Origin of the sequence: Bifidobacterium sp. N5G01 (genome assembly GCF_002742425.1) — a bacterium.
Classification (GTDB): Bacteria; Actinomycetota; Actinomycetes; order Actinomycetales; family Bifidobacteriaceae; genus Bifidobacterium; species Bifidobacterium hominis.
Genome location: NZ_NJNP01000001.1, coordinates 403,701 through 634,386, shown reverse-complemented (window position 1 = coordinate 634,386; position 230,686 = coordinate 403,701). Strand labels below are relative to the sequence as shown.

Annotated in this window: 191 protein-coding genes, 13 tRNA genes and 4 pseudogenes (1 of these 208 running past the window's edge); 168 read left to right on the top strand and 40 right to left on the bottom strand. The window is 56.9% G+C overall.

Annotated features, from left to right (window positions below; genetic code table 11):
• From CE168_RS02765 to CE168_RS02630, 29 genes and pseudogenes are all read left to right on the top strand, one after another.
• Positions 1-1,394 carry the 3' portion of an ATP-binding protein gene (locus CE168_RS02765; RefSeq protein ID WP_099571176.1) on the top strand. Its footprint begins 511 nt before the window's first position, so only the last 1,394 of its 1,905 coding nucleotides appear in the window; its start codon lies off the left edge, out of view; its stop codon occupies positions 1,392-1,394.
• The gene (locus CE168_RS02760) at positions 1,394-3,058 is read left to right on the top strand and encodes an acyl-CoA carboxylase subunit beta (protein WP_099571007.1); all 1,665 of its coding nucleotides are present in this window, start codon (positions 1,394-1,396) and stop codon (positions 3,056-3,058) included. Before CE168_RS02765 ends, CE168_RS02760 begins: the two co-directional genes overlap by 1 nt.
• Before the next feature lie 97 nt (positions 3,059-3,155).
• Positions 3,156-10,403, top strand: a pseudogene (locus CE168_RS02755) (fatty acid synthase subunit beta domain-containing protein); the annotation flags it as partial.
• Positions 10,404-10,475: 72 nt separating this feature from the next.
• A pseudogene (locus tag CE168_RS09295) lies at positions 10,476-12,488 on the top strand (beta-ketoacyl synthase N-terminal-like domain-containing protein); the annotation flags it as partial.
• A gap of 284 nt (positions 12,489-12,772) precedes the next feature.
• A complete protein-coding gene (locus CE168_RS02750; RefSeq protein ID WP_099571005.1) occupies positions 12,773-13,231 on the top strand; it encodes a holo-ACP synthase in 459 nt (152 codons plus the stop codon).
• Between the two features lie 197 nt (positions 13,232-13,428).
• Complete coding sequence (locus CE168_RS02745; RefSeq protein WP_099571004.1) at positions 13,429-15,246, top strand: alpha-amylase family protein; 1,818 nt, start codon at positions 13,429-13,431, stop codon at positions 15,244-15,246.
• 88 nt (positions 15,247-15,334) lie between these two features.
• Positions 15,335-15,408: transfer RNA gene (locus CE168_RS02740), tRNA-Gly, on the top strand.
• 151 nt (positions 15,409-15,559) lie between these two features.
• The gene (locus CE168_RS02735; protein ID WP_099571003.1) at positions 15,560-16,234 is read left to right on the top strand and encodes a hypothetical protein; all 675 of its coding nucleotides are present in this window, start codon (positions 15,560-15,562) and stop codon (positions 16,232-16,234) included.
• A 132-nt stretch (positions 16,235-16,366) separates the two neighbouring features.
• Positions 16,367-16,636, top strand: a complete 270-nt coding sequence (gene rpsO / locus CE168_RS02730; RefSeq protein WP_003807806.1) for a 30S ribosomal protein S15 — start codon at positions 16,367-16,369, stop codon at positions 16,634-16,636.
• Between the two features lie 231 nt (positions 16,637-16,867).
• The gene (locus CE168_RS02725; RefSeq protein ID WP_099571002.1) at positions 16,868-19,555 is read left to right on the top strand and encodes a polyribonucleotide nucleotidyltransferase; all 2,688 of its coding nucleotides are present in this window, start codon (positions 16,868-16,870) and stop codon (positions 19,553-19,555) included.
• A gap of 190 nt (positions 19,556-19,745) precedes the next feature.
• A complete protein-coding gene (locus CE168_RS02720; protein WP_099571001.1) occupies positions 19,746-20,306 on the top strand; it encodes a LemA family protein in 561 nt (186 codons plus the stop codon).
• Positions 20,307-20,417: 111 nt separating this feature from the next.
• Positions 20,418-22,631, top strand: a complete 2,214-nt coding sequence (locus CE168_RS02715) for a DUF2207 domain-containing protein (RefSeq protein WP_099571000.1) — start codon at positions 20,418-20,420, stop codon at positions 22,629-22,631.
• Between the two features lie 107 nt (positions 22,632-22,738).
• Positions 22,739-23,602 (top strand): aldo/keto reductase, encoded by an 864-nt coding sequence (locus tag CE168_RS02710; protein ID WP_099570999.1) that lies wholly within the window; start codon positions 22,739-22,741, stop codon positions 23,600-23,602.
• A gap of 161 nt (positions 23,603-23,763) precedes the next feature.
• A complete protein-coding gene (locus tag CE168_RS02705) occupies positions 23,764-25,302 on the top strand; it encodes a peptidase U32 family protein (protein WP_099570998.1) in 1,539 nt (512 codons plus the stop codon).
• Between the two features lie 81 nt (positions 25,303-25,383).
• Positions 25,384-26,400 (top strand): polyphenol oxidase family protein, encoded by a 1,017-nt coding sequence (locus CE168_RS02700; protein WP_099570997.1) that lies wholly within the window; start codon positions 25,384-25,386, stop codon positions 26,398-26,400.
• An 87-nt stretch (positions 26,401-26,487) separates the two neighbouring features.
• Positions 26,488-27,315 carry an IspD/TarI family cytidylyltransferase gene (locus CE168_RS02695; RefSeq protein WP_099570996.1) on the top strand — a complete coding sequence of 276 codons (828 nt, stop codon included), beginning with the start codon at positions 26,488-26,490 and terminating at the stop codon, positions 27,313-27,315.
• A 41-nt stretch (positions 27,316-27,356) separates the two neighbouring features.
• A complete protein-coding gene (locus CE168_RS02690; protein ID WP_099570995.1) occupies positions 27,357-28,046 on the top strand; it encodes a pyroglutamyl-peptidase I in 690 nt (229 codons plus the stop codon).
• Positions 28,047-28,194: 148 nt separating this feature from the next.
• Positions 28,195-29,670, top strand: a complete 1,476-nt coding sequence (locus tag CE168_RS02685; RefSeq protein ID WP_099570994.1) for a cell division protein — start codon at positions 28,195-28,197, stop codon at positions 29,668-29,670.
• Entirely contained in the window at positions 29,663-31,003 is a 1,341-nt protein-coding gene (locus tag CE168_RS02680; RefSeq protein ID WP_099570993.1) for a C1 family peptidase, read from the top strand. Before CE168_RS02685 ends, CE168_RS02680 begins: the two co-directional genes overlap by 8 nt.
• 176 nt (positions 31,004-31,179) lie before the next feature.
• The gene (locus CE168_RS02675) at positions 31,180-32,313 is read left to right on the top strand and encodes a 3-deoxy-7-phosphoheptulonate synthase (protein ID WP_099570992.1); all 1,134 of its coding nucleotides are present in this window, start codon (positions 31,180-31,182) and stop codon (positions 32,311-32,313) included.
• 145 nt (positions 32,314-32,458) lie between these two features.
• Positions 32,459-33,643: a 3-deoxy-7-phosphoheptulonate synthase gene (locus CE168_RS02670; RefSeq protein ID WP_099570991.1), complete on the top strand. Its 1,185-nt coding sequence runs from the start codon at positions 32,459-32,461 to the stop codon at positions 33,641-33,643.
• Positions 33,644-33,703: 60 nt separating this feature from the next.
• Entirely contained in the window at positions 33,704-34,411 is a 708-nt protein-coding gene (gene mtnN / locus CE168_RS02665; protein ID WP_099570990.1) for a 5'-methylthioadenosine/S-adenosylhomocysteine nucleosidase, read from the top strand.
• A 182-nt stretch (positions 34,412-34,593) separates the two neighbouring features.
• A complete protein-coding gene (locus tag CE168_RS02660) occupies positions 34,594-35,940 on the top strand; it encodes a sensor histidine kinase (protein ID WP_099570989.1) in 1,347 nt (448 codons plus the stop codon).
• Positions 35,941-36,004: 64 nt separating this feature from the next.
• Positions 36,005-36,709, top strand: coding sequence for a response regulator transcription factor (locus tag CE168_RS02655; RefSeq protein WP_099570988.1), 705 nt, complete (start codon positions 36,005-36,007; stop codon positions 36,707-36,709).
• Between the two features lie 322 nt (positions 36,710-37,031).
• Complete coding sequence (gene pstS / locus CE168_RS02650) at positions 37,032-38,162, top strand: phosphate ABC transporter substrate-binding protein PstS (protein WP_099570987.1); 1,131 nt, start codon at positions 37,032-37,034, stop codon at positions 38,160-38,162.
• A gap of 200 nt (positions 38,163-38,362) precedes the next feature.
• Positions 38,363-39,316: a phosphate ABC transporter permease subunit PstC gene (gene pstC, locus CE168_RS02645; protein WP_099570986.1), complete on the top strand. Its 954-nt coding sequence runs from the start codon at positions 38,363-38,365 to the stop codon at positions 39,314-39,316.
• Positions 39,316-40,311, top strand: coding sequence for a phosphate ABC transporter permease PstA (gene pstA, locus CE168_RS02640; protein WP_180753664.1), 996 nt, complete (start codon positions 39,316-39,318; stop codon positions 40,309-40,311). The genes pstC and pstA overlap by 1 nt, the downstream gene beginning before the upstream one ends.
• Positions 40,312-40,352: 41 nt before the next feature.
• Entirely contained in the window at positions 40,353-41,132 is a 780-nt protein-coding gene (gene pstB, locus CE168_RS02635; protein ID WP_003836065.1) for a phosphate ABC transporter ATP-binding protein PstB, read from the top strand.
• A gap of 500 nt (positions 41,133-41,632) precedes the next feature.
• Entirely contained in the window at positions 41,633-42,526 is an 894-nt protein-coding gene (locus CE168_RS02630) for a metal ABC transporter solute-binding protein, Zn/Mn family (RefSeq protein ID WP_099570985.1), read from the top strand.
• Positions 42,527-42,657: 131 nt separating this feature from the next.
• Here the strand turns inward: CE168_RS02630 and CE168_RS02625 are convergent, their stop codons facing one another.
• Complete coding sequence (locus CE168_RS02625; protein WP_099570984.1) at positions 42,658-44,046, bottom strand: NCS2 family permease; 1,389 nt, start codon at positions 44,044-44,046, stop codon at positions 42,658-42,660.
• A gap of 402 nt (positions 44,047-44,448) precedes the next feature.
• Between CE168_RS02625 and rplJ the strand changes: the two genes are divergently transcribed.
• The 5 genes from rplJ (at position 44,449) to CE168_RS02595 (ending at position 51,055) form a co-directional block, all read left to right on the top strand.
• Positions 44,449-44,970 (top strand): 50S ribosomal protein L10, encoded by a 522-nt coding sequence (gene rplJ / locus CE168_RS02615; RefSeq protein WP_099570983.1) that lies wholly within the window; start codon positions 44,449-44,451, stop codon positions 44,968-44,970.
• Positions 44,971-45,082: 112 nt separating this feature from the next.
• The gene (gene rplL / locus CE168_RS02610) at positions 45,083-45,463 is read left to right on the top strand and encodes a 50S ribosomal protein L7/L12 (protein WP_003836061.1); all 381 of its coding nucleotides are present in this window, start codon (positions 45,083-45,085) and stop codon (positions 45,461-45,463) included.
• A 263-nt stretch (positions 45,464-45,726) separates the two neighbouring features.
• On the top strand, positions 45,727-47,148 hold the full coding sequence (locus CE168_RS02605; RefSeq protein ID WP_442861939.1) for an FHA domain-containing protein: 1,422 nt from the start codon (positions 45,727-45,729) through the stop codon (positions 47,146-47,148).
• Between the two features lie 8 nt (positions 47,149-47,156).
• On the top strand, positions 47,157-50,777 hold the full coding sequence (locus CE168_RS02600) for a helicase (RefSeq protein ID WP_099570982.1): 3,621 nt from the start codon (positions 47,157-47,159) through the stop codon (positions 50,775-50,777).
• A 74-nt stretch (positions 50,778-50,851) separates the two neighbouring features.
• The gene (locus CE168_RS02595; RefSeq protein WP_180753364.1) at positions 50,852-51,055 is read left to right on the top strand and encodes a hypothetical protein; all 204 of its coding nucleotides are present in this window, start codon (positions 50,852-50,854) and stop codon (positions 51,053-51,055) included.
• Positions 51,056-51,083: 28 nt separating this feature from the next.
• Here CE168_RS02595 and CE168_RS02590 read toward each other — a convergent pair whose 3' ends face one another.
• From CE168_RS02590 to CE168_RS02580, 3 genes are all read right to left on the bottom strand, one after another.
• Positions 51,084-51,773: an SAF domain-containing protein gene (locus CE168_RS02590; RefSeq protein ID WP_099570981.1), complete on the bottom strand. Its 690-nt coding sequence runs from the start codon at positions 51,771-51,773 to the stop codon at positions 51,084-51,086.
• Between the two features lie 139 nt (positions 51,774-51,912).
• Positions 51,913-52,095 carry an FmdB family zinc ribbon protein gene (locus CE168_RS02585; RefSeq protein ID WP_099570980.1) on the bottom strand — a complete coding sequence of 61 codons (183 nt, stop codon included), beginning with the start codon at positions 52,093-52,095 and terminating at the stop codon, positions 51,913-51,915.
• A 97-nt stretch (positions 52,096-52,192) separates the two neighbouring features.
• Positions 52,193-52,855 carry a 5-formyltetrahydrofolate cyclo-ligase gene (locus tag CE168_RS02580; RefSeq protein WP_180753662.1) on the bottom strand — a complete coding sequence of 221 codons (663 nt, stop codon included), beginning with the start codon at positions 52,853-52,855 and terminating at the stop codon, positions 52,193-52,195.
• A gap of 94 nt (positions 52,856-52,949) precedes the next feature.
• On the opposite strand from CE168_RS02580, the gene CE168_RS02575 reads away from it, so the two are divergent.
• The 11 genes from CE168_RS02575 (at position 52,950) to dapC (ending at position 60,776) form a co-directional block, all read left to right on the top strand.
• Positions 52,950-53,573: a GNAT family N-acetyltransferase gene (locus CE168_RS02575; protein WP_099571171.1), complete on the top strand. Its 624-nt coding sequence runs from the start codon at positions 52,950-52,952 to the stop codon at positions 53,571-53,573.
• Positions 53,574-53,674: 101 nt separating this feature from the next.
• Positions 53,675-54,874, top strand: coding sequence for a hypothetical protein (locus tag CE168_RS02570; RefSeq protein ID WP_099570979.1), 1,200 nt, complete (start codon positions 53,675-53,677; stop codon positions 54,872-54,874).
• Positions 54,875-55,127: 253 nt separating this feature from the next.
• Positions 55,128-55,421 (top strand): co-chaperone GroES, encoded by a 294-nt coding sequence (gene groES / locus CE168_RS02565; protein WP_099570978.1) that lies wholly within the window; start codon positions 55,128-55,130, stop codon positions 55,419-55,421.
• A gap of 481 nt (positions 55,422-55,902) precedes the next feature.
• Positions 55,903-55,984 (top strand) — tRNA-Tyr (locus CE168_RS02560).
• Position 55,985: 1 nt separating this feature from the next.
• A tRNA-Thr gene (locus tag CE168_RS02555) sits at positions 55,986-56,057 on the top strand.
• Between the two features lie 5 nt (positions 56,058-56,062).
• Positions 56,063-56,136, top strand: a tRNA-Met gene (locus CE168_RS02550).
• Positions 56,137-56,188: 52 nt separating this feature from the next.
• Positions 56,189-56,359 (top strand): 50S ribosomal protein L33, encoded by a 171-nt coding sequence (gene rpmG, locus CE168_RS02545; RefSeq protein ID WP_003807891.1) that lies wholly within the window; start codon positions 56,189-56,191, stop codon positions 56,357-56,359.
• Positions 56,360-56,464: 105 nt separating this feature from the next.
• Positions 56,465-57,664, top strand: a complete 1,200-nt coding sequence (locus CE168_RS02540) for an FAD-binding protein (protein ID WP_099570977.1) — start codon at positions 56,465-56,467, stop codon at positions 57,662-57,664.
• 30 nt (positions 57,665-57,694) lie between these two features.
• Positions 57,695-59,191, top strand: a complete 1,497-nt coding sequence (locus CE168_RS02535) for an APC family permease (RefSeq protein ID WP_099571170.1) — start codon at positions 57,695-57,697, stop codon at positions 59,189-59,191.
• Positions 59,192-59,221: 30 nt separating this feature from the next.
• Positions 59,222-59,542, top strand: a complete 321-nt coding sequence (gene fdxA / locus CE168_RS02530; protein ID WP_003836048.1) for a ferredoxin — start codon at positions 59,222-59,224, stop codon at positions 59,540-59,542.
• Positions 59,543-59,621: 79 nt separating this feature from the next.
• Positions 59,622-60,776 carry a succinyldiaminopimelate transaminase gene (dapC, locus tag CE168_RS02525; protein WP_099570976.1) on the top strand — a complete coding sequence of 385 codons (1,155 nt, stop codon included), beginning with the start codon at positions 59,622-59,624 and terminating at the stop codon, positions 60,774-60,776.
• A gap of 48 nt (positions 60,777-60,824) precedes the next feature.
• On the opposite strand, the gene CE168_RS02520 is transcribed toward dapC, so the two are convergent.
• Positions 60,825-60,912 (bottom strand) — tRNA-Ser (locus CE168_RS02520).
• A gap of 235 nt (positions 60,913-61,147) precedes the next feature.
• Here CE168_RS02520 and dinB point away from each other — a divergent pair.
• The 8 genes from dinB (at position 61,148) to rpsI (ending at position 69,886) form a co-directional block, all read left to right on the top strand.
• Positions 61,148-62,452, top strand: coding sequence for a DNA polymerase IV (dinB, locus tag CE168_RS02515; protein WP_099570975.1), 1,305 nt, complete (start codon positions 61,148-61,150; stop codon positions 62,450-62,452).
• 67 nt (positions 62,453-62,519) lie between these two features.
• Positions 62,520-63,884 carry a CapA family protein gene (locus tag CE168_RS02510; RefSeq protein ID WP_099570974.1) on the top strand — a complete coding sequence of 455 codons (1,365 nt, stop codon included), beginning with the start codon at positions 62,520-62,522 and terminating at the stop codon, positions 63,882-63,884.
• A gap of 81 nt (positions 63,885-63,965) precedes the next feature.
• Positions 63,966-64,955, top strand: a complete 990-nt coding sequence (locus CE168_RS02505) for a D-2-hydroxyacid dehydrogenase family protein (RefSeq protein ID WP_099570973.1) — start codon at positions 63,966-63,968, stop codon at positions 64,953-64,955.
• 66 nt (positions 64,956-65,021) lie between these two features.
• Positions 65,022-65,660 (top strand): YigZ family protein, encoded by a 639-nt coding sequence (locus CE168_RS02500; protein WP_099571169.1) that lies wholly within the window; start codon positions 65,022-65,024, stop codon positions 65,658-65,660.
• A 32-nt stretch (positions 65,661-65,692) separates the two neighbouring features.
• The gene (locus CE168_RS02495; RefSeq protein ID WP_099570972.1) at positions 65,693-66,364 is read left to right on the top strand and encodes an AbrB family transcriptional regulator; all 672 of its coding nucleotides are present in this window, start codon (positions 65,693-65,695) and stop codon (positions 66,362-66,364) included.
• A gap of 68 nt (positions 66,365-66,432) precedes the next feature.
• The gene (malQ, locus tag CE168_RS02490; protein WP_099570971.1) at positions 66,433-68,595 is read left to right on the top strand and encodes a 4-alpha-glucanotransferase; all 2,163 of its coding nucleotides are present in this window, start codon (positions 66,433-66,435) and stop codon (positions 68,593-68,595) included.
• A gap of 329 nt (positions 68,596-68,924) precedes the next feature.
• On the top strand, positions 68,925-69,374 hold the full coding sequence (rplM, locus tag CE168_RS02485; RefSeq protein ID WP_003836021.1) for a 50S ribosomal protein L13: 450 nt from the start codon (positions 68,925-68,927) through the stop codon (positions 69,372-69,374).
• A 20-nt stretch (positions 69,375-69,394) separates the two neighbouring features.
• The gene (gene rpsI, locus CE168_RS02480; RefSeq protein WP_099570970.1) at positions 69,395-69,886 is read left to right on the top strand and encodes a 30S ribosomal protein S9; all 492 of its coding nucleotides are present in this window, start codon (positions 69,395-69,397) and stop codon (positions 69,884-69,886) included.
• Positions 69,887-69,974: 88 nt separating this feature from the next.
• Here the strand turns inward: rpsI and glgX are convergent, their stop codons facing one another.
• A complete protein-coding gene (gene glgX / locus CE168_RS02475; protein WP_099570969.1) occupies positions 69,975-72,422 on the bottom strand; it encodes a glycogen debranching protein GlgX in 2,448 nt (815 codons plus the stop codon).
• 314 nt (positions 72,423-72,736) lie between these two features.
• On the opposite strand from glgX, the gene CE168_RS02470 reads away from it, so the two are divergent.
• Positions 72,737-73,138: a VOC family protein gene (locus tag CE168_RS02470; RefSeq protein ID WP_065435493.1), complete on the top strand. Its 402-nt coding sequence runs from the start codon at positions 72,737-72,739 to the stop codon at positions 73,136-73,138.
• 170 nt (positions 73,139-73,308) lie between these two features.
• Here the strand turns inward: CE168_RS02470 and CE168_RS02465 are convergent, their stop codons facing one another.
• The gene (locus tag CE168_RS02465) at positions 73,309-74,439 is read right to left on the bottom strand and encodes an ROK family transcriptional regulator (protein WP_236824288.1); all 1,131 of its coding nucleotides are present in this window, start codon (positions 74,437-74,439) and stop codon (positions 73,309-73,311) included.
• Between the two features lie 217 nt (positions 74,440-74,656).
• On the opposite strand from CE168_RS02465, the gene CE168_RS02460 reads away from it, so the two are divergent.
• From CE168_RS02460 to truA, 34 genes are all read left to right on the top strand, one after another.
• Complete coding sequence (locus CE168_RS02460; RefSeq protein WP_099570967.1) at positions 74,657-75,925, top strand: MFS transporter; 1,269 nt, start codon at positions 74,657-74,659, stop codon at positions 75,923-75,925.
• 74 nt (positions 75,926-75,999) lie between these two features.
• A complete protein-coding gene (locus CE168_RS02455; RefSeq protein WP_099570966.1) occupies positions 76,000-77,040 on the top strand; it encodes an NAD(P)-dependent alcohol dehydrogenase in 1,041 nt (346 codons plus the stop codon).
• Positions 77,041-77,079: 39 nt separating this feature from the next.
• Complete coding sequence (locus CE168_RS02450) at positions 77,080-78,051, top strand: helix-turn-helix domain-containing protein (RefSeq protein ID WP_099570965.1); 972 nt, start codon at positions 77,080-77,082, stop codon at positions 78,049-78,051.
• A 352-nt stretch (positions 78,052-78,403) separates the two neighbouring features.
• Positions 78,404-81,133, top strand: a complete 2,730-nt coding sequence (gene adhE, locus CE168_RS02445; RefSeq protein ID WP_099570964.1) for a bifunctional acetaldehyde-CoA/alcohol dehydrogenase — start codon at positions 78,404-78,406, stop codon at positions 81,131-81,133.
• Positions 81,134-81,598: 465 nt separating this feature from the next.
• Positions 81,599-81,907 (top strand): 30S ribosomal protein S10, encoded by a 309-nt coding sequence (gene rpsJ / locus CE168_RS02440; RefSeq protein WP_003808013.1) that lies wholly within the window; start codon positions 81,599-81,601, stop codon positions 81,905-81,907.
• A 17-nt stretch (positions 81,908-81,924) separates the two neighbouring features.
• Positions 81,925-82,566, top strand: coding sequence for a 50S ribosomal protein L3 (gene rplC / locus CE168_RS02435; protein ID WP_003836003.1), 642 nt, complete (start codon positions 81,925-81,927; stop codon positions 82,564-82,566).
• Between the two features lie 6 nt (positions 82,567-82,572).
• Positions 82,573-83,238 carry a 50S ribosomal protein L4 gene (gene rplD, locus CE168_RS02430; protein WP_099570963.1) on the top strand — a complete coding sequence of 222 codons (666 nt, stop codon included), beginning with the start codon at positions 82,573-82,575 and terminating at the stop codon, positions 83,236-83,238.
• A gap of 5 nt (positions 83,239-83,243) precedes the next feature.
• A complete protein-coding gene (gene rplW / locus CE168_RS02425) occupies positions 83,244-83,540 on the top strand; it encodes a 50S ribosomal protein L23 (RefSeq protein WP_003808021.1) in 297 nt (98 codons plus the stop codon).
• Between the two features lie 36 nt (positions 83,541-83,576).
• Positions 83,577-84,407, top strand: a complete 831-nt coding sequence (rplB, locus tag CE168_RS02420) for a 50S ribosomal protein L2 (RefSeq protein ID WP_099570962.1) — start codon at positions 83,577-83,579, stop codon at positions 84,405-84,407.
• Positions 84,408-84,422: 15 nt separating this feature from the next.
• The gene (gene rpsS, locus CE168_RS02415; protein WP_003808025.1) at positions 84,423-84,701 is read left to right on the top strand and encodes a 30S ribosomal protein S19; all 279 of its coding nucleotides are present in this window, start codon (positions 84,423-84,425) and stop codon (positions 84,699-84,701) included.
• A gap of 16 nt (positions 84,702-84,717) precedes the next feature.
• Positions 84,718-85,077 (top strand): 50S ribosomal protein L22, encoded by a 360-nt coding sequence (rplV, locus tag CE168_RS02410; protein WP_003808026.1) that lies wholly within the window; start codon positions 84,718-84,720, stop codon positions 85,075-85,077.
• 2 nt (positions 85,078-85,079) lie between these two features.
• Positions 85,080-85,883, top strand: a complete 804-nt coding sequence (gene rpsC, locus CE168_RS02405; protein ID WP_099570961.1) for a 30S ribosomal protein S3 — start codon at positions 85,080-85,082, stop codon at positions 85,881-85,883.
• A gap of 8 nt (positions 85,884-85,891) precedes the next feature.
• Positions 85,892-86,311 (top strand): 50S ribosomal protein L16, encoded by a 420-nt coding sequence (gene rplP / locus CE168_RS02400; RefSeq protein WP_003835996.1) that lies wholly within the window; start codon positions 85,892-85,894, stop codon positions 86,309-86,311.
• Positions 86,311-86,568, top strand: a complete 258-nt coding sequence (gene rpmC / locus CE168_RS02395; RefSeq protein ID WP_003835994.1) for a 50S ribosomal protein L29 — start codon at positions 86,311-86,313, stop codon at positions 86,566-86,568. The genes rplP and rpmC overlap by 1 nt, the downstream gene beginning before the upstream one ends.
• On the top strand, positions 86,568-86,828 hold the full coding sequence (gene rpsQ / locus CE168_RS02390) for a 30S ribosomal protein S17 (protein ID WP_003808036.1): 261 nt from the start codon (positions 86,568-86,570) through the stop codon (positions 86,826-86,828). Before rpmC ends, rpsQ begins: the two co-directional genes overlap by 1 nt.
• Before the next feature lie 91 nt (positions 86,829-86,919).
• Complete coding sequence (gene rplN, locus CE168_RS02385; RefSeq protein ID WP_003808038.1) at positions 86,920-87,288, top strand: 50S ribosomal protein L14; 369 nt, start codon at positions 86,920-86,922, stop codon at positions 87,286-87,288.
• Position 87,289: 1 nt separating this feature from the next.
• A complete protein-coding gene (rplX, locus tag CE168_RS02380; protein ID WP_003808040.1) occupies positions 87,290-87,625 on the top strand; it encodes a 50S ribosomal protein L24 in 336 nt (111 codons plus the stop codon).
• Positions 87,622-88,194 carry a 50S ribosomal protein L5 gene (gene rplE / locus CE168_RS02375; RefSeq protein WP_003808042.1) on the top strand — a complete coding sequence of 191 codons (573 nt, stop codon included), beginning with the start codon at positions 87,622-87,624 and terminating at the stop codon, positions 88,192-88,194. The genes rplX and rplE overlap by 4 nt, the downstream gene beginning before the upstream one ends.
• Position 88,195: 1 nt before the next feature.
• Positions 88,196-88,381 carry a type Z 30S ribosomal protein S14 gene (locus CE168_RS02370; protein WP_003808046.1) on the top strand — a complete coding sequence of 62 codons (186 nt, stop codon included), beginning with the start codon at positions 88,196-88,198 and terminating at the stop codon, positions 88,379-88,381.
• 84 nt (positions 88,382-88,465) lie between these two features.
• Entirely contained in the window at positions 88,466-88,864 is a 399-nt protein-coding gene (gene rpsH, locus CE168_RS02365; RefSeq protein ID WP_003808048.1) for a 30S ribosomal protein S8, read from the top strand.
• A 17-nt stretch (positions 88,865-88,881) separates the two neighbouring features.
• Complete coding sequence (gene rplF / locus CE168_RS02360) at positions 88,882-89,421, top strand: 50S ribosomal protein L6 (RefSeq protein WP_099570960.1); 540 nt, start codon at positions 88,882-88,884, stop codon at positions 89,419-89,421.
• Positions 89,421-89,792, top strand: a complete 372-nt coding sequence (gene rplR, locus CE168_RS02355; RefSeq protein WP_003835989.1) for a 50S ribosomal protein L18 — start codon at positions 89,421-89,423, stop codon at positions 89,790-89,792. The genes rplF and rplR overlap by 1 nt, the downstream gene beginning before the upstream one ends.
• Entirely contained in the window at positions 89,789-90,514 is a 726-nt protein-coding gene (gene rpsE, locus CE168_RS02350; protein ID WP_099570959.1) for a 30S ribosomal protein S5, read from the top strand. Before rplR ends, rpsE begins: the two co-directional genes overlap by 4 nt.
• Positions 90,511-90,696 (top strand): 50S ribosomal protein L30, encoded by a 186-nt coding sequence (gene rpmD, locus CE168_RS02345; protein ID WP_180753352.1) that lies wholly within the window; start codon positions 90,511-90,513, stop codon positions 90,694-90,696. The genes rpsE and rpmD overlap by 4 nt, the downstream gene beginning before the upstream one ends.
• Positions 90,697-90,698: 2 nt before the next feature.
• Positions 90,699-91,145 carry a 50S ribosomal protein L15 gene (gene rplO / locus CE168_RS02340; RefSeq protein ID WP_003835984.1) on the top strand — a complete coding sequence of 149 codons (447 nt, stop codon included), beginning with the start codon at positions 90,699-90,701 and terminating at the stop codon, positions 91,143-91,145.
• Positions 91,146-91,386: 241 nt separating this feature from the next.
• Complete coding sequence (secY, locus tag CE168_RS02335) at positions 91,387-92,724, top strand: preprotein translocase subunit SecY (RefSeq protein ID WP_099570957.1); 1,338 nt, start codon at positions 91,387-91,389, stop codon at positions 92,722-92,724.
• A gap of 109 nt (positions 92,725-92,833) precedes the next feature.
• Positions 92,834-93,394: an adenylate kinase gene (locus CE168_RS02330; RefSeq protein WP_099570956.1), complete on the top strand. Its 561-nt coding sequence runs from the start codon at positions 92,834-92,836 to the stop codon at positions 93,392-93,394.
• A 196-nt stretch (positions 93,395-93,590) separates the two neighbouring features.
• A complete protein-coding gene (infA, locus tag CE168_RS02325) occupies positions 93,591-93,809 on the top strand; it encodes a translation initiation factor IF-1 (protein WP_003808114.1) in 219 nt (72 codons plus the stop codon).
• Positions 93,810-93,831: 22 nt separating this feature from the next.
• Positions 93,832-93,945, top strand: coding sequence for a 50S ribosomal protein L36 (rpmJ, locus tag CE168_RS02320; RefSeq protein WP_003808136.1), 114 nt, complete (start codon positions 93,832-93,834; stop codon positions 93,943-93,945).
• Positions 93,946-94,081: 136 nt separating this feature from the next.
• On the top strand, positions 94,082-94,459 hold the full coding sequence (gene rpsM / locus CE168_RS02315; RefSeq protein ID WP_003808138.1) for a 30S ribosomal protein S13: 378 nt from the start codon (positions 94,082-94,084) through the stop codon (positions 94,457-94,459).
• 84 nt (positions 94,460-94,543) lie between these two features.
• Positions 94,544-94,942: a 30S ribosomal protein S11 gene (rpsK, locus tag CE168_RS02310; protein ID WP_003808141.1), complete on the top strand. Its 399-nt coding sequence runs from the start codon at positions 94,544-94,546 to the stop codon at positions 94,940-94,942.
• Between the two features lie 80 nt (positions 94,943-95,022).
• Entirely contained in the window at positions 95,023-96,021 is a 999-nt protein-coding gene (locus tag CE168_RS02305; protein ID WP_003835980.1) for a DNA-directed RNA polymerase subunit alpha, read from the top strand.
• An 88-nt stretch (positions 96,022-96,109) separates the two neighbouring features.
• Complete coding sequence (gene rplQ, locus CE168_RS02300; protein WP_099570955.1) at positions 96,110-96,592, top strand: 50S ribosomal protein L17; 483 nt, start codon at positions 96,110-96,112, stop codon at positions 96,590-96,592.
• 113 nt (positions 96,593-96,705) lie between these two features.
• Positions 96,706-97,626: a tRNA pseudouridine(38-40) synthase TruA gene (truA, locus tag CE168_RS02295; RefSeq protein WP_099570954.1), complete on the top strand. Its 921-nt coding sequence runs from the start codon at positions 96,706-96,708 to the stop codon at positions 97,624-97,626.
• 425 nt (positions 97,627-98,051) lie between these two features.
• On the opposite strand, the gene CE168_RS02290 is transcribed toward truA, so the two are convergent.
• Positions 98,052-98,137 (bottom strand) — tRNA-Ser (locus tag CE168_RS02290).
• A gap of 209 nt (positions 98,138-98,346) precedes the next feature.
• Entirely contained in the window at positions 98,347-99,156 is an 810-nt protein-coding gene (locus CE168_RS02285) for a hypothetical protein (protein ID WP_180753660.1), read from the bottom strand.
• A 152-nt stretch (positions 99,157-99,308) separates the two neighbouring features.
• On the opposite strand from CE168_RS02285, the gene nusA reads away from it, so the two are divergent.
• The 5 genes from nusA to ribF all read left to right on the top strand — a co-directional run bounded on the left by nusA (position 99,309) and on the right by ribF (position 106,398).
• Positions 99,309-100,361, top strand: coding sequence for a transcription termination factor NusA (gene nusA / locus CE168_RS02275; protein ID WP_099570951.1), 1,053 nt, complete (start codon positions 99,309-99,311; stop codon positions 100,359-100,361).
• Positions 100,362-100,574: 213 nt separating this feature from the next.
• On the top strand, positions 100,575-103,436 hold the full coding sequence (gene infB / locus CE168_RS02270) for a translation initiation factor IF-2 (RefSeq protein WP_099570950.1): 2,862 nt from the start codon (positions 100,575-100,577) through the stop codon (positions 103,434-103,436).
• 135 nt (positions 103,437-103,571) lie between these two features.
• Entirely contained in the window at positions 103,572-104,075 is a 504-nt protein-coding gene (rbfA, locus tag CE168_RS02265) for a 30S ribosome-binding factor RbfA (protein WP_039197164.1), read from the top strand.
• Positions 104,059-105,123, top strand: a complete 1,065-nt coding sequence (gene truB / locus CE168_RS02260) for a tRNA pseudouridine(55) synthase TruB (RefSeq protein WP_099570949.1) — start codon at positions 104,059-104,061, stop codon at positions 105,121-105,123. The genes rbfA and truB overlap by 17 nt, the downstream gene beginning before the upstream one ends.
• A gap of 48 nt (positions 105,124-105,171) precedes the next feature.
• Positions 105,172-106,398 carry a bifunctional riboflavin kinase/FMN adenylyltransferase gene (gene ribF / locus CE168_RS02255; protein WP_099570948.1) on the top strand — a complete coding sequence of 409 codons (1,227 nt, stop codon included), beginning with the start codon at positions 105,172-105,174 and terminating at the stop codon, positions 106,396-106,398.
• Between the two features lie 173 nt (positions 106,399-106,571).
• On the opposite strand, the pseudogene CE168_RS02250 reads toward ribF, so the two are convergent.
• Together CE168_RS02250 and radA are read right to left on the bottom strand one after the other, a co-directional pair.
• Positions 106,572-106,802: pseudogene (locus CE168_RS02250) on the bottom strand (peptide ABC transporter ATP-binding protein); the annotation flags it as partial.
• Between the two features lie 103 nt (positions 106,803-106,905).
• Positions 106,906-108,324: a DNA repair protein RadA gene (gene radA, locus CE168_RS02245; protein WP_099571168.1), complete on the bottom strand. Its 1,419-nt coding sequence runs from the start codon at positions 108,322-108,324 to the stop codon at positions 106,906-106,908.
• Positions 108,325-108,452: 128 nt separating this feature from the next.
• Here radA and CE168_RS02240 point away from each other — a divergent pair, with 128 nt between their 5' ends.
• Together CE168_RS02240 and CE168_RS02235 are read left to right on the top strand one after the other, a co-directional pair.
• Positions 108,453-109,082: a hypothetical protein gene (locus CE168_RS02240; protein WP_099570947.1), complete on the top strand. Its 630-nt coding sequence runs from the start codon at positions 108,453-108,455 to the stop codon at positions 109,080-109,082.
• A gap of 202 nt (positions 109,083-109,284) precedes the next feature.
• A complete protein-coding gene (locus CE168_RS02235) occupies positions 109,285-109,374 on the top strand; it encodes a 30S ribosomal protein bS22 (RefSeq protein WP_004268639.1) in 90 nt (29 codons plus the stop codon).
• Between the two features lie 217 nt (positions 109,375-109,591).
• On the opposite strand, the gene rpiA is transcribed toward CE168_RS02235, so the two are convergent.
• Positions 109,592-110,290 carry a ribose-5-phosphate isomerase RpiA gene (rpiA, locus tag CE168_RS02230; RefSeq protein WP_099570946.1) on the bottom strand — a complete coding sequence of 233 codons (699 nt, stop codon included), beginning with the start codon at positions 110,288-110,290 and terminating at the stop codon, positions 109,592-109,594.
• Positions 110,291-110,464: 174 nt separating this feature from the next.
• Positions 110,465-111,745 (bottom strand): ribonuclease H family protein, encoded by a 1,281-nt coding sequence (locus tag CE168_RS02225; protein ID WP_099570945.1) that lies wholly within the window; start codon positions 111,743-111,745, stop codon positions 110,465-110,467.
• Positions 111,746-112,099: 354 nt separating this feature from the next.
• Between CE168_RS02225 and CE168_RS09230 the strand changes: the two genes are divergently transcribed.
• Entirely contained in the window at positions 112,100-112,228 is a 129-nt protein-coding gene (locus CE168_RS09230; RefSeq protein ID WP_272896516.1) for a hypothetical protein, read from the top strand.
• 36 nt (positions 112,229-112,264) lie between these two features.
• On the opposite strand, the gene pgm is transcribed toward CE168_RS09230, so the two are convergent.
• Positions 112,265-113,941, bottom strand: coding sequence for a phosphoglucomutase (alpha-D-glucose-1,6-bisphosphate-dependent) (pgm, locus tag CE168_RS02215; RefSeq protein WP_099570944.1), 1,677 nt, complete (start codon positions 113,939-113,941; stop codon positions 112,265-112,267).
• A 321-nt stretch (positions 113,942-114,262) separates the two neighbouring features.
• Here pgm and CE168_RS02210 point away from each other — a divergent pair, with 321 nt between their 5' ends.
• Positions 114,263-116,353, top strand: coding sequence for a glucose PTS transporter subunit IIA (locus CE168_RS02210; RefSeq protein ID WP_099570943.1), 2,091 nt, complete (start codon positions 114,263-114,265; stop codon positions 116,351-116,353).
• Between the two features lie 27 nt (positions 116,354-116,380).
• Positions 116,381-117,247: a PRD domain-containing protein gene (locus CE168_RS02205; protein WP_099570942.1), complete on the top strand. Its 867-nt coding sequence runs from the start codon at positions 116,381-116,383 to the stop codon at positions 117,245-117,247.
• A 57-nt stretch (positions 117,248-117,304) separates the two neighbouring features.
• On the opposite strand, the gene CE168_RS02200 is transcribed toward CE168_RS02205, so the two are convergent.
• Positions 117,305-118,417: a diacylglycerol/lipid kinase family protein gene (locus CE168_RS02200; RefSeq protein ID WP_180753659.1), complete on the bottom strand. Its 1,113-nt coding sequence runs from the start codon at positions 118,415-118,417 to the stop codon at positions 117,305-117,307.
• A 129-nt stretch (positions 118,418-118,546) separates the two neighbouring features.
• Here CE168_RS02200 and serS point away from each other — a divergent pair, with 129 nt between their 5' ends.
• The 6 genes from serS (at position 118,547) to CE168_RS02170 (ending at position 125,078) form a co-directional block, all read left to right on the top strand.
• Positions 118,547-119,833, top strand: coding sequence for a serine--tRNA ligase (serS, locus tag CE168_RS02195; protein ID WP_099570940.1), 1,287 nt, complete (start codon positions 118,547-118,549; stop codon positions 119,831-119,833).
• Positions 119,834-120,156: 323 nt separating this feature from the next.
• A tRNA-Ser gene (locus tag CE168_RS02190) sits at positions 120,157-120,241 on the top strand.
• A 590-nt stretch (positions 120,242-120,831) separates the two neighbouring features.
• Positions 120,832-121,848 carry an ADP-ribosylglycohydrolase family protein gene (locus CE168_RS02185; protein ID WP_099570939.1) on the top strand — a complete coding sequence of 339 codons (1,017 nt, stop codon included), beginning with the start codon at positions 120,832-120,834 and terminating at the stop codon, positions 121,846-121,848.
• Positions 121,849-121,901: 53 nt separating this feature from the next.
• Positions 121,902-122,903 carry a PfkB family carbohydrate kinase gene (locus tag CE168_RS02180; RefSeq protein ID WP_099570938.1) on the top strand — a complete coding sequence of 334 codons (1,002 nt, stop codon included), beginning with the start codon at positions 121,902-121,904 and terminating at the stop codon, positions 122,901-122,903.
• 115 nt (positions 122,904-123,018) lie between these two features.
• Entirely contained in the window at positions 123,019-124,470 is a 1,452-nt protein-coding gene (locus tag CE168_RS02175) for a purine-cytosine permease family protein (protein ID WP_099570937.1), read from the top strand.
• A 47-nt stretch (positions 124,471-124,517) separates the two neighbouring features.
• A complete protein-coding gene (locus CE168_RS02170) occupies positions 124,518-125,078 on the top strand; it encodes a cysteine hydrolase (RefSeq protein ID WP_099570936.1) in 561 nt (186 codons plus the stop codon).
• 214 nt (positions 125,079-125,292) lie between these two features.
• Here the strand turns inward: CE168_RS02170 and CE168_RS02165 are convergent, their stop codons facing one another.
• Together CE168_RS02165 and CE168_RS02160 are read right to left on the bottom strand one after the other, a co-directional pair.
• On the bottom strand, positions 125,293-125,979 hold the full coding sequence (locus tag CE168_RS02165) for a LuxR C-terminal-related transcriptional regulator (RefSeq protein ID WP_099570935.1): 687 nt from the start codon (positions 125,977-125,979) through the stop codon (positions 125,293-125,295).
• On the bottom strand, positions 125,976-127,598 hold the full coding sequence (locus tag CE168_RS02160) for an ATP-binding protein (RefSeq protein WP_099570934.1): 1,623 nt from the start codon (positions 127,596-127,598) through the stop codon (positions 125,976-125,978). The genes CE168_RS02165 and CE168_RS02160 overlap by 4 nt, the downstream gene beginning before the upstream one ends.
• Before the next feature lie 113 nt (positions 127,599-127,711).
• On the opposite strand from CE168_RS02160, the gene CE168_RS02155 reads away from it, so the two are divergent.
• Entirely contained in the window at positions 127,712-129,634 is a 1,923-nt protein-coding gene (locus CE168_RS02155; RefSeq protein WP_099570933.1) for a PspC domain-containing protein, read from the top strand.
• Between the two features lie 2 nt (positions 129,635-129,636).
• Positions 129,637-130,212 carry a DUF3784 domain-containing protein gene (locus tag CE168_RS02150; protein WP_099570932.1) on the top strand — a complete coding sequence of 192 codons (576 nt, stop codon included), beginning with the start codon at positions 129,637-129,639 and terminating at the stop codon, positions 130,210-130,212.
• Between the two features lie 212 nt (positions 130,213-130,424).
• Here the strand turns inward: CE168_RS02150 and CE168_RS02145 are convergent, their stop codons facing one another.
• The 4 genes from CE168_RS02145 to CE168_RS02130 form a co-directional block, all read right to left on the bottom strand.
• A complete protein-coding gene (locus CE168_RS02145) occupies positions 130,425-131,072 on the bottom strand; it encodes a DUF4125 family protein (protein WP_099570931.1) in 648 nt (215 codons plus the stop codon).
• 78 nt (positions 131,073-131,150) lie between these two features.
• Positions 131,151-133,268: a DUF4037 domain-containing protein gene (locus tag CE168_RS02140; RefSeq protein WP_236824287.1), complete on the bottom strand. Its 2,118-nt coding sequence runs from the start codon at positions 133,266-133,268 to the stop codon at positions 131,151-131,153.
• A 187-nt stretch (positions 133,269-133,455) separates the two neighbouring features.
• The gene (locus CE168_RS02135; RefSeq protein WP_099570929.1) at positions 133,456-134,643 is read right to left on the bottom strand and encodes an MFS transporter; all 1,188 of its coding nucleotides are present in this window, start codon (positions 134,641-134,643) and stop codon (positions 133,456-133,458) included.
• 152 nt (positions 134,644-134,795) lie between these two features.
• Positions 134,796-134,869: transfer RNA gene (locus CE168_RS02130), tRNA-Pro, on the bottom strand.
• Between the two features lie 95 nt (positions 134,870-134,964).
• Between CE168_RS02130 and lysS the strand changes: the two genes are divergently transcribed.
• The 3 genes from lysS to CE168_RS02115 all read left to right on the top strand — a co-directional run bounded on the left by lysS (position 134,965) and on the right by CE168_RS02115 (position 138,979).
• Positions 134,965-136,641: a lysine--tRNA ligase gene (gene lysS / locus CE168_RS02125; RefSeq protein WP_004219939.1), complete on the top strand. Its 1,677-nt coding sequence runs from the start codon at positions 134,965-134,967 to the stop codon at positions 136,639-136,641.
• A 344-nt stretch (positions 136,642-136,985) separates the two neighbouring features.
• Positions 136,986-138,086 (top strand): 1,4-dihydroxy-2-naphthoate octaprenyltransferase, encoded by a 1,101-nt coding sequence (gene menA, locus CE168_RS02120; protein ID WP_234737621.1) that lies wholly within the window; start codon positions 136,986-136,988, stop codon positions 138,084-138,086.
• A 152-nt stretch (positions 138,087-138,238) separates the two neighbouring features.
• Positions 138,239-138,979: a phosphoglyceromutase gene (locus CE168_RS02115; RefSeq protein ID WP_003808215.1), complete on the top strand. Its 741-nt coding sequence runs from the start codon at positions 138,239-138,241 to the stop codon at positions 138,977-138,979.
• A gap of 187 nt (positions 138,980-139,166) precedes the next feature.
• Here CE168_RS02115 and CE168_RS02110 read toward each other — a convergent pair whose 3' ends face one another.
• On the bottom strand, positions 139,167-141,047 hold the full coding sequence (locus CE168_RS02110; protein WP_099570927.1) for an oleate hydratase: 1,881 nt from the start codon (positions 141,045-141,047) through the stop codon (positions 139,167-139,169).
• A gap of 242 nt (positions 141,048-141,289) precedes the next feature.
• Positions 141,290-141,970: a phosphate signaling complex protein PhoU gene (gene phoU / locus CE168_RS02105; RefSeq protein WP_004219921.1), complete on the bottom strand. Its 681-nt coding sequence runs from the start codon at positions 141,968-141,970 to the stop codon at positions 141,290-141,292.
• A gap of 191 nt (positions 141,971-142,161) precedes the next feature.
• Between phoU and CE168_RS02100 the strand changes: the two genes are divergently transcribed.
• Positions 142,162-143,343 carry a sensor histidine kinase gene (locus CE168_RS02100; RefSeq protein WP_099570926.1) on the top strand — a complete coding sequence of 394 codons (1,182 nt, stop codon included), beginning with the start codon at positions 142,162-142,164 and terminating at the stop codon, positions 143,341-143,343.
• Positions 143,344-143,455: 112 nt separating this feature from the next.
• Here the strand turns inward: CE168_RS02100 and CE168_RS02095 are convergent, their stop codons facing one another.
• Positions 143,456-143,710, bottom strand: a complete 255-nt coding sequence (locus tag CE168_RS02095; protein WP_099570925.1) for a DUF2530 domain-containing protein — start codon at positions 143,708-143,710, stop codon at positions 143,456-143,458.
• Between the two features lie 21 nt (positions 143,711-143,731).
• A complete protein-coding gene (serC, locus tag CE168_RS02090; RefSeq protein ID WP_099570924.1) occupies positions 143,732-144,874 on the bottom strand; it encodes a phosphoserine transaminase in 1,143 nt (380 codons plus the stop codon).
• Between the two features lie 181 nt (positions 144,875-145,055).
• On the opposite strand from serC, the gene CE168_RS02085 reads away from it, so the two are divergent.
• The 3 genes from CE168_RS02085 to CE168_RS02075 all read left to right on the top strand — a co-directional run bounded on the left by CE168_RS02085 (position 145,056) and on the right by CE168_RS02075 (position 148,094).
• Complete coding sequence (locus CE168_RS02085; protein ID WP_099570923.1) at positions 145,056-145,997, top strand: CHAP domain-containing protein; 942 nt, start codon at positions 145,056-145,058, stop codon at positions 145,995-145,997.
• Positions 145,998-146,129: 132 nt separating this feature from the next.
• A complete protein-coding gene (locus CE168_RS02080) occupies positions 146,130-146,897 on the top strand; it encodes a C40 family peptidase (protein WP_099570922.1) in 768 nt (255 codons plus the stop codon).
• A gap of 162 nt (positions 146,898-147,059) precedes the next feature.
• The gene (locus tag CE168_RS02075) at positions 147,060-148,094 is read left to right on the top strand and encodes a universal stress protein (RefSeq protein WP_099570921.1); all 1,035 of its coding nucleotides are present in this window, start codon (positions 147,060-147,062) and stop codon (positions 148,092-148,094) included.
• A 94-nt stretch (positions 148,095-148,188) separates the two neighbouring features.
• Here the strand turns inward: CE168_RS02075 and CE168_RS02070 are convergent, their stop codons facing one another.
• On the bottom strand, positions 148,189-148,602 hold the full coding sequence (locus CE168_RS02070) for an OsmC family protein (protein WP_003835595.1): 414 nt from the start codon (positions 148,600-148,602) through the stop codon (positions 148,189-148,191).
• A gap of 240 nt (positions 148,603-148,842) precedes the next feature.
• Here CE168_RS02070 and CE168_RS02065 point away from each other — a divergent pair, with 240 nt between their 5' ends.
• The 4 genes from CE168_RS02065 (at position 148,843) to CE168_RS02045 (ending at position 153,536) form a co-directional block, all read left to right on the top strand.
• On the top strand, positions 148,843-149,643 hold the full coding sequence (locus CE168_RS02065; RefSeq protein WP_180753683.1) for a thymidylate synthase: 801 nt from the start codon (positions 148,843-148,845) through the stop codon (positions 149,641-149,643).
• Between the two features lie 57 nt (positions 149,644-149,700).
• Positions 149,701-150,366 (top strand): dihydrofolate reductase, encoded by a 666-nt coding sequence (locus CE168_RS02060; RefSeq protein ID WP_099570920.1) that lies wholly within the window; start codon positions 149,701-149,703, stop codon positions 150,364-150,366.
• A 640-nt stretch (positions 150,367-151,006) separates the two neighbouring features.
• Positions 151,007-152,926: a tetracycline resistance ribosomal protection protein Tet(W) gene (tet(W), locus tag CE168_RS02050; RefSeq protein ID WP_099570919.1), complete on the top strand. Its 1,920-nt coding sequence runs from the start codon at positions 151,007-151,009 to the stop codon at positions 152,924-152,926.
• 112 nt (positions 152,927-153,038) lie between these two features.
• Complete coding sequence (locus tag CE168_RS02045; protein ID WP_099570918.1) at positions 153,039-153,536, top strand: low molecular weight protein-tyrosine-phosphatase; 498 nt, start codon at positions 153,039-153,041, stop codon at positions 153,534-153,536.
• 175 nt (positions 153,537-153,711) lie between these two features.
• Here CE168_RS02045 and CE168_RS02040 read toward each other — a convergent pair.
• Positions 153,712-153,785, bottom strand: a tRNA-Asp gene (locus CE168_RS02040).
• Positions 153,786-154,034: 249 nt separating this feature from the next.
• Positions 154,035-155,045 carry a UDP-glucose 4-epimerase GalE gene (gene galE, locus CE168_RS02035; protein ID WP_034880509.1) on the bottom strand — a complete coding sequence of 337 codons (1,011 nt, stop codon included), beginning with the start codon at positions 155,043-155,045 and terminating at the stop codon, positions 154,035-154,037.
• A 172-nt stretch (positions 155,046-155,217) separates the two neighbouring features.
• On the opposite strand from galE, the gene trmB reads away from it, so the two are divergent.
• The 18 genes and pseudogenes from trmB (at position 155,218) to CE168_RS01945 (ending at position 178,154) form a co-directional block, all read left to right on the top strand.
• A complete protein-coding gene (gene trmB / locus CE168_RS02030) occupies positions 155,218-156,111 on the top strand; it encodes a tRNA (guanosine(46)-N7)-methyltransferase TrmB (RefSeq protein ID WP_099570917.1) in 894 nt (297 codons plus the stop codon).
• A 167-nt stretch (positions 156,112-156,278) separates the two neighbouring features.
• Positions 156,279-156,350, top strand: a tRNA-Glu gene (locus CE168_RS02020).
• A 25-nt stretch (positions 156,351-156,375) separates the two neighbouring features.
• A tRNA-Asp gene (locus CE168_RS02015) sits at positions 156,376-156,449 on the top strand.
• 21 nt (positions 156,450-156,470) lie between these two features.
• Positions 156,471-156,546 (top strand) — tRNA-Phe (locus tag CE168_RS02010).
• Between the two features lie 266 nt (positions 156,547-156,812).
• On the top strand, positions 156,813-159,020 hold the full coding sequence (locus CE168_RS02005; RefSeq protein WP_099570916.1) for an NAD-dependent epimerase/dehydratase family protein: 2,208 nt from the start codon (positions 156,813-156,815) through the stop codon (positions 159,018-159,020).
• Positions 159,017-159,931 (top strand): hypothetical protein, encoded by a 915-nt coding sequence (locus CE168_RS02000; RefSeq protein ID WP_099570915.1) that lies wholly within the window; start codon positions 159,017-159,019, stop codon positions 159,929-159,931. The genes CE168_RS02005 and CE168_RS02000 overlap by 4 nt, the downstream gene beginning before the upstream one ends.
• The gene (locus CE168_RS01995) at positions 159,928-161,805 is read left to right on the top strand and encodes a DUF2194 domain-containing protein (protein WP_099570914.1); all 1,878 of its coding nucleotides are present in this window, start codon (positions 159,928-159,930) and stop codon (positions 161,803-161,805) included. Before CE168_RS02000 ends, CE168_RS01995 begins: the two co-directional genes overlap by 4 nt.
• Positions 161,802-163,235, top strand: a complete 1,434-nt coding sequence (gene pelF, locus CE168_RS01990) for a GT4 family glycosyltransferase PelF (protein ID WP_099570913.1) — start codon at positions 161,802-161,804, stop codon at positions 163,233-163,235. Before CE168_RS01995 ends, pelF begins: the two co-directional genes overlap by 4 nt.
• A 1-nt stretch (position 163,236) precedes the next feature.
• On the top strand, positions 163,237-164,781 hold the full coding sequence (pelG, locus tag CE168_RS01985; RefSeq protein ID WP_099570912.1) for an exopolysaccharide Pel transporter PelG: 1,545 nt from the start codon (positions 163,237-163,239) through the stop codon (positions 164,779-164,781).
• On the top strand, positions 164,778-166,592 hold the full coding sequence (locus CE168_RS01980; protein WP_099570911.1) for a CotH kinase family protein: 1,815 nt from the start codon (positions 164,778-164,780) through the stop codon (positions 166,590-166,592). The genes pelG and CE168_RS01980 overlap by 4 nt, the downstream gene beginning before the upstream one ends.
• Positions 166,582-167,406, top strand: coding sequence for a polyphosphate polymerase domain-containing protein (locus CE168_RS01975; RefSeq protein WP_099570910.1), 825 nt, complete (start codon positions 166,582-166,584; stop codon positions 167,404-167,406). Before CE168_RS01980 ends, CE168_RS01975 begins: the two co-directional genes overlap by 11 nt.
• A gap of 102 nt (positions 167,407-167,508) precedes the next feature.
• Entirely contained in the window at positions 167,509-168,174 is a 666-nt protein-coding gene (locus CE168_RS01970) for a DUF4956 domain-containing protein (protein WP_099570909.1), read from the top strand.
• 33 nt (positions 168,175-168,207) lie between these two features.
• Positions 168,208-169,908, top strand: a pseudogene (locus CE168_RS01965) (EAL domain-containing protein); the annotation flags it as partial.
• Between the two features lie 143 nt (positions 169,909-170,051).
• Positions 170,052-170,207: a hypothetical protein gene (locus tag CE168_RS08985; protein ID WP_180753657.1), complete on the top strand. Its 156-nt coding sequence runs from the start codon at positions 170,052-170,054 to the stop codon at positions 170,205-170,207.
• A 4-nt stretch (positions 170,208-170,211) separates the two neighbouring features.
• A complete protein-coding gene (locus CE168_RS01960; RefSeq protein WP_336544161.1) occupies positions 170,212-172,104 on the top strand; it encodes an HsdM family class I SAM-dependent methyltransferase in 1,893 nt (630 codons plus the stop codon).
• Positions 172,101-173,375, top strand: coding sequence for a restriction endonuclease subunit S (locus CE168_RS01955; RefSeq protein WP_099570907.1), 1,275 nt, complete (start codon positions 172,101-172,103; stop codon positions 173,373-173,375). Before CE168_RS01960 ends, CE168_RS01955 begins: the two co-directional genes overlap by 4 nt.
• On the top strand, positions 173,372-176,773 hold the full coding sequence (locus tag CE168_RS01950; RefSeq protein ID WP_099570906.1) for a type I restriction endonuclease: 3,402 nt from the start codon (positions 173,372-173,374) through the stop codon (positions 176,771-176,773). The genes CE168_RS01955 and CE168_RS01950 overlap by 4 nt, the downstream gene beginning before the upstream one ends.
• Positions 176,760-178,154, top strand: a complete 1,395-nt coding sequence (locus CE168_RS01945; protein WP_099570905.1) for an ISL3 family transposase — start codon at positions 176,760-176,762, stop codon at positions 178,152-178,154. The genes CE168_RS01950 and CE168_RS01945 overlap by 14 nt, the downstream gene beginning before the upstream one ends.
• A gap of 74 nt (positions 178,155-178,228) precedes the next feature.
• Here CE168_RS01945 and CE168_RS01940 read toward each other — a convergent pair whose 3' ends face one another.
• From CE168_RS01940 to CE168_RS01930, 3 genes are all read right to left on the bottom strand, one after another.
• Positions 178,229-178,768, bottom strand: a complete 540-nt coding sequence (locus CE168_RS01940) for a hypothetical protein (RefSeq protein ID WP_180753655.1) — start codon at positions 178,766-178,768, stop codon at positions 178,229-178,231.
• Positions 178,769-178,963: 195 nt separating this feature from the next.
• Positions 178,964-179,605, bottom strand: coding sequence for a hypothetical protein (locus CE168_RS01935; RefSeq protein WP_099570903.1), 642 nt, complete (start codon positions 179,603-179,605; stop codon positions 178,964-178,966).
• The gene (locus CE168_RS01930; RefSeq protein WP_099570902.1) at positions 179,598-180,413 is read right to left on the bottom strand and encodes a TIGR04255 family protein; all 816 of its coding nucleotides are present in this window, start codon (positions 180,411-180,413) and stop codon (positions 179,598-179,600) included. The genes CE168_RS01935 and CE168_RS01930 overlap by 8 nt, the downstream gene beginning before the upstream one ends.
• 281 nt (positions 180,414-180,694) lie before the next feature.
• Between CE168_RS01930 and CE168_RS01925 the strand changes: the two genes are divergently transcribed.
• Both CE168_RS01925 and fucO read left to right on the top strand, forming a co-directional pair.
• Positions 180,695-181,159 carry a hypothetical protein gene (locus CE168_RS01925; RefSeq protein WP_236824286.1) on the top strand — a complete coding sequence of 155 codons (465 nt, stop codon included), beginning with the start codon at positions 180,695-180,697 and terminating at the stop codon, positions 181,157-181,159.
• Between the two features lie 183 nt (positions 181,160-181,342).
• Positions 181,343-182,494: a lactaldehyde reductase gene (gene fucO / locus CE168_RS01920; RefSeq protein ID WP_099570901.1), complete on the top strand. Its 1,152-nt coding sequence runs from the start codon at positions 181,343-181,345 to the stop codon at positions 182,492-182,494.
• Positions 182,495-182,692: 198 nt separating this feature from the next.
• Here fucO and CE168_RS01915 read toward each other — a convergent pair whose 3' ends face one another.
• The gene (locus tag CE168_RS01915; protein WP_099570900.1) at positions 182,693-183,616 is read right to left on the bottom strand and encodes a glycosyltransferase; all 924 of its coding nucleotides are present in this window, start codon (positions 183,614-183,616) and stop codon (positions 182,693-182,695) included.
• A gap of 54 nt (positions 183,617-183,670) precedes the next feature.
• Here CE168_RS01915 and CE168_RS01910 point away from each other — a divergent pair, with 54 nt between their 5' ends.
• The 10 genes from CE168_RS01910 (at position 183,671) to CE168_RS01865 (ending at position 195,504) form a co-directional block, all read left to right on the top strand.
• Positions 183,671-185,218, top strand: coding sequence for an AI-2E family transporter (locus tag CE168_RS01910; RefSeq protein WP_099570899.1), 1,548 nt, complete (start codon positions 183,671-183,673; stop codon positions 185,216-185,218).
• On the top strand, positions 185,218-186,441 hold the full coding sequence (locus tag CE168_RS01905) for a glycosyltransferase family 2 protein (protein WP_099570898.1): 1,224 nt from the start codon (positions 185,218-185,220) through the stop codon (positions 186,439-186,441). Before CE168_RS01910 ends, CE168_RS01905 begins: the two co-directional genes overlap by 1 nt.
• Before the next feature lie 93 nt (positions 186,442-186,534).
• Positions 186,535-187,980, top strand: a complete 1,446-nt coding sequence (locus CE168_RS01900) for a D-alanyl-D-alanine carboxypeptidase/D-alanyl-D-alanine-endopeptidase (RefSeq protein ID WP_099570897.1) — start codon at positions 186,535-186,537, stop codon at positions 187,978-187,980.
• A gap of 4 nt (positions 187,981-187,984) precedes the next feature.
• Entirely contained in the window at positions 187,985-189,079 is a 1,095-nt protein-coding gene (tilS, locus tag CE168_RS01895; protein ID WP_099570896.1) for a tRNA lysidine(34) synthetase TilS, read from the top strand.
• Positions 189,066-189,629, top strand: a complete 564-nt coding sequence (gene hpt, locus CE168_RS01890) for a hypoxanthine phosphoribosyltransferase (protein WP_180753654.1) — start codon at positions 189,066-189,068, stop codon at positions 189,627-189,629. Before tilS ends, hpt begins: the two co-directional genes overlap by 14 nt.
• Positions 189,626-191,728: an ATP-dependent zinc metalloprotease FtsH gene (ftsH, locus tag CE168_RS01885; RefSeq protein WP_099570894.1), complete on the top strand. Its 2,103-nt coding sequence runs from the start codon at positions 189,626-189,628 to the stop codon at positions 191,726-191,728. Before hpt ends, ftsH begins: the two co-directional genes overlap by 4 nt.
• A complete protein-coding gene (folE, locus tag CE168_RS01880) occupies positions 191,728-192,366 on the top strand; it encodes a GTP cyclohydrolase I FolE (protein ID WP_022245396.1) in 639 nt (212 codons plus the stop codon). The genes ftsH and folE overlap by 1 nt, the downstream gene beginning before the upstream one ends.
• Before the next feature lie 86 nt (positions 192,367-192,452).
• Positions 192,453-193,340 (top strand): dihydropteroate synthase, encoded by an 888-nt coding sequence (gene folP, locus CE168_RS01875; protein WP_099570893.1) that lies wholly within the window; start codon positions 192,453-192,455, stop codon positions 193,338-193,340.
• Between the two features lie 95 nt (positions 193,341-193,435).
• Positions 193,436-194,956, top strand: a complete 1,521-nt coding sequence (gene folK / locus CE168_RS01870; RefSeq protein WP_180753653.1) for a 2-amino-4-hydroxy-6-hydroxymethyldihydropteridine diphosphokinase — start codon at positions 193,436-193,438, stop codon at positions 194,954-194,956.
• Positions 194,953-195,504 carry a DUF3180 domain-containing protein gene (locus CE168_RS01865; RefSeq protein WP_099570891.1) on the top strand — a complete coding sequence of 184 codons (552 nt, stop codon included), beginning with the start codon at positions 194,953-194,955 and terminating at the stop codon, positions 195,502-195,504. The genes folK and CE168_RS01865 overlap by 4 nt, the downstream gene beginning before the upstream one ends.
• Before the next feature lie 6 nt (positions 195,505-195,510).
• On the opposite strand, the gene CE168_RS01860 is transcribed toward CE168_RS01865, so the two are convergent.
• The 4 genes from CE168_RS01860 to CE168_RS01845 form a co-directional block, all read right to left on the bottom strand.
• Positions 195,511-196,425: an acyl-CoA thioesterase gene (locus CE168_RS01860; protein ID WP_099570890.1), complete on the bottom strand. Its 915-nt coding sequence runs from the start codon at positions 196,423-196,425 to the stop codon at positions 195,511-195,513.
• 313 nt (positions 196,426-196,738) lie between these two features.
• Complete coding sequence (gene ettA / locus CE168_RS01855) at positions 196,739-198,415, bottom strand: energy-dependent translational throttle protein EttA (RefSeq protein WP_003835634.1); 1,677 nt, start codon at positions 198,413-198,415, stop codon at positions 196,739-196,741.
• Between the two features lie 158 nt (positions 198,416-198,573).
• On the bottom strand, positions 198,574-199,497 hold the full coding sequence (locus CE168_RS01850) for a serine hydrolase domain-containing protein (RefSeq protein ID WP_099570889.1): 924 nt from the start codon (positions 199,495-199,497) through the stop codon (positions 198,574-198,576).
• 169 nt (positions 199,498-199,666) lie between these two features.
• Complete coding sequence (locus tag CE168_RS01845) at positions 199,667-200,092, bottom strand: peptide deformylase (protein WP_099570888.1); 426 nt, start codon at positions 200,090-200,092, stop codon at positions 199,667-199,669.
• Positions 200,093-200,263: 171 nt separating this feature from the next.
• On the opposite strand from CE168_RS01845, the gene CE168_RS01840 reads away from it, so the two are divergent.
• The gene (locus CE168_RS01840) at positions 200,264-201,139 is read left to right on the top strand and encodes a bifunctional diaminohydroxyphosphoribosylaminopyrimidine deaminase/5-amino-6-(5-phosphoribosylamino)uracil reductase RibD (protein WP_236824285.1); all 876 of its coding nucleotides are present in this window, start codon (positions 200,264-200,266) and stop codon (positions 201,137-201,139) included.
• A gap of 228 nt (positions 201,140-201,367) precedes the next feature.
• Here CE168_RS01840 and CE168_RS01835 read toward each other — a convergent pair whose 3' ends face one another.
• On the bottom strand, positions 201,368-202,579 hold the full coding sequence (locus CE168_RS01835; RefSeq protein ID WP_236824284.1) for a DUF559 domain-containing protein: 1,212 nt from the start codon (positions 202,577-202,579) through the stop codon (positions 201,368-201,370).
• Between CE168_RS01835 and CE168_RS01830 the strand changes: the two genes are divergently transcribed.
• Positions 202,505-204,004: an amidohydrolase gene (locus CE168_RS01830; protein ID WP_099570887.1), complete on the top strand. Its 1,500-nt coding sequence runs from the start codon at positions 202,505-202,507 to the stop codon at positions 204,002-204,004. The genes CE168_RS01835 and CE168_RS01830 overlap by 75 nt on opposite strands.
• A gap of 298 nt (positions 204,005-204,302) precedes the next feature.
• Here CE168_RS01830 and CE168_RS01825 read toward each other — a convergent pair whose 3' ends face one another.
• Positions 204,303-205,583, bottom strand: a complete 1,281-nt coding sequence (locus CE168_RS01825) for an O-acetylhomoserine aminocarboxypropyltransferase/cysteine synthase family protein (RefSeq protein WP_099570886.1) — start codon at positions 205,581-205,583, stop codon at positions 204,303-204,305.
• A gap of 233 nt (positions 205,584-205,816) precedes the next feature.
• Here CE168_RS01825 and xylA point away from each other — a divergent pair, with 233 nt between their 5' ends.
• Complete coding sequence (gene xylA, locus CE168_RS01820; RefSeq protein WP_099570885.1) at positions 205,817-207,166, top strand: xylose isomerase; 1,350 nt, start codon at positions 205,817-205,819, stop codon at positions 207,164-207,166.
• 394 nt (positions 207,167-207,560) lie between these two features.
• On the opposite strand, the gene CE168_RS01815 is transcribed toward xylA, so the two are convergent.
• Positions 207,561-209,081, bottom strand: coding sequence for a xylulokinase (locus tag CE168_RS01815; protein ID WP_099570884.1), 1,521 nt, complete (start codon positions 209,079-209,081; stop codon positions 207,561-207,563).
• A 169-nt stretch (positions 209,082-209,250) separates the two neighbouring features.
• Here CE168_RS01815 and CE168_RS01810 point away from each other — a divergent pair, with 169 nt between their 5' ends.
• From CE168_RS01810 to CE168_RS01725, 18 genes are all read left to right on the top strand, one after another.
• The gene (locus tag CE168_RS01810; protein WP_099570883.1) at positions 209,251-210,477 is read left to right on the top strand and encodes an ROK family protein; all 1,227 of its coding nucleotides are present in this window, start codon (positions 209,251-209,253) and stop codon (positions 210,475-210,477) included.
• A gap of 51 nt (positions 210,478-210,528) precedes the next feature.
• A tRNA-Ile gene (locus CE168_RS01805) sits at positions 210,529-210,602 on the top strand.
• Between the two features lie 107 nt (positions 210,603-210,709).
• The gene (gene rpmE / locus CE168_RS01800; protein ID WP_003808371.1) at positions 210,710-210,922 is read left to right on the top strand and encodes a 50S ribosomal protein L31; all 213 of its coding nucleotides are present in this window, start codon (positions 210,710-210,712) and stop codon (positions 210,920-210,922) included.
• Positions 210,923-211,166: 244 nt separating this feature from the next.
• A complete protein-coding gene (gene prfA, locus CE168_RS01795) occupies positions 211,167-212,255 on the top strand; it encodes a peptide chain release factor 1 (protein WP_099570882.1) in 1,089 nt (362 codons plus the stop codon).
• Positions 212,256-212,263: 8 nt separating this feature from the next.
• Entirely contained in the window at positions 212,264-213,238 is a 975-nt protein-coding gene (gene prmC, locus CE168_RS01790; RefSeq protein ID WP_099570881.1) for a peptide chain release factor N(5)-glutamine methyltransferase, read from the top strand.
• Between the two features lie 243 nt (positions 213,239-213,481).
• Positions 213,482-214,678 carry an ABC transporter substrate-binding protein gene (locus CE168_RS01785; RefSeq protein ID WP_099570880.1) on the top strand — a complete coding sequence of 399 codons (1,197 nt, stop codon included), beginning with the start codon at positions 213,482-213,484 and terminating at the stop codon, positions 214,676-214,678.
• 156 nt (positions 214,679-214,834) lie between these two features.
• Positions 214,835-215,761, top strand: coding sequence for a branched-chain amino acid ABC transporter permease (locus CE168_RS01780; RefSeq protein ID WP_099570879.1), 927 nt, complete (start codon positions 214,835-214,837; stop codon positions 215,759-215,761).
• Positions 215,762-215,765: 4 nt separating this feature from the next.
• Positions 215,766-216,926 (top strand): branched-chain amino acid ABC transporter permease, encoded by a 1,161-nt coding sequence (locus CE168_RS01775; protein ID WP_003835686.1) that lies wholly within the window; start codon positions 215,766-215,768, stop codon positions 216,924-216,926.
• Positions 216,923-217,720 (top strand): ABC transporter ATP-binding protein, encoded by a 798-nt coding sequence (locus tag CE168_RS01770; RefSeq protein ID WP_033500921.1) that lies wholly within the window; start codon positions 216,923-216,925, stop codon positions 217,718-217,720. The genes CE168_RS01775 and CE168_RS01770 overlap by 4 nt, the downstream gene beginning before the upstream one ends.
• Entirely contained in the window at positions 217,720-218,424 is a 705-nt protein-coding gene (locus tag CE168_RS01765) for an ABC transporter ATP-binding protein (RefSeq protein ID WP_099570878.1), read from the top strand. Before CE168_RS01770 ends, CE168_RS01765 begins: the two co-directional genes overlap by 1 nt.
• 243 nt (positions 218,425-218,667) lie before the next feature.
• The gene (locus CE168_RS01760; RefSeq protein ID WP_099570877.1) at positions 218,668-219,330 is read left to right on the top strand and encodes an L-threonylcarbamoyladenylate synthase; all 663 of its coding nucleotides are present in this window, start codon (positions 218,668-218,670) and stop codon (positions 219,328-219,330) included.
• Positions 219,327-220,469, top strand: a complete 1,143-nt coding sequence (locus CE168_RS01755; protein ID WP_099570876.1) for an MraY family glycosyltransferase — start codon at positions 219,327-219,329, stop codon at positions 220,467-220,469. The genes CE168_RS01760 and CE168_RS01755 overlap by 4 nt, the downstream gene beginning before the upstream one ends.
• Positions 220,470-220,593: 124 nt before the next feature.
• A complete protein-coding gene (gene guaB, locus CE168_RS01750) occupies positions 220,594-222,138 on the top strand; it encodes an IMP dehydrogenase (RefSeq protein ID WP_003835694.1) in 1,545 nt (514 codons plus the stop codon).
• A gap of 335 nt (positions 222,139-222,473) precedes the next feature.
• Positions 222,474-223,124 (top strand): oligoribonuclease, encoded by a 651-nt coding sequence (gene orn, locus CE168_RS01745; protein WP_099570875.1) that lies wholly within the window; start codon positions 222,474-222,476, stop codon positions 223,122-223,124.
• Between the two features lie 63 nt (positions 223,125-223,187).
• Positions 223,188-224,072: a Cof-type HAD-IIB family hydrolase gene (locus CE168_RS01740; RefSeq protein WP_236824283.1), complete on the top strand. Its 885-nt coding sequence runs from the start codon at positions 223,188-223,190 to the stop codon at positions 224,070-224,072.
• Between the two features lie 52 nt (positions 224,073-224,124).
• A complete protein-coding gene (locus CE168_RS01735; RefSeq protein WP_099570873.1) occupies positions 224,125-225,531 on the top strand; it encodes a PIF1 family DEAD/DEAH box helicase in 1,407 nt (468 codons plus the stop codon).
• A gap of 145 nt (positions 225,532-225,676) precedes the next feature.
• Positions 225,677-227,512 carry a proline--tRNA ligase gene (locus CE168_RS01730; protein ID WP_099570872.1) on the top strand — a complete coding sequence of 612 codons (1,836 nt, stop codon included), beginning with the start codon at positions 225,677-225,679 and terminating at the stop codon, positions 227,510-227,512.
• A 394-nt stretch (positions 227,513-227,906) separates the two neighbouring features.
• A complete protein-coding gene (locus tag CE168_RS01725) occupies positions 227,907-228,443 on the top strand; it encodes a single-stranded DNA-binding protein (protein ID WP_099570871.1) in 537 nt (178 codons plus the stop codon).
• Between the two features lie 55 nt (positions 228,444-228,498).
• Here the strand turns inward: CE168_RS01725 and CE168_RS01720 are convergent, their stop codons facing one another.
• Positions 228,499-230,580, bottom strand: coding sequence for a M13 family metallopeptidase (locus CE168_RS01720; RefSeq protein WP_099570870.1), 2,082 nt, complete (start codon positions 230,578-230,580; stop codon positions 228,499-228,501).
• Positions 230,581-230,686: the final 106 nt, after the last annotated feature.

Here is a 230,686-nt window from a genome sequence, read left to right as displayed (position 1 = left end):
TCACGCTGGTACGTAATGATGATGAGCTGCGCGGCTTCTACATGAATCATGACGCTCTGCAGGGCGGTGATTTGAACGAATATTTCGTGGAACGATTCATCGACAAGGGACGTCACGTCGAAACGCAGTGCGGTCGTGATTCGCACGGCAACTTCACCGTGTATTCCACGCGCGACTGCTCCGTGCAGCGCCGCAATCAGAAGCTTGTTGAAGAGGCTCCGGCACCGTTCCTTCCCTCCGAGGTGACCGACCAGCTGGAAGCCTACTCCCGCCGACTGTTCGAAGCGGTCGATTACGAAGGCCTTGGCACCTGCGAATTCATGGTGACCGAACAAGGCAAAGTGTACTTCCTGGAAGTCAATCCTCGCCTGCAGGTTGAGCATACCGTCAGCGAGGAGGTTTGCGGACTCGACTTGGTGCGCGAGCAGCTGACCATCGCCAACGGCGGGGAATTGACCGTGAATCATCCGCTTCGTGGACACAGTTTCGAATTGCGTCTGACCTGCGAAGATCCGGCAAAGAACCTTGCGCCAAGCTCCGGCACGCTGACTTCTCTGCGTTGGCCGTCCGGGCCGGGCATCCGTGTGGATTCCGGCGTGGTCGAAGGCGACACCATCTCGCCGAAATTCGATTCGATGATGGGCAAACTCGTGGTCACCGCTTCCGACCGCGCAGCGGCCGTGGCACGTGTGCGCCGAGCATTGAGCGAACTGAAAGTGGAAGGCGTGCCGACTCCGGCAAGCCTGTTCGAACAGATCTTCAATGACGACGAATTCACCGCCGAACACGGTGTCGCATACGATGCCAGCACCAAATGGCTGGAACGCAAGTACCTCAACAAAGCAGCCGCATCGTCCCAAGGCGGGCAGCCGGCATCCGTGTCTGGCGCGACGGGCTCTCTTGACGTCGACAAAAAGGAATCCAGCGAAACCTTCGTTATCGAAGTCAACAATCGCCGAGTGTCGCTGACCGTGCCGAACGACATCGTCGCCAACCTGACGGGCGGTGCCAAAGCGCGTGACGCGAAACGTGCCATCCAGCCTCTGCGCGGTCAGGGACTGCATCATGCGCAGAAAAAACAGCAAAGCAACGACGGACAATCCGGTGTGATCGCAAGCCCAATGCAGGCCGTCGTGACACGCATCAACGTGGCCGAAGGCCAGCAGGTGGCCAAGGGCGACCTGCTCGTCGTACTCGAATCCATGAAGATGGAAAACTACGTGTACGCGCCGGTCAAGGGCGCCGTCATCAAGATTTTCGTGGGGCCTGCGGCGGGTGTGGAAGCCGGCGAAACATTGATGACCATCGATGTGACCGGAGCGAGTGGCGCGAGCGGTAACGGGCAGCAAACTGACGGAACCGCTGTTGGCGACACTGTGGAAGGGGGTAAGTGATGACTGATATCATCGCAAGCCCAGCCGTTAAAGAAGCCGTGAAAATCGTGATGGAACAGCAGGAGCGACTCGGCAAAGACGCAACCGAAGCCGTCTCCGCGGCCGACGTGCCGGGCGCGTCCCAGCCAATCCGCGCATCCGTACTGCGAGCGGCGCAACTTGCGCACGAAGCGGAAGACCATGCACGCAATCGCCAGCACGTCAAAGGCAAGCTGACGGCACGCGAACGTCTCGATCTGCTGCTCGACACCGGTTCTTTTGAAGAGATCGGACGATTCTGCGGCGGCGACATCAACGGTGGTCGTGCGGGAGCGGCGGTCATCACCGGTTTCGGCGAAGTGTTCGGGCGCAAAGTCGCCGTCTATGCGCAGGACTTCTCCGTGCGCGGCGGCACGCTAGGCGTTGCGGAAGGGCGCAAGATCTGCCGATTGATGGACAAGGCGCTCGACCTGAAGGTGCCAATCATCGCGCTCATCGATTCGGGCGGCGCCCGCATTCAGGAAGGCGTAGCCGCACTGACGCAATACGGGCATCTGTTCCGTAAAACCTGTGACGCCAGCGGTTTCGTACCGCAGCTTTCGCTGATTCTCGGCCCTTGCGCGGGCGGAGCCGTGTACTGCCCGGCGCTGACCGACCTGATCATCATGACCCGCGAGAACTCCAACATGTTCGTCACCGGTCCTGACGTAGTCAAAGCGGCCACCGGCGAAGTGATCAGCATGGACGATCTCGGTGGCGGCTATGTGCACAACGCCACCTCCGGAGTGGCACACTATTTGGGCGAAGACGAAGCCGACGCGATCGACTACGCGCGAACCGTGCTCGCCTACCTGCCATCCAACTCCGACCTGCAGCCGCCCACCTACGCGTACGCCGCAACCCGCGCCGACCGTGACGTGTCCAAACGACTCGCCACCATCGTGCCCGACAACGATCGCCAGCCATACGACGTGCTCGACGTGATCCGCTGCATCGTGGACTACGGCGAATTCGTGCAGGTGCACGAGCTGTTCGCATGCTCCGCAGTGGTGGGATTCGCCTGCGTGAACGGGCATCCGGTCGGCATTGTGGCCAACCAGCCGAACGTCAACGCGGGCATCCTCGACGTGGATTCCTCCGAAAAAGTGGCACGATTCGTGCGTTTGTGCGATGCGTTCAACCTGCCGGTCGTCACCTTGGTGGACACCCCCGGATACAAGCCGGGAGCCGAACAGGAACATGCGGGCATCATCCGCCGCGGTGCGAAAGTGATCTACGCCTACGCCAACGCGCAAGTGCCGCTGGTCACCGTGATCCTGCGAAAAGCCTTCGGCGGTGCCTACATCGTAATGGGATCCAAAGCCATTGGAGCCGACCTCAACTACGCTTGGCCATCCAGCCAAATCGCAGTGCTCGGCGCGGCCGGAGCGGTGAACATCATCCACCGCAAAGACCTGCAGAAAGCCAAAGACTCAGGCAAAGACGTCGAAGCGCTCCGGGCCAAATACGTGGCCGATTACGAACGCACCACCGTCAACGCGAATCTTTCGCTGGAAATGGGTGAAATCGACGCCATGATCGACCCCGAGCAAACGCGCGCAACCATCATCGAATCGCTCAAACTGCTCTCCAGCAAGAAGCGTGTGCGCAAAACCACCAAACACCATGGCAACCAGCCATTGTGACAGGTGCAAAGTGCGCGGATGAATCGTAAGCAAACGTAAACGCAAGAATCAATCGCAAGAACACATCGCAAGATTTTTGAAACAAGTAAGGAACATCATGAACACCTTTTTTCTTGATCGACTGAACGGTGAGCCGCACGCGCTCGCCTTCGCCGGACAATCCACCCCATGGCCGGTGGCGCTCACCGACCAAAGCGCCAATCCGGTGCTCAACGAAGCGCTGCACGCCCATGTCGACGCAGCCCAGGCGCTGCTGTACCCGGTGGCAGCCGACCTGCTCGCCACCACCGGCCGCCCGGTCGACCTGTTCGGATTCGAACCGAATCCGGCGCGACTCGGCGCTGCCGCAGCGGCTTCCGCCAGCGTCCCTGGCATTGCGCTCGCCCAGTTGGGTGCGTTGCTCGACGCTACTTCTCTCGGCTACAATCCCGCCGTTGCCAAGCCGGTGGCCGTGCTCGGCCACTCCCAAGGCGTGCTCGCCGTGCACATGGTGCAGGCGATTGTCGAAGCAGGTTCCATTGAGGCGGCTTCCGCACAAATCGATGAAATTCTTGCGATTGCCACGCTGATCGGTGTTGCCGGCACCCGTCAGGCACGTCAGCTTGGTCTTGCCGCACGTCACGGCGAAGCCACGCCGATGCTGTCGGTCAAAGACATCACCCGCGCGCAGGTGGACGCGCTGATCGAGCGTGTTTCCGGCGCTCGCGGCCCGATCGCAGTGGCCGTCACCAATTCCGCCACGCATTATGTGCTCTCCGGCTACCCGGAGGACCTGGCCGCGTTCGGCGTGGAAGTGGCCAAGGAACACAAGCACCAAGCCAAGCTGCGCGAAGAGAAGGTGCGTGGCGGTCGCGTGTTCGAACCGGTGCTCGAATACCTTGACGTAACCCTGCCGTTCCACAGCCCGCTTATGGCCGAGGCTGTTTCACAGGCTGTTTCATGGGCGGAATCCTGCGGAATCAACGTCGACCACGCTCACGAGCTTGCTGCCGAAGTGCTGCTCAACCATGTGGATTGGGCCGCCCGCGTGCGCGCGCTCATGAAATCCACCGATCCAAGCGCCCTGTGGGTGCTGGATTTCGGTCCGGGAACCACCGTCGGCAAGCTGTTCTCCACCGTTGCCCAAGGCACTGGTGTTGGCGTGGTGGAAGCCTCCACCGTGGCCGATCGTGGCACGCTCTCCACGTTGGAAACCCTGCCTGAGCGCACCCAGAACTGGACCCGCTTCGCACCAAGCATCATCCACACTTCCGCCGGAGACAAGGTGCGTACCGCATTCACCGAACTGACCGGCAAGGCTCCGGTACTGCTCGCCGGCATGACCCCGACCACCGTGGAACCGGAAATCGTGGCAGCGGCCGCCAACGCCGGCTACTGGGCAGAACTCGCAGGCGGCGGCCAGGTGACCGCCAGCGTGTTCGACCGTCATGTCGCCAAGCTGGAAGAAGAGCTTGAAGAAGGCCGTACCGTTGAGTTCAACGCAATGTTCATGGACCGCTACCTGTGGAACCTGCAGTTCGGATCCCAGCGCATCGTGCCGAAGAAGCGTGCCAGCGGCACCCCGATCGACGGCGTGGTCGTGTCCGCGGGCATTCCGGAACTTGACGAGGCCGTGGAACTCATTCACAATCTCAACGCCGACGGATTCCCGTATGTGAGCTTCAAGCCGGGCACCGTCGACCAGATTCGCCAGGTGGTGCGCATCGCCAAGGCTGTTGCTCCGGTCAAGGTGCTCATCGAAGTTGAAGGCGGCTCCGCAGGTGGCCACCATTCGTGGGAATCATTGGACGATCTGCTGCTGAGCACCTATGCCGAAGTACGTGAACAGACCAATCTGGTGCTTGTGGTCGGCGGCGGTATCGGCACGCCGGAACGCGGCGCCGACTACATCACCGGCGAATGGTCCGCAGAGTACGGCCGTCCGCTCATGCCAGTGGATGGCGTGCTCGTTGGCACTGCCGTGATGACCGCCAAGGAAGCGCACACCAGCCCTGAAGTCAAGCAGATGCTTGTCAACACTCCGGGTATTCCCGCCAAGGGAGCCGACGGCGATCCGTTCGCTCCGTTGGGCGAGCAGTGGGTGCCGAGCGGCCAAGCCAAGGGCGGCGTCACTTCCGGCCTGAGCCATCTGCATGCCGACATCTACGAGCTGGAAAACTCTTCCGCACGTTGCGGACGCCTGCTGGTGCGCGTGATGAAGCATCCGGAAGAGCTGGAAAGCCGCCGCGAGGAAATCATCGAAGCGTTGAACGCCACCGCAAAGCCGTATTTCGGCGACCTGAAGGCCATGACATATCTCGCATGGGCGCAGCGTTTCGCCGATCTCGCCTTCCCGTGGGTCGACGAAACCTACGCCGATCGCTTCCTGCACTTGCTGCAGCGTATTGAAGCCCGCGTCACCACGCAGGAAAGCGGCGAATTCGTATCGCTGTTCGCATCCCGCGCCGATGTGGAAGCCGATCCGCATGCGGCCATCGCCAAGCTTGCCGAAGCCTATCCGCAAGCCGACGAACTGACCGTCACCCCGATGGATGAAGCCTGGTTCCCGGTGCTCGTGCGTGAATACCCGAAGCCAATGCCGTTCGTGCCCGTCATCGACAACGACCTGCTGCGTTGGTGGGGCCAGGATCAGCTGTGGCAGTCCGAAGACTCCCGTTACTCCGCCGATTCCGTGCGCATTATTCCTGGTCCGATCTCCGTTGCGGGCATCACCACCGTTGACGAACCTGTAGCCGACATTCTTGGACGCTTCGAAGCGGCCATGGTCAAGCGCGTTTCCGCAGAATCGCCAAGCGCGGACAAAACTGCGTTCGCACAGCTCGGAGCGGCATCTTCCGCAGAAGAATTCATTCGCAAATCCCCGAACATCTCGTGGGTGGGCCATCTCATGGCCAACCCGGCGTACGGCACCGCCAACGGCGACGCCAACTACGAGATCCGCAAGGTGGCCGTTGAAGGCAGCGTCGAAAAGTACGACCTCGACATCCATCTCGACACCTTCTGGGACAACGATCCGGACGGCGGCGCCTCCAAGCACGCCGTACGCGACATCGTCATTCCGCTGAACGTCGACGGCAACGAATCCGGCCTGTTCCCGGTCGTGGACCGCGACCGTCTGCCGGAGCACGTCTACCGCATGCTCGCCGACACCGCGGGCATCGGCAACACCGCCATCACCGGCGACAAGCTCACCGCCATGCCGCAGATCGAGGAAGTGTCCGACAAGACCGCCTTCCCGTTCGGCCAGGCGCATGCCAGCTACACGCTGTCGGCCAACCTCGGTTTCGACCATGAGGCCGCCACCGGCGGCGCGCTGCCGAGCGACCTTGTGCCGTCCCGCATCGCCCCGGACGCGCTCGTCGGACCGGCTTGGCCCGCCATCTACGCGGCCCTCGGCTCCGTGTACGTCAACGGCTTCCCGGTCATCGAAGGCCTGCTCAACGCCGTGCATCTCGACCACCTCATCGAACTCGAGGTGAGCGAGGACGAGCTGCTGAAGCACACCGGCGAGCGCATCGAGCTCACCAGCTGGGCCGACGATTACTTCGAATCCGCTTCCGGCCGTGTGGTGACCATCCACGTCACGCACACCGCTCAGGACGGTACGCTGCTTGCCAACGAAACCGAGCGTTTCGCCATCCGCGGCCGCGCGTACTCCGACGCGCTGCCGCCGGAAGCGCCCGACTATGGTGGAATCGAAGCCGAAATCGAAAGCACTCCGCGCCGACTGCTGCGCCGCGTCAAGGTGACCGCTCCACACGAGATGACCGCCTTCGCACGTACTTCCGGCGATTTCAACCCGATCCATACTTCGCATCGTGGCGCTGCCGTCTCCGGTCTTACGGCACCGCTCGTGCACGGCATGTGGCTCTCCGCAACCGCGCAATACGCGGTGCAGGCGCTTGACGGCAAGGGTGCGCACTACGAAATCGCAGGCTGGACCTACAACATGTACGGCATGGTGCAGCTTGACGATGAAGTGGAAATCTCCGTCGAACGAGTCGGCCGCGTGGCACACTCCGGCATGGTGCTCGAAGTGACCAGCCGTATCGACGGCAACATCGTGTCTCGTGGCACCGCCATCGTGCGTGCGCCGAAGTCCGCGTTCGTATACCCGGGTCAGGGCATTCAGCAGCAGGGTATGGTGCTCGACGAGCGTGCCAAGTCCCCGGCCGCACGAGACGTGTGGAAGCGCGCCGACAAGGTGACCCGCGAGAAGCTTGGATTCTCGATCCTTGCCGTCGTACGCGACAATCCGAAGGAACTGACCGCCAACGGCGTGACCTACCGCCATCCGGAAGGCCTGCTCAACCTGACCCAGTTCACGCAGGTGGCGCTCGCCACCGTGGCATTCGCCCAGACCGCACGTCTGCGCGAAGCCGGCGCCGACATTTGGCCCGCTTATTTCGCAGGCCACTCGCTGGGCGAATACAACGCGCTGAGCTCCTTCGCCAACGTGATTCCGCTGGAAACCGTGATCGAACTCGTGTTCCACCGCGGCTCCACCATGCATCACCTCATTCCGCGCGATGAGAAGGGCCGTTCCAACTACCGTATGGGTGCGTTGCGTCCGAACCAGTTCGGTGTGGGCGATGACGGCGTGCGCGAGTACGTCGAATCCGTGTCGAAGGCTTCCGGCGAGTTCCTGCAAATCGTGAACTACAACCTGGCGGGCCAGCAGTATGCCGTGGCAGGCACCATCGCCGGTCTAAAGGCGCTGAAGGCCGATTCCGCCCGCCGTGTGGCCGAATATGGCGGCAAGCCCGCGTTCATGCTGGTGCCGGGCATCGATGTGCCGTTCCATTCCACGCTGCTGCGCAAGGGTGTGCCGGAATTCCGCGACAAGCTCGACGCACTCCTGCCTCAGACCATCGATTACCGTGGCCGTCTGGTCGGACGCTATATTCCGAACCTGGTTGCGGCGCCGTTCGAAATGACGAAGGAATTCGCGGCCAAGATTCTCGAAGTCGTGCCGTCCGAGCGCATTCAGGCCGCTTTGGATGATCCGCAGATTTGGGATTCCTATGCTGCTGATGATCAGAAGCTTGGTCGTTTGCTGCTTACGGAACTGCTGTCTTGGCAGTTCGCTTCTCCGGTGCGTTGGATCGAGACGCAGGCTCTGCTGTTCGGTTCCGCCGAGCAGGGCGGTCTTGGTGTGGAAGAGTATGTGGAGGTTGGTCTTGGCAATGCTCCGACGCTCGCCAATCTGGGGTCCAAGACGTTGCGTCTGCCGCAGTTTGCCGGTCGCGATGTGACGGTGTACAACGTTGGTCGCGATGAAGGCCGCGTATACATGACCGATTCCGATTCGCTGGTTCCGGAAGAAGATGCTGACGATTCTGCAGTTGCGACTTCTGCCTCTTCTGCGGCTGCTGCTCCGGCTGTTGCCTCGGCTCCTGCAGCTGCTTCTGCTGCTGTTGCGGAAGTTCCGGTTGCTGCAGCTCCCGCCGGTGCTCCGTCTGGCGCTGCTGTCGCGGATATTCCATTCAAGGCATCCGATGCGATTGCCACATTGCTGGCTTACTCGGCTAAGGTTCGCCCCGATCAGATCGGTGAAAGCGATACCACCGATACGCTGACCAATGGTGTGTCTTCTCGCCGTAATCAGCTGCTTATGGACATCAGTTCCGAACTGGGTGTGGCTTCCGTGGATGGCGCTGCCGAGGCGACGGTCAAGGCACTGAGCGCTCTGGTCAACAAGGTCGCTCCGAACTACAAGGCGTTCGGTCCGGTGCTGTCTGACATTGTGCGCGACCGTGTGCGTGGCATGTTCGGCGCCGCCGGTGTGAAGCTCGGCCAAATCACTAAGCGTGTGACCGACACTTGGCAGCTTGGCGAAGGCTGGGCCAGCCATGTGGTGGCTGCTCTCGTGCTCGAAACTCGTGAAGGCGCAAGCTCCCGCGGTGGAGATCTTGCCTCCCTGAGCACTGACGCGGCTTCCAATGCGGCCGCAGCCAATGCGCTGATCGATGCGGCCGTGCAGAAGGTTGCCGCCGATAAGGGCATCACCGTTGCCATGCCGAGCGCTGGTGGTGCCGCCGGTGGCGCAGTTGTCGATTCCGCTGCTTTGGACGCATTCGCGGCCAAGGTGACCGGCGCCGATGGCGTGCTCGCCTCCACCGCGAAGTTCGTGCTGAACCAGCTGGGCGTTGCCGCTCCGGTTGCCGAAGACGCAACCGACGAGAATGCCGCTGTTGTGGCCGCGGTCGAAGCTGAACTTGGCGCCGACTGGCCGAAGCAGGTCGAACCTCGTTTCGACGAGCGCAAGGCCATTCTGTTCGACGATCGTTGGGCTTCCGCACGTGAGGATCTGGCACGCGCCTACTATAACAACGACGAATCCGCGTTGAACGGCAGCTTCATCGGTCTTGGTGAGACCATTGCCGACGAAGCCACCTGGTATGCGGACAAGAGCGATAGTGCGGATCTGAAGGCCGCTTTCAAGCGTGTTACCGACGAAGCCGTTCAGAACGCTTCCGAATCGGCGGAAACCAGCCGTTTCGCTGGAGATATCGCCGTGGTGACGGGTGTTGCCCCGAATTCCATCGCAGCGCAGGTGGTCAACGGCCTGCTTGCCGGTGGTGCCACCGTGGTTGCCACCTCGCACAGCTTCAAGCCGAGCGTGAAGGCGTGGGCTAAGCAGACCTACCGTGAGCATGCGGCGGGCGATGCCAAGCTGTGGCTGGTTCCTGCGAACCTCTCGAGTTACCGTGACGTGGACGCGTTGGTCGCTTGGGTTGGCAATGTGCAGAAGAAGACTTCCGGTGCGACCACCACGATTCTCAAGCCTGCTTACGAGCCGAGCCTGTTCTTCCCGTTCGCGGCTCCGCCGGTGCATGGCAGCCTCGCTGATTCCGGCGAGCTGTTCGAATCTCAGGCTCGCCTCATGCTGTGGGGTGTTGAGCGTGCGATTGCCGGACTTGCGAAGATCGGTGCCGACACTGATGTGCAGCATAAGTTGCATGTGGTGTTGCCGGGCTCTCCGAACCGCGGTATTTTCGGCGGAGATGGTGCTTACGGCGAGGTGAAGAGCGCATTTGATGCGATTGTGAACCGTGCTCGTGCTGAAAAGGTGTGGTCGAGCCGTGTGACCTTCGCCCATCCGAAGATCGGTTGGGTGCGTGGCACCGGCCTGATGGGCGGCAATGATCCGCTGGTCGAAGTGGTGGAACGTCACGGTCTGAAGACTTACTCCACCGCCGAAATCGCGGTTGAACTGCTGAACCTCTCCACCCGCGAATCCCGTATCGAAGCGGCCAAGGCTCCGCTCGACGTGGATCTGACCGGCGGACTCGGTAACGAGCCGATCGATATCAAGGCACTGCGTGCGGAAGCCATGGAAGACGCGGCTCAGGCGGAAGCGGCGAATGCCAAGAACGCAATCGCAGGCAACGAATCCGATACTGCGGTCAAGACGCTCATCAAGGCGCTGCCAAGCCCGCGTGCTCCGCGTCAGGCCAAGGTCGATCTTGCCGATTGGCAGAACGTCAGCGCACGTCCGGAAGACGAAATCGTCATCGTGTCCGTGGGTGAACTTGGCCCATGGGGCTCCGGCCGCACCCGCTTCGAAGCCGAACTCGGCATCCATTCCGACGGCCAAGTGGATCTGTCTGCCGGCGCGGTGCTCGAACTGGCGTGGAACATGGGCTTGCTGGCGTGGAACGACAGTCCCAAGCCGGGCTGGTACGACGTTGACGGCAACCTCGTGCCTGAGGAGGATATAGCGGAACGCTACCATGACGAGGTTGTGGCCCGCTCCGGTGTGCGTCCGTTCGATGAAGGCATGGGCAACGACTACAAGGACGGCACCGACGAGGAAGAGGCCGAGGTGTTCCTTGACCACGATGTGACCTTCTCGGTTCCGACTCGTGAGATCGCCGAAGAGTACGTCAAGCTCGACGAAGCCCACACCAGCTTCGCGGCCGATGCCGAATCCGGTGAATGGAACGTCACCCGCCATGCTGGCTCCATGATTCGCGTGCCTCGTCGCGCGGCAATGACCCGCACGGTCGGCGGCCAGTTCCCGAAGGGCTTCGACCCGGTCAAGTGGGGCATTCCGGCTTCCATGGTCGGCGACGTCGACAAGATCGCCCTGTGGAACATCGTCACCACGGTTGATGCCTACCTGTCCGCAGGCTTCACGCCGACCGAAATCCTCGAAGCGGTGCATCCGTCGATGGTCGCCTCCACGCAGGGTACCGGTTTCGGCGGCATGGCCTCTATGCGCAAGCTCTACCTGGATCGCTTCCTCAACCACGAGATCCCGACCGACATCCTGCAGGAAGCCCTGCCGAACGTCGTCGCGGCGCACGTGATGCAGTCTTACATCGGCGGTTACGGCAACATGATCCAGCCGGTTTCTGCCTGCGCCACCGCCGCCGTCTCCCTTGAGGAAGGCGCCGACAAGATCGCGCTCGGCAAGGCCGACTTCGTGGTCACCGGCGCAATCGACGACATCGGCGTCGAATCCGTGATCGGCTTCGGTAATATGAACGCCACCGCCAACTCCGAGGAGATGTACGCCAAGGGCATCGACGCGCGATTCTTCTCCCGTGCGAACGACCGTCGTCGCGGCGGATTCGTGGAATCCCAGGGTGGCGGCACCATTCTGCTGACCCGTGGCGATATCGCGTTGAAGCTCGGCCTGCCGGTTGCCGGCGTGATCGGATTCGTGCACTCCTACGCCGACGGCGCGCACACTTCCATCCCGGCTCCGGGCTTGGGCGCGCTTGCAGCGGGCATGGGCGGCAAGGATTCCAAGCTGGTGCGCGATCTGGCCCGTCTCGGCGTCACTCCGGACGACATCGCCGTGGTTTCCAAGCACGATACGTCTACCAACGCCAACGATCCGAACGAATCCGAACTGCACAACACGTTGGCCCACGCCATTGGCCGTGCTGACGGCAACCCGCTGTTCGTGATCTCGCAGAAGACGCTTACCGGCCATGCCAAGGGCGGTGCCTGCATCTTCCAGGTCAACGGTCTGACCCAGCTATTCAAGTCCGGTGTGATCCCGGCCAATGCCGCCCTTGACTGCGTTGATCCGAAGCTCATGCGCGACGACCACATGGTCTGGCTGCGCGAGCCGCTGAAGGTCGGTTCCGTTAAGGCAGGCCTGGCCACGTCGCTCGGTTTCGGTCACGTATCCGGCTTCGCTGCGATCGTCAATCCGGGCGCATTTGAAGCTGCGGTGGCCAACACCGCGGGCGTCGAGGCACTGAATGCATGGCGTGATCGCGCCAACGAGCGTCTGGCCGCTGGTCAGCGTCGCCTTGAGGAAGGCATGATGGGACGCGCCGCGCTCTACGAGCCGATCGACAACCGTCGCTTCCATGAAGATGGCCGCGGCTACAACGCGCACGAAGTGGAGAAGGCCATGCTGCTCGATCCTAACGCGCGTCTGAGCGCCTCCGGCTACTTCGAAGCCTGATCCCCGCGTCTGAGCGCCTGAAATTTCTGGCGCTCAGCGCACGATTATCAATCCCGTATCTGTCGCAATCTCAGCATTTCGCGGCAGATACGGGATTTTCATATTCTTGAATCACCTTACTGCCCGTCTGCACAACTCCCGTTCCATGTCTGCACAGTGCGGACGACAGAGGATGAAGCGCTTAAGTATGATGGTATCCTTGCATGAAAGCGAAGTGTCACCCGCCTGTTTTGCGGAAGTCGACATGGTTCGTTTCTTCCTGAAAACTTTCGAAAGGCTGGAAAATGCTGGGTTTGGGGCATGACGTCGTGGATGTGCCTGCGTTCGCCGAGCAACTGGGCGAACCTGGGTCGCGCATGCGAAACCTGTTCTCCGCGCGCGAGCTATGGCAGACCACTCAACGGGCGCGGGTCAAGCGGGATGGCGAGGCGGTGCATCTTGCGGCCCGCTGGGCGGGCAAGGAGGCCTTCCTCAAGGCGTGGTGCGAGGCGATTTCGTGTAGGGCGAAAGGAGATGGCGACATTGCATATCCGTACACGCTTGACGATTTTCCTTGGTCGCGCATCGAAATACTTGACGATTCCCACGGCGTGCCCCACGTCATGCTCTCACCCGAGGTGCGATGCAAGTTGCGGCAATCGTTGGGGTTGCCGGTTGACGGGGATGGCCAATCGTGCGAAATGCATATTTCCATCAGCCATGACGGAGCTGTTGCATCCGCGGTGGTGACAATAGAAGCGTGAATGGCGATTGCGCAATCGCGGGCAATCGCACAATAACCAGTAATTTCGTCAATCGATTGACATTGGTCGTCAAAACGCCTCGAACCGGTTTGATAAAACCGTTGATTCACGTTACACTTGTGCCAGCATCGCAGCAATGAAAGCAGTGAAACCCAATACTCATAACAACGAGGTTCCCTGAGAAGAGGAGTAGAGGAATGGCACGTTCCAAGTCCGACCAAGCGTTTGACGAGCGCATCGCGAAGAACAGCGAAGAACTGCGCGAACTATTGACGGATCTGTATGGGGAACAGGCCGAAGAAGCCTTCCAAAACCTCACCGAGTTGATGAAGGCGTCGCATGCGGCACGCCCCGCCGATCTGAAACGCCTCGACACCAAGCGTCTCGCCGATCCGGAATGGTACAAGCGCGGCAACATGTTCGGCATGACCATGTATACCGACCTATTCGCCGGAGATCTAAAGAAACTCGCAGGCAAGGTGCCGTACCTGAAAGAGCAGAAGCTCACGTATCTGCACCTTATGCCACTGCTGAAAATGCCGCATCCGCAGAACGACGGCGGTTATGCGGTGGAAGATTTCGACACCGTCGATCCGTCGCTCGGTACGAATGAAGACCTCGCGGCGCTCACCAAAAAACTGCGTGCGGCCGGCATCAGTCTGTGCCTCGACTTCGTGATGAACCACACCGCATCCAGCCATCGTTGGGCTAAGGCGGCCCAAGCGGGCGATCCGAAATATCAGGATTACTACTACTGCTACGACGACCGCACCATTCCCGACCAGTACGACGCCGTGGTGCCGGAAGTCTTCCCGGCCACTGCCCCCGGCAACTTCACCTGGAACGAACAGATGCACAAGTGGGTGCTCACCTCGTTCTACCCGTTCCAGTGGGATCTTAACTACCGCAACCCGAACGTGCTCGTGTCGGTGCTCTCCAGCGTGCTCGGCCTCGCCAACCTTGGCGTCGAAGTGTTCCGCATCGACGCGGTGCCTTACATCTGGAAGGAACTCGGCACCAACTGCCGTAACCTGCCGCAGGTGCACACCATCGTACGCATGTTGCGCATCGTGCTCGAATGCGTCTGCCCGGCAGTAGTGCTGAAGGGCGAAGTGGTGATGGCCCCCAAGGAGCTCGCCGCCTACTTCGGTACGCCGGAAAAGCCGGAATGCCACATGCTCTACAACGTGTCGATCATGGTGAATCTGTGGAGTGCGCTTGCCAGTGGGGACGTGCGCCTACTCAAAGACCAGCTCGACAAGCTGAATGCGCTGCCGGAGAACTGCTGGTTCGTCAACTACCTGCGCTGTCATGACGACATCGGCTGGGGCTTGGACGAGCCGATGGAGGAGAGCCTCGGCATCGACCCGCTCAAGCACAAGGAATTCCTGTACCACTTCTACGAGGGCTCGGTGCCTGGCAGCTGGGCCATGGGCGAGCTGTACAACTACGACGAGGCGTCGAAGGATGCGCGCAGCTGCGGCACCACGGCCAGTCTGTGCGGTGTGGAACGCGCTCTGATCACGCATGACAAGCCGTTGCTCGACATTTCGATGAAACGCGATTTGATGATGCATTCCGCCATGTCGTTCCTGCGTGGCTTCCCCATGTTGAGCTGCGGCGACGAAATCGTGCAGCTCAACGGCTGGGAATACAAGGAAGATCCTGACCGCGTCGAGGATTCGCGTAATCTGCATCGCAGCCCCTTCAATTGGGAGAATGCGGCCAAGCGCAAGCAGACTGGCACCCTGCAGAAGCAGATGTGGGACGGATTGAAGAGCGTTCGTGAGATGCGCGACGATCCCGCTTTCGCGCCCGAAGCGTGGGTCACCACTTGGGACGCGCATAATGATGCGGTTCTTGCGGTGGTGCGCCATGTTGAAGGACGCACTGTTCTCGGATTGTTCAATTTCTCGTCCGCGCGTCAGATCGCACGTCTTGATTCGGATGGCGACATCGTGCTTCCCGCTGAGGTCGCGTTGGAACCGTACCAGGTTTGCGTGGTCGAAAAATAATTATTGCGATTTCGACTTGCGATTGTTGAGGGAATGTGTATAATAGCTCGAGTCGTTTCGTGTTGACTTCGGTCGGCATAGACGGTGCGCGGATGTAGCTCAATGGTAGAGCCTCAGTCTTCCAAACTGATTACGCGGGTTCGATTCCCGTCATCCGCTCCACACAATCGTTAGAGAAGAAGAAAGGCGTGCTTAATGGCACGCCTTTTGCATACCTGCCGTGCGATTGCTTCGACGACTGGGTATGCTGGACGTGTCGTGACAGCGGCGTGACGGTCGCAGCAGGCGGTAATCGCAATACAACGGAGCGGGTATGGCACAAACGCAAGGCAACAAGGTGACGGAAGTCGTCGACGGCGTGATCGAACAGGTCGACGTTTCCAAGCATCCGACGGCGTCCATTGAAGCGTCTGATCTTTCCTTGGCCGACATCGAGCGTCGTAAATCGCATCCGGCACACTGGGCGCTGTTCATCGCGCTGGTGCTGGTGGCTCTGATCGTGCCCTACTGGTGGGGACGTTTTCTCGCGGTCAAGGATGCGGCTTGGATTGTCGACAACCTCGGTTTCCTTGATCCCAAGGGTGTTGCGTTGATTTCGTGGACCGTCACCATCATGGCGATGACCGGCTTGGGATTGATGGTCGCCGATGTGAAGAAATGGCTGTGGGGTACGGTTTTTGTGGTGGGACTCGCCGCCGAGCAGTTCGTTGCCGGCATGTGCCTGCTGAGCTTCAACTTCTGGAACGCCACTTATGTGATGTATGGCGATTCCTCGGGGCTTGCCAACGCCGCGAATCTTGGCATTATCGCGGCCGGATGCGGTGTCGCCGTCTACGCGGTGCTGTGGGTTGGACTGCTGGTCTGCATCAAAAAGGAATCGAAATTCAATGTGCTTACGCGCAGTTGGGCGTCGTTTTTGCTGTTTTTCGTAATTGAGAGCATTTCGCTCGCGGTGGTGCTGTTCGGCGGGCTGCTGAACGTGGTCTGAAGCGTCGCTTGCGGCATGGTCTGATTTGGTCTGCCCCTCGTGTATGATTTCCCTTTGGCGTATTTCGCCCGCGGATAGAGAGCGCGTCGGTATTGGACCGGCAGCACCGCGCAGCAACATAAGGAGGATGCCGTGGCACTTACGGCTGAGGAAAAGCAGGAAATCATCAAGACTTACGCTACCCACGAGGGTGACACCGGCTCCCCGGAGGTCCAGGTTGCTCTGCTGACCAAGCGTATCGCTGATCTGACCGAGCACCTCAAGGAGCACAAGCATGATCACCACTCCCGTCGTGGTCTGCTGCTGATGGTCGGCGATCGTCGTCGTATGCTTGATTACCTCAAGCGCGTTGACATCAACCGTTACCGCTCCCTGATCGAGCGTCTGGGTCTGCGCCGATAGTTAAATTCTTCCGCCCGAATGCCTTCCTTGGCGTTCGGGCGTTTTTGCATGACAGCCGCGTTGAGGAAAAGACAGTTTGAAAGCCCAAGGTTTAGGGCGCATGAGGTCTAGAATCTAAAGATGAGGAAGCGACGAAGGTAACGTCGCGTCACGCATGCAGAAATCGGTTGGAGTCCGCTGAAGAGGACTGCCGATAGTTGGTAAAAGAAAAGAAAAAAAAGGAGGAACCCTATGGAGGGTCCCGAAATCAAGGCTGTTGAAGCCGTAATCGATAATGGTTCATTCGGTAAGCGCACGTTGCGCTTCGAGACTGGTCGTCTCGCCCAGCAGGCGGATGGTGCCGTCGCCGCCTATCTTGACGATGATTCGATGATTCTGTCGACCACCACCGCCGGTTCCAGCCCGAAGGAGAACTACGACTTCTTCCCGCTTACCGTGGACGTGGAAGAGAAGATGTACGCCGCCGGCAAGATTCCGGGATCGTTCTTCCGCCGTGAAGGCCGCCCGAGCTCCGAAGCTATTCTCGCTTGCCGTATCATCGACCGACCGCTGCGCCCGCTGTTCCCGCACACGCTGCGCAACGAAGTGCAGGTTGTGGAAACCGTGCTCGCCGTCAACCCGGACGATGCTTACGATGTTATCGCTCTGAACGCTGCTTCCGCTTCCACCATGATTTCCGGTCTGCCGTTCGAGGGTCCGGTTTCCGGCGTTCGTCTGGCTCTGATTGACGGTCAGTGGGTCGCTTTCCCGCGTTGGAGCGAGCGTGAGCGCGCCGTGTTCGAAATCGTGGTTGCCGGCCGCGTGGTGGAGAACGGCGATGTTGCCATCGCTATGATCGAAGCTGGCGCAGGTAAGAACGCCTGGCACCTCATCTACGACGAAGGCCAGACCAAGCCGGACGAGGAAGTCGTTGCCGGTGGTCTTGAAGCCGCCAAGCCGTTCATCAAGGTGATCTGCGAGGCTCAGGCCGAACTCAAGAACATCGCTGCGAAGGAAACCAAGGAATTCCAGCTCTTCCCGGAGTACACCGAAGATCTGTACAACCGCATCGACGAAATCGCCCACGCTGATCTCGACGAGGCTCTCTCCATTGCCGAGAAGCTGCCGCGTCAGGATCGCATTCATGAGATCAAGGAAGGCGTCAAAGCCACTCTCGCCGGTGAATTCACCGACATGGACGATGCCGAAAAGGAAAAGGAGATCGGCAATGCGTTCAAGGAGCTGCAGCGCCAGATCGTGCGTCGCCGCATCCTGACCCAGGATTACCGCATCGACGGCCGTGGTCTGCGCGACATCCGCACCCTGTCCGCTGAAGTGGACATCGTTCCGCGCGTGCACGGTTCCGCACTGTTCCAGCGTGGCGAAACCCAGATTCTGGGCGTCACCACCCTGAACATGCTCAAGATGGAACAGCAGATCGACGCACTGTCCGGTCCGCAGTCCAAGCGTTACATGCACAACTATGAGATGCCGCCGTACTCCACCGGTGAGACCGGCCGTGTCGGCTCCCCGAAGCGTCGTGAAATCGGTCACGGTGCTCTGGCCGAGAAGGCTCTCGTGCCTGTGATGCCAAGCCGTGAAGAGTTCCCGTACGCCATCCGTCAGGTCTCCGAAGCCATTGGTTCCAACGGTTCCACCTCCATGGGTTCCGTGTGCGCCTCCACCCTGTCGTTGCTCGCTGCAGGCGTGCCGCTGAAGGCTCCGGTTGCCGGCATCGCCATGGGCCTCGTGTCCGGTGATGTTGACGGCCAGCACATCTTCAAGACCCTGACCGATATTCTCGGTGCCGAAGACGCATTCGGCGATATGGACTTCAAGGTCGCAGGCACTTCCGAATTCATCACCGCCCTGCAGCTTGACACCAAGCTCGACGGCATTCCGGCAGACATTCTTGCCTCCGCTCTGCAGCAGGCCAAGGAAGCCCGCACCACCATTCTCGAAGTCATCAACGAGTGCATCGACGGTCCGGCCGAGATGAGCCCGTATGCTCCGCGCATCATCACCACCACCGTTCCGGTCGACAAGATCGGCGAGGTCATCGGCCCGAAGGGCAAGATGATCAACCAGATCCAGGAAGAGACCGGTGCGGAAATCGCCATTGAAGATGACGGTACCGTGTTCATCTCCTCCGAGGGTGGCGACGGCGCTGAAAAGGCCAAGCAGATCATCGACCAGATTGCCAACCCGCACGTTCCTGAAGCCGGCGAAACCTACAACGGTAAGGTTGTGAAGACCACCTCCTTCGGTGCCTTCGTGAACCTGACCCCGGGCACCGACGGCCTGCTGCACATCTCCCAGATCCGTAATCTGGCCAACGGCGAGCGTATCGACGCCGTCGAAGACGTGCTCAAGGAAGGCGACACTGTTGAGGTGGTCGTGCAGGGCGTTGACGATCGTGGCAAGATCTCCCTGGCCATTCCGGGCTACGAAGATCAGGAATCTTCCGCTCCGCGTCGTGAGCGTTCCGATCGCGATGACCGTCGCGGCAGCCGTGGCCGTCGCGATGACCGTCGTGATGACCGTCGTGATGACCGTCGTTCCGATCGTGACGATCGTGATTATGATGATCGTCCGCGTCGTCGTCGTTCCGATCGTGACGATGACCGCGACTACGATGATCGTCCGCGCCGCCGTCGTTCCGACCGCGATGACCGTGATTATGATCGTGATGACCGTCGTTCCGATCGTGACGATCGTGATTATGATGATCGTCCGCGTCGTCGTCGTTCCGATCGTGACGATCGTGATTATGATCGTGATGATCGTCGTTCCGACCGTCGCCGCAGCAGCCGCCGCGACGACCGCAATCCGCGTTACGCAGCCGATGAGAACTACGACGAGTACCGTGCCGATCGCGAAGAGCGTTCTGAGCGTCCTCGCCGCCGCGTCCGCCGCGACTTCGATCCGTTCGAAGACTGACGTCCTCAAGAGGATCCCTCGCAGCATAACTGCATAACTGATTGACTGAAGTGCCCTGTGCCGAAAGGTGCGGGGTACTTTTCGTTTCGTGCAGAATGTATGAAAATGAGATACGGGGGCATGGGTTTTGTCATAATATGCCTAGGTGCATGCAAGAATGGTTTGAAGAGCCATTAACGAAGGAGTCATCATGGTCGTTGGCATCATCATTGCCGTCGTCGTTGTTCTCATCGTGCTTTGGGCCGTTAGCGCCTACAACGGGCTGGTCACACTACGCAATCGTGTGAAGAACGGCTGGGCGCAGATCGATGTGCAGCTCAAGCAGCGTGCCGATCTTATTCCGAATCTGGTGGAAACGGTCAAAGGTTATGCGGCCCACGAATCCCAAGTGTTCACGCAGGTCACGCAGGCCCGTGCCGGCGTGGTGCAGGCCGCGCAAAGCGGTGACGTGGCGCAGCGCATCGCCGCGGAAAACCAGCTGAGCCGCGCGCTCATGAATCTGCAGGTTGTATCCGAAAACTATCCGCAACTGCAAGCCAATACGAATTTCATGGATCTGCAGAGTCAGCTGAAATCGTTGGAAGAGAAAATCGCTTACGCACGCCAGTTCTACAACGATGTCGTGCAGAAGTACAATACCCGGATTGAAGTCGTGCCAACCAACATCATCGCAGGACTGTTCCATTTCGAACAGGCCCCCTACTTCCAGGTGGACGAAGCGGATCGTCAGGTTCCGCAAGTCAAGTTCTGACATGCACGTAAAGCCCCGTCCGATAACGATGGGGTTTTACTGTTCAGTTCGACTTGTACGGCCGTCTGTTGTACGGACATCTGAGAGAAGAAGAAATGAGAAAGAGGGATCATGGCGGCCAAACAATACGCATCACGAGGAGTGCGCAGCGTTTTTATCGCGATTGCCGCCACCATCGGCGTTGTGGCGATCATGTTGCTGGCAATAGCGCTGGATGATGGCAGCGCCGACTTAAGCTACAAAACGCTCGACTACGATGTGCAGGTGCAAAGCAATGGCGATTTGAAGGTCACCCAGCATATCGACATGAAACTCGCTGACCGCAGCGATGACGACGGCGATCATCCGTGGAAGCAGCTGTACCAGCAGTACATGCTGAAGGAAAGCGATCTGACCAATATCACCGATATCAGTGTGCGCAATGTGACAACGGGGGAAACCTATCAGCAGGGCTATATCGCAATCCCAAGCAGCTACAGCACCGGCGAATGGAATCAAGAACATGCGAAGCAGTGGTATATCGCCGATGTTTCGCAAGGTGACAGCAATCCGCGACCGTTCGATCCAGCAAAAGACGGTCTTGTTGCCGGCAATACCGACAATCGTTCCAAGAAGATCGAAATCGGATGGAACATTCCCGTCACCACGTCGGCAAGCAGCATGAAATTCGACATCACCATGACCATGCAGGGCGTGACCACCGCCTATCAAGACGTGGCCACGTTCCAATGGGAGCCGTTCGGCGCGAACAATCAGATTCCCATCGGCAAAGTCACCGGCACCATCACGTTCCCGAACGACATCACAGCAGATAATTCATGGGCTTGGCTGCACACCGAACGCACGTCAACCACTGAACGTGGTGATAAAGGGTCGCTGCAGTTCACCGTGTACGACGTTCGTGCCGGCGACTATGTTGACGTGGTCGCCATGTTCGATGTCGATGCGACCAGCGGTGTGGCACGCACTCGTGATACCACCATCAAAAACGGCATTATGAAAAGCGAGGCCCGACAGGAGCGGCAGTGGCGTGATCAGCAGCGCAAAAAAGCGCGTATCCGCTTGATCACGTGGATCGCCATCGCTGTGATCGGCCTGGTGTTGTGTGTGATCGCCGTTGCGCTTGCATTGCGCAGTTTCAATCGTTCGCAATACCACGGTGACATCGAGTATTGGCGTGACGAGCCGGAAATGAGTCCTGCCAGTGCTGCGGAGTTGCTGCATATGGTCGCCGACAAGCATTCGAAGACATTGTCGAGCAGAAAAATGTCGGCTTCCGTGCTCTCGCTCGCTTCGCGTGGAGCGATCGCCATCTACCCGGGTGTGGCCGCCATGTATCAGGGCATTGATATGAGCCAAGCGAACAATGCCGATATTGCACGGCTGATCGCCAACGATCCCGCTCGAACCCGCGATGTGGGCAAAACCAGCACGGTGGTGATACTTCCCGTGGTGTTTGACAACGTGCAATCGTTGCGGTTGTGCCCGAGCGAGCAGGCTGCGCTCGACTTGCTGGTGACGGCGTCCGAACGCATCGGCTCTCCGGTGTTCGATTTGGATCAGATGAACGAGAATTTCTCCGATTGGGAGAACGGTTACAAGCTTCAGGAGAAGTTCACGAATACGTGCGACAATGAATTCGCCATGCTGGGTGCCACGTCGATATGCGGTGGGGGAGCGTTTGCTGCGGGCATTTGCGCTGTGATGCTGGCATTCCTGTCCATGCTGTATTTCGGAGCCATCGGCAATCTTGCGTTGCTCGCGGTAATTTCCGTGCCGATGATGTTCGCATCCGTGTTTGCGTTGAGCTACCTCAAATTGAAGGGGCTTACCGATAATGGGCAGTATCTTGCTGGCCAGGTGCTCGGATTGAAGCATTATATGGAGGATTTCAGTGAATTCAAGGATCGCGGTGTGGCCGATATGACGTTGTGGGGCCGGTACATGGTGTATGCCACCGCGTTCGGCATTTCCGAAAAGGCGATGAAGCAGATGTTGAAGGCGTATCCGCAATTGGCTGATCCGAATTGGCTTGATGCCAACGCTTCCGATTCGTTGCTCTACTGGAGTTACCGTTCATGGTATTTCAACCATCGTTACGCCGGTCCTGCTTCGGTTGAGACGAATTCGATGGATTTCTCGCAATTCAGCGCCAATTTTGGTGATATTGGCGCGCAGTTGGAATCAGGTTTCGCGGATATTCAATCGACGATTTCGGCGGCGTCTCCGTCCGGAAGTTTCAATGGTTCCGGCGGCAGTTTCTCCGGTGGCGGTTTCGGCGGTTCGTCCGGCGGTTCCGGTGGCGGTAGCTTCGGCGGTCGCTGACCTGCGGCATTACGCGCATGTTTGGTGGGTTTGCTGTCTGCTGAGGCGAGTCGGCTGGTAAGGTTGCATTCGGAAAGACACTCTGTACGTTGTTGAAGGAGATCGGGATGGCTTTGTTCCGTAATCTTGGACCGTTCCACACCACGGCCATCGGCCATGGCGAAATGCCATTGACCATTGAAAACAATCGTGGTCACGATGTCGGTATCGAAACATTGCACGCCTCGTTGGATGCCGGATGCCGTCACATCGACACCGCTTGGGCGTACTACACGCCGGGCGAAGAGGAACAGACCGGCGAAAAGCTGGTGCGTGAGGCGCTTGACTCGTGGAAGGGCCCGCGTGAGGAAGTCACCGTGGCCACCAAGGTGGGCTTGCGCCGCGCTTGGGAGGGTGACAAGCCGGTTTGGCCACGAGACGGCAAGCCGGAGCATCTGATCGAATACGGCAAGCAGTCCGCGATGGCGCTTGGCGTTGACAGCATCGATCTGCTTTACCTGCACCGTCATGATCCGGAAGTGCCGTACAACGAGTCCTGCGAAGGCATCAAGGCGTTGCTCGATCAGGGTGTGGCCCAGTGGGCGGGCGTTTCCAACGTGAGCATCGAACAGTTGAAGATCGCGCAGGAGATCCTCGGCGACAAGCTTGTGGCCGTGCAGAACCAGTATTCTCCGATTCATCTGGACACCCAGGACACGCTTGACTATTGCGCCGAGCAGGGTCTGGCATTCGTGTGCTGGAGTCCGTTGGGCGGTTATCGTCACCCGTATGACGAGCACCTGTTCGATCCGTTCCGCGAGGTGGCTGAAGCCCGTGGCGTGAGCTATCAGCGTGTGGTGCTCGCTTGGGAGCTGGCCAAGGGCGACCATATGTTCGTGATTCCCGGCGCTCACCGACCGGAAACCATTCTTGATTCCCTCAAGGCCGACGAGCTTGAACTCACCGAAGAGGAACTTGCCAAACTCGGCTGAGTGCCATATTCGCAACGATTTGCATAAAGGCGTCCGTCTTATCGATGGACGCCTTTGTTTTCCGCATGTGTTTTTCCATGCATGTATTTCCCGGATGCGGCAGAAGTGTCCCGTGAATAGTTGAGAATATAGAGCGACAAAATCGAGCAAGAGGAACAAGCGTGCAAAGAAGAAACAAGCCTGAAGTATTGGCTCCAGCAGGCAATCTGCGAGGACTGAAAACCGCCGTCGATTACGGTGCGGACGCCGTTTATTGCGGGGGCAAGGCGTTTGGCATGCGTTCGGCGCCGAAGAACCTGAGCTTGGAGGATTTCGAGGAAGGTTCCCGTTACGCGCATGAGCGTGGCGCTCGCGTGTACGTGACCTGCAATGTGCTTCCACGCAACAATGAAGTCGAAGCGATGCGCGAATACATTGGCCAGCTCAAAGACACCGGCGTGGATGCGCTGATCGTTTCCGACATTGGCGTGATGCTTATGGCTCGTGAAGTGGCGCCGAATCTGGAACTGCATGTGAGTACACAGGCCGGGGTCACCAACTATCGGGCGGCGAACGCCTTCTACCAGCTGGGCGCACGCCGTGTGGTGCTTGCCCGCGAAATGGATCTGCAGGCCGTGCGAGACATTCGCGCACGCATTCCCGACGATCTTGACATCGAATGCTTCGTGCATGGCGCGATGTGCATGGCGTTCTCCGGTCGTTGTCTGTTCTCCAACTATCTGACCGGACGTGACGGCAATCATGGTGAATGTGCGCAACCGTGCCGCTGGAAGTATTCCATCGTCGAAGAAAAGCGACCCGGCCAGTATTTTCCGATAGAACAGACCAAGGAAGGCGCGTATCTGTTCAATTCGCAGGATATGAACATGCTTGCGCATATCGACGATCTGCTTGATTCGGGCGCTACCAGTCTGAAAATCGAAGGTCGTTCCAAGAGTGCCTACTATATTGCGGCGATGACGAACGCTTACAAGACCGCCGTTGACGCTTATATGGTGCAGCGCGGTTTTGAAGACGAGGATGGCACTGTGCTGAAGCCGTTCCACGATCGTGTGATTCGTCCGTCCGATCCGGATTACGGCAAGCCGGAAATCACGGATTCGATTATGGAACATGCGGATGGCGCGTTCGCAGGGAAGCCGGATATTGCAGCCGTTCCTATTACGTCTGCTGGCGAACCCGATGATCTGAGCTATCACGCCCGCAGTACAAGGCGTAAGTCGAACACGGCTGCCGAAATCCTGCCGGAAGGCTGGTATCACGCCGGAGTGCGCCCCGCGGAGCATGTGTCTTTGCCTGACTGGCTGCTGGACGAGCCAGACAAGGTGGCACACCGCGACTATTCCACCGGCTTCTATTATCCGGAACACAAAGTGCAGCAAAGCACCGATCGTTCCGCGTATTTCCGCGCATGGCTGGTGGTCGGCGAAGTGCTTTCGTGGAGTCCGGAAGACGGCGGTCGCGTGACCATTATGAGCCGTAACAAGATCGAAGCCGGTCAGGAGGTTGAATTCGTGCTTCCGGGTGCGGCGCCGCTCGCTTATACCATTCCGGCCGGCGGATTCCGCGACGCGGAAGGTCACTGGGTTGAAGCCATCAACAATCCGGCGCATGTGTTCTCCATGCCATGCCCGCAGGAAGTGCCGGTGAACGCTGCCATCCGATCGCGCACCAAAAAGCCGACGCTCAAAGCGGAATAATTGCGAAAAATATCGTGTAGACGCAGAAAATCATCAGAAATTAGTTGAAATAATCGTAGAACAATCAAGGAAAACAGAAAAATGACCGACAAGCAGTATGATGACGCGATTCTTGACAGCAATGCGATCGACCCGACCGACGTGGACGGCAATCCGATTCCGGTGACCATTCCGATCATGCTTGCGCCGGGCGTCAAAGTCGTGTACACCACGCGACTTGGCGGTACCAGCGAAGGCGACTATGCGCACTGCAATCTCGGTGGTAAAAGCGGCGATGATCCGAACCATGTGCTCGCCAATCGCGTGGCGCTCTCCAATGCCATCAATGCGAAACTGAGCTTGGTCAGCCAGGTGCATTCCGGCATTGCCGTCGATGTGGACGAATCGTTCGTAATGAACCGTCCGTTCGGCTTCGACGTGTCCGGCAGCAAGGGTGAAAACGCCCAGCAGATGACCGAAACCGCGGATGAGCCGGCAGTGGTCGAGGCCGACGGCCAGGTGACCGCGCAGAAGAACGTGGCGCTCGGCATGTTCGCGGCCGACTGCCTGCCGGTGCTCATGGCCGATGCGGAAGCCGGTGTGATCGGTGCCGCGCATTGCGGTCGTCGTGGCCTGCAGAACGGTGTGATCGGCGCCACCATCGAGAAGATGGTGGCCAAGGGAGCCAAGCCGGAACGTATTGTCGCCACGCTCGGTCCGTGCATCTGCGGCGACTGCTACGAGGTTGGCGGAGACATTGCCGACGAATTCGACGCGCAGTTCCCGGGAACCTTCACACTGAGCCGTTTCGGCCAGCCGGGCATCGATATTGCGGCCGCTGCGCTACAGGAGCTTGCCAAGGCCGGAATTCCAGCCGACAATGTCATGTCTTCTCGCCCCCGCGTCAACGCGGCCACCCAGTATCTTTCCGAAGATGAGGAATTGGCGGAAATCTGCCAATCCGATGGCGAAGGTGAACCGCAGCTCGCGGAACGTTTTAAGAAAATCCGCCGTAGCCTGTGCACGCTGGAAAATCCGCTCTGGTTCTCGCATCGCCGTGCCGCCATCGCAGGCAAAGCGCACGAAGGCCGTATGCTTGCGCTGATCGTACGCGAATAGTGGGAGAGCGACGCGCTGTTGCGGATTGCGTGCAGAACGTGAGGCAAAGCGCGTTGCAAACCGATTCGGGGGTTTACGGTGGGATGTATGAGTGAGAGAGAGCAGATGCAGGAACAGAAGATGCCGGTTGTGGCCGTGGTGTTGGCGGCCGGTTTCGGCACGCGATTCGATGAGAACAATCCCAAACAGTTGGTCTCGGTGGAAGATAAACCGATCGTCTGCTGGAGCATTGAGGCGTTCGAGTGCAACGATCGCGTGAGCGACATCATCGTCGTGGTCAACGAGCGTGTCGGCAACATGGTGAACATGCTGATCGACGAAGCCGGCTATACCAAGGTACGTGCGGTGATTCCGGGTGGCTCCGAGCGTGTGGACAGCACCCGCGCCGCGCTTGACCTGCTCAAGCAGGCGGGCATTCCCGATGGTGCGAAGATCCTCATCCACGATTCCGTGCGACCGTTCGTCGAACAGCAATCCATCGACGGCTGCATCGACAGTCTCGATCAGTTCAACGCGGCGACCGTGGCATACGCGTCCACCGACACGATTCTGCTGACCGAAGATCTTGGAGAGCGTAAGGTGGTGCGCTCCGTGCCCGATCGTACGAACGCATTCCGCGCGCAAACTCCGCAGGCCTTCCGTTTCGGCACCATTACCAAGGCTTACGAGCTTGCCACCGCCGATCCGGACTTCCACCCGACCGACGACACCCGCGTGGTGGTGGACTATCTGCCAAACGAGCCGGTCGCCATTGTCGCCGGATCCGAAACGAATCTCAAAATCACCACACAGGCCGACATGCCGATCGCCGAGAACATCGCGCGCAGCCTCGACCCGGAACACGCCAAACAAGAAGCGAAAGCACGCATGCACGCGGTGTTCGCCGAAGCGTTCTCGCAAATGCATAAGCACTGATCGTAAACGAACCTACCTTTCGACCACGTACACTGGAACACATGCAGCAGATCAACATCGTCATCTCAGGTTTCACCCCGTACGACGGCATCGACGTGAATCCGGCCGTACTTGTTCCTGCGGCGCTCGCCGAATATTGGAATGATCCATCTCAATCCGTGGCGTTGTCCGACGATCTTCTGCAGGATGTTTCCATTAGCGTGACGACGGTGACGCTTCCGGTCAGTTTCGCCAACGCCTGGCCCATGCTGTTGAACGCCATCGAACAGGCGAATCCTGACATTGTTATCGCCACCGGTTTGAAGCGTTCTGCCCGTGGCGTGCTGTTGGAACGATGCGCCACGAATCTGATGGACGCGGCCAAGCCTGACGCCGACAATGTGATTCCGCCTCGCCGTCCGATCAATCCGGAAGGCCCGGCTGCATATTGGACGCGTTTGCCGTTGCGTTCGATTCTGCGCGATTTCGCCAAACATGAGATTCCCGCCGCATTGAGCTCGGATGCGGGCACGTTCGTCTGCAATTCGCTGTTCTACCATCTGCTTGACTGGTCGGCAGCGCAGGAAAAGCGCATTCTGTCGGGTTTCGTAAGCCTGCCGATCGTCAACGAGCAGCCGCATCCGCAACATGGACTGTCGATTGCGCAGCAAATCACCGCAGGCAACGATGTGATCCGCGAATCGGTGCGTTATTTTCTGCAGCCGTCCTCAAGTGAGATCCTGCTCGGCTGAATGGCGTCGGCGTTTCCTCGAACGATTTCTGTGCTCTCTGTGAGAATTATGCAACTGCCGTGTGCCGAACGTTTTTCCTGCGCTAAAGTTCAAGACGGACAGGCGCGGGCAAGATGCGCGATGGAAGGGAATTCGTGAAAGGAATACCATGGTTGAGCAGTTCCCAATCGTGTTGAGGGGGTATGACAAGGAAAGGGTCGATGAGGCGTTCGCTTCGGCTCAGGAGACGGTGAACCGTCTGCGTGAGCAGGTCAAGACCGACGATCAGACCATCCTTGAACTGCAGGCACAGCTGCAGGAAGAGAAAAACAAGAAAGCCAACCCGAATTCGTTCGCATCTCTGGGTGCCAATGCGCAGCAGATGCTCGCCAGCGCGGAACAGACCAGCGCCGAGCTGCTTGACCGTGCCAAAAAAGACGCTTCCGCGGCACGTGCCACGGTGCAGCTGCAAGCCGAAACCCTGCTGAACAATGCCAAGCTCGACGCCAAGCGTATTCTCGACGAGGCTAACGCCAAGGCCGAAGCGGTGCTGTCGAAGGCTAACAACGATGCCGACACGTTGAAGTCCAACGCCCAGCGCGAAGCGGACCAGCTGCGTGGCGAAGCGCAGAAGGCCGTGGTGGCGCAACGCCAGACCGTCGATCTGGAATTGACGAACTCCCGTGAGGAGCACGACAAGCGTCTCGCATCGGAGCGTGCCACGCAGGAGCGTGAGCTCTCCGATCTGCGCGCCGAAGCCACCGAGCAGATCGCGGCGCAGCGCAAGAACGCTAATGACGAGATCAACCGCATGAAAAGCGAGACCAACGACCAGATCGAATCCGCGTTGGCCGAAGCCAACAAGAAGCTGGCCGACGTGCGTGAACAGGTGTCCAAGATGATGACGGACGCGCAGCGACGTGCCTCGGAAATCACGGATGCCGCCAAAGCCAAGGCGCAGGAGATCACCGACGAGGCCGAAGTGCATCGCACCAAGACCATCAGCCAGGTCAATGCCGAGGTGGAGCAGATCCGCGCCGATATTTCCGCCCAGCAGGATGAGGCCACGAAGAAGGTCAACGAGCTGCTCGCCGACCTGAACGAACGCCGTGAAACCGCCAAGAAGCAGTCCGACGAGCTGATTTCCGAAGCCCAGCATACGCGCGATGAGGCCGAGGCATACGCTTCCGACAAGCGAGACGCCGCCGACAAGCAGGCTGCCAGCATTCTCAAGCAGGCCACCGAAGAGGCCGACGAGCAGATCAACGAGCGTCGTGAGGCAGCCAAGAGCGAATTGGAAGGCGTGCAGAAGCGCATCGCCGACCTGCAGACCCGCGAAGCGCAGATCACGCAGCGTGTCAGCGAACTGCGTGCCATGTTTGCCAACGCGTTCTCCGATTTCGGTGCGAATGGCCTGTCCGTGGTCAATTCCATCGACGGCGAACAGCATGATTCCGCAGCTGAAGCTGAAACTCCGGAAGAATCGTACGACGAGGGCGAGCCCGTTGAGAACGAACCGGAAGTGACCTTCGACGAAGACGTTGTCTCCGACGAACAGCAGAATAATGACGACTTTGAAGAACCGTCCGAAGACGAGCAGTCTGACCAGGGCGAGGAAGCACAGGAGGAGCAGAACAATGACTGACATCACGCCGTTGAGCGCTGATGCATTGGCAACGCTGGTTGAGGATTTCGAAGCCAGCGACCACAACCGTATGGCCATGAACGCGGTCACCGCGGCGGGTATCAACAAGGTGGCGCGCAACTATGACCGCGCCCGCCTCATGCAGCGCAGATTCTCCACCATTGTCGACAATGGCACCGCCACCCATCAGGATCGTTCCGGCCGTTGCTGGCTATTCAGCTCGCTGAACGTGGCCCGCTTCGTGGCCAAGAAGAACATGGGTCTGAAGGAGTTCGAGTTCTCCCAGAACTATGCCATGTACTACGACAAGCTTGAGCGCGTCAACTACTTCCTGCAGGACGTGGCCGAACTTGTGAAGGCCGGCGAACCGTCCGACTCCCGTCTGATTCAGCATCTGCTCGCCGACGTGATGGGCGACGGCGGTCAGTGGACCATGGCCATGAACGTGTACAAGAAGTACGGTGCCGTTCCGAAGGATCTGTTCCCGGAAACCGAATCCTCCAAGAACACCGGCGAAATGAACGTGCAATTGCGTCGCCTGCTGCATACCGCCGTCGCACACATGTATGCCGATCCGGCTTCGATCGACTCGGTGATCGCCGAAGCGACCGCCGCCGGCCACCGCATTCTGACGATCCACTTGGGCGAGCCGCCGAAGAGCTTCGACTGGGAGTGGACCGACAAGGACGGCGAGTTCCACCGCGATGGTGAGATCACGCCTGTGGAATTCTGGCAGAAGTACGTCGGTTCCGCCGATTTGGAAAGCTACGTGTGCCTGGTCGACGATCCTCGTCAGGAGCATGCGAAGGGCAAGAGGATCGGTATCGAGCACTTGGGTAATGTGGCCGGGGGAGACCCGACCGAATACCTGAACGTGCCGAACCAGTTCATGAAGGATTGCGTGCGTCAGATTCTCGAAGAGCAGGGTATTCCAGTATGGTTCGGTGCCGACTGCCACCCGATGATGGATCGTGAAAACGGCGCTTGGGCTACTGATCTGTTTGAATACGGCAAGGTGTATGGCGTCGACTTCGATCTGAACAAGGAAGATCGCGTGCGTTTCGCCGATTCCGCAATGAACCATGCCATGGCGTTCGTCGGTGTGGACGTGGCCGAAGACGGCACGACCACCCGTCGTTGGCGCGTGGAGAACTCCTGGGGAGACAAGATCGCAGACAAGGGTTACTTCACCATGAGCGACGACTGGTTTACCGAATACGTGTACGAGGTCGCTGTGCCGAAGGCGCTGCTCCCTGCCGAATATCAGGCCGCTCTTGACGAGCCGGCCACCATGCTCCCCGCATGGGACCCGATGGGCGCTTTGGCTGACTGATACGTAAACCGACAAGCCGATTGACGAATGCCGACTGCATGGGACTTCGCAAAAAGTCCAGCATGCAGTCGGCATTCGTGTTATTCCACCTTTATCCGTTAAGGTAACTTCGGTGATTATCATCCATGCACAGTATGCATGAAACAGGTATGCAGGCATAAGGAGGAGCAGAAGAGATGTCAGGTCTTCGCGGTCCAGATAGTTCGAGGGATGCACAATTGTTGGATAACGCTGTGTTTCCGGAGACCGTGGATGTCAATATTCGACAGTTGGACCCGATTCCTGCTCCTCGATATTTTCTAAAGGAAATCCCGCTTACCGACGAGATGAGCGATCTGGTGTTGAAGTCCCGTCAGGAAATTCGCGATGTGCTGAACGGCAAAGACGATCGTCTGCTCGTCATCGTCGGTCCCTGCTCGATTCATGATCCGAAAGCCGCGCACGAATACGCCGCAAAGCTCGCGGCCGTCAAAAAAGAGCTGGAAGACCAGCTGGTCATCGTGATGCGCGTGTATTTCGAAAAGCCGCGCACCACCATCGGGTGGAAGGGACTGATCAACGATCCTGATCTCGACGGCCAGTTCAACATTCGCAAGGGCATGTGGCTTGCACGCAAGGTGCTGGCCGATGTGCTGAGCCTTGGACTCCCGGCAGCCACGGAATGGCTGGACCCGATCACCCCGCAGTACATCTGCGACCTGATCAGCTGGGGTGCGATCGGCGCTCGCAACACCGAAAGCCAAGTGCATCGCGAGCTCGCGTCGGGCATGTCGATGCCAATCGGCTTCAAGAACGCCACCGACGGTTCGATCAAGCCGGCAGCCGACTCCTGCTTCGCGGCCGCCTTCGAGCATCATTTCCTGTCCATCAATCTTGACGGACGTGTGATTTCCGCCGAAACCAAGGGCAATCCCGATTGCCACCTGGTGTTGCGCGGCTCCTCGCACGGCCCGAACTACGATACCGAATCCGTGGCGAAGGCGTTGGCCGATCTGAAGGTTTCCAAGGCGTCCGGCCCGAGCGAACACGGTCTTGTCATCGACGCGGCGCACGGCAACTGCGGCAAGGACGAAGTGCGCGAAGCTGAAGTGATCGAAAACATCGCCTCCCGCATCGCAGCAGGCGAACAGGGCATCAGCGGCATCATGATGGAAAGCTTCCTGAAAGCCGGCAATCAGAAGCCCGCTCCGCTCGACCAGCTCGAGTACGGCAAATCCATCACCGACGCCTGCGTGCCGTGGGAACGTACCGAACAGTTGCTGCGAACGCTTGCCGAAGCGGTCGAAAGCCGCCGCAAGCTTGCCGAATAATCGCGAATAAGCGTAAATAATCGTAAATAGAAAACCGTGCAAAAACCGCGTAATCTGCGTGATCGCACGGTTTTTGCATTGTGATTGCTATTCTTGGGAAAGATAGTGATTTGGAAAGATAGTGATTTCCAAGGAGAGCAGTGAGATGCAGCAGCAGCTGAACACGCCTGAAGAGCTTCGTGCCATCCGTCAGGCCATGGATGAAGGTAAGAATCCGCTGGTGGTTACGGATGTGCCACGATGGGAAGATCAGGTTGGCATCAGCCGCATTGTAAACCGCCGAGTGCTTGAATTTGAGGTGCTTCCCACACCGGCGCAAGTGTTGGGCGATCTGCCGCTCAGCGATCAGGCTCAGGAAATCGTCGCCTATTCTCGAGATGAGATTCGCGCCTGCCTATATGGTCAGGATGATCGATTGCTGGTGATTGTAGGCCCATGTTCCGTGCATGATCCTGCGGCAGCGCTCGACTACGCCCGTCGTTTGGCCGCGTTGAAAGACGAGTTGGCCGGCGAATTGCTGATTGTGATGCGCGTGTATTTCGAAAAGCCGCGTACCACAGTCGGTTGGAAGGGCCTGATTAACGATCCCGACATCGACGGCAGCTGCAATATCAAGAAAGGCTTGCTGTTGGCCCGCCGTACACTGCTTGGCGTATTGGACGCCGGTTTGGCTACGGCCACGGAATTCCTGGAACCAACCAGCCCGCAGTACATTTCCGATGCGGTCAGCTGGGGTGCGATCGGCGCTCGCAACACCGAAAGCCAAGTGCACCGTCAGCTCGCTTCGGGCATGTCGATGCCGATTGGCTTCAAGAACGCCACCGATGGTTCCATCAAAGCGCCGACCGATTCATGTTTTGCTTCGGCTCAACAGCACACGTTCTTCGGTGTCGATCACATGGGTCGCGCGGCCGTGGTCAAAACGCTCGGCAACCCCGACTGCCATGTGGTGTTGCGTGGTTCGAGCAGCGGCCCGAACTATGACTCCGAATCCGTGGCGAACGCCATGAAGCTGATCCGTGAGGAAATGCCAGCTGAATCCGCGGCCGCGCACGGCCTGATCGTGGACTGTTCGCATGGCAATTCCGGCAAAGACGAGCATCGTCAGGCCGAAGTGGTGCGCAATATCGCAAGTCGCATCGCCGACGGTGAAGAAGGCATCGCCGGCATCATGATGGAAAGCTTCATCGAAGGTGGCAGCCAAAAACCGGCGCCGCTTGCCGAACTGACTTACGGTCAATCCATCACCGACAAATGCTTGAGCTGGCAGACCACGGAACAGCTGCTGCGCGAACTTGCGCAAGCCGTGGGCAAGCGCCGCTGGAAGTGAGCGAAGCAAAAATAAGCGAAATCGAGCGAAAAGCGTAAAGCAATCGAAAGGAACGGACGTATGAGCACAATCGCCATCATCGGCGCCATGGACGAGGAAGTTGCCAATATCGCATCCGCATTGAGCGACATCACCGTAACGGAGGAAGCCGGCGTCAGTGTGACGCGCGGCGCCATCGAAACCAACAAGGGCACGCGCGTCAACGTTGCGGCAACGGTTGGCGGCATGGGCACCGTCAATATCGCCGCCACTACGCAGCATCTCATCGACGCAGACCAGCCTGACGCCGTGATCTTCTCCGGCATTGCAGGCAATCTCAACACGCATTTGCACATCAACGACGTGGTGCTTGGTGGTACGCTGCGCTACCTCGACACTGACATGCGTCTCGTCGGCCAATGGAAGCCAGGCACTGCGGATCAGCCGGTGGAGGAATTCCACTCCGACGGCCGTCTGATTGAAGTCGCCGATAAAGTGCTGACCGATCTGAATGTGCATCACATTACCGGCATCATCGCCACCGGCAACTATTTCGTGGATGATCCGAAGAAAGTGGAGCTGGTGATTCGCGAAACCGGTGCGGACGCGGTTGAAATGGAAGGCGCTGCAGTGGCGCATGTCGCGGCACGCAATGACCTGCCCGTGCTGGTCATTCGCGCGTTGAGCGACAATGCCGACACGGATTACGTGGAATTCAAGGAATTCGACATTTCAGAATATGCCGACACTGCGGCGAAAATCGCAGTGAACATCGTCAAGCGCATGTAGTCGCAACACGGCCCGTCCAGCGCGTCGACTGCTGGACGGGCCGTCTCATATTTCGATATGGCGAATCTCATGAAAGTGAACTGCAGGGAAACTTCCGATGGCGTAAGGGAATCACGTACGGAAATCGCTTTTCGGAACCGCTACTGTTGAAGAAGAATGACGGATTATCGGAAGGTTAACGTATGACGCTGGAGCACGTGGCGATGGCGATTGTGGTTGTCGCCGTCGCTGTGGTCGCCTTTCTGCTGGGGCGTGCCCGGGGCGTGCAGCTCAGGGAGGATGAGATCGATCCGAACGATCCAAGCCTGTTCGGCGCGCAGAAAAACATGTCGCTGTTCGGTCCGCGTGTGCCTGTGCAGTCCACGGAACGTCAGCTTATTGCCGTCATGCCGGAGGCGTTGATCGTCGTCGATTCGCTGGCATCGGTCAAATATGTGTCCCCGGGCGCGCAATGTTTCGGCATTGTTGAAGACCGTGCGGTGACGCTTGCCGAAATCCGCGATATTCTGCGATTGGTGTCGACCGACAGCGTGGTGCGTGAGCGTGAATTGTCGATTCCGTTGGATCGCGCCGCCCGTGCGGCCGCGAAGAACACCGACGGCAAGGGCATTGAGGCAGGCAAGTTCCGTCCTTCCGACACGCTGTATCTGCATGTGCGCGTCGGTCAGATTTCCGATGATCTGTTTGCGATTTTCATTTCCGACATGAGCGAGCAGCGTCGTTTCGAAATCATGCGTCGTGATTTCGTGACGAACGTTTCGCATGAATTGAAAACCCCGGCAGGTGCGATTTCCCTGCTTGCCGAAACGATTGGCGATGCTGCAGATGATCCCGATATGGTGAAGTATTTCGCTGGTCGTGTGTCCAAGGAATCCGAACGATTGACGGAATTGGTGCATCGCTTGATCGACTTGCAGAAGGCGCAAAGCGCGGCTGCGGTGCTCAATGCGGAACGGCTTTCCGTGCTTGCGTTGGTACGCGAGGCGATCGTCGAAAACCAAGTGAAGGCCGAATCGAAGCATATCAATCTGGTGCTTTCGTTGAATGGCAAGCAGAAGCTGGTGCACGTCGAGGGTGCCGTAAACGCTGTCGATGAGGATGATGTGTTCATCAACGCCGACCATGAAACCATCAAAACTGCGGTGAAGAATCTGGTGGAGAACGCCGTCAACTATTCTCCGGACCACACTACCGTCGCGGTCGGTGTCGGCAGTGGCGATGGCAAGGTCGCAATTCGTGTCGTCGATCAGGGCATCGGCATTCCGGAATCTTCGTTGGACCGTATTTTCGAGCGATTCTACCGTGTCGATCCCGCGCGCTCCCGCGAAACAGGGGGTACAGGATTGGGTTTGGCCATCACCAAACATTGCGTGCAGGATTGCGGAGGCACTATCGCCGTGTGGTCGCGTGAGGGTGAAGGTTCGACCTTCACCATCACCTTGCCCCAGGCACAATCGGAGCAAGACGAGAAATCTGCGAAATCTGAAACCGCGGAAATTAGTGAATCAGAGCAGCTTCCAATCGAATAATTCAAGAAAATAACCAAATCAGTCAACGTTCCAATCAACAAGAGCACACAGAGGAGAAGCATTGATGACGCGCATTCTGATCGTCGAGGACGAGGAATCGTATCGAGAGCCGCTGGTCTACCAGCTCACCCGCGAAGGCTACGACGTGTCCGCCGCGGCCACCGGTGAGGAAGGACTGGAACTTTTCACCAAAGGCGGCATCGATCTGGTGCTGCTCGATCTGATGCTGCCCGGGCTCGACGGCACCGCGCTATGCCGCAGAATTCGTGAACAAAGCCGTGTGCCGATCATCATGCTCACCGCGAAAAGCGCGGAAATCGACAAGGTGGTCGGTTTGGAAATCGGCGCGGACGACTACATCACCAAGCCGTACTCATTCCGCGAGCTGCTGGCGCGGGTGCGTGCGGTGCTGAGACGTAACCAGATGGTGGCCGACGCGACGGAAACCTCCGATGGCGATATTCCGCTGATCTGCGGCGACATTTCCATGAAGATCGGCCAGCATGAGGTGATGGTGCGCGGAGAGAACGTGTTCTTCCCGCTGAAGGAATTCGAGCTTCTCGAATATCTCATGCAGAACAAGGGACGTGTGATGACCCGCCACCAGCTGATCGACCGCATTTGGGGGTCCGATTACGTTGGCGATACCAAGACGTTGGATGTGCATGTCAAGCGTGTCCGCTCCAAAATCGAGGAGGATCCGGCGCATCCGAAATATCTGACCACCGTGCGTGGTTTGGGCTACAAAATCGACGTTCCTGCGGAATAAAGCGAAAATATCGCGATGGCTGAAAATATATATTATAAAATGCTGCGATTCCAGTAATCATCGCAAATTGCCGAAGTATTGATTATCGATTAATAACTGAATGTAAGACCGTGGTATCACGGTAGTCGCCGAAGATCGGTGAATGGAAATGACGAAAACGTCCGAAGTGTCGTAGAGTGTTCATCTTCCGTTCACCGATTTTGGTTATGCAGGCCCCAAACCACCAATAGGCTTGACATTGTCATGAAGAACGATGGCGACAACAGAACATGAAATATCAGAAACATGCGCCATCAGAAGGTTGACAGAGGGAAAAAGAATAATGCGTAATTCCATTCTCGTACGCTCCATTGCAGCTGTGTCCGGCATTGTGATGCTGGCTTCCGTCGCGGCTTGCGGCGACAACACTGCTTCCACCACTGATTCTTCAGCCAGTACCAACACCAAGACCACCGAGACCGTGTCCGGCAACTTCTCCGGCGCTGGAGCTTCCTCCCAGCAGGCTGCTGTGGAAGCTTGGATCGCCGGCTTCCAGGGCACCAACCCGGATGCCAAGGTCGCTTACAACCCGTCTGGTTCCGGCGCTGGCGTTTCCACCTTCCTGACCGGCGCCACCGCATGGGCCGGCTCCGATGCCTCCCTGTCCGATGACGAGGTCGAGCAGTCCAAGAGCGTGTGCGCTTCCGGCAACGCCTTCGACATCCCGGTCTACATCTCCCCGATCGCAGTGGTCTTCAACCTCAACGGCATCTCCGGCAAGGGCAAGACCCTGAACATGGACGCCGACACCATCGCCAAGATCTTCGACGGCAAGATCACCAAGTGGAACGATGACGCCATCAAGCAGCAGAACCCGAAGGTTGACCTGCCTGATCTCGACATCACCGTGGTGCACCGCTCCGACAAGTCCGGCACCACCAAGAACTTCCTGAGCTACGTCAAGGATGCCGCTGGCGACGCTTGGAGCTATGAGCCCGGCGAGAACTGGCCGAACGAGGTTGGTCAGGGCGCCAAGGGCACCTCCGGCGTGATCTCCACCGTGCAGCAGGCTGACGGCACCATCGGCTACGCCGACGCTTCCCAGGCTGGCGAGCTCGGCACCGTTGCAGTGAAGGTCGGCAACGATTATGTGCCGTTCTCCGCTGAAGCCGCCGCCAAGGTCGTGGACGCCTCCCCGCTCGACGAATCCGCCACCGGCGACAACCGTGTAGTCGTCAAGCTCGACCACAACACCACCGAGGCCGGCGCCTACCCGATCGTGCTTGTCTCCTACGACATCGCCTGCCCGGCATACAAGGATGCCAACACCGCCAAGTTCGTCAAGTCCTGGCTCACCTACGTGGTCAGCGACGAAGGCCAGAAGACCGCTGCTTCCGCAGCAGGCTCCGCCCCGCTGTCCGACACCATGCGCCAGAAGGTCCTCAAGTCCATCGACGCCATCGAAACCAAGTGAGCTTTGATACAGTAGGCGATAAGCTCTCGGTGAACGGCAACTGACCGTCTGTTTCAGGCCGCAGCCGCAACATGAAAGCGGGTGCGGCCTGAAACGGTACCTGTAGATGAAACGGAAATCGTAACCATCGAACGTCATCATCGCCAGTCATCGAACGTCATCGTAGACCTGTTCAAGCAATCGCAAGTTAAGGAGAACCCGTGAGTTCGCAAAGCAAAACGGCACAGCAGCCGGTAAGCGGCAAAAACGCGGACAAGGTGTTCAAGGGCGTGGCCTACGCCTGCGGCATCCTGATCCTCGTGGTGCTCGCCGCCGTCGCGCTGTTCCTGCTGTTCCGCGCATGGCCGTTGATCGGCGGCGATCAGCAGGCCAATAGCGAAACCATCAGCAACTTCACCGGCGGCAAGGCCTCCAGCTTCTGGGGCTACGTCGGACCGTTGCTGTTCGGCACCGTGCTGATCTCCGCGCTGGCACTGTTGATTTCCTTCTTCGTGTCGGTCGGCATCGCACTGTTCATCTCGCACTACGCGCCGAAGAAGCTCGCCACCGCCTTGAGCTATGTGGTCGATCTGCTTGCCGCAATCCCGTCCGTTATCTACGGTCTGTGGGGCGGCTTGGTGCTGGTGCCCGCCATCTACCCGTTCTGGAATTGGGTGGCCAAGTATCTTGGCTGGATTCCGCTGTTCGCAGGTCCTGCCGCCAATCCTTCCCGTACCGTCGCCACCGTGGCCGTGGTGCTCGCAGTCATGATTCTGCCGATCATCACCTCCATGTCTCGCGATATCTTCCTGCAGACTCCGCGCCTTCAGGAAGAGGCTGCGCTCGCATTGGGTGCCACTCGTTGGGAAATGGTCAAGCTTGCGGTGCTGCCGTTCGGCAAGTCTGGTGTGGTGTCCGCTTCGATGTTGGGCTTGGGCCGTGCTCTTGGCGAAACTATGGCCGTGCTCATGATCCTGTCTCCGGGCCTCAACTACTCCATCAAGCTGCTGCAGGCCTCGCAGAACCAGACGATCGCAGCCAACATCGCCGCGCAGTATCCGGAAGCCAACGATCTCGGCGTGTCCGTGCTGATCGGCACCGGCCTGGTGCTGTTCCTCATTACTTTCGTGGTGAATTTCATCGCCCGTAAGCTTACCGAGAAAGCGAGTGTGTGATGACCGCAGTGAATAACAACGCTTCTCCGATGGACGGTGCCCCCGTCATCGATTTCGACAAGTTCAAGCCGACGCGTTCCTTTACCGCTGCACGTAAGCGCAAGGATCTCGCGATGCGCGTGCTGATCGCGCTTGCGTTCATTGTGGCGCTGATTCCGCTGTTCTCGGTGCTGATCACCACCATAATCAACGGTGTCAAGAGGCTGAATCTCAACTTCCTGAGCTATAACATGACCGGCGTGGTCGGCGGCAATCCGACACCGTCCGGTGGTTACGGCGGTATTCAGCACGCCATCATCGGTACGTTGGAAATCACGTTCGGTGCTATGGTCATTTCCATTCCGATCGGTCTGATGTGCGCCGTGTACCTGGTTGAATATTCCAACCGTGGCAAGTTGGCTCGCGTCATCACACTGCTGGTCGACGTGATGAGCGGTATTCCGTCCATCGTCGCCGGTTTGTTCGCATTCTCGATGTTCGTGATTCTGATTGGACCTGGCACCATCAACGGTTTCGAAGGTTCCGTGGCATTGTCGTTGCTGATGCTGCCGACCGTGGTCAAGTCTTCCGAGGAAATGCTGAAGATCGTACCTCACGATTTGCGTGAAGCGTCGTACGCTTTGGGTGTTACCAAGCAGCGCACGATTACGAAGATCGTGTTGCGTACCGCTTTGCCGGGCATTGTTTCGGGTGCGATTCTCGCCGTCGCCCGTGTGATTGGTGAGACCGCTCCGTTGCTGATGACCGCAGGCTATATCGCTTCCACGAATGTCAACCTCTTCTCCGGCCAGATGACCACCCTTCCGGTGTACGTCTACCAGGAGTACTCCAAGCTCAACGCGAACTGCCCGGCTTCGGCCGACGCTTCTTGCGTGACCACCATCCCGATGGAACGCGCATGGGCTGCGGCTCTCGTGCTGATCCTCATCGTGCTTATCCTCAACCTTATCGGTCGACTCGTGGCGAAGATCTTCGCAGTCAAGTCGGAACGATGAGCGGTAGTCTTACATACAGAAACAACATATAAGGAACCAAAATGGGACAACGTATTGATGTCAATCATCTGAACATCTACTACGGCGACTTCCTGGCCGTTGAAGATGTGAACATCAACATCGAAGCCAACAAGGTCACCGCTTTCATCGGACCTTCCGGCTGTGGCAAGTCCACGGTGCTGCGCACGCTCGACCGCATGCACGAGATCATTCCGGGCGCCCACTGCGAAGGCGAGGTGCTGCTGGAAGGCAAGAACCTGTACGACAAGGACATCGACCCGGTTGCCGTGCGCCGCGATGTCGGCATGGTGTTCCAGCGCGCGAACCCGTTCCCGACCATGTCCATCCGCGAGAACGTGCTCGCCGGCGTGAAGCTCAACAACCGTAAGATTTCGAAGTCCGATGCGGACGATCTGGTCGAGTGGGCTCTGCGTGGCGCCAACCTGTGGAACGAGGTCAAGGATCGTCTTGATAATCCGGGCATCGGCCTTTCCGGTGGCCAGCAGCAGCGTCTGTGCATCGCCCGCGCCGTGGCCGTGCACCCGCAGGTGCTGCTGATGGACGAGCCGTGCTCCGCTCTTGACCCGATTTCGACGCTGGCTGTCGAGGATCTGATCAACGAGCTGAAGAACGACTACACCATCGTGATCGTGACGCACAACATGCAGCAGGCTGCTCGTATTGCCGATTACACCGCCTTCTTCAACCTGAAAGCCGTCGGCCAGCCGGGTCACCTCGAGTATTTCACCGACACGACCACCATGTTCAATAACCCCCAGAACGAAGAAGCCGAGCGTTACGTATCGGGACGCTTTGGCTGATCGGCAAAGCCGATCTGCCAAAGCGTAGCGTCGGTCCAGTGGACCGACGCAAGCGAGCTTTAGCGAGCCAGCGGATTGTGCTTCGCTTTGCGAAGCTCCTTAATTGCACGCGGCTGATCGGCAAAGCCGATCTGCCAAAGCGTAGCGTCGGTCCGGTGCGACGCCGTTAAGCAAACAGTCCAGTGGGCCGTTTGTAGGCGGCGCCGAGGTGCGACAGCATCGAGGCAGGAAATAGTGCCTTGCCTTGGCAGGGCTCCTTTTCCTGCGAGCTTGCACGCTTTGGCTGATCGGCAGATCATCTCTTACTCCCGCTTGCGGGGAATTGTCGTACGAATGTGCGGTCGAAAGCGGTTACTTCGCTAACCATTTCGATTCCGTTCGTGGCGGCCGTTCCCTGAGCGGGAGTTTTTGTATGTGATGCTTGATCACGACACGCCCTATTGATAATGATTCTCAATTTAGGTTATGATGGCGTTGTATCACGTTAGGGAGGATCTATCATGCACCGTATTGCGAGAATTGCGATTGCCGCACTTGCTTCTGTAGGAATGCTTGCGTCGGTTGCTGCGTGCGGAAGAGGCCAATTAACATCCGAAAAAAACGGAACCATCGAAGTGGTCGCTTCCGTGAATCAGTGGGGTACCGTGGCGAAAACCCTGGGCGGAGACAACGTCAACGTAACCAGCATCATCAATTCCACTAATGTGGATGCGCATGATTATGAGCCGACAACGTCGGATATTGCCAAACTGCAGAAAGCGCAAGTCATCATCGTCAATGGAGCCGGATACGACGCGTGGGCGGTCAAAGCGGCGCAATCCGCCAAAGCCACTGTCGTCAATGCCGCTGAAGTCGGTGGTGTGAAGGATGGAGACAATCCGCATGTATGGTTCTCCGCCGACGTGCGCAAAGCCATGGCGCAAGCGATCACCGACGCCTATGCGAAGGCCGATTCCGCAAAAAAGAGCGATTTCGACAAGCTGAACGATCAATGGATGACGGAGGAAGGTAACGTCGAAGGCAAAATCGCCGAAGTGAAACAGAAATCGGATGGATTGGCGTACGCGGCAACGGAATCCGTGGCAAGCTATCTGGCGGAAGACATGGGTCTGGCCGACGCAACGCCAAGTGGGTACGCGCAAGCCACCGCGAACGAAAGCGAGCCGACACCAACGGATATCAAACAGTTCACCGACGCATTGAAATCAGGTGAAATCAAGCTTTTGGTCGTCAATACTCAGGAGGAAAGCGAGCTGACGGGCAAAATCACGAATGCCGCGAAATCCGCAAACGTGCCAATGGTTAATCTGACCGAGCAAATGCCGGAACAATATGATTCCTTGACGGCCTGGATGGAAAGTCTGGTTGACGCCTTCTCGAAAGCCATCGCATAAGACGGTTCACTAAAAAGCAGTACGAAAACAAGCGATACAACAATAGGGGCGACTCCGCAGCGAAAGCGGAATCGCCCCTATCGTATTTTCAAATCAGTTGTTTAAATACCGATTTGAGCTGGCGTTCGAAACTACAGGATCGCGGTGATGACGAAGTCCAGAATGAACAGCAGCGACACGATCCAGATCACCGGATGCACTTCCTTGGCCTTGCCCTTGCAGGTCTTGATCAGGCAGTAGGTGATGAAGCCGCCGGCGATGCCGTAGGAGATGGAGTAGCTGAACGCCATGAACACGGAGGCGAAGAACGCCGGGACGGCCTCGGAGATATCGCTCCAGTCGATTTCCTTCAGCGAGGATGCCATCATGCAACCCACCACCACGAGCACGCCTGCGGTTGCGGCGGATGGAATGGCGGAGATGACCGGGGAGAGGAAGGCCGACAGGGCGAAGCAGATGGCCACGATCACGGAGGTCAGGCCGGTGCGGCCGCCGGCTGCGATACCTGCGGAGGATTCCACATACGTGGTGGTGTTGGAGGTGCCGCAGATGGCGCCGATGGAAGTTGCGATCGAATCGGCGAACAGCGCCTTGTCCATCTTGGAGGAGAAGCCGGAACCATTTTCGAGGGCTTCCTCGTCTTCCGCGGAGAAGATGCCGGTGCGGCGGCCGGTGCCGATGAACGTGCCGATGGTGTCGAAGGTGTCAGACATGGAGAATGCGAAGATCGTCAGCAGAATGATCGGCAGCTTCGACACGTCGGAGAACAGAGCGGGGAAGCCCTCGGCGCTGAAGATCGCACCAAAAGTCTGCGGCAGCTGGGCGAAGGTGTCGCCGATGGAGATGGAGTTGGCCATGGTGGTCTGACCCATCGGAATGCCGACGATGGCGGTGACCGCGATGGCGATCAGCATGCCGCCGCGCACCTTGAGCACGGTGAGAATGATGGCGAGGAACAAGCCGATGATGAACAGCCAGATGGTCGGATTGTTCATGACAGCAAGGCCCGGGGTCGCCTGCACGGTGTCGCCGTTCTTGGCGTCGGCCTTGGTGGTGAAGGTGAAGAAGCCGACGTTCAGGAAGCCGACATAGGCCACGAACAGGCCGATGCCGCCGCCGATGGCGTTCTGCAGCACTTCCGGAATGGCCTGGATGATGATCTTACGAATCTTGGTGACGGTGATCAGAATGTTGATCAGGCCGCACAGGAACACCATGCACAGGGTCTGCTGCCAGGTGAAGCCGAGACCGAAGCAAACGGTGTAGGTGAAGAACGCGTTGAGGCCCATGCCGGCGGCCTGAGCGTACGGAACGTTGGCGAACAGGCCCATGACGAGCGTGCCCGCAATGGCTGCGATGATGGTTGCGAGGAACACGCCACCCCACGGCATACCGGTCTGCGACAGGATCTGCGGGTTGACGATGATGATATATGACATTGCGAAGAACGTGGTCAGACCGGCCATGACCTCAGTGGACACGGTGGTGCCGTTCTCCTTCAGATGGAAGAATTTTTCCATTTTCTCTATCTCTATCTCTTGGGTTGGTAGGAACGTTCCGGCTGGTGCGCGGCGCGTTCCGGCGAGAATTGCGACTCGCCTCATGGAATCGTGGGATTCCAAACAAGGCCTAACCGTAACACCTGAGTAAGTCATGAGGATTCGTGAAGTGCGACACGCCCGAATGATCGTAAGTCCAAGCATGGCCGTAGGTTATTCATCTGTAAACCACAGACCGTTGGTTGGGGCGCATAAGCGCTCACGAAGTTTGGTTCGCCAAGCCAACGCAGGTTGAAGAACATACGCCCACCAAGGGCTTTCCGCTTAGCGGTCGAATGTTGCTCTGCCTGCGTGCAGGGCTTTTTTATTGCCCGGCGAAACGTTCCTGCTTCACAGTCAATGGTTGACTAAGGAAGGAACGCCATGAAGAGGCCCGAAAAGGAAGCGGTGGTCGCCCAGCTTACGGATAAGTTCCGTGAAGCTGACGCTATCTACCTGACCGAGTACCGCGGGCTTACCGTTCCGCAGATCTCTGAACTGCGCGAAAAGCTAGGCCGCGATACTTCCTACACTGTGGCTAAGAACACGCTGGTCCGCATCGCAGCCAAGGAAGCTGGCATCGAAGGTCTCGATGAGATCCTCGCCGGCCCGACCGCTGTAACCTTCGTGAAGGGTGACTTCATCGAAGCTGCGAAGACCCTGCGTGACTTCGCCAAGACCAATAAGGCACTGATCATCAAGGGCGGCTTTGCTGATGGCACCGTCTACGATGCTGAAGGCGCCAAGAAGCTGGCAGACCTCAAGTCTCGCCCGCAGCTGCTCGCCGAGTTCGCCGGCGACATCAAGGCTACGATGTCCAAGGCCGCGTACCTGTTCAACGCTCTGCCGACCAAGGCTGTGCGTACGATCGATGCGCTCCGCGAGAAGCAGGAAAAGGCCGCCTGATTTCATTGCGGTTAGCCGCGTGAATGATAGTGACCATAAAAGAAAAAATAATTGTTTTAGGTGGCGGTCACCTCTTCAATCAAACCGTCGCCAAGAATGAAAGGAAGCCATTATGGCTAAGTACACCAACGATGAGCTGCTCGAAGCTTTCGGTGAGATGACCCTGGTTGAGCTCTCCGAGTTCGTCAAGGCTTTCGAAGAGAAGTTCGACGTCGAGGCTGCCGCTCCGGCTGCTGTCGCCGTTGCCGCTCCGGGCGCTGCTGCTCCGGCTGAGGAAGAGAAGGACGAGTTCGACGTCATCCTCTCCGCCGTTGGCGACAAGAAGATCCAGGTCATCAAGGCCGTCCGCGCTATCACCTCCCTGGGTCTGGCTGAGGCCAAGGCTCTGGTCGACGGCGCTCCGAAGGCTGTCCTGGAGAAGGCCAAGAAGGAAGACGCTGAGAAGGCTAAGTCCCAGCTCGAAGAAGCCGGCGCTACCGTCGAGCTCAAGTGATTCGCGCGGCTTGAAGCCGCATATCACGATTTTGAGTAGAAACCCCGTTCGCCACAAGGCGGCGGGGTTTCCGCATATTCACGGGATTTTCTTTCGCTGACAATCCAATAAAACCCGATTTGAGCGTGAACGCTTCCATATCGTGCCATACAATGGGGGAAATAGGCGAAAGTTGTCAATTAATCGCGTCATAATCCCGAAATACGTGGCAAGGCATGACACAATGGCAAAGAGTGTTGTGTGTGAAAGGAAGGCCGACAACGGTGAGCGAAGATCAACGAACGGCGCAGCAGTGGACCGTCAAGGTTGATGGAACCGAACTCAAGAAGCTGGGCAGCGGCGAAAGCGTGGAAATCGGCCGCAAGCCGTTACGCCCTCTGGTGGATGATGGATTCGCGCGCCTCGACATTATGGATGCAAACAAATCCATGTCGAAACGGCATGCCATTTTTTCAGTCGATGCGCAGGGCAATGCTTCCGTGCGTGATCTCAAGTCGACCAATGGTTCGTTCGTGGTGGCCGATAATGGTCAATTGATGCGTCTGCCGGCGGATGAAGATTTCAGACTGCCGTTCGCGCCGATGACGCTGCAGTTCGGCGACGTGCGCGTCACCTTCGAGCACGGCAGCGAGCACGCCGTTCCCGAAACCGAAAACAATGCGTCCGCTCCGGTCTCCAACCTGTTCTCCTACGCGGTGTCCGACGAAGTGCCGCAGGAGCCTGATGCGGCGGATATGTCAGTCGATGATATTCTCAACCTGCGTGCCGGCGAGCCGACCGCATTGTTCAACGCGCGTAATGTTGCCAATCGCGTCAATTTCATGCAACGTGCCGAGCATCAGTCTTTTGCTCCCGTACGTTCCAACGAGCCAGATTATGGAGATCTGCCATCCGTTTCGCTGGTGCAGCATAACGTGGTCGCAGACAATACTCCGCGCGACCTGTTCGCGGATGCCGTGGCGGAACAGCATGCCGCGGAAGAGGCCGCCAAGAAGAACGCTGCGGAAAACGAAAATGAAGCGAATCAGCCGGAATTCGTGCAGGAAACCGCATTGCCGACTCGAACCGCAACAGGCAACGAAACCGAGCATGACACGATTCCCGTGAGCAAGCTGTTCAGCGCGCGTCCAAGCAAGCCGATTATCGTGGCGTTGCCGGCTGAAGAAAACAATATGCCGGAACATATGCCAGAACAACAGACGGAGACATCGCACGAGCAGTCCAACGACGAAATAGTGGAACAGGCTGCCACGGTTGCGCAACAGACAAACGAAACTCCAAGCCAGGAGGAAACAGCGCCGCAGCAGGCCGATGATGAGCGTTTCAGACCACATGCTGCACAATCGCAGGTTGCGGATGAACCGTCGCCGGACGAAACCAGCGTGTTCAAGCCCACTTTCGAACCCGGATCAGTGTTCGACCGTGTTTCCAAGGGCGAGCTCGCCAAGCAGGAGCAGACCATCGAAGTTGACGGGATGACTTCGGACGATGCCAAGCGCACCGACGATTTCACCGTGCAGTTCGAGATGGCGCGTCATCCGGAACTGCTGCCATTCCTTGCCATGAACCCGTCGCTGTATGACGATCTGTATGCATGGCTGGGCGCATTGGGTAATACAGACATCGACGCGGCCCTGTCACATAATCCGGGGTATGCGGAATACCGTAAAGCGGTAGGGAAGTGAGCCAACACATGAGCGAAAGCAATGAGAACGTCACTGAGCTGGATCGTATTCGTGGGTGGCGTGAGAAGTACCGTCTTGGCCTATCGCCGTCGCCGCTTGAGGATGTGACGCAGCTGAGCGCCCAGCTTGATATGACGCACGCGCACCCGTCCGGCATCGCACAGCTGTTCGCCAGCGGGCATGTTCAGCTCAATTCCTTGTTCCGTGACAACGGCATGTTGCGCGCCGCTGGCCGTCGCGTGGAACGTGTGCTTGACGACCGTGAGGCGAAAAGCCGCGTCAGCGGCGTGGGTGAATTGTCTTTGGTAGTCGGCGTGGCCATCTGGAAGGGCAATCAGATGCCGGTGCTCATGTACCCGGTCGAAGTGCGCAAAGAAGGCCGTAATATCGAAAACGGCACGGTGATCGCATTCACAGGGCGTGTGCGTCTGAACGCGGCTTTCGCGGCCGTGCTGCGTGAGAACAACGTCGTATTGGATGAGGCCAAGCTGTTTGACGGTTCGAACTATGAGAGCGGCACGCCAGAGACGTCCGCGGTGTTCGCGGCCATTACGGATCGTGCGGCCAACGCGTTCCCCGATTTCGAGATTGAACGGCACATTATTCTCGGGTGCTTTATGGATCCGGCGTCGCAGATGCTGGTGGAAAGCCAGAAGATCATCGATCAGTTGGCTCAAGGCCCGACTGGCAATACCGCTTTGGACGCTTTGGCTGGAGACAGGGCCGCCGCGGAAGCATTGGAGGGGGCTGAGATTCCGGAATACAGTCCGTTCGATGCTGATCCGCATGGCGAGTATGAGGTCGGCGATATCGACAATACCGTCCGATACGCTTCGCAGCTTGCGTCCGCGGGCCATTCGCTGTTTGTGGATAGCCCGATTGCCAACAATACCGCCGAGCAGGCTGCCGCGATCGCGTCCCGTTGCGTGATGAACGGACGTTCCGTGCTTTATGTGCCGTGCGTGACCGATCAGAAACGTCGATTTGTGCAGTCCGTTGCCGCGAATGAGATGAGCGGACAGTTGTTGGATATCGCCGATGATGGTGCCAATGCGGCGATTGATCGTCAGTTGATTGCCGCGGTCGGCTTCCAATCGGGTGTTGCTTCGTCCCGTTTTGATCAGATTGCCGATGAATTGGTTGGTGTGCGCTCCCGTTTGACCCGTTATCTGGGTGATCTTCACGGCGTGAGCCCGGAGTGGGGCGTATCCGCCTACCAGACGATTCAGAATCTCGCGCAGATCGCGGCGCTACCCACCCATCCGACCACGCACGTGCGTTTGAGCAAGCAGACCGCGCATTCCATTGCAGACAAGATCGAGGATTGGGCTGCGAAACTGCAGCGTGCGGGTGAACTTGGCGAATACACCATCACGGAGAACGATACCGCATGGTACAAGGCTTCGCTGTATTCCGAAGAGGAAGCGGTGAGCGCATACCAGCGTGTGGTCGAACTGTTGCGCAAGGTGCTGCCCGCCACCCGTGAGCAGGTGGCCAGCACGGTGCAGACCTGCGGATTCCCGATTCCAACGACCGCGCAGGAGTGGGGCCGTCAGGTCATGGTGCTGAAGAACCTGCGACGAGTGCTTGACGTATTCCAGCCGGAAATCTTCGAACGTGACATCGCATCCATGATCGAGGCGACCAAGCCGAAGGCCGAACGCAAGGCCGAAGGCAGTTCCATGGGATTCTGGGAGCGTCGCCGCCACATCAAGGAAGCCAAGGGCATGCTGCGCGTCGGCGCGCAGGTGGAGAACCTGCACGAGGCGTTGCTTGTGGTATCCAAGCAGGCCGATCAGTGGCATATGTTCGTGCCTCATGGCGGTTGGCCAGTACTGCCCGCCAAGCTGGACGATATCATCGAAACGCAAGAGAATCTCAATCGTGACATGACCGCGTTGAATGCGGTGCTTGCCACAACCCCGCAGGGAGGCAATCTCGAAACCGTTGATTTCAACCAGGTCGAAGAGCGTTTGAAGGCCCTGTATGACGACAAGCAGGCGCTCGACAATCTGCCGGAGCGCGCTCGCTTGGAACGTGACTTCCACTCGGTCGGTCTTGACGAGCTGGTTGAGGATCTGAACAATCGTGGTATTCCCAACGATGCCGTTGCAGGAGAACTGCAGTTGGCATGGTGGACCACGGCGTTCGAGGATATTGTGAAATCCTCCGCCATCATCTCCAACCAAGATGGTTCGGCATTGCAGAGCGCTGCGGAACGCTTTGCCCAAGTCGACGTGGAGCACGTGCGTTCGGTCGGGCCGATGGTGGCGCAGGAATCCATGCGTCGCCTATGCGACATGCTGTTCTCGCGTACGCAGGAAGCCAATCTGCTGCATACCATGCTTGCCGGCTCCCGTAATGTTTCGTTGAATCGCCTACACAAGGAGCATCCGCAGATTCTCGCAGCGGCGAAACCGATTCTTGTTGCGACGCCCGCCACGCTGGCGGCGATTACCGATCCGGCGCCGTTGGCTGACGTCGTCATCATCGATGCGGCCTCGCATATCCAGTCCATCGAATTGCTGAGCATCATTAGCCGTGCCAAGCAGGTGGTGGTGATCGCACATCGTGAAACGGTCACATCCGATGGTCTGAAGCGTCTTATTGCGCTGCTGCCGAGCGTGAAAATCGCCAATCGTCCTGTTCGACGCGCTCCGAAACTCAATGCGTTCCTGGAATCGGAAGGCTACGGTTCCGTACCTTTCGACGTGGCAAAAGAAGGCGCACAAGGCGAGATCGCCTACCATTTCGTGGCTGACGCCAACGGTGTGCCGGTCATCACTTCGGGGCTGGTGGAAAGCAGCCAGCAGGAGATCGACGAGGTAATCAGGCTGATCACCAAGCGTGCCGCCGGTTTTACCATTGTGCCCGCATCATACATGCTTACAGTGGTGACGCTTACGCATACGTTCCGCACCCGACTGGGGGCAGAGCTCAAGGCCATCGCCAACAAGAACAAGGCCATGGGCATGTTCCTTCGCCATGTGCGCATCGTGGACATTTCCGACGTGGCCGGTGCGCATGCCACTGACGCGATTCTTGCGATGTGCTATGCGAAAACCTCCCATGGGCGACTGCTGCAGCAGTTCGGAGCGTTGGAATCCGAAGGCGGGCGAGGCATGTTGTTGGACGCATTGGCCGTGCCGGACCGCCATCTTGACATCGTGTCCGCGTTCTCGTCGTCCGACATGGACGACGAACGTCTGCACCAGGCCGGTCCGAAGATGCTGAAGACCGTGCTTCGTTGGGCGGAGCAGCTTGATGACAGCGTGGTGCGTCCCGCCGTCAAGATGACCGGCTCGAACGTGCTTCTCAACGATCTTGCCGATCGCATTCGAGCCCGTGGACTGAATGTGGCCGTCGATTATGGTTTCGACAATGGATCCAAGCTGCCGCTAGTGGTCGGTCTGAACGACAAGCCGTTCGCGTTGGCGGTGCTCACCGACGACGCGCAATTCATGGGATTGCAGTCCACCAGGGAACGTCACCGCGTGCTTTTGCAGAACATCGAATCGCTTGGCTGGTCCGTTATGACCGTGTGGAGCGTCGGCGCGTTCGTGAATCCAGACAAGGAAGTGGACCGCATCGTGGCACGCTTGAGCGACCTGTATCAGGAGGTCAGATGATCGTCCAGATGAGCGTCGACGAGCATTCTCCGCAGGAGTCTTCCCAGGAAACCGACCAGTCTGCCGTTCGCGTGGTGTCCGGCTATTGCGCCACTCGCCGAACGGCACGCAAGCACAAGCGTGTGGTCCGCCAGGGCACGGAGCTGTTCGATGCGGACGGCGTTAAGCTCGAACCGTCCGATGTGCTCACCGAACGTCAGCGCAATGCGGACGACGACAAGCGTATTCTGGGCGAATTGCCGCCGCATTGGGGCGTGTTCTCCGAGCGGGGACACTGACATTCGCCTGGGATTCGCCTCGCTGTCATCACGAACTGACGATGGCGATAATCGCGCTGTATTCTTGGGCCTGCAGAACGGTCGCCGCTTCATGAGGAGGCATGGCAAACACCGCAAGGGTGTTGCCGTCCGCATCGCGCGAGGGTTTTGCGGTCAGGATCGCGCCCGAGCATAGTTCGCGCAATGTCACGGCATCCGTATCCGGTGATGTTTCCGGTGTCGCCTCGCCGAATATCGTGGCGCTGGAAAGCGTCACGATATCGCCAAGCGACAGATTGTCGGCGGAACTCGCCAATCGCACTTCGATCGCCGTGTATCCTTCGGGAACAACGGGAGAGGCACGCGCCATGGTCGACGTGACGATGCCGCCTTCCGCAACGTCCACTTGGGCGATTAGCCCGACGGCATCGTCGCAATCCTGGAAAACGTTACGTAAGGCCTCGTCATACGGAAGATCGCGCAATGCGAGCGAATCCGCGGTAATCACGCTGCCTTTCGCAATGGTCTGCGCGGCGATGACAACCGGTTGCGTGGAAATCGTCAATCGCACGCACTGCAGGGCTGCGAACATGGCAAGTCCGGCACAGACCGCGGCGAGCAGCCGGTGCAATCGCGCGTTCCTTCGTCGCCGATAGGGCGCAGTCCGCGTGCCGTCGGTCGTTCGCCTGCCATCCGTGCCCTGCAGACGTTGCAACAAATCATGGAAAAAGGTCACCATGCATGCATGATGACCTTACGAATAGTTGTTGCGCAAGCCGGATCAAGGGTTGTGGTCGGAGGATGTGAGTTATCCACAGGCTTCGGCATGTCGCCTTGTTTTCCAAGGGGTTGAGCTTGTTTGAATTATGTGATTGAGCTCACTTGGATTTATCGGTGCGGTAGAAACCAGATCCCTTGAATTCGATTGGCGGCGCGGAATACACCTTATGGACCTGTTCCTCGCCACATTCGGGGCAGATGGTGATCGGATCGTCGGTGAACGACTGCTGCTCGGTGAAATCGTAGTTGCAGTTCTTGCAACGGTAATGATAAGTAGGCAAAGTATCCTCGCTTCAACCAGATTCTCAAATTTCTTAACGGGACATATCCTAGTACGCTCCCTGAGACGGCCGCATGAACGTCTTATTCACGAATGGTTTATTGGCGAACCTCCGTGAATCCATTCGGCGTAAGTACTCCGTTGACGGGAATGTCGTGCGCCTCATGCGGCACTGGCTCGTCGGTCGGCTCCCAAGGCCAGCAGACCGCCACCACGCGCGCTCCGATTGCACGGTATTCAAGCGCCCGGTCGTACCATCCTCCGCCGCGCCCCAAACGGAATCCCTCATGATCGACGGCAAAAGCGGGAACGATGATCAGTCCAGCGTCTTTCAACGCTTCGGGCCCACATGCGCTGTTGCTGGGTTCCTGCGGACGATGCGTGTTGATGGAGCCGTCGCTGTTGGTCTGATCGTGCAGATCGTGGATGCTGTCAAGCTCGCTCCAACCAATATCCGTGCCTTTTCCAAGCCGTGGAACGAGTATGCGGCAGTTCGAATCGAAAAGCGTCTGCAGCATCGGTGTCATCGACATTTCGCTGCCCATGGATGCGAATGCGGCCACCGTGGTGAATGAATGGATGAGATTCGCCTGCCGTGCCTGTTCGGCCAGTTTTCTGCCGGCTTCCAGCCGTTCCTCAGGGTTCGTCCGTTTTCTTCTTGCGATTGCGGTCTTGCGCCATTGCCTTTTCAGCTCGCGTTGTGCTAAGGCTTCGTCACGCGTGCCGTCGCCTGCGACATCGGTTTGCATATTCGGGGTCATATCGCATGTTCTACCACGGGATGGTTGCGCGAAAACGAAAATGTTATGCGCATGGCAGAATGAAGGCGTGACGATTTTGCAATCTTTGCGCGGCATGATGCGTTCGGAATCCAATACCATCGATGTTCCGCGTTTCATCCAATCGCATGGGCTTCACGTTCCCATAATTCTGCGGCCGCTGACCTTCGACGACTGCGATGAATGGAACGACGTCCGTTGGCGTAATGACGACTGGCTGAAGCCGTGGGAATCCGGAGACCCGTTGCATGGCGCGTCGATGTCGTTCAATGAGTGGGTGCGCGCGATGCGGCGCAACGAGCGAAACGGTACCGGAGTGGTGTTCGCCATCGAGCATCATGGGCGTATCGTCGGCCAGATTTCGTTGGGAGCGATCTGCTATGGCGCCATGCGTACTGGCGTGGTCGGCTACTGGATCGACGAGCGTTGCGCAGGTCGTGGATATGCTCCTATGGCCGTCGCGTTGTTGGCTGATTGGGCGATGTTCGACCCCTCCGGACCGCAATTGCATCGTATGGAAATCGACCTGCTTCCCGAAAACGAGCGTTCCCGCAAGGTCGCGCTCAAGGTGGGAGCATGTTATGAGGGTGTGCGCAAATCGTACATGTTCGTCAACGGGCAATGGCGTGATCATGAATCGTATGCGCTGCTGCCGGAGTGCGCACCAAACGGTTTCACCGCACGGTTGATGGGCGAGTGAGTCGTTGGAGAGGTTCGACACGCACTTTCGACGAACATGTTCGAGACACGCGGGGGCGTGTGCCCCGGAGAATGTCGGAATGTCTCCTATTCTTGTGAGTTATGGGTTATGAATCGTTAAGCACGGTTGTGGTGCTTGCGATTGTGATTATTCTCATGGCTTTCTGGCTGCCCAAACGGACGGTCAAAGGCATGAAGCGGGTAATCGAGCACCGAGAGGACCGCTTTTCGCCGTCGCTGCATCTGGTGGATGCCGACAGTGGAACGCGATTCTCCGATGAGACCGCCGCAAAGGCGAAAGGGGCAATAATGCAGTCCAACGAGACGCATGAGGGCAAGCTGACCGACGAAAGGATTGCGCATGTCCGTGCCCTTCGTCGTGCCGCGATCCGCAGAAGGCGGATTATTGTTGTCTCGATGCTGGTGATCACAATCGCCGTGTTGGTGTGCGCGTTTGTGTTGCATTTCAGTCCGTCGTTCGCTTTGATTCCCGCCGCGTTGCTTGCCGGAGTGCTCGCTTTGGGGGTGAGGGCCGCCAAGCAGGCCGCAGCGTGGGAGCACAAGGTCGCCAAGTATCGTTCCAAGATGAGGAAGCGGGCTATGGCGGAGCGCAAGCGTGCCCAGGAGGAGCAGGCGGAACGTGCTCGTTTGCAGGCGCAGGAGCTTGCTGAAATTCGTAGGATTGCCGAATCTCAAGTGCCGACCGATGTCATGCCGGAAGGTGAGATTCGTCAGGCGATCGATCGTGGCAAGGCCGACCGTGATGCCGCCGTAAGCAAGCGCAAGGAGGAATCCGAAGCGAAATCCGCTGCGGAACCGAACGTTGTGGATGCGCAGGTCGTGTCGGATAAGAAGAACGGTCTGTCCATCCACGATGAGCGTGATGAAATCGCCAAAGCCGAGGGCGCGGATGCATACGATACGGATTCGTCCGCCGTGGCCGGTGCGTCGCAGGATCTGATTTCGTTTTCGCTGGGCGCGCCGCGTAATGGCAATGATATCGCGCCAGCCGCTCCGGAAAGCATGGAGATCAAATCCACCCGTCAGGTGGCCAAGGCTGTGCCTCCGGCTGAGAGTGCGGTTTCCGACAATGTCGAGCCGTTGATTGTGCCTTCCGACGCGATGAGCAGCATGGATGCCGACGAGGCGGCCGCCCGCGTGGAGGCCGGCGTTCATCTGCAGGACGTGGATGCCGTGGGATTCCACGACTCCGAGGTCAGCGCCGACGTTGAGGCTCCCAGCGTCACCTCCGATTCCTTGGGTGTGGGTTTGGCGTCCATCATGGCCCGTCGTGGGGCGTGACGGAGGGAAGCGAACGCGCGAAACGCACGAAACGTGCAAACAAGCGTAAAGAACATCAGCCTGAAACCGTATGGTTTCAGGCTCTTTTCGTAGATTTAGCTCTCGGCGTTAGCACTCGAGTTGGCAGAGTGCTAATAATCGCGCTAGGATATGTTTCAGCGCGAAAGGACGACGCCGTAAGTGATCGTCAGCCTCTTGCAAGCGGGTCCCGGCGCGGTAAGTAACGATTTCTCTTAGAAAGAGGAGGTCCACAGTGTCGATCTCACTCACACCGTTGGAAGACAAGATCATCGTCAAGCAGGCGGAAGCCGAAACCCAGACCGCATCCGGTCTGTTCATTCCGGACAATGCCAAGGAGAAGCCGCAGCAGGGTGAAGTCCTGGCTGTTGGCCCGGGCCGTCGTAACGATGCCGGCGAGCGCATTCCGGTCGACGTCAAGGTCGGCGATAAGGTGCTGTACTCCAAGTATGGCGGCACCGAGGTGCACTATCAGGGTGAGGATTACCTGATCGTTTCCTCCCGCGATATTCTGGCCATTCTCGGCTGAGCATAGCGCGTAGCTGTTTGAAGACCCCGTCACCGCAACGATTGGTGAACAATCGTTGCGGTGACGGGGTCTTTTTTACCTTCAAGCACTCGAAGTTTCTGCAATGGGATGCGTGTCGGCCGTCCAGGTGTGCAAGGTGTGCGATTGTCTGCGCAATGGCGATTGCGATATCGACGATGATTCTGCGCATCGCATGCCTCGAAGGTTGCGTTTGACGCTGCGTGCGCTGTTCCCGACATCGCTGTTTAGTCGGTCCAGGGAGGAGGGCCGGAAGAAAAACTCATGATTTTTCCTTCCGGAAAGTTTTTTCGTGAGGATTTGTCCTGATTTGCGCACATATGCGGCTGATAGCTATGAAACGTTGGAATTCCAACGATTGCGAGCATTTCTGGTTTCCGCGACACGCCGTATTTGCGTTAATCGCATGGTCTGTGGCATACTAAACGGGTTGCCGGTTCGGGTTCAACCAAACAGGCAGCACGGCGGATTTCCCAAGCGGTCAAAGGGAACTGACTGTAAATCAGTCGCCTCGTGCTTCAGTGGTTCGAATCCACTATCCGCCACGCCTCGATAGCTCAGTGGTAGAGCACTTCCTTGGTAAGGAAGAGGTCGTGAGTCCGATTCTCACTCGAGGCTCTCATGGCGGGATAGCTCAGCTGGCTAGAGCGTACGACTCATAATCGTAAGGTCAAGAGTTCGAGTCTCTTTCTCGCTACAAAGGTCGACGGAACGTCGGCATAGCAACGAACCACAAGAGGTGAACTTAGATGGCAAGCAAGAGCGCCGACATTCGTCCGGGCATCACGCTGGCATGCACCGAGTGCAAGGAGCGTAACTACATCACGACGAAGAACCGCCGTAACACGCCGGATCGTCTTGAGCTGAAGAAGTTCTGCTCCCGCTGCGGCAAGCAGACCGTGCATCGCGAGACCCGCTGAACGAGTTCAAAGCTTTCAACCCGACCAATTGGTCGGGTTTTTTGTTTTTTCGAAACCCTCTTAGCACTTTTCCAACTGCCTTCCCCGCACGCTAAGCTAATCACCATGACCAATTTCGCAGATCTCACCACTATCGCCGTAGGCGGACCAATTGCATCCTTTATCGAACCGACCTCGCGTGTCGGCGTTATCGAAGCCGTCGAGGATGCCGACGTCAAAGGCTTGCCGTTGTGCGTGATCGGAGGCGGATCCAACATGCTCGTGGCCGACACGCCGTTCAATGGCGTCGTGGTGCGTGATGCGCGACGCGCCGTAAGTGTGCTTGATGAGGCAGCGCCTGCCGAAAACGACGAAAAAATCGTGCATGTCAACGCCGAAGCCGGCTGCAATTGGGATRATTTCGTTGACTACTGCGTCGGACTTGGCTTGGAAGGCGTGGAAGGACTTTCCGGAATTCCAGGCACCGTCGGCGCGTCGGTGGTGCAGAATATCGGCGCATACGGCCAGGAGGTCGCATCCAGCGTCGAAAGCGTGGAAGTCTGGGACCGCAAAGACAAGCAGATCAAAGAGCTCACCAATCAGGAACTGCATTTCGGGTACCGTATGAGTGCGCTCAAAGCCAGCATGTACAGCGCTCCGGCAACGCCTGCGGCCGACTTCTTCCCGACACCGCGCTACGTGGTGCTGTCCGTAACCTTCGCGCTGCATCACAGCGCAACCGGCGTGGTAGGCTACGGGCAGCTTGCCAAGGCATTGGGCGTGGAAGTGGGCGAACGCATGTCGACAACGGATATTCGTCACGCGGTATTGAAAGTACGTGCCTCCAAGGGCATGCTTGAGGATTCCCACCGTTACCTGACCGAGGCCATGCGCGGCACCAAAAAAAGCGAACTGGTCGCCATTGCCCATAATGCGCAACGCACACAGGCAGGCAATGACGAACCCGACTACAATCGCCATAGCTGCGGCAGCTTCTTCATGAATCCAATTCTGAGCGAAGAGCAGGCGGCCAGACTTCCCGAAGACGCGCCTCGATTCAGTGCGACCCTGCCGGATGGCACGTCAGGAGTCAAAACATCCGCAGCATGGCTTATCGATCATGCAGGCTTCCATAAAGGCTACAAAATCAGCGAAAACGCTACTGCGGGTCTGTCCACCATGCATACGCTGGCATTGACCAACCGAGGAGGAGCTTCGGCAGCCGACATCGTGAAACTTGCCAAAACCGTGCAGGATGGTGTCGAACAGACGTACGGCATCCGTCTCGTTCCGGAACCGGTCGTCATCGGCATGAGCCTCAAGTAAACGTAAGAACGAAGGGAGAAGGGAAACATGATGAACGTATTACGTAAGAAATCCGTCGAACAGACATTGGCGGAAACGGGGGAGTCGGGGCGCTCCCTGAAACGAGACCTGACCTGGTGGGATCTGGCCATTATGGGCGTGGCAGTGGCCGTCGGCGCGGGCATCTTCTCCATCGGCGCCCAGGCGGCAGCCTTCCATGCGGGCCCAGCCGTGATCATCAGCTTCCTCATCGCCGGCGTGGTATGCGGTGCGGCCGTAATGTGCTACGCCGAATTCGCGTCCATGATTCCGGTTGCGGGATCCGCCTACACCTTCACATACACCACCGTCGGTGAGATCGTCGCATGGGTGATCGGTTGGGATCTGATCCTTGAAATGCTGATGGCAGGCTCCGTCGTATCCAAATATTGGGGCGTCTATCTCAACGATTTCTTCCGACTTGTCGGATGGAACATCAATACCAACGTCACCTTCGGATCATTTAATTTCGATTTCGCGCCAATCATCGTCGTGGCCTTCTTCACGACACTCTTGGTATGCGGCACGAAAATCGGCGCACGCGTAGACGGCGCGCTCACTATACTGAAAATCGCCATCGTGCTATTCGTCGTGATCGTCGGCTTCTTCTACGTCAAAGCCGAAAACTTCACCCCATTCATCCCACCGAGCGAACCGGCAGCCACCACCGGATCAGGCTTGACCGCAACCATGGAACAGCCATTATGGCAGTGGGTCACCGGCATGACCCCCAGCATCTACGGCATCACCGGCATCATTTCCGGCGCGGCCCTCGTGTTCTTCGCGTTCCTCGGCTTCGATGTGGTCGCCACCACCTCCGAGGAAACCATCAACCCGAAGAAGAACGTTCCGCTGGGCATCGGCGTGGGCATGGGACTGATCATCGTGCTCTACACCCTCGTCGCCATCGTCACCACCGGCATGGTCTCCTACAAAGACCTCGCCAAGCAGAAAGACCCGTCGCTCGCCACAGCATTCGAAATGGTCGGCGCTGACTGGGCCGCCAAAATCATCAGTTTTGGCATTGTGATCGGTCTGGCCACCGTGGTCATGGTGCTGCTGCTCGGCCTGACCCGCGTGGTGTTCGCCATGAGCCGAGACGGCCTGCTGCCGCGCCCGCTCAGTCACACAGGCAAGCACGGCACTCCAGTACGTCTGCAGATTGCCGTCGGCGTGCTCATGGCACTCATCGCAGCCAGCTGCAACGTCAGCATCCTTGCCGACATGGTGAACATCGGCACACTGTCGGCATTCACCCTTGTTTCCATCTCTATTCCGATCATGCGCAAGAAGCGCCCCGATCTGAAGCGAGTCTTCAAAATCCCCGGCAATCCATGGGTCCCTATCCTCATCGCGCTCGCCAACATCTGGCTCATGCTCAACCTGAGCGTGCTCACCTGGATTCGATTCGTGGTCTGGCTTGCGGTCGGCTTCTGCATCTACTTCGGCTACGGCTACCGCCACGCCCGACTCGGCACGGGAGAGCTGGAAGTTGGCAATCAAGAGTAATCTTGAGCGGTAAGTGTTAAGGAGGTAACCATGCCATACGTTGTCGCTCAGCCGTGCGTCGATGTCAAAGACAAGGCCTGCGTGGACGAATGCCCGGTCGATTGCATCTACGAGGGCTCCCGTTCCCTGTATATCAATCCGAACGAATGCGTGGATTGCGGCGCATGCGAACCGGTGTGTCCGACCGAAGCCATCTTCTATGAAGATGATCTGCCAGACGAGTGGGCCTGGTACAAGGATGCCGCAGTCAGCTTCTTCGCTGAAGTCGGCGATATGGGCGGCGCTTCCGCAGCCGGCCCGATCGGCAAGGATCCGGAGCAGGTAGCTGCTCTGCCGCCGCAAAATCAGTGATTGGCATTTGAACGCGGCCTTTTCCCGTTGGAAGAGGCCGCATATTTTGTTTATAGAGGGTTATTAAGGAGTTTTCACGATGGGCTTTCATGAGTTTTCTTCGCCATACGATTGGTCGCGTATCGCAGCATACAAGCGCACGGCAAAAGCCGCGTTCGGAGGCATGATCGACCTGTCCGTGGGGTCTCCCGTCGATCCCGTGCCCGATTCGGTGCGCAAGGCGCTCGCAGTGGCGGCGAATGATCCGAATGCGTATGGATATCCGGTTACTGCAGGTACTGCCGATCTGCGTGCTGCGATTGCTGAATGGTTTTCGGTGACCCGCGATGTTGATTTGAAGGCGATTCATGCTGATGTGGTGCCTACCGTCGGTTCCAAAGAGGGTGTTGCGTTGATGGCGTCGCTGCTGCATTTCGGCGAGGATGATGTTGTGGTGCAGCCGAAGGTTTCGTATCCGACGTATGAGATCGGCACGCAGTTGGCTGGGGCGCAGGTGCTTAAGGTCGACGATGTGGCTGATGTCGCGTCGTGGCGCAATGTGCCTGGCGTCAAAGCGGTGTGGGTGAATTCCCCTTGCAATCCGACGGGCGAGGTGTATTCGGCTGAGCAGATGGCTGGAATTGTCGCATCTGCGCGTGAGATCGGCGCGGTGGTGCTTTCCGACGAATGCTATGCGCTGATGCAGTGGAGGGACGCCGTGAATGGTGCTGAAGGTGATGCTGATTCTCTCGCGTCGACGCCGTGCGCGCTGCGTGGCGATGTGTGTTTGGGCTCCGCAGAGGGCGTGCTGGTGCTTTATTCGTTGAGTAAGCAGAGCAATATGGCTGGGTATCGTACCGCGTTCATTGCCGGAGATGAGTCTTTGATTGCGTCGATGAATGCATATCGCAAGCAGATTGGTCAGATTATTCCCGGTCCGGTGCAGGCTGCGATGGCTGCCGGATTGCGTGATCTGGAATCCGTCAAGGTTCAGCATGCGCGCTATCGGGAACGTCTCGGCGTGTTGGTGGGCGCGTTGCGTGCTTACGGATACTGTACCGACATGCCGGAAGGTGCGTTGTATGTGTGGGTGAGAGCCAAGTCGGGCGATTGCTGGACCGATATGGAACAGCTTGCCAAAATCGGCATCATCGCCAGCCCCGGCGAGTTCTATGGTGCGCCGGAATATCTGCGCTTCTCCGCCACCGCCAGCGACGGGGCAATCGCTTCCGCCGCTGAACGCTTGGCGCGCTAAAGCCAATACGCAAAAGGGCTTCCAGTGATCGCTGGAAGCCCATACCTGCGGAGTCAGAGGGATTCGAACCCTCGAGCCGCTAAAAACGACTAACACCTTAGCAGGGTGCCCCTATCGGCCACTCAGGCATGACTCCACTGTTTTACCGTTTTCACGGCGCAACAGCATGTAACTATACCATCTATCTGCGAGCGAAACACCATATCTCGAAAAAAAGATGGAAGAACGTTGGAGCATCAAGGAAAAAATCCGTGCTGTATGCATGTGTGTGCCTTATGGAATCGCAACTGTCGACACGCCGGTTTCATAAGATAAACTGCGATATTCGAACATTTGTTTCAGTAGAACGTGAAAACAGCTATCATGGAATCATGAGTACCGCACCGAGAATCGCAGCAGCCAAATGTGACTGGGGTCATGACGAGGCTGGATGCACGGTGCTGCATATCGACATGGATGCTTTCTACGCGTCTTTGGAAGTGGCTCGGCATCCGGAGTACCGCGGCAAGCCGGTGGTCATCGGCGTGGGCAATCGTTCGGTGGTGTCTGCGGCCAGCTATGAGGCGCGGCAATACGGCATCAACTCGGCCATGGCAAGTTCCAGGGCTCAAAAGCTATGCCCGAACGGAATTTTCCTTCCGGTCGACATGCGCTACTATCGCGCGATGTCGCATCGCATTTTCAAGGAAGTGTTCAGCCGGATTACCGACCGCATCGAACAGGTATCGGTCGACGAATGCTATATGGACGTTTCCGGAGCGTTGCTGCAGTGGGGCAGTCCCAGTGCCATTGGGGCGTGGATACGTGAACAGGTGGCCTTGCGCTACAACATCACCTGTTCCGTCGGCATCGCGGCGAACAAGCTGGTCGCCAAAATGGCATCCACCAATGCCAAGCCCAACGGCATGTTGATGATTCCCGTGGCGCGGCATGCACAATTCGTGCAGATGATGCCATTGCGTGGCATTCCCGGCATCGGACCTTCTCTGGAAAGGCGTCTGAACGCGTGGGGCGTCAACTCGGTCGCCGACCTTGCACGCATGAGTCTCGAATCTCTGGAACAGGCCACCGGATCTGCTCTTTCCGCACACGGCCTGTATCAGGCGGCCCGAGGCCTGGACGATAGGCCCGTCGTGCCATACACGCAGGAAAAATCGATTGGTGCGGAACGTACCTTCGAAGCTGACACGCAAGACATGCGGCAGGTGTGTTCCATGCTTCGCTGGTGTTGCGATGACGTGGCTACGTCGTTGCGTAAACGTGGTTTCCTCGCACGCAAGGTCATGGTCAAACTCCGATTCCCGGACTTGAGTTATGCGACGAAAGGACGCACGTTGGACTGCCCTACGGACGCGGCGAGCGTGCTTTACCCGCAATGCGTCGACCTGCTGCTCGTCGTGATGGGCATGGCCCCGGAGTCTGCGCATGCCATTTCCCTTACGCGCCCCGTGCGTTTGGCGGGAATGAGCGCCAGTGGGCTTGTACTTGCTGAAGAAGCTGTGATTCAGCCTTCGCTGGATGATCTACTCGAAGAAAACGAAGTCGAACAGCGTGCTGAAATCTCCGGCGGCAGCGCCCAGGCGCAGACGCATTCGGCGCGTTTGCGTGGCGCGGAGGCGGCGCTTGATGCGGTGCGTCGAAAATACGGTAACAATATCGCCAGCTTCGGGGTGTAGAAGCAAGGGCATATCCGTTATTCTTGAATTGAAGAGTTGAGAAGGTCCAGGGGAAGGCAGGGATGCCATGAAATACAGGAAAGAGGCAGTGCACGCAACTAACGCGGAAGTGCTTGCGGCAGGTCGGCGCAAGCTTGCATTCGCGGCATTGGCCGTGCTTGCCGTCGTGCTTGTCGCGGGAACATGGCTACTGGTGCATGGCCTTCAATCAAAGCAGAGTGATGCCAATGCGAAGCCGGCAACAACGGTGAGCGAGCCAAAAACGGTTGAAAAGAAACAAGTGACCGAACCTGCGGAGCATCATGGCAATTCTCCGGATTGCCCCGACACCGACTGCATCGCCATGCTTGTCAACGGTGATTTGCTGTTCCATGAGGGATTGTGGAACCAGTATGCCGGCGCCAACACCGCGGCCACCGACGGCACCGCATTCGATTTCACCGGTTTGTTCGAGCCGATGCGCAAATATATCGACGCTTCCGACATCGCCGTATGCGAATTCGAAACACCTATTGCACAACGTGGCGGTCCATATTCCGCCTATCCGATTTTCAATATTCCTGCGGAAGTGGCAGATGCCGCGAAAAATGTGGGATATCGTGCCTGCACGCATGCTTCGAATCATTCTTGGGATCAAGGTGCCGACGGCATCGCACGTTTGTGGGACACGCTTGAACAGGATGGCATAGCGCAAACCGGTTCCTATAAAACCGAAGAGGATTCGTATAAGCCGCTGGTCATCGATTCGCCGACGGGCGGCGGCAAAATCGGACTCGTTGCGGGAACCGTGTCGTTGAACGCGCAAACGCCCGACTACGACTGGCGTGTGGATCGCCTTCGCGAATCCGGAGATCCGAACCATCAGGCCGATATCGACAAGGCCGTGGCCAAGGCGAAGGCCGCTCGGGAACAAGGCGCCGACGTGGTGGCCATGGCCATGCATTCCGTGCAGGAATACTTGGATTACGCCGATTCCTGGCAGCAGGAGGAAGCGCACGAGCTAGCTGATACGGGTGCATTTGATGTGATCTATGGTGCCGGTTGCCATTGCGCGCAGCCGATCGAGAACTATAACGGCACTTGGATCATCTACGGTTTGGGCAATGCCGTAACCGAATCGGCCAATACGGCAGACACCATCGTAAACAACCAGGGTGTGACCGCGCGTATTCAATTCGCAGGCAAAAAAGGTGTGGCGGGCTCGTGGCGCGTCAACCGTATCGACTGGGTGCCCAGCGCCAATGAGACGCAAGGCAAATACCAATGGTGTTCGCTGGCAAGCGACCATCCGGACGGCACCTGTTGGGATGAAACGCAAGACGCGAATGTGCGCCAACGCATCTGGGACGTGCTCTACTCCATGGGCGCCGACCAAAACGTGGTCAAGGAATGGAATATAACCGCAGAGCGGGCAAGTTCATCTGGTGAATAGTTTTCCGTGGCACAATATGCCTCGTACCGTTGGTTGAAAACGTGGAAGAACCGCTTGAACGTACAGTGTGAGGTGAAAGACATGGATGAAATCTACGAAACCCAGCCGGAACGCACCGATCTGCCGCTGGTGGTTATGCCCGTCATCATCGAATCGATGATCGAACCGTTCGAAAAGAACTTCGAGCTGTTCAAAGACATTGCCCGCGTACGCATGTACAAGGATTTCACGCTCGATGAAGATACCATCGTCGCACGTTGCGCCGAAGCCGACGCCATCATGGTGGTCGGATTCCACTGCACCGACTCAATCCTCGACCGTCTGAACGCCAAATGCTACGCTTTCGGCGGCACCGGCGTGGCCAGCTACATCAATCTAGACAAAGCAAAGGAACGTGGCATCCGCGTATGCAACGTGGTGCACTACGGCGACCATGCCGTAGCCGAACACACCATCGCCCTGCTCATGGAACTCGCCAGGCAGGTCGGCAAGCTCGACAGGCAAGTCAAAGAAGGCAACTGGGGTGGTGCCGACGGCTACGAACTGTACGGTAAGAAGCTTGGCATCATCGGCCTTGGAGGTATCGGCCAAACCGTGGCGCGTATCGCCGGAGCGTTCGGTATGAACGTGTCCGCATGGAACTCCCACGTTCCCGAGCGGGTGTTCACCGATCTGAACGTCACTCCGGTTGACGACATGAACGAACTGATTGCCGGATCTGACGTGGTGTCCATCCACCTGCCGTTGTTGGACTCCACAAAAGGCATCGTCACCGCACAAAACCTTGAAACCTTGAAACCGGGAACCATGTTCATCAACACGGCTCGCGCGGAAATCATCGAGCCGGGCGCGCTGCTCTCCAGACTCCAGCGCGGCGACATTCCTGCGGCACTTGACGTGTTTGACCATGAGCCGCTCGCTGTCGACGATCCGCTGTGCTCGATTCCAGGCATCATTCTCACCCCACACACCGCCTGGCGTACCGACGGCGCATATGTGGGCATCACCGAACAGGTGGTCCAATCGGTCGCTGCTTACTTTAAGGGCGAGGATTTCAACGTCGTCGTGTGAGCGATCGTACGAAGCGGTATAAGAAAAACGTACGGACGGTCGGCGTGATTAGGTAGGTTGAAAGACATGCAGACCATACTCGATTCCGCCGATCAGCCCGCACATGATGCGTTCGTCGAGAAGAAATCGGAATTCATTGGCGACGCCTGCCATATCGATTCCTTGGATGAGGCGATCGCGTTTGTGCAGATGATTCGCGATCAGCATCCGAAAGCCCGTCATGTTGCCTATGCTGCGGTGTGCGGCGGTTCCGACGGTCGTTTGGCCGAACGTATGAGCGATGACGGCGAGCCGTCGGGCACGGCCGGCAAGCCGATTCTCGACGTGCTGCGCGCCAACGAGATGACGGATTGCGCGGTTGCCGTCACCCGGTATTTCGGTGGGATCCTATTGGGTTCCGGTGGCCTGATCCGTGCATATTCCACGGGCGCGTCCATTGCCGTCAAAGCGGCGACCAAAGCGAAAATCGTGCCGTGTAGCGAATATCAGGTAACGCTCGACTACTCACAATTGGGCAGTTTTCAGAATCTTCTCGCCTCGGTGCAGGGTGAGCAGGCGGACGCGCAGTATACCGATCGCATCGTATTGGCGGTTGTCGTGCCGCAGGAGCAATCGCAGCAATTCGAATCGCGTGTGGTTGAAACGTTCAATGCAACCGTGACTCCGCAAAAAACGGGAACTTCCAATCGTCCGGTGAAAATGTGAATCCCGGAAGGCAATGGCGTAAGGTGGAAACTATGACCGATGCTGAAATCAAGCAAGACGGCAATGCCGAGAACGAATCCGCACAATCGCAAGACCAGAAGATTCCTTTGGATTTCGAGCCTCTGACCGCGACCTACGAGCGTTTGCGGCATTCCACGGATGCCGCTGAACTGAGTGAATTCGCGCGCCGGCCATTGCCTGACCGTTCCGAACAGGCTGCGTTCTCGCGCGCCACGGCACTGCTGGAGGCTGTCGCAGGCAATGCACATACGCCGTTGGAAGATCGTGTTTTCCTTGCGGAAACCATGCCGTTTCCGAATATTCTCGTTAAACTGTCCACCGACGAATCCATTGAGGTGCGCAAAGCCGTTGCCGGCAATGCCAATGATAAGAATTGGCTGGTGGGGCGTCTCACCAAGGATGAGTCCCTCGAAGTGCGCGATGTCGCGTTGCGCAACAAGCGGACATCTTGGAAGATGAGGCTCGAAGGCGCGCAGGATCCGGATATGGATTCGCGAACCCTTGATTTTTTGGGATCCTTGGGAACCGAGATCGAGCCGAATGCTCCGGCGGTGCTCGCTTCCATGGTGCGCAGGGCCGTTGCGTTGAACCCGAATGCATCCGATCAGATGCTGGAAAAACTTGCGCAGGATGCGTCGGGAGAAGTGAAAAGGGCTGCTGAAAAGCGTCTTTCGGAAAAATAGTTGCATACGTTGTCATGTTGTGAGATTCTTGCGCGTGGTGTGTGTGATTGGGGCATAGACTGTTGCTTATGACAGAACAGACCGAAAATGCAACGCGTCTAGCCCGTCCGCTCATTCGTCTGGCAAAGTTGGTGGGTGTCGCTACCAGTTATGTCGGTATGAGCCGTGATTACCACGAAATCGAAGACGATGTTCTTGTGGCGGTGCTCAAGGCGCTTGGAATCGACGCTTCCAACGATGATGCAATCGAACAGTCCATCGCCGCCATTCAGCGTGAACGTAACATCCGAATCATTCCTCCGACCGTGCTGCACATTGTCGGTAAGAAAAGCAAGATAGAGGTTCATGGCGGCGCGCTTGACGTTCCCGAAGCTTCCATCACGTTGGAAGATGGCGAGACGTATGCCGGCAAAATCGAGCATGAGGGCGGCAACGGTGCCGCGGTCGAGGTCGATGGCGGATTTGTGTGCACATCGTACCTGGTGCTTCCGGAAGACCTTCCCGAGGGATATCACACCCTTGAGGTCACCGTGGGCGGCAAGACGGAGTCTGCAACCGTTATCAGTGCTCCGGAGAAGATTGAACTGCTCGACGAGATGAAGGAAGGCTCCCTGTGGGGCTGGATGAGCCAGCTCTATTCCATCCGTTCCAGCGGTTCTTGGGGAATCGGCGATTATGAGGATCTGAAGGCCCTGCTCGTCGAATCCAAGAAGAAGACCGGTGCCGACTTCATGCTGATCAACCCGCTGCATGCCGCCGAGCCGGTGCCGCCGATCGAGCCGTCTCCGTATCTGCCGATTTCGCGCCGTTTCATCAACTTCAGCTATATTCGTCCGGAATCCATGCCGGAATATGCCGCGCTTTCGCCGGAAGACAAGGCGAAGGTCGACGCGCTGCACGAGCAGGTCGAGCCCCTCAACGGCGATGCGCAGGTTTTGGACCGTGAAACGATGTGGCGCACCAAGATGCAGGCGTTGTGGATCATCTACAAAGCAGGTCTTTCTGTACAGCGTCAAGCTGAGTTCGACCGGTATCTCGCCGAAGTGGGCGATGAGATCGAATCCTATGCCACGTGGTGCCTGTGCTACGACAAGTGGGGCGCCTCCAATGGCAGTGACGACGATTGGGTGCGTAAATACAATCGTGATTCCGAAGAGGTCGCGCAGCTTCGCGCGCAGTATCCTGACACGCTCGAATTCTACCGTTGGCTCGAATGGATCGCCACCGAGCAGCTGCATGCGGCCCAGCAGGCGGCTCGTGACGCAGGCATGAAGATCGGCATCATCGCCGACATGGCGGTGGGCGTGCATCCGGCCGGTTCCGACGTGTGGTGGAATCCTGAACGTTTCGCCAAGGGTGCCACGGTCGGCGCCCCGCCAGACATGTTCAACCAGCAGGGTCAGGATTGGAGCCAGCCGCCGCTGAACCCGATCGCCCTTGATCAGACCGGTTACAAGGTGTACCGAGACATGGTGCATGGCATGTTCTCCAATGCGGGCGCGGTGCGTATTGACCATATTCTTGGCTTGTTCCGCTTGTGGTGGATTCCGGAAGGCAAGAAGGCCATGGACGGCACCTACGTGCATTACGATTCTGACATCATGCTCGGCATTCTCGCGCTGGAAGCGTTTCGCGCCGGTGGCGTGGTCGTGGGCGAGGATCTTGGCGTGGTTCCGGCTTATGTGTCCAAGTCGCTGTCCGAGCACGGCATTCTCGGTTGCGCAGTGGAATGGTTCGAACAGTTCGACGGTGTGTTCCGTGCGCCGAAGGATTGGCGTCCGTATGCGCTGGCTTCCGTCAACACGCACGATTTGCCTCCGGCGGCAGGCTACTTGGAGTATGGGCATGTCAAGCTTCGCGAGCAGTTGGGATTGTTGTCCGGTCCGGTCGAGGAATTCCAGAAGTCCGCGGAAGCCGAGCATCACGCCATGCTGAACATGCTTGTCAAGGAAGGCTATCTTGACGCTGGCGTGCTGGAAGACGAGCTTGCCAACGAAAACGAAATCGTCGACGCCCTGTACCGCGGTCTTAAGGGATCGCCATGCAAGCTGATGGCAGCATCCATCGTCGATGCGGTCGGTGAAAAGCGCACGCAGAACCAGCCGGGAACCAGCAACGAGTATCCGAATTGGCGTATTCCCCTGGCTGACGGAGATGGCAATGTCGTGCCGCTGGAAGAGTTGTTCGGCAATGCTCGACTGCAGGAGATCGCGGCGATTATGCGCGGCTGATCGCATTTGGCAGCAGCTTTTAGATATATAAAACCGGCGATATGAAACGGAACGTCCGTTTGTGTATCGCCGGTTTTTCGCTGCTGTGCAAAAAGGGGTATTTTGCGCTGATTTTGCTATGCGATGTGTCGCAAATGTCAAGGCTGGCGATATACTAGTAGATTGTTGTGTTTCCCTACGGGGTCCTTCAAAGCGCTTTTCCCACTCGCCATCGAGGACTTTCAGGGAGCCCACGGATAATGAGACCTGAAAACGGCATCATTCCGCGCTTAACCAACGCATTGATGTTGATGGAAGGTCCGGAACACAATATATAGAAAAGGTACATCGTGAAAACTTTCACTCCGAAGCCAGCTGATCTGACTCACGACTGGTACGTTATCGACGCCACCGACGTGGTGCTCGGCCGTCTCGCTTCCCAGGCAGCCATCCTGCTGCGTGGCAAGAACAAGCCGACCTACGCTCCGCACGCCGATTCCGGCAACCACGTGATCATTCTCAACGCCGATAAGATCGCTCTGACCGGCAACAAGTTGGGCAAGGAACTGTACATGCACTCCGGTCGTCCGGGTGGCCTGCGTCGCGATAGCTACGGCAAGCTGCTCAAGACTAACCCTGAGCGCATCATCAAGTCCGCTATCAAGGGCATGCTGCCGAAGAATCGTCTGGCCAAGGTCCAGCTGGATCGCCTCCACATCATCTGTGGCACCGAGCATCCGTACGCTGGCCAGAAGCCGCAGGTTTTCGAGATCGCTCAGGTCTCGCAGCAGGCTAAGTGAACCGAAGGGAGATAAGAAACATGGCTGAAAACACCAACGACTCCGCGGTTCTCGAGACCGAAGAGGAGCTCACCTCGTACACCACCGAAACCAACGCTGGCGCTGGCACCGGTACTTCCGCTATCGCTCCGGGCTACGGCACCGGTCGTCGCAAGGAAGCCGTCGCTCGTGTTCGTCTGGTTCCGGGCACTGGCAAGTGGACCATCAACGGTCGCACTCTGGAAGAGTACTTCCCGGCCAAGCTGCTGCAGCGTGAGGTCAACTCCCCGATCGTGCTTCTCAAGCTCGAAGGCAAGTTCGACGCTATCGTCCTCGTTGACGGTGGCGGCACCACCGGCCAGGCTGGCGCAATCCGCCTGGGCGTTGCCCGCGCTTTGAACGCCATTGATCGTGATGCGAACCGCGCAGCCCTGAAGAAGGCTGGCTTCCTGACCCGCGACGCTCGCGTCGTGGAACGCAAGAAGGCCGGTCTGCACAAGGCACGTCGCGCTCCGCAGTTCTCGAAGCGCTAAAGCTTTACGGCTTATACGAAACCCCTCGGAAATTCGTTTTCCGAGGGGTTTCTTGGTATTTGAGCGATTCAAGCAGCTCTTGATGGAATCAAGCGGTCGGCATCTGCTTCATCGCACTGATACTCAACGCCGGAAGCGTCCACAATGTCGGATCGTCTTCCGACAATCCATCGTCGGCGGATTGCAGATTTGCTTCATCGTCTTGCGTCTGCCAGTACATCATATTGATGCGGTGCAGATGATTGCGCAATCTGCCTGCCGGCTTGTTTTCCGACTCCTCGTCGAATTCCGACACCCGTTCGATGGACGTTCCCAAACCGGGATATTCTCCAACAATCTCAGCCGAGGACCAGACCATCTCCCATTCAATGCCTTTCGGAAGATGGAAACGCGTAACTTCGTCAGATCCATTGATCAGAATTAGCAGGGTCGGCTCGTCGGGGGAGAGCAGCTGCATGGCGAACGAGCGTACGGAAGGATTCGTCCAATCCGAATCGTTCGGCATCTGCCCGTCCGGAAGATACCAATGCACGCGATCGGATTTCTTCAGTAAACCGATTTCGCTCAGGCGAGTGAAGAAATCCTCATGATTGTACAAATCGAGGGATTTCCGCAATGTGATCAAGCGTGACATTAGATTGAATTGCTTCAATTCCGGCGTTTGCTCGGTGCTGTACAGCCAATCCCAATCAAGCCATGTAGTGTCGTTGTCTTGCGTGTAGGCGTTGTTGTTGCCGTTTTGCGAATTGCCGAATTCGTCGCCGGCGAGCAGCATTGGCGTGCCCAACGACAGTAGGAGCGTGCCCAGCAGGTTCATGATGGCGCGCTGGCGCTGCCGTACGATGATTGGGTTGCTGCTGGGGCCCTCGTGGCCGAAATTGACGGAATGGTTGTCGTTTGTTCCGTCGTGGTTGTTTTCGCCGTTGGCCTCGTTGTGTTTGCTCTTGTACATGGTCAGGTCGGCGGTGGTGAAGCCGTCGTGGCAGGCCACATAGTTCACGGAGGCGGTCGAACCGCGGCCGGGGTCGGTGGCGAACAGGTCGGAGGATCCACATAGTCGTGTGGCCATGTCTTGCATGGTCATTTCGCCGTGTTCGCCGCCGCGCGCGCGATTCACATCGGTCAGCCAGAATTTGCGTGTGCAATCGCGGAAACGGTCGTTCCATTCCGCGAAAGGAATGCCGAATTCGCCGGTACGCCAGCCGTTCGGGCCGCAATCCCATGGTTCCATGATCATTTTGAGATTGCCGAGCAGCATGTCGGAGCGCAAAGCGTACAGGAATGGATGGTAGCGGGTGAATTCACCGTCGAGACGTGCAAGCGTCGCCGCGAGATCGAATCGGAATCCGTCGATGCCAATGCGTTTGGCCCAATAGCGCAACGAATCCACGGCGAACGTGGTGACGTGCGTGTTGGTGAAATCAAGCGTATTGCCGCAGCCGGTGGTATCGTACAGGCGACTCATCTTGTCTTTGGTGCGTCGATAGTACGACAGATTGTCAAGTCCACGCCAACATACGGTCGGTCCTTCCGGTCCGGATTCGCAGGTGTGGTTGTAGACCACGTCCATAATCACTTCGAAACCGGCCTCGTGCAATGCGCGCACCATGTCAATGACTTCCTGGCGTACGGCGGCGGCGCCGGCCTCCTGCGAGCGTTTGGTGGCATATGAGGCTTCCGGTGCGAAATAGCCAAGCGTCGAATAACCCCAATAGTTGACGCGTCCACGTTCCTGCAGGAAGAGTTCGGACTGTTTGGCTTGGATCGGCAGCAGTTCGATGGAGGTGACTCCTAGATCCTGCAGGTAGGAAAGCGTCGCCGGATGCGCCAATCCTGCATAGGTGCCGCGAAGTTCTTTGGGCAGCCATGGCGCATTGGCGGTGAAGCCTTTGACATGCAGCTCGTAAATCACGGTTTTGCTCCATGGCACATGCGGATGCGACGGTTCGCCATCATGCTTGTTGGCAGCGCGGTCGTCTATGGCTACGGAAACGGGAACATGGCCTACGGAATCGATGGTGCTCATCGGTCCGAATGGTGATCCTTTGACTTTGCCGTTCGCGATTTCGCATTTGTAGGAGAATGCTCCGGGGTTGAGGTCTATTGATCCTTCGATGCCTTTGGCATAGGGGTCGAGCAGCAGCTTGTAGGGGTTGAAGCTCACGCCGCGGTCAGGGTCCCAAGGGCCGTTGACGCGGTAGCCGTATTGCATGCCATCCCATGCGTGGGGGATATGCACGTACCACAAGCCATAATTGGGGCCGTCCATGCGAAACAGCGTTTCACGCAGGTTGAGCGAGGGAATGCGTCTGGTGCAGACGCGTTGCTTCATCGCCTGGTCGATGAAGGTGAGTCCCGGCTCGTTGAACAGACGGACTGCATCGGCATAAAAGGCACTTGGTTGATCGAGGGGTTCAAGAACGCAGAACCATACCTGATCGGCGGTTTCGGAGCGGACGATGGCGTCGGCGCCACCGTCATCGGTGAAGTAGAGACCTGGTCGGGTTGCGTAGCGGTGCAAAGGTGGGTTCTTCATAACCTCATTCTAAACACTTTGAAATTATCTGTTGGCTTGCTATGTCGAGGCTGTCGACGCTCGTGCCGGTCTGATCCAGCCGTGAGCTTGAACTCGAGCAGGTGCAGGACTTCCTCGACGGCAAAAATCGCCACCGCTTCCAAGGCTGTCGTCAAAATCGGTGCTTGACGTTGTTTATTCGTCCTGAACAGCCTGGAATTAGCAAAAAAGTGTCACAATATGACGGTAAATGCGCCGCTGACATCGCCGCATAGCGCATATCCTAATCACAAAAGGGAAAACAATCGTATTCATCGTTATCAGGAGGTAATTTTATGACGAAAGCAATGTCTGAATTCACTACCGATCTGCAGCATTCCGGCATGCCGGCGAAGGATCTCGACGAAACCATCGAATTCTATACGAAGAAGCTTGGTTTCGAATTGGCCGGACTGTTCCATAACGGCGAAAACCGTTGCGCATTCCTGCGTTACGGCCATCTGACCATCGAAACATGGGAGGGTGATCCGGCTCCGCTGACTACTGGTGCCATTAATCATTGGGCATTCGACACTCCCGACATCGAAGCCGCATTCGACAACGCGAAGAAACTCGGACTGAATTTCAAAGATAACGAAATCCAGCATATCGACAGCTTCTGGGAGCACGGCATTCGTTACTTCAATGTGTACGGACCGAACGGCGAAACCATCGAATTCTGCCAGATTGTCAAATAACTATCATTAGATGAGTACCGTCAAATAATCGCTGAAAACAAATACAGCAAGCGAAGCAGGCGGAAGAAAACAAAGAAGCGTGCGCTGAACCTTATATACGGGTTCGGCAACACGCTTCTTTTGTTATGCAATCGATGCGATTAATGCGATTAATATGTGCGCAAAAGCGGTCACATATCGCATAATTCGCGTACGTAAGGCTCCACAAAGCGCAATGCCGCGCCGATAATGTCTTGATGGTCGAGCGCCATCCCCTTGCGCAGGGTGAAATCCGTGGTGCCGAATGGCGTATGTTCTACCACGCGTTCGCGTAGTCCGGCCATATCGTCATCGTCGAGATATTGTGCTGCCTCACCGCTGATAATCACGTCGCCGGCCAATACCGAGCGAATATTCGTTACCGCCAGCGCCACATAATCCAGCCATTGCGAGAATCGTTTGCGGTGCTCCTGCTCGCCTTGTTCCAACACCGAGAAGAAGCCGGGCAGGCTTTCGCCGTCCTCCATCAGCGTTTCCGGCGAGCAGTAGGTGTCCATGCATCCCAATTGCCCGCAATAGCAAGGGTTTCCGCCTGGAATCAGCGTCATATGTTCGATTGAGCCATTGCATTGGTTTGGCCCTTGGTAGAGCGATCCGTCCACGATGACCGCGCCTCCTGGGCGTCGTTCGAGGTAGATGCAGACGGCATCCTTCAGATTGTGGTCGAACCAAAGTTCCGCCATGGCAGAAGCGTCGAAATCGTGAATCATCAGCGACGGATAGTTGAGGCCGTGGCTGAGTTCGCTGAGTTTCAGGCCGGTGTTGTTCATGATTTTGCCGAAGGTGATCGACTGCCCGTCTACCGATACGATGCCTTGCATGCAGAAGGCCACGCCTAGCACCGTGCTGCCTTGTTTCGCCAGTTCCTGCGCGAAACCGTTGATGATGCCGTTCATGCGCTGGTAGTAGGCGTCGTTGTTGCGATAGGGGAGTGTGCGCTGTCTGGTGGCCACGGATTTGCCGTTCAGATCAATGGCGATGGCCGTGATTCGTGTGGTTTGGATTCGCACGCCGATAGCCACACTGGAGTGTGCCGCGAATTCGTAGATTTGCGCTTTGCGTCCACCGGTGGATTGCTGCATCTCGCCTTTGACGATGAGCCCGTCGGCCTCCATGGCGCGCAGATTCTGCGTGATGGTTGGCAGGCTGAGCCCTAATTCGTGTTCGAACATCTGCTTGGTGGCTGAACCTTGGGTATAGATGAACGCGGTCATGGCCTTGAGATTGGCTTCTTTGACTGATAGGGCGGATTGGGCTTTCACTGGTTGATCCTTCCTGCGCAACTTCTTTTTCAAGACTACTTCATAAAAGTCCTTTCCTTATGTCTCGTGTTGGTCTGAGATATCAGGTATTGCAAAAAAGTATCAAAAATAGCTGTGCATAAAGGATTTTCTGCCACTTTTCTGCGTCGAAAATATGTTTATCAACAAAAAAGTTGAGACGGTGACAACGACGTTCTACCAAGAAAAGAGACATGTTATGAAGATAGGTCTGCCGCGCACGCTATTGGCCGGCTTGGTCGCCATAGCGGTGTTCATGACTGGCGATGGCTTTGAATTGACTTTTTTGTCCAAATACATCGTGGACCAGGGATTCAGTTCTTCACAATCGTCGCTGATGTTCACCATGTACGGGCTGATGGCTGCGCTTGCCGGCTGGGCGTCCGGTGTGCTGGCTGAAATGTTCGGTGCCAAACGCATCATGTTGATCGGCGCAAGCTCCTGGGTCGTTTTGCATCTGCTGTTCGTCGGTGTGGCGCTGCCGAGCGGCGTCTATCCGCTGATGCTAGGCGTGTATGCGTTGCGAGGTGTTGGCTACCCGCTGTTCATTTACTCGTTCGTGGTGTTGATGGCGCAAACCATCGATCCCGCCAAGCTCGCGTCGGCTATGGGGTGGTTTTGGGCCGCCTACTCGTTCGGCATTGGCGTATTCGGCGCATATTTGCCGAGTTTCACCATTCCGCTGGTGGGGGAGTACTACTCGCTGTGGCTTTCGTTGCCGTTCTCTATAGCTGGACTGCTGATTTGCCTGCTGCTGGTGCCGAAAAGCAAGGGTGCTGACACCTCTTCCATGAGCAATGCCGACAAGCTGCGCGAGCTTAGTCGAGGAGCCACCATTCTGGTGCATAATCGCCAAATTGCATTGGCTGCGGTGGTGCGTGTGATCTGCAATCTGACATTGTATGGCTTTCCCGTCATCATGCCGCTCTACTTAGCTACTACCAACAATGGTGGCGGAGCTTGGTTTGAGGTTTCGCAATGGAGTCAGATTTGGGGATTCCAGTTTGTGGTCACCATTTTTGGCAATGTGTTCTGGGGTCGTATGGGCGATTCGTATGGTTGGATGAGGCAAATGCGCTGGTTTGGCTGCTGGTTCTGTGTGATCGGCACGCTGGGCATGTATTACATTCCGCAGTTTTTCGGGGCGAATATGGTGCTTATGTGCGCTGATGCGGTTGTTCTTGGATTGGGAATTTCCGCTTTCGTTCCTATGGGAGCCGTGTTTCCCGCGTTGGCACCGGAACATAAGGGTGCTGCGATTTCCGCGCATAATCTCGCTTCCGGCCTGACTACGTTTTTCGGTCCGCTGATTGCGACGGTGCTGATTTCCACTGTCGGATTCGGCGGCGTGTGCTGGACGTATGCGATCTGTTATGCGATCGGATCGTTGGCCACGTTCGGCATTCATCCTCATCAACCCGGATTTGACGATCGCGGCCATCGCATTGTCACGATCGGACGTAACTAATCGCAATTGAATATCAATTGCTCAAGCATCATCATTTTTCTCAAAAAAACCATTATCCACAAAGGAGAATAATCATGAAGGCAGTCGTTCTCGAAGAGCAGGGCGTCATCAATGTGCGTGAGGTACCTGACGCCCCCGCACTTGGTCTGGGCGAGCTGAAGATCGCGCCGCATACTGTTGGTGTGTGCGGTTCCGATCTGCACTATTACACGCATGGTCGCGTGGGTAAATATGTGGTGAAGCAGCCGATGATTCTCGGTCATGAGGCTTCCGGCACGGTGGTTGAGGTCGGTCCTGGCGTCGAAGGCTTCAAGGTGGGCGATCGTGTGGCCATGGAGCCCGGTATTCCGGATATGAGTTCGCGTGCCAGCAAACTGGGCATGTATAACGTCGATCCTGCGGTGCGTTTCTTTGCCACTCCGCCGATTGATGGCTGCCTGTGTGAAACGGTGAACCATCCTGCGGCGTTCACCTACAAGCTGCCCGACAATGTGAGCTTCGGTGAGGGTGCGCTGCTTGAACCGTTGGCTGTGGGCATGTGGTCCGCCACCAAGGCTCGTATCAAGCCGGGCGATGTCTGCGTGGTCACTGGATCGGGCACGGTTGGCATGCTGACTGCGTCGTGTGCGTTGGCGGGTGGCGCTTCTAAGGTGCTGATTTCCGATGTGTCGGCAATCAAACTGGCGATTGCGGCCCAGATTCCAGGTATTATTCCGGTGGATCTCACCAAGGAGGATCTGGTGGAGCGCGTCCGCGAGGAAACGGGGGGCTGGGGTGCTGATGTGGCTTTCGAGTGCTCGGGCTCGCCGAAGTCATACGAGACATTCTGGAAGCTGATTGCTCCCGGTGGCGCTGCCGTTGTCGTTGGCATTCCGGTCAATCCGGTGGCTATCGACATTACGGAACTGCAGGCTACCGAGGTGCGCATTGAAAATATCTTCCGTTATGCCAATGTGTATCAGAAGGCCATTGACCTCGTGGCTAACGGTAAACTGAATCTGAAGCCATTCATCACCGACACCTATGCGATGGAGGATGCCAAGGCGGCGTTCGATCGCATGGCCGAGGGGCGTCCTGGAGATATTAAGCTGCAGATTACTGTGAATAACGACTGACGTTACGCACGTTACGGAACGACAAAAGGGGTCTATGCCATGGGCGCTGTTGCACAAGTCAACGATAATCGGCATGGGAAGGCGGCTTTGGCTCAGACCTCTTTTGGTGGATTCGTGCCGAAAGGTGGAAGTTCGAACGATTCCGGCGTATTGGAGATCATTGTGCCGGACGCGCAGGCTTCGGTGCGTTGGGCGAAGCATGGCTACCCAAGCTCGTTGGCGAAATGGCATCATCATCCTCATATTGAAATTCATCTGATTCGGGAAGGTACCGGATTGATGATGGCGGGCAATGCCGTTGTTCCGTATGAGGCCGGGCAGGTTGCATTGATTGGTTCGAATCTTCCGCATAATTGGGTGTCCGACATCGCTCCGGGGGAGCGGCTTCGTCAGCGTGATGTGGTGTGCCATGTGCGTCCGGAAACCATGCGTCTGCTGATGTCTGGATTTCCGGAAACGTCTGGTTTTGCAATGGTGTTGAGGCGTGCGGAGCAGGCGTTGGTGCTGAGCGGTGAATCCGCTCGTCAGGCCGGTTCGATTCTGGAAAGCATGGAGGAACATAGTCTTGCTTGCCGTGTTAGCGATCTGATTCGTGTGTTGGATGTGTTCGCGCATGCCCCCGCAGATGAATCCTATACAGTGGTTGCGTCCGGATACGATCCGGCTGTATGCAGCGGTGCGGAACGTGTGGTCAACGATGCCATTGAGTACATTTCATCGCATCTGAGCGGTGAAATTAGCCTGGATTTGGCCGCTCATCAGGCCGGAATGAGTGTTTCGGCTTTCTCTCGTCTGTTCAAAAGGGCCGCAGGAATAAGGTTTTCGGATTTTGTTCGACGATTGCGTATCGGGCATGCATGCAGATTGCTGACGACCACGAATCAAAGCGTCGCGTCGATTCGTCGTGCTTGCGGATATGGCAACGCTTCGAATTTCAATCGTCGCTTCTTTGAAGAAACGGGCGAAACTCCTACTGGCTGGCGGAAAAAATACATTGGACGAACAAGATAAGTAAATCGACTTTGTAAAAGTTTGATATGATTGATATCATATAGAAAATACTTTTATAAAAGATGAGGAGGTGAGACTTGAGAAAGTGTGTGTGATTCATGATAAAAAGCAACAAAAACGCTCAAAATGATGTTTTTAAGGCTTTTTGATTTCATAAAAGAACGCGATCTAAACATTAAAAGAACAGAAGATAACATTTCTTTTGCGACACGACACAGTGGAACATCATATTGCATACTCACTAAAGTGTGTCCTGGGTCACAAAAGACCAGCAATGCGTCCATTCGCTTCGAGGTGGATGGAATAACGGGAAACTACTTTGCAACCCCCAAAGAATCGAGGAGGACTTCAAGTGGCAGACGCAAAGAAGGAAGAGCCGACCAAGCCGACTCCGGAAGAGAAGCTCGCCGCAGCCGAGGCTGAGGTCGACGCTCTGGTCAAGAAGGGCCTGAAGGCTCTTGACGATTTCGAAAAGCTCGATCAGAAGCAGGTTGACCGTATCGTCGCCAAGGCTTCCGTCGCAGCACTGAACAAGCATCTGGTGCTCGCCAAGATGGCCGTTGAGGAAACCGGCCGTGGTCTGGTGGAAGACAAGGCCACCAAGAACATCTTCGCCTGCGAGCACGTCACCAACTATCTGGCCGGCCAGAAGACCGTCGGCATCATTCGTGAAGACGACGTCATGGGCATCGACGAGATCGCCGAACCAGTCGGCGTCGTCGCCGGCGTGACCCCGGTCACCAACCCAACCTCCACCGCCATCTTCAAGTCGCTGATCGCACTGAAGACCCGCTGCCCGATCATCTTCGGCTTCCACCCGGGCGCACAGAAGTGCTCCGTCGAAGCCGCCAAGATCGTGCGCGACGCAGCCATCGAGGCAGGCGCTCCTGAGAACTGTATCCAGTGGATCGAGCACCCGTCCATCGAAGCCACCGGCGCCCTGATGAAGCATGACGGTATCGCCACCATCCTCGCCACCGGTGGCCCGGGCATGGTCAAGGCCGCATACTCCTCCGGCAAGCCAGCCCTCGGCGTCGGCGCTGGCAACGCTCCGGCATATGTCGACAAGAACGTCGACATCGTGCGCGCCGCCAATGATCTGGTGCTCTCCAAGCACTTCGATTACGGCATGATCTGCGCCACCGAGCAGGCCATCATCGCCGACAAGGAAGTCTACGCTCCGCTGATCAAGGAACTTAAGCGCCGCAAGGCCTACTTCGTGAACGACGAAGAGAAGGCCAAGCTCGAGCAGTACATGTTCGGCTGCACCGCATACTCTGGTCAGACCCCGAAGCTCAACTCCGTGGTGCCGGGCAAGTCCCCGCAGTACATCGCCAAGGCCGCAGGCTTTGAGATTCCGGAAGACGCCACCATTCTTGCCGCCGAGTGCAAGGAAGTCGGCGAGAACGAGCCGCTGACCATGGAGAAGCTCGCTCCGGTCCAGGCCGTGCTGAAGTCCGACAACAAGGAACAGGCCTTCGAAATGTGCGAGGCTATGCTCAAGCATGGCGCAGGCCACACCGCAGCCATCCACACCAACGATCAGGCTCTGGTCCGCGAATACGGCCAGCGCATGCACGCATGCCGCATCATCTGGAACTCTCCGAGCTCCCTCGGCGGCGTGGGTGATATCTACAACGCCATCGCACCGTCGCTGACCCTCGGTTGCGGCTCCTACGGCGGCAACTCCGTGTCCGGCAACGTCCAGGCAGTCAACCTTCTCAACATCAAGCGCATCGCTCGGAGGAACAACAACATGCAGTGGTTCAAGATTCCGGCCAAGACCTACTTCGAGCCGAACGCCATCAAGTACCTGCGCGACATGTACGGCATCGAAAAGGCCGTCATCGTGTGCGATAAGGTCATGGAGCAGCTTGGCGTGGTCGACAAGATCATCGACCAGCTGCGTGCACGTTCCAACCGCGTGACCTTCCGCATCATCGACTACGTCGAGCCGGAGCCGAGCGTCGAAACCGTCGAGCGCGGCGCCACCATGATGCGTGAGGAGTTCGAACCGGACACCATCATCGCCGTCGGCGGTGGTTCCCCGATGGACGCCTCCAAGATCATGTGGCTGCTGTATGAGCACCCGGAAATCTCCTTCTCCGATGTGCGTGAGAAGTTCTTCGACATCCGCAAGCGCGCCTTCAAGATCCCGCCGCTGGGCAAGAAGGCCAAGCTCGTGTGCATCCCGACTTCCTCCGGCACCGGTTCCGAAGTCACGCCGTTTGCTGTGATCACCGATCACAAGACCGGCTACAAGTACCCGATCACCGATTACGCGCTGACTCCGTCCGTCGCCATCGTCGATCCGGTGCTGGCACGCACCCAGCCGCGCAAGCTCGCATCCGATGCCGGCTTCGACGCCCTGACCCACTCCTTCGAAGCTTACGTCTCCGTCTATGCCAACGATTTCACCGATGGCATGGCGCTGCACGCAGCCAAGCTGATCTGGGACAACCTCGCCGAGTCCGTCAACGGCGAGCCGGGTGAAGACAAGATCAAGGCCCAGGAGAAGATGCACAACGCCGCCACTATGGCCGGCATGGCATTCGGCTCCGCGTTCCTCGGCATGTGCCACGGCATGGCCCACACCATCGGTGCTCTGTGCCACGTCGCCCACGGTCGTACCAACTCCATCCTGCTGCCGTACGTCATCCGCTACAACGGCTCCATCCCGGAGGAACCGACCAGTTGGCCGAAGTACAATAAGTACATCGCTCCGGAACGCTATCAGGAGATCGCCAAGAACCTTGGTGTGAACCCGGGCAAGACTCCGGAAGAGGGCGTTGAGAACCTGGCCAAGGCCGTCGAGGACTACCGCGACAACAAGCTCGGCATGAACAAGAGCTTCCAGGAGTGCGGTGTGGACGAGGACTACTTCTGGTCCATCCTTGACCAGATTGGCATGCGTGCCTACGAGGATCAGTGCGCTCCGGCAAATCCGCGTATCCCGCAGATCGAGGATATGAAGGATATCGCCATCGCCGCATACTACGGCGTCAGCCAGGCCGAAGGACACAAGCTGCGCGTCCAGCGCCAGGGCGAGGCTGCCACGGAAGAAGCTTCCGAGCGCGCGTGAGTCGTTTCATGTATAGGTCACCAATATTGACCTATACATAAGGTGCTTGCGCTACATCGATAGACACCATTGATAACGAGGAATTTGGTTGGATTCGTTCAACCGGGTTCCTCGTTTCTCTATGTATATGGAAAAGCATTTTCGAATGATACCGGAATGGCGATCAGTTACGTTCGGCACTTCGATTCGGGGTCTGCAACAGGACTTCTGACCGCGACACGCGAGGATTTCTTAAGACTACCCCTGATGCTTAAATAAAGAAGTTGCCTGATTTTAGGGCTCGCAAATTGGAATTAAAAAAGCGAGCGTGGCACAGTGATCACGAGAGTGAAAACTGCATGGCTGCGCACTGATGTGGTATGGCCACGGAACTTCCACGGTTCCGGGAGGTCTTCTGCGCCGGTGCCCTTTGAGAAGCAGGCTGGTAAACAGTAACTAACGAATCGCTAGAAAGGGCGGAAGGCAATGGCGGGACAGAAAATCCGCATCAGGCTTAAGTCCTATGACCATGAGGTCATCGACCAATCGGCGAAGAAGATCGTCGAAACGGTGACGAACGCGGGCGCAACTGTGGTTGGCCCGGTTCCGCTCCCGACCGAGAAGAACGTGTTTGTCGTTATCCGTTCTCCTCACAAGTACAAGGATTCTCGCGAGCATTTCGAGATGCGCACTCATAAGCGTCTCATCGACATTGTGGACCCGACCCCGAAGGCCGTGGATTCCCTTATGCACATTGATCTGCCCGCAGATGTGAACATCGAGATCAAGCTGTAAGGGAGGAGGGAACCATTATGTCTAATCGCACTGCACTGCTGGGCAAGAAGCTCGGCATGTCTCAGGTCTGGGACGAGAACGGTTTCTTCGTTCCTGTGACCCTCGTTGATGTCTCCACCAACGTGGTGACCGCTGTCAAGTCCGAAGAGTCCGACGGCTACAAGGCTGTTCAGCTTGGCTACGGCCAGGTTGACCCGACCAAGGTGACTAAGCCGCTCGCCGGCCACTTCGCCAAGGCTGGCGTCACCCCGCGTCGTCACCTCGCTGAGGTCCGCACCGATAACGCCGAAGAGTTCGAGCCGGGTCAGGAGCTGACCGCTGAGCTGTTCCCGGAGGGCACCCTGGTCGACGTGACCGGTACCACCAAGGGCAAGGGCTTCGCAGGCACCATCAAGCGCTGGGGCTTCAAGTCCTATCGTCGTACCCACGGTTCTCACAAGAACGAGCGCCGTCCTGGCTCTGTTGGCGCATGCGCCACCCCGAGCCGTATCCTCAAGGGCAAGCGTATGGCTGGCCGCATGGGTCATGTAACCAACACCACGCTGAACCTCACCATCGTTTCGTCGGATGTTGAGAACGGCGTGCTCGCCATCAAGGGCGCCATCCCGGGCCCGAAGGGCAGCATCGTTCTCGTCCGTTCGGCAGTGAAGGGAGCCTGATAAATCATGGCAAACGTTACTCTGAACGTTACCGATAACCAGGGCAATGCAACCGGAACCGTCGAGGCTCCGGCTGAGATCTTCGGCTTCTCCGCCGAAGAAGTCCAGTCCCGTGTCCCGCTGATCCACCAGGTTGTGGTGGCCCAGCGCGCCGCTGCTCGTCAGGGCACCCACGCCACCAAGACCCGTGGCATGGTTTCCGGCGGTGGCCGTAAGCCGTGGAAGCAGAAGGGCACCGGTCGTGCTCGTCAGGGCTCCATCCGTGCACCGCAGTGGTACCACGGCGGCACCGTGTTCGGTCCGCAGCCGCGCGACTACTCCCAGCGCACCCCGAAGAAGATGAAGGCCGCTGCTCTCAAGTACGTGCTTTCCGATCGCGCCAACGCAGGTCGCTTGGCAGTCGTGGACTTCGGTGTTTCCGAAGCCCCGTCCACCAAGGCCGCTGTTGCCGCTCTTACCCCGGTGACCGAGAACAAGTTCACCACCGTGGTGCTCTCTCGCGAGAATGTGAACGAATGGCTTTCCGTTCGTAACATCCCGACCGTTCACCCGATCTTCGCCGATCAGCTCAACACGTACGACGTGGTCACCGCTCAGTACGTGGTCTTCTCCAAGGAAGGCTTCGATGCTTTCCTCGCTGCGAAGGCTGAGCCGGCTGCAAAGGAGGCCTGATTTTCATGGTCGCTATTCACAAGCCCGCACACGACATCATCCTCAAGCCTGTCGTTTCTGAGAAGAGCTACGCTCTGTCTGATCGCGGTCAGTACACCTTCGTGGTGGCTCCGAACGCGAACAAGGTTCAGATCAAGCAGGCAATCGAAGAGATCTTCAATGTCAAGGTGACGAACGTCAACACCCTCAACCGCGCTGGCAAGCGTCAGCGCACCCGCAACGGTTTCGGCCAGCGTGTCAATCAGAAGCGCGCCATCGTGACCGTCGCCGAGGGCCAGACGATCGACATCTTCGGTAACTGAAGGCTAGCCGAGAAAAGTTAAAGGAAGAACTAGATTATGGCTATCCGCGTTTATAAGCCGACGACTGCAGGCCGCCGTAACGCGTCCGTCTCGGACTTCTCCGAGCTCACGCGTTCCACGCCTGAGAAGTCGCTGGTTCGCAAACTCAGCAAGACTGGCGGTCGTAACTCTTACGGCCGTATGACCTCCCGCCATCGTGGCGGCGGTCACAAGCGCCAGTACCGTCTCATCGACTTCAAGCGTTGGGACAAGGACGGCGTGCCGGCAACGGTCGCTCACATCGAGTACGACCCGAACCGTTCCGCTCGCATCGCACTGCTGCACTACGCAGATGGTGAGAAGCGCTACATCATCGCTCCGGAAGGCATCAAGCAGGGTGACGTCATCGAGACCGGCGCCAAGGCTGATATCAAGCCGGGAAACAACCTGCCGCTGCGCAACATCCCGACTGGTACCGTTGTGCACGCGATTGAGCTTCGCCCGCTGGGCGGCGCCAAGATCGCCCGTTCCGCAGGTGCTTCCGTGCAGCTCGTTGCCAAGGATGGCGCTTACGCCCAGCTGCGTATGCCGTCCGGCGAAATCCGCAACGTGGACGCTCGCTGCCGCGCAACCATCGGTGAGGTCGGCAATTCCGATCACGCCAACATCCAGCTCGGTAAGGCAGGTCGTGCACGTTGGATGGGCAAGCGCCCGATCACCCGTGGTGAATCCATGAACCCTGTCGATCACCCGCACGGCGGTCGTACCCGCGGTGGCAAGCCGCCGGTTTCTCCGTGGGGCAAGGGCGAGGTTCGTACCCGCCGTCCGAAGAAGGCTTCGAACAAGATGATTGTTCGTCGTCGCCCGAATGGTAAGAACCGTAAGTAAGGGAGTGTCGAGTAGATGACTCGTAGCATCAAGAAGGGCCCCTTCGTCGACGCCCACCTGCAGAAGAAAGTCGACGAGCAGAACGAGAAGGGTACGCACAACGTCATCAAGACGTGGTCCCGTCGTTCGATGATCACCCCTGATTTCATCGGACACACCTTCGCCGTTCACGATGGCCGCAAGCATGTTCCGGTGTTCGTCACCGAATCCATGGTTGGCCACAAGCTCGGTGAGTTCGCCCCGACCAAGACCTTCAAGGGTCATGTGAAGGACGACAAGAAGGCACGCCGCTAAAGGAGAGTAAGGACACATGGAAGCTAAAGCAATCGCTCGTCACGTCCGCGTGACGCCGCGCAAGGCTCGCCGTATGGTCGACCTCATCCGAGGCAAGAAGGCGACCGAAGCCATCACCATTCTGAAGTTCGCTCCGCAGGACGCATCCCTTCCGGTGCGTAAGGTCCTGGAGAGCGCCATCGCGAACGCTCGCGTGAAGGCCGACAAGGCCGGTGAGCCGTTCCGCGAGAACGACCTGGTCGTGAAGGAGACCTATGTGGACGAAGGCGTGACGCTCAAGCGTTTCCGCGCTCGTGCACAGGGCCGTGCCGCTCGTATCAACAAGCGCACCAGCCATATCACGGTCGTCGTCGCTAACAAGGAAGGAAACCGCTAAAGATGGGTCAGAAGATCAATCCGTTTGGCTACCGCCTGGGAATCACTGAGAACCATCGTTCCAAGTGGTTCTCCGATTCCAACAAGGTCGGCGAACGCTACCGCGACTTCGTTCTCGAAGATGACGTCATCCGCAAGGCCATGAGCAAGGATCTCGAGCGCGCGGGCGTGTCCCGTATCGTCATCGAGCGTACCCGCGACCGCGTGCGTGTGGACATCCACACTGCTCGCCCGGGCATCGTCATCGGCCGCCGTGGTGCTGAAGCTGAGCGCGTTCGCGCCAAGCTTGAGAAGCTCACTGGCAAGCAGGTCCAGCTCAACATCTTCGAAGTGAAGAACGCAGCACTGGACGCCCAGCTCGTCGCACAGGGCATCGCTGAGCAGCTCACCAACCGCGTGACCTTCCGTCGCGCGATGCGTAAGGCCCAGCAGGATGCCATGCGTGCAGGCGCTAAGGGTATTCGTATCAAGCTCTCCGGTCGCCTTGGCGGTGCCGAAATGAGCCGTTCCGAGTTCTATCGCGAGGGTCGCGTTCCGCTGCAGACCCTGCGCGCCCTCATTGATTACGGCTTCTTCGAGGCCAAGACCACTTACGGCCGCATCGGCGTGAAGGTCTGGATCTACAAGGGCGATATGACCGAGCGTGAGTTCGAAGAGCAGCAGGCACAGCAGGGCAACAACCGTCAGGGCCGTCGCGGCGATCGCCGTCCGCGTCGTGGCCAGCGCAACGCTGCCCCGCAGCAGAACGCAGCAGCAGAGGCTCCGGCCGCAGCTGAGGCACCTGCCGCAACGGAAACGAAGGAGTGAGCTGAGAAATGCTTATCCCAAAGAGAACCAAGTATCGTAAGCAGCACCGTCCGGTCCGCCGTGGCATGTCCAAGGGCGGAAACGAGATCGCATTCGGCGATTTCGGTATCCAGGCTCTGGCTCCAGCTTATGTGACCAACCGCCAGATCGAGGCCGCTCGTATCGCCATGACCCGCTACATCAAGCGTGGTGGCCGCGTGTGGATCACGATCTTCCCGGATCGTCCGCTGACCAAGAAGCCGCTCGGCACCCGAATGGGTTCCGGTAAGGGTACTCCGGAATTCTGGATCGCTAACGTCCACCCGGGTCGCGTCATGTTCGAGATCGGTGGCGTGTCCGAGGATGTCGCTCGCGAGGCTCTGCGCCGCGCAATCGACAAGCTCCCTATGAAGTGCCGTGTTATTGCTCGTGAAGGCGGTGACATCTGATGGCAGTCGGAACTGCAGACTACACCATGAAGAATCTGAACGAGAAGACCAACGAGGAGATCGAGGGCTTCCTCAAGAAGTCCAAGGAAGAGCTGTTCAACCTGCGCTTCCAGTCCGCGACCGGTCAGCTCGAAAACACCGCCCGCCTCAAGGCGGTCAAGCACGACATCGCCAGGATGTACACCGTCCTGCGCGAGCGTGAGCTCGGCATCAGCCAGGCCCCCGAGGCGACCGAAACGAAAGCTGAGGAGAAGTAATGGCTGAAGAGCGTAACTTCCGCAAGGTTCGTCGCGGTTACGTCGTGTCCGATAAGATGGACAAGACGATTTCCGTCGAGCTCGAGCAGCGTTCGACCCACCCGCTGTACGGCAAGGTCGTGCGTTCCACTCGTACGGTCAAGGTCCATGATGAACACAACGAGGCTCACATTGGCGACCTCGTGAGTATTATGGAGACTCGGCCCCTGAGCAAGACCAAGCGTTGGCGTCTCGATAGCATCATCGAGCGCGCTAAGTAAATAAGTTCGGCAAGGCTCCGTGAGTCACCCCGCCTGCTTCAAGCAGGCAGGCGGGGTGCTTGGGGAGAACCAGCTCGGCTAAGGAGAATCAATGATTCAGCAGGAAACGCGGCTTCATGTCGCCGACAACACGGGTGCGAAGGAACTCCTCGCCATCCGAGTGCTCGGCGGATCGAAGCGACGCTATGCCGGCATCGGCGACGTGATCGTCGCCTCCGTCAAGGACGCCATCCCTGGCGGGTCGGTCAAGAAGGGCGACGTCGTCAAGGCTGTCGTCGTCCGCACCGTCAAGGAGCACCGTCGTGTGGACGGCTCCTACATTAAGTTCGACGAGAACGCCGCCGTCATTCTCGGCTCTGGCCGTGAACCGAAGGGCACTCGTATCTTCGGACCGGTCGGTCGTGAACTGCGCGACAAGCGCTTCATGAAGATCGTGTCCCTCGCCCCGGAGGTGATCTGACATGGCAGCCAAGATTAAGAGCGGCGACCTGGTCAAGGTCATCCGCGGCAAGGATCGCGGCAAGGAAGGCACCGTCAAGCAGGTGCTCAAGGACGATCGTCTGATCGTTGAAGGCGTGCAGATCGTCAAGAAGCACGTTCGCGCCACGCAGCAGGGCCAGCAGGCCGGCATCGTGGCTGTCGAGGCTCCGATTCATCGCTCCAACGTGATGGTCATCGATCCGGAGACCAAGCAGCCGACCCGCGTGCGCATCGTCGAAAAGGAAGAGGCTCGCGACGGCAAGGTGAAGACCGTGCGTGTGCGTGTTGCCAAGAAGTCCGGAAAGGAGCTGGCATGACCGATACCACTGTCGAAGCGCCGGCAACTCCGCGCTTGAAGCAGAAGTACAACGAGCAGATTGTGCCGGAGCTGGAGAAGGAATTCCACTACTCCAACCCGATGCAGGTCGCTCGCGTTCAGAAGGTCGTCGTCTCCATGGGCGTTGGCGCCGCTGCTCGCGACTCCAAGCTCATCGAAGGCGCCGTCAAGGACCTCACCCTGATCACCGGCCAGAAGCCGAAGATCACCAAGGCTAAGAAGTCCGTCGCACAGTTCCACCTGCGCGAAGGCCAGGCCATCGGCGCTTACGTCACCCTGCGTGGCGAGCGTATGTGGGAGTTCCTGGATCGCCTTCTGACCATGGCTCTGCCGCGTATCCGCGATTTCCGTGGCATCAACGGTGACCAGTTCGACGGCCAAGGCAACTACAACTTTGGTCTCACCGAGCAGTCCATGTTCCACGAGATCGATCCGGATTCGATCGATCACCAGCGCGGTATGGACATCACCGTGGTGACCAGCACCAAGGACGACAAGGAAGCTCGCGTGCTCCTGAAGCACCTCGGCTTCCCCTTCAAGGAGAACTGATATGGCAAAAACCGCTCTTAAGAACAAGGCGGCCGCTAAGCCGAAGTTCAAGGTGCGCGCTTATACGCGTTGCCAGGTCTGCGGTCGTCCTCACTCCGTCTACCGCAAGTTCGGCCTTTGCCGCATCTGCCTTCGTGAGAAGGCCCACCGCGGCGAGCTGCCCGGCGTTACGAAGTCCAGTTGGTAAATAACGACGCTGAAGGTCCGCGGCCCAATCGCTGAAAAGCGTGCGGGCGGCGGAAACCACGGCGAGAAAGGGCAATAAGCCCAAATGACAATGACAGATCCGATCGCAGACATGCTTACGCGTCTGCGTAATGCGAGCGCGGCAAAGCACGAAACCGTGGATATGCCGTACTCCAAGTTCAAGGCGAACATCGCCGAGATTCTGAAGCGCGAAGGCTACATCAAGGACTTCACCGCTAAGGAAGCCAAGGTCGGCCAGACTCTCGAGGTCACCCTCAAGTATGGTCCGAACGGCGAGCGTTCCATCCAGGGCATCAAGCGCATCTCCAAGCCGGGCCTGCGTCGTTACGCAAAGTCCGATGCTCTGCCGATGCCGCTCGGTGGTCTTGGCATCGCAATCATCTCGACTAGCTCGGGACTGCTGACCCAGAAGGAATGCCTCGACCGAGGCATCGGCGGCGAAATCGTCGCTTTCGTTTGGTGAGAAAGGAGAGCTGAAACATGGCATCGCATATTGGTAAGCTCCCCGTCACCATTCCTGCTGGCGTGGAAGTTAAGATCGACGGTCAGTCCTTCACCGCCAAGGGCGTTAAGGGCACTGACTCCTACGAGATTCCGGAAGGCATCACCGCTCAGGTCGAAGGCAACGAGATCATCCTCGTCCCGGCTGACGATCTGCGTCCGACCCGTGCAAAGCACGGCCTGGCTCGTTCCATCGTGGCGAGCATGGTCAAGGGCGTGCACGAAGGCTATGCCAAGACCTTGGATATCGTCGGCACCGGTTACCGTGCTCAGGCGAAGGGTAAGGGTATCGAGTTCTCCCTCGGTTATTCCCACACCATCACCGTTGAGCCGCCGGAAGGCATCGAGTTCGAACTGCCGAACCCGAACCAGGTGATCGTCAAGGGTATCGACAAGCAGGCTGTCGGCCAGTGCGCCGCAAACATCCGCAAGCTTCGCGCTCCGGAACCCTACAAGGGCAAGGGCATCAAGTACTCGGATGAACGCATCCTGCGCAAGGCTGGAAAGGCTGGTAAGTAATGAGCGTCCAGATTTTCGGTAAGGGCAAGAAGGTCGCGCTCCAGCGCCGTCACGCTCGTCTGCGCAAGCGCATCAGCGGTACCCCGGAGCTCCCGCGTCTGGTGGTTACCCGTTCCAACCGTCACATGGTTGCCCAGATCATTGACGACACCAAGGGCATCACCTTGGTGAGCGAATCCACTCTGATGAGCGATTTCGCTGGTTTCGAGGGCACCAAGACCGAAGCCGCCAAGAAGGTCGGCGAACTGATTGCCAAGAAGGCTCAGGACGCAGGCATCACCGCGGTTGTGTTCGATCGTGGCGGCAACAAGTATCATGGCCGCGTCGCAGCTGTCGCTGAAGGCGCCCGCGAGGGAGGTCTGGCACTGTGAGCGACAACGAAAAGGAAACCCAAGTGGCTGAAGAAACTCAGAACACTCAGGCTGCTGCTGAGGCTACCAACGAGGATCGCAAGTCCCGTCGTGGCCAGCGTGGCGAGGGTCGTCGTGGCGAGCGTCGCAATCGTCGTGAGGAATCTCACGAGAACGAGTTGCTCGATCGCGTGGTGACCATCAACCGTGTGTCCAAGACCCACAAGGGTGGTCGTACGTTCAGCTTCGCCGCCCTCGTGGTGGTTGGCGACGGCAACGGCACCGTGGGTGTCGGCTACGGCAAGTCCCGTGAGGTCCCGGCTGCAATCGCCAAGGGCCAGCTGGATGCCAAGAAGCACATGTTCACCGTTCCGCGCATCAAGGGCACCGTCACCCACCCGGTGATCGGTCATGATGCAGCAGGTACCGTGCTCCTGCGCCCGGCTGCTCCGGGTACCGGCGTTATCGCCGGCGGTGCAGTCCGCGCCGTCATGGAATGCGCTGGCATCACCGACGTCCTGACCAAGTCGATGGGCTCCGCCACCGCCGTCAACGTGGTGCGCGCAACTGTCGACGCTCTCAAGAAGCTCGAAGAGCCGGAAGAGATCGCAGCTCGTCGTGGCATGTCCCTCGAAGAGGTGGCTCCTGACTCCCTGCTGCGTGCTCGCGCCGAAGGCATCGCCGAGGCTCGCAAGGCCCGTGAAGAAGCACAGGCCAAGGCCGCTCAGAAGGACGGTGAGTGATGACTAACCTGAACATCAAGCTGCACCACGGTCTGGTGAACTCCACTCCGAAGCAGCGTGCTGCGGCTCAGACTCTGGGCCTGAACAAGATTGGCAAGACCGTGACTCGTGAGGACACCCCGGCCCTTCGTGGCCAGCTGATGGTTCTCCGTCACCTGGTCACCGTTGAGGAGGCTGACTGATTATGGCAGATATTCTGCAGATGCATGACCTGAAGCCGGCTCCGGGCGCCAAGAAGGATCGCATTCGCGTCGGTCGTGGTGAAGGCTCCAAGGGTAAGACCTCGGGCCGTGGCGACAAGGGCACCAAGAAGCGCTACCAGGTTCGCCCGGGCTTCGAAGGTGGCCAGCTGCCGCTGTACATGCGCCTTCCGAAGCTGCGTGGCTTCAAGAGCCCGTTCAAGAAGGAGTATCAGGTCGTCAACGTCGCAGCTCTTGCGGAACTGTTCCCGCAGGGTGGCGAGATTACCGTTGCTGATCTGGTTGCCAAGGGTGCCGTGCGTGACGGCTACCCGGTCAAGGTCCTGGGCGACGGCGAGGTTTCGGCTGCCTACACCATTAAGGGTGTCAAGGCTTCCGCTTCCGCCAAGTCCAAGATTGAGGCTGCCGGCGGCTCCATCTCCGAGGACTGATTCCACGGAATGTAGCTGACTTAAGCTCGTGAGTGAGGCTTCTCCCGCTGGGGCGGGGGAAGCCTCATTTCGTTTTTCGATCCAGTACGGGGAACGAAAAACAATGCCCAGAAATCTAATAAAAAACCAGCAAAGGATGGAACACTCCACGTGTAGGTAGACGCCGTACGCTAGACTCGACCGGTAGAGTCTGTTTTTTGCATGGGTGCGCAGGCGCGCACGTCGATGGAAGGAATCCCAGGTGAGGACGTTAATCCAGGCCTTGAAAACCAAGGAGTTGAGGAACAAGATCCTCTTCACTCTTGGCATCATCATCATTTATCGTATTGGCTCGTTCATTCCGACCCCAGGTGTCGACTACAAGGTGGTCCAGGAGTGCGTCGGCTCGATGAACAGCACCTCCGAGAACTTCATTAGTCTGGTGAACCTCTTCTCCGGCGGCGCAATGCTGCAGCTGTCGATCTTCGCACTGGGTGTCATGCCGTACATCACGGCATCCATCGTCATCCAGCTGCTCCGCGTGGTCATTCCTCGCTTTGAGGCGCTGCATAAGGAAGGCCAGTCTGGCGAAGCCAAGCTGACCCAGTACACTCGTTACCTGACCATTGGCCTCGCTGTGCTGCAGTCCACCACCATTCTGGTGACCGCCCGCTCCGGCGCCCTGTTTAACTACCAGTGCTCCCAGGTCGTGCCTGACGGTTCCGTCTGGAACCTCGTGGTCATGGTGCTGATCATGACCGGTGGTACGGGCCTGATCATGTGGATGGCCGAATTGATCACCGATAAGGGTCTTGGCCAGGGTATGTCCATCCTTATCTTCATGTCCATCTGCTCCGGCTTCCTGCCGCAGTTGTGGGAGATCGGTTGGGGTACCAAAGGCACCGATGGCAATTGGGGGAAGTTTGCCGCGGTCGTCGGCGTGCTGTTGGTCATCATGATTCTCGTCATCTATGTCGAGCTTTCCCAGCGCCGTATTCCGGTGCAGTACACCCGTCGTATGATTGGCCGCAAGATGTACGGCGGATCCTCCACCTATCTGCCGCTGAAGATCAATATGAGCGGCGTTATCCCGCCGATCTTCGCGTCCTCCATTCTGGCCATTCCGACCCTGATCGCACAGTTCGGCAATTCCAGCCAGTCCTGGGTCAAGTGGATCAACTCCAACCTGGCCAACACCACTTCCGTGTGGTACATCGCACTGTACGCGCTGATGATCGTGTTCTTCTGCTTCTTCTACACGGAAATCACCTTCAACCCGGACGAGACCGCAGACAACATGAAGCAGTATGGCGGCTTCATTCCGGGCATCCGCGCAGGCAGCGCCACCAGCCGTTATCTGAGCTACGTGATGAACAGGCTCAACACCGTCGGCGCCGTGTACCTGCTATTCGTGGCGCTTATTCCGACCGTGCTCATCATGGCGCTTGACCTCAACACCAAGTTGCCGTTCGGCGGCACCACCATCCTGATCATCGCAGGCGTCGGCCTCGACACCCTGCGTCAGGCCAAGGCTCAGACCGAACAGTTCCAGTACGCTGGATTCCTGTTCGAGAGCACTGACCACAAGGAAGGCAAGTAAAGCCTTGAAATCGTGATACCGTTTCGGCATGAGGCGGTATCACGATTTTTTATATAAACAATCGAGAATCAGAAAGCCTCGAAAGAGGCCAAATGAAACGGAGAACAATATGCGACTGCTGATCATGGGACCTCAGGGCGTCGGCAAGGGCACTCAGGCTGCTCTGCTGAGCGAACACTACGGTATTCCGGCAATCTCCACCGGCGATATCTTCCGCTACAACATCAAGAACAAGACTGAGCTTGGCGTTGAGGCGCTGAAATACATCGATAAGGGCGAACTGGTTCCTGACGAGCTGACCAACAAGATCGTCAAGGATCGCTTGGCCATGGACGATGCCAAGAACGGCTGGATTCTCGATGGCTACCCGCGCAACGCCTCCCAGGTCGAAGCGCTGGACGCCATCCTTGCCGATCTGAACACTCCGCTGGACGCCGTGGTGGCTCTCGACGCCGAGCATGACGTGCTTATGGAGCGCATGAAGAAGCGCGCCGAGATCGAAGGACGCTCCGACGACACTCCGGAAGCAATCGCCAAGCGCCTCGACGTGTATGCCAAGGAAACCGCTCCGCTGCTGGCAACCTACGAAGAGCGTGGCCTGCTGAAGACCTTCAACGGCGTCGGTTCCGTCGAAGAGATCCAGTCCACCATCGTGGCTGAACTCGGCTGAAATAGCTAAAATAGCTGAGGATTGGGCTGATTCGAATCATATGCATAGATAAGAAAGCCCAATAAAATACCATAAGTCGATCAAAAACGGGAATTGCGACACGCCGAACGTGCCGTAATTCCCGTTTTCGTGTATTCTTGCAAGTTGGTGTGTCTTCGGGCACTCATAGTAATCGCCAAAGAACGGAACGAGGCTCATGGCTAAAGACGGTGTGATTGAAGTCGAAGGACAGGTAGTGGAAGCACTGCCGAACGCGATGTTCCGCGTTGAACTCGAGAACAAGCATATCGTGCTCGCAACCATCTCGGGCAAGATGAGGAAGAACTACATCCGCATTCTGCCGCAGGATCGTGTTGTGCTTGAAATGAGCCCCTACGATCTGAACCGCGGCCGTATTACGTACCGTTACAAGTAAGGTACATAAGCAAAGGAAAACCATGAAGGTCAGCCCTAGTGTGAAGAGGATCTGCGAGAATTGCCGCGTGATCCGTCGTCACGGCCGCGTCATGGTGATCTGCGTCAACCCGCGCCACAAGCAGCGTCAGGGCTGAGAGTAGATCCAGCGGCACAATAAGTACAGGCGCTGAGTCACAGATCGCGCAAGCGATATGAACCCCGGGTACGCAGGCCCGGGCCGGGAAACCGGACGACTCGGTGCAAGACCTGCGGAAAACAGAAGGAATCGCAATGGCACGTCTTGCCGGAGTCGACATCCCCAATGAGAAGCGCATCGAGATCGCCCTCACCTACATCTTTGGTGTGGGTCGTACTCGTGCCAAGGAAACGCTTGCCGCGACCGGTATCAACCCGGATATTCGCGTCAAGGATCTGACGGATGAGCAGCTGATCACGCTGCGTGACTACCTCGAGGGTAACTATAAGATCGAGGGTGATCTGCGTCGTGAAATCGATGCGGATATCCGTCGTAAGATTCAGATCAACTGCTACCAAGGCCAGCGTCACCGTAAGGGACTTCCTGTGCGCGGTCAGCGCACCAAGACCAATGCACGTACCCGCAAGGGTCCGAAGCGTACGGTCGCCGGAAAGAAGAAGGCCACCAAGTAATCGGTGGCTGTCAGTTCAGACCACGAGACGTAAGTTTCATCGCCTGAACAACAAAGCAAATTCGTTATTAGGAAACGAGGGTCAATGGCAGCTCAAAAGCAAGCCGCGCGCAAGCCGCGTCGCCGCGACCGTAAGTCGGTCCCGGTTGGGCAGGCGCACATCAAGTCCACTTTCAACAACACCATCATTTCGATCACCGACCCGTCCGGCGCAGTTGTGTCCTGGGCGTCCGGTGGCGATGTCGGCTTCAAGGGCTCCCGCAAGTCCACGCCGTACGCCGCTGGCATGGCCGCTGAATCCGCAGCCCGCAAGGCTATGGAGCACGGTCTGAAGAAGGTCGACGTGTTCGTGAAGGGTCCGGGTTCCGGTCGTGAAACCGCTATCCGTTCCCTGCAGTCCGCCGGACTCGAAGTCGGTTCCATCACCGACGTCACCCCGCAGGCACACAACGGCGTTCGTCCTCCGAAGCGCCGTCGCGTCTGAGCACTAGAAAAAATCATCAATCCAACGCCGCTTATGGCCGGTGAGTGCACCACCGGCCTGAAGCTGAAAGGATAACCACAGTGCTTATCGCACAGCGTCCGACACTTACCGAGGAATCTCTCAACCCTCAGCGTTCCCGCTTCACCATCGAGCCTCTCGAGCCTGGTTTCGGTTACACGCTTGGCAACTCGCTGCGCCGCACCCTCCTGAGCTCCATCCCTGGAGCGGCTGTGACTTCGGTGCGTATCTCCGGCGTCCCGCACGAGTTCACCACTCTGCCGGGTGTTGAAGAGGACGTTACCGAGATCCTGCTGAACATCAAGGGCATCGTGCTCACCAGCGAATACGATGAGCCGGTTGTCATGTATCTGCGCAAGAGCGGCAAGGGCGAGGCCACCGCGGGTGACATCACCCCTCCGGCCGGCGTCACCATCGCCAACCCGGATATGCATATCGCAACCCTCGCGGAAGATGGGGAACTCGAAATCGAGTTCACCGTCGAGCGTGGTCGTGGTTATGTGCCTGCCCAGATGAACAAGCAGGATAACGCCGAGATCGGTCGTATTCCGGTCGACTCGATTTACTCCCCGGTGCTCAAGGTGAGCTATCGTGTGGAAGCCACCCGCGTTGAACAGCGCACTGACTTCGACAAGCTCATCCTGGACGTGGAGACCAAGCCGGCAATCTCCCCGCGCGATGCAGTCGCATCCGCAGGCTCCACCTTGGTGGAGCTCTTCGGCCTGTGCCGCGAGCTCAATACCCAGGCTGAGGGCGTCGAGGTTGGACCTGCCCCGGTGGCAGAGGAAACCAACCCGGAGATGGCCGTTCCGATCGAGGATCTCAACCTCACCCAGCGCAGCTACAACTGCCTGAAGCGTGAAGGCATCCACACGATCGGCGAGCTGGTCGCCCACACTGAGCAGGATCTGCTCGACATCCGCAATTTCGGTATGAAGTCCATCGACGAAGTCAAGGAAAAGCTCCAGTCCTTGGGTCTGGCTCTCAAGGCTTCCCCGCTGGGCAACTTCGATACCAACAACCTCGAAGGTGGCACTTTCTTCTCGCCGGAAGACGAGTGATTCGCCGCTTTTGACCTAACCGCTTCGTTGGATTCGGATGTTCGGGCGACTGCCCACCTGAATCCGACGGGGCTTTCAAGGAGAAACAATGCCTACACCAAAGAAGGGTCCGCGTCTGGCCTCCAGCCCGGCTCATGAGCGTCTTATGCTCGCGAACATGGCTACCAGCCTGTTCCAGCGCGGCCGCATCACCACCACCCTGCCGAAGGCCAAGCGCCTTCGTCCGCTGGCTGAGCGCCTGATCACGCTCGCCAAGCGTGGTGATCTGCACAGCCGCCGTCGCGTGATGCGTGTCATCCGCAACAAGTCCGTCGTGCACAAGCTGTTCACCGAGATCGCCGAGCAGATGGAGCAGCGTGAGGGTGGCTACACCCGCATCGTCAAGATCGCTCCGCGTCGCGGCGATGCCGCTCCGGCAGCCGTCATCGAGCTCGTCACCGAGCCGGTGAGCCCGAAGCAGGCTGTGGTCAAGGAAGCCGAAGCTGCAACCAAGGTTGCCGCTGAAGAAGCTCCGGTTGTCGAAGAGGCACCGGTTGAGGCTCCGGAAGCCACCGCAGAGAACGCCGAGTGATTGGCATCAAGCAGGCTTGACTAGCTGATACAGAAGGCTGGGAATCGAAAGGTTTCCAGCCTTTTTGTTATGTGTTGTTATGTGTTGCCATGTGTTGTTATGCGCCTTTTGTTATGCTCATTGCCGTGAGATTACGTATCGACTTGGCATATGACGGCACCGATTTTTACGGATGGGCGAAACAGCCTGACATGCGCACCGTGCAAGGTGAGATCGAACGGGTGCTGCATACCATTCTGCGGGTGCCGGAAGGCGACGACGACGAGCCGTTGCGCCTGACCGTCGCAGGTCGTACCGATACCGGCGTGCACGCGTCGCACCAAGTTTGCCATCTCGATATCAATGAAGAGACACTTGCACGTTGCGTCGGGCATATGCAGGTCGAACCGGCGATGGCGTTGACGCGACGACTGCAACGCATGCTGCCGAACGATATTGCCATTCGTTCCATCAAAGAGGCTTCTAAAGGATTCGACGCACGTTTCTCCGCGCTGGAACGCACCTACGTATATCGCATTGCCGACCGATCAAGCGAAATCGATCCACGTACCAGAAATTGCGTGCTTCATATCGACGATGATCTCGACATCGAAGCCATGAACAAGGCTGCTGAAATGACGATCGGTCTGCATGATTTCGGCTCGTTCGCAACTCCCAATCCGGGAGGAACCACCATACGCGAGGTCAAAACCGCGTATTGGAGGCGCATACCGCAGCATCCGCTTATCGACGACGGAGCCACCATGGGGGAGCGGTACCGAACGCCCGCCTTGGAATCGGGACTGCTCTGCTTCACCATCGTCGCCGACGCATTCGCACGCAATATGGTGCGTTCGTTGGTTAACGGTTGCGTACAGGTCGGTATCGGCAAACGTTCCTTGGATTGGTTCGCCGGAAAAATGGTGACGCCGTTGCGTGAAGGCAGCACCGGCCCGATCGCTCCGCAAGGATTGACGCTCGAACATATCGAATATCCGAAAGACGACCAGTTGGCGATTCGTGCCGAAGCGATTCGTGCGAAGCGCACTTTGTAAGAGCACATACTGTATAGCAGCACAGAAGATCGCACTATACGATCGCACCAGATATCGCATCGCAAAACTGCATCAAGCAATCGCAAGAAAAACGGAAAACGAGATATAGTTCGAAAAGAACACGCGAATCATGCGAAATGCCATGACGACGTTACGTCGTTCTCACGAGTCCGTGACCGAGACGCAATCGTAATAATTCGTTGCATTTTAGGGTAATCGAACGCCAGTACGTCTTCTATCGAGGATTGAGCGGCCTTAAGACGGGCATGCATTTTCAGGGGTAGAAGAAGTGTGCGACGATGAATGAAGGCATAAAAGTTGCAAATCGCCTGAAGCAATAACCTTGGCTCCTATGTGCTCCTACGTGCCACAGGGCCGTAAGCAATAAAAAAACCGAAGCGCCATTGCTCCGGTTTTTCTGCTTGCGGATAAGGCGAGATTCGAACTCGCGGAGGGGGTTGCCCTCACACGCTTTCGAGGCGTGCTCCTTAGACCGCTCGGACACTTATCCACTGCGCCGCTTGAAAACAAGCAACTTCATTATTTTGCCACAGCTTTGGCGATTGTCAAATCCGGCTATGAGATTTTTGCGATGTCCGCGATTGTTCGGCGTGTCTTGGCTGCATGGATGATGCGTCACGTTGTCAGGCTCGTGGTTGCGTGGGTATCGCGTGAACTGTTGCGTGGATTGGCGCATGTGTTGATGTGTGTTGATGTGCGCTATTCGAACAGTGCCTCGTCGAATGATGGATAGCCCCATGTGAGAGCCAGATCCACACGGTCGGCGATCATGCTGGTAAGTACGCCCAGAGACTGTTGCCTTGAATCATCCGAAGAGTTTTCTGCGGTCATGCGGGATTGTGCTGAGTCACCCGTCGAATTCGAGCTTGATGCGACGGCCGCGATTTCGCTGCGCGCGCAATTCATTTCAATGACGGCGTCGGTCGGTGCGAACAATCCAGTTGCGGAATCCACCATGGTGTTGGGATTGGCGAGCAGTTGCGTGACATCATATGTTTTCGCACGATCGTCTTTGGCTCCGGAGAAAGAAATCAGTCGCTGCGAAGTTGTTTTATGACGATCGCTGATATCGAGCGTCGCATGTCCGACGGAACGTGCCGCGAAAACCCCCATCGCAAATCCTGCCTGATCTTCCGCAACGGACATGGCGGAAAGCGAATCCGCGTCAATATCAAACGAATCGATGCCGTCACAACGCGACAGCGTGGGCTGTGCGATGTTGATCGCAAGTCGCGCCGCCATCAAACGGGCAGTGTGACGGGCCTGCGCGCTACGCAACGTGCCGTCGGCGAACCGTGCAGGGCAGTAGGCAGCGGTGTTCGCCCAATCTGAAATCGCCTCCTGTGCGGCGAGATAGCGCATGACGATATGGCGTGACTTGTCTGCCATGATATCGGCGTTGGCAGTCGCGTCGGCATATGCCTTCTCGCAAGGACTTGGCTGCTGTTCCGCTTCGGCGCGGCCAGAGATTCGGGGTGCGGAGCAGGCGGTCAGAGACGCTACAAGCAAGCCTATGCATGCCAAGACGCAGACGCGTCTTGAGGCCGACGAGACCGAGGGGAAAAGAGGGGAACGTGTCTGCATGAAATATTAGACTAATAGTCGACTGTGACCATTGGGCCGAGCGCTCGGAATAACTTCATATAGGAGGTCTTGGAAGTATGGAACTGGACCTGGCAGGAATGCACCAGCTCGCAGCTGGGCAGGGAATCGATCCCGAGACGCTGGATGCCGCACTCTCGGAAGCGTTGCGACTGGCATATCTGAAAACGCCGCACGCGGCGAAGCATGCTCGTGTGGAGCTTGATCCGCGTGCCGGAAGCTTTACTGTTTGGGCTCAGGATGAGATTCCGGTCGAACCGACCGAGGATAATCCTTACCCTGCGCCGACTCTGGGCGAGGAATATGATGACACTCCGCGTGACTTTGGCCGCTTGGCCGCAGCCACCGCGCGTCAGGTCATCGGCCAGCTGTTCCGCAAGGCCGAGGACGACAAGGTGTTCGGCGCGTTCTCAGGGCAGAAAGGCAAGCTGATCACCGGTATCGTGCAGCAGGATGTGAAGGATACCTCCAATGTGCACGTGGCCGTTGGCGATGTCGAAGCGTTGCTGCCCCGCCGTGAGCAGGTGCCGGGAGAACGTTACCGCCACGGTGAGCGCATTCGCGTATATGTGGTGAATGTTGCACGTGGTCTCAAGGGACCGGAAATCGTAGTGTCCCGCTCCCATCCGGAGCTGGTTCGCCGCCTGTTCGAGCGTGAGGTTCCGGAACTGGTTTCCGGCGCCGTGTCGATTATGGCCATTGCTCGTGAGGCCGGCGCCCGCACCAAGATCGCGGTACGAGCTAATACCGAAGGCGTCAATCCGAAGGGTGCCCTGATCGGCCCCGGCGGCGCTCGCGTGCGTGCGGTGATGGAGAATCTCGGACCGGAAAAGATTGATATCGTCGACTGGTCTGCCGATCCGGCGAAGTTCGTCGCTGCGGCGCTGTCTCCGGCGGTCGCCACCGGTGTGCAGGTGATCAGCGAGAAGAACCAGACCGCAATCGCCTTCATCCATGATGATCAGCTGTCTCTTGCCATCGGCAAGGAAGGCCAGAACGCACGTTTGGCCGCCAAACTGACCGGATGGAAGATCGGCATCGAATCCGCCGAGGCACACGCCAAGAAGATGGCCGAAGCGCAGGCTTCGACCAGCGAGGAAACCGCCGAATAACCAACACTTTCAGCAACGGCAAGCCCGTGGGGATTCAATCCACGGGCTTGAGTATGCTGGACTCGATAATCCAAAGCGTGGGGGTTCATGCCGTCATGCCCAGGGAAAAGACGAGGTATCACGAACATGGTTGCACGATGAGAAGGAACAAGCTCGCCGTGAATCAGTAGCGGTCGCGCTCGTATGCGCGCGGCCCAAGATAGGAGAAATTGAGTGCCGAAAGCACGCGTATATGAACTTGCCAAGGAACTTGGCGTTGACAGCAAGACTGTTTTGAACAAACTTGAGGCGATGGGCGAATTTGTGAAGTCTGCATCGTCCACCGTTGAACCTCCGGTTGCCCGTAAGCTGAGGAATGCTTTCGCTTCCAACGCGAAGGGCAACGCATCCGAATCCAAGAAGCCTGCGGCTCCGGCCAAGAAGCCTGCGGCTCCGGCCAAGAAGCCGGCTGCCCCCGCAGCTTCGCCCACTCCTGCGCCTCGCGCCACCCCGGCTGCTCCCGCGGCATCCGCGGCAAAGCCTTCCGCTCCAAAGCCGGCACGTCCTACCGCATCCAAGTCCGAAGCTCCGAAGCCCGGGCAGCGTATGCCTCGTCCGGGTGATTCCCGCCAGCATGGCAATCGCGCCAACGGCAACGCCCCGCGTCCGCAGGGCGAACGCCGTCAGGGCGGCAAGCCAGCTCCGGTTCCGGGACCTCGCGCACAGCGCAACAATACCAATGCTTCGCAGGGCGGCAATGGCAACAATGCCGCCAATGGTGCGAAGCCGCACACTCCGGGTCCGCGTCCGGGCAACAATCCGTTCAGCCGCAAGCAGGGCATGCACACCCCAACACCGGGTGACATTCCGCGTCCGCATCCGATGAACCGTCCGAACGCCAACAACAATGGCGAAGGCCGTCGTGGCGGCCGCCCGGGGCAGGGTGGCGGCCAGCGTGGTGGTTTCCGCGGTCGTCCGGGTCAGGGCGCCGGTGCGAAGCCGGGCCAGTGGGGCCAGCATCGTCCGGGGCAGGGTGGCGGCCAGCGCCCTGCAGGCGGTGGCAACCGTTTCGGTGGCGGTTCCAATGCCAACGGCGGCGGTTTCCAGGGCGGTAATAGCGCTCCGAGCAACGGCCCAGCACGCGGCGGCGGTCGCGGTCGCGGCGGTGCTGCAGGCGCATTCGGACGTCAGGGCGGCAAGTCCTCGAAGGCCCGTAAGAATCGTCTGGCAAAGCGTCAGGAATTCCAGGAGATGAAGGCCCCGGTCATCGGCGGCGTGCGCATTCCTACTGGCAACGGCCAGACCGTTCGTCTGCGTCAGGGCGCATCCCTCGCCGATTTGGCCGAAAAGATCAACGTCAATCCGGCTGCTTTGGTCACCGTGCTCTTCCATCTTGGTGAGATGGCCACGGCAACCCAATCCTTGGACGAGTCCACCTTCCAGATCCTCGGCGAGGAAATCGGCTGGGATATCAAGATCGTGTCTGCCGAAGAGGAAGACAAGGAGCTGCTGCAGCAGTTCGACATCGACTTGGATGAGGAAGAACTGCAGGAGGATGAGGATCTGAAGCCGCGTCCGCCGGTCGTTACCGTGATGGGCCACGTCGATCATGGTAAGACCCGACTGCTCGACACCATCCGCCGTACCAACGTCATCGCACGTGAGGCCGGTGGCATCACCCAGCGTATCGGTGCATACCAGGTGACCGTCGATCTTGAGGGCGAACCGCGTAAGATCACGTTCCTTGATACCCCAGGCCACGAAGCCTTCACCGCCATGCGTGCCCGTGGCGCCGAGCTCACCGACGTCGCGATTCTTGTGGTCGCGGCGGATGACGGCGTGATGCCGCAGACCGTGGAAGCCATCAACCACGCGCAGGCAGCCAACGTGCCGATCGTGGTAGCCGTCAATAAGATCGATAAGCCGGGAGCGAACCCCGACAAGGTCCGCGGCCAGCTCACCGAATACGGTCTCGTGCCGGAAGAATACGGTGGCAGCACCATGTTCGTCGACATTTCCGCCAAGCAGGGCACCAATGTCGACAAGCTGCTCGAAGCCGTGCTTCTTACCGCCGATGCTGAGCTTGATCTGCGTGCCAACCCGGATATGGACGCTCGCGGTGCCACCGTGGAAGCTCGACTCGACAAGGGCCGTGGTGCCGTGGCGACCGTGCTTGTTCAGTCCGGTACGCTGCACATCGGCGACTCCATCGTCGCTGGCACCTCCTACGGACGTGTCCGCGCCATGCTTGACGAGAACGGCAACCATATGAAGGAAGCCGCGCCGTCCACTCCGGTGCAGGTGCTTGGCTTGACCTCCGTGCCGACCGCAGGCGACCTGTTCCTGGTGGCCTCCGACGACCGTACCGCACGCCAGATCGCCGAGAAGCGTCAGGCCACCGAACGTGCCGCCCAGCTGGCCAAGCGTCGCAAGGTCGTGTCTCTGGAAAGCCTCAAGGAGCAGTTCGCCAAGTCCGAAGTCGACATGCTCAACATCGTCATCAAGGGCGATTCCTCCGGTTCTGTCGAAGCGCTGGAAGATTCCTTGATGAAGATCGAAGTGTCCGACGAGGTCGGCATCCAGGTGATTCACCGCGGCGTCGGCGCCATCACCCAGAACGACGTCAACCTGGCTACCGTCGACAAGGCCGTCATCATCGGCTTCAACGTTCGCCCGAACCGTCAGGTGGCGGATCTGGCCGAACGTGAAGGCGTGGAAATCAAGTACTACTCGATCATCTACAAGGCCATCGAAGACATCGAGGCATCCCTCAAGGGCATGCTCAAGCCGGAATTCGAAGAGGTCGTCACCTCCCACTCCGAGATCCGCGAAATCTTCCGTTCCTCCAAGTTCGGCAACATCGCGGGTGTCATGGTGCAGGACGGCGAAGTCAAGCGCGGTACGAAGTGCCGTATTCTGCGCAACGGCATCGCAACCGTCAACGATCTTGAGATCTCCTCGCTGCGTCGTTTCAAGGACGACGTCACTTCCGTCAAGGAAGGTTACGAAGCGGGTATCAACCTCGGTTCGTTCAACGATATCGAGCTTGGCGATATTATTGAGACCTTTGAAATGCGGGAAATCGAACGTAAGTAGTCGATTGATTCGAACCAACGATCGATAACAGGAAAGGAACGCCCACAGCTGACATACGGCTGCGGGCGTTCCGCGATACAACAAGAACTTATTTCAAAAACTAAGCTGATACATTCATCTGATTGAAGGACGATAATGGCAGGAACCAATCCTCGCGCCGCACGTATCGCGGCGTTGATCCAACGTGTGATCGCATCCTCCATGGAGGCGCAGCTGCACGACAAGCGTCTCGCAAACGTGACCATCACCGAAGTGCGTGTGACCAATGATCTGCAGATCGCCAAGGTCTACTGGACCCAGCTTGGCCGTGAAGGACACGAGCAGGGTGAACGTCGCCGCGCACAGCAGGCGTTGAACCAGGCCAAAGGCCGTCTGCGTTCCCTCGTGGGCACTAAGGCCGGCTTACGCCTGACTCCGCAGCTCGAATTCGTGTTTGACGAGGTGCCGGGCGAAGCACATGAGATCGAAGATATTCTCGCCATCGCGCGCAAGCGTGACGAAGAGCTCGCCAAGACCCGCGAAACCGCGCAGTATGCGGGCGAAGCCGATCCGTACAAGCATCCGGAAGAGGATGATGACGATGATTTCGACGATGACGACGTCGAAGTCGAAGATTGGGACGATGACGAAGAAGCCTGAACATTCCGGTCTGCTGGTCATCGACAAGCCGCAGGGCGTCACCAGCCATGACGTGGTCGCGGCCGTACGCGGCGCCCTGCATATGAAGCGAGTCGGGCATGCGGGCACGCTCGATCCGATGGCCACCGGCGTGCTAGTGGTCGGATTCGGCAATGCCACGCGACTGCTCAACTACATTGTCGACCATAACAAAACGTATGAGGCCACCATTCGCCTTGGGCAACGCACCACCACGGACGATGCCGAAGGCGAGCTGCTGCCGGGGGAGCGGACAGCGAGCTTTCCCTCGCGTCAGGCCGTGGAACAGCTGATCGCAGAACGGTTCACAGGGCGTATCGAACAGGTACCGAACGTCTACTCCGCCATTAAGATCAACGGCCATCGCGCCTACGATCTGGCGCGCGAAGGCAAGGACGTGGAGCTTAAGGCACGCCCTGTGACCATCGAAGAGTTCAACGTGCGGCAGGCGCGTTACGGCTACACGCATAGCGATCATGCCGGCGCGGAACTTGCTGGCGCAATCGTGGACGAGACGGCAGGCGATGGATGGATTGCCGACACCGCACTGCATGAAGACATGCAGCCCGTTATGGAACTCGACGTGACCGTGACCTGTTCCGCAGGTACCTACATTCGCGCGCTCGCACGCGATTTAGGTGAGGAACTCGGGTTGGGAGGCCATCTGACGATGTTGAGACGCACGCGCGTCGGCAGATTCTCGGTGGATATGCCCAACGTCATGAGCGCCCACGCTGAATCCAAAACATTCACCAATCGTGAAGGCACGGAAGTGACGCGCAATCGTGCGGTACTTGACGATGCCGATCATGCGCTCGATCATGCGCTAGATCCCGTGGCCAGTGCCGCGGCTTCCATGAGTATGCTGGCCGTCAGCGAGCAGGAGGCGGCCGACTTGCGTTTCGGACGCAGAATCGCACATGACATACATACGACCACGGCGGCGTACGTTGAGGAAACCAACGATTTGGTCGCCATCCTTGAACGTGCGAAACGTGGTGAGGCCAAACCGGTCGCGGTATTCAACTGAACCATCCAATCAGACAACAGACACGAATCCATACACAAGAAGGACATGATGAAGACAATCACGCTCACGCCTGATGCCAGTGGCATGGTGGATTGGCCTACACTGAGCAACGATAAGAAATCCGTGGTGACCATCGGTTCGTTCGATGGCATGCATCAGGGCCATCAGGCGGTGATTCGCCGCGTGGTGGAAGTCGCCAAGAAGGAACAGTCCTTCTCCGTGGTGGTGCTGTTCGATCCACGCCCCGCTTTGGTACACGGTTATGCGGCGAAGAACGGTGGTCAGGAGCCGCCGACCGGTATGGCTGACACGCAAGCGCTCACCAGCATGCAGGAGCGTCTTCGCACCATCAACAAGCTGGGAGTGGATTACACGCTCATCGTGCACTACACACTGGCATTCGCGGCGAAATCATACCGATTCTTCCTCGGTCAGATGGTCGGCAAGCTGGGTATGCGCGCCTTGGTGCTCGGTTCCGACGCGGCCATGGGTGCGAATCGCGCCGGAGACGTGAAAGCCATTGAGGATCTCGCGCTCGCTACTGGTGTGTTCCAGCTTGAAGTGGTTGATGATCGAGGTCCCGGAGAGACCCGCGTGCCAGCCAATGCCCAACCGGTTACGCCGACCGGCCATGGCGAGCCGGCAGACCCGCTGGAAGGCGCTTCCAAGGCGGAACGCCGCGCATGGAGCAAGAAGAACCAAGCCAAGCTCGTGCGTGTGTGGAGTTCCACGAATGTGCGTTACCTGCTTGGCCGGGGACGCATCAAGGACGCCGATGCGATTCTGGGGCATCCGCACGCCGTGGAAGGCATTGTGGTGCACGGCGAGGAGCGTGGACGCACCATTGGATTCCCGACGGCGAATTTGAGTGACAATGTTGCCGGTTATCTGCCGGTTGACGGCGTGTATGCGGGTTGGCTCGTTGATTTGGGAGCGAAGACTACGGAGAGCGACCATGCGGAAGCGGCGTCCGATGGTATTTCGCAACAGTTTGACTCGTCTTCCGTTGACGCCCGCCTTGCCGATCATTCGCCATATCGTTGGCCCGCTGCGATTTCCATTGGCACCAAGCCGACCTTCAACGAGGCGACCGGCATGAATGAGCGTGTGGTCGAGGCCTACGCCATCACCGACGATTGGCTTGATTTGTACGATCATCAGGTGCGTGTGGAATTCGCTGGCTTCCTGCGTCCGCAGATCAAGTTCGATTCTGCGCAGGATCTGGTCGACGAGCTGAAGCGCAATGTCGAGGAGACCAAGCGAATTACTGCCTGATACTAATCGCAGCAATAATCGCAATAATAATCACGATAATGACAGTGATTAGTGAATGCTGGTATTTTCGATAAATTCGTATCAGTATTCAAAAAATAGCGGGGTTCTTACGTGAGAATCTACGTAAGAACCCTACTAATATAGTGTTATATAATTATGGAATTACCATAAGATTAATTGCGGAAATGAGAGAAGAATTCCTTTGTTTCCGGATCTTGCGATTCATCCATGACCTCATGTGGCGTGCCGTTCTCAGCAATGATGCCATGGCGCAGCAGCACAATGCGATCGGCTGCATCATGTGCGAAGCTCATTTCATGGGTCGTCATAAGGATCGTGGTGCCCTGCTCTTTGAGTTCGGCCACCATGTTCAGCACCTCGCCCACCAGCATCGGGCCAAGCGCCTTTCCTTAATCCGTCTTCTCTGCCCACGCATTGCGTTGCAGCTGCATAAGCATAATGTATATGCTTCGCGTGTACACATGCGAAAACGGTATGTAGGGTGTGCTATCGCAACATGGCGTCAAGCGCATCCTGCAATGTGTCGACTTGAACGATCGACAATCCGGGAATCGCGATTTCCCTACGTAATGTTGGCACTACAGCGGTGGTGAAGCCAAGACGGGCGGCTTCGCGCAACCGGTATTCCAATCGCGGCACCGGACGCACCTGCCCGGTCAGCGAGATCTCACCGACCGCACATGTGGTGCGACTGATCGCCTTCGATTTCGCGGCGCTCGCCAACGCGCCCACAATCGCCAGATCGCAGCCCGGCTCGCGCGCCTGACCGCCGGCGATCGTGGAAATATACAGGTCGTTTGCCAGAAGATTGACGTTGCCATGCCGGTACAGCACCGCCACCAGCATGGCGATGCGGTTCGCGTCCACGCCATTCGCGGCACGTCTCGGCGTCGGCAGCACGGATTTGGTGACGAGCGACTGCACTTCGATGGGAAGACTGCGATGCCCATCCAATGTGAATGTCACGCACGTGCCCTCCACCGGAGTGGGATTGGCGGAATTGGAAGACGACAGAAAAAGCCCCGACGGGTCCGTCACCTCTTCGATGCCTTCGCCGCTCATATCGAAACAGCCGACCTCATCGGTGGGTCCGAAACGATTCTTCACCGCGCGCAGCATGCGAAGCGCGGTTTCGGCATCCCCTTCGAACTGGCAGACCACATCGACGAGATGTTCCAACGTGCGTGGGCCGGCAATTGAGCCGTCTTTGGTGACATGACCGACCAATAATACCGGAATATCAATCGTTTTTGCGGTGTCGATTAGGGCGCTCGCCACTTCGCGCACCTGCGTCGACCCTCCAGAAATGCCGTCGACTTCCTGCGAGACGATGGTCTGTGCGGAATCGACGATGGCCAGCGCAGGCTTGTTTTGCTCGATCAGTCCAAGCACGGTCGACAGGTCGGTGGTGGCGGCCAGTAGCAGATTCGGCTCGACTGCGCCTATTCGTGAGGCCCGCATGCGCACCTGCGCTTGCGATTCCTCGCCGGAAATATACAGCACCGTGTTGCGTTCCGGTTGTGCCGCGCAAAGACGGGCCACGTTGCCGGCGGTTTCCAGCAGCAGCGTCGATTTGCCGATGCCCGGTTCACCTGCGATGAGCGTTACGGAGCCGGGTACAATGCCGCCGCCGAGTATGCGGTTGAATTCCGTGAAACCCGTGCTGATTCTGGAAATGTTTTCCGTGCCGATTTCCGTGATGGGCTTCGCGGCGGAAGCAGGCACCGCATGTGATTGCGTGCGCGATGTGCGCCCGGGGGCTGCGGTGCGTTTCGAAGCGGCGGGACGGGCCTCATGAAATTCCTCGATGGTGCCCCACTGGCCGCATTCGGGGCAGCGGCCCAGCCATTTCGGGCCGTTCCAGCCGCATTCGGAGCATACAAATTGTGAGGACGTCTTTGCCATACCGCCGACAATACGGATATTTTGAGACAAGCGTTCGCCACGATGTTAAGGGGGGTGTTGATGCGGGAGTGCTGCGTGATTGCGTATCCCGGCTTTGAGCGTCTTACGGATGTGAAAGAATAACAGCCATGTCTAATACGCAAACTTCCTCTTCCCATGGCAAGCTGATTGTGGCTGTCGTTGCCGCCGCTTTGGTGGTTGTACTCGCTTTGGTATCCGCTTTTATTTGGCCCGGCTGGGCGTTGAACAGGGGTGACGAGGCGGGATCCCAAGGCGCCACTACCTCTCAGGGAGCGTCGCAGGGTGCCTCCGAGCCGACTACGCCGTCCATCGACGCGGTGGCTTTGCCGGATGGTGCCAGCGAACTGCTGAAGGCCATGCCTGATTCCGTACTGAATTTCGCACGTACCAAGGCCGATGCCAGCACTTCCTGGAGTGGCGCGTCTCCGGTTGAGGAGTACACGCTGACGTATTCAACCGGCACGGACGGTCAGGAAGTCACTCTTGAAGTGGCACAGTGGTCCCAAGACGAGGATGCGCAAAGCCAGTACGACAATCTGACCGGCGCTATGACCGGCAAGGAGCTGGGCAGCGGCAATGTGAAGGTTTCCGGTGAGGCTACCGGCGCCTACAGTGCCAAAACCGATCCGAACGATGAGACCAAGGCCATTGCCGTCTGGCGTAACGATACCGTAGTGTTCCAAGCCACTGGTGCCAAGGATTCGGTGCAGCGCTTCTACCAGCAGTTTCCGCTGTGACATTTGGTGGTCGGATACTAGACTCGCATGATGCACGCATGATTCTGTCGTGTCCTATGAGGGTTGTGGTTGATCTGATTTTCCAATAAGAAGGTGCGTGCTTCCACCATGTGAATGCGGTTGTGCGCGTTCGTCCCCGAAGCAGTGTAGTATTGGGCAAGTTGCAAACTTTTACCCTTTGAGTTTAAGAACGGAGGCTGAGATGGGCTCGGTCATCAAGAAGCGCCGCAAGCGCATGAGCAAGAAGAAGCACCGCAAACTGCTTCGTAAGACTCGCCACCAGCGCAAGTAGTCTTCAGGCGCGGTTGAAGCGTCGCTTAAACAAAATCCCGCATATCTTTTCTGATATGCGGGATTTTTGCATATCTCAAGGAAATAAACGAAAATCACGACAACGAAGTCACAGGCAAAATGCAACATCAAAGTCAATAAATGCAAATGAGGCTGTGCGTTCGATGTGAACGCACAGCCTCATAAGGGTTCGCGGAACTTCCTCTACTGCTCTAATCTCACTTGTTGGAGTTGGTGAGCACGCGCGGGCCGTTCGGATCGCCTACGATGACCTGATCCACCATGTGCAGGAACAGGCCGTGCTCCACCACGCCGACGGTGTTGATGAGGTCTTCGGCCAGAGCTTCCGGGTGTTCGATGCACTCGAGGTGCAGGTCGACCACATAGTTGTTTTCGTCGGTACGTACCGGATGACCTTCGGCGTCGAGGCGCAGCACCGGCTTGTAGCCGCGTGCTTCGAACTTCTTGACGACCTGGCCTGCGCCGAACGGAATCACCTCGACCGGCAGCGGGAACTTGCCAATGGTGTCGACGACCTTGGATTCGTCCACGATCCACACGATCTTGTTGGAGTTGGTGGCCACGATCTTCTCCCACAGCAGGGCAGCGCCGCCGCCCTTGATGCCGTTGAAGTTCTTGTCGACCTCGTCGGCGCCGTCAATGGTCACGTCGATGTGATCAACGTCATCGATGTCGACGATCTTGATGCCGTAGCCTTCGGCCTGCTCCTGGGTGCGGCGAGAAGTGGTCACGCCGGTGAACTCCAGGCCTTCCTCCTGCACGCGGCGACCGAGCTCGTCGACCAGGAAACGCACGGTCGAGCCGGTGCCCAGACCTGCGATCATGCCGTTCTGAATCAGCTTGGCAGCTTCGATGCCGGCTGCTTTCTTCAATGCGTCCTGCTGTGCCTTGTCCATGATCCTCCTTCGATATGGGGTTAAGACCGTCTCCATATTATCGGATGTGTTGATTTTTGTACGTTTGTCGACATGTCTTGGCCGATGATGTGCGATCAATTGCTGGCAAATGTTTTCACGAGGTGTTTCACGCGCTTTTTTGGATGGGGATATGGGTTTCGGTGTGCGATTCCGCTAATTGTGTTTGACCGCGAACGGCGCGTCCTCCAATACCAGTGTGCCATCGCCCTGCACATACCCTTCCACCGCGATGTAGCCGCAAATACGGCGGAGTCCGCCGTCGAACGTCGGACTGGAATTTGGCGGGGGAGTGAAACGAATGGTGCCCGACACCGACAGTCCCGAAGGGCTTTTCCGGCGTGGTTGCTGGGATTGTTGCGGTTGCGTCGCCGATTGTGGTGCGCCTGCTTGCGATTCCTGTGTTTCTGGTGATTTCAGGGAGTCGACGATTTCATCAGACTGCGTCGCCGATTGCTCGGATTGCGTTGGCTGCGCCGTTCCGTCGGATGCATTTTCTGCGTCTTCACGCGGGAAATAATCCGTTTTGATCAGCATTTCCGCATATGATTTGTGCGGTGCAGTGGTGTCGGATGGCGTGGAGTCGGACGTCGCGGTGTCGGATGGCGTGGAGTCGGATGCGGTCGTGGCAAGCACGGTGGTCGGTTCCAGCATTTTGTCGGATTCTGCCGTCATTCCGTTTGGGGGCAACGGCAACGTCGCCTCGTCGGGTGCGGGGTATCCTTCGGACTCCACCAGCATGTCCGCTATGGAACGCGGCCGCGGTTCCGGATCGGACACACCTATCAGACCGTCGGCCAGAGAGCCGCCGGCGGATTCGCCCTGTCCACGTCCGATATGGTATTCGTCCGAAGTGATCTTGCCGTCGAGCAGCATCTGGGCGTCGTCGGGAACATCGGTGCCTTGCGAGTATTCGGAAGCCAGCAGCGATTGCCAGCCCTCCAAGGGAAGATATCCTTCGCGAACCTTCGAACGGCAATCGCCGGCATAAGTGCGCGCAAGCTCATCCACCTTCTCGTTGCCCGCATTGCCGGCATGGCCCTTGACCCATACGAATTTCACCGATCCAGGACGTTTGGAAATCTCGGCGTCGATTGCGCGAATCAAATCCGCGTTCTTCACCGGCTTCTTCTGCGAGTTCTTCCAGCCGTTCTTCTTCCAGCCATGTACCCACGTGGTGGAACAGTTGATCGCATACTGCGAATCGGTTTCGATCACCAACGGTTCGGAACCGGGATGCGCGCGCAACGCCTCCAACACCGCGCACAGTTCGCCGATCTGGTTGGTGCCGTTCGTTGCTCCACCGGCGTCGCAATCACCTTCATGGTGGTGTCCCGGCTTGCCGCCCGTCGCGAGTTCGTGATCGGCCCAACCCCAACCCATCGGACCATTCGGATTACCCAAAGCGGAACCGTCTGTAGAAACCGTAATCGTCATGTCTCTACCCTACGAAAGCCGCAAGACGCCTATCATACGGAGCGAATCGCGTCTGACGGGCGAACAGTCAGTCATCCAAACACAGCATGACGGAAGTGCGGAACGGTGTGCCATCATAATCGAACGACGTCGTGCCGTGATGCCGTTTGCATGGCTTCGTTTGAAATATTCCGTGCACATGACGGCCATCGGTTGGCGTTCGGCGTCATAGTCTTCGACGATGGCGATGCGCATTGTTCACCTCCCATGCAGATTTCCCATGCAGATTGGCGGGGCCTCTGGGCTGAGCGTTGCGTCGTCATCAGTCAAGCGGAATGCGAAGCGGGGCAGTAGGAAGACGGTCGCGTGCGCTTCATGCCAGAATTTGACGTTTCATGCCATATTGCGATTCGTATTTGGTTGATTTGTATTTGGCTGGATATGCGAGAAGCCCACCTTCTTCTCGAAAAAGAAGGCGAGCTTCCCGATGGATTTTACGAATGATTGGCGAACGGCTGGATTATGCCGATTCGCCAATCATCACTCGGCCAGGGCTTTGTCCACGACTTCGGTGGCTTCGGCGAGCACCTTGTCAAGAGCCTCCGGGGATTCGAAGGACTCAGCGTACACCTTGTAGATGTTTTCGGTGCCGGACGGGCGTGCCGCGAACCAGTTGTTCTCGGTGGTGACCTTCAGGCCTCCGATCTTGGCGTTGTTGCCCGGAGCCTCGGTGAGTTTGGCGGTGATGTCTTCGCCGGCCAGCGTGGTGGCAGCAACGTCGTCGCCGGAAAGCTTGGCGAACTTCTGCTTCTGCTCCAGCGTGGTAGGCGTGTCGATACGCTTGTACCAGCTTTCGCCGAAGCGCTCCACCTGCTCCTGATGCAGCTGTGCCGGGTTCTTGCCGGTCTTGGCGGTGATTTCCGCAGCCAGCAGGTCAGGGATCAGACCGTCCTTGTCGGTGGTCCATACGCGGCCGTCCTTGCGCAGGAAGCTCATGCCGGAGCTCTCTTCGCCGCCGAAGGCGACTTCACCCTTGAACAGCGGATCAACGAACCACTTGAAGCCGACCGGAACCTCAACGAGCTTGGCGTCGATGGAAGCGGCCACGCGGTCGATCAGGGAGGAGGAGACCAGCGTCTTGCCGATGCCGGCGCCTTCCGGCCAGCCCGGGCGATTGCCGCCGAACAGATACTCCACGCACACGGCGATGTAGTGGTTCGGATTCATGACGCCCCAGTTCGGGCATACGATGCCGTGGCGGTCGGCATCCGGATCGGTGCCGCCGACCAGATCGTACTTGTCCCAAGCGCCGTTGTTGAGGGAGTCCACGAGGCCCTTCATTGCGTACGGTGAACTCGGATCCATGCGAATCTTGCCGTCGTGGTCGATGGTCATGAAGCTCCAGGTCGGGTCGACCTGCGGGCGCACCACGTCGATGGTCAGGTTGAACTTCTCGTTCATCAGCGGCCAGTAGTTGACGGAAGCGCCGCCGAGCGGGTCGATGCCCAGGCGCACGCCGGAGGAACGGATTGCGTCGAAGTCGATGACGTTCTCCAGATCGGCGACATAGTGCTCACGGAAGTCGAAACGTTCGACCAGGTCGGACTTGACGGCCTGCTCGAACGGAACACGCTTGATGTTCTTGAAATCGCCGAGCAATTCGTTGGCGCGGTCGGCGATGGCGTTGGTGACGTCCGCCGGAGCCGGGCCGCCGGTGACCGGGTCATACTTGAAGCCGCCATCGGTCGGCGGGTTGTGCGACGGGGTCACGACGATGCCGTCGGCCAGGCCTTCGCCGGTGAAACGCTGCGTGCCGTCCGCTGCGCGGTTATGGGTCAGGATGGCCTGAGACACAACCGGGGTCGGAGTGAAGTCGTCTCGGGAGTCAATGCGCACGGTCACGCCGTTGGCGACGAGCACTTCGATGGCGGTCTTCCAAGCTGGCTCGGACAGGGCGTGGGTGTCGCGGCCGATATACAGCGGGCCGGTTACGCCAGCCTTCTTGCGATATTCGGCGATGGCCTGGGTGATGGCCACGATGTGGGCCTCGTTAAACGAGGTTTTCAGGGACGAGCCACGATGTCCGGAGGTGCCGAAGGAGACACGCTGCTCGGGAACGTTGGGATCGGGGACGACGTCATAGTACTTGCCGATGACCTCGTCGACATTGATTAGATCTGCTGGGGTGGCGGGCATTCCCGCATTGTTTGCAACCATAGCCACTATTCTGCCACGCTTTTGCTGCGAATGTGCGTAATTGTCCCATTATGTGCGATGAATACGTTATCTGTTTATTGCATGTTTGGATGTAAATATAAGAATTTTCGCTAGTGATGGATTGTGTTCTCGGTTGATTTGCGCAATGTCAGATGATGGTGTATAGTTCTGTGCTATTCGACTGAAGCAGGGTTGCTAGTCAACATAATGACGCAAGACCTGAGATGTGGCTTAACCATAGCCATATCTCAGGTCTTTTTTGTTGCCCGAAGCAGTGTTGCTTGGATCGAATCGGTTGTAAGGGAAAGAAAGGAAAACAGGATGGCTGGCTCACTTGCATCGCAGATCATCACTGCAATCGGTGGTCCTGAAAACGTTCGCAGCCTGACGCATTGTGCCACTCGGCTGCGCTTTGAATTGGTTGACGCATCCAAGGTCGACCAGAACGGTCTCGAGCACATGCAAGGCGTGCTCGGTGCGGTGCCGCAGAGCGGTGACCGTTTCCAGGTCGTCATCGGCGGTGGCGTTGCCACCGTGTACGAAAACATCATGCATCTGCCTGAAATGGCCGGTGTCGGTGGTGCCTCCGCATCCAGCGATGGTCAGAAGAGCAATGCCGACGTCAAGGCCGAAGCCCGTTCCAAGGCTCGCGGCAAGGTGGCCTGGCTGGACTCCTTCTTCGAGTATCTCGCCGATTCCTTCCGCCCGATTCTGGGCGTGCTGCTCGGCGCTTCCATCATCATCGCGCTGGTCAATCTGCTTATTTCGCTTAACGTTATTCCGAATGACGAGGCCTCCGCAGGCTGGGTGTTCGTGAAGGCCATCTGGAAGGGTGTGTTCTACTTCCTGCCGATCATGGTCGCCTACAACGCGGCCAAGAAGCTTAAGGTCGACCCATGGCTGGGTGGTGCCATCATGGCCATCCTCATGACCCCGCAGTTCACCGGCTTGATGGACGCCAAGACCACCACGTGCGTGGAGAATGCCGCGCTGGGCACTAAGTCTTGCACGGCCAGCATATTCGGTCTGCCGATGGCATTGAGCGACTATTCCGGCAACGTGTTCGTGCCGCTGCTCATGGCTGCCGTACTTGCTCTCGTCTACCACGGGCTGAAGAGGATCATCCCCGAAAGCGTCCAGCTGGTCTTTGTGCCGTTCTTCTGCCTGATCATCGTTGGCGCACTGACCGCCTTCATCATCGGTCCGATTGGCGTGTGGGTCGGCAACGGTCTCGGCGTCGGCTTGGCCTGGATGAACACCCATGCTCCGTTCATCTTCGCCATCATCATTCCGATGCTGTACCCGTTCCTCGTACCGCTCGGTTTGCACTGGCCGCTCAACGCCCTGATGCTCATGAACATCCAGACTCTCGGTTACGACTTCATCCAAGGCCCGATGGGCGTGTGGAACTTCGCCTGCTTCGGCGCTACGGCTGGTGTGCTCTTCCTTGCTGTGCGTGACAAGGACAAGGACATGCGCCAGACCGCTCTGGGTGCGCTCGCGGCCGGCCTGCTCGGTGGCGTTTCCGAACCGTCCCTGTACGGCATTCACCTGCGTTACAAGCTCATCTACAAGCGCATGCTGGTGGGCTGCGGTCTCGGTGGCGTCGTCATCGCCATCCTTGGTTGGCTCTTCCCATCCGTCACCGCCGCCGGCCAGACCGTGCATGGCGTGACCACCACTGCCTTCGCATTCACCTCGTTGCTGACCATTCCGGTCTTCAATCAGATGTGGGTGTATGCAGTGTCCATCGCCGTGTCCTTCCTCACCTCCTTCCTGCTGATCATCACCTTCGACTACCGCACTCCGGAGCAGAAGGCTGAAGTGCTGGCCCGCAAGTCCGCCAATCAGAAGGACGCTGTCTCGTCGGTCGAAGCCAAGGGCGCCGCTCCGGCTGCTGCCACCGCGACTGCCACTGCTGCCGCTACCAAGACCGAAGCCCCGGCTGCTGCTGCCGCCACCGACGAAGTGAACGCTCCGGTCGCAGGCCATGTGATCTCCCTGGACGAAACCGGCGATCCGGTGTTTGCATCCCGCGCACTAGGCGAAGGCGTCGGCATCCAGCCGGCAGACAGCACTGTCGTAGCGCCGGTATCCGGCGTGCTGCAGACTGTCGCCGAAACCGGTCACGCATTTGGCATCAAAACCGATGATGGCGTGGAAGTGCTCGTGCACGTCGGCATCGACACGGTGAAGATGAACGGCGAAGGCTTCGATGTGAAGGTCAAGGCCAACGAACACGTGAACGCGGGGGACACCCTCGTTGTCGTCGACTTTGATAAGGTTAAGGAAGCTGGATACAGCACCACCACATTGATGACGGTGCTGAACACAGTGGCCTTCGCGTCCGTCACGCCAAAGACCGGCGTCGACGTCAAGGCCGGTGAGTCGGTGATCGACATTCAGCGCTGACCAATCGCATAGTCGGAAGGGACCGGCATGGACGTTCTTCGCGTATTCAACAATAATGTCGTACTGGCAAAAGACGGCAATAGTGAGGTGATTCTCACTGGTCGAGGCATAGGCTTCCAAGCCAAGCCCGGCCAGCATGTTGACGACGCGAAGATCGTCCGTCGGTTCGTTCCCGCAGATGGCAAGGATCCCGACCATATGGCCCAACAGGTGGCCGGGATCCCGCCCGAAATCATTCGTCTCGTTACGGACGCCATGAACCGCACAGGTCTGAAGGAACAGGCTGACAGGCAGCCTGCATTGGTTCTGGCGTTATCCGACCATGTTTGCGGTGCGATTCGTCGATCGCAAAACAAGCAAACAATCGAATATCCACTGGAAGCCGAAGTGCGTTCGCTCTACGCGAGTGAATACGCCAAAGGCAAAGCTCTGGTCGATGCGATGAACACGTACCTGGGCGGCGCCCTGCCGGATTGTGAAGCTGTGGCTTTGGCCTTGCATCTGGTCAATGCAGGCTTCTCCACCGGAGATCTTTCCGCCACATACACCATGACCGGCGTCATCCAGCAAATGCTGACGGTCATCGAAGGCTATTACGGCATCAACCTTGACCAGCGCAGCGTCAATGTGGCGCGTTTCATTACGCATCTGCGCTATCTTTTTGTGCGCATCCACCAACATGAACAGCTTGATGACGAGCCTGAACCAATCGTGGAATCCATCAAAACCTCATATCCGAAAGCATCGGATTGCGCGAACAAACTCGCGATCATCATCAAAATGCGACTGAATGCAAGTCTTTCGCAAGCGGAAATCGCCTATCTCACCTTGCATATCGCACGAGTGACTTCTCATGCGGCGGAATCGCATGAGAATGACAATATCAATGCATAATATAAATAAAATGCATAATCATCGTAATGAATAATTATCGATAATTACGGTTAATAGTTACTGATTTACATTGGCAGTATTGGCTTCGTGCGCTTCCGGCACACGCACGCACAACGACTTACGTTCCACGCTGAAACGAATATGCTGCGTTTCGGGAAGCATATCGCCGTCAACCTGCGCCAAAACAGGCTTCTCCAACTTGATTTCCGCGCTGACGCCCTGAATCTGGTCAACCGTGGAATTCGTGGAAAGCGGACTCTGCTGTGCCTTGCCGGTAATCGTCTGATGCAGCACATCGCCAAACAGATTCGCCCAACCGATCAAACCGCCGGACGTGTCAATAATCTCATAATCGAGGATGCCATCATCGTATACGGCGTCGGGCATGAGTGAAAACACCGGAATCTGACCGCAATTGCCAGCCATGAACGTGCGGAACGTCAGTCCGTGCGTGGTGTGCGTGCTGCCATCCGTGCTGGTGATGGTCACGTCGCCCTTGTGCTTCGGGGCGAACAGATTCTTCACGCCCGACACGAAATAGGCGAGCCAGCTGATGTTCTTCTTCAACTCAGGATCGGTGTCATCGATCATCACCGCATCGAATCCGATACCTGCGATAATAAGGAACGCATGGCCATGATCGGCGGTTTCATCATCGAGCAACGTCAAACGGCCGACATCTATCAAACGCGAGCCGTGAGACGTTGCAACGGTCAACGCCGCATCGATATCATCCACGGGAATGCCCATATTGCGGGCAAACAGATTGCCGGTGCCAATAGGGATGATGCCCAGCGCGTGGCCGGTTCCCGAAAGCGCGCTCGCCACCGTGCGCACCGTGCCGTCGCCGCCAACCGCGACCACTACATCGGCGCCATGCTCCAACGCTTCTAACGCGCAGGCGCGACCATCCTTATCAAGCTGTGTTTCGATATATTCGATCTGCGTAAGATGCTTCGCTTCGCAGAACTCCTGAATATGCTGTTTGCGCTGTTCCGCTTGGGGCTTTGACGGATTGATCACGAACGCATAGTGCACCTGATCGTCGTCGCGCTTGTCGAGCTGCTTGGCAAGCCTACGGCGCTTATATTCGCGCACCGCGAAAAAGACGGACGTGCACACCGCTGCGACCGCAAGAACGACAATCACAATGATAACTGGCATAGGCATGTCACCTATTGTTCACGTAAGACGCGAAAAAAGCGAATCAAGCACGATTTATTCGACGATTCCTGCACGTTGTATGCAAAAACGAGAGGCTTGCGGCGAGTGTCGGCTTTCGGCACTAGTCTAGGAATCATGCTTGATATCCAATTCATTCGTGAACATGCTGACGTTGTTAAGGAATCCCAGCGCAAGCGTGGCGAATCGGTCGAACTGGTCGACGAGGTGCTGCGCTCTGACGAGGTTCGTCGTTCCTCTCTGAAGGAATTTGAGGCTGCACGTGCGCAGCAGAAGGAAATTGGCAAGAAGGTCGCCGCGGCTCCGGCCGACGAAAAGGCCAAGTTGATTGCCGAAACCAAGGAACTCTCCCAGAAGGTTTCCGAATACAAGGCCGCAGCGGACGCCGCAGCCGAAAAGTACACCACCGCCATGTGGAAGCTCTCCAACGTGGTTGAGCCGGAAGCTCCGGAAGGCGGCGAAGACGATTACGTGGTGGTCAAGAAGGTTGGCCAGATCCGTGATTTCGCAGCTGAAGGTTTCGAACCGAAGGACCACCTGACCCTCGGTCGCGGCGTTGCCGGCATTGATATGGAACGTGGCGTGAAGGTCGGCGGTTCCCGCTTCTACTTCCTGCGCGGCCAGGTGGCCCGCATGCAGATAGCCATGCTCACCATGGCTGTGGACCAGGCCGAGGAGCATGGCTTCACGCTGGCCATCACCCCGACGTTGGTGCGTCCGGAAGTGATGCGCGGCACCGGCTTCCTCAACTCCCACGCCGACGAAATCTACCGTCTGCGTGAACCTGACGAGCAGTACTTGGTCGGTACCTCCGAAGTGGCGCTCGCAGGTATGCACGAGAACGAGATTCTCGACCTGTCCAACGGTCCGCTGCGCTACTGCGGCTGGAGCTCCTGCTACCGCCGTGAAGCCGGCGCCGCTGGCAAGGATACTTCCGGCATCATCCGCGTGCACCAGTTCGACAAGGTGGAGATGTTCGTCTACACCAAGCAGGAGGACTCCTACAAGGAGCATGAGCACCTGCTGGCCATGGAACAGGAGATGCTCGGCAAGGTTGAGGTGCCGTACCGCATTATCGACACCGCTGCCGGCGATCTGGGCTCCTCCGCGGCTCGTAAGTTCGACTGCGAGGCTTGGGTTCCGACCCAGGGCCGCTACCGCGAGCTGACCTCCACCTCCAACTGCACCGAATACCAGGCGCGTCGTCTAAACATTCGCGAACGTATGGAAGATGGCGGTACCCGCGCCGTTTCCACGCTGAACGGTACGTTGGCCACCACCCGTTGGCTGGTTGCTATCCTCGAGAACCACCAGCAGAAAGACGGCTCCATTGTCATCCCGCAGGCCATGCGTGCCTACATGGGTGGCAAGGAAGTCATCGAGCCTACCAAGTGGGAAGCCTGATAGAGTTTGGGTTTGCTTGGCAGAGTCTGATAGCTTGGATTGCTCGGTTGAGTTTGGCGACTCGGGTTTGTTTATCGGTTCCACTGAGTTGCTCAGCTGCTGAACTGCCGAAGCGGACTTCTGAAATGCGAAATACGGAAGTCTGAGGATGTCTGGCATTTGGCACTTGCTGATTTCTGGCTTTTCTGGCTTATGGGAAGGGACTCGCGGTTGAGCGGGTCCCTTCTTTTTTGTTTTTACCGCATTCTTCCTTTATTCTTGCTCGCTTTCTTCCCCTCGTTCTTTGGGTTGTGCTATATTAGCGTTTCGTGCGTGATGCACATGGGTAGGTGTCTGAGCGGTCTAAAGAGACGGTCTTGAAAACCGTTGAGGTGCAAGCCTCCGCGAGTTCGAATCTCGCCTTACCCGCCTACAAGGCTTACTGAGAGCGCTCTAAGCACCCGGTAAGCCTTTTTGTTGCTGCAATCCGGGTAAACTCCACCCAAGTTCGGTTCAGTTCTGCCCAAGCCCCAATTCTTCCACCCACTGGAACAATCTCCCCGCTGACGGTCCTGTGAGCGTACCGATTCTTCCAGTGGGTGGAGGATTTGGGTCGCTGGGGTGGTCTGTGGCGTACTGATTCTTCCAGTGTCTGGAGGATTCTTCCCGCTGGGGAGCCGATATGAGTCCATTTTCTTCCAGTGGGTGGAGGATTTGGGTCGCTGAGGGGGTCGTGAGCGTCTGTTTTTCTCCAGTGTCTGGAGGATTTGGGACGCTGGGGTGGTCTGCGGCGTACCGATTCTTCCAGTGGGTGGAGGATTTGGGACGCTGGAAGAAAACGCGTCGATACTGGAGAAAACCGCGGATTCGGTCTTTCTTTTGTCCGAAAGACACAGCTTTGATGCAGATGGGGAGCTTGTGGAATATGTTCGATCATTTCTTGATCCGAGCCATTTCACCATGCATGTCACTGTTGGAGAAAGGAGTTTGCGTTGAGTTTGCAGGTGAGAGAACGGGCTATGGGGGCCATGGCTGGACTTGCGTTGGGCGATGCGTTGGGAATGCCTACGCAAAGCATGTCAGCCGAGCAGATTCGCCAGTATTACGACGGTCCGATTACGAAACTTATGAATGCCGTGCCGCAGCAGCCAATCGCACCGAATATGAAAGCTGGTGCCGTCACCGATGACACGGAACAGGCTTTCGTACTCGCACAGCGACTTATCGACGATAACGGCTGCATTGATAACACCCGATATGCCCACGATCTGCTGCAATGGGAAGCTGCGATGAAGGCTAAGGGATCGCTTGACCTGCTGGGACCTTCTACCAAAGCAGCGCTGCAAAAACTCACCGAAGGCGTAAGTTTGGAAGAAACCGGCCGATTCGGCACCACCAACGGCGGTGCAATGCGTGCCACGCCGGTGGGCATCGCATTCCGTCCCGGCCAAGCGCTCGCCGACGCCGCCTGGCGATCCTGTGTGGTGACGCATAACACGGTGCAGGGCATTGAAGCGACCACTTTGGTGGCTGCGGCGGTGAGCTTTGCTATTGAAGGAGAACGTGACTTTTTGCACCTCGCGGTGGAATTCGTGCAGAAGCTTTCGCAGCGTGGCAATTGGTCGGCAAAGGCTTCGGTGCTTGCGCGCGTGCAATATTTCATGAATTGGGCCGAAACTGATGGATGCAGACTCAATGACGACGAATTCGCTGCTGTGCTGCAATGGGATTGTGGTACCAGCGTGGAGTCGAACGAGTCCGTGGCCGCCGCTTTCGCCATTGCGGCGCGCTTTTTTGACGATCCCACGCATGCTTTGTGTTTCGCGGCTTCTGTCGGTGGTGACACTGACACCATTGCGGCTATTGCGGGTGCGATGCTGGGGGCGTGGCATGGTATGCAAGGTTTCGACAAAACCATGCTTGATCAGGTGCTTTCACAACTTGCTGAAGATAATCACCTTGATTTAGTCGGCACTGTTACGTCACTAAGCGCGTTACGTGATGATAGTGCGCTTAATGATGCAGATATCGTTTGATCTGCAGGAGCCGTGGTTGGCGAAACTATGACGAAAGTGCGAAAGACATTGCAATGACTGGAAAAGTTATTTCTCTTGGACAGGTTATTGTCGATTTGACCATGAATGTGGACGCGGTGCCGCGTGCGGGTGAAGATGTGTTCGCCGGCAATGTGCAAACGCAGGTTGGTGCCAGCTTCAACACGCTGTATGCCGTTCGCCGCATGGGCGTTAAGGCGTTTCATGCTGGTGTGATTGGTACGGGGCCGTGGGCTTCGCAGATTCTACAAACGTTGGAAAATCAGGGAATTCAGCATATTGGCAAGCGGGATGCCGTGCGCGATTCGGGATTTTGCGTGGCATTGACCGATGCGAATGCTGAACGGACGTTTATTTCGACGAGAGGCGCGGAAGCATACGGCAGTGTCGATGCGTTTGATTCTGTGAATCCAGAAAAACAGGATGTCGTGCATGTGAGCGGATACACGTTGGTGCATCACACGGCGGACGCACTGCTTGCTTTTATGAAAAGAACGGCTGAACATCGCGAGTTCACTGCGGTATTCGATCCTTCTCCGATGATCGCGACAGTTGATGATGACGTTTTTCGCGCGATGCTCGCATATCGTCCGATATGGTCGTGCAATGAACGTGAGGCAATGTTGATTGCACGACGTTTGGCGGCGCTCGATAATGGTAATTCTTGCGATTGCAAGGTTTCGCAAGATATTTTGCAAGAGATTGAGAACGCGAATGTCAATGAAGAGACGGTTGCGTGGCTGTGCGATCGATTGCGATCTTCTGTAATCGTTCGCGTGGGTGCAGATGGTGCGTGGTTGGCGATTCCCGGTGGCGAAGTGCTGCGAATTCCAGGTTTTCCAATGAAGGCGGTGGATACCAATGGCGCCGGTGATTGTCACACAGGTGTGCTGTGCGCCCTGCTGTGCGAAGGCGTGCCGTTGAAGGATGCTGTACGTTGCGCCAATGCCGCTTCGGCGTTGGCTGTGACGCGGCGAGGGCCAGCTACCTGCCCTGATCGAAAGGAGGTTGAGCGGCTTCTGGGAGGATCGTTCTAAGACTTATAGTACAAATGACTATAAGTGGTTATATCATGTGCACAATTGCGCTGATGTGGCGTGCATATAGCCTGCCCGCAGTGTCGCACGGCAGATTCAAGGAGATTAGTTTCACATGAGCAATGAGAAAGGAACCCTCTCCATCGAGGAGCAGGGCATCGACACCATATCCGAAGAGGAGCGTAAGGGCACGCCGGCCAGCCTGTTCTGGCCTTGGTTCGCCGCCAACATCTCCATGTTCGCCATGTCGTACGGTGCGTGGGCGCTTGGCTTCGGCATTTCATTCTGGCAGGCCACCGCCATGACCATCATCGGTGTGGTCGTCTCGTTCCTGCTGGTCGGCATCATTTCCATCGCAGGCAAACGCGGCAACGCGCCCACCATGGTGCTCACCCGCGCCACGTTCGGCGTGGAAGGTGCCAAAGTGCCGGCGGCGTTGAGCTGGATCGCAACATTGGGCTGGGAGATTTCACTGACCACCACCGCTGTGCTGGCGCTATCAAGCACCATCGAAAAACTCGGTTGGGGCTCTGGCGCCGCGCCCAAGATCATCTCCACCATTGTGGTGGTAGGCCTTGTGGTGGTCGCAGGTATTTTCGGATACGACCTGATTATGCGCTGCCAGCAGGTCATCACCATCGTGACCGGTGTGATCACCGTCGGCTTCTTCATTCTCGGCTGGGGACATATCGACTTTTCCGCCATTAACTCGGTTCCTGCGGGATCATTGCCGGCCATGCTCGGCTGCTGCTTCTTCGTGATGACCGGCTTTGGCTTGGGCTGGGTGAACATCGCTGCCGATTACTCGCGCTATCTGCCACGCAAGTCCTCTAATGGCGGCATTGTGTTCTGGACCACGTTCGGTGCGTCCATCGCCAATGTGTTCCTGATTTTCTACGGTCTGCTGCTGGCTGTTTCCAATGCCGATATGGCTGAAAACGTTGGAAATGATCCGATTGGCGCCATTGCTTCCATTCTGCCGACCTGGTACTTGATTCCGTACACCATTGTGGCCGTGCTCGGTTTGATGTCCGGCTCCATTATGGACAATTATTCCAACGGGCTTGCGCTGCTGTCGTTCGGTGTGAAGCTGCCGCGTACCGTGGCGGCCGCGTTCACCGCGGCGCTGACCGTGCTTGGCGTGGTCTATGTAACCTTCTTCTCCGATACGTTCATCGGCCCGTTCCAAGGCTTCCTGACCACCCTCGGTGTGCCGATGGCCGTATGGGCCGGCATGTTCGTGGCTGACGTGATCATTCGCAAGAAGGACTACAGCACTGCGGATCTGTACGATTCGAAGGGTCGCTACGGCGCGTGGAACGGCAAGTCTTTTGCCATTCTCATCGTTGGTACCGTGCTCGGCTGGGGGTTGGTGGTCAACACTGCTGCCAGCTGGCTGAACTGGCAGGGTTATCTGCTGTTCCTCATCGGAGGCAAGGACGGTAGTTGGGCCGCCGCCAACCTCGGCGTCATCGTCGCATTGGTCGTTGGCCTTGCGGGCTCATTGATTTTCCAGCGCGGTGATATCGCCAAGCAGGAAGCCGATTTGCCGGTTTCGGAAGTTTGACAGAACACGAGTGATACGCGGAAACAATACTTAAGAAAGGAAAGGCCATGATCGCAGAAGATGAATGGCTGGTGGTCATCGATAGGCAGCGGGTCTTCGCGGAAAGCGAATGGTCTACATGGGCTTGCCCGGACAGCTCCTATCACACTACTGATGAAGCGTTCGCACGACTTGCCAAAGCGTTCGGCGATCGCGTGGTCTACACGCGATATGTCGCCCCGCAGCCGCCGCAAAACGCTTGGATCGACTATTTCAAGGACTGGCCGCAGTTTTTGGTCGCTCCGGACGACCCGATGTACGACCTCACCGCGGATACCGCGGAATTGGCGCAAGGCCATGCAGTGGTCAGTTGCGACACCTTCGGCAAGTGGGGAAGCGTGCTGAGCGAAGCCATCAAAGGCGCTAAGAAGATTACCGTATGTGGTGTCGCCACCGATTGCTGCGTGCTCACCACCGTGCTCGCCGCGGCTGACAATGGTGTAGCGGTACGCGTTGCTGCTGACGCTTGTGCAGGCAGTTCGCCAGAAAACCATCAGATGGCATTGAGCACCATGGCATTGTTCACGCCGCTGGTCACCGTTACCGACACTGACACTATTCTGAAGTAAAAAACACTACAAGCAAGCCATTTTCCACGGGGCCTACTGAAGTTTTTCAGTAAGTCCCGTTTATGCATATTGCAGCAAAACGGACTTTCAAAGCGTTCGAAAGTCCTGATTCTCCAGTGAGCGGGGGAATGCTCCGTTGGAACTTCCGTTGGTGCTTTTTGGCGCTTTTGTTGGGTCGAATAGGGTGAGATGGGATGAAAGGGAAGGCGGATTATTATACGATGCGGCGGTCGGCGGCCCAGCGGGTGAGTTCGGTGCGGTTTGACAGCTGCAGTTTGCGTAGTACGGAGCTGACGTGCGTTTCCACGGTTTTGATGGAAATAAACAGTTCCGCAGCCACTTCCTTGTACGTGTAGCCGCGTGCGATCAGGCGCATGACTTCCTGCTCACGGTTCGACAAGCGGTCCAGCTCGTCATCGTGGATCGGTCCGCTTGCAGAGCCGCCCATGCCAGTCGGTGAGCCATTTTGGAAAGCGGACAGCACGAATCCCGCCAATTTCGGCGAAAACACGGCATAGCCCTCATGCACTTGCTTGATGGAAGAAATCAAATCATCGCCGGAAATCGTCTTTGTCACATAGCCTTGCGCTCCGGCACGAATCACCGAACCGACATCCTGCGGCGAATCAGACACCGACAGTGCCAGAAACACGGTATTAGGGGAGTATGCGCGCGATTTCACGAGAATTTCAGCTCCGCCGCCACCCTCGCCACCGGGAACATGCACATCAAGCAGCACCACATCCGGCTTCGTCTGCGCGATCATCGCCACCGACCCCTCGACATCGGCCGCTTGTCCGACGATGTCGAAATGCGGCTGCAGCGTTGCGATAACGCCTGCACGGAACATTTCATGATCGTCAACGATGGCGATGCGGATCTGCTGTTCCTGCTCGTTCATTGCTGCTCCTCGAAATGGTTGGTAGGTTGATTGCTGAATTGATTGGTACGTTGATTGTTGGATTGACGGTTATGGTGATTGGGAAAATCGGTTTGTTGTGAGTTGCTTTGCGATTCGTGCGATTGCTGCGCATTCGTGTCGGCGGCTGTGGTTGCGGATGCGGGCATGTCTGCGATTGGCATATGCATGCGCACCTCCGTGCCCCATTGCGGTCTCGATACTATCTCCACTGTACCGCCACGACGCTTGATTCGTCCGATAATCGATTCACGAATGCCAAGGCGATTCGCGGGGATGGCATTCACGTCAAATCCGTTGCCATGGTCGCGTACGAATACTTCCACCAATTTGCTGCTTGCCTCGCAGTAGACGGAAATCGGCTCGCCTCCATGCGTCACCGCATTGATAAGCGCCTGTTGCGTGGCATCAAGCAGCGCATCGGTTTGCGCGCTTGGACGTGCGTCGCCCACCGTCACCACTTCGATCGGCTTGCCATGCGTGTCTTCCACATGTGCGGCGATCTCTTTCAAACCGGCGTTCACGGAACGGTCAGACGTGGTGCGTTCCTGATACAGCCATTCACGCAATTCGCGTTCCTGCGAGCGTGCGAGCGAAAACACCGTCTGCTGATCATCGGCATGCAACTGAATCAGCGCCAACGTTTGCAGTACTCCATCATGCAGATGTGCGGTCATGTCGGCACGTTCCTCTTCGCGTTCCTTCAACGCGCGTTCCGTACCCAAATCGCGAATCAGTGCCATAATCCATGGCACAATCGCAAGCAATGCGCCAATCAGCAGTGCCAAACCGGCGCACAGTATGCGAATCATGGAAAACGCGTCAAAATGCATGCAGGAACTGACATACAAAGCGTATGCGGCGAAAATAATCGCAATACCGCCAAGCATCGTCCATAACTGACCTTCTTCGGCATTGAAACGCAACCAGGAGACGCCGATGCCGACCAGACCAAGCAGCAGGGGCACAATCAGAGTGCGTTCAACACCGCCTGCAAACATGACGAAACAGATGGAAAGCAGCATCAGACCAGCTAATGCAAGCAAAGCGGGTTTTGGTGCTTTCTTCAGTGTCTGTGAAAGGTTTTCGCTGGAAGATTGCGTATCGCCATGCGTTCCGTCGTTGCGATCAGTCGTATCTTCAAAAGATGGTGGTTGCGGGTGCGGACCATCTTGCGTAGCTGTAAAAGATTGATATTCCGGGGAAACGGGATATGTTCCGTACGGCATGTTGCCTCTGGAAAGTGGTGCCTGCCATGGCGAACGCTTGCCGGCAATAGTGTACGTCTGCTGTACGGGGTCTCCTATGGGAAGTGCCATCCACAGGAAAATGTAGGTGATCAGTCCTGCGCCGAACAGACATGTGGTGGCGAGGAAAAACAGGCGCACCCATAGCACGGCAATGCCCAAATGCATGCTGATCGCCTTGCATACGCCAGCTCCCATGCGTCCGTATGGAGGGCGCATCAACGGCAGTTTGGCCGGCTGCGTCGGCATTGGACGTCCCTCATGCAGGGCTTGATCGCAGCAGTAGCGCATATACACGGCGCTCGCCTGGTCGTATTGGCTTTGCGTATACCACGGTTTTCCTAAGGATTTCATACTTCTATTGTGCCCTGTGAGGGATGCCGTTTCAGGGCATTCATATAGTGTTCAGGGCAGATTCAGGGTGTTCCCCGATACGTGTGGCATGTGCGAGTTGCTGTAATGGAACCATGAGCAATGTAAATAATGGTCCGTTGGGTGATCGCGGCAACGCAGGGCCGCAACCCGCTGCTGGACAACCGTATCATCGGCAGCCTGCGTACGGTTCGCCGCAACCTTCCCGCGGTGGCCGTTTCTTCGCGTGGATTCGTTCCAGCCAGGTCAAGCGTGGACATGACCGTTGGATTGGCGGCGTGTGCGATGGCATAGCACGTCGTCTTGGTTGGAATACCACGTTGGTTCGTGCGCTTATGGTGGTTGCCACACTGTTTTTCGGCGCGGGTGCCGCGTTCTATGGCCTGGCGTGGTTTGTGCTGCCGGATGAGCGCGACAATCAGATTCTTGCTGAGGATTTGATTAACGGCAAGTGGGATTGGAATTGCATTGGCGCGCTGTTGTGCTGCCTTGTTGCCATCTGTTTGCCGGGGGCAGGATGGTTTGCTTTCGCATTGGCCGCGTTGGTGCTGTGGCTTCTGCTCAATAGGCAGATTTATGCGCCGAATGTTCCTCCAAATCAGTGGCAGCAGCCCCCGTATGGTCAGGCTCCGTACGGTCAACCGCAATATGGTCAGCCTCAATATGGAAGTCCTTCGTACGGACAGCCGGTGCCTCCTGCATCGCCGTCTCCAGCGCAATCGAATCCTTATACTCAGCCGATGCAGACGAGCGGCGCATATAACGGGGTGGCCAACACGGCTTCGTCACCGGAATCGCAATCGCATCAGCCCCAACGCCTTCAGCCTCAACAGCCTCCATATCATGCCTACCAACAGCAGGTCAATGGTCCGGCCGCTTTTGCCACGGCCAATGTTCCTCCAACATTCACCGCTCCGGCGGCCCCGGTAGCGCAGGCGCCTACGTCGCCAAGATATGGACGTCGCAAGCCAGCCGGTCCGCTGCTGGTGTTGGTGATGTCCGGTCTTGCGATGATCGCATGCGCACTATGCGTATGGTGCATTATGACGTACGGCGTTCAAGGCGGGCAGCGGGGCACCGAATACACGTTGCAGGCATGCGCGGCATTCGTCGGTGGCATCTGTCTGGTGACGGGAATCGTTATTATCGCGCTCGGATTCGCGGGCAGAAGAACGGGAGGATTGCATCCTCTGACATGGATATCAATATTCATGTCGTTGGTCATGGTGATGGCTTTGGCGGGTTATTCGCTGCTCAGCTATCGGATTAACACGGGCATTCCCTTATCCTACAAGAGGGTCAATGTGTCGGGAATGATCACCATGGGTTCCACCGCCAGTGAAATGAGCGAATACGAGCAGGGCATCGTCGCGCAAGGCAATGATTACGCCACCGACGTGCTGCATATCGACTTAAGCGATTACGCGAAAAACAACGGTCCGCACAAAGTGGATCTTCAGGATGGCACACAGGGCACGACTTCCTGCCCTACAGGAACGTTGAATGTGGTGGCCTCAAGCGCACAGGTCGTGGTGACCTTGCCGAACGGCTGCTGGTGGGCGTTCGGGTCTGACGGTAATTTCTACAACATCACCGATTTCGTCGGCAGTTCGGACGGGCTCACGTTGGATTCCGGCAATATCTATGTCTCGCTTATGGGCAACGATTCCACGAAATCGGTAGTGAAAAAGCGTGCGCTGGGAACTTACGATCGGAGTTGCGGCTCGTACGGAGACGAATCCGGCATCGAGGATTTCGATGATGAGACCGATACGGAAGATGGCATGGATACCGGCGCCGATTCCACTAGGACCGATTCCCCCTTCAAAGACGGGAATGTAGATAAGGCCTACCGCGAAATCTACGACAATCATCAATATTGGCCGTGCTTCACCGATGATGGCAAGGCTCCGGTCATGCCAACCGGACTGCAGATCAATACTATGGCAACGGTCGGCGGCAGCGTCGCGGTGCAGTATGCGTCCGACAACACATTGGGCAAAGCGGGAAAGGAGTGACCATGGGCGACGACAAGACCCAGGAAATGCCGGTCATGGCTGATGCCGGAGATATGCCTACCGAAACGTTGCATACCGTGGATGCGCAGTCCACGTATGATCAGTCGCAGCACAGTGGGCGTGCAACGCAGGATGATAAGCCGCGCGTGGAATCCGTTCCAGCGCAAAGCGTTCCGACCTATACCGCTTCGGCAGCCGGCGCGAATGGCGGGCACAAGAATCGGCAGATTGGAGACGACATCATCAGACCTTCCGGAAGAAGCGGTTCGACCATCGCGCTCGGCGTGTTCACGTGCTTCATGGGGGTGGTGACGCTGCTTTGCGGCATGCATGTGCCAATGAATCTCTGGTGGTGGGCCAGCGATCCGAAACAGTTCTTCGTATTCCTGCTCGGAGGCATCGGCGTGCTGCTTATCGCCGTCGCCGTGATCTGGGCGATAGTCAGCGCGGTGCATTCAAACCGATCCAAGAATGGAGGCGATGCGGACAGCGACGATCCATTCGACGCTCCCCATAGCTCGGATGCCACGGCCTTTTCGACTGATTCGGATAAGTCGCCGCTTTCGGAACGATCATGAGAATCAGCTGAATAACCCCTGATATCAGCCGCACCAACGAAATCGAGGCTGACATCGCAAACAAATACGTGACCACCATGGCATGACCAAATCCAACACTTGCTTTTCCATCTTGACGTTGGATTTTGGTCGTACCATGGTGGTCATTTTTATGGTGATGTACGGGGCTTACTGCAGTTTTCAGTAATTGTCACGGTGTGTTTTCACTGTGTTTACTGTGCGGCCTCAGCCTGTGCCAAATCCTCAAATCCAGCCAAACGAACCGTATTGCGAATCGTCTCTTCGGTGAGATTGCGCCGCTCATGCCGCAAACGCTCCACAAAATCGTGGTACAATGCCACGGTACGGTCGGAATAGGTGCCCAATTCGCCGCGCAGATACGTTTCGAACGACGTGGTCTCTGGCGTATCTTCGACAGTGGTCAGCACACGCATCGCCTCGCCGAGATGAGGAAAACGCTCACGAAAATCTCGCGCCCACGACACCTGAACTGTTATGATGCCTTCCTGCAAGACGTTGCGATTCGCGGAAATCCGGGGAATATACGGCGCAATGTTTGCACAATACTCCTGTGGATATGTGGATTGCATCATGCGACCATACTTTTCCGTCACCAAATTACGTCCCACACGGTCGGCTTCCTGCAAGTCCGACCGGTAACTGCGCAGCAATTCCTCTGGCCACGTCATGAACTGACTGGCACGCATCTGATGAAACATCGGCCAATTGCCTTGGCAGGACGCGCGGCCGCCCTCATTATTGGTTTGCTGAAACTGATTCCACTCCAGTTTGATAATGGATTCAACAATATTCGTTGTATTGGAAGCATCCATTGCATCTGGAATTACGGTGTCGTTCATATGTTTTCGATTCTTGATTTTGTCTGATTATTGCTCTGATTTGCAATGCTTGCGATGGATTTTTTGATTGCAGACACGTCACAGGCTGTGCAGACAGCTCGCGTCGGACTTGATATGGTTCTCAACATACGGCCGCTGCCATTCCACAAACGTTTCGTGGGATTCGGTCAATCCCTCCCGCAGCAATTCATCCACAACATCACTGCAGATGCGCTCAACAGTGGCGATAATGTGCTTTGCCGCAGGCTTCGCACCCTTGCCGCCCTCACCGAAACCGACACCACCGAAACATGCGGCGGAACTCAATCGCAATATGTCTTCCAACTGTTCGCACACGCCGGCCAGCCTTGTTGCCATACGGCGGCTCAGCTTGCGCATGGCAGCAAACTGCCATTTGTAATACGGCAGATACCCAACGCTCACCGGCTCATTGATCAGAAACATCAACGAAGCCGTGGCGTTCACGAACTCATGAATGCTCAACATCGCAGCAGCACCATCGCCACGTTGCAGCATGCGCGGCAGATTGTATTGCCCCGCCTGAGCCATCATGCCCAAACGGCGGGAAATCAAGGAAAGTCGAACATCTTCCGGCATGAACTTGAACCCCTGCCGAGTCTTGGAAAACACCCCCAACGGATCAGCGAACACCTGACCGTTTGTGGCAGTGGCCAACGTATCTTCCTGCAAACTTAGCCAAGATGCAACATCGTTCTGCGCCGGAGCCTCACGAAACAGCGTGATCCGCTCGAAGAAATCACCGATACGAAACACGCCATCACGGCGGAACTCGCCTTGCGCACGCGGCGTAAGTGGCGATTGAGAGGCGACGCGAGCGTCGGAATTAGCCGAACCATGCCCTGCAAAATGCGGCTTGCCCTGCTCGTCAACAGTGAAATCACGACTCAACGCATCGTAATCAGCCTGCAATTGCTCGCCAATCGCATCATAATCCTCATCGGTAAGCCACAGGCAGAAACGTGGCGCGAAATCATGATCGCGCGACAACTCATCGTCGAAACCGAAACATTCCGAACCATAACCGACCAAACCTGCGGCAATCCGCCCCTGATATGCCGAATATGCGCCGGCAACCAACGGTTTGCCGAGATCATTCCAGAATGCGCGAGACAAAGCAAGTCCTGAAATATGGTGAGAAATCGCAGGAATCGAAGATGCGCCGGATTCCGTCATATAGTGCGGTTCACTTGATTTCTGAGATTCGATTGATTTCGGTGAATGCTGAGATTCCAAGGATTCTTGCGATTCTTGATATTCTTGCGATTCCCGCGTCTTATGCGATAACGACATGTGCTTATGCAACGCCTGTTTTGCCACTTCAAGATTGACTGCAGTCGTGTGATAGTAGTCGGTGTTGCGTCCGTAGCATTCCTCTATCACGCTCAACGCATGTTCATAGCCGGAAACCGCGTCTTGCAGGCAGTCGGCCATATAGCATGCCTGCGCATAGCCGGCCAGTGCCGAAGCATAATGCGCACTATGTTCCAAATGCCCGGTACGGTAGATTGTCAACGCTTTCTGGGCGTGCTGCATGGCGTCGCCCGCCCAATGCCGGTCCATCTGCAGGAGCAGCAACGCGAGATTGGTGTGCGTGGAGGCAACGTCGATATCGGCGCTCGCATCGGGGGAGGACTGCTCCAACAGTTCCAGCGCCTGTTCCAGCTCGCGCTTCGCCTGATTGAGACGACCGGTTTCGCTGTACAGCATGGACATGTTGTTGTGCAGCGCGGCCAGTCGTCGGTCGGTGGGGGAGAAGGCGGACGTGGCCGCGTCAAGCGCCTGACGGTACAGCTGTTCGGCCTCCTCGTACTGGCCTGCGGCTCGCATGCCCGTGGCCGCGTTGATCAGCGTCGTAGCCCACGCCTGCGGGTCGATTTCCTGAAGATGCAAATGATCCGCAATGCTTAACGATTCGCGGATAATCGGCAGATTGTCGGTATGGCGACCTTGCGAACGGTAAAACCCCATCGTTTCGTTCAACACCGTCAGCAAACCGGCGTCATCATGACTGTGTTCGGCTTCGGTTCGTGCCTTCTGCAGATACGGTTCAGCCTGTTCAGGAGCCTTATGCGCATCGAAAATCGCATCAAGACCACGCAAAAATCGTTGTACATCAAATGTTGCGCAACCGTCATCGCAATTATTCATATTCAGATTGACATCACTGTCTGCCATCGCAATCCCTTCATCGGTGACCTTCATCATCTCCCGAACTGCAGACGACATCGCAGATGGCGAAACAACGAAAGATGGGGAACATGCGATACGTCGTAAAAAGAACAACGGGATATCTCAGCATAATAATTGTGATGAGATATCCCGTTACATAACATAAATAATCGAAATAACTGACTGTCGAATGTCAGACGTGCACTTTGCGCAGGCGCTTCATAGCGCCCGTATGTGTTTCGTAACGACGCGAATACGTGACCAGCATGATCACTGCAATCAACGCGATCGGAGCGCCGGCCAAACCGGTGTAATGGTAGTTCATGGCGGTTGCGGTCAACGCGGCGCCGCCAACGATCGAACCAACCGCATTGCCGAAATTGAACGCGATCTGTACGGCTGCACCCGCAATCAGCTCGCCGCCGCCTTCACCGGCCTGCACCATCAACAACTGCTGCGGAGACGAGTTGAAAAACAGTGCGAAACCAAGCATGAACGTCAACAATGCAGTCGTAACGAGATTGCCGGGAACGAAAAACACCAACAGCAAACCAACCGTGGCAATAGCCTGCGAAAGACCAGCAGTGGCACCTGGCTTCCACAAATCAGTCAAACGGCCGCCAGCAATACCGCCAAGCACCATGCCGAAACCAGCAAGCACCATTAACAGGGGAACCATCGAGGAATTCCATCCACCGACCTTTTGCAGCCACGGCGAAATGTAGCTCCACCAGCAGAAAATACCGGAATTACCGCAGAACACCGCCATGAGAATAAACCACGGACCGGCGTGGGTGAGGAAACGGAACTGCCCTTTAATGCCAGCGTCCTTGATCGGCGCGACGAACGGCACCCACGCAATCACCAACACCATCGTCATCAACGCCCAAGCGGCAAGAATCGCAAACGCCAAACGCCACGACAGCATTTCCGAAAGCAATGTGCCTGCAGGCACACCCAACATATTGGCAACCGTCTGACCCGTCACCATCATCGACACGGACTGTGCTTCCTTGCCTTTATCGGCCAAAGTCTTGGCAATCAGCGTGGCCGTACCGAAAAACGCGCCATGCGGCAAGCCCGAAATGAAACGAGCCGCCAGCAACATGGGGGAATTGAACGAAACCGCGCTCAACGTATTGCCGACCAGCGCGATGATCATGAACAGAATAATGAGATTCTTCGGCGGTACCTTACGGCCGAACACCAGAATCAGCGTGCCCACGCACACGCCGATCGCATATGCGGAAATATAATGGCCTGCCGCAGGAATGCTGACCTGCATGGCGGCGGCTGTCTGGGGCAGAATGCCCATCATCACGAATTCTGCGGCACCAAGAATAAAGGCGCCGGAAGCCAAAGCCAGAATGCTTCTTTTCACAGTCTCTCCTCCATGAATGTGAAGCGTGTTGGTGTGCGCGATTGTTTACGCGCTTTTTTGATTTTTCAGGTGGTTGCGTCTCGCATATGCTGTTTTGCACCGCTGATGCGCTGGAAATAAAAAAGGCGGAACCGAAGTTCCGCCTTAAGTTGTCGGGCTGGCGGGATTTGAACCCGCGGCCTCTTCGTCCCGAACGAAGCGCGCTACCAAGCTGCGCTACAGCCCGTTTTGCAACAGTTGGAAATATTACACGATTGCTTAGGTAATGCAAATACGGCGTGTCGCGTGTGGTGTAGTGGCTTCTCGGTACACTGTGGGCTTATGAGTGAGACCATCGAATCGCAAGAAAATCAGAATGAAGAGGCTGCCGTTCCCGCTATGACCACGGTGGAACGTGCCGAAATGCTGCTGCAGCAGGATGCGGCTATCTACGCCAAGATCAATGACGGCGCTACCCTGGATGAAGCCGTTGATCCGGGCAATAAGGAATTCGGCCCGCTGGCGCATCCGGAGCAGGTGCAGATGCGCGTGGCCAAGCGTGCCATGATGCTTAAGGACGGCATTCAGCCGTACCCGGTGACTCTCGACGTCACCGCCACCATTGAAGAGGTTCGCGCCAAGTATGACGGCAAGCTTGAAGCCGGAGATGAAACCGAAGACGTGGTCGGCATCGCCGGTCGCGTACTCTTCCTGCGTAACGCCGGTGGCTTGTGCTTCGTGCAGCTTTCCGCTGGCGATGGCACCAAGATTCAGGGCATGATTTCCAAGAAGGAGATCGGCGCTGATTCCCTTAAGCAGTTCAAGCAGCTGGTTGACTTGGGTGACCACCTGTTCATCAAGGGTCGTGTGATTGCCTCCAAGACCGGCGAACTGTCCGTGTTCGCCACCGAATGGGCTATTGCCGCCAAGGCATTGCAGCCGCTGCCGGCCCTGCACAAGGACCTGAACGAGGATACCCGCACCCGCAAGCCGTACATCGGCATGATCGCCGATGAGAAGATGCGTAATATGGTGCGCAACCGTTCCAAGGCCGTCGCCTCCCTGCGCAAGACCTTCGCCGATCATGACTTCCTCGAGGTTGAGACCCCGATGCTGCAGACCGTGCACGGTGGTGCCGCCGCACGTCCGTTCACCACGCATATGAACGCGTTCGACCTTGACCTGTACCTGCGTATCGCGCCGGAACTGTTCCTCAAGCGCTGCCTAGTCGGCGGCATCGACCGCGTGTTCGAGATCAACCGTGACTTCCGTAACGAAGGCGTTGACGCCACTCACGCTCCGGAATTTACCATGGTTGAGGCCTATCAGGCTTACGGCAACTACGACACCATCGGCGCGCTCGTCAAGCAGCTCGTGCAAGACACCGCCATGGACGTGTTCGGCACCCACAAGGTGACGTTGCTCGACGGTTCCGAATACGATTTCGGAGGCGAATGGAAGACCATCAGCATGTATGATTCCCTCTCCGAGGCTCTTGGCGAGGAAATCGTGCCGAATGGCGGCCCGGACAATCCGGGCACTTCCGTGGAACATCTCGGTGCCATTGCCGACAAGCTTGGCGTGGAACGCGACGATGTGGAGAACCACGGCAAGCTCGTCGAACACCTGTGGGAGCACTTCTACGAAGACAAGCTGTTCGAGCCGACCTTCGTGCGTGACTTCCCGGTCGAAACCTCCCCGCTGGTCAAGGGCCACCGTTCCAAGCCAGGCGTGGTCGAAAAGTGGGATCTGTATGTGCGTGGCTTCGAGCTGGCCACCGGCTACTCCGAATTGAACGATCCGGTCGTGCAGCGTGAACGTTTCGTGGCTCAGGCCAAGGATGCGCTCGCGGGCGACGAAGAAGCCTGCGATATTGATGAGGACTTCCTTGAGGCTCTCGGCGTGGGCATGCCTCCGGCAGGCGGCATGGGCATGGGCATCGATCGACTGTTGATCGCCCTGACCGGCGCCACCATCCGCGAGACCATCACCTTCCCATTGGTGAAGCCGCTGAATTAAGGCAAAGCCTTAATTCAAAATCGGCTTCACGCGAGGCTGAAAAGAGAACAGTCCAGTGGACTGTTCTCCAGCCGGAGCCATCCTTATAAAATTGCCGCTGAATTAAGGCGAAGCACAGTTCGCAATAAACTTGATACGGACTGAAAGGGCTGACGACCTACTCGGCCGTCAGCCCCTTCTGTTTTTGGCTGGCGGCGGGTCCGCGTGCGAATCAAAAACATGATGAGCGGCCTCCGCCGTCCGAGTAGCCGCCGATTAAGAATGACGATGGTAAATTCGAATCCATATGGCTCACTCAACAATGGGGACGTCAGGAAAACTGGACCGCACATAGAATGGTGTCCATGCAAATATCGACTTGGATTCGTGGCGCTCGCCCTCAAACGCTGCCGCTGGGTCTTGCCCCGGTTCTGGTCGGCGTTGCCGCCAGTTGGCGGTGGGAGGCTTTGGGTGGCCTGCGGTCGTGCCCAGCTTTTCCGGGAAGATTGCTGGAAGAGCATGATGCTGGTGATGTGCTGGGGTATTGTGCGTTTTCTCGGCCGTGGTTTGCGGTCGTTGCGATGTTGTGCGTCGTGGTGGCGGTCGGTCTGCAGATTGCGGTGAATTATCTCAACGATTATGCCGATGGTGTACGCGGCACGGACGCCCGACGAGGCAGTGACGCCGCGGGACCTCGGCGGTTGGTCGCTTCCGGAGTGGATCCCAGTCACGTGTTGCTGGCTGCCGCGGTCGCTGCTTTAGCCGCCTGTGCCGCCGGACTGGTCGCTGTCGTCATAACTGGTCGCTGGTGGCTGATAGCGCTTGGCGCAACCTGTCTGGTGGCGGCCTGGGGATATACCAACGGTCGGCATCCTTACGGATATCGGGGTCTGGGCGAACTTGCGGCATTCGTATTCTTCGGGTTGGTTCCAGCCCTCGGCACGCAGTATGCGCTAAGCGGGTCGATCACCGTGACGGGGGTGGCCGGTTCGGTGATCTGCGGCCTGCTGTCCGTCAGCGTCATGATGGTGAATAACCTGCGCGATCTCGAAGATGACGCCGCGCACGGCAAGCGCACGCTGATGGTGCGCATCGGCAGTGGGAAGGGCAAATGCTGGTGCATGCGTGCGCTGGGATGGGCTGCTGGTCTGACGGTGGTTTTCGCCATGCCATTATCGGTGTATGCCAAACTTCTGGATCTGCTCATAAAGCTGCCTGCGGAGGTGGATCGCGACCGTTCATGCACGGAATATGGCATATGCGGTGACTGGTCGTGGGGAAACGCCGATTGGATGAGCCTTGCGGCGTTCGTATCCATCGCAGGGTGTGTGGCGATTGCTACTCGTGCCGTTGCGGCCGTCCGGCATGACCAGTGGCGTCGGGCGTTGCCATTGTGCTCGATGACCTCGTTGGTCGCAGCCGGCGCGTTCGTGCTCAATGCCTGTCAGGCCGGTTTCATGGCGTAGCTGCATCCTGCATTTACGATTTCGTCATTGAGCACCGGCGATTGCCTGATGATGCAAACGGCATGCAACAGAATGAAAATTGTTGCATGAACGTAACCAAATAATCGTCATCGACGGTTGTGTTGGGCGTGCTAGGCGGTAGACTGGCAGGTATGACTTACAAACTAGTACTGCTCCGTCACGGACAGAGCGCATGGAATAAAACCAATCAGTTCACCGGCTGGGTCGACGTCCCGCTGACCGAGCAGGGTGTCGAGGAAGCCAAGAACGGCGGCCGCCTGCTCAAGGAGAAGAACGTCCTTCCGGATATCGTTTTCACCTCGATGCTGCGTCGTGCCATCAACACCGCCAACGTGGCTCTGGATGAGGCAGATCGTCTGTGGATTCCGGTCAAGCGCAGCTGGCGTCTGAACGAGCGTCACTACGGCGCTCTGCAGGGCAAGAACAAGACCGAGATCCGTCAGGAGTACGGTGACGAGAAGTTCATGCTGTGGCGCCGTTCCTACGCCACTCCGCCGCCGGAGATCGATCCGAACGACGAGTATGCGCAGAACAACGATCCGCGCTACACCGGCGATCCGGTTCCGGAAGCCGAATGCCTGGCCGATGTGGTCAAGCGCGTTGAGCCGTACTTCAAGTCCGACATCGAGCCGGAGCTGAAGGCTGGCAAGACCGTTCTGATCGCCGCTCACGGCAACTCCCTGCGCGCCATCGTGAAGATGCTTGACAACCTCTCCGAAGAGGAGATCGCCAAGGTCAACATCCCGACCGCAATGCCGCTGCTGTACGAGCTGGACGAGAACTTCAAGCCGATCAAGCCGCGTGGCGAGTACCTGGATCCGGAAGCCGCCGCTGCTGGTGCCGCCGCTGTCGCCGCCCAGGGCCAGAAGTGAGTTTGTTGCGATTGATACGCAGGTAATCACGTTCAATCGTACGGAACGTATATGAAAAGGTGGAAATCCACAGTATGTGGGTTTCCACCTTTTTGCGTCCGGTATCTTTGTTGGGTTATTACGTCCGTCTGCCGGATGGAATACGGAACATGGGATGTGCGGCAGACGGACGTCAATCGCAATCGGCTCAGATCACGCCGTATTCCTTAAGTAACATCGGAATATCGGTGGAATCGAGCTTCTTCAGAATCTGTTTCAACACGGTCTTTTCAATGGGGTTGAGTTTCATGTCGGTAATCGGCTTGCCGTCACGCAGCATCACTGTGGCGTTGAGCAGGTTGCGTACGTCGTAGACCGAACCCCACACTTCCGGCACGCCACGGTCCACATCGCACAAGGTGTACACCGCTTCCATGCCGGTGCGCATCGAATATTCAGTGGTGAAGATCGTGTCGCGCGGGGTTTCGGCGAACTGGCCGAGGAATGCGAAATTCACGGCACCATCAGGCACCACATCAGGGCGGTCGCCGGCGGAACGAGGCATGAAGAACGCGTCGATGTATGGCATCATCACCGGAACCGTGTTCGCGTGGTTTTTGGCCAGATCTTCAATCTTTTCGACCGGTACTCCCATATGGTAGAGCCATTCCTCGCAGATCTCCTCACCCGTGCATTCCTGCATCGGCTTCTTCACATAGTTGCCGGGCTTGTCGGGGAACAGACCGTACACCCACACGCACAGCTGGTCTTTCGGCTGGTCGCGGAACTGCTGTTGACGGTTCAACGTCCAGCTCATCAGCCAGTTGGAATCCTCAACGGTTACGATGCCGCCGGTCACCACATGGCCGGTGAACGGGTCACGCTTGCAGATCTTCTGAATATACGGCGGAATTTCCATGTCAAGCGTGGTCACGGTGGCGCTCATCCACTTCGAATGCTCCGGATCGCCGCAGAACACGTCCGGGTGACCGAAACTCGGGTCTTGCTTGGCAATGCGACGCCACATGTCCCAGCCGCCGCCGGGCTTGATTTCCGGAGCCCATGCGGCCGCTTCGGTCTGCGAGCCCATGGTCGAGTTTTCCACGCAGCCACCATTGGTGATGAACACCAAGTCGTTTTCGCCCAAATCAATGCTTCGCGCGGTGCCATCCGCTTCGGTCAGGTCGATGCGCGTAGCCATTTTCTTGGTTGGCGAACTGTATGGATTGCGTACGAACACGCCGGATTCAGCCTGCTTCTTCAAAATCGTGTCTTGACCGGTGCCGGTATGCGAACGTACCGGTCCCATGCCTCCGCCAATCTTGAAATCGACATTCTCCACTTTCGCGTTGTAGTGGAACTGCACGCCGAATCCTTCCAAATACTCGATCATCGGCAGAATCATCGACTCATACTGGTTGTAACGGGTGAAACGCAACGCACTGAAGTCCGGCAATCCGCCAATATGATGAATATATCGACGGATATACAGCTTCATTTCCAACGCACTATGCCAATTTTCAAAGGCGAACATAGTGCGCCAGTACATCCAGAAATTCGAATTGAAAACCTCATCGTCGAAATAATCAGAAATTTTCTTGCCGTACAGTTCCTCATTCGGCGTGAAGAACAATTTCATGATCTCCATCGAGGCTTTGTCTGACAGATTGAATTTGCCGTTCGTGCCTGCGTCAACGCCGCGCGCTTTTGTGGAGCGGCAGAGTGAGAAGTTGGGATCTTCCTTGTTCAGCCAGTAATACTCGTCAAGTACGGAAACGCCTTCCGTTTCGATGGATGGAATGGAACGGAACATGTCCCACATCACTTCGAAGTGGTTGTCCATTTCACGGCCGCCGCGCATCACATAGCCAACGCCGGGAATATTTGCGCCATCGCAGGCGCCTCCCGGAACCGCGTCCTTTTCGAATACGTGAATGTGGCTGCCCGGCAGTTGCGCATCTCGCACCAGGTAACAGGCTGCGGTGAGTGCGGCCAAGCCGGTGCCGATGATGTACGCGTTCTTGCTGTCCATGCCTTCGGGTTTCTTCGGTCGGGCGAATGCTTCGTAATTGCCGTTGGAATAATACATGACTGCCTCCTTTGGATGTCACTGCACATATTGTGCCGCGACATTGCGTAAAAGTATATGGGCAAAAAATAGACAGATTGTTTAATTTTTCTTACGGCTTGACGAAAGTGAAATAATGCGGGAGATAGTGCTTGACGATTCGTGCTGAAAGATTGCAAAAACAAGACAAGAAGGCGGCTTCAGTGGGGAACGGAAGCCGCCTTCTCAAAAAGAAGATGAAAAAGAAGATCGCAAGAAAAAAATCAGGCGATGTCGGTGTCTTCGTCGCGGGTCGGCTCCTTGGACGGGTCGAAACCGGAGACGATGTACACCACGCGGCGAGCCGCGGACACGGCGTGATCGCCAAGACGCTCCATGAAGCGGCCGATCAGCACCACGTCGATGAGCTGCTGGTTGGTGCCGGACCAATCCGCGGACTGAGCCAGTTCAAAGGTCTTCTTGTGCAGTTCGTCGAGCTTGTCGTCGTTGATGATGATCTGTTCGGCGGTCTTGGTGTCGCGGTCAGACAGCATGGCCACGGTCTGGTCGGCGACGTCGTTCAGGAACGCCTGCATTTCGGCGAACAGCGGTTGGGCTTCGGCCGGCAGCGGGGAAGCCGGGTAGGTGCGGCGGGCGGCTTCGGCGATGTGACGGGCCAGATCGCCCATACGTTCGAAGGTGGTGGCCAAACGCATGGTGGAAACAACCACGCGCAGATCGGTGGCAACCGGGTTCTGCTTGGCCAGCAGCTTCACGCACTGGTCGACAACGCTGGCTTCGAGGGCATCGATTTCGATGTCGCCGTCGATAACGGCCTGGGCGGCTTCAAGATTCTGGTTCAGCAGCGCGTCGCCGGCACCGTTGATCGCCTTGCGCACGCCTTTGACCATGTGGTCGAGATCATCGGCAACAGCCTTGAGCTCCTCGTTGAAAATAACGCGCATGTGACTTGCCTTTCAATGCTTCATAATTTCAGGTCTGGTAATACCTTTCATAAGTCTATTAGAGAAACGCCATATTCATAACCAGCGTTTGTGTTGTTCCGTGAAAGTTCACCGGCGCGTTCACCTTGCGTTCATGAACGGGCTGTGGTGTCGTGAACATAGGAGCCGTAGGAGTATGCGAGAATGAAACCATGGTTGAATCTTTGGGCTCGTGGTGGCGTTCATTGACGCACCGCAACGACGATGATGAGCATGATGCCGATGCTGATACATTGGATGATGCCACTAATGCGTTGCTTTCCGTGCTTCCGTTGGCTTCCATTGTGATTGATGAGCATGATGAGGTGATTCGTGCGCATCCTTCCGCATATTCGCTTGGCGTGGTGCGGGACGACGTCATCATCGAAGACAGTGTGCTTCAGGCGGTGCGCGAAGTGCGCTCCTTCGGTGGCAAAAAGCAGTTCGATCTGACCACCACCACCGCGTATGTTGCGCAGCGTGCGCCGAAAGCAGGCAGGCTTTCCACTCGCCAAGCCGCGAAACAGGCGCTGATTGGGCAACAGTCAGCCAGCAAGCCCACGGCAACCGTGTCAAGGCCAAACTGGTTGAAAGTCATCGTCGGCAAACTCAGCGACAATCTTGTGGTGGTGTTGATCAGCGATGTCAGCGAAAGCGTACGATTCTCGCAGATACGCGACTCCTTCATCACCAATGTGTCCGAACAGCTGCTCAAGCCCACGCAATCGCTGGAACAGTTGGCGGATATCGTGGAACAAGGTGGAACAAGCCAGCGGGATGTTGAGCGCGACGCCATGCAATTGCGTCAGTCCTGCTCTCGTTTGGAACATATGATTTCCGACCTGCTGCTGCTTATCAAGGCGCAGGAGCCGATTCTGCCGACCGCAGACAATCGCATCAATGTGATGGGCCCGGTACGGGCTGTGGTCGACTCCCATCGTGAGGTGGCGGCGCAACGCAATATCACCATCGATATGAAGGGCGACGAAAGCTTGGAAATCAATGGCGATGCCGAACAGATTCAGGCGGCGCTTGCCAAGCTGGTTGAAAACGCCATCACCTATTCAAAGGACGGTTCGACGATCAATGTTGTGGCCAAAGCCAATGAGGAGGGCACGGAGGCGGTGATCAGCGTGCTTGATCGTGGCGCTGGCATTGCCGTTGGCGAGCAAGGCCGCATTTTCGAGCGATTCTACCGTGGTAATAATCAGAATGATCATTCTGGCGATGGTATTGGTTTGGGACTTGCGATTGTCAAGCATGTTGCGTTGACACATCATGGTTCCGCTTCAGTGTGGAGCAGTCCGGGGCAGGGGAGCACGTTCGCACTGGTATTGCCGTTGGCTGGAGAATAATACAGGGAGACAACATGATGCCCGTCTTGCTTTCAACAAGGCAAGACGGGCATCATGCTTTTATTTATGAGAAAATTTTCGGGGGTATGCTGCCGGTTGTTCGTGTTGACGGTTACTCGCCGAGACGTCGATAGTCCCAACGGTCGAAATGTTCCCAAACTAGCATAAGCACACCGATGATCGTACCTGCTTCGCATACGGTCTGCGCGCGTTCGGCGTTGATGCCGAACGCGCGCAATACGATGCAAACGATCAGTGCGATGGCCCAAAGCGCGGTGCCGAACGTGAACACCTTGCGCAAGTCCACGCGCACTGGTTTTGGTGAGGGCTTCCTCACGCTGGGGTCAATGATCGGAGCAATCTTCATATCGCCATACCCTACCTTGCGTCACAGATGTTCCACCACATAGTCGATGCAGCGGGTGAGCGAGTCGACATCGCTCGGATCCACCGATGGGAACACGCCGATGCGCAGTTGGTTGCGGCCCAGCTTGCGGTATCCGTTGGTGTCCACAATGCCGTTTTCGCGCAGTGCGGCGACCACTTGGGTGGCGCTGATGCGTTCGTCAAGGTCGATGGTGACCACGGCGTTGGAACGAGCGTTCTTGTCGGCGACGAACGGGGAAGCGTAATCGGACTTTTCCGCCCACTGGTACAGCAGGGACGCCGACCTTGCGCAACGTGTCGAAGCCCAGGCGAGGCCACCGTTGTCGTTGAGCCAGCGCACTTGGTTTTCCAACATGATCAGCGTAGCCACAGCCGGAGTGTTGAGCGTCTGATCCTTGCGCGAATTCTCTATGGCCGAAGTGAGCGATAGGAACGGGGGAATCCAGCGGCGTGCGCCCGGAAGATCCACGCTTTTGGCGATGCCGTATGCGCGTTCGACCGCGGCGGGGGAGAGCACGGCGATCCACAGTCCGCCGTCGGAACCGAAGGCCTTCTGCGGGGAGAAATAATAGGCATCGGTCTGGCTGATGTCGACCGGCAGCGCTCCGGCGCCGCTGGTGGCGTCGATCAGCGTGAGCGCGCCCTGTTCCTTGGTGCCTGCGATGCGTTTGATCGGTGCGGCAACGCCGGTGGAAGTCTCATTATGGGCCCAGCAGTAGGTGTCCACGTATTCCGTGAGCTCCGGCAGACGGTAAGTTCCCGGCTCTCCTGCGAAAATCTCCGGCTCTTCGAGGAACGGCGCGGATTGCGCCGACTTGGCGAACTTCGAGCTGAATGAGCCGTACGTGCCGAATGCGGCCTTGCGGGTGATCAGCGAGGCACAGGCGATATCCCAGAACGCGCTGGCTCCGCCGTTGCCCAGCACCACTTCGTAGCCGTCGGGAATCTGGAAGAATTCGGACAGTCCTTCGCGGATTGAGCCGACCACCTGCTTGATGGGGGTCTGTCGATGGGAGGTTCCCAGAAGATTACGGGCTCCCTTATCGAGCGCTTGGATTTGCTCCGGGCGAATTTTGGTCGGTCCAGAGCCGAAACGTCCGTCTTCCGGGAGCATGTTGGAAGGAATGGTCACAGTGTTCGTCATGACACCTAGGGTAGTCAGATGGTCGGATTGTGCGTGGTGATGACCGCTTTTCGGAACCATGACGTGACGATGATGACTGCGATATCCCGGTGTCGGTGTAGCGTGAACTTCCGTGACGGTTCTGTAACCACGCGGCCATAAGTTTGCTGTGGTTGAAGTAATCCGCAAGGAGTGTTGATATATGAGGCATGCGGCGCATAAAGCTGCCAAGGTTTCGAATGAGCGTTTCAGCGTTGCCAAGGCGCTGTTCACCTCGAGCCGCGGTTCCCACACCGCCAAGGCCGTTCGTATGGTCCAGCTGGCAAATGGTGAGGGTGCCGTTGTAGGTCTTGAGCCTGCGGTTGCCAAGAAGCTGAATGAGGTGGCTCCGATGAGCCGCCGCGCCATGCGTGAGGCCGCTCGTGCAGCCGGCCGTCGCTCCGCATTCGTGACTTCCGCATCGCTGGCTGCGTTGGTTGGCACCGCGGCCACTGCCATGGCGGTCAGCCAGCAGAATGCGTCTGAAATGACTTTCGCCGACAATGCCACCACTACCACGCAGATGAAGCGTATCTCCGACGATGCGGCATCCCGTTCCGAGTCCCGTAGCGGTCTCGACGCTCTGGCCTCCACCAGCAACAGCGGTGATTGGCAGCTTGGCGAAACCAGTTCCTCCATGGACGCGAATCTTCTGTCAAAGTCCATTGCCGACAATCCCAATGTCGCCGTTCTCATGGATCAGGACGCCGGCCTTCTTCCTTCGGGCTTCAATCCGAACCACGGCACCGGTGACACTGGCAATGACTACCCGTACGGCCAGTGCACATGGTGGGCGTATACCCGTCGTACACAGCTTGGTCTGCCTGTCGGAAGCCATTTTGGAGATGCGCGTAGTTGGGGTGATTCCGCGCGCGCTCTCGGCTATTGGGTTGATAATACGGCACGTCACACTGGCGATATCGTGGTATTCGCTCCAGGCCAACTGAATGCGGACAGCTATTACGGGCATGTCGCGATTGTCGAAGAAGTGAATGCCGACGGTTCGATCAAGATCTCGGAATCCAATGCCAAGGGTCTTGGCGTGATTTCCGATCGTACGTTCACTGCGCAGGAAGCTTCGCAGTTGACGTATATTCATTACTGACATTACTGATTTCACTGTTTTCCGTTAATTTGCGTTTGCCATCCCGTTTTTTGCATAACATAATCACGTCGGCGTGTCGCATGATATGACACTGTTCCGGTTGTCTTGCTGTTCTATTGAAGGGGAATGTTTATGGTAACTTCGGACACGATGAGTATTGTTAGACGTTTCACGAGTATCTTCGCTGTTGTTACTGTGTCTGCCATGTTGGGTGCGGCGGTTCCGGCCGCAAGCGCAGGCAATGCTGTGGCTGGTACCACGGTAACCGCTACACGTTCTTTCCCGAAGACCACCACGGCCAAGCGTGATTTCCTCGCCGAGCACACATCCACGGATATTGAGTCCAACGCCGATTGGGGTGGCATCGAAAGCTTGGATGTTCCCCAGACCGAGTCTCAGGCGGAAAAGGATCAGAAGGCTCAGGAGCAAGCTAAGGCTGAAGCTCAGGCTCAGGCGGCTCAGGAACAGGCGCAAGCGCAAGCGCAGACTGGAGCTCAGGCTGCCAGCCGTTCTTCCGAACGTGCCAACATCAGCGTTCCTACGGCTCCTGCGAGTGCCACTGGTCAGGCATTGGCCGACTATGCTCTGCAGTTCCAAGGCTATCCGTATGTGGCTGGAGGCAATACTCCGTCCGGCTGGGATTGCTCTGGTTTCGTGCAGTGGGTGTTCGCCCAGTTTGGTGTGAGCCTGCCTCATTATTCTGGCGCCCAGATGAGTGCTGGAACGGCTGTCGGAAGCATTGCCGAAGCAGCTCCGGGGGATATCATCGTCAATGCTCAGCATGCCGCGATCTATATTGGCAATGGTATGGTGATCAACGCGCTGAATCCGGCTCAGGGAACGCAGGTCACTTCGCTGGCCGTGTTCTCAGGTGGCTATGCGATTCGTCGTGTGCTCTGAGCGAGCATACGGTTGACTTTTTAGGGCGTATCCTTTCGGGGATACGCCTTTTTGTATGGAAAAGATCGAGTCGTTGCTGACAAAAGCGCATGTCGCGCGGTATGGTGGATCCTAGAGGCAATGCATGGTGGCGTTGCCGAGGCGATTCAAGGAGGTCGTCCCATGATTAATGACAAGGCAATCCTCGTTGGTGTTGATGGATCCCATGCCAGCTACAAGGCAACATGGTGGGCTGCGAACTATGCGAAGCATGCGGGACTGACGCTGCAGATCGTATGCGCATACTCGTTGCCGAGCTATGCCGCTGTTTCCTTCGACGCGACATACACCGCCATGGGCGATGACAATGCGGCCCATAGCGACGCTCAGGAGATCCTATCGAAGGCCAAGGCCATCGCCGATGAGCAGGGTGTGGAGGCGACGACCCTCATCGTTACGGGCGATCCGGCTTCCGTGTTCGTGGAACTGTCTCGCAACTACAATCTCATCGTCATCGGCAATCGAGGCAAAGGTGGCTTGGCGGAACGCCTGCTGGGCACCACCAGCTCCAGCTTGCCGGCATATGCGTACTGCCCGATCGTGGTTGTGCCGTACACCGACGATGATGGCAATCTGATGCATTTGAACAACACCATCACCAAGGTGGCCGTCGGTTCCGACGAATCCAAGTGGGGTTTGAAGGCTCTTGAGATCGCAGCCGATTTCGCTGCCGCGTGGGGTGCCGAACTTGACGTCATTTCCGCGGTGCCGAACATGAAGGGTTCCGACGATGAAGGCGTGATGGCTTCATTCAAGGATGATCTTGAAGTGCGTATCAAGCCGCTTGAGGAAGCCCATCCGGATTTGAAGATCAACAAGCAGATCGTGCCTGGCCCGGCGGTTGGCGCGCTGACCAAGGCCAGCTACGATCACGACGTCGTCGTGGTCGGTTCCCGTGGTCGCGGCGGCTTCACTGGTCTACTGCTCGGCTCCACCAGCCAAGGCTTGCTGCAGCATGCGGTCGGCCCGGTGTATGTGGTGCCCCGCAAGTATGTCGAGGCTGCGGAAACCCGTCTTGACACGGTTCCGAGTTCGCCGGCCGAGGTCAAGCCGAAGGCGCTCGACGATATCAAGGGTGTCGAAGAGGTGCCGGTCGCCAAGGCCGAGCCGGAAGTGGTCGAAGCCATCGAAACCAAGATTGACCCGGAACGTCAGTAAATATTTAATAAATATATAAAAAATGGCGATTGCGGCGCTTTTCACGGCGCTGCAATCGCCATTTATTTTTTAAAAAACTCTTACAAAGAAAACGTTAGTGCTTGATGGTGACGTTCATACGGACCGGAGTCTTCTCCACGTACGTATGCTTCACCGTGCAGCCCTTGTCAATATGACGGGTGACACGTTCCTTGAATTTCTCGGCATCCTCGTCGCTCAGACCGGCGTCGGAAGCGTCGATGACCACCTGTTCGTCGAAACCGATATAAGCGTCGTTGTCGGCGTCATAGGTGCCATCCACAACGATTTTCGCACCCTTGCCCTCGCCCAGCGTATGCTCGACGGCGAACTGGCTCGACAGTGCGGCACAGCCGGCCAAAGCGATTTTCATTAGGTCGCCAGGCGTGAACTGGCCACGGCCTTTGCCGAACTTGATATGCGCGCCATCCTCGCTGAACGCATCCCAGGAACCGTCTTTGTTGCGCTCGACCCACAGTCTCTTGCCCATGGTGAACTCCTCATCGTCTTGCCGGGAGCGCCATTCGCTCCTCGCCTACATACCTAATGTAATCCATTGATGTCCATTCACCGTGAAGCATTCCGAAAAGCGTAGGAAACATCAACACGCGGACGGTATATGCTTGACCTGCGATTCTGTGCTGTTAAGCTTGCAATCATGGCTTTGACACCTGAACAACTTGCAGATATTCGTACTCGCATTCCGGCACGCCCGGAAACCGACATTCCCATGCCATATGAGGATTTGGTGCGTCGTATCCTGGCGGAGGGCACGTTGAAGTCCGATCGCACGGGCACGGGTACCATCAGCCTGTTCGGCCAGCAGATGCGTTTCGACCTGAGTGAGTATTTTCCGCTGCTCACTACGAAAACTGTGTTTTTCAAGGGACTTGCCTATGAGTTGCTGTGGTTCCTGAAGGGTTCCACGAACGTGCGTTGGCTGCAGGAACATAATGTGCATATTTGGGATGAATGGGCCGATGAGAACGGCGATTTGGGTCCCGTGTATGGTGCGCAGTGGCGCAGCTGGCCGGCGCCTACGCCTGATGATCCGAATCGCACCATCGATCAGATTAGCAATGTGCTCGATCTGGTCGAGAACCATCCGGATTCCCGCCGTATGGTCGTGTCTGCCTGGAATCCGGCTGAAGTGGAGAATATGGCGTTGCCGCCATGCCACGCGCTGTTCCAGTTCTACGTGGCGGATGGCAAACTTTCATGCCAGCTGTACCAGCGTTCCTGCGACATGTTCCTCGGCGTGCCGTTCAATATCGCGTCCTATTCGTTGCTGACGCTAATGATTGCCCAGCAGGCCGGACTGCAGCCGGGGGAGTTCGTGTGGACGGGCGGTGACTGCCATGTGTACGACAATCACATCGATCAGGTTTTGGAGCAGTTGAGCCGCGATCCATATCCGTATCCGCATATCCGCATTAACAAAGCCGCTTCTCTGTTCGATTACGATTACAGTGATTTTGAAATCGTCGACTACCAGCACCATCCAACCATCAAGGCGCCGGTGGCGGTCTGAGAGTCGTCGCCAGACGTTAGACTACTGACCCTAGTTCGACTTCAAGGAGTGAGTGAAATGGAGCATGACAGTAGCCGCAGTAGCTATCACGAACCCGAGCCCGGACATGCCGGGCTTGAGAATGAGGAGGATTGGGGCGATGATTTCCCCAAGACGTTCTCGGTGAATCTGATTTGGGCGCAGGCCTGTGACAAGGAAGGTCATGACGGCGCCATCGGATTCAAGGGTGGTATGCCATGGCATCTGCCCGAAGAGATGAAGCGTTTCAAGGAGCTTACCGTCTCGCATCCGGTCATCATGGGGCGTAAGACGTGGGAATCCCTGAGCCTGAAGTATCGTCCGTTGCCGAATCGCGACAATATCGTGGTTTCGCACGATTCGTCTTATATGGCGCCTGGGGCGACCGTGGTCGACAGTTTGGACGATGCGCTTGATCTGGCCCGTCAGGAAGCCATTCCGGATGATGGTCTCGACCGCAGCGAAATCTGGATCATCGGTGGCGGTCAGCTGTACCACGAGGCGATGCCGTTTGCGGACAAGGCATATGTGACGCAGATCAGCATGCACGTTGACGCCGACACCTATGCGCCCGACGTGAAGTCGCTGGTGGAATCCGGCGCTTGGAAGGTGCTTGAAGAGGGCGTGTGGCAGAACACGCAGAAGGGTTCCGGAGATATCGCCGGATTTCGTTTCATGACGTATGCGAATGCTCATGTACGGTAAGGAAGCAAGCAACCGAAAACAAGAGATAGACCGCCAGCACTACACTATTCCGAACCAAAGACCAAAAGATAAGCATTGTGGGAAAATCTAAACTTTTGGATTTTCCTACAATGCCAACTACGGCGGAATCCCTCCCACTCCTTATATCTTTCTGTATACATTGAATTTGTATTTAGTAAAATGCAGACAACACCACGGATCGGCTTTTGGTTGGACAATTCCAACCAAACACCACAGCAGACAGCAGAAAACATTCTGAACGCTAGGAAGCCGGTATGATTGTTACATATAAGGGGAAGAAAAATTTCTTTTAGGTACTTGCTTTCCTAAAACTGATGTGATACAATGATTTAATCCAGAAAAGGAGTAAAAAATATGCGGCAAGGTATTCTTAAATAAAACTATAATCAAATAGTGGGAACAAAGGATTATGATAGCTCCTTTTGTAGGGGCTTAGTTTTTTGTACCCAATTTAAGAATACTTTTACCTTATCAATTTTGACATATCCCCAAAAACAGCAATCACAAACAGGTGTATGCTGTATATGTGTATGTCCGCAACTTATAATCCCCAGTGGTAAAAGTATTTTACTGCTGGGGATTTTTATGCCCTTTGGGGCTGTAAAGGGAGGACAATCACATGAAAATAATCAATATTGGAATTCTTGCCCATGTAGACGCTGGAAAGACGACCTTGACGGAGAGCCTGCTATATGCCAGCGGAGCCATTTCAGAACCGGGGAGCGTCGAAAAAGGGACAACGAGGACGGACACCATGTTTTTGGAGCGGCAGCGTGGGATTACCATTCAAGCGGCAGTCACTTCCTTCCAGTGGCACAGATGTAAAGTTAACATTGTGGATACGCCCGGCCACATGGATTTTTTGGCGGAGGTGTACCGCTCTTTGGCTGTTTTAGATGGGGCCATCTTGGTGATCTCCGCTAAAGATGGCGTGCAGGCCCAGACCCGTATTCTGTTCCATGCCCTGCGGAAAATGAACATTCCCACCGTTATCTTTATCAACAAGATCGACCAGGCTGGCGTTGATTTGCAGAGCGTGGTTCAGTCTGTTCGGGATAAGCTCTCCGCCGATATTATCATCAAGCAGACGGTGTCGCTGTCCCCGGAAATAGTCCTGGAGGAAAATACCGACATAGAAGCATGGGATGCGGTCATCGAAAATAACGATGAATTATTGGAAAAGTATATCGCAGGAGAACCAATCAGCCGGGAAAAACTTGCGCGGGAGGAACAGCAGCGGGTTCAAGACGCCTCCCTGTTCCCAGTCTATCATGGCAGCGCCAAAAATGGCCTTGGCATTCAACCGTTGATGGATGCGGTGACAGGGCTGTTCCAACCGATTGGGGAACAGGGGGGCGCCGCCCTATGCGGCAGCGTTTTCAAGGTTGAGTACACCGATTGCGGCCAGCGGCGTGTCTATCTACGGTTATACAGCGGAACGCTGCGCCTGCGGGATACGGTGGCCCTGGCCGGGAGAGAAAAGCTGAAAATCACAGAGATGCGTATTCCATCCAAAGGGGAAATTGTTCGGACAGACACCGCTTATCAGGGTGAAATTGTTATCCTTCCCAGCGACAGCGTGAGGTTAAACGATGTATTAGGGGACCAAACCCGGCTCCCTCGTAAAAGGTGGCGCGAGGACCCCCTCCCCATGCTGCGGACGTCGATTGCGCCGAAAACGGCAGCGCAAAGAGAACGGCTGCTGGACGCTCTTACGCAACTTGCGGATACTGACCCGCTTTTGCGTTGCGAAGTGGATTCCATCACCCATGAGATCATTCTTTCTTTTTTGGGCCGGGTGCAGTTGGAGGTTGTTTCCGCTTTGCTGTCGGAAAAATACAAGCTTGAAACAGTGGTAAAGGAACCCTCCGTCATTTATATGGAGCGGCCGCTCAAAGCAGCCAGCCACACCATCCATATCGAGGTGCCGCCCAACCCGTTTTGGGCATCCATAGGACTGTCTGTTACACCACTCTCGCTTGGCTCCGGTGTACAATACGAGAGCCGGGTTTCGCTGGGATACTTGAACCAGAGTTTTCAAAACGCTGTCAGGGATGGTATCCGTTACGGGCTGGAGCAGGGCTTGTTCGGCTGGAACGTAACGGACTGTAAGATTTGCTTTGAATACGGGCTTTATTACAGTCCGGTCAGCACGCCGGCGGACTTCCGCTCATTGGCCCCGATTGTATTGGAACAGGCATTGAAGGAATCGGGGACGCAGCTGCTGGAACCTTATCTCTCCTTCATCCTCTATGCGCCCCAGGAATACCTTTCCAGGGCTTATCATGATGCACTGAAATACTGTGCCACCATCGAAACGGCCCAGGTAAAAAAGGATGAAGTTGTCTTTACTGGCGAGATTCCCGCCCGCTGTATACAGGCATACCGTACTGATCTGGCCTTTTACACCAACGGGCGGAGCGTATGCCTTACAGAGCTGAAAGGATATCAGGCCGCTGTCGGTCAGCCGGTCATCCAGCCCCGCCGTCCAAACAGCCGCCTGGACAAGGTGCGCCATATGTTTCAGAAGGTAATGTAAAGATACATAATCGTCAAGACGGCAACAATCAGAAGTTATGGAGGGTAACAATGGAATATAGTAAGGAAGATTTAATGGAAGCAAAAAAGCAAGAATCGCGAGGAGTAACCGTATGTATACCGTGATGACCGTGTGCACCGGCAATATCTGCCGTTCTCCCATGGCCGAAATCATTCTGCGCACTGAATTCGAGCGTCGTGGCCTTGCCAACAAGGTCAACGTCGAGTCCAGTGGCGTGAGCGACGAAGAGTATGGCAATCCGATCGATCGTCGTGCCGTCAAGGTGCTCCGTGAGCGTGGATATGAGCTGCCGGCACATCATTTCGCCCATCGCATCACCCGCGATGAGATCGAGCGTACCGACCTGTTTCTGCCGATGACCGCTTCGCATATGCGTGCGCTACTGCGTCAGCTGCCTCAGGCCAAGCGTGAGAACGTGCATATGTACCGTAGTTTCGATCCGAATCTTGCCAAGCCTGTCGCAGGCTACGAAAGTGAGATTGATTTGGTCGATCCTTGGTATGGCGGCGCCCGCGAATTCGAAGTGGCGATTGACCAGATTGAGGAAGTGGCCCCGTTCATCGTTGATTGGGTTGAGCAGCAGCTCTGACGATTGCATACGATTTTTCCGTCGAAAAGCCCGGTTCGCAAGAGCCGGGCTTTCTTGTATCCGTATGATTTCAATGATTTCGAAAGATCTTAAGAAATCGCAAGAGATTGTAAGAGATTGCAAAAGTAATATTGCGCAATTGATGTAAATCAGAGAAAAATAGAAATAAAAAAAGCGACCCCGGCCGGACTTGAACCGGTGACCTCCGCCGTGACAGGGCGGCGCTCTAACCAACTGAGCTACGGGGCCGTTGTTTCAATCTTGCGACTGACAACAGATGTATATATTACGGCAAAGTAGCCATTGTGCAAATTTCGGCGTGTCATCGATGAATATTCGTATGAATTGCTGAAAGAAAGTATTTGCTTAAACTGCGGCAGTAGTAGGGAAGAAAAGCAACGGCCGGTCGCATATGAGGGGAAAACTTCTCATATGCGACCGGCCGTTACCGTTGCGGTGCCGTGTTGTCGCTCACGACACTACGAATTGCTGGTGGAATCAGTCGGTCTGTTTCCAGGTCTCGACGTCGATGTGGTGTTCCGGATTGGCCTGCCATGCATCCCAAGCGGACTTCACGATGTCTTCGACGTTGTACTGTGCGTGCCAGCCCATCTCTTCGTTGATGCGCTTCGGGGAGCCAATCAGGTGCGGCGGATCGCCTGCGCGACGGGCCATGACGGTCTCTTCGAACGGCAGGCCGGTGACCTTCTTGACCTCATCGACGATCTGGCGCACGGAGGTGCCTTCGCCGGTGCCGACGTTGAAAGCGTCGTACTTGCGCTCATCGCGGTCCAGATACTTCAGGGCGGCGATGTGGGCGTCGGCCAGATCGGAAACATGGATGTAGTCGCGCACGCAGGTGCCGTCCGGAGTCGGGTAGTCGTCGCCGAAGATCGCCGGAGCCTTGCCCTTCTTCAGGCGGTCGAACAGCATCGGGATGAGGTTCAGGATTGCCGGATCCTCGAGCTCGACCGGGCCGCAGCCGGCTACGTTGAAGTAGCGCAGACCACAGAAGCGAATGCCGTATGGCTCTTCGCAGGCGCGAGCCATCCATTCGCCGAACAGCTTGGTCTGGCCGTACGGGTTGATCGGCAGCATCGGAACGACGTCTTCCGGCACCACGTCGACCGGCGGAACGCCGTAGGTGGCTGCGGAAGAGGAGAAGACGAGCTTCTTGGCGCCGGAGTCGCGCATGCCGATGAGCACGTTGAGCATGCCGTTGATGTTCTGCTGGTAGTACCACAGCGGCTTCTCAACGGATTCGCCGACCTGCTTGCGGGCGGCGAAATGAATGACGGAGTCGACGCCTTCGGCCTTCATGATTTCAGCGAGACGTTCGCCGGCACCCGGAGCGGCGATATCCATGCCGTACAGGCGGGAGCCTTCGATGCGGGTTGGCTTGCCGTAGCTCAGATCGTCAACGACGACGACCTGTTCGCCGGCCTGATGAAGAGCGTGGACGACGTGGGCACCGATGTAGCCGCACCCACCAGTGACGAGAACTGTCATGTTCTGGCCTTTCCTCCAAATGAGCGATAAAGCGCTTTGTTCGAAAAACGAACGTTCAACGAACGTTGTTCACTTTTGCTCTAGTTTGTTACCTTTTGAACAATTTGAGTATAACACATGAACAGGAACGCACATAATCGACCCTTTCCTGCGTTTCCTCTATAAATAGGGTATGCAAGAAGATGTGAACACGCCGACTGAAAATCAAGTAAACGGCGAAAACGAACAAGACATGTCAAAAACGCAAGATGAACAACGGGCTGATGCTGGCCAGCGTCCTGCCTTGTATGGGCGCAAGGTGTTGTCCTTCGTGCGTCGTTCCGCCAGGCTCGACGCACGCTTGCAGCGTGCATGGGATGCCTATGCAGATACGTATCTGCTGAAAATCAACGCGGGCGAGGGGTCGCTTGATGTGCGAGGCGATCTGGTGTTCGATCGGGCGTATATCGCGGATGTATGGGGCAATGTCAATCCTCTGATTGTGGAAATCGGTACCGGCCAGGGGGAAAACGTTGTTGCGGCCGCTGCTGAACACCCCGATATGAACTTCCTGGCGCTTGAGGTCTATGATCCGGGCGTGGCGCATACCATGCTGCTCGCAGGCAAGCAGGGCCTGACCAATCTGCGCATCGCGCAGGTCAACGCTCCTGAGCTCTTCAAAGCCGCGGCGGATGGCTCGATTGCTGAAGTATGGACCTTCTTCCCTGATCCGTGGCCCAAGATGCGCCACCACAAGCGTCGTATCGTGCAGCCGGAGCTTGCCGGCGAGATTCATCGCACGTTGCGGGATGGGGGAGTGTGGCGTATCGCCACCGACATCGAAGACTATGCATTGCATGTGCATGAGGTGATGGATGGTCTTGAAGGATTCCATAATGACGGCATGCTTACGGTGAGTTTGCCGGTCGAGCATGTTGGCAAGGGAAATGCCGACGAAGCGGCCGGTCTGCGACACGCCGATTTCACCGAATCCGAGCGTTTTTCCGGACGAATTCTCACGAATTTTGAGAAAAAAGGACTTGCTGCGGGTCGTGTGATTCATGACCTCACCTATCGCTGCGTATAGTGCCGGTTGGTCTGTTGTCGAAGTGCTGAAATGGCTTGATTTCAATGATTTTCAGCACTTTGGCAACGGGTTGATGGCGATTTTGCGACGCTGCGACACGCCGAGATTTGCATGTTCTGAGGATTCGCGTATAGTTAAGCGAGTTGTCACGCGGAAACGCTGAAAGCGCCCCCTTCGTCTAACGGTTAGGACACCAGACTTTCAATCTGACAACGAGAGTTCGACTCTCTCAGGGGGTACTTACCTTGGTAACAAGGTGGCAATGGCCCCGTAGCTCAGTTGGTTAGAGCGCCGCCCTGTCACGGCGGAGGTCACCGGTTCAAGTCCGGCCGGGGTCGCTCGAACAGATTCCTGTTCATGGCTCTGTAGCTCAGTTGGTAGAGCGAACGACTGAAAATCGTTAGGTCAGCGGATCGATGCCGCTCGGAGCCACCATGGTTTGAAACCTCGGAAATCTCCGAGGTTTTTTGTTTTTCGCCACAATTTTGGTCATATATGCCGTTGGTCTTCGGTAGCAGGAGAGGGCATTTTCCGATGGGTGCGTCATCTTATGCGTTACTTGGAAGTGACTAAGAACCCCCGCTGAAGGGGGAATTTGTCTGTTGACGCATTACACTGGAATACCGTAAAGCAAGAACAATGGGGGTGTGGGCAGAGCTATGCCATAACCTCGTCAAGGGAGTATTCACTGGGGCGGCGGCATGGAAGTGCTTTTGGTTGGCAATACCGACTTCATTACCAAACAGTGGATTCAGCATGCCTTTCCCCAAGACCATGTGGTGATAGCGGAACGAGAAGGCACTGTAGACGGCAATGACCGTCTCAGAATCGTCAACATGTCTGATGCCAGCACCCTTGCTGAAACCCTCACCACATACGAATTTGATCGCATCGTATTCTTTTCCGAAGATCTGACCCCACGCAGCGACCGAGACGGCGATCTGGGAACATTGCGAAGACTCCTGCATGCCATTCGCAACGGGCAAACGCAAATGCTGATGGTCAGCGGCCCCGAAGTCGAATTCACCTATCCGGAAAACGCCGACGTACGCGATACCAGCAAAAGCCTGATGTCTCGAGCGTTGGAAGAACTCTGCCTGTATTACGCACGCACGTATCAGATCGAAGTCAAAATCATTCGTAGTCCGTACCTGTATGCGCCGGATCGTAATGGCGTTACCGCATATTTCAACACCTTGTTTGAACAGGCCGAATCAGGCGCACTGTCATTCCACGAACGCAAAAGCCAGAAAACGTGTTTTCTCTGCGCCGACGATCTCGCCGAATTGATCTACCGTATTTTCGATGATTGGACCGCTGACAGCGAAATTTTCCGCATACCAAACGTTTCCAATTTCACATACGGCGATTTGGCCGAGGTAATCGGCAAAGCGTTTCCTGGCATGTCGGTCACGTACGGCAACGATCGTCCGCAACGCTACCCGGACGACGATCATGCGCTTCGATTGCGATACGGCTGGTCGCCGCGATATTCGCTCAAACAGGATCTTCCCCCAGTGTTGCAGCGCTGGAAAGAGGCGCGTGCTCAGGAACAATCCGAAAAGCACCCGATCTGGGATTCTCTACGCAACCATTCAAAACCATGGATCGCAATCGAAATCTTCATCACGTTCATATTGGAAGAACTGCTTCGCACCGCGGTACAAGGCAACAGCCAGTTGGGAACAGTGGATTTGCGCTTGTTTTTCGTGGTGATTGTCGGCACGATGTACGGACTGAACGCAGGTGTGTTCGCGGCCGCGCTCGCATGTGCCGGCATGGCGTTGTCATATGCATCGAAGGGTGCGTCATTCGCTCCGCTGTTTTACGACACGTCGAACTGGCTTGCGTTCGTAGTGTATTTCGTTGCCGGCGCAGTATGTGGGTATGTGCAGCTGCGTAATCGCGAAAACCTGCGATTCATGCGTGACGAAAACAGTTTGCTGCGTGAACGACTTGCGTTCCTGCGTGACCTGTACCACGATGTGCTTGATGATCGTCGTATGCTGCGCGGGCAGATTATCGGCAGACGTGACAGTTTCGGCAAAATGTATGCGATGACCCGTGAATTGGACGAAGTGCAGCCGCAAAAGCTGTATCACACGACCATTCGCATTATGCAAGACACATTGGGCGGCGATAGTTTCGGTATTTACCGAATCGATAATGGTGGTCGTTTCGCGCGTTTGATGGCTGCGAGTCCGCAGACTGAATCCTTATTCAGTAAATCGGCGCTGCTCGAGAATTATGCCAACATTGTCATGGCCTTGGACCATGGCGGATTGTGGGTAAATCGCAATCTTGAACAAAACCTTCCAATGTATGCGGCGGGCGTGCATGCCGATGGCAAGCTGGCCGTGGTGATTGTGCTTGCCAAAGCGCAGCCCGACCAAATGAACCTGTACTTCCAGAACCTATTCACCATCATGTGCGGCTTGGTGGAATCCGCGATGGTACGCGCCTTCGATTATGAGGATGTTGCACGGCAGTCGATGCTGGTACCCGGCACTGAATTCCTGAACGCCCAGGCGTTCCTGCCCAAAGTGTTGGCCGCCAATGAACTCAAACACGACCATATGGGCGATCACCTGCTGTTGCGTGTGGAAGACGCCTGGCAAGACGATGGCAGCCGCCTGAGGGGAGCCATTCGTCAAACGGATGAGACCGGCGTACTGCAGGACGGCAATGTGTATGTGCTCATGAACCAAGCCAGCGAGCATGAGCTGCCGATCATCAACAGGCGTTTGATCCAAGCCGGACTGCATGTGACGCGCGTTTGCGACCAAGAGGAAGACACGCTGCTAGCGGAGGCTTCGGCGCAAGTGGCCGTCGAAACGCGAGCGGATGAAACGCCGCGCAACAACGCTGCACCGAATGACTCCGCATCGCACGAAGGTGGCGCAGCATGAATGCGACGGTGATGGCGATGCTGCTTATCGCCGTGCATGTAATGATATGCGTGCTGATGTGCGTATTGTCTCGTTTTGGCGTGCTTCGTGTGGAAGGGCGTCTGCTTCCTTTTATGCTGCTGGTGCCGCTGTGGGGGCCGTTATGCGTGCTCTTGCTGCATGTGCGTACGCTGATTCGTGCGGGCGAGCATACGGCTCCAGGTCTCGAACAGATGCGTGTGGACGATGAGGAACGTCGAAGCATTCTCGTTGAGGAACGTACCGATTTCGCCAATACCGTGCCGTTGGAAGAGGCGTTGATCGTCAATGGTCCCAGTCATCGACGCAGCTTGGTGATGTCCATTCTCAACGACAATCCCAGCCGTTATATCGATGTGCTGTCGCAGGCCCGACTGAATGAGGATGTGGAGGTCGTGCATTACGCGGCTACCGCCTTGGCGCAGATCAGTGCCAAGGAAGATCTTGCATTGCAGCGCTGCCGCAACGATTATCTGCAGCATCGAAATTCCGAAACGATGTTGGAACGCTATTGCGATGCGCTGGAACGATATATCAATTCCGGTATTGCGCAAGGATACGCATTGCAGTTGCAGAAGCAGCGATATGCCGAAGTATTGCAGGAACGACTTCGCCAACATGGCGATTATTACGTTGCGTGCCGTCTTGCGCAAATGCAAATCGATCTTGGACTCTTTGATGATGCCGCGCACACCATTGACGGCGCTATGGAACAGTGGCCGGATCAAGGCGATGTATGGCTGATGCGTCTACGACTCAATGCCGCACGCAATGATGGCGATGCGTTGCGCCACACCGTTCAGCAGATCGAAAGCAAGCATATTTATCTCGGTGGCCAAGGAAGACGTGTGCTGCGGTTCTGGACCGGAACCAAGGAGGCTGAACGCGCATGATCAGAGGATTCCTGTCAGACGTGTTGGCCAAGTGGAAACGATTCCGCTGGCAAGGTTTGGTCAAAGTGTGGGCCGTGTTCATGGCCATCGCATTGGTGTTGCTGGTGGAAAGCTTGGGTGTGCATTACGGTGCCACGCGGTTCGACATCACGTATTTGGATCGAGACAAGGCCATTCCTGCAGCCAATGCCATCGCTGGCGAAAAAGCCACGAATCTTTTGGTGGTAGACAGTTCACAAGAGGGTGTTTCCGATGCTGAAAGCATGCTTGACCGTGTGCTTCTTGACATGAAAGTGCCCACTGTCACTGTCGACCTTGCGAAAGGTGACGAGATTCCTGCATTGAAGCAGTATCAGACGATGGTGATTGCCATGCCCAACTTGGATCCGTTGGGCGAGCATGTGCTGCAGATCATGCAATGGGTCAAAAAGGGCGGCGGCGTCATGTTCGCCATGACTCCGGAGAAAACCGGCTATTTGGATGTGGTCGGCCCCCAGATCGGCATTGAATCGTCCTCATACGAATATGTGGTGACTGAGGGCATTACGCCGTCCAAGGATTTCATGTTGGGTGGCGGTCAGACGTACACGGTCAGCAACCCGTTCAAATCGTCGCTGAGTGTAAGCCTGAATGATCGCGCACAGGTCAAGGCCGTCAGCAGCAATGGGCGCACACCGTTGATTTGGAGCACGTTCGTGAATTCAGGTTCGGCTGTGGTGTGCAATATCGGTATTTACGGCAAGGTGTTTCGAGGTTTTTACGCTTCGGCGTTCAGCCTGCTCGGTTCTGCCACGGCCTATCCGGTGATCAACAGTGCGGCGTTCTACTTGGATGATTTTCCCTCTCCGGTACCGTCCGGCAGTGGCAAATACATCAAACGTGACTACAACATGAGTATTTCCGAATTCTATTCTCGGGTGTGGTGGCCTGATTTGACCAAGCTTGCGGAACGGTATGGCATTCGTTTCACCGGTGTGATGATCGAAAATTATGGTGATGACACCAAATCTGATCCCGTACGGCAGACGGATAACGCCCAATTCGAGTATTACGGAGGATTGCTGCTCCGGCAAAACGGCGAAATCGGATATCACGGGTACAACCATCAGCCGTTGGTGTTGCCGAATACGGATTACGGCAACGAATACACGTATGTGCAGTGGCCGAATCGCAAAGCCATCATCGATTCGTTGAACGAACTGATTGCCTTTCAAAAGGCAGTGCTTCCCGCTGCGACATCGTCAGTATACGTGCCGCCGTCCAATATTCTTTCCAGTGAAAGCCGCCAAATCCTCGGCGAGGATATGCCTCAGATTCGTGCCATTGCCAGCATGTTCCTTCCTACCGACAGTCCTCTGCCGTATGTGCAGGAGTTTGGCGTGGCCGCCGATGGTGTGGTTGAAGCTCCCCGTATTGTGTCGGGAAGCATGGTGAATGATTCATATATGCGTCTTGTTGCGGTTTCCGAACTCAATATGCATTACGTGAGTTCGCACTTCATGCATCCTGACGATTTGCTTGATGAGGATCGTGGTGCGAAAGAAGGTTGGGAAACCTATCGCAAGGGATTGGAAGATTATTTGGATTGGTTGGAGAAGTCGGCTCCGTCCATTCGTATGCAAACTGGAACGGAATGCGCTGCGGCGGTGCAACGATTCTCAGGATTGACGGTTTCGATGGCAACGTCCGATACCAGTTGGGATCTGAAACTCGGCAACCTTACCGATCAGGGCTGGCTCATATTCCGCGCGAACGATGGCACGCCTGGCAGGGTTCGCGGCGGAAGCCTAACCAAGCTGACCGGCAACTTGTATCTGCTCAAAGCTACGAGCGCCACCGTGCATATCGAACGCAAGACTGGGGGAGCGGCATGAGAATCTGCCTGGTTTTGGAAGGATGCTACCCGTATGTGCATGGTGGCGTGTCCACATGGATGCACAGCTACATCGAAGCGATGAAAGAGCACGAGTTCGTATTGTGGGTGATCGGCGCCAAAGCCGAAGACCGCGGCAAATTCGTGTATGACCTGCCCAGCAATGTGGTGGAAGTGCATGAGGTGTTTCTCGATGATGCATTGCGTCTCAGTGGCGAACGTGCGCAAGTATCGTTCACTGCCGAAGAATTGCAGGCGTTGCGTGAACTGGTGAATCTTGGCAGCCCTGATTGGGATGTGCTTTTCAACCTGTTCCACACCAAAGGCGTGCCTCCACTATCGTTCCTGCAAAGCCGTGAATTCATCGACTTGTTTACGCAAATCTGCATGGAAGAATATCCGTATGTGGCCTACGCCGACGCTTTCCATACCGTGCGCTCCATGTTGCTGCCGGTGTTGTACTTGATGGGCGGCGAAGTGCCGGAAGCGCAGATCTACCATGCGATTTCCACTGGATATGGCGGATTGTTGGCCTGTTTGGGCGGTTCCATCAACCATGCGCCGGTATTGCTTACGGAACATGGCATTTACACGCGTGAACGCGAGGAGGAAATCATTTCCGCCGAATGGGTGCTGCCGGCGTTCCGGCCGCGTTGGATCCGCTTCTTCTATATGCTTTCGGAACAGATTTACCATCGCGCATGGCGTATTACCAGCTTGTTTGGCCGCGCCCGTCTTATCCAGATTGATATGGGTGCGCCCGCCGATGCTTGCCAGGTGATTCCCAACGGCATTCAGTATGAGCGTTTCTGCGATATTCCTTTGAAACCCGATGACGGTTGGGTCGATATCGGTGCGGTGGTGCGCATGGCTCCCATCAAAGACGTGAAGACCCTGATTCACGCGTTTCATGAGCTTTCATCTCATGTTGACAACGTTCGCCTGCATATTCTCGGCGGCGTTGACGATCAGGAGTATGCTGACGAATGCTATGAGCTTGTGGAACAGTTGGGTGCGCGCAATCTTGAGTTCACAGGCCGCGTGAACGTGGTCGAATACATGCGAAAGCTTGATTTCACCGTGTTGACCAGCATTTCCGAAGGGCAACCATTGTCGGTGTTGGAATCGTTCGCAGCCGCACGTCCGTGCGTGACCACTGATGTTGGCTGTTGCCGTGAGCTTTTGGAAGGCGAGGATGGCGACGATTTCGGCACTGCTGGCTTCTACGTGCCCCCGATGTACCGCGAAGGCTTGAGTCGAGCCATGGAACGAATGTGTTCCAGCCGTACGTTGCGTGAAACCATGGGGCAAATCGGCCGCAATCGTGTGAACGCCTATTACCGTCATGAGCGCATGCTTGACGATTATCGCAAGCTGTATGCCGATACCGCGAATCAGTTCGGATTGAATCAGTTCGGATTGGAGCGCTGATATGGCCGGTATTGGATTTGAACTGAAGAAACTATTCCGCCGTAGAGGCTTGATGGCGATGCTGCGAGCTTACGGCTACGCCGGTGTGATTTGCGCCGGTCCGATGCTGTTGGGCGTACTCCTGCAGTTCGGTGTGCTGATGGTGAGCAGTTGGTGGCAGGTAGCACGCCCCGACCGTGATCTGCTCGTATGCATGATTACCTACACGCTGCTTGCTTCGTTGGTGTTGACGAGTTTTCTGTCGATGCCGGTCACCCGTTTTTTGGCGGATATGCTGTTTGATCATGATGAGAAGATGATTCTGCCGTCGTTCTGGGGTTCTACTGGCATCATGCTGGTAGTGGGCGCGGTGTTATACACGGTATTTCTGCTGTTTTCCGGTGCCACGTTGATGCAGGGAGCATTGTGTTTGTGGCTGTTTCTTGAAATGATCGTCAACTGGAATGCGATGAGCTATTTGACGGCCATCAAGGATTACAAAAGCATTCTGTATTCTTTCGCCGCTGCGGTGCTGGTGGCGTTCGTTACGTCATGCGTGTTGCTTGCGTTGACATGCCCGCCCGTGGAGTCGCTGTTGTTCGCAGTGGTGCTTGGCTATGGTGTGATGTTGGTGTGGGATGTGCTCTTGTTGCATCGGTATTTTCCGCAAAGTCGTAAGCATTCGTGGCTTTTTTTGCAGTGGGTCGATCAGTTTCTGCCGTTGGCATTGACCGGGTTGTTCACCACTATCGGCCTGTTCGCCCATTTGGTGATCACTTGGTGCGGACCTCTCGGCATCAAGGTGAAGGGTTTGTTTTATGGCGCGCCATATTACGATGTGCCCACCATGCTGGCGTTTCTGACGATTCTGATCACCACGGTGAATTTTGTGGTGTCGGTGGAGGTTAATTTCTACCCAACATATAGGTCGTATTACAGTCTGTTGAATGATGGAGGCACGGTCAAAGACATTGCCGTTGCCGAAAACGAAATGCTGGCTGTGCTCAATCGAGAATTGCATTACACGGCATTGAAACAATTGCTGGTGACCGCTGCCGTGATTTCATTGGAAAAGACAGTGCTGAATGAGCTTCCCTTAGGATTCGACGATGCGATGCACGGATATTTCCGTGTGCTCTGCGTGGGGTATGCCCTTTACGCGGTCGGCAACACCGTGATGCTGATTCTGCTGTATTTCACCGATTATTCCGGTGCATTGACGGCATCGGCATTGTTTGCCGTTTCAACGATTGTGTTCACGGTGATCAATCAGCTCTTCACTACGACACTATTAGGTTTCGGTTTTCTGATGGGTGCGTCGCTGTTTGCCATATATGCGACTTTCCGTCTCGCCTCATATACCGACAATCTTCCGTACCGAGTGTTGGGGCAGCAGCCGATTGTGGCGCAAACAAAGCGGGGGCGTTTCACGGAATTGGGCATACTGCTTGAACGTGGCGAACAGCGGGTCGACCAATCATTGCATCGCTCAAAACATGCACGGTCTTCTGACAAAACGAATATTGCAGAAACGGATGGCGTAATCGGGAGGGACAATAAATCATGACATGGTGGAATCGACGCAACACAAAAGCCATTACCGCGCTTGTCAAGCAAATAGCGGCATTGACTGCAATACTGACGGTGCTTTCCTGCGCCGGATGCGCAACCTCGATACCTGACGAAAGCAAGAAATCGCAATCATCGGATTCGTCACAGACGCATGAGCAAGTCAAGAAAAGCGCTGAACAAAGCATTGACGGCGCACACTTGCGAGACAACGAATCGTTATACAAGGTGTATGACGATAGCGGTGTCGAAACCATGTATTTGACGGTATCGCGCGGTAATTCGTCGGAAGGCACCGACCATAGCTGGAGTGAAATCAACCAGTATTCTGTTGATGACTATGCGGCCATGGGCGTTGACCGCTACAAGGTCAATGGTTTGCTGCAGGTCGGCGACGAACAGGGGCCGGTTTCCGGGGAGCTTGGTTTTGGTGAAAGCGCGCCGAACGCCACCGTGCAGATACGTGGCCAGTCATCGAGCAAAAACGAGCAGAAGAACTACAAGATTGAGTTGAAAAGCGGCAAAGGCAAGTGGCGTGGGCAGCGTACCATCGCATTGAACAAGCATATGGGTGAAGGTCTGCGTTTCCGCAACAAAATGGCGTATGACCTTATCAAAGGCATCGACCAGATGATGGGACTGCGCACACAATTCGTGCACTTGTACGTGAAAGACGAGACCAGCGGATCGGATTCCTTCGACGATTACGGTCTGTACACGCAGGTCGAACAGCTTAACAAAACCGCATTGCAAGCGCACGGACTTGATAAGAACGGCCAGCTGTACAAAGTCAATTATTTCGAATTCTATCGAGACGAAGACGTGATCAAACTCGCCGACGATCCCGACTACAATCAGACAAAATTCGAAGAAAAACTGGAAATCAAAGGCGACAACGACCATACCAAACTAATCGCCATGCTGGATGATCTCAATGATTATTCCGTGCCGATGAGCAAAATCCTCGGCAAATATTTCGATACCGAAAACATCGCATATTGGATGGCTTTCCAATTGTTGACCGGCAACACCGACACACAAAACCGTAATGTGTACCTGTATAGTCCTACGAATTCGGATACTTTTTACCTGCTTGACTGGGACAACGACGGTATGCTCATGCGCAAGGAATATGAGATCAGGCAACGTGCCGACGGCCAAAGCTGGGAAAACGGCATCAGCAACTATTGGGGCAACATACTGTTACGACGTTGCCTGCAGACCAAGTCGTTCCGCACCGCGCTCGATAAAGCCATCAACGACGAATACAAATACATGAGCGCCGGTCGCATCAATTCCATGGTGCGGCAGTATCGTTCCATCGTTGAGCCATACGTGCAGAAGATGCCCGACTCCATGCATGAGCCTCTGACGCCAAGCCAATATGACACGGTGGCAAACCAATTGCACAGCGAAATCGAGCGGAATTACCAGACGTACCAAACCGGATTCAACAAGCCCATGCCGTTCTATATCGGCAAGCCGACTCCCGCCAACGGCAAGCTTAAGCTCAACTGGGATGTGGCCTACGATTTCAACGATGAGGATCTGCGTTACACCGTCACCGTGTCCAAGGACTATGCTGGCAACGACGTAGTGTTCTCGCAAAGCGATGTCGTGCTGCCGGAAGCCGTGATAGATATGCCTGGCGAAGGCCAGTACTTTATCAAGGTGAGCGTTCGCAATGCGTCAGGCTACACGCAAGACGCGTTCGATCATTACATCACCGACGGCAACAAGATTTACGGCACCAAATGCTTCTATGTGAAAGCCGACGGCAGCATTGTGGAGGATGCCAATGCGCAGTGACGGTGGCAATCGCGGAACGTCGCTGCTGCAGCGCGTCAAACGTCGAGTCAGCGAAGAATTATCCGTTCCGCCGCGCACAGCCAAGGAACGGTTCCGTCATGAGCTCAAATATTTGATCTCATACGCGCAAAAAGCCGACTTGAATGTGCGTATGGCGCCGCTGCTTGGCCTTGACAAGCATGCGCGCAACGGTGGCTATATGATTCGCAGCCTGTATTTCGACGACTATTGGAACAGCGCATATCAGGAAAAAGTCGACGGTGTGCTGCTGCGTAAGAAATACCGTATTCGCATCTACGATTACAGCGATCGCGTGATCAAACTGGAACGTAAACGCAAAAGCGACAGTTGGATTTACAAGGAGGACGCACCGCTCACGCATGAGCAGTTCGACCGTATTCTTGCCGGCGATTATGAGTTTCTGCGCGATAGCGAACATCAGTTGTGCCGCGAATTCTATGTGGAATGCGTGTGCAATGTGATGCGCCCTCGCGTGATCGTCGATTATGAGCGCGAACCGTGGATTCTTGACGCCGGCACCGTACGCATTACCTTCGATATGAACGTGCGCGCAGCGGTCGGTGGATTCGATGTTTTCGACGCCACACTGCCGGTATTGCCGGTGCTTGAGCCGGGCAAGCTGGTGATGGAGGTCAAATTCACCGAATTTCTGCCGCAAGTTGTGCGCGATCTGTTGCCTGGCAAGGCGCAGGAGTTGACGTCGGCTTCGAAATACGTGCTCTGCTACGACAAAGCCTCGTATTTGCGGGGATTCGACTACTGGCAGGAAGGCTGGAGCGTGCCGAGCCTGTAAAGCCGTCTGTAAAGCCAAGTCTGTAATCAGCTGACACTTCGGCTGGCATATTCCGAAACAACACACGTTACGAATCAGGGAAGCAAGAGAGAAAGAAAACATATGAGCGTTAATGACATGATCAAAAGATCGGTGCTGAAGTCCTTCAGCCAATACAATATGCCCAAAGTGGCGTTGTCGTTGCTGGTGGCATTGATCGTTGGCATCGTTATTTATTACGTGTACCGCCGTTTCTATACGGGTGTGGTGTATTCGCGTAGTTTTGCGGTCACGTTGGTGGGTATGTGCGTGCTTACCTGCATGGTTACGCTGGCCATCAGTACGAATATTGTGATTTCGCTTGGTATGGTCGGTGCATTGTCGATTGTGCGTTACCGTACTGCAGTCAAGGATCCGATGGATTTGCTGTATTTGTTCTGGTCAATCACGTCGGGTATTGCGGCGGGTGCCGGCATGTATGTGCTGGTGATTGTTGCCGGATTGGTGATGATCGGTATGTTGGCTCTGTTCTACTCGCGTCAAGACAAGGGTCGCGTATACATTGCGGTGATCCACTACGTGGGCGATATGGTCGGCGATGAGATCACGCGTGCGTTCGGGCGTACCAAATTCTTCGTCAAATCCAAAACCATGCGTGGCGAACGCACGGAAATGGCGGTTGAAGTATTCTGTGATGATAAGGACATGACGTTCGCCGAGCGTATCCGTGCGATTGACGGTATCGAGGACGTAACACTGATACAGTACAACGGCGAATACCACGGATAGTTTTTTCGACGAGAGGGAGACCGCGTGACCGACATGCCGGAAATGGGCGGAATGCCGTCTAACGACGAGCTGGTGCCTTTCTTTACATTCGAAGACATCGATCATGCGCTCGAAAACGGCGAATTCTGCTGTTATCTGCAGCCTAAATGCAATGCGGAGACGGGAACCATTGTAGGAGCCGAGGCGTTGGTGCGCTGGAATCACCCCAAATATGGCGTGATTCCCCCAAGATGGTTCGTCCCGGTATTGGAAAGAGCCGGGCGTATCTGCCATGTGGATGTGTTCGTATGGCGCTTCGTGGCTGAGATGCTGGGCAGATGGGAGCGTGAAGGACGCAATCTGGTACCGGTTTCCGTGAACGTGTCCATGATGGATATCAACCAGATGGATGTGGCCGACGTGATCGGCGGGCTGCTGAACGAATATAACGTCGACGCGCGTCTGTTGCAGGTGGAAATCACCGAAAGCGCCGTGGCGAAAAACCTGCCCATGGTGGAGGGCACCATCCGCAAACTGCATGCGAGAGGCATCGTGGTACTGATGGATGATTTCGGTTCGGCGTATTCCTCGCTGAACATGCTCAAAGACATTAATGTCGATGTGATTAAACTGGACACGAAGTTCATCGAACTGAGCGATGAGAATGCCGGTAAAGGCATGAAAATCATCCAATCCATGATTATTATGGCCAAGAAGCTGCATCTGATGATCATCGCCGAGGGCGCCCAAACCAAGGAACAGGTTGATCGGCTGAAAGCACTCGGATGCGGATACATCCAAGGATATTATTTCTACCCTCCACTGCCGGTGAAACAGATGGAAACGCTATTGGCCGAGCGTGCCGACGGTCGGCACTATTGGGATATGTCGTGCGATTATCTGCATCGCGATCATGTGACCGTCAACGGCCGGGTGCTGTTGAGAGTCTCCGCGTTGGCGGCTGACGCCTTTGAAATCCTGGCTGATGGTCTGGCGGAAATATCTCGGTTGAATGTGGCAACAGGCGAATACCGTGTCATCAAACGAGATGGGGTGATTCCCGATCCGGAAGTCGACGAATTCGGTGCCTACATGCGTGCGGTGGCCGTCAACCGGGTGGTGCATCCTGACGATGTCGGACGATTCTTCGCCGATCTGAATCTGCCTTCAATCCGGGAACGGCTATACAGGCAGGAAACCGTGCTGGGGATATACCGCAGCGAGGTATTGGCCAAAACCGGCGTAGTTACATTCGCGGTGATTCCCACTCACGTATGCTCCCCATCCGACCCTTGGGCTGTGGTGCTGGTCGGACAGAATCTGTCCATGGAACTATTGACATGCGGCGATGCCGATAATTACCGCAGGGACTCGCTTACGGGGCTGCTCAACCGCAATGCCTACGATGACGACTTGGAGTACATCCAGGCCACGCATGACCAGCCGTTGACGGTGGTGTACGTCGACATGATCGGACTGCATGAAATCAACAACCATTTGGGGCATGCCAAGGGCGATTCGGCGTTGTGCGGACTTGCGAATGCGATGCGTGCCTGCTTCGGGGACGACAGGATCTACCGCGTCGGAGGCGACGAGTTCGTGATTATCAGCTGCAACCATACGGTGAGCCAAAGTATGCGTCGGATGGAGCGTATGCGTCGGGATTTTCTGGAAGGTGATTGGGATATATCCGTAGGCATGGCCGAATCCGATGACGGAGAGGACCTTTCGGACCTCATCAATCAGGCGGAAATCGGGTATGTGAAATAGGTGGTTGAGTTTTGGTAATTCTCTGGTTGGGGTATTTAGGCTGCAATCAAGGGTTGTTTGGTAAGTCTTAGGTTGAAATATCGTCCTATATTTTGTAAACTTTCTGGTTGAGGGAAAGGATACAGGGCATGGCTGAACCGAAGACGACATTCGACTACGTGGGTGAGATCTGGAGCATCGCAGACTGGGTCCGCGACGTGATCCGCCCCGCGGACTACAACAAGCTGATCCCTCCCGTTCGCCTTGCTGCGGCGATTGGAATGCGCGCTGGAACCGACCCGTGACGCCGTGTGCAAGGCGGTCGAGCAGCATGAGCGTGAATGGGGTTTGGAGAACGAGACATATTGCGCGTTCTTCGGCAGGTCCTTCTACAACGTGACCAGCTTCCGGCTCAACGACCTCGGCGCGGACAACACGCTCGACGCGCTCATGACGTATGTGGACGGGTTCAGCCCGAACGCGCGCGACATCCTCACCCGGTTCAAGATCCGGGAGACCTGCCAGGACCTTCAGAACGAAGGCATGTTGCATGAGGTGTGCATGAGGTTCGCGGGCTTCGACCTGAGCCCCGAAACCGTGTCCGACCGCATGATGAGCGACATCTACGAGCATCTGATCCAACGATACGGCGAGGAGATCGCCCAGGGCGCGGAGGACTTCATGACCCCGCGCGACGTGGTGCGGCTCGCGGTCAGCCTCGTGTTCGCGAACGAGGACGGGTTCCTCAACTCCGACGATGGATCCATGCGCACCCTGTACGACGGTACGTGCGGCACGTGCGGGTTCATCAGCGACGCGCTCGACATGCTCGACGAGTGGAAGAGCCGCAAACCCGGCGTCTCACCCGCCTCCATCGTCCCGTACGGTCAGGAACGCGAGGGCGTGACCTGGGCGGTCGGCAAGACCAACCTGCTGCTGCGCAACATCGGCAGCTCGGGACAGGACCAGTTCGACGCGATGCGCGACCTTTCGGAGCACATCATGCAGGGCGACACCCTTTCCGACGACAAGTTCGAGGGGCTGACGTTCAACTACCAGCTGACCAACCCGCCCTACGGCAAGGACTGGAAGGTCGAGGAACAGTCCGTGCGGGAGGAGGCATCCTACGGGTTCAAGGGACGTTTCGGCGCGGGACTGCCCGCCATCGGCGACGGGTCCATGCTGTTCATCCAGAACGTCGCCGCGAAGCTCGCCCCCGTCGAGCAGGGAGGCGGCAAGGCCGCGATCGTGCTGTCGGGCTCCCCGCTGTTCAACGGGGACGCGGGAAGCGGACCGTCGAACATCCGCCGCTGGCTGTTCGAGAAGGACTATATCGACTGCATCGTGAAACTGCCCACGGAGATATTCTTCCGCACCGGCATCAGCACGTACATCTGGATCCTGTCGAACAAGAAACCAGAGAACCGTAAGGGCATGATCCAGCTGATCGACGCGTCCGCGAAACGAGTCCCGCTGAAACGGAACCTGGGAAACAAGCGCTACGAGATCAGCGACGAGCAGATCGACTGGATCACCCGCACCTACATCGACGGGCACGACCACGGCGACAGCGTCATCGTACCCGCCACGGAGTTCATGTTCCGCCAGTTCACGACCCGCCAGCCGTTGCACATGGTCATCACCGTGGACGCCACGAAGACCGACGACCTGTTCTCCGACTCGAAGCCCATGAGCAAGATCGGCGAGGACAACCGGCGGATCATCCGCGACTGGTTCGCGACCCACGACGGCGAGACCCACGACTACCAGTGGGCATACACGGCGGTCAAGGAACTCGGCAGGCTCGTCGCCAAGCCGAAACCGGCCAAAGCCCAGTTCGTCAAGGCCGTCGTCAACGTGTTCGGCATACGCGACCCGGAAGCCCAGATCGCGGTGGACGACAAGGGCGAGACCGTCTACGACCCCGAACTCAACGACAAGGAGAACATCCCCTGGGGCATGGATCCCGACGAATACATGAAGTCGGAGGTATTGCCGTACGCGCCCGAAACCGGCATCGACACGAGTGTGAAGGACACCGGCCCCATGCAGGACGGCGAGACCGGCGTGGTCGGCACGTCCATCAGCTTCAACCGATACTTCTACCAGTACGAGCAGCCCCGCAACCCCAAGGAGATCGCCACTGAGATCCTCGATCTCGAGGACGGATTGGAATCGTTCATGAAAGGATTCCTCAGATGAGAACACGAGAGGAAATCCACAACGCCGACTGGTTCGGAACCATCCCCGACGGATGGGAGATGAAACCACTCAAGGCACTGTTCACATTCAGCAAAGGAATGACCGTCACTAAAGCCGATCTGGTGGATGATGGCTCACGCGTCATCAACTACGGTCAGGTACATTCAAAAGCGAACGACGGCACCAGAGTTACGCCAGAACTGATTCGCAACATATCACCGAACAAAGTCCCGTCGAACGCAAAAACCGCCGAGGCTGGATCGTTCATCTTCGCCTGTACGTCCGAAGACCTGCAAGGATGTGGAGACTGCATCTATCTGAACACAGAGACCGGGGCATACGCCGGAGGAGACACGATTCTTCTGTCTCCCATTGACGGGAATAAAGATAACAAGTACCTTGCCTACCAATTCCTGACCGACGAATGGCGTTACCAGCTGAGAAGAGACCTAGTCGACGTCAAGGTTTTCCACGTCAACGGAAGCAATCTCAAGGAAACATATGTCGTATTGCCTCCAGCCGAGATCCGTCGATCCATCGTCTCGTATCTGGATGCCCGTTGCGCGCCGATCGACGAGGCGATTGCACGTCATCGCGCGGCGATCGGCAAGCTGGAGGAGTATCGTCGCGCGGTCATTGCACATACGGTCGCGGGAAAGGTAAATGGGCTAAACCCTTCTTGCTGGGGCTGGAAGCGTTTCAAGTTCATCGCGCACGTGGATTCAAATCTGGTGGAACCGGATGGATATGAAAATTGGTTGCATGTTTCCCCGGACGCCATCGGCAAGGGAGATGGAAGACTTCTGCATCGACGTACCGTCTCAGAAGATGGTGTTATCAGCGGCAACCATCTATTCCATAAAGGTGCAATCCTGTATTCTAAGGTTCGGCCGCGGCTGAACAAGGTCGTAATCGCGCCGGATGACGGCCTGTGCAGCGCTGACATGTATCCCATTTCCACCAATCAGGTAACGGAATGGCTTAGGTATTACATGCTTTCCGACCAGTTTGTGGAACAAGCGGGTTTAGTATCTGATATCCGCATCAAAATGCCCAAGATCAATCAACAGGAACTCGGCGACCTGAAGATTCTCGTTCCTTCATATGAAGAGCAACTTGATATCGTTTCCCATCTTGATTATCAGTGTGCTGCGGTGGATGATGCGATCGACCGTCAGCACCGGATCATCGCCAGGTTGGAGGAGTATCGTCGTAGCCTGATTCACGCGGCGGTGGCGGCTCGCATCGACTGCACGAAGGAGACGTTATGAGCATCAGCGACGATCTGCACAGGGAGGTCCATTTCGAGGAGTACGTGACGCGCATGCTGGCCGGCCTGGATGGTTCCGGGTGGCGGGTGAGCGATACGGACGAGGGATTCGACCCGCAGACGGCATTGTACTGGCCGGATTTCATCGCCTTCCAGCGGGCCGTCGTCCCGGAGAAGCTGGAGAAGATGGAACGCGTGCAGGGCGCGAACTGGGAGAACAACCTGCGTTTGCGTCTGGTGCAGGCGTTGGAGACGGACGGCACGATCAGCGTGATCCGCAACGGGTTCCCGTACGCCGGCTACCAGACCATCAAGGGTTCCGCTCCCTACCCGTCGGATCCGCGCATCGCGAACGCGCGACGTGACTATGACGCGAACATCCTGCGCGTCATGCGGCAGGTGCACTACCAGACGCAGGGCAACAAGTCGTTGGACCTCGTGTTCTTCGTCAACGGCATCCCCGTCGCCACGGGAGAGGTGAAGACCGAGCTCACCCAGTCGGTCGAGGACGCGATCGAGGAGTACCGGACCGAGCGCAAGCCGGTCGAACCGGGCACCCGACGCCGCAACTACCTGCTGGAGTACCGGCGTGGCGCGGTCGTGCACTTCGCGATCAGCGAGGACGAGATCTGGATGTGCACCAACCTTTCCGGCGATTCCCCGCGCTTCCTCCCGTTCAACCGGGGCACGGACGACGGGCATGCGGGCAATCCGCCCGCCGAGGACGGCGACTACCGGACCTTCTACTTCTGGGCGCAGGTCCTCCAACGCGACAACTGGCTGCACATCTTCCAGTCGTTCGTGTTCGAGGAGGTCTCCAAGAAGGAGGACGCGACCGGCCGCATGAGGGAGCGGCGCACCCAGATATTCCCCCGTTTCCACCAGTGGGACGCCGTGACCCGCATGCTCGCGGACGTGCGCGCCAACGGAGCGGGGCAACGCTACCTGATCGAGCATTCGGCCGGCAGCGGCAAGACGGAGACGATCACATGGACCGCGCACGAGCTCGCGAACGTGCGTGATATGAAGGGCGGTCGCGTGTTCTCCAGCGTGATCGTGGTGACCGACCGTCTCAGCCTCGACAGCAACATCAAGAAGACCATCGGCCAGTTGAAGAACATCCCCGGCTACGTGACCGAGATCGGCACTGACGCGGAGGGGCATCGCACGTCGGACGCGTCGAAGAGCCGACAGGTCGCCAAGGCGCTCTCCGACCGGAGGGAGATCATCGTGGTCACCTTGCAGACGTTCCTGTACGCATGGCCGATGATCGCCACGGACCCGAACCTGACCGGACGGGATTTCGCGGTCATCATCGACGAGGCGCATTCCGCACAGGAGGGCAGCAGCGCGGCCGCGTTGAAGAGCGCATTGAACATGGCCGCCGACAAGCTCAAGCTCGCCGTCGCCAGGAACCTGCCCGACACGGACGATGATTCGGACGTCACGGACGAGGACATGGTGGCCGAATACTTCACGCGCATGCAGGCCGCGAACGCGATGCCCTCCAACGTGTCGTTCTTCGCGTTCACCGCGACCCCGAAGGCCGAGACCATGACCCTGTTCGGGCGTCCCACGGGCAGACTGGACGCCCATGGGCGGGATATCCCCGGATCGTTCCACCGGTATCCGATGCGCCAGGCCATCGAGGAGGGGTACATCATCGACCCGCTCTCCGGGTACATGCCCTACCGGACCGCATACAAGCTGGCCGAGGAATACACGCCCGACCGGCTCGTGGACGAGCGGGGCGCACGGCGCGCGATCGCTCGGTGGAAGAGCCTGCACGCGACGAACGTGATGGAGAAGACCGCGCTGATCATCGAGCATTTCATGCATAACGTCGCCCCGCTGCTCAACGGCGAATCCAAGGCGATGATCATCACGTCGGGCCGTCCCGCCGTGGTCCGCTACAAGTACGCGTTCGACGCGTATCTGAAGGCACACCCCGAATACGACCGGAACCGGATCGAACCGCATCTGCAATTCAAGGTGCCCGGCGAGCCGCTGGTCGCGTTCTCCGACAAGGTGAACGGGTCGAAATGCGTGCTGCCCGACGACGAGTACCTGAAGGATAACCCGTTCGCCGCCATCGACACGGAATACGACTACACCGAGTCGAACATGAACGACCTCGGCTACCAGAGCGTCGAGAACGCGTTCGACACGCCACAGTACCGTCTGATGATCGTGGCGAACAAGTTCCAGACCGGTTTCGACCAGCCGAAACTGTGCGCCCTGTACATCGACAAGCCCATCGCCAACGACATCGAGATCGTGCAGACTTACTCGCGCGTCAACCGCATCCACGCGGGCAAGGACCACGTGTTCATCCTCGATTTCGTGAACGACCCGGACACCGTGGTCAACGCGTTCCGCAAATACGACACGGGCGCGCACATGAGCGAGGCGCAGGACCCGAACGTGGTGTACGCGATCAGAAGGCAGCTCGACCAGGCGGACGTCTACACCATGGACGACTTTTCCAAATACCGGGACGCCCAGTACAGGGCCGTGGCCGCAGCCTCCGACGGTACGGAAAGGGACTCGTACCGCAAACGCCTGTACAATGCGGTGTCCCTGCCCGCCGACCGTTGGATGAGCCGATACCGGGCCCACACCACCGCGTACGCCACATGGGCGAACGTGCTCGAACAGGCCCAACGCGACGGCGACGCGGACACCGTCATGCAGGCGAAGCAACGCATGCAGGAGGAGCAGGAGGAACGCGACAAGCTCGTCACGTTCCGCAAACTGCTGAAACGCTACTGCTCCGCGTACATGTTCATCAGCCAGGTCATCGACCTCGGCGAACCCGATCTCGAGGTATTCAACGGGTTCGCGAAGCTCCTCTCGCATCGTCTCGAGGACACCGGACTCGACCAGATCGACGTGAAGGGGCTCGTGCTTTCCGACTATCGGATCGACAGGCTCCGCAGGGACGACAAGGACAAGGAACGCGAGCTGCGCCCCATGGGAGCCGGCAACGGCCGGTCGGCCGCGTCCGGACGACAGAGCCTGAAACGCATCGTGGAGAAGCTCAACGAGACATGGGGCGACGACGTGAACGTGGTGGCCGCCGCCCGAGCGGTCAACTTCATCATCGACTACGTGGACATGGACCAGATCACGCACACGCGCATCACCAACTCGACCAATTCGAAGGAATCGCTGGTCAACGACGGCAGGATGAAAAACCAGATCAAGATGGCGCTGGTATCCATGGTCAACAACGAGACCGGCAACCTCGCCGCCCGGATCATGAACGACCCGCAGGCCATCGACTCGCTCGCCGACCAGATCTACGACCAGATCGCCAAGGGCAGCCGCTACAGCATCCCCGACATCCAGCGGTATGTTGAACAGGTGAGAAGGGAACGGGACGATGAACGGAAGTGACTCCCTCATCCGCGAACTGTTCGGCATCGCCAACTGCGATCTCACTTCCACCGACGAGACCGTGGAGAACGGGAAACGCTGCAAGACCATCCACCTGTCATACAAGGGCGAAGTCCCTCGGCAATGCCCGAAATGCTCGGGAAAGACCTACAGCCACGGGCGACGCGACCTGAACATCGTGGACACGCCCATGGGAGGGATACCCACGCGCATCGTCATCACGTTCCCGAGACGACGGTGCAGCCAATGCGGGAACGTGTGGCAGCCGTCGTTCGACAACGTGAACGAGACCCGCAAGATGACGTCCCGCGCGTACACGGACATCGCTCAACGATCCCTGCGCTCCACGTTCCGCGAGGTGGCCGAGGACTACATGCTCACCCATGTGACCGTCAAGAACGTGTTCGAGGACTTCATCCACGACTACGACCGCAAGCTCCGGTTCAAGACCCCCGCGTTCCTCGGCATCGACGAAATCAAAATCAAGAAGATCGGCGAGGTCACCGTCATCACCGACCTTGAGCACCGCACCCTGTACGACATGCTCAAGGGCCGCAACCAGAAGACCCTGACCGAATACTTCATGAACATGCCCGACCGCGAAAAGGTCCTGTGGGTGTGCTCGGACATGTACCGGCCGTTCCAAAAAAGCATCGGGAAGGCCATGCCCAACGCACGCTGGGCAATCGACCACTTCCACGTCGTCATGAAAGCCAACGAGGCGGTGGACACGATCCGACGCGAACTCCAGCAGGGCATGAGCCGAAAGGCCCGCATCAACACGAAACGCGGCCTCGCATACACCCTCAAGACCCGCCGACGCGACCTGACGACCGAAGAGGCCATGAAGATACGCCTTCTGCGCGACGATCCCACGCTCGCCCCACTGGCCGTCGCATTCGATCTCAAGGAGGACTTCTTCGACATCTGGGACGAGAACCCCTCATCCAAGGACAACGCGATGAAAGCATTCGACCGATGGGAGGACGGCATACCCGAAGACAGACGATACGACAGCTTCCGCACGCTTGCCCAGACCGTCCACAACTTCCACGAACAGATATTCCACTACTGGGACTGCCCGCTCGCCATCAGCAACGGGTACACGGAATGCGCGAACCGACTCATCCGCGAAACCAACATGAAAGGACGGGGATACTCGTTCGAGACACTGCGCGGCCGCAGCCTCTACCGCAAAACCAACCTGCAAAGCATCATCGACAGCAACGGCCTCTACATCGGCCCACGCATCCTCGCGCAGGGCCCCCTGTTCACCACCGAAGCCATCGACGCGGACGAGCCCGAAGAGGACGACGACTGGGAGCCGTTCCCCGAACCCGACTACGAGATAGACGAAACCACCGGCGAAATACTCGACTGATTTGGTGATTCTCCGGTATCAACTACCGCCGGGACGATCCCGGCGGTAGTTGATACCTACGCTTTTCACACCTGTTAATCGTGGATTCGTTGCTTCATTTCCTTGCGCATTGCCCTGCGGACGGCGCTGCGGGTCTGGGAGTCCTGCAGCATCCCCTGATAGGTATATCCACCGCGGTCTTCTCTCAGCCATGTCATGCATTCCGTTCCGGCTTCATGGATGGCCTGTGGGCTGTCACCGTCCGATAGGGCCTCGCACCATTCTTCGAGGAGATCCGCCTCCATGCAGAAGCCTGCCGTTGCCTCTTGGAACTGGAACGTCGGGACGATTACTCTGGCGGAATAGTGGACCCATCGTTGCAGGAGCAGGTTGATGCCGAATTCGGACAGTGACGCGACTCGCGTGGCTGATTCCAGTTGGGTTGGCGTGAGCGTGTACAGGTTCACGAAGTTCGCTGCCTGATCCCGCTTTCCGGAAGTGACTTCCGGGTATAGATCAGGCAACGGCATGAGGCGGAAATTTCCGCCGGCCCATTCCTGTGGCGTCAGCGGCTTGTGCTTGGTCACCTCCGCGGCGAGTATGTGCCAGACGAGATCCACTCCGTTGGTTCGCATCGAACATGGGTGCTGGAGAATGATGACGGTGCGGTTTCTCTCCGTCCCGGTTGAGCCGGGAAGGAGAAGGTTCTCATACACGTCACCCGTCAGGACGGGCCTGTAGGAGGAGTTGTCTTCGCCGCGGGAATAGTACAGGAGGTCCGCGTCAATGTTTGTCCCGCTCATCGGGCATTCCAGTTGTCCGGGCATCGCTCAGTCCTTCATCTGCAAGGACCAGTTGCCGTCCGACATCTTCACCGGAGTGAAATCGGTGCGGTACCGTTCGCGCCATTCGGGATTGAACTGGTCCATGAGCGCTTCGGGATCGTCCTCTGCCTTGGCGAAGTCGAAGACCAAGTCCGTCCTGTCCGCCGCATACATGTCAATGGGTGTGACGGGGACGTGCGGCAGCACCGGCATCTCGAACCAGGACGCGACGTCGTCGACGCCGATGGATCCGTGGATGATGTCGCACGCCGCCAGCAGGCCCGCCAGTTTGCCTCTACTGGCTCCTGTCGCAGAGCCTCCTCTCCGCCATTTGTGGATGGCGGGTGCGCTCACGCCGATCAGTTTCGCTATGGCGGTCCATGCGAATCCCAAATCAGATAGCTCTTCGAGCAGGCCGGGAACGTCGGTTTTACCCCGTTCCATTGTCCTTCTTCGCCAGTCAACGTTCAATGATTGGTGGTGGAGATCGTCGAAATCTGATTTGAGGACACGGGCCACGTCACGGTTGTATCCGATCTCTTTCGTCAGATCGGATGTCGCGCTCCCTGTTTCGGAAAGCGTCCCGGACATAGTCAGTCCTTCGGTTGCGTCACGCTCGAGGAGCCCGGTTGCGATCTGCTCACTCATGGCGCAGCACCTCCTCTCTGAGTCGTTCTGTTATTAGGTCCTCGAATACGTTTTTGACCGGCTTATGCAGAAGATCCGCGGTTTCGAGGATATCGCCTGCTTCGAATGGCGGAATGTAGTCGTCGTATGTTTGGAAAGAGTCCATGTCCAGTTTGAATAAGGGACCGGGCGATGGCATGGGCCTGCGGAGCTGCGGCGTGGATGGGATGACGTACTCGTCCTGGGCTCCGTAGCGCAGCACGAGTGTCGTCCCCTCCTCCCCGCCGAACACGGCGGTACCCTGATTGCCCAACAGCGTCAGTCCGTGGTGACCGCTGACCGTTTTCGGTCCAAGGAGTGACAAGTTGACCCAATCCTCCCATCTAGGTTGCGGATCTTCCCCGTCAGAGGGCACGCGGATCTCGTCGATGTAGCGTAGGCCGATTCTGGTGACGCCCTTCGGTGCCATGAGCCGTTCCAAGGCGGTGACTGCTTTCTCCAGCAATTCCCGCACGTTGAAGTATCCCGGGTAGTCGGTCGTCTCCAAGGAGAGAATATTCTGCCGCAACGTCAGTACGGTCCGTTTGTCCCTGCTGGACCAGCGCGGGAACGTCTCCCCGTTCGTAACTGGAACCTCCACCTGACCATCCGGACTCGACAGTTGCACGGACGTCCCAGTCTCTTCCGTCAGCAACGGGAGATGTTCGTCGAGCGCAGTGGTAAATCCACGCAGCTTTATTTTGTCCAGCGGCTCGCATTGCGAAAAGCGTATCTCCGCAATCATATCCACAATGGGAGCATTGGGGTAGATTTCATCTTCTAGCATCATAGCTTAATAATACCAGTTGGTAAACCAAAAAGTAACCAATTACGTTACTAGGTTCTATTCTTCATTCACCGTCCAGCAGAACAGACCGTGATGCTTGCAACAGCGAATGGCTTGAAGGAATCACTGGGAGAATACTGGACCGATGGTTTGGTGATTCTCTGGTTGAAACCCCGGTCAGGAACGAGACGTTTCAACCAGAGACCACCTTCAACATCGGTTAGAGAGATCATCTCATCCAACGGAGGTTTCAACCTCCGTTTTTACATACCCCGGAAATCCGTATGCGTCAGGATAAGAAACAGTATTACGTCAATGGCGGAGGCAAACGCCAGCTCCGCATGCTCAACAACCGGCTTGAGGATATTCTGGTGCGCGATGAGGATATGAAAATGCTGCTTGAACATCTGAATGTACGTTATCCGGTGTCATTTATAGTCAATCTGAATACCGATACGCAGCGTTCGATCATGGTGCCCGATTTCTTTCAGCGTATGCTTGATGGTCATGGCGGTTCCTTCCGCGAAGCATTACGTGAGTTTTGCTGTGTGAGGATTGCTCCCGAATATCAAGAAGGTCTCCTGCGACTGCTTGACTACGATGTCGTCCGTAGCCGGCTCAAGTCGGAAGGTGCAGTGCAATGCGGTTACGTGAAGAACAACGGTGAGCGGTTCATGTTGACGATTCTTACCGACAACAGATCCACGGACGAGACCATGTGGGTGTTCGAACGTAAGGACCTGCCGTAGCGGAAGGGCAGGTTGTTCGATGGATGATTGCACCCCCATCTTATTTTATTTTGTGAGAATGGTCACATAATGTCGCGGTGTCGTTGATCGCATGACAGTTGAAAATGGGTTTATGATGGAAACGTTGGCTTCGGCAAGGTATGACGAAGCCTATGAACGCACAGTAGCTTAAAGGAGAGCGCTATGGTCTATCGCATGATTTTCAACCAGACGGCGTATTTCGGCCGCGGAGCCATCAAGGAGATTCCGGGTGTTGCCAAGTCGCATGGCTTCACCAAGGCATTCATCGTCACCGATCCGGTGCTGCTGGAAACCGGCACCGTCAAGAAGGTCACCGATGTGCTCGATGAGGCAGGCATGCCGTATGAGGTTTTCGACAACGTCAAGCCGAACCCACCGGTCGAATGCATTCAGGACGGTGTCGCCAAGTTCGCCGCATCCGGTGCCGACTTCCTGATCGGCTTGGGCGGCGGCTCCCCGCAAGACACCTGCAAGGGCATCGGCATCATCACCGCCAACCCGGAATTCTCCGACGTGCTCTCCCTGGAAGGCGTTGCCGACACCAAGAATCCGTCCGTGCCGATCTTCGGCGTGCCGACCACCGCCGGCACCGCTTCGGAAACCACCATCAACTATGTGGTCACTGACACCGCCAACAAGCGCAAGTTCGTGGCCGTCGACCCGCACGACATTCCGATCGTCGCATTCGTCGACCCGGATCTGACCGATTCCATGCCGCGTGGCCTCAAGGTTGCTACCGGACTCGACGCCCTGACCCACGCCATTGAAGGTTACATCACTCCGGGTGCCTGGAGCCTGTCCGACTGCCTGTCCATGCAGACCATCCGTATGATCGCCAAGAATCTCGCCAAGAGCGCAGACGGCGACATTCCGGCAGGCGAGCAGATGGCATACGCCTCCTACATCACCGGTATGGCCTACTCCAACGTCGGCCTCGGCCTGGTGCATGGCATGGCCCACCCGCTGGGTGGCCGTCTCGGCGTGGCCCACGGCGTTGCCAACGGCATTCTGCTGGCCCCGGTCATGGAATACAACAAGGACTACACCGGTGAGAAGTACCGTGACATCGCTGACGCCTTCGGCATCGCGGACGCCTACACCGGCGATATCGAAACCGTGCGCGAAGAGGCCGTCCAAGCTGTGCATAAGCTCACCGTGGACCTGAAGAACCCGATCACGATCTCCGAGGTCGGCGCCACCGAAGCCGATCTGGAGCCGCTGGCCCATGATGCCTTCCACGATGTGTGCACGCCGGGCAACCCCCGTCAGGCCACGCAGGAGGATATCCTCGCCATCTATAAGAGCCTGATGTAATGCGAAAGCTTCCACGAATCGGCAATCGCATGCAGTGAATCTGCAGTGAAAACCAATCGTGAGGGCACATCATTATAAGCATGAAAAACGTGGTGCGAATCTTCGAAAGATATTCGCACCACGTTTTTGCATATCTGTATGTAAATCGCAGATCAATCGCAATAATAATTCGTGATTGTCAATTGCGATTGCGTGAAATTATTCGTGCTTTTCGCTCCACTCCTCATCGGTGGGAGTGTCGTCATACCATTCACGGCCTTCCTGCTCGGCCAATTCCATCTGCTCGTTGATCCACGCAGCCTCCGCAGGATTGATGTCGGCAGTGTCAAGCACCTTCTGCCATACCGGATACAGCAAATGCATCACCGGATACAGCGCGGTGAGCAGAATCTCCGGCTTATGCCTGCGCGAATGCTGCGGATGCGCGTCGAACGTGTTCTTGAAACGACGCATGTAATTGTTGAACGACGTGAGCGACGTGTCCATACGGCGGGCGCTGATGCCGGCGATCATGCGTGGGCAGTACACGGTTTTTAGATCCTTGCCCAGCAGATGCAGCGAAATATCAATATCCTCATGCATCACATCGGCCTTGTCGCGGCACACCTCGTCGCAAATTTCACGCCAAGCTGAAGCGCGGACCGCCATATTCGAACCAAACAGCAACGGCTGGCCGCCATCGGCCTTGTAAATGCGTTTGCGTGTGGAATTATCCCCACGCAAACCAAAATGGCGGCTCGGTAGGTCGTAATACATAACCGGACCAGTGGCACCCATGGCCTCCGGATCCTCAGTGAAAATGCCGGACACCACTTCGACCCAATCCGGGCGAATCATGCAATCAGCGTCGAAACGGCCAAGAATATCGCCGGTGGCGTGGTTCAAGCCATAATCACGCGTCGGAATCAATCCTTGCTCCTCATCCTGATGCAACAAACGGACGGGAGCTTGAGGGTGATCTTTCATGAACTGCTCCACCACGGCTACCGTCGAATCGGTGGAACGATTGTCGACAACGATCACTTCATGGGGCATCACGGTTTGCCTAGTGGCATTCAACAGGCAATCGTTGATACGCTCCTCTTCATTCCAAGCGGGGATGACAATTGAAACGTTCAGCATAACTACCACAATAGCTCAGCCTGTACACGACGCCTATCGCTACAATAGGAAGCCATGAGCGAAAGCGAACAGCGAATGAACAATACGCAGAGCGAAAACGGTACGAACACCAGCGAACAACGTTGGGATCTCGGCACCCTGTTTCCAGCCAAAGGAGATTCCCGAAAACCGCCGGAATGGTTGGGACATGCGCTGCTATACATCGCCATAGCCATCGTGGTGTTTACTTTCTGCTGGCGCAGCTGGGGTAAGATCGAATATCTGGTGATCGACATCATCGTCTCGCTGTTCATCGCGCTCGCGGTGGAGCCTATGGTGGTGCCGCTGGTCAAGCATGGCTGGAAACGTTCGGTCGCCTCGCTGTTCTCGCTGCTGATGCTGGCCGTGATTCTCGGCGTGCTCTTCACGCTGTTCGGCAACCTGTTCGTGCAGCAGATGATCGCATTGGGGAACGGTCTGCCCGACCTGTATGAGCAGATGTGCCAGTTCGTCAGTCAATACGCGGATTTCCAACTTCCTGAGATCAATAATCTCGGCAATGAGATTCTGAAGAACGTTCAAACGTCGTGGGTCACCGATTTCGCGGGTACCGCGCTGAATACGGTGTCGGGATTGTTCTCGTTCCTGATCAACCTCATGACGATAATCATGACCACGTATTACATTTCAGCGGCTGGTCCGAAACTGCGTCGTGCCGCATGCCAGTGGATGGCTCCGGCGGCTCAGCGGCGATTCCTGTTCGTATGGACGGTGAGCCAGAGCCAGATCTCGTCGTTCCTGTTCTCCCGTGCCATTCTCGCGTTGCTGAACGCGTTCTTCACCGGAATCTGTCTGATGTTGCTGCATGTGCCCTATTGGATGCCATTGGCGCTGTTCTGCGGTATGGTTTCGCAGTTCATTCCCATGTTGGGTACGTATATTGGCGGCGCGTTGCCGGTGCTGTTCGCATGGGGTAGCTGCGGATTGTGGCAGGCTGTGGTGGTGTTGGTGTTCATTTGCGTGTACCAGCAGATTGAGAATCTGATTTTCGCGCCGAAGATCTCCCAGCGCACCATGGATGTGAACGATGCCGTGGCGTTCCTCGCGGTGCTGGCGTTCACCTCGCTGTTCGGCGCGTTGGGTGCGTTCCTCGCATTGCCGGTGGTCGCGTCCGTGCAGACGATTTTCCGCACCTATACGAAGCGGTACGAGCTGGTCGATTCCCCGCTGATGGACGATCCGGTGCCTGAAAAGAAGTCGAAGCTGGTGGAAGGCGCCGAAGTGATCAGCGAGCATCTGCACAGTATGCCTCGCGCGGTGCAGGGATCCAGTGCGCATGTGCCTATTTCCGACGAAGTGCGGCAGTTGCAGGAGCAGGCGTACAATATCACCCGTTCCGAGGAATCGCTGGAATCGGACGAAACCGTCGCCATTCCGAAGCATGTGTTGGGCAAAACGAGCAAAACGGAACGCAAGCCATTGCGGGGTCTTGAGAGCGAAAACGCATCGCGGGAATCCAACGAAAATCCGGAATCCGGCAATGAACGGAAGAACGGTGAATCGCGGGAAACTGGAGGAAGCGCGAAAAACGTGGATGACAATCCAAGAAGTAGGTGGCGTTAATGGTACTGCTGAGTGTACTTGACATTCTGTTGGTCATCGTCGGCGGCGCAGGTGTGGTCTATCAGGCGGTGTGCATTCTCATCTCCCTGTTCGCCAAGCCGATCAAATTTCCCGACGCACCGATGAACAAGCATTACGCGGTGCTGATTTCCGCACGAAACGAGGCGAAAGTCATCGGCAACCTCATTACCTGCATCCAAACGCAGACGTACCCGAGCGAGCTGATCGACATTTGGCTCGTCGCCGACAACTGCACCGACAATACCGCCGAAGTGGCGCGCAACATGGGCTGCCATGTGATCGAACGCTTCAACAAGGAACTTGTGGGCAAGGGCTACGCATTGACGTATCTGCTTGACCGGATGAACGAATCCGGCGCATCCGACCCGTACGACGCGTTCTTCGTGTTCGATGCCGACAACAAGCTCGACAAGCATTACGTCGAAGAGATGAACAAGGCGTTCCAGTCGGGTTTCAAGATTCTCACCAGCTACCGCAATTCCGTGAATTTGTCCGACAATTGGGTCTCTTCCGGTTCCGCATTGTGGTTCATCCGTGAATCTCGATTCCTGTCGGCCTCGCGCATGTGGCTCGGCAACAGCTGCCATGTAGGGGGTACGGGTTTCATGTTCTCGCAGGAGATCATGCGTCGCAATAACGGTTGGAAATTCCACCTTTTGACTGAGGATTTGGAATTCACCATGGATTCCGTGCTGCACGGCGACCGCATCGGCTACTGCGGTACCGCGATTCTGTATGACGAGCAGCCTGTCACCTTCGCGCAGAGCTGGCGTCAGCGTTTGCGTTGGAGCAAGGGCTTCCTGCAAGTGTTCCGTTATTACGGGCCGGACTTGATCAAACGCGCCATCAGGGAACGCGATTTCTCCGCCGTTGATTTCACACTGTTGTTGTGTCCGTTCACGGTGATCGGTATCATGCGCGTTCTGCTGGGACTGTTGTTCGCGACCTGCGGATTCGTGACATGGCAGAGCCAGTTGAGCTCGTTGACCAGTTGGACGTCCGGCATTGTGACGTCGGTGATCGGCATGATGGCGTTGGCCGCGTTGACGATCATTGTGGAACGCGATCAGATCGGCGCCACCAACAAGGAACTGTTCGCGTATGTGCTGAGCTTCCCGATCTACATGTTCAGTTATGTGCCGATCTCGTTCCAGGCGATGTTCGCCAAGTCGGAATGGAAGCCAATCGAGCATAAGGGATGACGTTCGTTCGCAGGCTTGCGTGTTTCCTGCTTTTTCGTTTTCATTTCGATTTTTCATTTCGATTTCCGCTTATGACTGGAGTGTTGTTGTTCCATGGATGATTCGGCTGAATACCGGCATGTGAAACGCCGTCGATACATTACGGTGGCGCTTTCCGTGGCACTCACCACGGTATTGTGCGTCGGCTATGTCGTGGCCGACATTTTCGACAAGCTGCCGGGCGTTCTTACCCTGCAGGAAGTCGAACGCATCACCGCCAAGACGCCGGGCAACGCCGTTCCTGCGGCAACGGTGGTCGAAGGGCTTGACGCTTCGAAGACCGTGGATGAAGCTGCAGCGAAGGCGCTGATCAGCCAATTCGAAACGGCCGCCTCCGATTTCGGTGGCGAATATGGCATCGCCATCGCCGATGCGGCCGGCAATGTGGTGGCCGAGCATGATCTCGACAAGTCGTATACGCCGGCATCCACCATGAAAACGTTGACGGCATATGCTGCGGCGACCACGCTCGACATGGGTAAGACGTTGGACACGCAGACCTATCTGGAACAGCGTGAGGACGGCACCGCGCGATTGGTGCTCAAAGGAAATGGCGACATGCTGCTCGGTGCCGGTGCATCCGATTCGGAACATATCAATGGGCGTGCCGGACTGGGAACGCTTGCCGCGAACACGGCTCAGGCGTTGCACCAGCGGGACATCGCCTCCGTGACGCTTGTCTACGATGATTCCCTGTTCGGTAGAGACCGTTGGCCAAGCGGTATCGCAGAACTAGACTCGGACCACGTGTACTACGCGCCGACCGCGTCCATGGCGGTGGATGGCGGGCGCAACTGGAACGGTGCCAATCCCGCGGATCCCGATGTGTTCAGCGCATACCCCGCTTTGAGTACGCAGCCTGCCCGCGAGGCCGCGCAGGTGTTCGCGCAGCGTTTGGCTGAACAGGGCATTGCCGTGAACTCTTCCGTGGAACAGGGAACGGTTCCCGAAGGCACCAGTCCCATCTCGGCCGTGCATTCCGCATCGCTGAATGAGATCATGGCGTTCATGCTTCGGCATTCCGACAATTCTCTGGCTGAGGAATTCGGCAGATTGCTGGCTTTGCATATCGGTGCCAATAATTCGCCGGCCGGCGCGGTTCAATCGGTCGAACAGGTGCTGACTCAGCGGGGAATCTCCACCAATGGCCTCACCATGCTCAACTGTTCGGGGCTGTCTGATGATTCCAAACTCACCGCGCATACCTTGCTCGACGTGCAGCAGCGTAATCTGACGGCCGGCGCCGGTGCCGCCGCTGCCGAAGGATTGTCGGTCGTGGGTTTTGTGGGTACCGCTGCGAATCGTTTGAACGATGCCGACGAAGCTGGTCTCATCCGTGTTAAAACCGGCAGTTTAGGGGAAGTGACCTCAATGACCGGCAATGTGTCGCGTCATAAGGGGGGTGCGTTGAGCTTTGCCGTGATCGTCAATAATCCCGATGATTTCGAGGCTGCGAAATCCGCTATCGACGCATTCGTGGCCGCACTGCCGAAGCTGTGATGCCATGGTGTATTCGTCTCGTTTGCGTAAGGGTATTGGTGAGTTGCGGGCCGCTCTGGAATCGGCAGGATTTGGATTGCAGGATGCCCGATTCGCCCGTCATGGCGAGCACGCGCCCGATGTGGACGCTCCGCTGATTATGGTGTCCTGTTCCGGTGGGCGCGATTCGATGGCGTTGGCTGCGGTTGCGGCGAAAACATGCGCTTCATTGGGATTGCGATGCGGGGCGATCATCATCGACCACCAGTTGCAGCAAAGCTCTGCCGAGGTTGCGCAGGCAACCGCCGATCGTTGCGTTGCGTTGGGTCTTGACCCAGTTCGTGTTCGTGCGATTGACGTGCCCGACTCCCGCGGCATCGGCATTGAAGCTGCGGCGCGTGAAGCACGCTATCATGCGATTGTCGACGCATGCTCCGACGCTTCGGCCGTGCTGCTGGCTCATACGAAAAACGATCAGGCGGAAACCGTTATCATCGGTTTGTTACGTTCCGCTGGCCTTGATGCGGTTTGCGGTATGAACGGTTCCTTCATGCGAGACGGGGTGCGTTTTCTACGCCCGTGGCTGAATGTTACACGCGAAGAAACCACAGGCATCTGCGAGGATTTGCGGCTTGCCTGGTGGGACGATCCCACAAATGGGCCGGATGTAGGGAATTCGGATGGAAACGAGCCTCTTCCCGCGAACTATCCGTTGCGATCCCGCGTACGGCACGATCTCATGCCATATCTTGAATCATTTGCGGGAAGCGACGTCGTATCGAGACTTTCGCTTGGAGCGAGGCTTGCCGAAGCCGACCGCACATATCTTGACGGCGTGACGCAACGTGTATCGGAACAAGCCGTAACCGTGAACGACGGCGATATAATCATCGACGTGCGTGCGCTGCAATCGCAAGACATTGCCATCAGAAGACGGGTGATTGTGCGCTCGCTTGCAGAAGCCGGCATTTCGTGCATGGCACGGCAGGTTGAAGGGATCGACAGGCTGATATGCGACTGGCATGGTCAGCAAGGTGTGAATCTTCCCAGCGGATATTCAGCATATCGCCAGAAACACGTCATTCGCGTGTGCCAAGATGGTGGGCATGCGAATCGCTGACGTACAAGAAGACATTGATCACGAGCTGATCAGTAAAGAAGAGATTGCCGACATCATCAACCATGCCGCGGCCCAGGCCAGTGAAGACTACCGTGGCAAGAACCCGCTGCTGGTTTGCGTGCTCAAGGGTGCGGTGAACACGCTTGCGGCGTTCTCGCAGGCCATGAGCATCCACGCGGAGATGGATTTCATGAGCTTGTCGAGCTACGGTTCCGGCACTCAATCGAGCGGCAAGATCACCGTGCGGCAGGATCTGTCCACCGATGTTCGCGGTCGTCACGTGCTTATTGTGGAAGACATCATCGATTCGGGCGTCACGTTGGCGTGGCTCGTCGATGAGCTCAAAAGCCGTGGTGCCGCTTCCGTGGAGATTTTTGCGCTGTTGGAAAAGCCGGCGCGCCGTAAGGTGGAGGTTCCTGTGAAATATAAGGGACGTGAGATTCCCGATGAATTCGTGGTCGGTTTCGGCTTGGATTATGACGAGCGATACCGCAATCTTGATTCGATCGCGGTGCTGAAGCCGGAAGTGTATGAAGGAGGTCAGGCATGAGTTTTCCTGGTCCGGGCCAGTCGCCGAATAACAACGGCGGCGGCAATAACCCGTTCACCAATCCGTTTGGACGCAATAATAACGCCGGCAATGGCAACGATTCCAACGGCAAGGGTGACAAGTCCAACGGCAACGGATCCAATGGCGGTCCGCGTCCGTTCTGGCAGTCCCCATGGCTGTGGGTTGTGGTTGTGGCATTGCTTGCCGTGACCATGTTCCAGATTTTCGCCGGAACCGGTTCCCAGACCATCGACACCAAGGACGGTCTGCAGATTCTCAACGGCAACAATGTTGAATACGCACAGATCGTAGACAACACCCAGCAGGTCAAGCTCAAGCTTAAGAGCGACTACTCCGCTACAGACCCTGATACCGGGCGTATGAAGAACTACGGCAAAAACGTGCAGTTCTACTACACGTACGCGCAGTCCGCAACCGTGGTCAAGGCCGTGCAGAAGGCTGATCCGGTCAAGGGCTGGACGGCGACCATGCAGCAGAGCAGCATTTGGACGTATCTGCTGACCTCGCTGCTGCCGTTCCTCATTATCTTTGGTCTGTTCTGGTTCATGATGAGCCGTATGGGCGGTGCTGGCGGCATGTTCGGTATGGGCGGCAAGAAGAACAGCGGCAAGCTGCTCGAAGGCCAGACCCCGACCACCAAGTTCGCCGACGTGGCCGGCGAAGAGGCTGCCGTGCAGGAAGTCGAGGAAATCAAGGACTTCCTGAAGGATCCGTCTCGTTACAAGGCTTTGGGTGCCCGTATTCCGCGTGGCGTGCTGCTCTACGGTCCTCCAGGTACCGGTAAGACACTGCTGGCACGAGCCATCGCAGGCGAGGCCGGCGTGCCTTTCTACTCCATGGCAGGCTCCGACTTCGTGGAAATGTTCGTGGGTCTTGGCGCCTCTCGTGTGCGTGACCTGTTCGATGAGGCCAAGAAGAACGCTCCGGCCATCATCTTCATCGATGAGATCGATGCCGTCGGTCGTAAGCGTGGCGGTTCCGGCATGAGCGGTGGCCATGATGAACGTGAGCAGACTCTGAACCAGCTGCTCGTTGAGATGGACGGCTTCAATAACGACACCAATCTGATCATCATCGCCGCGACCAACCGCCCCGACGTGCTTGATCCGGCACTGCTTCGCCCGGGCCGTTTCGACCGTCAGGTAGCCGTCGAAGCGCCTGATTTGGAAGGCCGCGAGGCTATTTTGAAGGTGCATGCCAAGGGCAAGCCGTTCGTGCCTGATGTCGATCTGCGTATGATCGCCGTGCGTACGCCGGGCTTCACCGGTGCTGATCTGGCCAATGTGTTGAACGAAGCCGCATTGTTGTGCGCCCGCGCCGGTGCGCAGCTGATCGACAATCGCGCCATCGACGAGGCCATCGACCGCGTGCAGGCGGGGCCGAAGCGCCGTTCCAAGGGCATGGCGCTCGACGAACTGCGCAACACCGCATACCACGAGGGTGGTCACGCGCTGGTGGCAGCTGCCATGAACGATACCGATCCGGTCACCAAGGTCACCATTCTGCCGCGTGGCCGTGCGCTCGGCTACACTGCGGTGATGCCGACGGAAGATCGCTATTCCATGTCGCGTAACCAGCTGCTCGACCAAATGGCATACGCCATGGGTGGTCGTACCGCGGAGGAGGTCGTGTTCCATGATCCGACCACCGGCGCTTCCAACGACATCGAAAAGGCGACGAACATCGCACGTCAGATGGTGCTCGACTACGGCTTCTCCGACAAGTTGGGTGCCATCAAGTGGTCTGATGACGAGCAGAGCGAACTTGGATCGCTGAACCACAAGTATTCCGCACGCACCGCCGAAATCATCGACGAGGAAGTGCTCAAACTGGTGGAAACCGCGCATACTGAAGCGTGGAACGTCATCAACGAGAATCGTGAGATTCTTGATGAGCTTGTACGCCAGCTGCTCGTCAAGGAAACCCTCAACGAAAAGGAACTCGCGGAAATCTTCGCTAATGTCAAGAAGGCGCCGAAACGTGAAGTGTGGCTGAGCGACAGCAAGCGCCCGGATTCCGACATTCCGCCGGTTCCGATTCCCGAATCCCTGAAGAAAAGCGCAGGATTGACCAACTGATGAGTGATACCGAAGCATTCGATACCCTCTTCGACGACAAGGCCCGTGCCGCCCATGCGGCCGGTCCTGTCGGCTATGACGAGGAAGGGGTACGACAGGCAGTGCGCCTGTTTTTAAAATCCATTGGCGAAGACCCGGACCGTGAAGGCCTGCTCGACACCCCAGACCGTATCGGACGTGCCTGCAAGGAGCTGTTCGCAGGCCTTGGACACGGCCCCGAGGAAGTACTGAAAACCAAGTTCAAAGTCGATACCGACGAAATGGTGCTGGTACGCGATATTGAACTCTTCTCGGTATGCGAACACCACCTGTTGCCGTTCCATGGCGTGGCCCACGTTGGCTATATTCCGTCGAACGGCCAAGTGGCGGGCTTAAGCAAGCTTGCACGACTGGTGGAACTGTATGCCCGCCGTCCGCAAGTGCAGGAGCGCCTCACCCAACAGGTGGCCGACGCGCTGATGGAAGGCATCGAAGCACGTGGCGTGATCGTGGTCACCGAATGCGACCACATGTGCATGGCCATGCGTGGCGTGAAGAAAGCGCAATCGCGCACGGTCACATCGGCGGTGCGCGGCTGCATGCGAGACGCGACGACACGAGCCGAAGCCATGAGCCTGATCCTGTCGCAGCATGCGTGAGCGACGCGGCTGCAGCTTGGTCGCTGACATGGCTTGGTGAAATCGAATCGTAAATAACAACAACCGGATATAGGAGGGGAAACCGGATGACCATTGATATGAAAGCGATTCACGACAGCACACATACGCTGGTGATGGGCGTGCTCAACATTACGGAGGATTCGTTCTCCGATGGAGGGCTGTGGCTCGACCCTGCGAAAGCGAAAGCGCACGGCGAAGCGATGATGAAAGCCGGCGTCGATATCATCGACATCGGCGCCGAATCCACTCGCCCCGGAGTCCCCGGAGCCAAACGCGTCAGTGAGGAAGATGAGCAAACCCGCGTGCTAGGTGCCGTGGATGCGTTGATTCCGGAAGGTGCGGTGCTGTCAATCGACACCAAACGCGCATCGGTGGCTCGCATGGCGTTGGAGCATGGTGCGCAAATCATCAACGACGTGTCCGGCGGTCGGCTGGACCGCGAAGTGCCCCATGTGGTGGCCGAGCATTCGGAAAGCCTTTATATTGTGCAGCATTGGCGCGGCTGGCTTGCCGGTTCCGCAGGCGACGTGCCTGACGCTGATACGTCCGTGTACGCCAATGGCGTGGTGGATGACGTGTATGACGAACTCATGAAGCAGGTCGACGACGTGCTTCAGGCAGGCGTCTCACCGTCACAAATCATCATCGATCCGGGTCTTGGATTCTCCAAACCGAGCGTCGAGCATAACTTCCCGCTGATGACGGCATTGGAGAGGTTCAATGCTACCGGGTATCCGGTGCTGATCGGAGCCTCGCGCAAACGATTCGTCGGCGCGGCGCTTGCCGATGCTGGTATTGACAAGCCAAACATGGATAGCAAAGACAATGCGACCGCCGCCATCAGCGCCCTATGTGCCGAACATGGAGCGTGGGCCGTGCGCGTGCATGACGTGAAGAAAAGCCGCGATGCGGTGGCGATCGGCAACGCATGGCGTGCCTTCGCTAACGACTGATGCACGGTGCTCGCATACGTCGTGCGTTCCCGACAGCGTAGGTGCGGCAACGCATTTCCACCATTAAACCTTGAGATATGCAAAGAAGGGCTGGCATGGATCAGATTCGATTGACTGGCGTTCGCGCGGTCGGCAAACACGGAGTGCTTGATTTCGAACATGAGCGTGCGCAAACGTTCGTCGTCGACGCCACGTTGTTTCTTGATCTTGCGACAGCCGGGCATTCCGACGACCTGCGGGACACCGTCGATTACGGTGCCATCGCCAAAGGAATAGTCGCCATCATCGAAGGCGAACATGTCGATCTCATCGAAAAACTCGCTGATCGCATCGCCAGCATGATTCTTGAATATCCTGCCGTGGCACAGACGCAGGTGACCGTGCACAAGCCGAGCGCGCCAATCGTCGTACCATTCGATGACGTGAGCGTAACCGTGGAACGTTCCCGTGAAACAACTTCGGCTGCATCGCAAGTGCATCATGCCATCATTGCCATGGGTGGCAATCAAGGCGATGTGGCGGCCACCTTGCGTGACGCGGTGCGTTCGATCGACGGACTGGCATCCACTCAGGTTACGGGCGTTTCGCCGCTGTACCGTACTGATGCGTGGGGTATGCCCGATGGTACCCCCGACTTTTACAATGCGGTTGTTTCTGTGACCACCAAATTGTCGGCAATGGAACTGCTGCGAGGATTGCAGCGCATCGAAGCCGAACATGGTCGAGTGCGTACCGACCATTGGACTTCGCGCACACTCGATCTGGATATCATCGATTTTGACGGGCAGAGCAATGATGATCCGGACCTGACGCTGCCTCACCCCCGTGCATGGCAGCGTGCGTTCGTGCTGGGGCCGTGGCTGGCACTCGAGCCGGATGCCGAACTGTCGGGCGAACATGCCGGTTCCGTGGCTCAGCTATTGCACGAGGCATCTGACCGTGATCATATCGACGAAATCGCCGACGATTGGATGGTCGGAGGCACGATCGACAGCGATCATACCGACCATACTGATACTGAAGAAATCGATGAATCGTATGTGGTGGAAGAACCATATAGTGCAATCGACGCTGCCGATCTTCCGGAAGGCACCGTCGCATCCAAAGCGGCCGCATCGGCATCCGTGCAATCCGGTCCCGCATCCCGACGCGCAGTAATCTCGCTGGACAGCCCATCAACCAAGGCCGAACAGCAGTTCCGCATGGCCATCGTCACGTTGGACGGCATTCCCGGCAACCAAGTCGAGGGTATCTCACCCCTCTACCATGTGAGCCAACTCGACGGACTCCCCGACAAAATGGCCGCGGTAGTCCAGATTTCCACGCGCATGGGCGCCCATGATCTAATCGAAGCATTAGGCAATGTGGAAGCTTCCATTGGCGAAGACCTTGATCTCGACCTTATCGACATGGAAGGCGTGGCATGCGACGAACCCGATTGCAAGGTGCCATGGCCCACCGCACGAGAACATGCTGCAGTGCTCGCGCCATGGCTCGACATGGATCCTGATGCGCGACTGGGCAAAGATCCGGTATCATTCCTGCTGGCCATGGCTCCAGATACTGCGCAGGTAGGGCTGCTGACCGACAATTGGATTATCGGAGGTACGCTATGAAAGCCCGCAGAACCCCTTGGTGGTATTACGTTCTTGCCGTCGCGTTGGGATTGCTTGCCGGTATAGGATTGGCGAAATATGGCGAGATTTCAGGTTTGCCATTGGTCGGCGCTCCATGGATCGTACCCGTGATACTGGCGGTTCTGGGACTCGCCGTGCTGTATAGAGCATTGCAGATCCACAAATACACCACCAAAGATCCCGAAAAACGCGCGCAACTGAAACCCCTAGACCCGCAGAAGGCGTTCTCCACACTGGTGGCATGCAAGGCATTGGGCGTGGCCGGGGCCGCTTTGACCGGATGGTATGGCGGGCAGCTCATCATGAGTCTGCCGCATGGCGAAGCAACGTTCTACAGCCAAGCCATCCTCGAATGCGCGATCGCGGCAATCGTATGCATAGTCGATATGATCATCGGCATTGTGGGGGAGTGGCTGTGCCAAATTCCACCAATCGACGGTCCGGAAAGCCCGAAAATGAAAAAGGCCACGCAACGTAACCGTTACGCGGCCGCAGCTACCAAATCAGCGACACAATCGAAAGTCTGAATTTCCTTACTTCTTCAGATCTTCCTCGGGAACGCGAATCATCGCCTCTTGGGTCATGCAGGCAACAAGCTTGCCATCCTGCGTGTACACCTTCGCCTGACCCAAGCCACGTCCGTGAGCCGCAGTAGGCGTATCCTGCACATACAAATGCCACTGATTGATGTCGATATCGCGATACCACCACATCGAATGATCGATCGAAGCGAACGAAATGCCGGGAGTGGCGATACTTAACCCGGCACGACGCAACACCGGCTCCAGCATCACCTGATCGCAACCCATAGCCAACATCGCACGATGCATGACCTGCGGAACGTCAACTGTGCCGTCGGCCTTCATCCACACCATCTGCTTGCCGGAATCGTTACTGGCGCTCTTCTTATCGGCACCCAGCATGATCGTGCGCGTCACATGACGAATGTCGAATGGCGACTTTTCCGCATAATATTTGGCAAACGAAGACTTCTCGGCAAATGGTTCCATAATCTGCTTCGCACTGGTCAATGTTTCCGGCTCCGGCACACCCTCCGGCATCGGATCGGCGAACTCAAAGCCCTCCTGACCCTGCTCCTGAAAACTGGCGATGGCGGTCAGAATCGAACCCTGAGCCTGCATGACATTCACACGACGAGCCGAAAACGAGCGGCCATCACGCAGATTCTCCACATCAAACAGCAAATCCTGACGAATATCACCGGCAGAAATGAAATAGCCATGAATCGAATTCGGCAGACGAGACGGCGACACCGTTTTGGACGCGGCCATCATAGCCTGCGCAATCACCTGACCGCCATACACGCGGCCAGTGGGGAAATACAGGCTTTCACCATTCACGTACGTGTGGTTGCGGTACATGGACGGCGTGCCCAGTTGAAGTACCTTTGCTAACCGTTGCAATGGCGTGATTGCCGTTTCTGTCATGACACTCCTCGATTCTTTTGAGTCGCATAGGTAACGCTTCGTTCCGGATTCGAGTCTACGCAAAGGCGGTAAATTTCGCCGGATTGTTTTGTAACGAATGCGTGAGAAGCGTGAACGGCAGGTAATCGTCAAACGATTCACATACGGTAAAGCGCCGCACTTCGTAACGAAGCACGGCGCTTTACTGAAATACGGGGTTAACCGGCCCCGCAATTGTGGACTTGCTTCGCAAGGCTCATTGTTGCCTTCGTTCGGCTGTCGCCTCACTCAGGCTAAGCCTACAGACAGTCCACAGGACTGTCTGCTTAACGGCTTAGCGCGTTAGCTTGCGATGGAGACGGTGGGGGCGAGCCGCGTCTTCGCCGAGACGAGCGACACGGTTCTCCTGATAGGCCTGGAAGTTGCCTTCGAACCAGTACCACTTGGCTGGGTTCTCATCATCGCCTTCCCACGCGAGAATATGCGTGGCCACACGGTCGAGGAACCAACGGTCGTGAGAGATCACCACAGCGCAGCCCGGGAAGCCAAGCAGTGCGTTTTCAAGCGATTCAAGGGTTTCGACATCAAGATCGTTGGTCGGTTCGTCGAGCAGCAGCAGGTTGCCGCCCTGCTTCAGAGTCAAAGCAAGATTCAGACGATTGCGTTCACCACCGGACAGCACGCCGGTGAGCTTCTGCTGGTCGGAACCCTTGAAACCGAAGGACGCCACATACGCGCGGGTCGGCACTTCAACGCCGGCAACCTCGATGAAGTCAAGACCGTCGGACACGGCCTCCCACAGGTTCTTATTCGGGTCAAGACCAGCACGATTCTGATCGACATAGCTGATCTGCACGGTCTCACCGATCTTCAACGAGCCAGACGTCAACGGTTCAAGGCCGACAATGGTCTTGAACAGGGTGGACTTACCCACGCCGTTCGGGCCGATCACGCCGACAATGCCGTTACGCGGCAGCGTGAAGCTCAAATCGTCGATGAGCACGCGGTCGCCGAACGCCTTGTGAATATGCTCGGCTTCCAGCACAGTAGAGCCCAGACGCGGACCAGCCGGAATCTGAATCTCGGAGAAGTCAAGCTTCTTATTGTTACGAGCCTCTTGCTCCATCTGGTCGTAACGTTCCAGACGAGCCTTGTTCTTAGCCTGACGGGCCTTCGGCGAAGAACGCACCCAATCAAGTTCGCTCTTCAAACGCTTGGCGAGCTTGGCGTCCTTGGCGCCCTGGATCTCCATACGCTTGGCCTTCGTCTCCAAGTACGTGGTGTAGTTGCCCTTATACGGGTACAGCTGACCACGGTCGACCTCGCAGATCCACTCAGCCACGTTATCCATGAAGTAACGATCGTGGGTAACGGCGATGACGGCACCCTTGTACTGGTGCAGGAACTGCTCCAACCACAGAATCGACTCGGCATCAAGATGGTTGGTAGGCTCGTCAAGCAGCAGCAGATCAGGAGCTTCCAGCAGCAGCTTGCACAATGCCACACGACGTCGTTCGCCACCGGAGCACACCGTCACTGGAGTATCCGGATCCGGGCACTGCAGAGCATCCATAGCCTGCTCAAGCTGAGAATCAAGATCCCAACCGTTTGCAGCATCGATATCGTTCTGCAGCTTGCCCATCTCATCCATCAAAGCATCGAAATCGGCATCCGGATTGGCCATCTCTTCGCCAATCTGATTGAAACGAGCCACCTTTTCCGCGATCTCGCCGAACGCCATCTTGATGTTCTCGCCAACAGTCTTGGTGTCATCCAGCGGCGGTTCCTGCTGCAGAATGCCGACTGTATAACCCGGAGTCAAAGAAGCCTCGCCATTAGACACGGTGTCGAGTCCGGCCATGATCTTCAGCAGCGTGGACTTACCCATGCCGTTCGGGCCAACAACGCCAATCTTCGCGCCTGGCAGGAAGCTCAAAGTCACGTCATCGAGAATCACACGGTCGCCGTAAGCCTTGCGGGCCTTGATCATCTGGTAAATGAATTCAGCCAATGTTGTGTTCCATCCTTAAGAAACGTTGGAATTCCAGCGTGTTGCATGAGCGGTCAACGGAAACTCAATCAAGGATTCCGGAACGCAACCCACGCACAATACCATGCATAATTATCCCATACCCCATCTACACGGCGGTATGGGCGAAAGTCGTGCGCTCAGGCAGTAAGCGGAAGCAGCAGATGCTCATGCAAAGCAGGACGAACGATATTGTCGAAATCGCCAGATTCCGGGCATTGAATCGCAACAACCAAACCCTGCTTCGGCAAAATCGTAGTGATCTGACCGTACGCACCATCCGCACGATATGCCCCCTCATAAGGCGACATCCAGAACTGATAGCCATAACCGCACGTCCAAATATTGCTATACGGAGTGTCGATTTGCTTGCCGGAAGCCTGCTTGACCCACGATTCGCTGACAATGCGCGTGCCATGCCAAGTGCCATCATTCAAATAGACCTGGCCAAGTTTCAACATATTCGCAAGCGACATGTAGATTCCGCCGCCTGCAATCGGATGACCTTGCGGATCACATTCCCAAACAGGCCAACCCTGATCCAACTTGGAAAAAATCGTGCCATACAAATACTCGCCAAGACGCATGCCGGCAGCCTGCTCCAACATGCGGCCCGCCAAATCAGAATCCGCAGACGAATAGCAGAACGTGCTGCCGGGCTCCACCTCAACCCTGCGAGAGAACATGTACCGTAAATAATCAGGTGCGCCAACACCACTGCGCCGGTCAGGGTTCATCAAATATGCATGATTGAAACCGCTCGACATAGTCAGCAAGTGCCTCAGCGTGATTTGACCCAACTCCAGTTGCGCATCGGAGGGAACATACTCGGGGAACGAGTCGACCAATCGCGAATCGAGTGACAGCAAGCCATCTTCAATCGCAATGCCGATAGCCGTCGAAACATAACTTTTCGTATGGGAATAAATATTGCGATCCTGGTCGGGAACGAAATGACGTTCCGCGATAATGGCGTCGCCATCCGCAATCGCAACGGCTTCGACGGGCAGGGACTTGCTTTCGATGAGTTTGACGAAATCGTTGAACATATCGATGGCACCCATGAAATCTCCTTTGACACTGCCCTACGGTGCATTACGGAAACTGTACGTAAGGCGGTTACGTACGATTGTTACATCAAACGATTTTTCCTAAGCCTGTCGCTAGATGAAGCGCCCGAAAAGCCGCTAGGTGCCATGCCTGAAAAAGTCGTTAAATGATAATGATAATGCCTTAAATGATAATGCCTTCGCAATGATCGATCTCGTGCTGGATGATCTGTGCGGTGAAGCCGATGAATGTGGCATGGCGTTCGCGGAACTTGCGATCCGCATACGAGACCTCGATGCGCTGGTAGCGCATGGTTCGGCGCTCGCCTTTGAGGGAAAGACAGCCTTCGGAAGCGTCGTAGGCACCGTCCTGCGCGGTGATCGTCGGGTTGAACATTATGAAGATGCGACCGCCAAAATCCTCGTCCACGAATGCAATGATGCGCTTCGAGACGCCGATCATGTTTGCGGCCATGCCGACGCAGCCTTTGCGGTGTGCGTCGAGCGTGTCTTCGAGATCCTGTGCGACGGCAAGATCCTCGGGCGTATTGAGCGCCTCCGCCGACGGCTGGCTTAAAAACGGGATAGACGTCATGATTTCACGCTGCATGTGGTGCTTCCTCTCGCTGGTTCCTTTGCTGGTCTGCCAACATTGTATGGCGTTATTGTGCGACGCCGTACGGCGATGGAACGGATGACCGGTTCGCGCCTATCCATTTACGAAATGTCTCATGGCGATTTTGAAATGTGGGACCGCAATCGACGTAATATGCTTGGAACCATGGATGACATGCCTCAATATCGGAAATACATGACGCAGGCGCTGGAACTGGCCCATAAGGGAGCCGGTTGGGTGAATCCGAATCCGTTGGTCGGCATGGTGGTGGTTCGCGACGGCGAGATTCTCGTAGCCGGATACCACGACCGCTACCGCGGACCGCATGCGGAACGCATGGCCTTCGACTACGCCGACAAGCATGGTATTGACATGCATGGAGCCACGGTCATCGACACTCTCGAACCTTGTTGCCATGTCGGATCGCAGCCGGCATGCACCGATCTAATTCTTTCGCACGGCATAACGCGCGTCGTGGTCGGTTCGATCGATCCGAATCCCATCGTGGCCGGCAAAGGACTTCGTATTCTTGAGGAAACCGGTGTGGAAGTGGTATATGACGTGATGCGGGCGGAATGCGACGCCATCAATCGCCATTTCTTCCACTACATCACCACAGGAATGCCGTACATTGTGGACGGCAGAAAACATGCGGAGGAATCTGATGCCGAATATGCTGTACGTCGACGCGGGCTATATGACACGTATGCGGCGGTGTTGGGTATATGTCCGACTGGTGGCCGTGCGGGTGTCCCGGGTAATTCGAACGGTACGGAAGGATCGGTGGGAAGTGCCGCACGCCTTCCGGGTCGGACGGATCAGTTGGATGTTCCGGATGGTGCCTTTGCCCATTTCGACGGGCCGGTCCAAGCTGTGGATGCTAACGAGGTGGTGGTCGGAAGGCACAAGCCGTTGCATCTCGACATCCGTGCGCTCGCCGATACGGAACCCGACGAATGGCTGCGCGAACTCGGCCGCCGCAAAATCGATAGCCTCGTCGTCGATGATGATGACGTTTTCGAAATGCTGTCTTCGATCTGACGAAAAAGGTGATATGTCTATGCCGTGTTTTCAGTTTGAAATGTCCTATATGTGGCAGTTTTTGGCATTTCAGAAAAATGATTTCCGTTATATGTGGCAGTCTCCCAAGGAAAATCTCGTCTAGGGGGTACTGATTGGGGTCTTTTGAAGCTTGAAACCAGTCTTGTCTGCCACATATAGCGGTTTTGGTTTGTCCGGGGATGGCAAATCTGCCACATATAGTGGCTTTCAGATGAGAATCTTTCTGCTTCCATTGGCGAGAGACGTTATGCGGATGTGTATCCTTCCCGAGGGCATTCTTTGACAGAGCATGATGGGCTTGCTTAATCGTTGGCTCATCCGGTCGGCCACGCGTTGCGCGAGTGCCCGTTCCTCGAAGTCGTTCATAAGGTTTTCGGCGGTCACTTGAATGTATGCCCAACCGTCATCTTCTAAGGCTTCACGTCTCTTGCTGTCGGCGAGCCATTGGCCGGCATGATGTCTTCCGTCGTATTCGATGGCCACTTTTATATCTGGATAGGCCATATCCAAAAGCGCGATTTTCCCATTGTTCAGTCGAACCTTCCAGTTGACTTTCGGACATGGTAGCCCATTGCGAATCAGAGCAATCCTGCAACGGCTTTCCTGCGAGGAATCCGTGCCTTCGCGCATGAACTGTAACGCATGTTGCATTTTTCTGATTCCTCGGATGGGACGTTGTCTATTCGCATTCGCGTAGTTGCTGAAATCTTTGAGCCGTTCCAGATATTCATGGAAGTCGTCAATGCAGACTTGGGGAAAACGTTGGTTCCTTCTTAGCATTGAATCGCCAAGCGTTATCAGTTCTTCTTGAGGAAGCCGATTCGCGTGCATTGCCCATGTGGTTACTGGATCCGTATGGCGAATCTTGCCATAATGCGTAGCGGTTTCGATGATTGGTCCTGTCCACAGTTCAAATTGGACGTTTTGAAGATGCGTGCGTGCGTTGTTATCTGTGGCAAGGGCATGCAGAGAAGACAGCATTTGCTGATCGGGATATCTTGGCATCTCGGTTCTTTGCAGGCATAATGCCGTGCTGTGTGTAAACACTAGCTGCTTACCGGTTCGTTGCTGCGCCGCAAGGCATTGTTCGATGGTACGCGTCCGCAGCTGCGCGAGACTCTCAGAATATTGTGCTCCATTGTCCATGGAGCAAGAATAAAGGGACTGGTCGGTCTCTGCCATCCGCATTCGAAAAACAGTGGATAAGTGGATAACCGAGGTTATGCGCAAAAAAATGTGGATAAACAGTCGGCCGCCGGCATGCCTGATTGAGACGAACGTGCGCTGCTGCGCTGCTGCGGGATACCATGGCACGGGTAGAACATCACGTTGAAATGAGGATGTATGGGCGAGCCGTGTGTGATTGAAAACGTGTGTTTCGTAGGTTCGGATAAGCCGGTCGACATTGCTGTCGGTCATGGGCGAATAGCTTCGGTGCGACCTTCGGAAAGGCCAACGGATGCTGCTTCGAAGATATGGGTGATTCCCGGATTGTGGGACTGCCACACGCATTTCACGCAGTGGTCGTACACGTTGGGACGGCTCGATCTGATTGATGCACGCAGTGCCGGCGAAGCGCTCGACATGTTGCGTCGACACTTGGAGGAGCGTCGTGAAAGCGGCGCAATCGACCCGAACCAATATGTGGTCGGCATGCGCTTCCGGCATTCCCTGTGGTCCGATGACGCCCAGCCGACCCTGGCCGCGATCGATGCGGCGGCGGGAGAACAGCCGGTGGCGCTGTCAAGTGCCGATATGCATTGCGGTTGGGTGAACTCTGCCGCCGCGCGCAAGCTTGGCGTAGATGTGGACGAATCCGGACTCGTCGGCGAGCTTGAGTGGTTCGACGCCTACTGCAAGCTGGACAAAGGACCTGGTGCGGCCAATGAGCTGATGCATCTGTTGCGCAACGCCGAACACGACGCTGCGAGCAAAGGCGTGGTCGGCGTGCGCGACTATGAGATGGCGGAGAACATCGACACGTGGATTAGCCGATTCTCGCAAGGGCTTGATGGTCTGCGTGTCGAGGCTGGCATATATCCCGAACGACTCCAACAGGCCATCGATGACGGCTGGCATACCGGCAGTGAACTTCCGGGCAGTCACGGGCTTGGGCATGTCGGTGCGATGAAAATGATTTCGGACGGTTCGCTCAACACTCGTTCCGCCTATTGCTCCACACCATATTCGGGGGTGTCGCCGGAAACGTTCGGTACGCTCAGCTATTCGCCGGAACAGATTGAATCGTATATGCGTTTGGCTACGGAGCATGGTTTCGATATCGCCTGTCATGCCATTGGCGACGAGGCGAACGCCATCGTGCTCGACTGTGCGGAACGCACGCATGCGCATGGTTCCATAGAACATGCGCAAATGCTTAAGGAACGCGATATTCCAAGGCTGGCACGCTTGGGTTTGGCTGCGAGCGTCCAGCCTCAGCACGCCATGGACGATCGTGACGTCATCGCGCGATTCTGGGGCACCCCCGCCGGAATCCCCTACGCATTCAATAGTCTGCATAAGGCGGGGACCAAACTGCTCATGGGGTCGGATGCGCCGGTCGCGCCGCTGGACCCATGGCTGGCCATCTCCGCGGCGGTATTCGGTACGGAAAGTTCCGACCGCGAGCCTTTCCAACCTGAGCAGTGCCTTGATTTTGAAACGGCGCTCGCTTCGTCCACCGCGGTCGGACGCGTGGCTTTGCGGGACGCAGACGCGGCCGATTTGGTGCTTCTGGACTGTGATCCGAGCATAATCGATTCTCCGGAGGCCATGCGTGCCATGCCCGAGCATGTGCTTGGCACTATGCTTGCCGGTCGCTGGACGTACCAACAGGCTGAATGAAAACCGTTATGTGTGGCAGATTCCACGGTGCTGGAAAAGTCAAAATCGCTATATGTGGCAGACCTGAGATTTCTTAACGGGATTTTTCTATAGATTTATAACCCCGAATGTAGTGTGAATCTGCCACATATAGCGCAAATCGGATTTTGAAGATGCCTTAATCTGCCGCATATAAGGGATTTCAGATGATTGGTGTGCCCGTGCAAGATGAGTATGGCGTGCGAGTCCACTCGGATAGGAGGAAGACCGCACCTCTGAGTGGAGGATACGGCCTTCCTGATGTGATTTTGAGTGAGAATCACTGCACAGCGGCGAGTGCCTGATCGAGGTCGGCGATGATGTCATCGGCGTTTTCGATGCCGCAGCTCAGGCGCACCAGGTCAATGCCAACGCCGGCTTCGACGAGCTGCTCCTCGGTGAGCTGACGGTGCGTGGTGCCTGCCGGGTACAGGGTGCAGCTGCGCGCGTCGGCCACGTGCGTGGCGATGGACACCATCTTCAAATGGTCGAGGAACGCGGACACCTTTTCGCGTCCGCCAGGCACGCCGAAGGAGATGACGCCGCAAGTGCCGTTCGGCATGTACTTTTCGGCCAACGCATGGTATTTGTCTCCCTCAAGGCCCGGAAAGCTCACCCAGCTGACGCGCGGGTCGGCGCTCAGCCACTGTGCCACCTTGAGCGCGTTCGCGCAGTGGCGCTCCATGCGTACTCCCAGGGACTCCAAATGCATGCCCATGATCCACGAGTTGATTGGTGCCGGTGTTGAGCCGAAATCGCGCATGAGCTGTGCGGTGGCCTTGGTGATGTAAGCGGCCTTGCCGAAGTCCTTGGCATAGGTCACGCCATGGTAGGAGTCGTCCGGCGTGGTGAGTCCGGGGAATTTCTCCGCATGCGCCATCCAGTCGAAGTTGCCGGAATCCACGATCGCACCGCCCACGCAGGAGCCGTGACCGTCCATATATTTGGTGGTGGCGTGCGTGACGATATCCACGCCATACTGGAACGGTCGGCAATTGACGGGCGTCGGGAACGTATTGTCGATGATCAGCGGCACGCCGTGACGATGCGCCGCGTTCGCGAACTTTTCGAAATCAAGCACGATGAGTGCCGGATTGGAGATGGATTCGCCGAAGACCGCCTTGGTGTTCGGCTGGAATGCCGCTTCGAGCTCTTCTTCGGTGCATTCCGGGCTTACGAACGTGCATTCGATGCCCATTTTGCGCATGGTCACGTTGATGAGGTTGAACGTACCGCCGTAGATTGCGGAGGATGCGACGATGTGGTCGCCGTTGTTGCAGATGTTGAACAGTGCGAAGAAGTTCGCCGCTTGGCCGGATGAGGTCAGCATTGCGGCCGCGCCGCCTTCCATTTCACAGATTTTCGCGGCGATGGTGTCGTTGGTTGGATTCTGCAGTCGAGTGTAGAAGTATCCGGATTCGGATAGGTCGAACAGTCGGCTCATCTGTTCGCTTGACTTGTATTTGAAGGTTGTCGCCTGAATGATCGGGGGAGTGCGGGATTCGCCGTTGCCGGGCTGGTAGCCTCCCTGCACGCAGATGGTGTCGACGTTTTCGCTCATGGATTCCTTCTTTCGATTGCGCGCTTCGTTGCGTAGCGCTGCGATGCAACAAACATGTTCACCTTATCACTGAGTTGACAATTGACTATTTTTCAATGGAAACGCCGAATAGTTCACTGAATTGACAAACTTAGGAAGTTGATTTTATTATGTACATCAAGACAGGCGGGAATCCGCTTGACGGGAAAAGCAAGGTCTTACGAAAGTAAAAACCAATAGCAAAGGAGCAACCCATGGGTCTGTGGGATATCGAAAAGATTCCGTATGTCGGTCGCGAAAAGGGACCGCAGGAGGGTCTGGCTTTCCATTATTACGATGCCGACAAGGTTGTTGCCGGCAAGAAGATGAAGGACTGGCTGCGTTTCGGCGTCGCTTGGTGGCACACCTTCGATCAGGAGCTGGTCGATCCGTTCGGTACTGGTACCGCCCAGCGTCCGTGGCACGGCAAGTACTCCAATGCTGAGGATGAGGCCCTGGCCAAGGTCGACTACGCCTTCGAGTTCTTCCAGAAGCTCGGCGTCGAGTACTTCTGCTTCCACGATCGCGACATCGCTCCGGAAGGCGATACCCTGCGCGAGACCGACAAGAATTTGGACAAGGTCGTCGACAAGATCGAAGAGAACATGAAATCCACCGGCATCAAGCTGCTGTGGAACACCTCCTCGCTATTCACCAACCCGCGCTTCGTGTCCGGCGCTTCCACCTCCCCGTTCGCCGACATCTACGCTTACGCCGGCGGTCAGCTGAAGCACTCCCTGGAGATCGCAAAGCGTTTGGGTGCCGAAAACTACGTGTTCTGGGGCGGTCGTGAAGGCTACGAGAACCTGTGGAACACGCAGATGAAGCGTGAGCAGGAGCACATGGCCAAGTTCTTCCACATGTGCCATGACTACGCGAAGGAAATCGGTCTGGACGCCCAGTTCCTGATTGAGCCGAAGGCCAAGGAGCCGACGATGTTCCAGTACGACTTCGACGCCGCCACCGCCATCAACTTCCTGCGCACCTATGATTTGATGGACGTCTTCAAGCTGAACCTGGAAGGCAACCACGCCAACCTGGCCGGCCACACCTACCAGCACGAGATCCGCACCGCCCGCGAGGCCGGCGTGCTCGGCTCCTTGGACGCCAACCAGGGCGACAAGCTCATCGGCTGGGATATGGATGAGTTCCCGACCGACCTGTACGAGACCTCCACCGTCATGTGGGAAGTCCTCGCCGAAGGCCAGATCGGCCCTCACGGCGGCCTGAACTTCGACGCCAAGCCGCGTCGTACCTCCTTCACCGCCGAGGACCTGTTCCGCTCCCACATCGCCGGCATGGATTCCTTCGCGGCCGGCCTCCTGGTCGCGGCCAAGATGCACGAGGACAAGGTCATCGAGAACCTGCAGGCCGAGCGCTACAGCTCCTTCGATTCCGGCATCGGCGCGACCGTCGAGAACGGTACCGCCTCGCTGGCTTCCCTCGAAGAGTACGCTCTGGATATCCCGCAGTCCAAGCTCATCGAGGCCACCAAGTCCGATCACCTCGAATCCGTCAAGGCTACGATCAACAACTACATCGTCGAAGCTCTGGCCGAGGCCTGATCTCGCGATAACAGCCTGACCCAGCTGCAAATCGGGTCATAGTACGAGCCGGGGCGCACTCCGTCCCGGCTCGCCTTTCATCATCTCTCCCTCCTTATCTTTCCTTCCGATTCCTTGCGTGAGCCGTTCGTTGACTGTGTTGTCTGCGGACGGCTTCCGCATGCTTAAATATGGGATATAGGATTGATGTCCTCTAACCGGTATCTTCATCTCACGATTCGTAAATTAATAAGAAAAGGGGAATCGTGAGGTCAAATAAAGAGGAACGTGCGACAAAATAAAGAAATCGTGCGATTCTGATTTTGACGCAAAATGGGTGCCCGTCACGGTTTGGGCTGTGACGGGCACCCATTTGTGCATGTTGGATCATTCGCGATTCACGATGGCCGATTGGTTAGCCGCGTGCTTTTACATAGGCCTTGTACACGGCTTCAGTCGGTTCGCCGGTTTCCACGCCGTCGATGGTGAGCTGCCATGCGGGCGGTTCCGTTTCGCCGGACAGCACCCAGGCGGCCTGACGGGCGGCGCCGATGGCAACATACTCGTCGGTGGTCGGGCGGGTCACGTCCATGCCGAACACGCTCGGCGCGAGTGTGCGGATTGCCTCGGACTTTGCGCCGCCGCCGATAAGCAGAATGCGTGAGATTTCAGCGCCGAGCGAGCGAATAAGCTCCAGACAGTCGCGCTGGGAGCACAGCAGGCCCTCGACGAACGCGCGGGCCATGTTCTCGCGTGTGGTGTTGGCCAGCGTCATGCCGGAAAGGGTTGCGGTGGCATCCGGGCGGTTCGGAGTGCGCTCGCCGTCGAAATATGGCACCAGCGTAATGCCGCCGGCACCCGGTTCGGAAGCGAACGCCAGCTGGGCGAGTTCTTCATAGTCCACGCCGAGGGCCGCGCGACCGGCGTCGAGAATACGAGAACCGTTGATGGTGCAGGCGAGCGGCAGGTAGTGGCCGGTGCAATCGGCGAAACCGGACACTGCACCGGTCAGATCGTAGGTCGGATTTTCGGAAATGGCCGCGGCCACGCCGGAAGTGCCCAACGAAACGGAAATGTCGCCCACGCTCATGCCAAGTCCGAGGGATGCCATGGCGTTGTCGCCTCCGCCCGGTGCGATGATGCAGCCGCCCTCAACGTTCTTGCCGGCGATTTTCGGGCTTACCTTGACTGCGGCGACGTCACGCGGTCCAAGCACGGTCGGCAGCATGATCGCGTCGGCATGCTTGCGTGCCGCTTCGGCACCTTCCGCTGGTTCAAGCACCATGGCGATCAGATCGCGGCGGTATTCGTTGGAAGCGGCATCGTAATAGATGGTGCCGGAAGCGTCGGAACGGTCGGTGAACAGCTCTTCCAAGTGTGCGTCCTCACCTTCCACGACCGGGCCGTAGCCTGCGATACGCCAGCTCAGCCAATCGTGCGGCAGGCAGATCGCGGCGATCTTCTTGGCGTTTTCCGGCTCGTTTTCAGCCACCCACGCCACTTTGGTCAGCGTGAAGGAAGCAACGGGGGAGGATCCGACGGCCTTGACCCAGCGTTGCTTGCCACGCGCGATCACATCTTCCGGTTCGCCCTCTTCGGCGGGAGCCTCGCCCATCTTCTCGATGAGGGCCGCGGCCTGCGGCGCCGAGCTTACGTCGTTCCACAGCATGGCGTCGCGAATCACACTGCCCTGCTGATCGAGAATCACCATGCCGTGCTGCTGACCGCCGACGGCAAGTGCCTCAACGTCGTCAAGTCCACCAGCCTGTTGGGATGCCTCAAGGAACGCGTCCCACCAGTATTTCGGGTCGACAGACGTGCCATTGGGGTGCTTGGCCTGGCCGAAGCGCACCATTTCGCCGGTTTCGGCGTCGGTCACGCGCACTTTGCAAGACTGGGTCGAGGTGTCGACGCCGGCCACGAGAGTTCGAGTCATTGTGCCTCCTTGCAGTGAGCTGGCGCAACACGATGCAAGGAATTCGCACCGTCCGCCACCTCATTTAGTTAGATGAATGAACTATAATGTCTAGTGTACCATCATAAAGTGATTTGACTATAGAGACGGTGCGCTTTTCCCGCGAAGACGCGTCGAGAAGGAGGGAACCATGGCTTCACTGCGGAGTATCAATCAAGACGATTTACGAAACCATAATCTTTCCGTTGTGCTCGATTCGCTATTGCGTGCCACCGAACCAATGAGTCGCGCCGATCTTGCCAAGAAAACCGGATTGACCAAAGCGGCCATGTCGGTACTGGTGTCGTTGATGCTCGACAATGAGATTCTGGTGGAAGGCGAGCCTTCCGGCCAATCGCTGTATGGGCGCCCCAGCATTCCGCTTGAAATCAAAGGTGGACGCCTATGCGGCATGGGATTGCAGGCCAACACCGACGGTTATGGCGTGGTGGTGCTCGATCTTGACGGTTCCGTTGTGGGGGAGCAGTGGGTCGACGCCGACATGGCCAACGCCGACGAGCAGGCGATTTTCGCCCGTCTCGACGAACTGGCTTTGCAGCAGGAAGAAGCGCTTGCCAAGAAAGGTTATGTGCTTGCCGGTACCGGTTTGGCATTGCCGGGTCTCGTCACCGATGATCTGCGATTGCTTGGCGCGCGCAATCTCGGTTGGGAACGTTTGGATCTCAAGCAGTTCGATGTGGTCAGGCGACTTGATCCTGTTGCCTGCAACGAGGCCAATGCCGCCGCGTTGGCACAGGTTCCCGGCTATGCCACGCAGCGTAAGGATTCTGGGCGGATCAAGCCGACGGATTCGTTTATTTACATGTCGACCGACGTGGGTATCGGCGGTGCAGTGATCCGTGAGGGACGTGTGGTGAGCGGCGATCATGGTTTCGGCGGCGAATTGGGTCATGTTTCCGTCGACATGCGTGGTCCGGTCTGCCGTTGCGGCCGTCGCGGCTGCCTTGAAGTGTATGCGGGCAGGCGTTCCATGGTGAGCGCGGCCGGAATCGCCAGCAGTGACGCCGCCGCGACACGCAGTGCCATCGACGAACTGATCAACCGTTGGCAACAGCGTGACGCGCAGACCGTGGCCGTTGTGGAAAAAGCGTTGGAGGCCATATCCTCCGTAATCGCATCAACCATCAATGTCTGCGACGTCGACGTGGTGATGCTCGGTGGTCTGTGGGCACGTTTCGAACCTGAACTGATCCGCAGGATCGAACGCATGGTACGTCCGCAAGTGCTGGCATATCCGGAAGTCGAAGCGAGCGTGCTCGTGGCTGACGTCGTCGACCGTCCAGCCTTGATGGGCGCGGCCGAAATCGGCTTGCGGCGCTTCATCGACAACCCGTTGCGTTTCATGGGGCAAAACTAGTCCACCCATTTGCTAAACTTGCCGAGTTGGCATGTTCGCATGTTGCAACGTGGGGCGTTAGCTCAGTCGGTTAGAGCATCGGACTCATAATCCGCCGGTCCACGGTTCAAGCCCGTGACGCCCCACTCTTTCCAAAGTCAAGACTTCTGATATAATCTGCAAGGTTATCCGGTTCACGCTCTGCCATAGGGGCTCAGCGACCCGGGTCCCCCGAATCTCTAGGAGACAAACTATGAAGCAGGGTATCCATCCTGATTATCACGCAGTGCAGGTTACCTGCTCTTGCGGCAACACCTTCGTCACCCGTTCCACCTACAACGGCGATCACATGACCGTTGACGTGTGCTCCAACTGCCACCCGTTCTACACCGGCAAGCAGAAGATCCTCGACACCGGTGGCCGCGTGGCACGCTTCGAGAAGCGTTACGGCAAGAAGGCCAAGTGAGTCTTATTGCTTAGGCAATGAAAAACGCCAGTCCGATTGTGGGCTGGCGTTTTTCATTATGCAACGGATGCGCATACGCTGACGTGCATGCGATTGGGATATTCGTAAGATGCGTGGAATGCCTGCGAAATACCGCGCTTCGGCAGCGTTTCCAAGGCACCTTATATGATGGACAGGTTGAGTGGAGTTCAGCGAAGCATTCACGCTGAAGCGCATATTGATAAGCAGATAGAAAAGGCATACATTGGCAGACGAGCAGTTCCCCGCGGCGGTTACCGCACTTGAGGAATATCACAATATCGAACAGCAGATGGCCAAGCCGGAAGTTGCGTCGGATCCGGATAAGATGCGTAAGCTGGGACGTCGTCACGCTGAGTTGGGCGTCATCGTTTCCGCATATACCGCATACAGGCAGGTGAAAGACGATTTGGAGGCAGCCAAGGAAATGGCCTCCGAAGATCCGGATTTCGCGGAAGAGGCAAAACGTTTGGAGAACGAGCTTCCGGCGGCGGAAGAGAAGCTGCGTACCGCGTTGATTCCGCGCGATCCCGATGATGCGCGTGACACGATCATGGAAATCAAGGCTGGTACCGGCGGTGAGGAAGCGGCGCTGTTCGCGGGCGATTTGCTGCGCATGTACATGCGATATGCGGAAAAGCGTGGCTGGTCGGTCGCCGTGCAAAGCGAAAACACCACCGAGCTGGGTGGCGTCAAAGACGTGCAGCTTGCCATTCGCGCTAAGGGTACTCCTGCGCCGGAAGATGGCGTATGGGCGTCCCTCAAGTATGAGGGTGGCGTGCATCGCGTGCAGCGTATTCCCGTCACCGAATCGCAGGGTCGCATCCAAACCTCCGCGGCTGGTGTCATTGTGTTCCCGGAAGCTGACGAAGACGATGATGAGATTGAAATCGATCAGAAGGATCTGAAAATCGACATCTTCATGAGCTCCGGCCCGGGTGGCCAGTCCGTGAACACCACATATTCCGCCGTTCGTATGACCCACATTCCGACCGGCATCGTGGTGAGCATGCAGGATGAGAAGAGCCAGATCCAGAATCGTGCGGCCGCACTGCGCGTGTTGAAGAGCCGCCTGCTCGCCATGAAGCACGAGGAAGAAGCCGCACAGGCCGCGGACATGCGTCACTCCCAGGTACGTTCGTTGGATCGTTCCGAGCGCATTCGCACTTACAATTTCCCTGAAAACCGTATCGTCGACCATCGTACGAACTACAAGGCCTACAATCTTGACGCCGTGCTCGACGGCGATCTGCAGGCTGTGATCGATAGCGACATTCAGGCCGATGAGGCCGATCGTCTCGCCAACCAGAAGTAAGGCGTGGTGTGGCTACGGTATTCGAAACGGTGCGTTCCTTCGCGGCCGTATTGAGCGCGGCGGGCGTCGACACTCCGGAACATGACGTCAAACTGCTGCTCGCCGAAGCCTTCCACATTGACTTGCGGGACGTGGATAAGGCCATGCTTATGGGAGACGACGTTGGACATCTGAACAGTGCCTTGGCGTCCGATTCGCCAGAATCGGGCGCTTGGGCGAATGCGAAAACCACCGGGAATACCGTCGCGGCGGCCATGGAACGGTTTCATTCCATGGTGGATCGTCGAGCCAAACGTGAGCCATTGCAACACATCACCGGCCATGCGCCGTTCCGCTATCTCGATCTGAAAGTCGGACCGGGCGTGTTCATTCCGCGACAGGAAACCGAACTTGTGGTGCAGGAGGGTATTGACTGGATCACCAAGCAAGGTATGTATTCGGCGAAGGTGGTTGATTTATGCGCGGGAAGCGGCGCAATTGGCCTATCATTCGTGTCGGAAGTGCCTGGAAGCGAAGTGTGGGCGGTCGAAAAAAGCGAGCAAACCGCGGAATGGACCCGTATCAATCTCGACGAAACCGCAAAGACGCATCCCAATATCGCCAGCAACTATCATCTGGAAATCGCCGACGCCACGCAAATGCCGACGCTGAACCAGCTTGACGGCACCGTCGATATCGTGCTCACGAACCCCCCGTATGTGCCTCTTGCGAGCATTCCGCAGCAGCCGGAAGTACGCGATTACGATCCCGATCTGGCGCTGTACGGCGGTTCCTCGGATGGCACGCTCATCCCGGAGCGCATCATCTCACGCGCTTCAAAGCTACTCAAGCCAGGCGGGCTTCTGGTAATGGAACACGACGTCACGCAGGGGGAGCGGCTTGCCGCTTTCGCACGTACTTGCGGTTTCGTCGATGCCGTTGTTCACAACGATTACACCGGTCGTCCGCGTTATCTGACGGCGGAAAAGCAAGTAATCGGATAAAACAAGACGTTCCGCGGCATGCCGGTGAAGATATAGCCGGAAGTTGAGTCTCACTATAAGAACATTTTATGCATGGCGCTGTCCGTCGGGCTATAAAGAACAATCGGAATGCACATGAAGAACGGATGGCAGCCATAAGCGGCCATTGCGGTTCCGCGCACGGGATTGAGATGAACATGAATGGCTTTCATGGTGCGCGTTGAGAGGAATGTGCGGCATTTTCAAGAAAAGAGGAAGAACGGAATGAACGTCAAGTTCTCCGCCAAGTGCGTTGCCGTGATCGCGGCAGGCGCAATGTCAATGTCCCTCGCTGCCTGCTCTGGCGGCAGCATGGACGGTTCTAGCAGTTCCAATGGTAGTGCGGCCAACAGCGATACCATCACGCTGGGATCCATCACCACCAACTCCGGTACCGCCGCCGCATACGGCGAGGCCGAAGTCGCCGGCTTCAAGCTGGCTGTGGACGAGATCAACGCCAAGGGCGGCATCAACGGCAAGAAGGTCAAGCTCGAGTCCATGGACGATAAGGGCGACGCCACCGAAGCCTCCAACGCCTTCAACAAGCTCGCCGGTGACGCCAGCGTGCTCGGCGTGCTCGGTCCGACCATCTCCTCCACCACCGCAGCAGTGGCTCCGCTGGCCGATCAGGCCAAGCTGCCGGCCATTGCTCCGGCCGCCACCTCCGACTCCATCGAGACTGGTGGCTACATGTTCCGCACCTGCTTCAAGGATTCCTATCAGGGTGAGATCGCAGCCAAGTTCGCAGCCGAGACCCTGAAGGTCAAGAAGGTCGCCGTGCTATACGGCACCGGCGACCCGTACTCCTCCGGCGTGGGCAAGGCTTTCGCCGATGCCGCCAAGAAGGCCGGTCTTGAGGTCGTGGCAGAGGAGAATTCCTCCAGCGCCGACGACACTGAGTACTCCTCCCAGCTGCAGAAGATTCAGGCCGCTGGCGCCGAGTTCCTGTACGCTCCGTACTATTACTCCGTTGCTGGCCCGTACATCATCCCGCAGGCCCGTTCCGTCGGCTACGATGGTTATGTGATGGGTCCTGACGGCTACGATGGCCTGAAGATGACCGACGATAAGTCGCTGTACAACAATGTGCTCTACACCACCCATTATTCTCCAGACGACGCCTCCAACGCCAAGGTGCAGGACTTCATCAAGTCTTACAAGAAGGCCAACAAGAACGCCGATCCAAACACCTTCACCGCACTGGCCTATGACTCCGTGTACATGATGGCTCAGGCGATCGAGAAGGCCGGTAAGAACGCCACCCGCGAGTCTGTGCGCAACGCTATCTCCGGTATGAGCTTCGAAGGCGTGACCGGCAACTTCACGCTCGACAAGAAGGGCTCCCCGAAGAAGTCCGTCATCGTCCTTGAGCTTAAGGACGGCAAGCCTCAGTACAAGACCACCATCCAGCCATCCAAGTGATTTCCATCTGCTTGAAGGCAAGGATTTTGAAAGCCTGAGCATATAAGAGGAGGGGACCGGGAAACCGGTTCTCTCCCTTTCGCGTATCAAGGCGTTTTATCCATATTCGTCGGGTTCGAGAGCCTGACGGCAGACAAATTTTTGAAAGGAGGAATGATGGGCGATCAGATCATCATGTTCATCAGCCAGATCTTCAATGGTTTGAAGATTGGTAGCGTGTACTCGCTTGTGGCACTTGGCTACACCATGGTGTACGGCATCATTCGTTTGATCAACTTCGCGCACGGCGATTTCATCATGGTCGGCGCATATGTGCTGATGCTTACCATTCCGGCAATCGTCGCGTTCGGCCTGCCCGCATGGGTGGCCGTCATTCCTGCGATCCTCATGTGCGTGGCGGTGGGCGTCATCGTGGAGAGGGCCGCATACAAGCCGGTGCGTGAGAAGGGCAACAGCATGACGGCCCTCATCACCGCAATCGCCATGAGCCTGTTGCTGGAGAATGGCTCCCAGGCCATCTTCGGCGCCGATTACCAGACTGTGCCAACGATCATCCAGATTCCGACGCTGTCGCTCGGCAAGCTGAAGATCGACGGCGCGACCATCATCACCATCGCGCTCGGCGTCATCATCATGGTCGCGCTGCAGCTGTTCGTCTCCCACACCAAGCAGGGCAAGGCCATGCGTGCGGTTTCCGAAGATAAAGAAGCGTCGATTCTGATGGGCATCAACGTGAACTCCACCATCACGCTGACCTTCGCCATCGGTTCCGGCCTGGCTGCGGTGGCGGCGCTTATGTACTGCATTTCCTATCCGCAGGTGTCTCCGATGATGGGCGCGATGCTGGGCCTGAAGGCATTCGTCGCGGCCGTGCTCGGTGGTATCGGCTCCATTCCGGGCGCTATGGTCGGCGGTCTGGTGATCGGCGTGGTCGAAAGCCTGACCAAGGCGTATATCGGCACCATCACCGGAGGTGTGATCACGTCCGCGTTCTCCGACGCCATCGTGTTCGGTATCCTCATCATCGTGCTCCTGGTCAAGCCATCCGGCCTGATGGGCGAACCGGAAACAGAGAAGGTGTGATCCCATGAAGAAATCAATGCTTTCCACCAAACAGTCCTATCTGATGTGCGCGATTGGCGTGGTCGTGCTGTTCGGCATACTGATGGGCGTATGCGAATCCGGCATGGCCAGCGCCTATATCAAAGGCATCATGATGACCATCTGCATCGCCATCATCATGACCACTTCGCTGAACCTCACTATCGGCGTGCTCGGCCAGCTTACGTTAGGCTGCTGCGGTTTCGAGGCAATCGGCGCGTATTCCGCTGCTTTGCTGAGTAAGCTGCTCGTCGCCAATGGCGTTGCGATGGATCCGACTTTGCGATTCCTGCTTACCACCCTCGTCGGTGGTGTAATCGCCTGCATTTTCGGTATTCTGGTTGGCATCCCTGCATTGCGTCTGCATGGTGATTACCTCGCCATCATCACGCTTGGCTTCGGTGAGATCATCCGCGTGATCATCCAGAACCTGAAGGTTGCCGGCGGCATGGGTCTCGACAAGGGTGCCGCAGGACAGGCGTTGATCGGCATCGACCGTCTCGCCAACCTGTATGTCGTGTTCTGGATTACCGTCGTCACCGTTGTACTGCTGTTCATGTTTGCCCGCTCCCGTTACGGACGTGCCGTCAAGGCTATCCGCGACGACGAGATCGCGGCCAGCGCATCCGGCATCAACATCACTTACATGAAGGTGCTCGTATTTGCGATTTCCGCGTTCTTCGCAGGCATCGCCGGTGGCATCTTCGCGCAGTACATCGGTTCGTTGAATCCGTCCATGGCCGGATGGTTGCAGTCGATCAATTACGTGATCATGGTGGTGTTCGGCGGTATGGGATCGCTGACCGGTTCCATCGTCTCCGCCATCGGCCTGACGATTCTTCCGGAATTGCTGCGCGCCTTCTCCACCTACCGCATGCTCGTGTACTCGGTGGCACTGGTGCTCATCATGATCTTCCGACCGCAAGGCATCTTCGGCAACTGGGAATTCTCCCTGACCAAGACCATCAACAAGCTGTTCTACCCGATGAAGTTCAAGGCACACGGCAAGCCGAAGCAGGCTGAAACCGTTGAAAAGGTCAAGGCGTCCAAGGAATCCGGCAAGAACGCTAAGAAGACGACTGAAAAAGTCGAAACCGCTGAAAAGGTTGCTGAGACGGTCACCACTACCAAGGAGGCGAAGGCATGAGTGAGCCCATCCTCAAGGCCGAGCATCTCGGCATCACCTTTGGAGGCTTGAAGGCCGTATCCGACTTCAACATGACCATCAACTCCGGTGAGCTCATCGGTCTGATTGGACCGAACGGCGCAGGCAAGACCACTGTGTTCAACCTACTGACCGGCGTGTACCAGCCTACGGAAGGCGAGTTCTTCCTGGACGGCGAACGCATGAACGGCAAGAAGACGTACCAGGTAGTGCGTGCCGGAATCGCCAGAACCTTCCAGAATATTCGTCTGTTCGGTCAGATGACGGTGGAAGAGAACGTGCTGGTCGCGTTCAACGAATCGTTCAGCTACCGCATGGGCGGCGCGATTTTCCGCACGCCGAAATTCTGGAAGCAGGAACGCGAAATGCACGCCAAAGCCATCGACCTGCTCAAGATCTTCGGATTGGAAGGTCTGGCGGAAACCGAAGCCGCGAATCTGCCGTACGGCGCCCAGCGCAAGCTGGAAATCGCACGCGCCCTTGCCACCGGCATGAAGCTGCTTCTGCTCGACGAACCGGCCGCAGGCATGAATCCGACAGAAACTGAGGATCTGCTTAACTGCATCAACACCATCCGCGACCGTTTCGGCATCGCCATCCTGCTAATCGAACATGACATGAGCTTGGTGATGAACGTCTGCCAGCGCATCCAGGTGCTCGACTACGGACGCACCATCGCAGCCGGCACGCCGGATGAGATTGCCAACAATCCGCAGGTCATTTCCGCATACCTTGGTTCCGATGACGAAGATGACGAAAGCGAGGAGGAAGCCTGATGCTGGAAGTCAAGAACCTTTCCGTTTCGTACGGTGCCATCGAAGCCGTCAAGGGCATCAGTTTCACCGTGAAGGATGGCGAGATCGTGTCCTTGATCGGTGCGAACGGCGCGGGCAAAACCACCACGCTGCACACCATCACCGGTCTGGTGCCGGCTAAATCCGGTTCCGTGATGTACAACGGCGTGGACTTGCTGAAAACCCACAGCAACAAAATCGTGACCCTCGGCATGGCTCACATTCCCGAAGGCCGTCACGTCTTTACGCGCATGAGCGTTGAGGAGAACCTCGAAATGGGCGCGTTCAGCCTGAAGGACCAGTCGAGCCTTAAGAGGGATCTTGACATGGTCTACGGTCTGTTCCCGCGTCTGAAGGAACGTCGCAACCAAAAGGCCGGCACACTGTCCGGCGGCGAGCAGCAAATGCTCGCGATGGGCCGCGCGCTGATGAGCCATCCGAAGACGATCCTCATGGACGAACCGTCCATGGGTCTGTCCCCGAAGCTCGTCAAGGAGATCTTCTCCATCATCCGCAAACTGCACGAGCAGGGCATCACGATTCTGCTGGTTGAGCAGAATGCCAAGATGGCGCTGTCGATTGCAGACCGTGCATACGTGCTGGAAACCGGCCGTATCACGATGGAAGGCGACGCCAAAGAGCTGCTGAACAACGAGCAGGTGCGCAAGGCGTATCTGGGCGCCTGAGACAGTGTCCGTCTTGTTCCGTCGGCTGGAATCAGAAATAATTCTGGCCGGCGGATTTTTTATGCCGTTTCCGGTCTTATTTGCGTTGCAATGGGCCGGTGAATCGTCGTTTTTTTTTTCATTGCGTCGTGATTGGTCCATTTTGCGACGTTTCGTGCCGAACACACGCGTCGATTCGCCTTATTCGACCGCATCCGCGTTCCATGCTTTACAATAGGTGAGTTGATTGGAAAGGGAGGTGTCATGAGCGAGATTTGCACAGTAAACGACGAATCCCTTGCCCGGGCCGTTGAAATCATCCATGATGGCGGATTGGTGGTCATTCCTACGGACACTGTGTATGGAGTAGCCTGTGATCCGCGCAATATCGAAGTGATTCGCAAGGTGTTCGCTGCCAAGAATCGTCCGAAATACAAATCGCTGCAGGTGTTGCTGCCGTCCATCGAAAGCTTGGAGAAACTGCATTTGACGCTGCCGGTGCCGCTTAATCGTTTGGCGGCCATGTTCATGCCGGGTGCGTTTTCGCCGATAGCGGAAGCGGAAAGCAATTGCTCACTTGCCACTTTGCGGCATGATCCGTCAACGGGCAGGGCCACGCAAGGCGTCCGTATTCCTAATTCCGCGGTCGCTTTGCGGATCCTTCGTGCCACAGGTCCGCTGGCTGCCACCAGCGCCAATCGTTCTGGCGAGGAAAGCGCGCAGACGGTTCAGGAAGCCGTCGCAGCGCTCGGTGATGCTGTGGATCTGTACTTGGATGGGGGAGCGACCCCCGGTCATGTGGCTTCCACAGTTGTGGCGGCTGATCCTCATGGGCGTGACGGCATTGCGATTCTTCGGGAGGGAGTGATTCGCGAGCCGGTTATCCGAAAGGCCTTGACGTTGAATGGCGGTGCTTTGGGCGTATGAGAATTTACCTGTTCATTGCTGCGATTGCTGGTGGCGTCACCTATCTGATTACGCCGCTGATTCGCCATATCGCCATTGAAATCGGCGCGGTCGGCGAAGTGCGCGCGAGAGACGTGCACACCATTCCAACCCCGCGACTGGGCGGTTTGGGCATGTTGATCGGCTTCACCGTGTCGATGCTGTTCGCATCCCGCATTCCGTTCATTCAGGGATTGTTTGCGCAATCGCAGCAGGCGTGGGTGATTCTCGCCGGCGCAGTTATGATCAGTCTGCTGGGCATGGCCGATGATTTGTGGGATCTTGATTGGATGCTCAAACTTGCCGGCCAGTTGCTGATTTCCGTGTTTGTGGCATGGGGCGGCTTGCAGATCATTTCACTTCCGCTTGGTTCGTTGGTGACGGCATCGCCGAGCCTGTCGATGGCCATCACCGCGTTTTTGATCGTCGCGTCCATCAATGCGGTCAATTTCGTGGATGGTTTGGATGGCTTGTCGTCGGGCATTGTGGCGATCGGCGGCATTGCGTTCGCCATTTATTCGTACATCATCGCCCGCAATTCGCCCTCATACGCTTCGATGGCGACGCTGATCGACATTGCTATGGTTGGCATGTGCGTGGGCTTTCTGCTGCATAACTGGCATCCGGCGAAGCTGTTCATGGGGGACTCCGGTTCCATGCTGCTTGGCTATCTGATCACCTGCGCTTCGATTGTGATGACCGGTCGTCTTGATCCCGCCAGCATTCATGCCAGCATCTATCTGCCGGTGTTCATGCCGATTCTGCTGCCGATTCTGGTATTGTTCCTGCCGATCCTCGACATGTGTCTTGCGATTGTGCGCCGCTTGCGTAAGGGGCAGTCGCCAATGCATCCGGACCGTATGCACCTGCATCATCGCATGTTGCGTATCGGGCATTCTGTGCAGGGGGCCGTGTTGATTCTGTGGGGTTGGGCAGCGCTGATCGCTTTCGGTTCGATTATGACGTTGTTTTTCAAAGCACAGTATGTGCTTATCGGATTTCTGATTGCGGCTGTGGTATTGACCGTCGCCACCATGTATCCGTATTTAAAGCATAGGATTCCTGAAATGCTGGAAGAGGATGCTGCGGACGGCAGCAGGCATGCGTCAGTACGGTCGTAGAAGCGCGGTAAAAAAACTGATTAAACGCTTTGCCTGACGGTATTGGTTGACTTTTGCGACACCCTTGTTTGACGTTGGTTTTGCCGTGTCGCAGTAAGTCAGCCCACGTTCATATAGTGGGTCTATGGCTACAATTCCTGATATGAATGCAGATTCCACGTACGCTCCACTTCCTCCGATTTTCGCACAGCTTGGCCTCGCCTATGATGATGTGCTGCTGCTGCCGAACGAGACGGATGTCATTCCGTCCGAAGTGGACACGACCACCCATCTGACCCGCAACATCACGATGAAGGTCCCGGCGATTTCCGCCGCAATGGACACCGTCACCGAGTCCGATATGGCCATCGCCATGGCTCGTAATGGCGGCATCGGCGTGCTGCACCGCAATCTTTCTATCGACGACCAGGCCGCTCAGGTCGACATCGTCAAGCGCTCCGAATCCGGTATGATTAACGATCCGTTGACTGTCAGCCCGGATGTGACGCTGGCTGATCTCGACAAGCTGTGCGGCCGTTTCCATATCTCCGGCCTGCCGGTCGTTGACAACGACAACAAGCTCGTTGGCATCATCACCAACCGCGACATGCGTTTCATCGCATCCGAGGATTACGACCGCCTCAAGGTTTCCGAGGTCATGACCCGCGAAAACCTCATCACCGGTCCGTCCAACATCTCCAAGGAAGACGCCCACGACCTGCTGGCCAAGTACAAGGTCGAAAAGCTGCCGCTGGTCGACGATGAAGGCCACCTCACCGGCTTGATCACCGTGAAGGACTTCGTGAAGACCGAGCAGTACCCGGACGCCACCAAGGATGAGCAGGGTCGTCTGCGCGTCGCCGCGGGCATCGGCTTCCTGGGCGACGCCTACAACCGTGCTTCCGCTCTGATGGAAGCCGGCGTGGACGTGCTCGTGGTCGACACCGCCAACGGTGAGGCCAAGCTGGCTCTCGACATGATCCGCCGCCTGAAGTCCGATTCCGCGTTCAAGGGCGTTGACATCATCGGTGGTAATGTGGCCACCCGTCAGGGCGCTCAGGCCATGATTGACGCCGGCGTCGACGCAGTCAAGGTTGGCGTGGGCCCAGGCTCCATCTGCACCACCCGCGTGGTGGCCGGTGTCGGCGTTCCGCAGCTCACCGCCGTGTACGAGGCCGCCCAGGCCTGCCGTGCTGCTGGCGTGCCTTGCATCGCCGACGGTGGCATTCACTATTCCGGCGACATCGCCAAGGCTCTGGTGGCCGGCGCATCCACCGTCATGCTCGGTGGCACCCTCGCAGGCTGCGAGGAAGCTCCGGGCGAGAAGGTGCTGCTGCATGGCAAGCAATACAAGCTGTACCGTGGCATGGGCTCCCTCGGCGCCATGGCTCCGCGCGGCAAGAAGTCCTACTCCAAGGATCGCTATTTCCAGGCCGATGTCACCTCCAACGACAAGGTCGTTCCGGAAGGTGTCGAAGGCGAAGTTCCGTACCGCGGACCGCTGAACGCAGTGCTGTACCAGATGATCGGCGGCCTGCATCAGTCCATGTTCTACATTGGCGCCCACAATATCGCCGAAATGCCGGAACGTGGCCGTTTCATCCGTATCACCGACGCTGGCTTGCGCGAATCCCATCCGCACGACATCGTCATGACCGCCGAAGCTCCGAACTACTCCGGTCGCCAGTGATTGCTGAATTCCGGTAATCAATAATCGGTAAAAGCCTCTTACTTCTCGGAAAAGACCGAAAGTAAGAGGCTTTATTCATATCTGCAACGCGAATATTTATATAAGAAAACCGCTTGACGAACCGTATTCCATCATGTTCACCTCACTTGTGCTGCGTGGTACCACCGAACGTCGCCTTATCGCCAAGTAGCGGCATTGATATACGAAGCAAATCGCGAAAAACAAGCATGACTTCCCAGTGCGTGGTTTTCCAATCTCCCTACCTCGCGGTATCTTCGAATGTTCAGCTGAAGCGTGCTGAGCGGCACGCGCACACGCAAAGGAAACGAGGCAAGATGGTTGACGCACATGACGGTGAAACATACACGGCGAAGGATTCACGCCTGATCTGGATCGACTGCGAAATGACTGGTCTTGACATCTTCCACGACGAACTGTGCGAGATTTCCGTAGTGCCGACGGACTTCGACCTCAACGTGCTCGACGAAGGCATCGATTTCGTGATCAAGCCTTCCGATGCGGCCGTGGCCAATATGAACGATTTCGTGCGTGCCATGCACACCCGTTCCGGACTCATCAACGAATGGGAGAATGGCCTGAGCGTCGAGGAGGCCGAACGGAAAGTCACCGAATACGTGGCCCGCTTCACCCCGGACGGCGTCAAGCCGCTGCTCGCAGGCAACTCCATCGGATCAGACAAAAAATTCCTCGACCGTTACATGCCGAACCTCATGGAACACCTGCACTACCGCGTAATCGACGTGAGCACGCTCAAAGAGCTTGCCCGTCGCTGGTATCCGGCCGTATACAGCAACCGTCCGCCGAAGAACGGTGGACATCGCGCGCTCGCCGACATCATCGAATCCTTGGATGAACTGCGTTACTACCGTAAGGCGTTCATGGCAGCGGCGCCCGGTCCTGACGCAGCCGAAGCCAAGGCGATCGCCGATCAGATCGTGGCAACCAGCATTTTGAACAACAACTGATTCCGCATATCGCACAATCGTTGGAAAACCTGATATTCCAACGAAAACATGGAAAGGACTCCAGTGAGCGCAGCCGATTGGACCAGCATCGAAATCCCGCAAGACATTCGCTTGGTGGTTGCCGATATGGATGGCACCCTGCTTGATGAGCATAGCGAGATTCCGCAAGGTTTCTGGCCGATGCTTGCCCGGCTGCGCTCGCGAGGCGTTGAATTCGTGCCGGCGTCCGGACGCCAGTACGCTACCTTGCGTGCCATGTTCGCCGATAAGGCGGCGCGGGTGCTTGACGGCGGCGAACTTTCGTATATCGCGGAAAACGGCAATGTCGTGGCCATTGACGGTAATATCGCCGAAGTGCACGGCGTCGATACCGATGTGACCCGCTGGACCATCGATACGGTGAACGCTTCTGCCGCGGCTGGCGAATACGATATGGGATTGGTGCTTTGTGGCCTGCGCACGGCATACGTGCAGCGCACGGACAAGCCGTTCCTTGACGAAGTCGGCAAATATTATGCGGCACTGGAGATTGTGGACGATCTGCATAGCGTGCTTGAAGATGTAATCGCATCAAACGGCGAAAGCGACACCATACTCAAACTGGCGATTCTCGATTTCGACGATGCCGAAACAATGGCCGCGGAAAAGCTGACGCCACTGAAAAACGATTATCAGGTGGTGGTTTCCGGCAAACTGTGGGTCGACATCATGAATGCCACAACCAATAAGAAGCAGGGCGTCGAAGCGTTGCAGCGCGTGCTTGGCATCACTGCGGCCCAAACGGCGGTATTCGGCGATTATCTCAACGATCTGCAGATGCTTTCGGCAGGGGAGTGGTCGTTCGCCATGGGCAATGCGCACCCCGCGTTGAAGCAAGCAGCGCATTTTGTGGCTCCATCCAATGCCGATCACGGGGTGCTTCAGGTTGTCGACAAGCTGATTGCGTAAGGAAGCCGTTTTTCGGAATTGATGGTCGATTGAACAGGAAAGGCGGTGCGGCATGCGGCAGGCTGAGGCATTGGCGATTCTGCAAAGTGGTGCGAGCGTCTTTCTGACGGGTGCGCCGGGTGCTGGCAAGACTTACGTGCTCAATGAGTTCGTGCGTCAGGCCCGTGCCGAAGGTGCTGCGGTGTCGGTGACGGCGTCTACCGGTATCGCGGCCACGCATATCAACGGGCAGACCATTCATTCATGGAGCGGTGTCGGACTTGCCAACGCGCTCACCGACAATCTGATCAAAACCATACGTACCCGACGCAAACGTAAGCTGCAGGGCGCTGACATTCTCATCATCGATGAGGTTTCCATGCTGCATGCGTGGCTGTTCGACATGGTAGATCAGGTGTGCCGCATCATTCGACGTGACCAACGCCCGTTCGGCGGGCTTCAAGTGGTGCTGTCCGGCGATTTCTTCCAGCTTCCTCCAGTGAGTGTGGGTGGACGCAACCACGATCTGGTCACGCCAAGCCCGGAATTCGTGGCTTCCCGCGAACGATATGCGAAAGCGGGACTCAATCCAGATGGTTTCGTCACCGAATCATTGGTATGGCGGGAATTGAATCCCGCAATCTGTTACCTGACCGAACAGCATCGTCAGGATGACGGCAGTCTGCTCACCGTATTGACCGATATTCGCAACGGTTGCGTGAACGATGACGATCGCAATGTGCTCCTCACCAGACTGGGCGCAATCCCCGAACCTGGTCAGCAGGCCGTCAATCTGTTTCCCGTCAACAAGCAGGCGGACACGCTCAACGACATGCGCCTGTTCGAAATCAACGAGGAACCGCACGAATATTTCGCCGAAGCCGCAGGACCGGTCAATCTGGTGGAACGTTTGAAGAAAAACATGCTTGCCCCCGAACGCTTGCAGCTCAAAACCGGAGCCGCGGTGATGGCCGTACGCAACGACACCGACCACCAATTCGTGAACGGATCATTGGGCACCGTGCGCGGATTTGCCGCCGAAAACAAGGGCGGATGGCCGATCGTTGAATTTGAAAACGGCAATATCGTTACCATGAAGCCGAATTGCTGGGAAATGATGGACGGCGACACAGTGCTCGCCAGCGTCAACCAAGTGCCGTTGCGCTGCGCGTGGGCGATCACCATCCACAAATCGCAAGGTATGACGCTCGACCGTGCGGTGATGGATTTGCGGCGCACCTTCGCGCCCGGCATGGGGTATGTGGCGCTGTCTCGTGTGGAAGGCCTGCAGGGCCTGTATTTGGACGGTGTGAACGAACGCATGTTTTTGGTTTCGCCCGATGCGGTGCGCCTGGACGGCGAGTTGCGTCTCTCCTCGGCACAGGCGTCCGATACATTGGCTCACGATGGCATCGCCGCGTTCCAGCAGATGACTGCAGTCTCCGACGATGACGAGTTCGCGCAGGATGCGCTGTTCTAGTGCGGCGATTGCCTTGTTCGGCATTTACGATGATTTTTGGGATTCGACGGATATGACTGTTGTGTTCCGTCCGTGCATCGCCATACATCGGTGAACGGGTGTCTGGATTGGGCTTACGTCCCCTTGCCTGAGTAGTTTTGGGCATATGACTAAAGCACTTCGTATGTCCACCATGTTCCTGCGCACTCTGCGTGAGGATCCCGCCGATGCAGATGTCGTATCGGATAAGCTTCTGCAGCGCGCCTGCTACCTGCGCAAGGCCGCTCCGGGTATTTGGACCTGGCTGCCGCTGGGCCTGAATGTTCTGAACAAGATCGAAAACATCATCCGTGAGGAAATGGCTTCGATCGACGCCCAGGAAGTTCACTTCTCCGGTCTGCTGCCGCGTGAGCCGTATGAGGCCACCCATCGTTGGGAAGAGTATGGCGACAACATCTTCCGTTTGAAGGATCGTCATGAGGCCGACTACCTGCTGGCACCGACCCATGAGGAAATGTTCACCTTGCTGGTCAAGGACCTGTACTCCTCCTACAAGGATCTGCCGGTTACCCTCTACCAGATTCAGACCAAGTATCGTGACGAATTCCGTCCGCGTGCAGGCCTGATCCGTGGCCGTGAATTCATCATGAAGGACGCCTACTCCTTCACGCTCGACAAGGAAGGTCTTGTCAAGGCGTATATGGACGAGCGTGGCGCCTATGAGCGTATTTTCAACCGTCTCGATTTGAAGTATGTGCCGGTGCACGCCATGGCCGGCCCGATGGGCGGTTTCGAATCCGAAGAGTTCCTTGCTCCGATGGAAATCGGCGAAGACACCTTCGCCCAGTCTCCGAGCGGCAAGGCTTGGAATGTTGAGGCGCTGACCACTCCGGAACCGGAAGCCATCGACTTCAGCAACACTCCGACCGCTGAAAAGCGTCCGACGCCGAATGCTGAAACCATCGATCAGATGGTTGAATTCGCCAACGCCAACCATCCGCGTTCCGACGGCCGCGCGTGGGAGGCTTCCGATATTCTGAAGAATGTGGTAATCGCCGTGATGCATCCGCAGGATGACGATCATGACGAGCCGTGGCGCGAACTGGTGGTTGTCGGCGTGCCTGGCGATCGTACCGTCGACATGAAGCGTCTTGAAGCGCAGTTCACTCCGGCTGAAATCGAAGAGGCCACCGACGAGGATCTGAAGAAGCATCCGGAACTCGTCAAGGGCTATATCGGCCCGATGGCGTTTGGCCCGCAGGCTCGCGGCGGTGAAAAGGCCGAAAACGCCAACGAAACCGGCGAAGCGTTGCGTTACCTTATCGACGCGCATATCGCCCGCGGCTCCGCATGGTTCACCGGCGCTGATGAAGCCGGTGTTGACTACTACGATCTCGTGTATGGCCGTGACTTTGAGGCCGACGGCGTGGTGGAGGCCGTGCAGGTTCGCCACGGCGACATGAGCCCGGACGGTTCCGGCCCGCTGAGCTTCGAACGCGGTGTGGAAATCGGTCAGGTGTTCCAGCTCGGTCTGAAGTATTCCAACGCGCTCGGCCTGAAGGTGCTTGACCAGAACGGCAAGACCGTGCCGGTGTGGATGGGCTCCTACGGCATTGGCGTGTCTCGTGTGATGGCTTGCATCGCCGAAACCCACCATGACGAGAAGGGCTTGGCATGGCCGGCCATCATCGCTCCCGCCCAGGTGCATGTGGTGGCCACCGGCAAGGATGCGGCCGCATTCGAAGCCGCCGAGCAACTGATCGCCGAGCTGGAAGCCAAGGGCATCGAAGTGATCTTCGATGACCGCAAGAAGGTTTCCCCGGGCGTCAAATTCAAGGATGCCGAGCTTATCGGTGTGCCGCTGGTCGCCGTCGCAGGCCGTGACACTGTCAACAATGGCACCATCGAAGTGCGTGACCGCAATGGCGAGAACGCCGAAGCCGTGCCTGTTGCCGACGCCGCTCAGGTGATCGCCGACCGTGTCGCCGCACTGCTGAGGTAATAATCTTTTTTCCGATTATTTCAGCATATATAAACGGGAGATTATGGATGTTCCATAGTCTTCCGTTTTTTTATCTAGAAAACAGATAGACGGAAGCATGATTTTGCGGAAAACATGCACATATCGACAGTACATTGCTGTGGATAAGTGAAATTTATCCACCGACTATCCACGACTCGCCCGAAACGGCGTCCTTTATCCACATTTGTCGGTTGCGCTTGTGTCAGTATGGTCGAATCAGTGATAGTGGTTCTACCGCGGAAACGCAAGGAAGCGGAAAGGCGTGCAGAGCCCCTCTCTCGCAACCCATTTCTCCGACTGCACGTTGCTTTCGCACCTTCATCGGTGCTTTCCGCGGCCCCTTTATTTACCAAAGCGACAGAAAGGGCCGATCATGGCACAACAGCAAGCTCTCATCACCATCACCGGATATGTGGGCGCCAATCCCACGCAATTCAACAAGGATGGCATGCCTCATGCCAGCTCGTTCAGAATGGCAAGCACCAGACGGTATTTCGACAATCGCACACAGCAATGGAAAGATCTTCCCACCACGTGGATCACGGTGAAAGCGTACCGGAATCTATCCGAAAACATCTGCCAATCGTTGAAGAAAGGCGAACCGGTTATTGTAATGGGTTCGCTTGCCACGGAAACATGGACCGATATGAATGGTAAACCGCAGTCGCGCATTGTGCTGGAAGCCAGCGCGGCAGGACATGACCTCAACCGTGGCGTCACTACGTTGCGCAAGTTTGTCAAGCCAAACGACCAAGCCCAACCGGAAACGAAGGGCATGGAACCTCAAGTAGGAGTCGACCCGTTCGCAAGACATGGCAGCGTGGCTCCGGTTGAGATAGTGGTTCCCGAAGATGACGAAGCCGCCGAATTCTCGGGAGATCCCGAAGAATTCGGCGGCGACATACATTAGGAGGCATCAATGCCTTGTACGATTGGCGACGATTGCCTACTGATGATGCGGCTCGCTACCAGATGCGCACACGCTGATCGGGATCAAGCCACATGCCGTCCTCAGGCTTCACATCGAACGCCTTGTAGAACAGGTCAACGTTGCGTGCGATGCCGTTCGTGCGGCATTCAGCGGGGGAATGCGGGTCGATCTGCAGATACTGCTCCGCCAGCTCGTCACGATTCTTGGTGCGCCAGATGGATGCATAGCTGAGGAAGAAACGCTGCAATCCGGTGAAACCGTCGATTTGCGGCGCTTCAGCCAGCGAATCCTCAATTGCGTCCATGGATCCGTTCTTCTCACGGCCGGCTGCCTCGTCAAGGGCGAACGAGTACGCCTTGAGTGCGATGTTCACGCCACTTAAGTCGCCGATGTTCTCGCCGATGGTCAGCGCGCCGTTCACATGCGGAGCCTGGGTGGGATCATCGGCGTACTTTTCGGCGAGCTGAGTCGGTACGAATGCGTTGTACTGGTCGATGAGCTTCTGCGTGAGCTGTTCGAAATTGGCTTTGTCTTCTTCGGTCCACCAATCGTTGAGCTTGCCGTCGCCGTCATACTGGGCGCCCTGATCGTCGAAACCGTGGCCGATCTCATGACCGATCACCGCGCCGATACCACCGTAATTTGCGGCGTCTTCGGCGTTCGGATCGAAGAACGGCGGCTGCAGAATGGCGGCCGGGAACACGATCACGTTCATGGTCGGCTCATAGTAGGCGTTCACCGTCTGCGGATTCATCAGCCATTCGTCCTTGTCAACGCTCTTGCCGACCTTGGCCAACTGGTAGCCGGTCTCATACAGGTTGGCGGCACGCATGTTCTCGGCGAAACCGGCATCCTCATGTACGTCAAGCGCGGAATAGTCACGCCAATGGTTCGTGTAACCGATCTTCGGCACGAACTTGGAGAGCTTCTCCAACGCCTTCTGCTTGGTTTCCTCGCCAAGCCAGGCAGAACTGGAGATGGACATGCGGTAGGCGTCGATCAGATTGCCGACCAGCTGTTCCATGCGTTGCTTTGACGACTCGGGGAAGTGCCTCTTCACATATTCGCGGCCCACATCCTCGCCGCAAATGCCGTTGACCAACGAAACGCCACGCTTCCAGCGCACACGCTGCTGCTTCTGGCCAGACAACGTCTTGCCATAGAATTCGAAATTCGTCTCATCGAATTCGTGCGGCAGCTCCAATGTGGATCCGATGATCACATGCACGCGAGCCCACAGCTTGAGATCATCAAGATCCGCGGTCTTCCAGAACGCGTTAAGACCGGTGAGGAAGCTCGGCTCATGCACCACCACACGGTTGAAAACACCGCGGAAATCAAGCGGTTGCACCTGTGCTGCGGAAGTCTGATCATATGCGGACTGCCAAGATTCGATCCATGCGTCGAAATCATAATCGGCGAGCATGCCGCTCAATTCCGCATAATCAGTGGGATTATAGGTCTTCACCGAATCACGGGTGGCTACATTGTCCCAATGGTTCGCGGCGATACGCGTCTCAACATCGAGGAAACGCTTGGCATCGGCTTCGGCTTGCTCGCTATCGGCGGCAAGCTTCGCGTTCTTGAGCTGCTTGGCCACCATATCGACGTACGCTTCGCGAATCGGCGCATAGTGGTCTTCACGGTAATACGCTTCATCGGGCAGACCCAAACCGGCCTGCTCAACATGGATGATGTTGGTTTCGGGAGCGCCGGGATCGCCATATACGGCAATGCCAATCAAGTCAGGGCCGCCAGCCGGATTCATTGCGCCCAAAGCGCGGGTGAGTTCGGTTTTGCTGGCAGCGGCATCAATGGCCTCAAGCTGGCGTTCGATGGCGGCGAGCCCGGAAGCGTTGATGGCATCGACATCAAGGAAGCTTGCATACAGGGCGTGGGACTTCTCGGCAGGGCAGTCATCGTCCTCGAGAATCTCACGAATCTGGTTTTCGGCGTCTTCGGCGAGCTTGTCGAACGAACCATAACGGGAACGGTCGTCAGGAAGGCGATACATGTCGATCCACGGGCCGTTGACATAGCGGAACAGATCTTGCGCAGGGCCGGTCACGGCGGAGAACGATGCCGGATCAATACCCGAATTCAAAGTGGTACTCATGACTTCACACTATCCATCTTTGATGACAAAACAGTGTATCCGAAACGAATAATCGTCATTATGCAATTCCATATGCAAGACGCGATTGCCTGATCGCAAGAAACAC

Coding starts and splice junctions, on each gene's coding strand:
- CE168_RS02760 (WP_099571007.1), top strand. CDS start 1,394: ATGACTGATATCATCGCAAGCCCAGCCGTTAAAGAAGCCGTGAAAATC.
- CE168_RS02750 (WP_099571005.1), top strand. CDS start 12,773: ATGCTGGGTTTGGGGCATGACGTCGTGGATGTGCCTGCGTTCGCCGAG.
- CE168_RS02745 (WP_099571004.1), top strand. CDS start 13,429: ATGGCACGTTCCAAGTCCGACCAAGCGTTTGACGAGCGCATCGCGAAG.
- CE168_RS02735 (WP_099571003.1), top strand. CDS start 15,560: ATGGCACAAACGCAAGGCAACAAGGTGACGGAAGTCGTCGACGGCGTG.
- CE168_RS02725 (WP_099571002.1), top strand. CDS start 16,868: ATGGAGGGTCCCGAAATCAAGGCTGTTGAAGCCGTAATCGATAATGGT.
- CE168_RS02720 (WP_099571001.1), top strand. CDS start 19,746: ATGGTCGTTGGCATCATCATTGCCGTCGTCGTTGTTCTCATCGTGCTT.
- CE168_RS02715 (WP_099571000.1), top strand. CDS start 20,418: ATGGCGGCCAAACAATACGCATCACGAGGAGTGCGCAGCGTTTTTATC.
- CE168_RS02710 (WP_099570999.1), top strand. CDS start 22,739: ATGGCTTTGTTCCGTAATCTTGGACCGTTCCACACCACGGCCATCGGC.
- CE168_RS02700 (WP_099570997.1), top strand. CDS start 25,384: ATGACCGACAAGCAGTATGATGACGCGATTCTTGACAGCAATGCGATC.
- CE168_RS02695 (WP_099570996.1), top strand. CDS start 26,488: ATGAGTGAGAGAGAGCAGATGCAGGAACAGAAGATGCCGGTTGTGGCC.
- CE168_RS02690 (WP_099570995.1), top strand. CDS start 27,357: ATGCAGCAGATCAACATCGTCATCTCAGGTTTCACCCCGTACGACGGC.
- CE168_RS02685 (WP_099570994.1), top strand. CDS start 28,195: ATGGTTGAGCAGTTCCCAATCGTGTTGAGGGGGTATGACAAGGAAAGG.
- CE168_RS02680 (WP_099570993.1), top strand. CDS start 29,663: ATGACTGACATCACGCCGTTGAGCGCTGATGCATTGGCAACGCTGGTT.
- CE168_RS02675 (WP_099570992.1), top strand. CDS start 31,180: ATGTCAGGTCTTCGCGGTCCAGATAGTTCGAGGGATGCACAATTGTTG.
- CE168_RS02670 (WP_099570991.1), top strand. CDS start 32,459: ATGCAGCAGCAGCTGAACACGCCTGAAGAGCTTCGTGCCATCCGTCAG.
- mtnN (WP_099570990.1), top strand. CDS start 33,704: ATGAGCACAATCGCCATCATCGGCGCCATGGACGAGGAAGTTGCCAAT.
- CE168_RS02660 (WP_099570989.1), top strand. CDS start 34,594: ATGACGCTGGAGCACGTGGCGATGGCGATTGTGGTTGTCGCCGTCGCT.
- CE168_RS02655 (WP_099570988.1), top strand. CDS start 36,005: ATGACGCGCATTCTGATCGTCGAGGACGAGGAATCGTATCGAGAGCCG.
- pstS (WP_099570987.1), top strand. CDS start 37,032: ATGCGTAATTCCATTCTCGTACGCTCCATTGCAGCTGTGTCCGGCATT.
- pstA (WP_180753664.1), top strand. CDS start 39,316: ATGACCGCAGTGAATAACAACGCTTCTCCGATGGACGGTGCCCCCGTC.
- pstB (WP_003836065.1), top strand. CDS start 40,353: ATGGGACAACGTATTGATGTCAATCATCTGAACATCTACTACGGCGAC.
- CE168_RS02630 (WP_099570985.1), top strand. CDS start 41,633: ATGCACCGTATTGCGAGAATTGCGATTGCCGCACTTGCTTCTGTAGGA.
- CE168_RS02625 (WP_099570984.1), bottom strand. CDS start 44,046: ATGGAAAAATTCTTCCATCTGAAGGAGAACGGCACCACCGTGTCCACT.
- rplJ (WP_099570983.1), top strand. CDS start 44,449: ATGAAGAGGCCCGAAAAGGAAGCGGTGGTCGCCCAGCTTACGGATAAG.
- rplL (WP_003836061.1), top strand. CDS start 45,083: ATGGCTAAGTACACCAACGATGAGCTGCTCGAAGCTTTCGGTGAGATG.
- CE168_RS02600 (WP_099570982.1), top strand. CDS start 47,157: ATGAGCGAAAGCAATGAGAACGTCACTGAGCTGGATCGTATTCGTGGG.
- CE168_RS02590 (WP_099570981.1), bottom strand. CDS start 51,773: ATGGTGACCTTTTTCCATGATTTGTTGCAACGTCTGCAGGGCACGGAT.
- CE168_RS02580 (WP_180753662.1), bottom strand. CDS start 52,855: ATGACCCCGAATATGCAAACCGATGTCGCAGGCGACGGCACGCGTGAC.
- CE168_RS02575 (WP_099571171.1), top strand. CDS start 52,950: ATGATGCGTTCGGAATCCAATACCATCGATGTTCCGCGTTTCATCCAA.
- CE168_RS02570 (WP_099570979.1), top strand. CDS start 53,675: ATGGGTTATGAATCGTTAAGCACGGTTGTGGTGCTTGCGATTGTGATT.
- rpmG (WP_003807891.1), top strand. CDS start 56,189: ATGGCAAGCAAGAGCGCCGACATTCGTCCGGGCATCACGCTGGCATGC.
- CE168_RS02535 (WP_099571170.1), top strand. CDS start 57,695: ATGAACGTATTACGTAAGAAATCCGTCGAACAGACATTGGCGGAAACG.
- fdxA (WP_003836048.1), top strand. CDS start 59,222: ATGCCATACGTTGTCGCTCAGCCGTGCGTCGATGTCAAAGACAAGGCC.
- dapC (WP_099570976.1), top strand. CDS start 59,622: ATGGGCTTTCATGAGTTTTCTTCGCCATACGATTGGTCGCGTATCGCA.
- dinB (WP_099570975.1), top strand. CDS start 61,148: ATGAGTACCGCACCGAGAATCGCAGCAGCCAAATGTGACTGGGGTCAT.
- CE168_RS02510 (WP_099570974.1), top strand. CDS start 62,520: ATGAAATACAGGAAAGAGGCAGTGCACGCAACTAACGCGGAAGTGCTT.
- CE168_RS02505 (WP_099570973.1), top strand. CDS start 63,966: ATGGATGAAATCTACGAAACCCAGCCGGAACGCACCGATCTGCCGCTG.
- CE168_RS02500 (WP_099571169.1), top strand. CDS start 65,022: ATGCAGACCATACTCGATTCCGCCGATCAGCCCGCACATGATGCGTTC.
- CE168_RS02495 (WP_099570972.1), top strand. CDS start 65,693: ATGACCGATGCTGAAATCAAGCAAGACGGCAATGCCGAGAACGAATCC.
- malQ (WP_099570971.1), top strand. CDS start 66,433: ATGACAGAACAGACCGAAAATGCAACGCGTCTAGCCCGTCCGCTCATT.
- rpsI (WP_099570970.1), top strand. CDS start 69,395: ATGGCTGAAAACACCAACGACTCCGCGGTTCTCGAGACCGAAGAGGAG.
- glgX (WP_099570969.1), bottom strand. CDS start 72,422: ATGAAGAACCCACCTTTGCACCGCTACGCAACCCGACCAGGTCTCTAC.
- CE168_RS02470 (WP_065435493.1), top strand. CDS start 72,737: ATGACGAAAGCAATGTCTGAATTCACTACCGATCTGCAGCATTCCGGC.
- CE168_RS02460 (WP_099570967.1), top strand. CDS start 74,657: ATGAAGATAGGTCTGCCGCGCACGCTATTGGCCGGCTTGGTCGCCATA.
- CE168_RS02455 (WP_099570966.1), top strand. CDS start 76,000: ATGAAGGCAGTCGTTCTCGAAGAGCAGGGCGTCATCAATGTGCGTGAG.
- CE168_RS02450 (WP_099570965.1), top strand. CDS start 77,080: ATGGGCGCTGTTGCACAAGTCAACGATAATCGGCATGGGAAGGCGGCT.
- rpsJ (WP_003808013.1), top strand. CDS start 81,599: ATGGCGGGACAGAAAATCCGCATCAGGCTTAAGTCCTATGACCATGAG.
- rplC (WP_003836003.1), top strand. CDS start 81,925: ATGTCTAATCGCACTGCACTGCTGGGCAAGAAGCTCGGCATGTCTCAG.
- rplD (WP_099570963.1), top strand. CDS start 82,573: ATGGCAAACGTTACTCTGAACGTTACCGATAACCAGGGCAATGCAACC.
- rplW (WP_003808021.1), top strand. CDS start 83,244: ATGGTCGCTATTCACAAGCCCGCACACGACATCATCCTCAAGCCTGTC.
- rplB (WP_099570962.1), top strand. CDS start 83,577: ATGGCTATCCGCGTTTATAAGCCGACGACTGCAGGCCGCCGTAACGCG.
- rpsS (WP_003808025.1), top strand. CDS start 84,423: ATGACTCGTAGCATCAAGAAGGGCCCCTTCGTCGACGCCCACCTGCAG.
- rplV (WP_003808026.1), top strand. CDS start 84,718: ATGGAAGCTAAAGCAATCGCTCGTCACGTCCGCGTGACGCCGCGCAAG.
- rpsC (WP_099570961.1), top strand. CDS start 85,080: ATGGGTCAGAAGATCAATCCGTTTGGCTACCGCCTGGGAATCACTGAG.
- rplP (WP_003835996.1), top strand. CDS start 85,892: ATGCTTATCCCAAAGAGAACCAAGTATCGTAAGCAGCACCGTCCGGTC.
- rpmC (WP_003835994.1), top strand. CDS start 86,311: ATGGCAGTCGGAACTGCAGACTACACCATGAAGAATCTGAACGAGAAG.
- rpsQ (WP_003808036.1), top strand. CDS start 86,568: ATGGCTGAAGAGCGTAACTTCCGCAAGGTTCGTCGCGGTTACGTCGTG.
- rplN (WP_003808038.1), top strand. CDS start 86,920: ATGATTCAGCAGGAAACGCGGCTTCATGTCGCCGACAACACGGGTGCG.
- rplX (WP_003808040.1), top strand. CDS start 87,290: ATGGCAGCCAAGATTAAGAGCGGCGACCTGGTCAAGGTCATCCGCGGC.
- rplE (WP_003808042.1), top strand. CDS start 87,622: ATGACCGATACCACTGTCGAAGCGCCGGCAACTCCGCGCTTGAAGCAG.
- CE168_RS02370 (WP_003808046.1), top strand. CDS start 88,196: ATGGCAAAAACCGCTCTTAAGAACAAGGCGGCCGCTAAGCCGAAGTTC.
- rpsH (WP_003808048.1), top strand. CDS start 88,466: ATGACAATGACAGATCCGATCGCAGACATGCTTACGCGTCTGCGTAAT.
- rplF (WP_099570960.1), top strand. CDS start 88,882: ATGGCATCGCATATTGGTAAGCTCCCCGTCACCATTCCTGCTGGCGTG.
- rplR (WP_003835989.1), top strand. CDS start 89,421: ATGAGCGTCCAGATTTTCGGTAAGGGCAAGAAGGTCGCGCTCCAGCGC.
- rplO (WP_003835984.1), top strand. CDS start 90,699: ATGGCAGATATTCTGCAGATGCATGACCTGAAGCCGGCTCCGGGCGCC.
- CE168_RS02330 (WP_099570956.1), top strand. CDS start 92,834: ATGCGACTGCTGATCATGGGACCTCAGGGCGTCGGCAAGGGCACTCAG.
- infA (WP_003808114.1), top strand. CDS start 93,591: ATGGCTAAAGACGGTGTGATTGAAGTCGAAGGACAGGTAGTGGAAGCA.
- rpmJ (WP_003808136.1), top strand. CDS start 93,832: ATGAAGGTCAGCCCTAGTGTGAAGAGGATCTGCGAGAATTGCCGCGTG.
- rpsM (WP_003808138.1), top strand. CDS start 94,082: ATGGCACGTCTTGCCGGAGTCGACATCCCCAATGAGAAGCGCATCGAG.
- rpsK (WP_003808141.1), top strand. CDS start 94,544: ATGGCAGCTCAAAAGCAAGCCGCGCGCAAGCCGCGTCGCCGCGACCGT.
- rplQ (WP_099570955.1), top strand. CDS start 96,110: ATGCCTACACCAAAGAAGGGTCCGCGTCTGGCCTCCAGCCCGGCTCAT.
- truA (WP_099570954.1), top strand. CDS start 96,706: ATGCTCATTGCCGTGAGATTACGTATCGACTTGGCATATGACGGCACC.
- nusA (WP_099570951.1), top strand. CDS start 99,309: ATGGAACTGGACCTGGCAGGAATGCACCAGCTCGCAGCTGGGCAGGGA.
- rbfA (WP_039197164.1), top strand. CDS start 103,572: ATGGCAGGAACCAATCCTCGCGCCGCACGTATCGCGGCGTTGATCCAA.
- truB (WP_099570949.1), top strand. CDS start 104,059: ATGACGAAGAAGCCTGAACATTCCGGTCTGCTGGTCATCGACAAGCCG.
- ribF (WP_099570948.1), top strand. CDS start 105,172: ATGAAGACAATCACGCTCACGCCTGATGCCAGTGGCATGGTGGATTGG.
- radA (WP_099571168.1), bottom strand. CDS start 108,324: ATGGCAAAGACGTCCTCACAATTTGTATGCTCCGAATGCGGCTGGAAC.
- CE168_RS02240 (WP_099570947.1), top strand. CDS start 108,453: ATGTCTAATACGCAAACTTCCTCTTCCCATGGCAAGCTGATTGTGGCT.
- CE168_RS02235 (WP_004268639.1), top strand. CDS start 109,285: ATGGGCTCGGTCATCAAGAAGCGCCGCAAGCGCATGAGCAAGAAGAAG.
- rpiA (WP_099570946.1), bottom strand. CDS start 110,290: ATGGACAAGGCACAGCAGGACGCATTGAAGAAAGCAGCCGGCATCGAA.
- CE168_RS02225 (WP_099570945.1), bottom strand. CDS start 111,745: ATGACGATTACGGTTTCTACAGACGGTTCCGCTTTGGGTAATCCGAAT.
- CE168_RS09230 (WP_272896516.1), top strand. CDS start 112,100: ATGCCAGAATTTGACGTTTCATGCCATATTGCGATTCGTATTTGGTTG.
- pgm (WP_099570944.1), bottom strand. CDS start 113,941: ATGGTTGCAAACAATGCGGGAATGCCCGCCACCCCAGCAGATCTAATC.
- CE168_RS02210 (WP_099570943.1), top strand. CDS start 114,263: ATGGCTGGCTCACTTGCATCGCAGATCATCACTGCAATCGGTGGTCCT.
- CE168_RS02205 (WP_099570942.1), top strand. CDS start 116,381: ATGGACGTTCTTCGCGTATTCAACAATAATGTCGTACTGGCAAAAGAC.
- CE168_RS02200 (WP_180753659.1), bottom strand. CDS start 118,417: ATGCCTATGCCAGTTATCATTGTGATTGTCGTTCTTGCGGTCGCAGCG.
- serS (WP_099570940.1), top strand. CDS start 118,547: ATGCTTGATATCCAATTCATTCGTGAACATGCTGACGTTGTTAAGGAA.
- CE168_RS02185 (WP_099570939.1), top strand. CDS start 120,832: ATGGGGGCCATGGCTGGACTTGCGTTGGGCGATGCGTTGGGAATGCCT.
- CE168_RS02180 (WP_099570938.1), top strand. CDS start 121,902: ATGACTGGAAAAGTTATTTCTCTTGGACAGGTTATTGTCGATTTGACC.
- CE168_RS02175 (WP_099570937.1), top strand. CDS start 123,019: ATGAGCAATGAGAAAGGAACCCTCTCCATCGAGGAGCAGGGCATCGAC.
- CE168_RS02170 (WP_099570936.1), top strand. CDS start 124,518: ATGATCGCAGAAGATGAATGGCTGGTGGTCATCGATAGGCAGCGGGTC.
- CE168_RS02165 (WP_099570935.1), bottom strand. CDS start 125,979: ATGAACGAGCAGGAACAGCAGATCCGCATCGCCATCGTTGACGATCAT.
- CE168_RS02160 (WP_099570934.1), bottom strand. CDS start 127,598: ATGAAATCCTTAGGAAAACCGTGGTATACGCAAAGCCAATACGACCAG.
- CE168_RS02155 (WP_099570933.1), top strand. CDS start 127,712: ATGAGCAATGTAAATAATGGTCCGTTGGGTGATCGCGGCAACGCAGGG.
- CE168_RS02150 (WP_099570932.1), top strand. CDS start 129,637: ATGGGCGACGACAAGACCCAGGAAATGCCGGTCATGGCTGATGCCGGA.
- CE168_RS02145 (WP_099570931.1), bottom strand. CDS start 131,072: ATGAACGACACCGTAATTCCAGATGCAATGGATGCTTCCAATACAACG.
- CE168_RS02140 (WP_236824287.1), bottom strand. CDS start 133,268: ATGGCAGACAGTGATGTCAATCTGAATATGAATAATTGCGATGACGGT.
- lysS (WP_004219939.1), top strand. CDS start 134,965: ATGAGTGAGACCATCGAATCGCAAGAAAATCAGAATGAAGAGGCTGCC.
- menA (WP_234737621.1), top strand. CDS start 136,986: ATGCAAATATCGACTTGGATTCGTGGCGCTCGCCCTCAAACGCTGCCG.
- CE168_RS02115 (WP_003808215.1), top strand. CDS start 138,239: ATGACTTACAAACTAGTACTGCTCCGTCACGGACAGAGCGCATGGAAT.
- CE168_RS02110 (WP_099570927.1), bottom strand. CDS start 141,047: ATGTATTATTCCAACGGCAATTACGAAGCATTCGCCCGACCGAAGAAA.
- phoU (WP_004219921.1), bottom strand. CDS start 141,970: ATGCGCGTTATTTTCAACGAGGAGCTCAAGGCTGTTGCCGATGATCTC.
- CE168_RS02100 (WP_099570926.1), top strand. CDS start 142,162: ATGGTTGAATCTTTGGGCTCGTGGTGGCGTTCATTGACGCACCGCAAC.
- CE168_RS02095 (WP_099570925.1), bottom strand. CDS start 143,710: ATGAAGATTGCTCCGATCATTGACCCCAGCGTGAGGAAGCCCTCACCA.
- serC (WP_099570924.1), bottom strand. CDS start 144,874: ATGACGAACACTGTGACCATTCCTTCCAACATGCTCCCGGAAGACGGA.
- CE168_RS02085 (WP_099570923.1), top strand. CDS start 145,056: ATGAGGCATGCGGCGCATAAAGCTGCCAAGGTTTCGAATGAGCGTTTC.
- CE168_RS02080 (WP_099570922.1), top strand. CDS start 146,130: ATGGTAACTTCGGACACGATGAGTATTGTTAGACGTTTCACGAGTATC.
- CE168_RS02075 (WP_099570921.1), top strand. CDS start 147,060: ATGATTAATGACAAGGCAATCCTCGTTGGTGTTGATGGATCCCATGCC.
- CE168_RS02070 (WP_003835595.1), bottom strand. CDS start 148,602: ATGGGCAAGAGACTGTGGGTCGAGCGCAACAAAGACGGTTCCTGGGAT.
- CE168_RS02065 (WP_180753683.1), top strand. CDS start 148,843: ATGCCATATGAGGATTTGGTGCGTCGTATCCTGGCGGAGGGCACGTTG.
- CE168_RS02060 (WP_099570920.1), top strand. CDS start 149,701: ATGGAGCATGACAGTAGCCGCAGTAGCTATCACGAACCCGAGCCCGGA.
- CE168_RS02045 (WP_099570918.1), top strand. CDS start 153,039: ATGTATACCGTGATGACCGTGTGCACCGGCAATATCTGCCGTTCTCCC.
- galE (WP_034880509.1), bottom strand. CDS start 155,045: ATGACAGTTCTCGTCACTGGTGGGTGCGGCTACATCGGTGCCCACGTC.
- trmB (WP_099570917.1), top strand. CDS start 155,218: ATGCAAGAAGATGTGAACACGCCGACTGAAAATCAAGTAAACGGCGAA.
- CE168_RS02005 (WP_099570916.1), top strand. CDS start 156,813: ATGGAAGTGCTTTTGGTTGGCAATACCGACTTCATTACCAAACAGTGG.
- CE168_RS02000 (WP_099570915.1), top strand. CDS start 159,017: ATGAATGCGACGGTGATGGCGATGCTGCTTATCGCCGTGCATGTAATG.
- CE168_RS01995 (WP_099570914.1), top strand. CDS start 159,928: ATGATCAGAGGATTCCTGTCAGACGTGTTGGCCAAGTGGAAACGATTC.
- pelF (WP_099570913.1), top strand. CDS start 161,802: ATGAGAATCTGCCTGGTTTTGGAAGGATGCTACCCGTATGTGCATGGT.
- pelG (WP_099570912.1), top strand. CDS start 163,237: ATGGCCGGTATTGGATTTGAACTGAAGAAACTATTCCGCCGTAGAGGC.
- CE168_RS01980 (WP_099570911.1), top strand. CDS start 164,778: ATGACATGGTGGAATCGACGCAACACAAAAGCCATTACCGCGCTTGTC.
- CE168_RS01975 (WP_099570910.1), top strand. CDS start 166,582: ATGCGCAGTGACGGTGGCAATCGCGGAACGTCGCTGCTGCAGCGCGTC.
- CE168_RS01970 (WP_099570909.1), top strand. CDS start 167,509: ATGAGCGTTAATGACATGATCAAAAGATCGGTGCTGAAGTCCTTCAGC.
- CE168_RS08985 (WP_180753657.1), top strand. CDS start 170,052: ATGGCTGAACCGAAGACGACATTCGACTACGTGGGTGAGATCTGGAGC.
- CE168_RS01955 (WP_099570907.1), top strand. CDS start 172,101: ATGAGAACACGAGAGGAAATCCACAACGCCGACTGGTTCGGAACCATC.
- CE168_RS01950 (WP_099570906.1), top strand. CDS start 173,372: ATGAGCATCAGCGACGATCTGCACAGGGAGGTCCATTTCGAGGAGTAC.
- CE168_RS01945 (WP_099570905.1), top strand. CDS start 176,760: ATGAACGGAAGTGACTCCCTCATCCGCGAACTGTTCGGCATCGCCAAC.
- CE168_RS01940 (WP_180753655.1), bottom strand. CDS start 178,768: ATGCGAACCAACGGAGTGGATCTCGTCTGGCACATACTCGCCGCGGAG.
- CE168_RS01935 (WP_099570903.1), bottom strand. CDS start 179,605: ATGAGTGAGCAGATCGCAACCGGGCTCCTCGAGCGTGACGCAACCGAA.
- CE168_RS01930 (WP_099570902.1), bottom strand. CDS start 180,413: ATGATGCTAGAAGATGAAATCTACCCCAATGCTCCCATTGTGGATATG.
- CE168_RS01925 (WP_236824286.1), top strand. CDS start 180,695: ATGCGTCAGGATAAGAAACAGTATTACGTCAATGGCGGAGGCAAACGC.
- fucO (WP_099570901.1), top strand. CDS start 181,343: ATGGTCTATCGCATGATTTTCAACCAGACGGCGTATTTCGGCCGCGGA.
- CE168_RS01915 (WP_099570900.1), bottom strand. CDS start 183,616: ATGCTGAACGTTTCAATTGTCATCCCCGCTTGGAATGAAGAGGAGCGT.
- CE168_RS01910 (WP_099570899.1), top strand. CDS start 183,671: ATGAGCGAAAGCGAACAGCGAATGAACAATACGCAGAGCGAAAACGGT.
- CE168_RS01905 (WP_099570898.1), top strand. CDS start 185,218: ATGGTACTGCTGAGTGTACTTGACATTCTGTTGGTCATCGTCGGCGGC.
- CE168_RS01900 (WP_099570897.1), top strand. CDS start 186,535: ATGGATGATTCGGCTGAATACCGGCATGTGAAACGCCGTCGATACATT.
- tilS (WP_099570896.1), top strand. CDS start 187,985: ATGGTGTATTCGTCTCGTTTGCGTAAGGGTATTGGTGAGTTGCGGGCC.
- hpt (WP_180753654.1), top strand. CDS start 189,066: ATGCGAATCGCTGACGTACAAGAAGACATTGATCACGAGCTGATCAGT.
- ftsH (WP_099570894.1), top strand. CDS start 189,626: ATGAGTTTTCCTGGTCCGGGCCAGTCGCCGAATAACAACGGCGGCGGC.
- folE (WP_022245396.1), top strand. CDS start 191,728: ATGAGTGATACCGAAGCATTCGATACCCTCTTCGACGACAAGGCCCGT.
- folP (WP_099570893.1), top strand. CDS start 192,453: ATGACCATTGATATGAAAGCGATTCACGACAGCACACATACGCTGGTG.
- folK (WP_180753653.1), top strand. CDS start 193,436: ATGGATCAGATTCGATTGACTGGCGTTCGCGCGGTCGGCAAACACGGA.
- CE168_RS01865 (WP_099570891.1), top strand. CDS start 194,953: ATGAAAGCCCGCAGAACCCCTTGGTGGTATTACGTTCTTGCCGTCGCG.
- CE168_RS01860 (WP_099570890.1), bottom strand. CDS start 196,425: ATGACAGAAACGGCAATCACGCCATTGCAACGGTTAGCAAAGGTACTT.
- CE168_RS01850 (WP_099570889.1), bottom strand. CDS start 199,497: ATGGGTGCCATCGATATGTTCAACGATTTCGTCAAACTCATCGAAAGC.
- CE168_RS01845 (WP_099570888.1), bottom strand. CDS start 200,092: ATGCAGCGTGAAATCATGACGTCTATCCCGTTTTTAAGCCAGCCGTCG.
- CE168_RS01840 (WP_236824285.1), top strand. CDS start 200,264: ATGGATGACATGCCTCAATATCGGAAATACATGACGCAGGCGCTGGAA.
- CE168_RS01830 (WP_099570887.1), top strand. CDS start 202,505: ATGGGCGAGCCGTGTGTGATTGAAAACGTGTGTTTCGTAGGTTCGGAT.
- CE168_RS01835 (WP_236824284.1), bottom strand. CDS start 202,579: ATGACCGACAGCAATGTCGACCGGCTTATCCGAACCTACGAAACACAC.
- CE168_RS01825 (WP_099570886.1), bottom strand. CDS start 205,583: ATGAGCGAAAACGTCGACACCATCTGCGTGCAGGGAGGCTACCAGCCC.
- xylA (WP_099570885.1), top strand. CDS start 205,817: ATGGGTCTGTGGGATATCGAAAAGATTCCGTATGTCGGTCGCGAAAAG.
- CE168_RS01815 (WP_099570884.1), bottom strand. CDS start 209,081: ATGACTCGAACTCTCGTGGCCGGCGTCGACACCTCGACCCAGTCTTGC.
- CE168_RS01810 (WP_099570883.1), top strand. CDS start 209,251: ATGGCTTCACTGCGGAGTATCAATCAAGACGATTTACGAAACCATAAT.
- rpmE (WP_003808371.1), top strand. CDS start 210,710: ATGAAGCAGGGTATCCATCCTGATTATCACGCAGTGCAGGTTACCTGC.
- CE168_RS01785 (WP_099570880.1), top strand. CDS start 213,482: ATGAACGTCAAGTTCTCCGCCAAGTGCGTTGCCGTGATCGCGGCAGGC.
- CE168_RS01780 (WP_099570879.1), top strand. CDS start 214,835: ATGGGCGATCAGATCATCATGTTCATCAGCCAGATCTTCAATGGTTTG.
- CE168_RS01775 (WP_003835686.1), top strand. CDS start 215,766: ATGAAGAAATCAATGCTTTCCACCAAACAGTCCTATCTGATGTGCGCG.
- CE168_RS01770 (WP_033500921.1), top strand. CDS start 216,923: ATGAGTGAGCCCATCCTCAAGGCCGAGCATCTCGGCATCACCTTTGGA.
- CE168_RS01765 (WP_099570878.1), top strand. CDS start 217,720: ATGCTGGAAGTCAAGAACCTTTCCGTTTCGTACGGTGCCATCGAAGCC.
- CE168_RS01760 (WP_099570877.1), top strand. CDS start 218,668: ATGAGCGAGATTTGCACAGTAAACGACGAATCCCTTGCCCGGGCCGTT.
- CE168_RS01755 (WP_099570876.1), top strand. CDS start 219,327: ATGAGAATTTACCTGTTCATTGCTGCGATTGCTGGTGGCGTCACCTAT.
- guaB (WP_003835694.1), top strand. CDS start 220,594: ATGGCTACAATTCCTGATATGAATGCAGATTCCACGTACGCTCCACTT.
- orn (WP_099570875.1), top strand. CDS start 222,474: ATGGTTGACGCACATGACGGTGAAACATACACGGCGAAGGATTCACGC.
- CE168_RS01735 (WP_099570873.1), top strand. CDS start 224,125: ATGCGGCAGGCTGAGGCATTGGCGATTCTGCAAAGTGGTGCGAGCGTC.
- CE168_RS01730 (WP_099570872.1), top strand. CDS start 225,677: ATGACTAAAGCACTTCGTATGTCCACCATGTTCCTGCGCACTCTGCGT.
- CE168_RS01725 (WP_099570871.1), top strand. CDS start 227,907: ATGGCACAACAGCAAGCTCTCATCACCATCACCGGATATGTGGGCGCC.
- CE168_RS01720 (WP_099570870.1), bottom strand. CDS start 230,580: ATGAGTACCACTTTGAATTCGGGTATTGATCCGGCATCGTTCTCCGCC.